This window comes from Vogesella oryzagri, assembly GCF_040148885.1.
Lineage (GTDB): Bacteria > Pseudomonadota > Gammaproteobacteria > Burkholderiales > Chromobacteriaceae > Vogesella > Vogesella oryzagri.
Window position 1 is genome coordinate 111,532 of the sequence record NZ_JBEFLD010000003.1, and the last position, 225,213, is coordinate 336,744.

Here is a 225,213-nt window from a genome sequence, read left to right on the forward strand (position 1 = left end):
GTGCGCGCCGGCAGCATGCCTAGCTGCTCGGTGATCTGCAGCAGCATTTCCGGGTGCGGCTTTGACTGGCACTCATCCACGGTGCGGGTTGTGAGGAAGTGCTTGCCGATGCCGGTGGCGGCCAGCACGCGGTCCAGCCCGACACGGCTCTTGCCGGTGGCTACCGCCAGCAGGTAGCCGGCGTCTTCCAATGCGGCCAACCCTTCCACCACGCCGTCGAACAACTCGATGGTTTCGTCGCCGGACAGGTAGTGGTGGCGATAGGCTTGCACCATGTCCTGGTAGCCGCTTTCCGGCAGGCCGGGGCAGACGTAGCGCATCGCATCCACCAGCCCCAAGCCGATGACGTGGCTGGCACGTTCGCGCGGCGGGGTGGGCAGGCCCAGGTCGCGGCAGGCGGCCTGGATGGAGTGCACGATGTGGGCGGTGGAGTCCATCAGCGTGCCATCCCAGTCGAACACGATCAGATCAAGTTCATGCTTCATGTGTCAGGGTATCCAGAAAGCGGGTCAGTTCGGCCGGTAGCGGGGCGTGCAGCGCAAGCGGCTCGCCGGTGAGCGGGTGCGGCAGTGCCAGGTTGGCCGCATGCAGGAACATGCGCTTGAGACCACGCTTCTGCAGCTCGCGGTTGGCGGCAAAATCACCATACTTTTCATCGCCGGCGATCGGGCAGCCGCTGGCCTGCATGTGCACGCGAATCTGGTGCGTACGCCCGGTGCGCAGCAGCGCTTCTACCAGCGTAAATCCCCGGTAGCGCTGTTGCACGCTAAAAATGGTGTGCGCGTAGATACCCTGGTCGGCATCCACCCGTACCATGCGCTCGCCGCTGGGGGTGTGGAAGCGGTGCAGCGGCAACTTGACGTGCTGCACATTGGCCGGCCAGCTGCCCAGCCCCAGCGCGAAATAGCGCTTCTGCGGCACGTCGTTGCGGATCATTTCATGCAGCTTCACCAGTGCCGAACGTTTCTTGGCGATCATCAGCAGGCCGGAGGTTTCCCGGTCCAGGCGATGCACCAGCTCCAGATAGCGGGCGTCGGGACGCGCGCGACGCAGCTGTTCGATCACGCCGAACGACACGCCGCTGCCGCCATGTACGGCGACGCCGGCCGGTTTGTTGATGACCAGCAGCGCATCGTCTTCGTACACGATGGGAAACTCGCAGCCGGGCACGGCCTCCTGGGACGGGCGCTCGGCCACGCGTATTGGCGGGACGCGGATTTCGTCACCGATGGCCAGCTTGGTGTCGGCGCGGGCGCGGCCCTTGTTCACGCGAATTTCGCCGGAGCGGATGATGCGGTAAATATGGCTTTTGGGCACGCCGCGCAGGAGTCGGACCAGGTAGTTGTCCAGCCGCTGCTCGGCGCCGTTTTCGTCTACACGGTGCAGGGTTACAGAATCTTTGCGAATGTCAGTCATAATGCTTATACTTCGTGGGCTTTTCGCCATGCTTTCGTGCGAGAAGCTCACCGGTAAAGGGTCGCGGACAGGATGTTTGCGGCGCTGCTGCGCAACACCGACTGGCCGGCTGGCTTATTGCCAGGCCTGACGCCGGTTTCCCGGACGCAGCCAAGGTTGTCTCGCTCACCCCAAAGTAGCGATGTTAATGCATTTACATGCATGACGCACTCACGCCAGTTCCCATCCCGCAACGCCAAGCCAGTTTCGGGGTTTGCAGCAAAGTTTGACCCGGCGTGGCCTGCCGCACCCAATTCGTTCCCGCCAGCGTTTATTTCCTCTGGAGGGGGCAATCCAGAAGCCGGAAGCCGTACACGGCTACCGGGGGCCACGTGACACTAGACAGGAAGTCGGCTTAGTACATCGTTGTATTGCGCTCTTTACTCTACGCTTCTTTCGGAATGCGCCCATCTCAGACATTGGGCCGTCAAATACTTGCTGTAACCCTTGCGTGAGTGTGCGCACAGGGAATTTTTAATGAAACGCATGCTTTTCAATGCGACGCAGGCAGAAGAACTGCGCGTCGCCATTGTTGATGGGCAAAAGCTCATCGATCTTGATATCGAGACGGTTGGCAAGGAGCAACGCAAGGGCAATATCTACAAAGGGACGATCACTCGTATCGAGCCGTCCCTTGAGGCTTGCTTTGTCGATTACGGTACCGAACGTCACGGTTTCCTGCCATTCAAGGAAGTTGCCCGTTCCTATTTCCAGAACTACGACGGTGGTCGTCCGCGTATCCAGGACGTGCTGCGCGAAGGTATGGAAGTTGTGGTGCAGGTGGAGAAGGACGAGCGTGGCAACAAGGGTGCCGCACTCACCACTTATATCAGCCTGGCTGGCCGCTATGTGGTGCTGATGCCGAACAACCCGCGCGGCGGCGGTGTTTCGCGCCGTATCGAGGGTGAAGAGCGTCAGGAACTGAAAGATCTGCTGGCACAACTGGAAGTGCCGGGCGGCATGAGCCTGATCGCCCGCACCGCCGGTATCGGTCGCAATCTGGAAGAACTGCAGTGGGATCTCAACTACCTGCTGCAGCTGTGGCGCGCCGTTGATGGTGCCGCCGGTGCCCAGTCCGCGCCGTTCCTGATTCTGCAGGAAGGCAGCCTGGTTATTCGTGCCATCCGCGATTACTTCCAGCCGGATATCGGCGAAATCCTCATTGATACCGAGGAAATCTACGAGCAGGCCCGTCAGTTCATGAGTCACGTGATGCCCAACAACGTTGGCCGCGTGAAACTGTACAAAGACCCGGTGCCGCTGTTCTCCCGTTTCCAGATCGAACACCAGATCGAAACCGCCTTCTCTCGCGCGGTGACGCTGCCGTCTGGCGGCGCCATCGTGATCGATCACACCGAAGCACTGGTTTCCGTCGACGTGAACTCGGCTCGTGCCACCAAGGGTGCGGATATCGAGGACACCGCTTTCCGGACCAACCTGGAGGCGGCCGAAGAGATCGCCCGTCAACTGCGTCTGCGCGACCTAGGCGGCCTGATCGTTATCGATTTCATCGATATGGAAAACCCGAAGAACCAGCGCGACGTGGAAAACCGCCTGCGCGACGTGCTCAAGCACGATCGTGCCCGCGTGCAGATGGGCAAGCTGTCCCGTTTCGGCCTGCTGGAACTGTCGCGTCAGCGCCTGCAACCGTCGCTGGGTGAAACCAGCCACGTGCCGTGCCCGCGTTGTCACGGTATCGGCTTCATTCGCGGTATCGAATCCTCCGCCCTGCACATCCTGCGCATCATTCAGGAAGAGGCGATGAAGGAAAACACCGGCGCGGTACACGCGCAGGTGCCAGTGGATGTGGCCACGTTCCTGCTGAACGAAAAGCGTGCCGAAATCTACTCCATCGAAGCCCGTCTTGATGTTGCGGTGGTGCTGATTCCTAACCTGCATCTGGAAACCCCGCATTACCAGATCGTTCGTGTTCGTCATGATGATCTGGCGGAAGTTGGGGATGCGCCGAGCTACCGTCGTGTGGAAATGCCGGAGCAGACCGATGTCTTGCCGTTCGGCCAGGAAAAAGCCAAGCCGGAGCGTCTGGAAGCGGCGGTGAAAGGCATTACCCCGGCACAGCCGGCGCCGATGGCGACAGAGCCGCAGGCGCCTGCGCAAGCGGCGGCACCTGTTGCTACTGCTGGCGAGGGCCTGCTGGGCAAGATTGTCGGTTGGTTCAAGGGGCTGCTGGGTGAAGCGCCGGCGCCAGTGACCGAGCCGAAGGTGGAAGCCAAGAAGCCGGTAGCTCGCGAACAGCGTGGTCCGCGTCAGCGTAATGAGCGCCGTAGCGGTGGCAACGGTCAGCGTCGTGAGCGTGACGAGCAGCGCGGTAATCGTGAGTCTGGCCGTGAGGCCGGTCGCGAAGAGCGTCAGCCGCGTCAGGACGAGCGTCGCCGTGGTGCGCAGGAAGCGGTGGCACGCGATGAGCAGGCGCCGCGTCAAGAGCGTGCGCCGCGGCGCGAGCGTGAGCCGCGTGAGGCTCGCGAGCCGCGCGAGAACAGCCCGCGTAACGAAGCCGTAGAAGGTGAAGTGGTGCGCGAAGGTCGCGATCAGGGGCAGCGCAACGAGCGCCGTCGCGAGCGCAATCGTGATGCCAACAAGGACGCGCAAGTTGCGGCCAACGTTGAAGCCAGTCTGGTGGCCGGTGAGGCAGTTGCCGAGCAAGCCGCTGAAGCCGTGGCCGCAGGCGAACAGGCACCGACGGCAGAAGCCGGCGAGCAGCAGCGCGAGCCGCGCGAGCGTCGTCGTCGTCGTTCGCGTCGTGATCGACGTGATGATGTTGCCAATGGCGAGACCGCTGCAGAAGCCGTAGCGGCGGAGCAGGGCGACGTTGCCGCGATAGATAGCGAAGCTGAAACCGCGGTGTCTGAGGCCGTTGTGCCGGCGGTGGAAGTTGACGCTGCCGTGGCGCCAGTGGCGAGCGAACTGGTGCTTGCCGCCCCAGTAGCGGAACAGGCTGAGCAGGTGCTGGAAGTTACCCAAGCAGTGTCGGAGCCGGAAGCGGTGGCTGCGGTAGAGGCTGAAGAAGTGGCCCAGACTGAAACCGTTGAGCCGGCGATTATGGCGGCCGAGGCGGTGGTCGAGCTGGCCGAGGTTGTTGAGCCTGCGCCGTTTGCCGTGGCCGACGTCGTGGCTGACGCAGTACCGGCCGAAGTGACCGCTGTCGCCGCCGTCGAAGTGCAGACAGAAGTCATCAATGTTGCCGCTGCGGTGATTGCCGAAGTGAAGGTGGCGGCACCGGCCACCAGCATCGCCACGGCAACCGCTGCGCCAGCGGAGCTGGGTGGCTTGGTCATGGTGACGACTCGCGCGCTCAGCGAACTGCCGCAAGCCGTTGAAGTGGCAGAGGAACCCAAGGGCAAGCGCCGCCGCGAAGTGGTGCGTGATGCCGCCGAAGTCGCGCCGATCGAGCTGGTGCAGGTGCAGACTCGCAACGAAGGCTAATCGCTGAAAGTACCGTCAGGCCTGAAAAGTTTGTGATTTCAGGCTTGACGAAAAGCGAAGTGCTGCCTAAAATGCGCAGCTCTTGAAACGAATCCCTGATAGCTCAGTTGGTAGAGCGACGGACTGTTAATCCGCAGGTCGCTGGTTCGAGCCCAGCTCGGGGAGCCAGTTTCAAGCAGTGCAGTAATTTTGTGTTCCCTGATAGCTCAGTTGGTAGAGCGACGGACTGTTAATCCGCAGGTCGCTGGTTCGAGCCCAGCTCGGGGAGCCAAACAATTTGGAAGCATCGGCGGCGCCGGTGGTTCACGCAAGAAATGTTCCCTGATAGCTCAGTTGGTAGAGCGACGGACTGTTAATCCGCAGGTCGCTGGTTCGAGCCCAGCTCGGGGAGCCAAACAATTTGGAAGCATCGGCGGTGCCGGTGATTCATGCAAGAAATGTTCCCTGATAGCTCAGTTGGTAGAGCGACGGACTGTTAATCCGCAGGTCGCTGGTTCGAGCCCAGCTCGGGGAGCCAAACAATTTGGAAGCATCGGCGGCGCCGGTGATTCATGCAAGAAATGTTCCCTGATAGCTCAGTTGGTAGAGCGACGGACTGTTAATCCGCAGGTCGCTGGTTCGAGCCCAGCTCGGGGAGCCAAGAATCAACGCTACGAACCGAATGGTCGTGGCGTTTTTTCTTGCCCAAAACGCTGTCAGGGCGATATTCCATCGATACATCCGCAGTGTTCAGCATGATGTGGCCAATGAACGAACCCATCAGTGCGCGCAACTTTGCCGGCTTGTCTGTATTCCTCACTACCCGCGCCATCGCGGCCGTAGCCAGATTGATTTCCTCATCCGTCACCTGAATTTCTGGCGCCGCCTCATCGTCAATCCTGGCGAGGTCATCTTCTAGCGTTTTGATCTGGGTATTCAGCTCGCGGATCCGGCCGGCCAGGTCCCCGAGGTGTGGCGCATCCTTGCCGTGCAGCTCCAGGACATCAAACAGGTTGGCTCTGCGCCGGGTGGCTTCCTTAATTTCACGCAGCACGGCTTCACGGCGCCGCAGGTGCTCGTCCTGCCAGCTATTGGTCAGCTCGGCAATTTCCTTCATGACATCCCGCATGCGGGCAGGGGTCAGAACCTGGCCAAGTACGGTGTCTACCATCCAGGAGTCGAACTCCGGGGCGCTGATGCGGCGGTTGCGGCAGCCGGCACCTTTCTGTGCCTTGCTGCAGTTGTAGTAGTGGTAGAGCTTGGCGCGGCCGGTGGCGGTTTCTGTCTGCATGGCGGCGCCGCACTCGCCGCACCGCAAGATGCCGGTGAACACAAATTGGCTGTGCGGGCTCGCGCTCGATGCGGCGGGCCAGATCCGCGGTGACCACCGGGGCGGCTACCAGCTGCTCAATGGCGGCATCGCCCAGCTGGTTGCGCTCGCGCACCGCCTGCAGCGTGGCCTCGCGGATCTTGGCCGCACGCTCGGCGTTAGTGGCCATGGCCCACGCTGGTGGCGCTGTCGCCCTTGCGGCCGTTGCCCGGGGTGATCTTTACCGCCGGCGGTGCGTTCGGCTCGGGGTAGGGGTCGAAGTGCTTGGCATCGCTCTGGCGGCGGGCCTCTACCTCGGTGGCGTTGTAGCCGATTTCCTCCCACACCATGGATTGTGGCAGGCCCAGCGCTTTCAGCTTCAGCGCCCGGTCGGTGGTTTGGCTCAGGGTCTCGGTGCGGCGCTCGGCAAAGGTGATGGCAAACGTCTCGGCGTCCGGGTTGATGCCGCGCAGCAGCAGCTGCAGGCGAAAGCCGAATTCATAGACCAGCGCCAGCATGTCCTGCAGCTGGTCCACCTCGTCGAAGTAATCCCGCTTCAGGTCTTCCAGGATGTCTCGGGCCATGCCGTCGGTGTAGCCCATCATGCCCTTGGGCAGCGGGGTGCCGGCAAAGAAGCTGTCCAGCAGGTACAGCACGTCCTGGATGTCGCCCAGGGTGAGCATGCCCAGGCCGTAGGCATCGCCGTTGGCGTAGTCCGGCCGGAAGTATTCCCACAGGCCCAGCAGATCGCGCTCCACCACCGCATCGTCGGTACCGGCCGGCCAGTCCTTCACAAAGGGGAAGGTCACAAAGTTGCCGACCTGCTCGCACACCACCAGCGCGGAACAGGATGGCCTTCAAGGTTGCGTGCGGTCGCTGCCTTGCCTTCGGCCGTGCGTGGCCCCGTGGCGCTTGCCCAGGCCTTCAGCAGCCCCTTGTGGAATGGCGCCTGCGCGCAAGGTTGGCCGCAAAACGGACACGGCGCGGTGTAGCGGTAGGGGTGATGCTCGGCCGACGGCTCATCCTCCACTGTATCCGGCTGCGCATCGAAGGTATGGCGGCAGGGGGCACAGCGGAAGGTGACGGAATCAAGCGGGGAAGAGAGGTCGCGTTTCGTGGCCATGCTGCGATTACAGCATGCCACTCGCAGGTGTTTCAGGGGTGGAAAATGCGCTCCCTATGGCAAATAATGACATTTTGATGGAGGCGTTATGAAGAAGAAAAATGTAGGCAAAGAAGCCAAGCTGAAAATTGAGATTGATTTGCCCGAAGGGCACTCTGGTTTGCGGTTGGTCGATCTGGGTGGAGGTAAAATCGTACTTGTTAATGAAAATGGTGACGTCGTTCAAGGTGCTGAATTTTCCAGATCAGTCTTTCATGATCGAGAGTCAGGGAAAATTAAAAACAGAACCGTTTATACGGGGGTTGGTGACTTTGCAAGTATATCCGGGCTTGAGGAGTTAGCATCACTTGAGAAATTTGTCGTTATCGATACAAACTCGAAGGAAATAGGGCTTAAAAAAGTCAGTGCTGCAGCTTTCGCAGTTTTTTCTATTGAAAAATGCAGTGGAAAGTACCTTATCAGTGCTGTTGATGGCGCATCGTTTATTTATGAATTCCATGATGCAGTTGGCAATCCAGAGATGCTTGCTATTTCTATTTTTATTTCTGAGGTTTGCAATAAACCAGAATGGGTTGGCTCGGGTGTCGGAATTGTAAATGATTCGGAGCTGGGTAATCATCCTGCTTTCAATCGCAGAGAAATGCCAATTTATAATAATGTTTATCTGCCCGATAGGTTTAATATCCTATACGCTGGATTTGATTCAGGTAATGAAGCTCTGAATGGTATCGTCAAGGTGCTTGACAAGCATTCGAATGAGCATTTGAGAGGGTTGGTTGAAAGTGGGGTTGATGATTTGCCAAACGTTGGAGTGCTTTGTGATGGAACTGCTGTTTGTTTTCGATGTTTGAGGTTCGACGGGCTTAAAATCGATAATCCTGAGGTTGGTGGTATTGAAGTCACTGACAACACAACATGCCAGATCGTTATTTCAGGTTGATGGATACGGCTCTGTGATTGGAGGGGGCTTGACATGGTCAGGGGCCATAGGTAGGATTCGCACCTCTCAAGCGGCACGACGCACAAAGCGTGTCGGCAGTGCAAAATTCAGCTCCACGGTTCGCAGCAAGACCGGAACGGGGAGCCAAAGACAAAAAGCCCACGGTTTTTACCGTGGGCTTTTGCGTATGGAATTGATTAGGCCATGCCGGCAGGCGATTGGCTATGCTGCTAACACCTAGTCATATGGACTGAGGATGCAAGTCACTGTGAATTCCCATTGGGACGGGCATCTACGCCGGATGCTGTGCTGGCTGTTGCTGCTGATGTGTGCGAAGGCAAGCATGGCGGTACCACCTCTGCGTTATTTTCCGGTCGGTCCGATTTATGAGTATCGCTGGAAGGTGCTGGAGCTGGCCTTGGCGCATGCGCGGCTGGGCGAGCTGCCATCATTGCAGCCATTTGCCGAAGAGTTGTCGCAGGAGCGTGCCATGGCGCTGTTACAGGGCAGTGGCGCCATCGACGTGCTGGCCTTGGGCACCAATCGCGGCCGTGAGGCGCACATGCTGCCGGTGAAGATCGATATCAGCCGTGGCATGGTGGGCTATCGCGTGCTGATCATCCGTTCTGCCACACAACAGCGCTTTCTGGGCCTGCAGCTGGACGGGCTGCGCCGGTTGAATTTTGGCCTGAACGAGGCCTGGGCAGATGTGCCGATCATGGAAGCGAATGGTCTGCCGGTGGTAAGGGCATCCGGCTACGAAAATCTGTTCACCATGTTGGCCGCAGGCCGATTCGATGCTTTCCCGCGCGGTCTCAACGAAGCGCGCCGCGAATTGTTGCAGCGCCGTCTGCAGTTCCCGCAGTTGATGTTGGAGCCTGAGTTGGCGCTGTATTTTCCCTACCCGGTGTATTTCTGGGTGCGCAAGGACAATCAGCCGCTGGCGCGCAGCATCGAACACGGGCTTCGCTTGGCGCTGGCCGACGGTTCCTGGCGCCGCCTGTTCGAGCGCTACTATGCTGCAGAAATTGCCGAGTTGCGCGCCCACCCTCGGCGGGTGTTCCAGCTCGCCAATCCGGTGCTGCCGGATGGGGATCTACCGCCCGATACCAGCTGGTGGTGGCGGCGCTAGCCGCCATCAGGGCTGGATGCCGGCTTGTTTCAGGGTGCTGGTGATGATCTTGCGGCTTTCACCGCTAGCATCCATACGGGCCAGCGTCCGCTGCAGTGTGCGTATTACCCGCGGGCGGGTGCCACGGCTGGCGGCCAGGTAGACGGTGTAGCGCTGCAGCAGCGGGCCGCGCTGCAGGCTGTCGACCGCCAGGCCTTGCTGCCGCAGTAGCATTTGCAGTGGCGGGTCGGACTGGACCAGGTAGTCGATGCTGCCGTTGCGCACCAGTCGCAGGCAGTCGGCGTGATTGTTGGCCTGGGTAAGGTGCGAGCTGGCAAAGCCGGCTGCGAGGATGCTTTCCTCGCTGGCATCCTGCCGTACGGCGCAAATGCTGCAGCAGTCACGCGCCTGGTGCAGGTTTCTGTTCAGACCGGGCTCGTGCCACAGGTACACGGCCACTTCTCCGAGCCGGGCGACCCAGATGAATTGCGACTCCCTGCTTTCGGTACGGGCCAGCGCGAAAACCAGTGTGTCCGGCCGCAAGGTGGTGTGTGCCAGGCTGCGCGCCCACGGATAGACCTGGATACCACTGGGCAGGCCACTACGCTGCAACGCGGTACGCACCACGCGGGCATAGGCGCCATCTGCCTGTTGCGGGTCGAGCAGGGTGTTGTAAGGTGGCCAGTCCTCGGTCACGGTCAGCAACGGCGCGCTGTGCGCGAGCATCGACAACAGCAGGCAGCCAAGCAGAATGAGCGGACGCATGGGACACCTCGGTGGGAGGGTTGTCGGGCTGCTCTCAGTGTGGCTCATCGGCGCCGACAGGCAAGAAAAACGGCTACCGCAAGGTAGCCGTTGTGCTGTGGTGCCGGAAAGGTTGGCCGCGGCTTACTTGGCGGCAACCCAGTCGCGGGCGCTGGCCAGTGCGGCGGCCAGGTTTTCCGGCTGCGTGCCACCGGCCTGGGCCATGTCCGGGCGACCGCCGCCTTTGCCGCCTACCTGCTGCGCCACGTGGTTGACCAGTTCACCGGCCTTGAAGCGGCCGGTCAGGTCTTTGGTGACGCCGGCAATCAGGGCCACCTTGCCGTCGGCCTTGCTGCCCAGCACGATCAGCGCCGAGCCCAGCTTGTCTTTCAGCTTGTCCAGCGTCTCGCGCAGTGTGGTGTTGTCTGCGCCTTCCAGCTCGGCCGCCAGCAGTTTCACACCGTTCACCTCCACCGCCTGCTCGGCCAGGCTTTCGCCGGCCGAGGCGGCCAGCTTGGCTTTCAGACCGGTCAGTTCTTTTTCCAGCGCCTTCAGTTCGCCTTGCAGGCTGCCGATCTTGGCCAGCACTTCATCGCTGCTCTGCGCCTTGAGGTTGGCCGCAGCGGCTTTCAACAGGGCATCCTGGGTCTGGATGTGCGCGACGGCACCTTCGCCGGTTACGGCCTCGATGCGGCGCACGCCGGCGGCGACACCGCCTTCGGATACGATCTTGAAGAAGCCGATATCGCCAGTGCGGTTCACGTGGGTGCCGCCGCACAGTTCGGCGGAGAAGTCGCCCATGGTCAGCACGCGCACTTCATCGCCGTACTTCTCGCCAAACAGCGCCATGGCACCGGCGCGTACCGCATCGTCAAAGCCCATCACCCGGGCGCTGACTTCATAGTTGGCTGCTACCACGTGGTTCACCACGCGTTCGATCTCGGCGATTTCCTCGGCGCTTACCGGCTGGCCGTGGGCAAAGTCGAAGCGGGTGCGCTCGGCATTCACCAGCGAACCCTTTTGCGCCACGTGGCTACCCAAGACCTTGCGCAGTGCGGCATGCAGCAGGTGGGTGGCAGAGTGGTTGCGTGCAGTGGCCTGACGCTTGTGCAGATCGATGGTGGCCTGCACGGTATCGCCTACCATCAGCGTGCCACGGTCCAGACGGCCAGTGTGGCCGAATACCGCGGACTTGATCTTCTGGGTGTCGGCCACGTCGAACAGGGCGCCCACGCCACCAGAGACGGAAATCTCGCCCACATCGCCCACCTGGCCACCGCCTTCGGCGTAGAACGCGGTGTTATCCAGTACCACGATGCCGTCGTCGCCAGCGTTCAGGCTTTGTACCGGCTCGGTACCCTTGTACAGGGCGATGATCTTGGCATCGATACTGCTGCTGTTGTAGCCGTGGAAAGTGGTGTCGGCGCCGTCGTAGCTGACATTGCCGGTCACCTTGAAGGCGGAGGCGGCGCGGGCGCGGTTGCGCTGTTCTTCCATCGCGCGCTCGAAGCCGTCCAGATCCACTTCGATATTGCGTTCGCGGCAGATATCGGCGGTGAGGTCCACCGGGAAGCCATAGGTATCGTACAGCTTGAACACGGTGTCGCCGTCCATGGCGGTCTTGCCGCCTTGCAGCGCGGCATCTACCAGCGCCATACCGGTGTCCAAGGTTTCGGCGAACTTGATTTCTTCCTGACGCAGCGCATCCTCGATCACCGCCTGTTGCTGGCGTAGTTCCGGATAGGCATCGCCCATCTCGGCCACCAGGTCGGCAACGATCTTGTGGAAGAACAGGCCTTTCTGGCCCAGCTTGTAGCCGTGGCGGATGGCGCGACGGGCAATGCGGCGCAGCACGTAACCGCGGCCGTCACTGGAGGGCAGGATGCCATCGGCGATCATGAACGAGCAGGCGCGGATGTGGTCGGCGATCACTTTCAGCGACGGTACATCCTGGCTGTACGACACGCCGGTTTCGCGTGCCGCGGCGCGTACCAGGCAGGCCAGTGCGTCGGTTTCGTAGTTGGAGTGCACGCCCTGCAGTACGGTGGACAGGCGCTCCAGGCCCATGCCGGTATCCACCGACGGCTTCGGCAGCGGGTGCAGGGTGCCGGTCTCGTCGCGGTTGAACTGCATGAACACGTTGTTCCAGATTTCCATGAAGCGGTCGCCGTCTTCATCCGGGCTGCCCGGAGGGCCGCCAGCGACGCTTGGGCCGTGATCGAAGAAGATTTCGGTGCACGGGCCGCAGGGGCCGGTGTCGCCCATGGTCCAGAAGTTGTCGGAGGCATACGGCGCGCCCTTGTTGTCGCCGATGCGCACGATTTTCTCGGCCGGCAGACCCACTTCCTTGTGCCAGATGTCGTACGCCTCGTCGTCGCTGGCGTACACGGTCACCATCAGCTTGTCCTTCGGCAGGGCCAGCCACTGTTCGCCGGTGAGAAACTCCCAGGCAAAGGTGATGGCATCGCGCTTGAAATAGTCGCCAAAGCTGAAGTTACCCAGCATTTCAAAGAAAGTATGGTGGCGCGCGGTGTAGCCAACGTTTTCCAGGTCGTTGTGCTTGCCGCCGGCGCGCAGACATTTCTGGCTGGTGGTGGCTCGGGTGTAATCGCGTTTTTCAAAGCCGAGGAACACGTCCTTGAACTGCACCATACCGGCGACAGTGAACATCAGCGTCGGGTCGTTACCCGGGATCAGGCTGCTGGAGGCCACCACCTGGTGGTTCTTGGAAGCAAAGAAGCTGAGAAACTTCTGACGGATTTCTGAGGTTTTCATGGTATTGGGCGTTGATTTCGTGATCGTTGGCTTTGCGCGCCCTAATCGCAAGATGAGGGCGCAAAGGTCTCGGCTCGATTGTGGCAACCCTTGCCAGTGCTGGCAAGGGTTGCTGCGGTGATGCGGGCGACGACTTTGTTGCGATGCGTTATTCGCTGTCCGGAAAGTCGTCGCTGCCGGCGATGACCTTGCGGATGATGTCCATGTCGAAGCCGCGACCGGCGAGGAAGCGCATTTGCTTGGCGCGTTCCGCGGCATCGGCCGGAGGTTGGCCGAATTTCTTGCGCCATTGTTCGCGTGCGGTGGCCAGTTCGTCCTGGCCGGACAAGGCGTCGCGGATGGTGTCGCGATCGATGCCGCGCTCGCGCATTTCCATCACGATGCGGCGGCTGCCGTATTTGCGCGCCCGACTGCTGGCGAACTGCTCGGCAAAGCGGCTATCGGATTGCCAGCGGTTGGCGGCCAACTCGTCGAGCAGCGCCTCCAGCTCTTCGGCGCTGTCGGCAAACGGCGCGAGCCGCCGCTTCAGTTCCAGCCGCGAATACTCGCGGCGGGACAGAAGATCGACGGCTCGTGCCTTGAGGCTTTTGCCGGTCTCTGCCATCAGGCGTCGAAGGTGTCGTCAATCAGCTCGTCTTCGGCGTCCGGCTGGCCTTCGGTGATTTCCACCTTCACTCCCACGGCTTCGCGGACCTTGCGTTCGATTTCCTGGGCGATGCTCGGATTGTCCTTCAGCCATACGCGGGTGTTGTCCTTGCCCTGGCCGATTTTCTGGCCGTTGTAGCTGTACCAGGCGCCGGATTTTTCGATGAAGCCGTGCTCCACGCCCAGCTCGACCACTTCGCCTTCGCGGCTGATGCCTTCGCCGTACAGGATGTCGAAGGTAGCCTGCTTGAACGGCGGGGATACCTTGTTCTTCACCACTTTGACGCGAGTCTCGTTGCCGATGATCTCTTCGCCTTTCTTGATGCCACCGATGCGGCGGATGTCCATGCGCACCGAGGAGTAGAACTTCAGCGCGTTACCGCCGGTGGTGGTTTCCGGGCTGCCGAACATCACGCCGATCTTCATGCGGATCTGGTTGATGAAGATTACCAGCGTGTTGGTGCGCTTGATATTGCCGGTGAGTTTGCGCAGTGCCTGGCTCATCAGACGGGCGTGCAGGCCGACGTGGTTATCGCCCATTTCGCCTTCGATTTCTGCCTTCGGAACCAGTGCAGCCACCGAGTCCACCACGATCACGTCCACGCCGCCGGAGCGCACCAGCATGTCGGCGATTTCCAGTGCCTGCTCGCCGGTATCCGGCTGCGAGATCAGCAGCTGTTCTACTGAGACGCCCAGTTTCTGTGCGTATTGCGGGTCCAGCGCGTTTTCCGCGTCGATGTAGGCGCAGGTGCCACCCAGCTTCTGCGCCTCGGCTACTACCTGCAGACACAGCGTGGTTTTACCGGAGGATTCCGGGCCGTAGATTTCCACTACACGGCCGCGGGGCAGGCCGCCGACGCCCAGCGCCAGATCCAGGCCGAGCGAACCGGTGCTGATCACCTGCAGGTTCTCGGTGATCTGGTTGTCGCTCATGCGCATGATCGAGCCTTTGCCAAACTGCTTCTCGATCTGTGCCAGGGCCGCGGCTAGGGCTTTGCTCTTGTCTTCGGCTGCCATGCTTGCTCCATTCAATTCTAACGGGGGTGTATCAGGAAAGTTTTTTGATTATGTACGTTTTCATTCGGCGTGCCAAATAAAAATGCAAATCAACGATGTATGCGCACCACATGCGTTAGTGGCGGGAGGTGAACCAATCGGCGGATTATCGCACAAAACAGCATGCGGCCAAGCCGGCGCCGACGGTGACTGGCTGCTCTGGCAGGGGCTTTTGGGAACGGGGCCAGCTGTGCAAGAATGCCGATTATGCTGAACGAACGCACGCAACATCTGCTGAAAGTGCTGGTCGAGCGTTATATCGCCGACGGCCAACCTGTGGCCTCCAAGACGCTGGCGGCGGTGTCCGGCTTGGAATTGTCGTCGGCCTCCATCCGCAACATGTTGGCCGAGCTGGAAGACCTGGGCCTGATCGCCTCGCCGCATACCTCGGCCGGGCGCATTCCCACGCCGCGTGGTTACCGGCTGTTTGTTGATCGCCTGCTCACCGTACAGCAGTTGGCCGCACCGATGCTGGCCGAGCTGAAGAGCGGCATCCAGCCGGACAGCCCGCAGCGCGTGGTGCAGGCGGCGTCGCAAATGCTGTCGGAGCTGACCCAGTTCGCCGGGGTGGTGATGACGCCGCAGCGCGCCGATGCCGCCTTCCGCCAGGTGGAGTTCCTGCGCCTGTCGGAGCGGCGCATCCTGCTGATCCTGGTGACGCTGGACGGCGATGTGCAGAACCACCTGTTCCATACCCGCCGCGACTACAATCCGGGCGAGCTGGTGGAAGCGGCCAACTTCCTCAATCAACACTACGCCGGCCAGCAGCTGGACAGCGTGGCCAACCGGGTGGAAACCGAGCTGCGCCAGCTGCAGGGTAATATTTCCGAGCTGATGGCGGCGGCGATCCAGTTTGGCCGTCAGGCGTTGCCGGGCGGCGATGATATCGTGATCCGCGGCGAAGGCCGCTTGCTGGCGGTCAGCGACTTTTCCAGCGACCTGTCCCGCCTGCGCGAGCTGTTCGATACCTTTCAGCGCAAGACCGAGCTGCTGCAGCTGCTGGAGCAAAGCCGGCGTGCGCCCGGGGTGAACCTGTTCATCGGCGAGGAATCCGGCGTGATGCCGCTGGACGACTGCAGCGTGGTGATCGCCCCGTACCGCCTCAATGGCCAGGTAGTGGGCACACTGGGCGTGGTCGGTCCTACCCGCATGGACTACGAGCGGGTGATTCCCATCGTCGACATCACCGCACGGCTGGTGTCCAGTGCGCTCAATTTCAATGATCAGCCGTAAGCCGCCACGGCTTGCGGCCAACCTGCAGGAGCTTTCCATGCGTGCCTTGCGCCGACTGGCCCTCGTGGCCACCCTGGCCGTTATTTCTTCTGCCCAGGCCGATGTGGCGCTGCTGATGCGACCGGATGTACAGCGCTTTATCGACGAACAGGTGGCCGGCGGCGAGTTGTCGCGCGCCGAGCTGGAAGCGGTGTTCGCCAATGTCGAAGCCAAGCCGAACATCATCGCGGTGATGGACAAGCCGTCCACCGCGCGGCCGTGGTACCAGTTCCGCCCCAATTTCTACAGCGACAAGCTGATGCAGGACGGCGTGGCGTTCTGGCAGCAGAACGAGGCGGCGCTGCTGCGTGCGCAGCAGCAGTACCGGGTGGAGCCGGAGATCATCGTCGCCATTCTGGGCATCGAGACCCGCTACGGCCGCGTGACCGGCAACTACCGGCTGGCCGATGCGCTGAGCACGTTGGCCTTCGATTACCCGCGGCGTGCGGACTTTTTCCGTGCCGAGCTGGCCGAGTTCTTCCGCCTGGCGCGCAGTGAAAACGTCAACGCGCTGTCGCTGAAGGGCAGTTACGCCGGGGCGATGGGCATGCCACAGTTCATGCCGTCCAGCTTCCGCAAATGGGCGGTGGATTTCGATGGCGACGGCCATCGCGATATCTGGAACAACTCGGCCGATGCCATCGGCAGCGTCGCCAATTACTTCCAGCTGCACGGCTGGCTGGGCGGCGACGATGTGGTGATCCCGGCCGAGGTGACGCCGGGGGCGGCCATTGACGAGCTGGTGGCCGACAAGTTCAACCTGCACTACACCGTGGCCGAGCTGAAAGCGCGGGGTGTGACGCCGAGCGCCACGCTGCGCGACGACGCCCTGGCCGTGCTGGTGCCGCTGGAGGTGGCGCCCGGCGACACCCGCTACTGGCTGGGGCTCAACAATTTCTACACCATCACCCGCTACAACAAGAGCACGCTGTACGCGATGGTGACGCACGAGCTGGCCGCCGAGATCCGCAACCGCTACCTGGCCGCGCGTTACACCCCGGCGCAGCCTGCGGCCAACTAGCTTGCCGCCGCGCGCCGGCGGTGGTGCCGGCTGTCGGATTCGCCGCAAAAACTGCTAGAATCGCCCGCTATGACTTATCAAGTTCTCGCCCGCAAGTGGCGTCCCAAGCGCTTTGCCGATCTGGTCGGCCAGGAGCACGTGGTACGCGCGCTGTCCAACGCCCTGCGTGAATCGCGCCTGCACCACGCCTACCTGCTGACCGGCACCCGCGGCGTGGGCAAGACCACCATCGCCCGCATCCTGGCCAAGAGCCTGAACTGCGAAACCGGCACCGGCGCCGAGCCGTGCGGTGAATGCCAGGCCTGTCGCCAGATCGATGCCGGTCGCTATGTCGACCTGCTGGAGATCGATGCCGCCTCCAACACTGGCATCGACAATATCCGCGAGGTGCTGGAGAACGCGCAGTACGCGCCGACCATGGGTCGCTTCAAGGTGTACATCATCGACGAAGTGCACATGCTGTCGAAGAGCGCCTTCAACGCCATGCTGAAGACGCTGGAAGAGCCGCCGGCACACGTCAAGTTCATCCTCGCCACCACCGACCCGCAGAAAGTGCCGGTCACGGTGCTGTCGCGCTGTCTGCAGTTCAGTCTGCGCAACATGACGCCGCAGCAGGTGGCCGGCCACCTGGCACACGTGCTGGATGTCGAGGGCGTCGTGTACGAAGCGCCGGCACTGGCACTGCTGGGCCGCGCTGCTGCCGGCTCGATGCGCGACGCGCTGTCGCTGCTGGATCAGGCGATTGCCTACGGCGTGGGCGAAGTGCGCGAGGACGGCGTGCGCGCCATGCTGGGCGCGGTGGACAAGCGCTACCTGTTTACCCTGCTGGATGCGCTGGCCGACGCCGACGGTGCGCGGCTGATGGCGGAAGTGGAAACGTTGGCCGCACGCGGTATCGGCTTCGACAATGCGCTGGCCGAACTGTCCAGCCTGCTGCACCAGCTGGCACTGGCGCAGAGCGTACCGGACGCCATTGCCAGCGACGAGCCGGAACGCGACGCGCTGTTCGCGCTGGCACAGCGCATCGGCGCCGAAGACATCCAGCTGTACTACCAGATTGCACTACACGGCCGCCGCGACCTGGCGCTGGCGCCGGACGAGCACGCCGGCTTCAGCATGACCATGCTGCGCATGCTGGCCTTCCATCCGCAGCATGCCGGTGACAGCATGGTGCGGCCGTTGTCGTCTGCCCGCCCGGCCAGCGTGCCGACCGCCCCGGTGCCGAGCACACCGGCCCCGGCCGCCCAGCCGGCGAGCGGCGCCGAGTCGCCGTTCAAGGCGCTGCTGGCGCAGATGAGCGGCAAGAGCGAGCGCAGTGTGCCGCCGGCCGACAGGGCCCCGGCGGCCGAACCCGAACCCGAGCCCGCGCGGGCGGCGCCCAGACCTGCGGCCAACGTAGCGTCGGCAGTGCAGTCCGCGCCGCCGCCGGAAGCGCCGCCACCGTGGGAGGAGGCGCCGGCGGTTGCCGTTGCGGCCCCCGCCGTCGCGGCACCGGTTGCCCCGAATGCCCCGGTGGCTGTCGTTGCCACCGCCGCGCCGCCGGCGGTCCGGCCGGTCGTGGCCGAGCCGGTCGAGGCGGAAGAGGACGAGCGCGAGCCGGAAGCCGAGCTGCCCAGCTATCTGATGGATGAAGATGCCGAGCTGGCAGCCTATGTTCAAGGTGACGTCGCGGCGCCCAGCAGCTACGATACGCCCCGTTTCGATGGCGACTGGTCGGCGTTGATCACCGTGCTGAGTGCCAAGATGGGTACCGCACGCATGCTGGCGCAGAATGCCGCGCTCAAGCAGTGGGATGGTCACACCTTCGAGCTGGCGGTGCCGGAAGCCTTCCGCAACCTTACCGGGCTGGATTACCAGAACAAGCTCAAGGCTGTGTTGTCCGCGTATCTGGGTATGGAAGTGCAGCTGCGCGTCAGTGTCGAGACGCTGGACATGGAAACTCCGGCGATGCGCGATGCCCGTTCGCGCCGAGAACAGTTGGCCGTCGCCCGCCAACACATGGAAAACGATCCTCTGGTACAGCAGCTGGTGCGCGATATGGGCGCCATGCTGTTGGCCGAAACCATACAACCCGTTCAGGAGTAGCACACGATGTTTGGCAAAGCCGGTATCGCGGGCCTGATGAAGCAGGCTCAGCAAATGCAGGAAAACATGAAGAAGGCGCAGGAAGAGCTGGCGCATGTCGACGTGGAAGGCCAGGCCGGCAACGGTCTGGTGAAAGTCACCATGAGCTGCGCGCACGTGATTCGTCGCATCAGCATCAGCGATAGCCTGCTGGAAGACGCCAAGGAAGACAAGGACATGCTGGAAGACTTGATCGCCGCCGCGTTCAACGACGCCGCGCGCAAGGTCGACGAGACCACCCAGCAGCGCATGTCCGGCTTTACCGCCGGCATGAATCTGCCGGCCGGCATGAAGCTGCCGTTCTAAGCCGCTTTTGCTTCCCGCTGCACACGGCAGACACGGCGCCAGCCGTTGTCGCCGTGTGTTTTGTTTTGGCCGCGCGCTTCGCGCGGCAGCTAGCAGCAAGCTGACCGCAGTGCCGGCCTGCCGCTACCAGTGGCGGCGGCGGGCTGGCTGCCGTGTCTTGTGTGTCCGTGGCTGACAATCAATATGTCCATGAAAAATCCTCCCTCGCTCGACCAGCTGATCGCCGCGCTCAAGGTGTTGCCGGGTGTCGGTCCCAAGTCGGCGCAGCGCATGGCCTTCCACCTGCTGCAGAAAGACCGTGGCGGCGCCGACAAGCTGGCGCGGGCGCTGGACAAGGCGCTGCTGAATCTGCGTCATTGCGAGCGCTGCAACACCTTCAGCGAGGTGCCGCTGTGTAATGTCTGCGCTGATGCCGAGCGCAAGCAGACGCTGCTGTGCGTAGTGGAAATGCCGGCCGACCTGCTGATGCTGGAGCAGTCGCGCTGCTACGATGGCCTGTACTTCGTGCTGATGGGGCGGCTGTCGCCGATGGATGGCATCGGCCCGCAGGATCTGGAACTGGAAAAGCTGATGGCACGTGCCACCGACGGCCAGGTGGAGGAGGTGATCATCGCCACCAATTTCACCGCCGAAGGCGAGGTGACCGCGCACCTGATCGGCGAGATGCTCAAGGCGCAGGGGCTGCGGGTGACACGCATCGCGCGCGGTATGCCGGTGGGCGGTGAGCTGGAGCATGTCGACCCAGGCACGCTGGCCCAGGCGATGTACGAGCGCCGCAATCTGGCGTGATGCGGCCAACGTTGGCCGCATGCAGAAAAGCCGCACCCGAGGGTGCGGCTTTTCTGCATGTTGGCAACTGGCCTAGCTCAGCAGCTTGTGCAGCGTCTTCTCGTATACCTTCGCCAGCGGCTCGATATCGTCCACGTTCACGCATTCGTTCAGCTTGTGGATGCTGGCATTGATCGGGCCGAACTCCACCAGCTCGCGGGCGATGCGCTTGATGAAGCGGCCGTCCGAGGTGCCGCCGGTGGTGGATAGCGCGGTTTCCACGCCGGTGACCTCATGGATGGCGCTACCGATGGCGTCGGTCAGCGCCCCCGGCTGGGTGATGAACGGATTGCCGGACAGCTGCCAGTGCAACTCGTAGGCCAGACCGTGGCTGTCCAGAATCTGGTGCACGCGATCCTTCAGTGTTTCCGCGGTGTGCTCGGTGGAGAAACGGAAGTTAAACTTGATGTCGCAATGCCCCGGAATCACGTTGGTGGCGCCGGTGCCGGCATGGATGTTGGACACCTGCCAGCTGGTGGGCGGGAAGTACTCGTTGCCGTGATCCCACACCTCGGCGGCCAGCTCGGCCAGCGCCGGTGCAGCCAGGTGGATCGGGTTCTTGGCCAGCTGCGGGTAGGCGATGTGGCCCTGGATGCCGTGCACGATCAGGTGGCCGGACAGCGAGCCGCGGCGGCCATTCTTGATGGTGTCGCCGAACAGCTGGTCTGAGGTCGGTTCGCCGACGATGCAGTAGTCGATGCTCTGGCCGCGCGCTTCCAGCGCATCTACCACGCGCACGCTGCCATCGGTGGCCACGCCTTCCTCGTCGGAGGTAATCAGAAAGGCGATGGTGCCGGCATGGTGCGGCTTGGCGGCGACAAAGCGCTCGGTGGCGGTGATGAAGGCGGCCAGCGAGGCTTTCATGTCAGCGGCGCCACGGCCGAACAGGTGGCCGTTGCGGATGGTGGGCTGGAACGGGTGGCTCTGCCACTGGTCCACCGGGCCGGTGGGCACCACGTCGGTATGGCCGGCAAAGCACAGCAGCGGGCCGCTGTGGCCGCGGTGAGCCCAGAAGTTGCTGACGTCACCGAACGGCATGCGCTCGATGGTGAAGCCCATGTCTTCCAGCCGGGCGATCATCAGCTCCTGGCAGCCTTCGTCGCGCGGAGTGATGGAGTCCAGCTGCATCAGTTGCTGGGTCAGTTCGAGAGTGCTGCTCATTTTCCGAACGCCTCCTGCCATTGCTCTGCCTTGAAGCCGACGCTGAGCTTGCCGGCGTTGTCCAGCACCGGGCGCTTGATGATGGACGGCTTGACCTGCAGCAGGGCAATGGCACCATCAACGTTGGCCGCTTGCGCCTTTTCTTCGTCGCTGAGCGCACGCCAGGTGGTGCCGGCGCGGTTGATCAGCTTGTCCAGGCCGATTTCGCTGATCCAGCGGCGCAGCAGGGCGGCATCGACGCCCTGTTTCTTGAAGTCGTGAAAGCTGAAGTCCAGTTGCTGCGCCGTCAGCCACTGGCGGGCTTTCTTGACCGTATCGCAATTGGGAATGCCGTACAGGGTAATCATGTGTGTTTGGTGCCTATTGACGGTGGCTGTGGTGGGCCGGGGGCGGACCGCCCCCGACGGGGTCAATGCAAGGCCGCCATTGTCCCTGAATCTGCCGCCAGGCCGCAATGTGCCGGCTGCTGCGGCAAGGCGGCCTAGTGCTCCAGCGTAAAGCCGGAGAAACTGGCCTGCGGGTCCGCACTGCTCTTGCTGCCGCTTTCGTGGTTGATCAGCCAGTACAGGTTAGTGGGTGAGTCGGCGTTCTGCAGCGCGGTTTCCAGGCTGATGTAGCCATCCTTGTACAGGCGGAACAACGATTGCTCGAAGGTCTGCGAGCCGTCGCTCATGCTGGCTTCGATCGCTTCCTTGATCTTGCCGATTTCACCGTTGCGTATCAGCTCGGCGATGTGCGGCGAGTTGATCAGCAGCTCCAGCGCCGGGCGGCGCTTGCCGTCCACGGTTTGCACCAGGCGCTGCGACACGATGGCCTTGAGCGTTTCTGCCAGGTCCATCAGCAGCGCGTTGCGGTTTTCCAGCGGGAAGAAGCTGATGATGCGGTTGAGGGTGTGGTAGCTGTTGTTGCCATGCAGGGTGGAGATGCACAGGTGGCCGGACTGCGCATAGTTGATGGCGTAGGTCAGGGTCTCTGCATCGCGGATTTCGCCGATCAGCAGCACGTCCGGCGCTTCGCGCATGGCGTTCTTCAGCGCGTTGGCGTAGCTCAGGGTGTCGATGCCGATTTCGCGCTGGTTGACGATGCTCTTCTTGTGGTCGAACACGAATTCGATCGGGTCTTCCACGGTGAGGATGTGCCCGCTCTGGCTGCGGTTGCGTTGCTCCAGCAGCGCCGCCACGGTGGAGCTCTTGCCGGAGCCGGTAGCCCCCACCACGAAGACCAGTCCACGCTTGAGCTGTACCAGGTCCTGCAGAGTGGTGGGCAGGTTGAGGTGTTCCAGGCTGGGAATCACCGGCGCAATGAAGCGGATCACCACGGCGACATCGCCGCGCTGGCGGAAGATGTTGACGCGGAAGTTGCCCAGTTCTTCGACCTGGCGGCCGAAGTTCATCTCCAGGCCGGTTTCGAACTCGGCGATCTCGGCCTCGTCCATCATGCTGTAGGCCAGCCGCTTGACGTGCTCGCCGCTGAGCGGCTTGTCGTTGACCGGCAGGATGGTGCCTTCGATCTTGATCTGTGCGGCCATGCCGGCGGTGAAAAACAGATCGCTGGCCTTTTTATCCGCCATCAGCTTGAAGAAGGGGTGCATCAACATGGTCGCGATTCCGACTTTGAAAAGGTAGTGCTAAGTCTAGTCTGAACCGCTGACAGGTTGAAATGCTTTATGAATGGTGGGGGCAAAAGAAAACGGCCGGGCAAGCCCGGCCGTTGGTATGCGCTGGCCTTAGGCCGGCATGTTGTAGCCCTTGATGTCGGCAGCCTGCACCAGGGTGTTCAGGTAGTCGTGCATCGCCTGGCGGGCAGCCATTTCGTTCAGGTATTGCTGCAGACGCGGTTTCACGTCTTCCAGGCTGATCTGGCCGCCTTCGCTGCGCTCGGTCACCTGGATGATGTGGTAGCCGAACTGGGTTTCCACCAGATTCGGGGTGATGTTGCCGGCGTCGGTGCCGAATACCGCCTGTTCGAATTCCGGCACCATCTGGCCGCGGCCGAACTGGCCGAGAGCGCCGCCCTGCTGGCTGGACGGGCAGGAGGAGTGCTCGCGTGCCAGGTCGGCAAAGCGGCCCGGGTTGGCTTGTACTTCGGCCAGCACGCCTTCGGCTTTGGCGCGGGTCAGCGACTTGGCCAGCTCGTCGCCGCCTTCGGCCTTGAACAGGATGTGGTTGGCCGCAGCGCTGTCGCCCTGGCGGAAGTATTCCGGGTGCGCATTGTAGTAGGCCTCGCAGGCGGCTTCGTCCACCGGTGCGAATTGCAGTTCCTTGTCCAGCAGCGCGCCGATGGCTTCGCCTTCGTTGGCGTTGTCGAAGCCGGAGGCACGGGCCTTGGCCAGCAGCAGTTGATGCAGCACCAGTTGCTGCACGGCGGCATCGCGCGGGCTAGGGGTCTGCTCGTGGTTCGGCAGCTCGGCTTGCACCATGGCTTCGGTAATCTCGACACCGTTGACGGTAATGGTCATGAATTTTTCCTGTCTATGAAGGGTTGCATCTTGCGTACTGGTGCAAGCGGGAATGTGCCGACGAGCAAGTGGGGACGCGATCGTGAAAATCAACTGCTGCGGCGTCTTTTATGCGCAGGGCATGGCAGGGGGTTTTGCCGTGAGCGGCGGTTCCTGTTACCGTGCGCCAGCCGGCGCGCCTTGGGCGGGTGCGGCCAACCTTGCCATGCAGTGGCAAGATTGTCACGAACTTGCGCTAGCTTCCGTGATTGTCCGCCGCAAGCGGGCAACGGAGCCTAGCGCCCGCTGCTGGAGCTGCCATGCTGCCGATCCGTACGCCGCGCCTGTTGCTGCGCGAATTCACGCTGGAAGACACCGCCGTGGTACTGGGCGTGCTCAACGATGCGGATTTTATCCGTTTTGTCACCGACCGCGGTGTGCGTACCCACGCTCAGGCGCTGGATTACCTGCGCGCGGGGCCGCTGGCCAGCTATCAGCGCCACGGTCATGGCCTGTGGTGTGTCGAGCGGCTGGACGATGGCCAGGCCCTGGGCATGTGCGGACTGATCCAGCGCGATGGCATGCCGGGTGTCGACCTGGGCTATGCCTTGTTGCCGCATGCCCGTGGCTGCGGCTATGCGCGCGAAGCAGCGCAGGCCAGCCTGGATTACGGCCGCACGGTGCTGCGGCTGCCGCGCATCGTGGCCTATATCGACCCGGCCAACCTGGCCTCGGCCACGGTGCTGGAAGCTGTCGGCATGCAGTGCCGCGGTCTGGTGCCGTTTCCGGGCGCTGCCGGCGATACCGCGCTGTATGAATGAACCGACGTTGCCAACGCAGGGTCGGATATCACTGGGGGGCAAGTGAGTAAAAACTCTATATTTTACGGTTTGCCGTATAATGCCGCCCAGTCTTACGGAGAGTGTTTTAGATGAAATGTGTTGATGATTTCCGCCTGCGCCTGGGCGAGCACGAACTGGTGCCGATCATGCAGGGCGGTATGGGTGTGGATATTTCCACTGCCTCGCTGGCGCTGGAAGTAGCCCGCCTGGGTGGTATCGGTCATATCTCGGATGCGATGGTGCCCACCGTGGCCGACCGCCGCTTCAATACCAAGTACGTAAAGAACAAGCTCAAACAGTACAAGTTCAACGTGGCAAACACCGACAAGTCGGTGGTGAAGTTCGATCTGCAGGAACTGGCCGACGCCACCCGCATGCATGTGCGCAGCGCGATGGACGCCAAGCAGGGTAATGGTCTGATTTTCATCAATTGCATGGAAAAACTGACCATGAACGCGCCGAAGGAGACGCTGAAGGTGCGCATGCACGCGGCGCTGGATGCCGGCATCGACGGCATCACCCTGGCCGCCGGTCTGCACCTGGGCTCGTTTGCGCTGCTGGAAGACCACCCGCGCTTCCGCGAGGCCAAGCTGGGCATCATCGTGTCGTCGGTGCGTGCGTTGCAGCTGTTCCTGAAGAAGACCGCCCGCACCAAGCGCCTGCCGGACTACGTGGTGGTCGAAGGCCCGCTGGCCGGTGGTCACCTGGGCTTTGGCATGGACTGGGACCAGTACAATCTGGCCGACATCCTGGTGGAAATCCGTGACTGGCTGAAAGCCGAAAACCTGGATATCCCGCTGATCGCCGCCGGCGGCGTGTTTACCGGCAGCGATGCGGTGCGCTTCCTGGAAATGGGCGCCAGTGGTGTGCAGGTGGCTACCCGCTTTACCGTGACCCGCGAATGCGGTCTGCCGGACAAGGTGAAGCAGGAATACTTCAAGGCCACCGAAGACGACATTGAAGTCAACCAGCTGTCGCCCACCGGCTACCCGATGCGCATGATCAAGCAGTGCCCGGCCATCGGCGACGGCATCCGCCCGAACTGCGAAGCCTACGGCTACCTGCTGGATGCCAGCGGCAGCTGCCAGTACATCGAGGCCTACAATCGCGAAGTGGCAGCACATCCGGACGAGCGCCGCATCAAGGTGTGGGACAAGACCTGCCTGTGCACCCATATGCGCAACTTCGATTGCTGGACCTGCGGCCAGTACACTTATCGGCTGAAGGACACCACCTGGCGCAAGGAAGACGGCAGCTACCAGCTGCTGACGGCCGAGCAGGTGTTCCACGACTACCAGTTCAGCAAGGACGACCAGGTGGCGCTGCCGCCGCGCGAGCAGTAAGCCCGCCTCCTGGCTGTCGGCGCCGCACCTGTCACCGGGTGCGGCGTTTTTGTTTATGCCGCCGACACTTGCGGCCAACGTTGGCCGCAATGCTAGAATCGCCGCGATTCTCAATAAATAAAATATGCCACGCCGCGCAACCGACGGCTGGCCGGAGCCCTGCATGAGCCCAATGTTGTCGCTGTTCGCCAGCAAGTTCCTGTTCGTCGCCGCGGCTTTGCTGCCCATCATCAACCCGCCGGGGCTGGTGCCGTTCTTCATCTCGCTGACTGCACACAACAACCAGGCACAACGCGCCTTCCTGGCGCGCCGCATTGCCATGTACTGCTTCCTGCTGTTGCTGGGCAGCATGTATATCGGCGGCTTCGTGCTGAGCTTCTTTGGCGTGTCGCTGCCGGTGGTGCAGATGTCCGGCGGCTTGCTGATCACCTTCGCCGCCTGGCGCATGCTCAACGACAACCCGGCGGAAAATACGCCGGATGTGAACAAGCTGGAAAACCGTGAAACGCTGAAGCAGCGGGCGTTCTATCCGCTGACTTTTCCGTTGACGGTAGGGCCGGGGTCGATCTCGGTGGCCATCACCGTAGGCGCCTCGCTGACCAGTAGCGGCAAGGCGCTGGTGAAGTTCACCGTGGCGCCACTGGCGGCGGTGGCGGCGGTGGCGGTGACCTGCCTGCTGATCTGGTGGTGCCTGCTGCATGCCGACAAGCTGATGCGCTACCTGGGGCAGACCGGGGCGGTGGTGTTTCTGCGCCTGACGGCGTTCATCCTGCTGTGCCTGGGGGTGCAGATCATCTGGGAGGGTTTCAGCGGGCTGGTGGAGCCGCTGCTGCACGGCATCGGCAAGTAAGCTGCCGCCACAATGCACAAGGCCCCGCGTTGCGGGGCCTTGTCGTTTGCGTCGCGCTCAGCCGCGGCCATGCCACAGCTGGCGCAGCTTCATCGCCAGGATGATGGACGCCAGCAGCGTGGTGATCAGGTTGGCCGCAATCACCGGCACCGAGCCGATATGCCAGCCATACAGTAGCCACAGCAGGGTGCCGGTAACGAACATCAGGTACATCGCCAGCGAAATGCTGCGCGTGTCGCGGCTTTTCAGCGTGTGCAGGACCTGGGGCAGAAAGCTGCCGGTGGTAAGCAGGGCGGCAACATAACCCAGTTGTTCAGGATTCATGGCAGATAGCGGTAATGGATGGGCGACAGTGGCATTGTGCCAGAACTGCACCCGCCGCAAGACCGCTGGGCGAATATATTTGCTGCGGTGCAGCATTTGTGTTGCGCCAAAGCCGCTGCCAGCGGCTGGCAATGCCGCTACAATGGCGCCTTTTTGCCGAAAGGATGTTCATGCTGACACTGGGCTTTCTGTGTCTGTTTGCCTTTCTGGCCGGCCTGATTGATGCCGCGGTAGGTGGCGGCGGCCTGATCCAGATTCCTGCCTTGCTCAATGCCTTGCCGCAGGTATCGGTGGCCACCCTGTTTGGCACCAACAAGATGTCGTCGGCGGTCGGTACCGTGTTTGCCGCCCGTTCCTACCTGCAGCGGGTGCGCCTGCCGTGGCAGCTGGTATTGCCGGCCGCTGCGGCTGCCTTCGTGATGTCGTTTGCCGGCGCCGCCGCGGTCAGTCTGATTCCCGCCAGCGTGATGCGCCCGCTGGTGCTGGTGTTGTTGATTGGCATGGCGATTTACACCCTGCACAAGAAAGACTTGGGCAAGCTGCACAAGCCGGTTACCATCGGCCGCCGCGAAATGCTGGTGGGGCTGGCCATCGGCGGTGGCATCGGCTTTTACGACGGCCTGTTCGGGCCGGGCACCGGCAGCTTCCTGATGTTCCTGTTCGTGCGCTTCTTCGCCTTCGATTTCCTGCATGCGTCGGCGGCGGCCAAGGTGGTGAACCTGGCCACCAACGTGGCGGCGCTGTGCTTTTTCATTCCCAGCGGCAATGTGCTGTTTGCCTTTGCGCTGCCGATGGCGGTGTGCAATGTGGCCGGTGCGCTGACCGGGTCGTGGCTGGCCATGCGCAAGGGCGCCGGTTTCGTGCGCGGCCTGTTCCTGGTGCTGGTGACGGTGCTGATCTGCAAGCTGGCATGGGACATGCTGCGCTGACAGCTTTTTGAAAGTTTGACCTGCGATACTGCGGCCAGTATGGCGGTACGCCTGATTTGATGAGGAGGGTAGTAGACAATGTTTGAAATGCTCGGTGAAAGCACATTCTGGGTCTCGGTACTGCAGATCATCATGATCGACATCCTGCTGGGCGGCGATAACGCGGTGGTGATCGCGTTGGCCTGCCGCAGCCTGCCGGAACAGCAGCGCAAGAAAGGCATTTTCTGGGGCGTGGTCGGCGCCATCGGCTTGCGCGTGGCACTGATCGCCTTTGCGCTGCAGATTCTGGATATTCCGTTCCTGAAGCTGGCTGGCGGCCTGCTGTTGCTGTGGATCGGCATGCAGTTGCTGGTCGGCGAGGATGACGACGGCCACGACGTACAGGGTAGCACCCACCTGTGGGGCGCGGTGAAGACCATCATCGTGGCCGACGCGGTGATGAGCTTCGACAACGTGATCGCAGTGGCCGGCGCTTCGCACGGCAGCCTGGCGCTGGTGGTGTTTGGCATCGTCATCAGCATCCCCATCATCGTGTGGGGTAGCCAGCTGGTGCTGAAGCTGATGGATCGCTTCCCGATCGTGATTACCCTCGGCGGCGGCCTGCTGGGCTGGATTGGCGGCTCGATGCTGCTGTCCGACAAGGGCGTGCTGGACTACACCGGCATGCTGCCGGGCTGGTCGCATCAGGTGGCGGGCGCCATCGGTGCCGCACTGGTGGTGGTGACTGGCTCTATGCTGGCCAAGCGCAAGGCGCTGGCCTCGGTACGCGCCGAATAAGCCGCGTTGCGTTGCAAAGCAAACCCCGGCCAGGTGCCGGGGTTTTTGCATGGTGCTTCAGGCGTCGTTGGCCAGCAGTTGCAGGCAGCCGGGACACAGGCAGTCTGCCGCGGCGCCGGTGGCGGGCAGCAGCGGCGGCAGGTCGGCGCACCAGCAGCCGCCGCGCTGGCCGCCGCTGCCACAGCGGAAAGGTTGGCCGCAACGGCTGCACTGCAAGTCGCGTACGGTACCTGGCTGCGAAAGGGCGGCGATGCGCGCCAGTGCCGCCTGTTTTTGCGCATCGTCAGCTTGCGACCAGCCAGCGATCTCGTCCAGCGTGCGCAGGCAGCCGGTACAGTAGCGGCCGCTGACGTCCAGCTGGCACACGCCGATGCAGGGCGAGGCAACGCTCATGCCAACACCACCTCGACCACGATCAGGCGGCAGGGCGCGGCGGCCAGCAGCTGCAGCGTGCCGCCGTGCGGCAGCCACAGCGCATCGCGGTACGCCAGCTGCTGCGTGTCGTGGCCGTCGCTGGCCAGCAGCGCGTTGCCGTCGGCCAGCAGCAACAGCGTTGGGCCGCTGCTCGCCAGCTCGGTGGGCTCCTTTACCTGCAGATAACGCGCCTGATGGCTGGCGTGGCCGCGGCGCGTCATCACGTTGAAGTCCTGCACCTTGCCATTCAGCCGCGTGCTGCTGATGTGGCGGCCACCATCGAATGCCCGCAGCTCGCCACCCGGGCGCAGTGTCGCCACGGTTTGCGCGTTTTCATGCAGGCTGAGGCCGTGGCCGGACAGCAGGCCCAGGGTGCGGTCGATGCCGCTGAAGTCGGAGAACGGGCCGTCACTGTCGACATCGGCAATGCTGACTCGCAGCGTGAAGGTGTCCAGGTTGGCCGCAGCCGGCTGAATCAGCAGCTGGCGGGTAATGCCGCCGCCGTTTTTCCACGGCGTGGCCGGCAGCGAATCGAAGCGGATGAGTTGCATGCGTTTGTCTCGGTAGCAAAGAGGGGGATAGCATGATCCAGACAGAATTTGCCCGGAGCCTATCATGTTTGATCCTGTTTTGACTGTTGCCAGCGTGGCCGATGCGGCGCTGCTGGCCGGCCTGCACTGGCGCAGCTGGCGGGCGGCGTATCGCGGCCTGCTGCCGGAGCGCTACCTGGACGAGCAGGCCAGCAGCGAGATGGTGGAAAAATGGCAGCAGCGCATGCATGCCGCGGCCGGGGAATTCCGGGTGTGCATTGCCCGTGTGGGCGAGGTGGCCACCGGCTTTGTCTGCCTGCAGCCAGGCTTTGCGCCGGAGCAGGGCGTATATCTGGACAATCTGCATGTGCTGCCGGTGTGGCAGGGCCATGGCCTGGGCAAGCGGCTATTGGCCTGGGCGGCGGCGGAAGTGGCCGCCGGCTGGCCGGGACAGGCGCTGCTGCTGCACGTGCTGGATGGCAATCTGTCGGCGCGGGCGATTTATCGGCGCCTGGGTGGAATTGAAACAAAGCTGCCGGATGAGACCATGGCCGGCGATGTCATCGTACCCGTCAGCCAGGTGACGTGGCAGGATGTGCCGGCTTTGCTGGCCCGTCTGCAATCATAGCGCCAACGCGTCAAGACCCTTGCCACAGCGCGGCGGCGGGCGGCGTGATAGACTTGCGCCATCCGGTTTTCATCACCTTGCAGGTTGGCCGCGCGCCGCTTGCTACCCGTGCATTTAATGGAGCCCCGCATGTCCTCTTCGATTTTCGCCGCCGTCGAAATGGCCCCGCGCGACCCGATCCTGGGTCTGAACGAAGCCTTCAACGCTGATACCCGTAGCCATAAAGTGAACCTGGGGGTTGGCGTTTATTACGATGATAACGGCAAGATCCCGCTGCTGGCCGCAGTCAAGGCCGCCGAGAAAGCCCGTCTGGAAGCCATGCCGCCGCGCGGCTACCAGCCGATCGAAGGCCCGGCCAGCTACACCCAGGCCGTGCAGAACCTGCTGCTGGGCGCCGACAGCGAACTGATCGCCGCCGGCCGCGTGGTGACTGCGCAGGCGCTGGGTGGTACTGGCGCCCTGAAGATCGGTGGCGACTTCCTCAAGCGCCTGAACCCGTCTGCCAAGGTGTACATCAGCGACCCGTCGTGGGAAAACCATCGCGCGCTGTTCGAAGCCGCCGGTTTCCAGGTCGAAAACTATCCGTACTACGATGCCGCCACCCGCGGCGTGAACTTTGCCGGCATGAAAGACTGCCTGCTGGGTCTGGACGCCGGCTCGGTGATCATCCTGCATGCCTGCTGCCATAACCCGACCGGCGCCGACCTGTCCGACGCCCAGTGGGCCGAGGTGGTGGAAATCTGCCGCGAGCGCGGCCTGGTGCCATTCCTCGACATGGCCTATCAGGGTTTTGCCGAAGGTATCGAGCCGGATGCCGTGGCGGTACGCCTGTTCTCCGCGTCCGGCCTGCAGTTCTTCGTGTCCAGCTCCTTCTCCAAGAGTTTCTCGCTGTATGGCGAGCGCGTGGGCGCGCTGTCCATCATCACCGCCAGCAAGGAAGAATCCGGCCGTGTGCTGTCGCAGCTGAAGCGCGTGATCCGCACCAACTACTCCAACCCTCCGATCCACGGTGGTGCCGTGGTGGCTGCCGTGCTGTCCAGCACCGAACTGCGCCAGATGTGGGAAGACGAGCTGGCCGGTATGCGTGACCGCATTCGTGCCATGCGCAGTGGCCTGGTGGATGCCATCAAGGCCCAGAACGTGGCGCAGGATTTCAGCTTCGTGATCCAGCAGCGCGGCATGTTCTCCTACACCGGTCTGACTGCCGCTCAGGTAGAGCGCATGAAGGACGAGTTCGGCATCTACGCCGTATCCACCGGCCGTATCTGCCTGGCGGCACTGAACAGCAAGAACATCGGCTACGTGGCCGAAGCCATTGCCCAGGTGGTGAAGGGCTAAGCCCTGCCTGCCTCGTGCTGGTCATGGGGCGCAAAAAAAAACCGCTGCAAACGCAGCGGTTTTTTTCATGCCGGGTTCCGGCGTGGCTCTTAGTCGTCATCGCCCCAGCGATCACGGTCACCCCAGCCGCGGTTATCCCAACCGCCGCGGTCGCCCCAGTGGCCATGCTTGCGATGGTGCTTGTAGAAGTGCTTGTCGGGTTTGACCATGTAGTACACCGGGCGCGGCTGTACCGGCACGGCGTAGTACACCGGCTGCGGGCGTGGCTGGCGGATGATGACGCGCTCACGTTGTTGCTGAGTCAGGATCACCCCGGTGGCACCGCCAATGGCGCTACCGATGATGGCGCCGTCGCGACCGCCCACACTCTGGCCGATCGCTGCGCCGGCAGCCCCGCCAATGGCGCCGCCCAGCACGCTGTCCAAGTGGTCTGCCATGGCTGCAGAGGCCGACAGCGTCAGGGCCGCCGCAGTGATGATGGTGGCGATTCGCATGATGTACTCCTCAGATGTATCGGGATGCTTGCAGTCTAGCAATACGGGCACGGCGTTATTCGGTGGTCGTGTAGCCACTGTTTGACCGTTTGTGACCGTTGCTGATCAACGCCGGCAAGCGGTCAACCGCTTAATGAATCTTCATCGCTGGGCATCAAGGCTGCCGCCGCTGCGGACGTTGCCGCGGGCTGGGTGGCTGGGCGCGCAGGCCCGCGCGGGCGGGCAAGGTTGGCCGCATATCGGTTGGGCGAGCAGGGCGCGTTGCGCGCACTCACCGCGAAGAGCGACTGGCCATGCCCGGGTTGCTGATCGCCGCGCGGCGGCGCCAGAAACCATTCGCCCCGCACGGGGCGGGGCGAGGGGCAGGGTGGTTTAGTTCATCTTGTGCTGGCAGGGCGTCTGTTCCAGCTGGGTCAGCACGTCCATGACCTCCGACGATGCGCGCTCCATATCGTGCAGTGCGCGGGTGGCACGGCTGAAGTCGGCGTCGTGGAAGGCCTGCAGCGCCTGGCGGCCAAGCTCGTGCACTTTCTCATGCGGCGCCTCCAGCTGGGCATATTGCGCGCTGCCGCGGCACTCGTGGTAACCGCGGCCCTCGTAATACCACTTGCCCAGCCGGCAGTGGCGGTGGCTGGCTACCTGCTCCGCCTGCAGCTCGTGGTAACCGATAAACGCCTTGTAGATATCCAGCTTGAACACGATGTGATCCAGCTTCACCACTTCCATGAAGCTGGTGTTGCTGCCGTTGGCAATCACATTGGCCATCGCTTCGCTGTCATTCACCAGCTTGCGGATGGCATCGGCCACGCTCTGGCCGGTATGGCGGTAGCCTTCGGCCTGGGCTGCGGCTTCGTCCACCTGTTGCTTGGTGGCGCTGGAGGCGGAATCCACCTCGCTGACCAGGGTGGAAATCTCGCTGGTGGCCTGTGCGGTGCGCTCGGCCAGTTTGCGTACTTCATCGGCCACCACCGCAAAGCCGCGGCCCTGCTCGCCGGCGCGGGCGGCCTCGATGGCGGCGTTCAAGGCCAGCAGGTTGGTCTGGTCGGCAACGTCCTTGATCAGCTGCACAAACTGCTGGATGCGGCCGGTCTTGCCGCTGAGGGCGGCGATCTGCTCGGCAGTCTGCGCCTGGGCATCGGCAATGTGCTGGAAGCTGTTGGTCAGTGTGTCGACGGCCTGGCGCGTCTGCTGCAGGTTGGTAACGGCCTCGCTGGCCAGCAGGAACTTGTCCTCCAGCATGCTCGCCAGTTCGGCGAACGAGCCGCGCAGCAAGGCGGTGCTGTCACAGAACTGGCCGAACGGCTCGCGGTATACCTCGCGTTTGGTGTGTTGACGGGCTTCCTCTTCCCGGGCGCCGATGCTGTCCTGCAGCTGGCGGCGGGTGGTGTCCAGTTCCTGTTGTACTTGCTGGCGTTCGCGTTCCAGCTCGTTCAGGCGGGCTTCCAGTGCGTCGATCTTTTTACGATTACCAAACATGAGTTGCTCCAGGCTGTTGCCGCTGGCATTGAGTGGCGGCTGTTTTTTGTTCGCCAATCATACTTATTTGTCAGTAGCTCTAATTTGCTTTTATGCAGATTTTTGCAATTTATTTTTATGGTATGGCCTGGATGGCGGGTTGGTGTGTACGGATTTCCGAACGTGGTGTGCGATCAGGTACGGCAATCCGGTTGTTTTGCCGGGCAAAATAAATATAAGTACTTGATTTTTATGGTTTGTTTCGGCGGAGAAAAGCTGGCCCGCAAAATGCTAATAACAGGCAGCGTCGATACCCGTTCGACCGATAGACAAAAAAACACCACGGGCAAGAGCAAAACCTGTCCGGCGCAGACCGGACGGCGCGGGCCGCCTCGCAGCGCGAGGCGGCCTCCCCGCCGCACCTCCCGATTTCCCCCAACAATCTGGCCGCAGCCGGTGGGCTGTGATAGAACGCTCCATTCCTCATCGAACATGCTGCGCCTGCTTGTTGACATGATTACCTCCCGCATACGCAAACCGCTGGTCTGGGGCGGCATTCTGGTATTGCTGGTGCTGCTGTGCAGCCTGGTGACCTACCGGGTGTCCTACCGTACCGGCGTCGAATCCCTGCGCGAGAACGGCAACCGCCAGCTGGAGCTGCATGCCCGCGGCGTGGAAAGCGAAATCGAGCGCTACATCTGGCTGCCACGCGTACTGGGGCTGCATATACCCACCCGCACGCTGCTGGAAGGCGATACCCCGGCGCTGCGTGGCAGCAGCGACCATTTCGCCCCGCTGCGGCGTGAAGTCAACGAATACCTGGAAGGCATGAACGCCCGCAGCGGCACGCTGGCGCTGTACGTGCTGGACATCAGCGGCCGCGTGCTGGCCGCCAGCAACTGGCGCCGCATCGACAGCTATGTCGGCGAGGACCTGTCCACCCGGCCGTATTTCGTCGAAGCGATGAACGGCGGCCAGGGCCAGTTCTACGGCCTGGACAGCCTGTCCGGCGAGCCCGGCTACTATCTTTCCAGCCCGCTGCGGGTCGGTGATCGCATCATCGGCGTGGCGGTGGTGAAGGTGAAGCTGGCGCAGCTGGAGCACGGCTGGCGCAAGGCCAATTCCAATGCGCTGGTCACCGACGAAAACGGCGTGATCATCCTGGCGGCGCACCCGGCGTGGTATCTGCGCGCCATGCAGCCGATCAGCGCCGAGCGCCGGCAGCAACTGGCGCTGAGCCTGCAATACCACTGGGCGCTGCTGCCGGAGCTGAGCCTGGCCGAGCGCGTGGCGCTGTCGCCGGGGCTGGAGCAGTGGGGCGTGGCGGACGAGAAAAACCCGCTGCGCGTCTACCGCTACCTGGTGCAGTCGCGCACCCTCAACGACACCCGCTGGAAGCTCACCCTGCTCAGCCCGCTGGGCGAGGTGCGCGCCGCCGCGCTGACTCATGCGCTGCTGGCCGCCGCGCTGGCGGCGTTTGTCACCCTGCTGATCATCGCCATGAACGAGCGGCGCAAAGCGCTGGCCACCAAGTTGGCCGCACGCGAAGCGCTGGAAGCGGCCAACAGCGAACTGGAGCGTCGGATTACCGAACGCACTGCCGACCTCAAGGCCAGCAACGATCGGCTGCGCGCCGAAATCCGCGAGCGCGAGCAGGCGGAGCAGAACCTGCGCCAGACCCAGAGCGAGCTGATCCAGGCCGGCAAACTGGCGGTGATCGGCCAGATGTCCACCAGCATCGCCCACGAGCTGAACCAGCCGCTGGCGGCGCTGCGCACCCTGTCCGGCAACACCGTGAAATTCCTGCAGCGCGGCAAGCTGGACATCGCCAGCGCCAACCTCAACACCATTGCCGAGCTGGTGGAGCGCATGGGCAAGATCACCGCCTCGCTGCGCTCCTTCGCCCGCCGCTCCGAACATGCCGGCGGCCGCGCGCGCTTGGCCGCCGCGGTGGATGCGGCGCTGTTCCTGTTGCACTCGCGGCTGAGCCACGAACCAGTGCTGGTGGAGCAGCGCTTTGCCGAGGCAGAGCTGGCCATCGACCAGACCCGGCTGGAGCAGATCCTGGTCAACCTGCTGGCCAATGCCATGGACGCGCTGCAAGGGCAGCCGGATGCCCGCATCGTGCTGTCCGGCCAGCGGCTGGAAGACAGCTACCGGCTGGCGGTCAGCGACAACGGCAGCGGCCTGCCGGAGCACGTGATGAAGCATTTGTTCGAACCGTTTTTCACCACCAAGCCGGCCGAACGCGGCCTCGGCCTGGGGCTGACCCTGTCCGCCAGCCTGGCCGCTGCGGCCGGCGGTGCGCTGAGCGCCGGCCCGTCGGCGCTGGGTGGTGCCGAATTTGTCCTGATCCTGCCCCTGTGTCCCGAGGAGGACGCTGCCCATGTCTGAACACGCCTTGCCGATCCTGTTTGTCGAAGACGACCCGCATGTGCTGCTGGGCTGCCAGCAGGCACTGTTGCTGGAAGACCTGCCGGTGATCGGCTGCGGCAGTGCCGAAGAAGCGCTGCAGAAAATCGCCCAGGGGCTGCAGCCGGGCATCGTGATTACCGATGTCCGCCTGCCGGGCATGGACGGCCTGAGCCTGCAGCAGCAGCTGCGCGAGCAGGACCGGCAGCTGCCGGTGGTACTGGTCACCGGCCACGGCGACGTGGCGATGGCGGTGCAGGCGATGCGCGATGGCGCCTACGACTTCGTGGAAAAGCCGTTCTCGCCGGAGCGGCTGGTGGACGTGGCGCGCCGCGCGCTGCAGCAGCGCATGCTGACGCTGGAAGTCGACAGCCTGCGCCGGCAGCTGGATGGCCGCCAGACGCTGGAGCAGCGCATCATCGGCCGCTCCAGCCGCATGCGCGAGCTGCGCGAACTGATCATGAACGTGGCCGATACCGGCGCCAATGTGCTGATTCACGGCGAAACCGGCACCGGCAAGGAGCTGGTGGCCAGCTGCCTGCACGATTACAGCCGCCGTCACGAGCACCACTACGTCGCCATCAACTGCGGCGGGCTGCCGGAAAACCTGTTCGAAAGCGAAATCTTCGGCCATGAGGCCAATGCCTTTACCGGTGCCGGCAAGCGCCGCATCGGCAAGATCGAGTATGCGCACAAGGGCACGCTGTTCCTCGACGAAGTGGAAACCATGCCCATCAACCTGCAGATCAAGCTGTTGCGCGTGCTGCAGGAGCACAAGCTGGAGCGGCTGGGCTCCAACCAGGCGGTGGACGTGGATTGCCGCCTGATTGCCGCCACCAAGGAGGACCTGGACCTGCTGTCGCAGCAGGGCAAGTTCCGCGCCGACTTCTACTACCGGCTCAACGTGGTGTCGCTGGAGATTCCGGCGCTGCGCGAGCGGCGCGAGGATATCCCGCTGCTGTTTGAATGCTTCCTGCAGCAGGCAGCGCTGCGCTTCGACCGCGAATCCATCGAGATCGACCGCAAGACCCTCAGCCAGCTGATGGCGCACGACTGGCCGGGTAATGTGCGCGAACTGCGCAACGTGGCCGAGCGCTACGCGCTGGGCCTGCCGGTGTTCAAGGGCAGTGGCGGCGAAAGCCTGTCGCCCAGCCTGGCGGAAAGTGTCGAAGCCTATGAAAAGAGCCTGATCGTGGAAGCGCTGCGGCGTCATGGCGGCAATATGACCCAGGCCAGCCAGGCATTGGGCACGCCAAAAACCACGCTGTTCGACAAGGTAAAAAAATACGGGCTGCAGAATTAATGCCGTAAATAATCGGGCCGTAAATAAAACCCGCAACCAGCCAACCGCTGTCGCGGGTTTTTTATTGTGCCGATTTTAACCGCCGCGATTGATTACTGGCCCGCGTCGCAGATTGCTTGCCGTGGGGCGGCGTTGCCGCACCAGCGCTTATCACCGGCCATGCAAGGCTTTGCGCCATTTCTTGGTTCCGCTGCCAAGGTTGGCCGCATATAGTTGCGGCTCAGTATTGCGGTTTTCTCCTATGTTTGTCCCGTTGCTTTGGCCGGATCATTGATCCGGCCATTTTTTATTTTGTGGCGGCAAACGAATAAGCAAAGCGGCATATTTCATTTGCAGTAATGGCGCATTGCTTCGCTATTTTAATTGCTTAGTTTTGGCTAGCTGTTTTGTTAATGTTTTCCCATGCAAAAACGAAATGGAAAACACCATGAACATTGTCGCCATTCTGGGCAGCCCCAGTAAAAGCTCGCGCACCGCCCGGCTGATCGAACATGCCGCGCGCCGCCTGCAGCCGGCGGGTATCCATGTGGACAGCGTCAGCGTGTACGACTTCCCGGCTGACGATCTGCTGTACGGCAACTTTGCCGCGCCGGCGGTGCAGGCGCTGCAGCAACGCGTCAGCGCCGCCCAGGGCGTGATCATCGCCACCCCGGTGTACAAGGCCGCCTACGCCGGGGCGCTGAAAGTGCTGCTGGATCTGATTCCGGAAGGCGGCTTTGCCGGCAAGCCGGTGCTGCCGCTGGCCAGCGGCGGCTCGCCCGGCCATCTGCTGGCGGTGGACTACGCCATCAAGCCGGTGCTGGCGGCGCTGAAGGCCAGCGAAATCCACCAGGGGGTGTTTGCGGTGGAAAGCCAGATCGGCCGTGGCGCGGATGGTGAGCTGGCGGCCGAGCTGGCACAGCGGCTGGATGTCGCCGTGGACGAATTTGCCGCGCTGCTGCGCAGCACGCCACCGGCGGCGGCCACCCCGCGGCTGCCGGACGACTTTATTTCCCGCCTGATCAGTCTTTGATTTCCTGTTGGAGTGACACCATGCAAGTAACCCGCAAACTGGGCGCGCTGGCCGTGCTGCTGGCGCTGGGCGCCCCGGCGCTGGCGCTGGATCTGAACATCGGCTACCAGAAAAGCGCGCTGAATCTGGCCTCGCTGAAAGCGCAGGGCACGCTGGAAAAACAGCTCAAGCCGCTGGGCGTGGAGGTGAAGTGGTTTGAATTCCAGGCCGGCCCGCCGCTGCTGGAGGCGATGAATGCCGGCAGCGTCAGCATCGGCATGACCGGCGACTCGCCGCCGGTATTCGCCCAGGCCGCCGGCGCCGACATCGTCTACATCGGGCAGGAGCCGGCCAAGCCGGAATCCTCCGCCATCCTGGTACCGGCCAATTCCACCATCCGCACCCTGGCCGACCTCAAGGGCAAGCGCATCGCCTCTACCAAGGGCAGCAGCGCGCATTACCTGACCGTCAGCGCGCTGCAAAAGGCCAAGCTGAGCTACAGCGACATCACCCCGGTGTACCTGTCGCCGTCCGAGGCGCGCGCGGCGTTCGAGCGCGGCAGCGTGGACGCCTGGACCATCTGGGACCCGTACTACGCGGCGGCGCAGCGCGCCGGCGGCGTGCGCGTGCTGTCCAGCGGCAAGGGGCTGACCGGCAACAACACCTTCTACCTGGCGCAGCGCGCCTTTGCCAAGGCCAACCCCAAGGTGATCGACGTGGTGTTCAAGGCGCTGACCGCCAACGATAAATGGCTGAAGAGCGACGTGAAGACCGTGGCCGCCACGCTGTCCGGCTACACCGGGCTGGAGGCCGCCACCTACGAGGCGATGTTGGCGCGCAATCCCAGCTACAGCGTGAGCTACCTCAAGCCGGCGGTGCAGCAAGAGCAGCAGAAAGTGGCCGACGCCTTCTACGGCTTGGGGCTGATCCCGCGCGCCATCAAGGTCGTCGACGCGTTCTGGAAACCGTAAATCACCCGCGGCCAACGTTGGCCGCAGGCCCTGAAAGGATACGCAGCATGCAAGTTTTCTGGTTTTTCCCCACCCACGGCGACGGCCGTTATCTGGGCAGCGCCGAAGGCGCCCGTACCGTCGACCATGCCTACCTGACGCAGATTGCCCGCGCCGCCGACAGCCTGGGCTTTGACGGCGCGCTGATTCCCACCGGCCGCTCCTGCGAGGACCCGTGGGTCACCGCCGCCAGCCTGATTCCGGCCACCAAGCGCTTGAAATTCCTGGTGGCGGTGCGCCCGGGCATCATGTCGCCCACCGTGGCGGCGCGCATGGCTGCCAGTTTCGACCGCCATTCCAATGGCCGCTTGCTGGTCAACGTGGTGGCCGGTGGCGATCCGGTGGAGCTGGCCGCCGACGGCAGCTGGCTGCAGCACGACGAGCGCTACGAGGCGGCCAGCGAATTCCTGCAGGTGTGGAAGGGCGTGCTGGCCGGCGACACCGTGGATCTGGACGGCAAGCACATCAAGGTGCAGGGCGCGCAGCAGCTGTTCCCGCCGGTGAGCAAGCCGTACCCGCCGCTGTATTTTGGCGGCTCGTCCGACGCGGCGCATGAGCTGGCCGCCGAGCACGTCGACGTGTACCTGAGCTGGGGCGAGCCGCTGGACGAGGTGGCGCGCAAGATCGCCGACGTGAAGGCGCGCGCCGCCAAGCATGGCCGCACGGTGAAGTTCGGCATCCGCCTGCACGTGATCGTGCGCGAGAGCAACGAGGAAGCGTGGGCGGCGGCCGAGCGGCTGATCAGCAAGCTGGACGACGCCACCATCGCCCGCGCACAGCAGACGCTGGCGCGTGCCGACTCCGAAGGGCAGCGCCGCATGGCGGCGCTGCATGGTGGCCAGCGTGACCAGCTGGAGATCGCCCCCAATCTGTGGGCCGGCATCGGCCTGGTGCGCGGCGGCGCTGGTACCGCGCTGGTAGGCGATGGCGCCACGGTGGCCAAGCGCATGCAGGAATACGCCGACTTGGGCATCGACACCTTCGTGTTCTCCGGCTACCCGCACCTGGACGAAGCCTACCGCGTGGCCGAGCTGCTGTTCCCGCACCTGCCGGGCCGGCAGCAGCCGGGCAAGGCCGACGGCTTTGCCAGCCCGTTCGGCGAGATCGTCGCCAACCAGCACGTGCCCAAGTTGGCCGCCGCCTCATAAGGAACTGCCATGAGCCAGACATTGTTTCATCGCAATGCGCGCCGGGCTGTGCCCTGGCTGGTGCCGGCGGCGTTGCTGGCCGGCTGGCAGCTGGCCTCGCTGCAGGGCTGGCTGAACCACCGCGTGCTGCCGGCGCCCAGCGAGGTGCTGGCCGCCACCTGGCGGCTGGCCGCCAGCGGCGAGCTGCTGCGTCATCTGGCCAGCAGTTTTGGCCGCGCCGCCAGCGGCTTTGCCATCGGTGCCGGCCTGGGGCTGGTGCTGGGGCTGATTGCCGGCCTGTCACGCTTTGGCGAGGCGCTGTTCGATACCACGCTGCAGATGCTGCGCAACATCCCGCCGCTGGCGATCCTGCCGCTGGTGATCCTGTGGTTCGGCATCGACGAAAGCGCCAAAGTGTTCCTGGTGGCATTCGGCACGCTGTTTCCGGTGTACCTCAACACCTACCACGGCATCCGCTCGCTGGACCCGGCGCTGCTGGAAATGGCGAAAAGCTACGGTGTCAGCGGCGGCGCGCTGTTCCGCCACGTGGTGCTGCCCGGGGCCTTGCCGTCGATTCTGGTCGGCGTGCGCTACGCGCTGGGCATCGCCTGGATCATCCTGATCGTGGCAGAAACGTTGGCCGCCAGCAGCGGCATCGGCTATCTGGCCGCCAACGCCCGCGAGTTCATGCAAACCGACATCGTGGTGCTGTCCATCCTGCTGTATGCGCTGCTGGGCAAGGCAGTGGATGTGGCGGCGCGGGCGCTGGAGCGGCGCTGGCTGCAATGGCACCCGTCCTACCTGACCACTCATTGAGGAGACGAGCATGAAACCCGACGACCTGCCGCCGCAACACGGCATCCATATCGCCGGCCTGCAACGCCGCTTCGGTGCACGCAGTGTGCTGGAGGCGCTGGATCTGCACATTCCGCCCGGCCAGTTTCTGGCCATTGTTGGCCGCAGCGGCTGCGGCAAGAGCACCTTGCTGCGGCTGCTGGCCGGGCTGGATGCGCCGGATGGCGGCCGCCTGCTGCAGCCGGCCGGACAAACCGTGCGCGTGATGTTCCAGGACGCGCGCCTGCTGCCGTGGAAATCGGTGCTGGACAATGTGACGCTGGGGCTGGGGGGCGACGGCCGCCAACGGGCGCTGGCGGCGCTGGCCGAAGTCGGTCTGGCCGACCGCGCCGGCGAGTGGCCGGTGCGGCTGTCCGGCGGCCAGCGTCAGCGCGTGGCGCTGGCAAGGGCGCTGGTGCATCAGCCGCAACTGCTGCTGCTGGACGAGCCGCTGGGGGCGCTGGATGCGCTGACGCGGCTGGAAATGCAGGGCCTGATCGAGCGCTTGTGGCGGGCGCACGGCTGCACCACGGTGCTGGTCACCCATGACGTAGCCGAGGCGGTGGCACTGGCCGACCGCGTGGTGCTGGTGGAAGCCGGCAAGGTGGCGCTGGATGTGAGCATCGACCTGCCGCGCAGCCGTCAGCATGGAGATGCCCGCTTTGTGGCGTACGAGCAGCACATCCTGCAGCGCGTGCTGCAGGGGCCGGCGCACGCTGCGACCGACTTGCCGGCCAGTGTCGAGTCGTACCGCTTCTCGCAGCTCAACTGGGCGCTGTAGGGCGACAAGGCAGGAGCACGGATGGTGGCACCGGCCGCTGTCCGTGCTGCCATGTGTTCACGTCGGTTCCTGCCGCGCTGCGGCGGCGTTGCTGGCGGCGTGGGCAAGGTTGGCCGCAGCCGGGCAGCTCCGCCGATTCGGCCGGTGTGCGGCAAGTGTACTTGCTTATTTGTTTTTGAAATAACAAAACAAATTTTAAGTATTTTTGGAAATATGCAGGTCGCGATACAGTGCCGGCAGACAATTGCCATGGAGCACACCATGCCCCCCGATTTTGCCGCTTTCGATTTCATCATCCAGCCCGGCTGGAACAACTCACCGCCGGAACACTGGCAAAGCCACTGGCAACAGCTGTTGGGCGCACAGCGGGTGGGTAACCACGAGTGGTTTGCCCCGCAGCTGCACGACTGGCTGCAGGCGCTGGACGAGGCGGTGGCGGCCGCCAGCAAGCCGGTGATCGTCATCGCCCACAGCCTGGGTTGCGCCACGGTGGCGCATTACGCCGCCCGCCACGGCAAACGTCTGGCTGGGGCGCTGCTGGTGGCGCCGGCCGACGTGGAACGCGCCAGCGCCCCGGCCCAGCTGCAGCCGTTTGCGCCGCTGCCGGACGCGGCGCTGCCGTTTCCATCGCTGGTGGTGGCTAGCGACAACGACCCGTTCAGCCTGCCACTGCGCAGCGTGCGCATGGCGACGCGCTGGCACAGCCGGCTGTACTGGCTGCCGCGGGCCGGGCACATCAACGTGGCTTCTGGCCACCAGCACTGGGAACAGGGGCTGGACTACCTGCGCGAGCTGATCGCCGACATCCGCGCCGCCACGCCGCAGGCGGCGTCTGCCTGAGGCGGCGGCGCGTCAAGGTTGGCCGCAAGCGGGTAGGGGATGGCTTACAGGAACAGCGCCGGCGGGGTGTGGCTCAGCTCGAACTGCAGCAGCGTGGCCTTCAGCGGCAGGCCGCCGGCATAGCCGGTGAGCTTGCCATCGCTGCCGATCACGCGGTGGCAGGGCACGATCAGCGCGATGGGGTTGGTGGCATTGGCGCGGCCAACGGCGCGCGCGGCGCCGGGGTCGCCGACGCGGCGCGCCAGCTCGCCATAGCTGATGGTGGTGCCGTAGGGGATGCGGCACAGCTCGGCCCACACCTTGTGCTGGAAGTCGCTGCCGACGGCGGCCAGCGGCAGGGTGAATTCGCGGCGCATGCCGGCGTCGTACTCAGCCAGCTGGCGTGCCACCTCGGCCACGGCGGCATCGTCGCGCGGTGTGCCGTGGTGATGGGCGCGTTCCAGCTCGCGTGCAACGTTGAACTCCAGCCGTTGCAGCGCGCCGGTTTTGTCTAGCCACGCGGCCACGGTGCCAAAGCGGGTGTCGATCAGGCCGTAGCAGGCGGCGATGCGGTTGCTCATGGTGGTGTCGTGCCGGATTTTCTGATGGCGGAACAATACCACCATGGTTTTTGACGGTGCATTTTTGTTTCCTGGGTCAGCGCGGCAGGGGGCGTTATCCCGCAGGGCTGGCGCCGGCATGGGCACCTTGGCCGACTGCCAACGCCGCCGCCGGGCCACCGGCCGCGGCGAGAAATCACTTGGCAGATAGTCTGGCAAGCATGTGCTGGCGAGCGACGCCGCGGCGCTGCTGGCAGCCGCTGGGAAGCGCCCCATGCGGCGTCTACAATCAAGCAGATAGCAGCCGGCTCGGCATTGCGACTCGTTCTGGTGGCCGACAAAGGCGCCACGACCATCTGCCGCCATATTGGCGCCCGAGTTCAAGGTCAGCGGCGCTGTCAGCCTGCAGTGGTGGCACCGGTAGCGGCTGCCCGGTATCAAACTTGCCAGGAGACACCAAGTGAGTAGCAAGAACACGATCTGCTTGTGGTTCGACCGCGATGCCTTCGATGCCGCCACTTTCTATGCCGCAACCTTTCCGGACAGCGCTGTGGGCACCGTGCTGCGCGCGCCGGGTGACTATCCGGCCGGCAAGCAGGGCGATGTGCTGACGGTCGAATTTACAGTCGCCGGCATTCCCTGTCTTGGCTTGAACGGCGGCCCGTATTGCACGCACAGCGAGGCGTTCTCGTTTCAGATTGCGACCGACGACCAAGCCGAAACCGACCGCCTGTGGCAGGCGATCGTCGGCAACGGCGGCGAGGAGAGTGAATGCGGCTGGTGCAAGGATCGCTGGGGTTTGTCATGGCAGATCACCCCGCGGGCCCTGATCGCCGCGATCAGCGACCCCGATCCCGCTGCGGCCAAGCGCGCCTTCGACGCGATGATGACGATGCGCAAGATCGACATCGCCGCCATCGAGGCGGCACGCCAGGGTTAAGACCACACAGCCCACTGCTGGCGGCTATCGCCTGGACGGTCCGGCGGCCAAGCCGCCGGCTACTCCCGATCTGGCCTGGCCCCGGCATCCCCCGCCGACTGCTGTGCAAACCACTGCAGGATGCGCTGCCGGGCTGGATGCAGCGCGCCATTGCTCTGTAGCCACAGCGTATAGACGCCGTGGGTGGGTAATGGTGTGCCGAAGGGGATAATCAGCGCACCACGATTGATCAGATCTTGCGCCAGGGTCAGGTCGGTCATCGCCACGCCCAGGCCGCGGGCGGCCGCATCCATCGCCAGCTCGTCCAGATTGAAGGTGAGGTGCTTGTAATCCTTGGCCGACAACGCCCCATTGGCCTGTAACCAGGCCGTCCATTCATGCTGGCCGGTGGAGCCGTGAATCAGCGGGAATTGCGCCAATTCCGCCAGCGACTGCGGCGCCGGTTTGCCGTTGACGCAGCTGGGCGCGCACACCGGCACCAGGATTTCCTCGAACAGGGTATGGAAGGTCGGCTCGGCCGGCAGTTCCGGGCGGTAAAGAATATAGGCGTCGCAGTCGCCCGATGGCTCGACCAGCTCCGTGGCGACGGTCTCGATCGACAGCGACAGATCGGGATGGCGGGCATAGAAATCGGTTAGCCGCGGCAATAGCCAGCGTACCGCCAGCGACACGAAAATGCGGATGCGGAAAGGCCGTTCGCGCGGTGTTATCCGTTCATCAAGCATCTGCAGTTCTCGGAGTACCTTGCGCGCGGTTTCCAGCACCGCTTCGCCCTGTGCCGTCAGTTGCACATTGCGGCTGCTGCGAATGAACAGCGGCACCCCGTAATGGCTTTCCAGTTGCTGAATCTTCCGGCTCACCGCGCTCTGGGTCAGGTGCAGCTTTTGTGCCGCCTCGGTGAAGTTGCCAGCTTCCGCCACCAGCGACAGCGCCTGCATGGCCAGAATTGACGGTGGGCGATAGAGTTTATCCATGCGTTTTCAGAATAGAAGAATGAATTTATAACGTTAGATTGTCGCAAAAACTCGCCATATATTAGCCACAAAGCGCAAGGGCATGCCGGCGATTGATGCAAATTGTGCATGCAATTGGTTGGCATGATCGTCAGTATCGTAGAGGGGTAATGGGTATGCTCGAAAATGTATGCGGCTGGATCGCTCAGGCAGGCGTCTCGCCTTGTGCTGCGCGCCTGCAAGGCAAGCAGAAAGCCGATTGGCTGGTCATCGGGGGCGGCTATACCGGGTTGTCGGCAGCACATACGCTGGCCGAACTGCATCCGCAGGCGCGCATTATCGTGGTTGATCGCCAGCGCGCCGCCCAGGGCGCATCGGCGCGGAACTCCGGCTTCGTGGTGGCCTACGAGCGGCCCGAGGCGGAGGAGCTGGCCGGGCGGCGGCTGAATGAGCAGTACCACGCGGCAAGCGCCATCGGCCGGGCCGCCAGTGCCGAGCTGCATCGACGCGTGGTGGGACTGGGCATTGAGTGCGAGCTGAGCGATGACGGCTATTTTTTCGCGGTGCGCGACCCGGCCAAGCTGGCAGAGGCGGAACGCCAGGTGCAAACCTTGCGTGAAGCCGGGGCAAGAGCCGAGCTGCTGGAAGGCGCGGCGTTGTCGCAGCGGCTGGGTACCGCCTTCTACCAGGCGGCAATCTGGTGCCGGGGCGGCAACGGCTTGCTGCAGCCCGCCAAGTACGCCAAAGGGCTGCTGGATGCCTTGCCGGCGAATGTGGTGCTGTACGAGAACACCGCGATCACCGCGCTGGAGCGTTTGCCCGGTGGCGGCATCCGCGCCCGCGCCGACAGCGGCGATATCGAGGTCGGGCAGGTGCTGGTGTGTGTGGGGCCATTCTCGGCGCGGTTGGGGCTGGCCGACAGCGCGGTGTTTCCGCTGGAACTCAGCGCCTCCCTCAGCCGGCCCTTGCGCGACGACGAGTATGCCCGCCTGCACAACGCGCCGGCCTGGGGCGTGCTGTCGACCCGGCCAGGCGGGGCCACGCTGCGCCTGACGCCAGACCGGCGGCTGCTGATTCGCAATACCGTGGAATATCGCCTCCGAGACCTTGCCGGCCACTCGCTACAGCAACGACGCGCCCGGCATCTGCAAGGCCTGCAGCGCCGTTTTCCCTGGATGAACGACGAGCATCTGCAGTTCACCTGGACGGGGCACCTGAGCGCCACGCGCTCCGGCGAGCCGCGTTTCGCCAAACTCGCCGAAGGTATTTATGGCGCCAGCGGTTGCAATGGCTCCGGCGTGGCACGCGGCACGCTGTGGGGGCGGCTGCTGGCGGAGATGGCGTCGGGCAGTCAGTCCGCGTTGCTGAGCGCGGTGCTCGAGCAGGCGCAGCCGGGCTGGCTGCCACCCCGGCCGTTCTTCGATATCGGTGCGGCGATACGTCTGCAATATGAGGTGTATCGGGCCAGAACAGAGTCTTGAGCGCGGGCGGCGGCAAACGGCTGCCGCTCGGCTGATGGTTACCAGACCGCCACAAAGGGCGCGGTGTCGCGGAGCTTTCCCGGCGCCACGGCCCGGCTTACATCACTACCCAACAAGGAACACATCATGCGCGTTTGTCCCCCTGCAACCAGCCTGCGCCGCGCGTTTGTCGCTGGCGCCGTCATCACCGCCGCCATGGCGCTACTGCTGCCCGCTGCTGCCCAGGCGGCCGATACCGAACTGAACGTGTACAACTGGTCGGACTACATCGCCAAGGACACCATCGCCAATTTCGAGAAGCAGACCGGCATCCACGTACGCTACGACAACTACGACAGCAACGACACGCTGCAGGCCAAGCTGCTCACCGGCCGCTCCGGCTACGACATCGTGGTGCCATCGTCGAACTACATGGCGAAACAGATTCAGGCCGGCGTGTACCTGAAGCTCGACAAGTCGAAGCTGCCGAACCTGAAACACCTCAACCCGCTGCTGATGCAGATGGTGGCGGATGCCGATCCGGGCAACCAGTACGCGGTGCCCTGGGCGTTTGCGGTCACCGGCATCGGTTATAACGTGCAGGCGGTGCAGAAGCTGCTGGGCACTAAGGCGCCGGTCGACAGCTGGGCGCTGGTGTTCGATGCGGCCAACCTGGCCAGGCTCAAGAGCTGTGGCGTCTCCTTCCTCGACGGGCCGGTGCAGGTGTTTGCTGCCGCGCTGCAGTACATGCACAAGGACCCGAACAGCACCAATCCGGCGGACTACCAGGCTGCGTTCGAGATGCTGAAGAAAGTCCGCCCCTACATCACGCAGTTCAGCTCGTCCGGCTACATCAACGACCTGGCTCACCGTGATGTCTGTGTGGCGATCGGCTTCAGTGGCGACGTCAGTATCGCGCGCCGGCGCAGTACCGAAACCAAGCGTCCCTACGACATCAGGTTTGCCCACATGAAGGAAGGCGGGCTGCTGGCGTTCGACATGATGGCGATACCGAAGGATGCGCCGCACCCGGAGGCGGCGCTGAAGTGGATCAACTTCATCCAGGAGCCGAAGATCAACGCCGCCATCACCAACGAGGTGTTCTACCCGACGGCCAACCACACGGCACGCCAGTACGTGACACCGGCCATTGCGCAGGATTCGGCGGTCTACCCGCCGGACAGTGCCTACAAGAAGATGGCGCTGCTGAAGCCCAAGCCGATCGACATCGTACGGCTCGAAATCCGCCTGTGGCAGCAGCTGAAGACCCAGAAGTGATGCGCTGAGGCCGGCGGCGCGGGATGGGCGTTACGCGCACGCCGGCCACGGCAAGGTTGGCCGCATGCCGCCGGCGGCATCTGGCGTCGCAGAACGGCCGCGCGCAGCAAAAAAGAGACCACGGGGGTCTCTTTTTTTTTGCGGGCCAGCGTAAGCGTGTGGCGGCTGCGGCCAACCTTTTGGCGTGGGCAGTGTGTGGCTTACTGCTTCGGCATGATGTTGTTGAACACGAATTTCACCCCAGCCACCTTCTCGGCAATCATGCCCACTTCTGCCATTTGCAGGCCCTGATCCACCGCGCCGTCGATGGTGACATTGCCATCCTTGCTGCTGACTTTCAGGTTGAAGGCTTTCAGCGTGGCCGAGCTGTCGATGGCGGCCTTCACATCGCTGCTCAGTTTCAGGTCTTCGGCTTCACCGGCAAACGCCGCCACAGAGGAGGCCAGCAGTACGGCAGCAGCGGACAGACGAATCAGGGTTTTCATGTGTTTTCTCCCGTAGGGTTATGGCTCCAATGTCGGAGCTTGATGACCGGGATGCTACAGTTCAAATGTTACAAATAAATGTAGGAGTTAAATAAGACTACGACATAAACATTGGCCGTGGTAACTAGCCGCCGGCCAATGTTGAACTTTAATTAGAAGCTATAGCTTACGCCAACACGCACTCGCCAATCGTCTTTCAATAGCTTTGTGTTGCTCGGGTCTTTTACTTCACCCAAATAGCCGATTTCGGTATAGGCTTTTACCTCTTTGGTGAATTTATAACCAACACCAAAATTATGCTCGAAGTAGTCCTTGCCGCCATCATCATAATGGAAGTCATTCAACTTTCGATCCCAGCGCACATTGTAATAAGCATCGGTGGTGTCATTGAATGTCTTGCGCAGCCATGCGTCAGTACGTACGGTGCTGTCATCATCTTGCTGGCCATGCAGGTTCTTCTTGGTCCAGGTTTTTTTCTCATAACGGACACGACCGTCCAGGCGCCAGCCTGGAGCAAAGGTCCAGTTGGCTTGAATACCGGGCTTGAATGTATCGTTTCGAGTGCCATCACCCACATCCTTGGCGGTATCGTACAGAAACAGCGGCGTGATGGTCAGTGCATCGCTGAGCTTGTACTTGTAATACAGCTGAAACTCGGTATCTTTCCAGCGGGCCTGATCAATTCCGGCATCATTGGTGCTGCTGTTGTCGATGGTGTATTCGATGCTGCCACCAATTCCATTGGCCCAATCATTGCTCAATAGCATGCGGCTTTCATATTTTTCTACGCCGGTACGATAACCTTGGCGATAATCAATGCTTGCTGCATTAGCATACGCACCCCAGGCGGCAAAGATCAAGAGGCTCAGGTTTTTGATTTTCATCGGTTTATTTCCCTTGTTTGAAAGCTTTTCAGGTTTGAATAATTAAATTGGGTTTAACATAATGCAAGAGTTGCTATGTCCGAATCCAATTGAATTTACCTGATGGAAATGAAAGCAGTGTGACAGAGAAATTACGCATGGCCATATATTAAAAGTTGTGACTGTCGCGTGATGAGTGTTGTGCTGAAAAATCAACAGTATTGTTCAGCAATGCCTACTGATGCGATGCCGATGGCTGATCATTTTCTTGTTTGAGACTCCCCCAGCAGCCGCCCCAGCCCGGCCATCACGTTCAGGTTGGCGTTTTCCATCTGCGCCAGTGCCGCCAGCGCGCCCGGCACATCGCCGTCGTGGTAGCGTTCCAGCGCACGGCGGGCATGGTCGTGTACCGCCTGGTGTGGCGCGGCCATGTCGCGGTAGGCGGCCTGGCCGGCAAACTGCGCCTTGCCGTCGCCGGAAAAATACCACTGCCCCAGCCGGCACTGGGTCTCGTCCGGCAGGGCCTCGGGGGCCAGTGCGGTCAGCCCCAGCAGCGCCTTGTAGACTTCCAGCTTCAGCAGCAGCTCCTCGATATTGGCCAGTTCGACATTGGCCAGCCGCGCCGACACGCCGATGGATTGCTGCATGCGCTGCGACAGCTCCAGCAGCCGCTGCATGCTGTGCATGGCGTCGGCGCTGCTGGCACTGTGGCTGGCGGCATCGCCGGCGCCGCTTTGCATGATGGCGCGGGCGGTGCCGGTATCGCTGCGGATGGCGGCCACCAGGGTGCTGATCTCGCTGGTGGCATTGGCGGTGCGTTCGGCCAGTTTGCGCACTTCGTCTGCTACCACGGCAAAGCCGCGACCGGCTTCACCGGCACGGGCGGCCTCGATGGCGGCATTCAGTGCCAGCAGGTTGGTCTGCTCGGCAATATCCTTGATCAGCTGCACGATGCCGCCAATTTCGTCGGCGCGGCGCGCCAGCCCTTCCACGCTGTCGCTGGCAGCGGTAATGCGCGCGGTCATCGCCTGCAGGTTGGCCGCAATGCTTTCGAACGCGCTGCGGTTGGCGCCGGATTCACTGGCGGCGGCCTGGGCGGTGAGCAGCTCGTCGGCCAGGTGGCCGGACAGGCCGCCAAACGATTGCTGGATGCCGGTCAGCGATTCGCCAAAGCGCGGCAGGCTGGCCAGCACCCCGTCCAGCAGTTGCTGGTGGCGGGCCATGTCCTGCTGTGCGGCAGCCTGGGCGGCCAACTGTTGCTGGCTGTCGGCCAGCGCCTGCTGCAGTGCCTGATTCTGGGCCTGCAAGATGGCGTTTTCCGCCAGCGTGGCGGCCAGTGCTTCGCGGGTTTTGGTGCCGAACATGATGCCTCCGTGGCGTAGCTGTAATGTTGAGTAATTTACTCTGGTATTGCCGGCGGCCAAATTGACCGCGCTCAAGCCCAGCCGTCATGGCCGGCGCGCAAAACAAAACAGCCAGACTCTGGTCTGGCCGTGCTGGCGGCGGGTAGGGGGCCTGCCCGCTGCGGCGCAAGTGATTGCGCTCCTGCGCCGGCAACGTGCAACCCTCAGGCATGCCAGCGCATGGGGAAACCAGCCATCGCCACTGCCAGCTTCAGGCTGGCGCTGACGCCGGCACCGGCGGGCTTACTTCTTTACCCACTGGCCGTTGGGAGCCTTGACGTAGCTGCCGGGCGGGGTTTTTTCGATGGCTTTCTGGCCGGCCAGTGTGGCGACCTGGTCCAGGGTGGTGCCGTTTTTCTTGGCGATGGCGTCATAGGCCTCGCGGCGCTTGGCGTTGATGTCTGCTGCCAGCGAGACCGCTTCCGGAGTGGCCTTCACCACGCCCAGATAGCCATCCGGTTGCTCACCGACCAGGCCCTGCGCCTTGGCGCCGCCCACGTCCAGTGCCATTGCCAGGCTGCTGCAGACCAGCAGGCCAATTGCCATCCATCGTGCTGCCGTTTTCATGCTGTGCTCCTAGAACAGTCCGCTGTCGGTGGTGAGGTTATCGATGTCTTTTTCCACCTTGAGGCGGATTTCGTGATCGATCTTCACGTTCAGGTTGATGGTGATGGGCTCCTTTGGCACTTCCAGCGCCACCCGCGGGGTGCAGGCGGCCAGTGCCAGGAGCGGTATCAGCCAGACGGGTTTCATGGCGAAGTCTCCGGTGTGGGGTTGCGCGTGGTGGCCGATTGCTTGCGGCTGAGCACACGGCGGGATATTTCATCTCCGATACGCAGGCTGCGTAACAGTTCCAGCACATTTTCACTGTGGCTGTAATTTAGGACTACCGGTTGGCGGTTTTGTTTGGGATTGACCCCTTTCAGCGTCACCTGGGCATCCAGTAATCCGTTCTGCTGCATGGCCAGCCTGGCCTGGAAGTCGTTGACATCCAGCTCGCTGAGCATGTCCAGTGCCAGCTGCACCGCCCGGTTGGATTGTGCCATGGCGGTTACCCCGGCGGTGGCCGGCACGCGCAGGGTCAGCTCGCCCTCGTTGCGCAGCAGCCCGTCCTGCAGTGCCACTCCGCCCGGCAGCAGCTGCACTGGCAGGGTGCCGCCGACGCGACCGGTGAGCTGCACCGTGGGTTGCGGGTCGTTTTGCAGTGCCGCCACGGCGGCCAGGTCCAGCTGCTGAACGGTCACGGTCTGGAAGGCGCTGGACGGCCAGTGCAGGCTGTCGGCCTGCAGGCTGCCGCCCAGCAGCTTGGCACGTACGGCGCCTAGCTGCCAGTCCTGCAGGTCGGAACGCAGGGTGAGCGATACATCCTGCAGCAGGGTGCCGACATCCAGCTGCGCCAGCTGTAGCGGGCCATCGCTTTGCAGCTGCAGCTGGCCGGGGCGTGCGGCCAACGTTAGCCGGCCACGGCCGCCGTTGGCGAGAATGCCGCCCCAGTCCAGCGCCACATCGCTCAGCCGCGCGTCACCGTTCAGCTGCCATTGTTTTTGCCATTGCCACTGCAGTGTGCCAGCCAGCTGCCCCTGCTGCAGGGTAACGCCCAGGCCGCGGCTCATGGCGGCGCTCAGTGGCGTATCCAGCTGTACGCTGCCGCTGGCACCCTGGCCACGGCGGCGTGCCTCCAGTTGCAACTTGCTGCGCCAGGCTGGCAGTTGCAGCTGGGCGCTGGCCTGCTGGCCGGCCAGTTGTAGCGTGCCGCCGACCGCTGGCAGCGTCCAGCGACTGGCCACGGCGCCGTCCGCGCTGAGCGCCAGCTGGCCGTGGGCGTTGCTGCCGTCAGTCAACAGCGCGCTGGCGGCCTGCAGGCTGAGCGGCTTCAGCAGCACGCCGCCGACGATGCCTTCGGCCACGCTCAGCTTGCTGCCGCTATCCAGCTGCCACTTGCCGGCGCTGCCGCGCCAGTTGGCCGCCAGTTGCAGCGCGCCACCGCGGCTGTAGAACGGCAGGCGGCTGTCGGCGCTGAGGATGCCTTGCCAGCCGGCCCCCAGCTGGCGGGCAGTCACGCTGCCCTTCAGCGGCCAGTCCTGATAGTGGCCGGCAACGCTGGCGCTCAGCGCCGGCTGGCGCGGGTCGAGGTGGTTGACCGGCAGGCTGATCGCCAGCGCCAGTGGTGGCTTGCTGACGTTCAGCTGTAGCGGGGCACCGTGCGCACCTTGCGGGTCGAGCTGGCCGCGCCACTGGCCGGCCAGCTGGTAGCCGGCATGGCGGCCAGCCAGCGCCAGCGCGCCTTGCCACTGCCAGCGGCCATCGCCCCAGCGCAGCGTGCCATCGTTACTGCTCAGCTGCAGCTGCTGGTAATCGAGGCGGAACGGCAGGCGGCTGCTACCGCTGGCGGTCAGCGGTAGTTGCCACGCTTGCGGCCAACTCAGGCGCAGGCCCTGTGGCAGGCGGGCGTCGCCGGCCGCCAGCGTCAGCTGCCGATCAGACCATTGCAGCGGAATGCGGGCGTGCAAGTCTTTGCCGTCCAGCTGCAGCAGGCCGCGGCCGCGTTGCAGACTCTGGCCCTGCGGGGTGAGTTGCAGCTGCAGCCGGCCTTGCGGCCCGCTGGCCAGTAGGTTGGCCTGCAGGCTGTGCACGCCGTCCAGATCGCCGCTGGCCTGCAGCGCCCGGCGCGGCTGCAGCAGCCAGCCGGCGGTCAGCGGCAGCGCTTGCGACAGCGTGGCGTGCAGCTGCCACTGGCGGTTGTGCAGTGTGGCCTGCAGGCGGGCATCGCCATGGCGGGCATCGCCTTGGTAACCGAGCTGGCGGCCATCGGCCTGCACGCTGGCGTGCAGCTGGCCCGGCAACCAGCGGCCGCTGCCATGCAGCTGCCAGTGCCCCAGCAGCTGCGGGGCCAGCCGCGCTGCGGCCAACATACCCTGTGCCTGCCACTGGCCGTTGTCGCGGCGGTAATCCAGCGCCAGCTTGTCGGCACCCTGTGCCAGCTGCGCCTGCCAGTGTTCGTTTTGTTGTGTGACTGCGACGGCCAGCGCCGGTAGGGCGGGGGCCTGCAGGCTGGCGATGCGCAGGCTGAATGACGGCAGTCCGGCGGGTGGCGGCGCCGGCAGCTGGCGTGGGCCAGGCTTGGCGCAGGATTGCAGCTGCAGTTGCTGCAGGGCGATGGTAAGCGGCTGCCAGCGCTCGATACGCAGGTCACGGCCCTGGGCGGCGACGCAATCCTGCTGGCGCCATTGCCATTGTGCCACCGTGGCGCCGCCGTCGCTCCAGCCCAGCCCCTGCAGCTGCAGCCCCTGTTGCTGCAGCCACCAGCGGGCAGTGGCCGCCGTGGCCAGCGCCAGTGCCAGCAACAGCAGCAGGGCAAGCAGCAGCCAGCGGTACCAGCGCGGCCGCGGCGGGCTGGGGGAGGCGGGCGGGGTGGCCGGCGTGGACATCGCTTACACCGCCGCCTGGAATTGCCGGCGCAGCAGGTCGAACTCGGCTTGTGGCAACGGCCGGCTGAACAAAAAGCCCTGGTAGGCCTGGCAATGGTGCTGTTGCAGGAAGTCCTGCTGCGCGCGGGTTTCCACGCCTTCGGCCAGTACCCGCAGCCCCAGGCCGGTGGCCATGGCGATGATGGTCTGCGCGATGATGGCATCGTTGCGGCTGTGCGGCAGATTGAGGATGAAGGACTTGTCGATCTTCAATTCGTCCAGCGGCAGGCGGGTCAGGTAGGCCAGCGAGGAGTTGCCGGTGCCGAAATCGTCCAGCGAGAACGAGATGCCCAGCCGGCGCAGCGCCTGCATCTTGTGCAGGGTGTCCTCCACATCGTCCAGCACCATGCTTTCGGTCAGCTCGATCATCAGCTGCGTCGGATTGGCGCCGCTGCTGGCAAGCGCGGCCTCGACCTGTGCCACGAAATCTGGCTGCCGGAACTGGCGGGCGCTGACATTCACCGACAGCTGCTGCAGCGCATTGCCGGCCTGCTGCCATGCGGCCAACTGGCGGCAGGCCTGCTGCAGCACCCACTGGCCGATGGGCAAGATCAGCCCGGTTTCTTCCGCCAGCGGGATGAACTGCCCCGGCGGCACCAGCCCGCGCTGCGGATGCTGCCAGCGCAGCAGTGCCTCGGCGCCGATCAGCTGGTGCTGGTTGTTGAGCTGCGCCTGGTAGTACAGCTGCAGCTGATCGTGCGCCAGCGCCTGGTACAGGTCGCTTTCCAGCTGGCTGCGTTCTTCCAGCGCCGTCTGCATCGACGGGTCGAAGAAGCGCAGCGTATCGCGGCCGTCGGTCTTGGCCTGATACATCGCCACATCGGCGTATTTCAGCAGCGATTCTGCCGATTCGCTGTGGCCGAGAAACAGCGCGATACCCAGGCTGGCGGTGGCGTGGAAGGTCAGCTCGCCGAGCTGGAACGGCAGCGCCAGCGCCTCGCGGATTTTTTCCGCCACCTGCTCGGCCTGAACGGCGGCTTCTTGCGCACTGCTGCCCAGGTTTTCCAGCAGCAGTACGAACTCGTCGCCGCCCAGGCGGGCGACGCTATCGCTTTCACGCACATGGCGGTTCAGCCGCAGCGCGGTTTCCACCAGCAGCTGGTCGCCGACGTGGTGGCCACGGGTATCGTTCAGGTTCTTGAAGTGATCCAGGTCCAGGAAGATCAGCGCGCCATAGTGGCGGCTGCGCTGGCTGGTGGCCAGCGCCTGGCGGATGCGGTCCTGCAGCAGGCGGCGGTTGGGCAGCTGCGTCAGCGGGTCGTAATAGGCCAGGCGGTGGATTTCGGCCTCGGCTTCGCGGTGGCTGGTGATGTCGGAGAAGGCGCCGACGAAATGGCTGATGTGGCCATCCTCGCCGCGTACCGCCGAGATGGTGAGCCAGGCAATGAACAGGCTGCCGTTCTTGCGCCGGTTCCACAACTCGCCCTGCCAGTAGCCATGTTCGTGGATCTGCTGCCACATGGCGCCGAAAAATGCCGGTTCGTGACGGCCGGATTTGAGCATGGCCGGGGTGTGGCCCAGCGCTTCCGCTGCGCTATAGCCGGTCAGCATGCTGAAGGCGCGATTGATGCGCACGATCATGCCGTCGGCCTGGGTCAGCAGCATGCCTTCCTGCGATTCGAAGGCGATGGCGGCAATGCGCTGCTCTTCCTCCAGCAGCTTGCGCGCGGTGATGTCGCGCGCGATGCCGAACAGGCCGCGCACCTGGCCCTGGCTGTCGTGCAACGGTCCCTTGGTGGACAGGAACACTACCTTGCCATCCACGGTGCTGACGGTTTCTTCAAAGGTCAGCGTGCGGTTTTCCGCCATCACGCACTGGTCGTTGCCGCGGATGGCCGGCAGCTCCGCCGCTGGGAACAGCAGGCTGTCATCCTGCCCCAGCACCGTGGCAGCGGCCTGGCCGGTGACGCGGGCGGCCTCGCGGCTGAACAGCAGATAGCGCCCCTCGGCGTCCTTGGCATAGATGGCGTCGGAGGAGTTGTCGCAGATTTCCGTCAGCAGGCGCTGGGCATCGGCTTGGGCCTGCAGCGCCGCCTGTTCGCGCCGCGCCAGCTGGGCGGCCAGGTCCAACTGGCGGTAGATCAGTCCGTACAGCAGCAGCGAGGTCACCGCCACGAACAGCCAGCCCTTGAGGGTGCTGACCAGGGTGAGCTTGGCCGGGTCCTGAAACAGCGCGGCGACCAGCTGGTCGGAAAACAGGATCCACAGCGCGGCAAACACGGCATAGACCACCACCGGGCGCAGCGATGACGGTGCGCTTAGGCGGGATGGTGGGGTGGCTTGGTCGTGCTTCATCGCATTCCTTGTGCGGCCACGGCCGGCGGCGGCAGCGCGCGGCTGGTGGCTTGCCCTGTGCTTACTGTAGTGCATGACGGCATGCGGTGACGCGGGGCGGCGGCCCAGCTTTGGCGGCGATCGCCGCTGTTGGCCGCCGCCGGCGTTGCCAGCGCGCGGCTCAATATTCCACTCCCAGGTTCAGGTAGCCGGTGAGGCGGCCGCCGCGGCTGTTGCCCACGCCGATGAACAGCGGCCCCAGCAGGGTGTCGGCGCCGACAAACAGCGTGCCGCCGGGCAACCAGCCGCTGTCGCGATCATTGGTGATCTGCGACCACATCTGGCCGATCTCGGCCGAGGCACCCAGGTACAGGCCGGTGCCGATGGCCGACGGCAGGCTGGCCACACGCCACGACATCATGCCACGGGCAAACAGCATCTGCCGGCCCAGCAGCTGCCCCGGCTGGTAGCCGGACAGATAGCGGAAGCCGCCCAGCTCGAACACATTATTGTTGTCGTCCGGGTTGCTGTAGCCACCGCGCAGGCTGAAATGCCAGCTGATGTCGCGCTGGTCGGTAGTGACGCTGTCCAGCGAAAACGAGCCGCTGGCGGGCGGGGTGTCCTCGCTGTCGCTGCGCGAACTGGGCGCGCGCGCCTCCAGCGTGGCGGCGTAACCGCTGCGCGGCCAGCGCGGGTTATCCAGCTGGTCCAGCGCCAGGCGCACGCGCAGGCCCTGTTCCTGGCTGTTGTAGTCATCCAGCGCGGCATTGGACGAGCCGACTGTCAGTTTCAGGTCGTCGCTGCTGCGATACCAGCCGGTGCGGATTTCGCCCATCTCGGCAAAGCGCCAGCCGACATCGGCATGCACGCTGCGGGTGCGGCGGCGGTATTCCGCCTCCGGTTGGTTGTCGGTGACGTACAGCGAGTAATCCTTCTCGCGATAGCTGCCGGACAGGCTGGCGAACAGTGGCGAGTTGGCCGCCAGCGGCTGATACCACTCGGCGCTGTAGGTTGGCTCCTCGCCGATCTTGGCCTCGGCCAGCAGGCTGCCGCCGGCATGGTTCAGCCAGCTGCGGCGGTACTCGCCCAGCAGCGAAAAGGTGGCATTGCCCTGCGAGCTGGAGCGCAGCTCCAGGCCGCCGCGCAGGTAGTTGGGGCCAGTGTTGCGTTCTACCGCCTGCACCTGGGCCACGGTCTGGCCATCCTGCGGCTGCAGGGTGTAATCCAGTTTTTCCAGATCGCCCTCGGCAAACACGTCCTGCAGGCGGCGATGGAAACTGCCCAGTCCCAGCTGGCGGTTGATGGCGAGCTTGTCGATCAGCGCGCCCGGCTCCACGAAGGCGAAGTCGCCGCTGACGTTGACCTGGTCGATGCGCGGCGGCGGGCTGCTGCTACGCGCCGCCTGCCATTGCCGGTAGGCCTCCGGGCTGGCGGCCAACGTTTGCAGCCGGGCCGCCACCGCGCGCGCGGCCTGGCGGCCGGCCTCGATGATCTGGCGGCTGGCGGCAAAGTCGGCCGGAGTGACTCCATCCAGCTGCGGGCGGATCAGGATGTCGTCCGCACCCAGCAGCGCCAGCGATTCCTTGCTATTGCGCGCCACCATCAGATAGGTGCTCTGGTCCAGCACATTGAGAAAGTTGTTCAGCTGCGCGCGCGGTACCGGCGGCGAGCCGACATCGATCACGATCAGCACATCGGCACAGCGGCCTTTCAGCTCCTCTACCGGCAACTGGCGTGCCATGCCGCCGTCCACCAGCAGGCGGCCGTCGGCCTCCACCGCCGAAAACATGCCGGGCACCGCCATGCTGGCGCGCATCGCCAGGCTCAGGTCGCCCTTGTCGAACACCACCGCCTCGCCGTTTTCCAGATCGGTGGCTACGGCGCGGAACGGAATGCTTAGATTGTCGAAACTGCTTTCGTTGCGGGCGTGGGTCAGCTGGCGGATGAACAGGTCGATGGCCTGGGCATTGATCGCCGCCGGTGGCAGGCGCAGCTTGCCGTCACGAAAGCCCAGGGTGAGGTCGAAGTAGTTCTTGCTGTCGTTGTGCTTGCGCTGGTAGGGCACATCCTCGCGCCGCGGCTTGCCGGCGAGCAGGGTGTCCCAGTCGGCACTGTTCAGCTGCTGCGCCAGCGTGTCCAGATCCTGGCCACTGGCATAGGCGCCGCCAATCAGCGCCCCGGCACTGGTGCCGGCAATGCAGCTGATCGGCACCTGCAGTTTTTCCAGCTCCTGCAGCACACCCAGGTGGGCAATGCCGCGCGCGCCGCCACCGCCCAGCACCACGCCGACGCGCGGCAGCGCGGCGGCATGCAGCGCCGGGGCGGCCAGCAGCAACGGCAGCAGCAGGGCTGCCAGTTTGGCGACAGAACGAATCATCACAAGCACATACCGTAAGTCACAAGTCGGCAGAGTATATACGGCAGTGCTGCCGATGACATTTGGCAATGCGGGCAAGTGGCGCCGCGGCCGGCAGCCGGCGGCAAAAAAAATGCCCGCGCAGGGCGGGCGGTAAGCAGAAACGGGACAAAGCCATGTTGCTGGCGGCAGTATCGCGGCGCGTTGTGACGCGGCGATGACAGCCGGCACGTTGGCCGCATCAGTAGCCGTCGCCGGCCTGCAGCGCCCACAGGTGGGCGGCCACCAGTGCGCGCCAGGGGGCGAATTCGGCCAGCCAGCGCTCGGTTTCCGGCGCGCTCAGCTTGTCTTCCCGTTGCAGCAGCCGCTGCAGGTTGCGGCGCACCGCCACATCGCCATGCAGCGAGCCATCTAGCCAGGCAAAGCCGCGCAGCAGCGCATAGCTGATGGTCCACGGGCCGATGCCGCGGATCGCCGCCAGCTGGCTGCCGATGGCGGCGGCATCCGGCGCCTGCTGCCAGGCGGCCAACGGCAAGCGGCCGCTGGCGACCTCGGCGGCTAGCCGCAACAGCGTCTGCGCCTTGCCCTGGGTCAGGCCGGCAGCGCGCAGCGTGGCCTCGTCCATGCCGGCGACGCAGTCTGCATCCGGCAGGCAGTACAGGCCGCTGCTGTGCTGCCGCCCGGCGGCCAGGATGAAGCGGCGGCGTATCGCCACTGCCGCCGCCACGCTGATCTGCTGGCCGATGATGGCCCAGGCCAGCGCTTCGAAGGCGCTGGCGGTCTGCGGTACGCGCAGCCCGGACTGCCGCGCCAGCAGCGGCCCCAGCTGCGGGTGGCCGGCCAGTGCCGCCTCGAACTCTGCCACCGGCTGAGTCAGCCCCAGCATGTGGCGCACGCAGCCGGTCAGCCGTGCCGCGTCGTCGGCGTGGCTGCCGCTATCCAGCAGCAGGCTGGCTGCAGCGCCCTCCGGCTGCAGGCTGATGCGCAGCAGCGCCGGCTGGCCGTGCCACAGCAGGCCCTTTTCCAGCGTGTGCGCAAGGACACGCTCCGCCACTTGCTGTGCATCACGGCGATGAAAATCGAAGAAGCCAGCGGCGCGGAAATTGGCCGGCAGCGGCAGCTGGCAGTGCAGGGTGGTGGACATGGCGGACTCGGGGCAAAGGTTGGCCGCAAGGCTACGTGGCGGGCGGCGGCTTGTCACCGCGATCAACGATCAGGCCTGGCAACGCGCGGCAGTGGCTGACGTGTGCGCGAGCCAGGGCGAACACGGCGCAGCAAGCGGTGGTTCGCTGAGGTAAGCACGCGGCCCGGTAGCGAAGGCAGCGAAGGCAGCGAAGGCAGCGACGGCAGCGCGCGGCAGGGCGTAAAGCAGCGCGCTCAGCCGGCGCGGCGGAAGGTGAGGTTGATGCGGCAGGCGCCCAGCAGCGGGTGTTCGCCGCCGGCCAGCGGCAGCACGCCGTGATAGCGCAGCCGGTCCGGCCCACCCCACACAAGGATGTCGCCGTGGCGCAGCTGCAGCGTGGCGCAACGCGCGCTGCGGCGCAGGCCGCCCAGCTGGAATACCGCCGGCAGCCCCAGCGAGACCGACACGATCGGCGCGGCAAAATCGCGCTCGTCCTTGTCCTGGTGCAGCGACAGCTTGCAGCCCGGCTCATAGCGGTTGATCAGGCAGGCATCGGCCACGAAACCGGCAAAGCCGGCGCGTGCAGCGGCGTCGCCGGCCAGCGTGCGCCAGCTGGCGGGCATCGCCGGCCACGGCTGGCCGCTGCCCGGGTCGATTCGGCTGTAGCGGTAGCCGTGCTGGTCCGACATCCAGCCTAGCTCGCCGCAGCTGGTGGTGGCCACGCCCATGCGGTAGCCGCCGGGGGTGATCATGTGACGGAACGGCGCGGCAGCGGCAATGGCAGTGATGTCGGCCAGCAGCTGCGCGGCCAGCGGCAGCGCCATGCCGTGCAGCAGCACGGTGCCGGGCGTCAGGCGCTCGGTACAATCGTCACTGCCGGGCGGCGGGGCGAACAGATCGTCGATCATGGCTGCGGTTTACTCCTGTTCGCTCGGGCGAGTGGCAGCGCCATCCGCTGCCAGCTGCGCCTCGCGCGCCAGCAGTGCGGCCTTGCGCGCCACGCCCCAGCGGTAGCCGGACAGGCTGCCGTCGGTGCGCACCACGCGGTGGCAGGGAATCGCCACCGCCAGCGCGTTGGCGGCACAGGCCTGCGCCACCGCCCGCACCGCCCGCGGCGAGCCGATGCGCGCGGCGACCTCGCTGTAGCTCAGCGTCTGTCCCGGCGGTATCGCCTGCAGCACCTGCCACACTCGTTGCTGAAAGGCGGTGCCGCGGATGTCCAGCGGCAGCGCCAGCCCCTGCTGCGGCGCTTCCACAAAGCCCACCACCTGCGCCACCAGTTGCTCGAACGCGGCGTCGCCGCCGATCAGGTTGGCCGCCGGAAAGCGATCCTGCAGCTCGCGCAGCAGGCTGTCGGCATCGTCACCCAGCTGGATGGCGCAGATGCCGCGCGCGCTTTGCGCCACCAGGATGGCGCCCAGCGTGCACTGCGCCAGCGCAAAGCGGATGTCCTGTGCCTTGCCGCCGGCGCGCCAGTTGCTGGGCGTCATGCCCAGCAGCGCGCCCGACTGTTCGTAAAAGCGGCTGCTGGCGTTGTAGCCGGCCTGGTAGATGGCCTCGGTCACCGACGGCGTGGCCTGCAGCGACTGGCGCATGCGCGCGGCGCGGCTGGCGGTGGCATAGGCCTTGGGGCTGACCCCGGTCGCGGCCTTGAACACCCGCTGCAGGTGATACGGGCTCATGCCGGCGGCTGCGGCCAACTGTGCCAGCGTCGGCGCCTGCTCGGCCTCTTCGATCTGCCGGCACAGCCGGGCGATCAGCGCCGCCTGCTGCTGCGCTGGCGACTCGGCCTCTGGCCGGCAGCGGCGGCAGGGGCGGTAGCCGGCCTGTGTCGCCGCGGCGGCGTCCGGGTAGAAGCGCACGTGTTCCGGCCGCGCATGGCGCGACGGGCAGCTGGGGCGGCAGAAGATGCCGGTGCTGCTGACCGCGTACACGAACTGATCGTCGGCGGCGACATCGCGCGCCAGCACCGCCTGCCAGCGCGGGTCGGCGACGGTGGCGGCGGCGAGGGATGGTGAGTGTTTCATGCTGTGGCTCCGCAGTGACCTCTTGCCCTGACTGTAGGCGGGTGCCGTGCCAATGGCACTCCGCTCCTTGCGATCAAAACGGCCAATCATGGTCGATAAAGAAAATAAAACTATCCAAGAAAAACATTCAATTGGAATTGGCTATCACGCTGCGGCACTATGCAGCCATCGACAACGACTTACCGCTGCAGAGCCGCCGGGCGACGTGACTGAACAAGACGACGCAGTATCCGGCCACGCAGCACTTAACCCAAGCAAGGAGCCAAGCATGTCCATCATCAACAGCCAGATCAAACCGTTTGCCACTAAAGCCTTCCACAACGGCCAGTTCATCGACGTGACTGACCAGACCCTGCTGGGCAAGTGGTCGGTAGTGTTCTTCTACCCGGCGGACTTCACCTTCGTGTGCCCGACCGAACTGGGCGACCTGGCCGATCTGTACCCGGAATTCCAGAAGCTGGGCGTGGAAATCTACTCCGTTTCCACCGACACCCACTTCACCCACAAAGCGTGGCACGACACCTCGGACACCATCAAGAAAATCCAGTACCCGATGCTGGCTGACCCGACCCACCTGATCTCGCGCAACTTCGGCGTGCTGATCGAGGACGCCGGCCTGGCCGATCGCGGCACCTTCGTGATCGACCCGGAAGGCAAGATCCAGATCGTGGAAATCAACGCCGGTGGCGTCGGCCGCGATGCCGCCGAGCTGCTGCGCAAGGTGAAGGCTGCCCAGTACGTGGCCGCCCACCCGGGCGAAGTGTGCCCGGCCAAGTGGAAAGAGGGCGATGCCACGCTGGCACCGTCGCTGGACCTGGTAGGCAAAATTTAAGTTCTGCCGCCGCGTGCCTGAGGGCACGTGACAAGGTTGTACCTGATGGCCCGGCCGACCTCTCCCGGCCGGTGCCATCCCCACCCGACATTCATTGCCGGGTGCCCCGGAAAACGGCCTTGCGGCCAACCCTGAAGCCGCTTTCCCGGGTACCCGTATACCAAGGAGCACATCATGCTGGACAACAATATCAAGACCCAACTGCAAGCGTACCTGACCAACCTGCAACACCCAATCGAGCTGGTTGCCAGCCTGGGTGCCGGCGCCAAGGACGAGGAAGTGCGCGGCCTGCTGGCCGACATCGCCAGCCTGTCCGACAAGGTGAGCGTCCGTTTTGATGGCAACGATGCCCGCAAGCCGTCGTTCAGCGTTGGCCGCGTCGGTGAGCCTGCTTCTCGCGTCAGTTTTGCCGGCGTGCCGATGGGCCACGAGTTCACCTCGCTGGTGCTGGCGCTGCTGCAGGTGGGCGGCCATCCATCCAAGGCCGGGCAGGAACTGATCCAGCAGGTAAAAGCGCTGCGCGGCGAATACAGCTTCGAAACCTATATCTCGCTGTCGTGCCAGAACTGCCCGGACGTGGTGCAGGCGCTGAACCTGATGGCGGTGCTGAACCCGAACATCCGCCACACCATGATCGACGGCGCGCTGTTCCAGGACGAGGTGGCCGCGCGCCAGATCATGTCGGTGCCTACCGTGTACCTGAATGGCGACGTGTTCGGCCAGGGCCGCATGGGGCTGGAAGAAATCGTTGCCCGGCTGGATACCGGCGCGGCGGCACGCGAGGCGGAAAAAATCGCCAGCAAGGACGCATTTGATGTACTGGTGGTCGGCGGTGGGCCGGCCGGTGCCGCCGCCGCCATCTACACTGCGCGCAAGGGCATCCGTACCGGGGTGGTGGCCGAGCGTTTCGGCGGCCAGGTGCTGGACACCATGGGCATCGAGAATTTTATCTCGGTAAAGGAAACCGAAGGCCCGAAACTGGCGATGGCGCTGGAACAGCACGTCAAGGAATACGACGTGGACGTGATGAATCTGCAGCGCGCCAGCAAGCTGGTGGCCGCCAGCGAAAGTGCCAGCGGGCTGACTGAAATCCAGCTGGAAAGCGGTGCCAGCCTCAAGGCCAAGACCGTGATCATCGCTACCGGTGCCCGCTGGCGTGAAATGAACGTGCCGGGCGAACAGCAATACCGCAACAAGGGCGTGGCCTACTGCCCGCACTGCGACGGCCCGCTGTTCAAGGGCAAGCGCGTGGCGGTGGTGGGGGGCGGCAACTCCGGCGTGGAAGCGGCTATCGACCTGGCCGGCATTGTGTCGCATGTGACCCTGCTGGAATTCGGCGATGCCATGCGTGCCGACGCGGTGCTGCAGAACAAGCTGAAGAGCCTGCCCAACGTGACCATCATCCTGCAGGCGCAAACCACCGCGGTGACGGGCGATGGCAGCAAGGTGAACGGCCTTGACTATATTGACCGTGCCAGCGGCGAGGCTCGCCACATCGCACTGGAAGGCATTTTCGTGCAGATCGGCCTGTTGCCGAACACCGACTGGCTGCGTGGCAGCGTGGAGCTGTCCAGCCGTGGCGAGATCCTGGTTGGCCGCCAGCAGGACACCACCGTGCCCGGCGTGTTCGCCGCTGGGGACGTGACCGACGTGCCGTACAAGCAGATCATCATCGCCATGGGCGAGGGCGCCAAGGCCGCGCTCGGCGCCTTCGACCACCTGATCCGCAGCGGCGTGTCCGCCAGCTGAGCCGCAACAATTCAAGCCTCCTTGGGCGCCCCGTCATCCACGTGATGCGGGGCGTTTTTTTTGCCCTTGTCTGTGTGGAGGGCAGGGCGGCCTGCGGCCAACCTTGGCGCTAGCGCACCAGGCGGAAACCCATGTTCGGCCCCAGCCCCTGCACATAGGCCAGGCGGATGTTGAGCAGCGCCATCGGCTCCAGATAGCGCGCCATCAACAGCGGCCCGGCGTCCACCGCGTCGAAGCCCAGCGCATCCACTATCTCCAGCACCGTCTGCTTGGCGGCGGCATCGTCGCCGGCCACCAGCCCCACCAGCTGCTCGCCCTTGACGTGGCCGCTGGCCATGGTGCCGGCAAAGCTGGTGTTGAACGCCTTTACCACCCGCGCCGCCGGCAGCTTGGCCTGCAACTGCTCGGCGCCGCTGGTGTCGAAACCGGCGGCCAGGTGCAGGCTGTCGGTGAGCAGGTTGGTGGCATCCACCACCACCTTGCCATTGGCGGCCACCCCCAGCGCGGTGACCACGTTGTCGGTTTCACTGAACGGCATGGCCAGGATGATCAACTCGCTGGCCAGTGCCGCCTGGTGCACCAGCAGCGCATCGCGCCCCACGGCGCGTACCTGGTGTCCCAGCTGCGACAGCCCGGCTTGCAGCGCGGTGCCGACGTTGCCCTTGCCGATGATGGCGATATGCATGATGTGCTCCTTGCCGGCAAATCCGGCGTCAATCGGTATCGTGCGCCAGCGGTTGCGACCGGGGCGCTCTCGCTTCAGTGAAGACCATTCGCCCTGCCGTCACCAGCCATTCTGCGCCTGCCGATTGCCGCCGCGGCGCTGGCGGCGGACAAGCGTCGCCGGATGCGTCATAACGAAGCAGGTAGACCAGAAGAGAGGTACGTGCGTGCAAGACACCATTCTGCGGGGCGAGGTACTGCATTTTCTGCATGATCCGGGGCCGGACGACGACGCGGCGGCGTGGCAGCACTGGCCGGACGGCTATGTGGCGATGCGGCACGGCCATATCGCCGGCTGCGGCGACTGGGCAGCGCTGAGCGCGCACAGGTTGGCCGCGGCCAACGTGCACGACCACCGCGGCCGCCTGATTCTGCCCGGGCTGATCGACTGTCATCTGCACTACGCGCAGGTCGGCATCATTGGTGCCTTTGGCCACCAGTTGCTGGATTGGCTGCAGGATTACACCTTTCCGGCCGAGGCGGCGTTTGCCGATGCCGAACTGGCGCGGCGCACCGCGGATTTCGTGCTGGACCGGCTACTGGCGCACGGCACCACCACCGCGGCGGTGTTTGCCACCGTGCACCCGGTATCGGTGGACGCGCTGATGGCGGCGGCGCTGGCGCGCAATATGCGGCTGATCGGCGGCAAGGTGCTGATGGACCGCCACGCGCCAGCCGCGCTGTGCGACGGCGCCGAGCGCGGCGCCGCCGAATCCGCCGCGCTGATCGCGCGCTGGCATGGCAAAGGGCGGCTGGCCTACGCTGTGACGCCGCGCTTTGCCCCCACCTCCACGCCGCGGCAGCTGCAACTGGCCGGCGAGCTGTATGCCGGCACGCCCGGGCTGTATGTGCAGTCGCACCTGGCGGAAAACCATAGCGAATGCCAGTGGGTGGCGCAGCTGTTTCCGGGGCATGGCGACTATCTGGATGTGTATCGCCACTATGGTCTGCTGGGGCCGCGCTGCATCTACGGTCACGGCATCCACCTGCATGACGCGCAGCGGCAGCTGCTGGCCGAGAGCGGCACCGCGATTGCCTTTTGCCCCAGTTCCAACCTGTTTCTGGGCAGCGGTTTTTTCGATTACCGCGCCGCGCGGCAGGCCGGAGTGGCGGTGGGGCTGGCCAGCGACATCGGCGCCGGCACCTCGCTGAGCCTGATCCGCACCCTGGCCGATGGCTACAAGGTGTCGCAGTGCTTGCAGCAACCGTTGCCGCCGCTGCGCGGCTGGTACCTGGCGACGTTGGCCGGCGCGCAGGCGCTGCGGCTGGAGCACTGTCTGGGCAATTTTGCCGTCGGCAAGGAGGCGGATTGCGTGGTGCTGGATATGGCGGCCACGCCGGAGCTGGCGTTCCGCCTGCAGGGCGAGCACACGCTGGCGCAGCGGCTGTTTGCGCTGGCCACGCTGGGCGACGAGCGCTGCGTGGCGGCCACCTATGTGGCCGGCCGCCGCTGGCAAGCGCCTGCCGGCTAACGGTGGGGAATCAGCCGGTTTTGGTCGCCGCGCCCAGCGCCATTAGCGCCGCCACGCCATTGGGCTCCTGCTGCTGCAGCGGCACCACGGCCAGCCGCTGGCTGTGCTGCTGTTGCACCTGGGCAATCAGCGGCAGCTCGCTGGCGGCGCGCTGGCGCAGCAGCGCGGCACGCGGTTGCGCCTGGGCCAGGCAATTGTTGATGATCCAGCCCCATGGCTCGATGCCGGCGCGGCGCAGATCGGCCTGCAGGCCGGCCGCCTCCAGCACCGGCGTGGTTTCCGCCAGGGTGACGATCAGCACCCGCGTCTGCGCCGGGTCCTGCAGCTGCATCATCGGGGTGGTGAAGTGCAGCCGCTCGCCCATCTGCCGTACCACCTCGCGGTGGTAGGCGCCGGTGGCATCCAGCAGCAACAGCGTGTGGCCGGTGGGGGCGGTGTCCAGCACCACGAACTTGCGGCCGGATTCGCGGATCACCCGCGAGAAGGCCTGGAACACCGCGATTTCCTCGGTGCAGGGCGAGCGCAGGTCTTCCGCCAGCATGGCGCGGCCCTGGTCATCCAGCTGCCTGCCCTTGCTGGCCATGACCTGCGCGCGGTACTGCTCGGTGGCGGCCTGCGGGTCGATGCGGCTGATGCTGAGCGTAGGCAGGCTGCCCTGCAGGCTGCTGTCCAGCTGGCCGGCCGGGTCGGAGGTGGTCAGATGCACCGCATGGCCGCGGGCGGCCAACTGTACGGCGATGGCCGCCGCCATGGTGGTTTTGCCCACGCCCCCCTTGCCCATCAGCATGATCAGGCCGTGGCCGTTGGCCGCCAGTTCATCTACCAGGCTTTCCAGCTGCGGCAGTGGCGGCAGGCTGATGTTGGCCGCAGCGGCGCTGCCTGCATCCGGTACTGCCGACAGCAGCTGGCGCAGTGCCGCCACGCCCACCAGGTTCACCGGCAGCAGCGGCACCGTGTCCAGCGGCAGGCTGGCCAGCTCGGCCGGCATGGCGGCCACTGCCGCCTGCTCGCGCTGCCACACCGCCTCGGCCAGCGGGTCGCCATCGCAGGCGGCTTGCGGCAGCACGCCATTGAGCACCAGCTGCGGCCGGGTCATGCCCAGTGCCGCCAGCTCCTGCCGGGTGCGCGCCACCTCGCGCAGCGTGGCCTGCTGGGCGCGGGCCACCAGCACCAGCCGGGTGCGCGCCGGGTCGGTCAGCGCCGCCACCGCGGCGTGATAGCGGCTGCGTTGTTTGTCGAGGCCGGCCAGCGGTCCCAGGCAGGAGGCATCGCCCTGGCCGCTGTCCAGAAAGCCGCTCCACGCCCCTGGCAACTGCAGCAGGCGGATGGTGTGGCCGGTGGGGGCGGTGTCGAACACGATGTGGTCGTAGTCGCGCAGCAGCGCGGCGTCGGTCAGCAGGGAGGTGAACTCGTCGAAGGCGGCGATCTCGGTGGTGCAGGCGCCGGACAATTGTTCTTCCATGCCGCGCACTTCGGCCTCCGGCAGCACGCCGCGTGCCGGGCCGACGATGCGGTCGCGATAGTCCTGCGCCGCCGCCTGCGGGTCGATTTCCAGCGCCGCCAGCCCGGGCACCGCGGCGATGGCGACAATGTGGTTGCCGATGGTCTGGCCGAACACCTGGCCGATGTTGGATGCTGGGTCGGTGCTGACCAGCAGCACGCGCTGGCCGGCATCGGCCAGCCTTACCGCGCTGGCACAGGCCAGCGAGGTCTTGCCGACCCCGCCCTTGCCGGTAAAAAACACATAGGCTGGCAGTGCGTGCAGAAAGTGCATGGTGGCGCTCCGGATAACAACACAGTTAATGAAATGATATTACAAGGTATCCGTGTAACGGGCGCCGATGGCCAACCGGCTTGTGCTGCATCAAGCGCCATAAGATGCCTCCCCGCACATGGCTGTTGCCTTGTTCTGATTTACTGAAATAGCTACGCGAATTTCTGCGATTTTGCTTTGGTGGCAACAGGGTTACAGTAACGGACATGACAGCAGGCAAGCTGTATGAAGCCAGTCTGTCAGTCGGGAAACTTATTCAGGAGAACTCACCATGATCGATATCCGCAGCGCCGACTCCCGTGGCAAGGCCGACTTTGGCTGGTTGCAAAGCCGCCATAGCTTCTCGTTCGCCAGCTACTACGACCCGGCGCACATGGGCTTTTCCGACCTGCGGGTAATCAATGACGACCGCGTGCTGCCGCGCGCCGGTTTCGATACCCACGGTCACCGCGACATGGAAATCATCAGCTACGTGCTGGCCGGGGCGATCCGCCACCGCGACTCCACCGGCAACGAGGAAGTGCTGCGCGCCGGCGAGTTCCAGCTGATGAGCGCCGGCCGCGGCATCCTGCACAGCGAGTACAACGCCAGCGACAGCGAGGAGCTGCGCTTCCTGCAGATATGGATCGAGCCGAACCAGCGCGGCGGCGAGCCGGGCTACCAGCAGAAGGACTTCGGCATGGCGCCGGGGCTGACGCTGGTGGCCTCGCCAGACGGCGCCGCTGGCAGCCTGCAGATGCGCCAGGATGCGCGGCTGTACCAGCTGATCCTGGCCCCGGGCGAGGCGCTGGACTTCCAGCAGTCGCCGCAGCGTTGCAGCTATGTGCACGTGGTGACAGGGCAGCTGCAGCTGGATGATGTCGCAATCGGCCCGGGTGATGCCGCCAAGGTCAGTGCGCAGCCGGCCTACAGCCTGCGCAACGTTGGCCGCGAGCCGCTGCAGGCGCTGCTGTTCGATCTGGCCTAACCGCCGGCTGTTGTGGCCTGCCGCCCGGTGCATCCCTGCGCCGGGCGCAGCCGTTTATGGCGGCGGGGTTTGCTGCCGTGCGGCCGCCTGCGCCAGCCCTTCCAGCATCATGCCGGCGATCAGGTCATAGGCTTGCGACCAGGCTTCGGCCAGCTCCGGGGTCAGCTGCGCATGCAGGTACTGCTGCAGTACCTCGGTCAGCGCCGTCTTGAGGGTGGCAAAGTGTGCCGGCTGCACGCCGTAGTTCAGGTGCTGGGCGCCCAGGCGGACCAGGATGAAACGGATGCTGTCCGGTTCGTGCAGGCTGGTCAGGATGGTGTTGAGCGTGCGGCTCAGGTTTTGCACCAGCCGTTCCGGCGGCAGGTTGAACATCGGGCGCAGCGCGGGATCGAGCCGGAACAGCGCGCTATAGATGTCGCGGGTGAATTGCTCACGGTCGTAGAACAGTTGATCCCAGGTGCGTTGCACCAGCTCGATCTGGGTGTTGTTCATGGTGGTGTGGTCACGTGCGTGGCAGGGGTTGTTGTCACTATAGGCAGCCGGCAGCGTGCGGCGGAAAAAACTGGCTTGCATAGCGGCACCCCGTTCCGCACAGGGTGGTGGCGGCCGGGTGACCGCCCCGTTTGCTTACAGCTTGCTGTTCATGCAGCCGGCGCTCTTGCATTCGCGGACGCGGTCCTGCAGGAAGCGCACCCGCTCCAGCGTGGTCTGCGTGGCGCAGTCCAGGTTGACGAAGAAGCCGCGCTGGTCGTGATAGCTGCAGCTGTCGTTGCGTGTGCGCATCCATTGCAGCTGGCCGCTCTTCAGCGCGCGGCGGCCGTCGCCATCCAGCAGCTTGGCCAGCCGGCCGTAGCTGTCGTTGAGATCCTTGTCTGCCTGGCTGTAGACCTTGTTCAGACAGTAGAGATCGTCGAAATCGTTGCGGGGTTTGTCGCAGCTGGAGTTGGCATGGGCGCCGGCGGCCAGGCACAGGCCCAGCAGGGCGATGAGGTAGCGCATGGTGTGCTCTTTCTGATAGCGGTGGAAAGTCGGCATTTTACTGCATTGTCATTTTTATGGCCGTATTGCTTTGCGCTTGGTAACTACGTGGCGCTGGCCATGCCAAGCCGGCGGTTTCATGAGAAAATCCGCGCTTCACGGGCAGCCATGGCTGCCCGCCTTGTTTTTAGCCGGAACCCGCCATGTCCCAGATTGCTTCGCCCCGCGTGCTGTCGCTCATCCCGCCGATGACGCAGCTGAATACGCCGTACCCGTCCACCGCCTATATCACCGGTTTCCTGCGCTCGCGCGGCGTGAACGCGGTGCAGGAAGACCTGGCGCTGGCGCTGGTGCTGCGGCTGTTCTCGCGCGACGGGCTGCAGGCGATCGGCCCGGCGGTGGAGGCGGTGCCGGTGAAGAAGCGCAGCCAGCAGCTGTGGCACTTCATCGAGAACCGCGAGCAGTACCTGGCCACCATCGACCGGGTCATCGCCTTTCTGCAGGGGCGCGATGCCACGCTGGCCTACCGCATTGCCAGCCGTGGTTACCTGCCGGAAGGGGCGCGCTTCGCCTCGCTGGAAAACTACATGGATCCGGACGACCCGGAAGGCGGCGACCCGCTGGCGTGGGCGTTCGGCGCGCTGGGCAGCTACGACCGCGCGCGGCATCTGGCCACGCTGTACCTGAACGACGTGGCTGACGTGGTGCGCGAGGCGGTGGACCCGCGCTTCGAGTTCGTGCGCTATGCCGAATCGCTGGCCATGGCGCAGCCCACTTTCGAGCCGCTGGCCAAGGCGCTGGCGGCGGCGCCCAACCTGGTGGACGACACCCTGGCGGCGCTGACCGTGGCCGCCATCGAGCGCCACCAGCCGGACGTGGTACTGCTGTCGGTGCCGTTTCCCGGCTCGGTGTATGCAGCGTTCCGCATCGCGCAGACCATCAAGCAACGTTGGCCGCAGATCCGCACCGTGCTGGGTGGCGGCTTCGTCAACACCGAACTGCGCGAGCTGAAAGAGCCGCGGGTGTTCGACTACTTCGACTTCATCACCCTGGACGACGGCGAGAAGCCAATCCTGGCGCTGCTGGAGCATTTCGCCGGCCAGCGTGGTGCTTCGCGGCTGGTGCGTACCTATCTGCGTGAGGATGGTGCTGTCCGCTATGTGAACATGATGGAAGCCGACATCCCGTTCAGCGAGGTGGGCACCCCCACCTGGGACGGGCTGCCGATCGACCGCTACCTGTCGCTGCTGGACATGCTCAACCCCATGCACCGGCTGTGGAGCGACGGGCGCTGGAACAAGCTGACGGTGGCGCACGGCTGCTACTGGAAGAAGTGCAGCTTCTGCGACGTGACGCTGGACTACATCTCGCGCTATGAAACCGCCTCGGCCGAGGTGCTGGTGGACCGCATCGAGGCCATCATCGCCGAGACCGGGCAGACCGGCTTCCACTTTGTGGACGAGGCGGCGCCGCCGAAGATGCTGCGCGCGCTGGCCGAGGAACTGCTGCGCCGGCAGGTGAGCATCTCGTGGTGGGGCAATATCCGCTTCGAAAAATCCTTCAGTCCGGAGCTGTGCCAGCTGCTGGCCGATTCTGGCTGCATCGCCATTTCCGGCGGGCTGGAGGTGGCCTCCGACCGGCTGCTGAAGCTGATGAAGAAGGGTGTGTCGGTGGAGCAGGTGGCACGAGTGACGCAGGGCTTTACCGAGGCCGGCATCCTGGTGCACGCCTACCTGATGTACGGCTTCCCCACCCAGACGGTGCAGGACACCGTGGACGCGCTGGAGTATGTGCGCCAGCTGTTCGACAACGGCTGCATCCAGAGCGGCTTCTTCCACCGCTTTGCCTGCACCGTGCATTCGCCGGTCGGGCAGAACCCGGACGAATACGGCGTGCAGCTGATTCCGCAGCCGCAGATTACCTTCGCCCGCAACGACGTCGGCTTCATCGACCCCACCGGCACCGACCACGAGGCGATGGGCCGCGGGCTGAACAAGGCGCTGTACAACTTCATGCACGGCATCGGCCTGGAGATCAATGTGCAGCAGTGGTTCGACGTGCGCGTGCCCAAGCCGCGCGTGCCGCGCCATTTCATTGCCCGCGCGTTGCAGCAGCGCGACTGATTCGCCGGCGGACAAGACAATGCGGCCAACCTTGGGGGATGCAAGGTTGGCCGCATGCTTTTGTGCGTCCTGCGGACGTCTGGCTTTGTCCCGGTCGTTGCCGACCTGCTTCTTGCCACCCGGCGCCGGCCGCCGGCTGGCCGTGGTGGGCGCAGCGGCAGTGGCGTTGGCAGCCCCGCCGCGTGGGTGGCGGCGAGTGGGCAGCCGGCTGGTGGCTGGCTGTCTGCACTGGGTGGGCAGTGGGAAAACTGTAACGCGCGCCGGGGTGCAAGGGCTTTCGAAGTGGCTGTCTTTTATCGCCCGGCTGGATAGAATGTTCGCTGGAATGCGGTTTTTGGCGAACAATATTTTTTGGTGGCGAAATGGAAGAAAGCGAATTCACGCTCAGTGCACAAGACAGAAAGATTCTGCGCGAGCTGCAGCGCAATGCGCGGCTGTCGAATGCCGAGCTGGCGGAGCGGGTGGGCATGTCGCCGTCGGCGTGCTGGAAGCACACCCGGCAACTGGAGAAAGAGGGCTATATCCAGGGCTATGTGGCGCTGATCGACCAGAAGAAGATGGGGCTGCGCGACACGGTGATGATCGAAGTGACGCTGAACGCGCATGAAGAGGACACCCTGGCGCGCTTCGGCGAGGAGCTGGCGGCGCTGCCGGAAGTGCTGGAAGCCCACTTGCTGTCCGGCGAGTACGACTACATGATCAAGGTGGCGGTGGATGGCACCGCCGGCTACGAGAAGTTTCTGCGCGAGAAGCTGTACAAGATTCACGGCATTCATCACAGCCGCTCGCACTTCACCCTGCGCTGCATGAAGTCGGTGCCGTCGGTGCAGGTGTAGTGTTCAGGCGCCGTGGCTGCAGCCGCAGTTCTTGCCCTGGGCCTTGGCGCGGTACAGCGCCTTGTCGGCCAGGCGGTAGGCTTCGGCGGCGTCCGGCTGCGCGCCATGCTGCATCAGCACGCCGCCCAGCGAGATGGTGAGCACGCCGTGCTCGCTGCCCGGGTGCTGGATGCACTGCTCGCACACGGCGGCGGCGACGCGGTCCATGAACGCCTGCAGCCGTGGCAGATCCGGCAGGCTGGTGACGATGGCGAACTCTTCGCCGCCCAGGCGGTAGACGCGGTCGTCCTGCCGCTGCGCCACGTGCTGCACTACGCGGGCGATGTCCTGCAGCGCCTTGTCGCCGGCCGGGTGGCCGAGGGTGTCGTTGTAGTGCTTGAAGTTGTCCACGTCGAACAGGATCAGCGCCAGCGAGCTGCCGCCGCGCTTGAGGTGGCCCAGCGCGTCGTGCAGTTGCTCGTCGAAGGCGCGGCGGTTCCACAGCCCGGTCAGCCAGTCGTGGGTGGATAGCTGCTCCACCCGCGCCCAGCTGCGCAGCAGGATGACCACCAGCCCCAGGCTGCCGCTGAGAAACAGCACCAGCAGCCAGAACGGCAGCGACTGGCGGATGGCCTCGCGCTGCAGCGCCCGCGCGTCGCCATCCAGTACCAGGTACCAGTTGTTTACCTCCAGCGGAAACACCGCCAGCAAACGTTGGCCGCGCGGCTGCAGCGTATGTTGTGGCCAGTTGTGCGGCAGCAGTTGCGGTGCCGGGCCGCCGGCGCTGGCCAGCTTCTTGCCGTCGGCCTGCAGCAGGTGGCGGCTGCTGTGCTCGATGGGCACGCGCTCCAGCAGCCAGGCCAGCCGGCTGGTGGTGATATCCACGCTGACGGCGCCGCGGAACACGCCGCGCTCATGCACCGGGGCGGAGATGGTCACCATCCAGCCACGGCCGGCCTCGTCCTGGTAGGCCGGCGTCCACACCAGCTCGCCGGCCGGGTTTTCCGCCGGGTGCGCCTTCATGAAGAAGTCCATGCTGAAGGTTTGCGGCGTCACGAAGTAGTCGGCCACGCCTACCCGCGGGTACAGGTACACGAACTTCTTTGCCGATGTGTAGTACACCCACGGCGTGTCCGGGTCGCGGGCGATCAGGGTGCGGAACATCGGCGTGAGCGCCAGCGCCATCTGCATTTCGCGCACCGTCGGCGAATCCGCCGCCGGGATCGGCCCCAGCCCGGTGATATTGCCCAGGCTCTGGTTGGTAAACCCGGGCGGCAGTTGCAGCGCATAGCCGTGATGCTGCGGTTGCGGGGACAGGTAGGGGTGCACGTTCCAGCTCAGCGGGCTGCGCTCGGCCAGGTATTGCTCGGCCAGCACCTGCATGGTGTACAGGGTGTGGCGGCGAATCATCAGCTCGTGATCCACGCTGGCGGCCAGCCGCTCACCGCTGGCCAGCAGCTCCTGCCGGCCACGGCTGGCGGCTTCTTCGTAGGCATTCCAGGCCAGCAGCAGCGCCACGGCGATGGCCGAGAACCCCGCCAGCAGGATCAACTGCCGCATCAGCGGGGATAGCGGGCGGGAGCGGGGCTGGTGCTGCATGCTGGTGGCAGTGAATGAGCGGGTCGGGTCATGGCACACGCGCGTGGTTGCTGGCGACGGGGCACGGCGGCTGACCATGACGCATCGGCCGTGGGTAGCGGGCCGGCGTGACGGCGGGAGCGGGTGACGGGGCGTCGTAATCAATACTAGGCAAGCGCGGCACGCTTTACCAAGTGATAGACAGTGGCAGGGGAGGGGCCGTGGCGGGCAGGCCGCCACGGCAGTATTACCTTACTGGCACTTGGCCTTGGCGCTGGCGGCGTCCAGGTTTTTCACCGAGGTGTAGTACAGCCGGCACACCATGGCGCTGTCGTTCTTCCAGGTGCTGGTGCAGCTGTTCAGCACGCCTTGCGCATCGCCGTCCGGCTTCTGGCCCATGGCGTTCTGCCAGCAGGCGACGGTGAGATCCTGCTGCATGATGGCGATGCCGTCCGCATCGTTCTTGGCGTACCAGATATAGCTGGGGTGATTGCCACCCAGCACCGGCACCTGCTGGTTGCTGCCGATGTTCACCTTGGCCAGTTGCAGTACGTCGAACTTGCTGCCCGCTGGCAGGTACTGCTGTGCGAACCAGTCGCGTGCCGGGCCGCCCAGCGCCACCATCGGGCGCACGCTATTGCTGCCGGGCACGGGGGCGGTCCAGCTGTTCAGCAGTGCTGCGGTGTACTGGCTGAAGTAGCTGTAGGTGCCGGTAAGCGCGCTGCCGGCGCTGGCCGGGGCGGCGATCGGGGCGATGTCGGCAATGGTCTGGTACAGGCCGTTGTCACGCACATTCATGCCGTTGTAGCCCAGCACCTGCGCCCAGCGCAGGGTGGTGGCGGCGGTCAGGTAGTCCTGGCTGTCGTTGAGCACGGTATCCGGCGGGAAATGCAGCAGCTGCACGGTGCGGTGATTGCGCATCGCCATGCCCAGGGTCAGGAAGAAGCGCCAGTCCGACTGCCAGATGCCGCCGGCCTGCTGTACCGCCAGTGCGCCCTGGTAACCCAGCTGGCCAATGGCGAGGTAGGACTGGATCACCTTGCCGTAGTCGTCGGCCGGGGCGTTGCGGATGGTGGCCTTGATGTGGTCGCTGTCGTTGCGCACCGCCACCGCCGGCTGCTCCTTGGCGCTGTTGGCGCTAGCATCGCGCAGCGCGTTCTGCATCAGCCAGTGGCTGACGGTCATTTCCAGCGATGGCGCCGGCGCCGGACAGTCCTGCTGGCAATTGGGGTAAGAGAACAGCGCGGCGATGTCATCGCGCTTGCCCAGGTCAACTTCCACGTCGCTGGCAAGTGCTGTCAGTGGCAGACTGGCCAAGAGTGCGGCCAACAGTGTTTGCTGCATGTTTGCTCCCTGTGTGGAACGAACCGGGCGCGCTATGGCCGGCGGTCCGTTGATAATGCCCGGCAACCGTGGCCGGGCTTAATCCTGGGCCGGCAGCTGTTGCGCCAGGGCCTGCTGTATGGTGTCCAGCTCGGTGGCCAGCGCGTTGACCTGTTCCGCCGCGATGGTGCCGTCCTTGGCGCTGTCGTCCAGCGCCAGCGCCAGTTGCTGCAACTGTGGCGCATTGATGTAGTGCGCCACGCTTTTCAGGTTGTGGGCGATGCGCTGGATGTCGGCGATGCGCTGTTCGCGCAGTGCCTGGCGCAGGGTGGCGGCATCGCCGGCGTGGTATTTGCGGAACTTGTACAGCAGCGACAGGTGCTGGGTCTCGCTCAGCCCGGCCGCCGGCTGCGGCACGATGCCGGCAATCGTGGCGGCGGGGGAGTCGTGGTCGAGATGGCGTGCCACCGCCTGGTACAGCTGCTCCGGGGTAAACGGTTTGGCCAGGTGGTCGTCCATGCCGGCGGCCAGCGCTTCCTCGCGCGCCGCGTCGAAGGCATGGGCGGTCACGGCGATGATCGGCAGCCGCAGGCCGTGCTCGCGGATGCGGCGCGCGGCGGCCAGCCCGTCCAGCTGTGGCATGTGGATGTCCATCAGGATGGCATCGAACAGGTCGTGCAACGCCATGTCCACCGCCTGCAGACCGTTCTCGGCACAGCTGACCTGCGCACCGGCGGCTTGCAGCAGTTCGTAGGCGATCTGCTGGTTGATCGGGTTGTCTTCCGCCAGCAGGATGCGGCTGCCCTGCAGCCGGATGTCGATCGCCGGGGTCGCCAGCTGCGGCGCTGTCGGCAGCGGTTGCGGGGCCAGTAGTGCTGCGCGCAGTGCGCCCGGCAGTAGCGGGCGAGCCAGCATGCGCACCGGCTGGCATTCGACGTCCAGCGGTGTGCTGTACGCCGGCTCCAGCAGCAGCACGGGGCAGCGCTCACCGGCCAGGCTTTGCAGCAGGGCCAGGTGCTCGCGGCAATCCCCCTGTTCCGGTAGATCGGCAATGATCAGCTGCGGTGGCGGGCTGCCATCCTGCAGCATGGCCCGTGCGGCGCCGATGCCGCTGGTGCTGCTCACGCTGGCGCCAAGCTGTTGCAGCAGGCGCTGGCTGTGCTGGCGGCTGCTGTCGTGGCGCTCGATCAGCAGCACCGACAGCGGCGTGGTAAGCGGTGGCAGTTCGCTTGCCGGCGTATAGGGCAGGCTGAGCTGGAAATGGAAGCAGCTGCCCTGGCCCGGCTGGCTGTCGGCCTGAATGTCGCCGCCCATCGCCGCCACCAGCTGGCGGCAGATCGCCAGCCCCAGCCCGGTGCCGCCATAGCGGCGGGTGATGGATTCGTCGGCCTGGGCAAACGGCTGGAACAGCCGCCCAAGGTTGGCCGCATCGATGCCGATGCCGCTATCGCTGACGCTGAATTGCAGCGTCACCCGGGCCGCGTCGCGCTGCAGGCAGGCAACCGCTAGCCGGATCTCGCCGGCCTCGGTGAACTTGACCGCGTTGCTCAGCAGGTTCAGCAGCACCTGCCCCAGCCGCACGGTATCGCCTTGCAGCGTCAACGGCACTTCCGGCGCGATATGCACCAGCAGCTGCAGCTGCTTGGCGTCCAGCTGCGGGCGCAATTGGTCTGCCTGCGCCAGCAGGAGCGCCTCCAGCTGGAACGGGCGCTGCTCCAGCGTCAGCGTGCCGATTTCGGCGCGCGAGAAATCCAGGATGTCGTTGATGATCACCAGCAGCGAATCGGCGGCGGCGCGGATCTTCTGCAGGTAGTCGCGCTCGCGCGGCGCCAGTGTCTGCTGCAGCGCCAGGCCGGTCAGGCCGGTGATGGCGTTCATCGGGGTGCGGATCTCGTGGCTCATGCGTGCCAGAAAGCCGGATTTGGCGCGGTTGGCCTCTTCGGCGGCGGTTACCGCCTGCTGCAGCTGGCGGGTCCAGCTGCGCACAAAGCGGTAGCCGAGGAAGCCCATCGCCAGAAACATGATGGCGACCACCATGTACACAGCGGACGACGAGGCGGCGATCAGCTCTACCGCATGCTGCCAGCCGGCAAGGGTGCCCAGCTCCTGGCTGGCGCGCACCGCATTGCGGCTCAGCCAGAACGATAGCGCGATATACAGGTACACCCCGCTGACCACCATGCCGGCGGCAGGCAGGATCCAGCGCAGGCTGGTGTGTCGCTGTTGCGGCAGCGCAAACAGCTTGCGGTCGCGCCAGCCGGTCAGCGCCGGCGCCAGCAGGTACAGCAGCGGGCCGCAGATCAGCAGCAGCTGCAGGAAGTTGCCCAGCCACCAGCCCTGCCACACGCCGAAGGCGTCGCTGGAGCCGATGCGGTTGGTGTAGATCCAGATGAAGGCGCCGCTGGCGCTGAACACGCTGCTGAAAAACGCCATCAGCGCGAAGAAAAACAGCGAATCCGCGGTGCGCAGGTTCAGCGGCACCGGCAGCGCGCGGTAGGCGATGGTGAATACCGCCAGCCCCAGTGGGTTGGACAGCGCGAACAGTGCCGCCCAGCCCGGCGGCAGCCCGGCATACAGCGACAGGCAGAAGGTGGCGGTATAGGCCGGAATTGCGCCCCAGCTCAGGCCGAACAGCAGGCACCACAGCAGGCACAGCGTCAGCGGCGGATACACCGACACGTAAAATGACACCCCGCCAAAGTGCATGCCGATGCCGGACCACTGCCAGATCACCGCCCCCAGTCCCAGCACGATGGCGGCCAGCAGCGACAGCAGCCAGGCGCCCAGCAGCAGGCTGCGGGCGGGCAGGGCGGCTTGCCGCAGGCGGCGTAGCGACACCGGGCGGTAGCCGGCGGATTCGGCGGCGCTGGGGAGCAGGGTTTCCACGATGACCTCCACGGGCCGGAAATGGGGAAAGGTTGGCCGCAGTGTCGGGGGGCACAAACAGCAGTAATTAAGAATTCTGGCATAAACCGCTGTGCCCGGTATGGCCAAGGCATTAAAAAACCGCGCTTGGCCATGGTGCTGCTGCGCCGCGGTTGGCGGCCAACATGGTGGTCGTTGCTGGCAGGCATGAAAAAAGCGCCCGGTGGGGCGCTTTGGAGGTTGCGGCAAAGCCTTGCTTACTGCGCCTTGGCCACCTGGCGCCAGGCGTGCAGCAGCGGCTCGGTGTAGCCGGACGGCTGGGCGCAGCCCTTGAACACCAGGTCGCAGGCGGCCTTGAAAGCCACCGAGTTGTCGAAGTTGCCGGCCATGTTGCGGTAAGCGGCATCGCCGGCGTTCTGCTGGTCCACCACCGCGGCCATGCGCTGCAGGGTTTCCATCACCTGCGCCTCGGTCACGATGCCGTGGCGCAGCCAGTTGGCAATGTGCTGGCTGGAGATACGCAGCGTGGCGCGGTCTTCCATCAGGCCGATGTTGTGGATGTCTGGCACCTTGGAGCAGCCCACGCCCTGATCCACCCAGCGCACCACGTAGCCGAGGATGCCCTGCGCGTTGTTGTCCAGCTCCTGCTGGATGTCGGCGGCGGACCAGTTCGGCTTGGCCGCCACCGGGATGGTCAGCAGGTCGTCCAGCAGCGCGGCGGCCGGCTGTGCTTCCAGCTGCTGCTGTACCTGCTGCACGTTCACCTGGTGATAGTGCAGCGCGTGCAGCACGGCAGCGGTGGGCGACGGCACCCAGGCGGTGTTGGCGCCGGCTTTCGGGTGGCCGATCTTCTGCTTCAGCATCTCGGCCATCAGGTCCGGCATCGCCCACATGCCCTTGCCGATCTGCGCACGGCCGCGCAGGCCGCTGGCCAGGCCTACCTGCACGTTGTTGCGCTCGTAGGCGGTGATCCAGCTGGAGGTCTTCATGTCGCCCTTGCGGATCATCGGGCCGGCTTCCATCGCGGTGTGCATCTCGTCGCCGGTGCGGTCGAGGAAGCCGGTGTTGATGAAGGCCACGCGGCGGCGCGCGGCGGCAATGCAGGCGGCCAGGTTCACGCTGGTGCGGCGCTCCTCATCCATGATGCCCAGCTTCACCGTGTACTGCGGCAGGCCCAGCAGCTGCTCCACGCGGCCGAACAGCTCGTCGGCGAAGGCCACTTCGGCCGGGCCGTGCATCTTCGGCTTCACGATGTAGATGGAGCCGGTGCGCGAGTTGCCCTTGCGCTGCTGGTCGTGCAGCGCGATCAGGGTGGTTACCACCGCATCCATGATGCCTTCCTGGATCTCGCTGCCTTCGCCGTCCAGGATCGCCGGGTTGCTCATCAGGTGGCCAACGTTGCGAATGAACAGCAGGCTGCGGCCGTGCAGCGTCAGCTCGCCACCGTTGGCCGCGCTGTAGCGGCGGTCGGCGTTCAGGCGGCGGGTGAAGGTGCTGCCGCCCTTGGCCACTTCTTCCACCAGCGTGCCCTGCATCAGGCCCAGCCAGTTGCGGTACACCACCACCTTGTCGTCGGCATCCACCGCGGCCACGGAGTCTTCGCAGTCCATGATGGTGCTGATGGCGGCTTCCATCACGATGTCCTTCACGCCGGCGCCATCCTGCGCGCCGATGGCGCTGGATTTGTCGATCTGGATCTCGAAATGCAGGCCGTTGTTCTTCAGCAGCACGCTGCCGGGGGCTGCCGCATCGCCATTGAAGCCGATGAACTGTGCCGGCTGTTTCAGGCCGCACACGCTGCCGTTGTGCAGCGCTACCTGCAGCTGGCCGCCGGCCACGCGATAAGCAGCCGCGTCCTGGTGCGAGCCGCCTTCCAGCGGTGCCGCCTGGTCCAGGAATTCACGGCCGAAGGCGATGACCTTGCCGCCGCGCACCGGGTTGTAGCCGCCAGCCTTGCCGGCGCCGTCGGCCTCGCTGATGGCATCGGTGCCATACAGCGCGTCGTACAGGCTGCCCCAGCGGGCGTTGGCCGCATTCAGCGCGTAGCGGGCGTTCATCACCGGCACCACCAGCTGCGGGCCGGCCTGTTCGGCCAGTTCGGTATCGATGTTGCTGGTGTCGATACGGCTGTCGGCCGGCACCGGCTGCAGGTAGCCGATATCGGCAAGGAAGGCCTTGTAGCCGGCCATGTCGGCAATCGGGCCGGGGTGGGCGCGATGCCAGGCGTCGATGGCGGCCTGCAGGCGGTCACGTTCGGCCAGCAGGGCGCGGTTCTTCGGCCCCAGCTCATGCACGATGGCATCGAAGCCTTGCCAGAAGGTATCGCTGGCAAGGCCGGTGCCGGGCAGGGCTTCCTGCTCGATGAAATCGTGAAGGTTGGCCGCAACGGCCAGGCGCTGTTTCTGGATGCGTGCAGTCATAGATGCTCTCTCTGTAGATATGTTTATGGATGTCTGTCTGTGACCGGCAAGGCGCTGTGGTGTTGGCGCAAAGGCTTGCTAGCCATACTGTTATGACGGCCAGTGTAGCCATGTTGCTGCGCAGCGCAAAGCGCTAAAATGCCACAACATCTTTTACTTTTGGTGCTGAAATGGACGTGTTCAAGCAGCTGGAAACCTTTGTTTCAGTGGTCAATCTTGGCAGTCTTTCTGCTGCCGCGCGGCAGGAGCAGGTGGTGCCGGCCATCATCGGCCGCCGGCTGGATGCGCTGGAGCACCGGCTGGGCGTCAAGTTGCTGGTGCGCACCACGCGCAGTATTTCACTGACGCAGGAAGGCAGCGCCTTCTACGAGGATTGCCTGCGCATTCTGGGGGAGCTGGAGGAGGCGGAATCGGCGGTGGCCAGCGGTAGCGCCCGCGCCCGCGGCCAACTACGGCTGTCGGCGCCGGCCGGTTTTGGCCGCCAGCACGTGGCGCCGCACGTGGCCAGCTTTCTGCGCAAGCACCCGGATCTGCGCATCACGCTGGACTTGTCCGACCGGCTGGTGGACCTGGCGCGCGATCGCATCGACTGCGCGATTCGCATCTCCGACCTGGCCGACTCCAGCCTGATTGCGGTGCGGCTGGCGGAAAACCGCCGCGTGGTGGTGGCGTCGCCGGCGTATCTGGCGCAGCACGGCACCCCCAAGACACTGCGCGATCTGGAACAGCACGATTGCCTGTCGCTGGGCGAGAGCCAGAGCCGCGGCTGGACCTTCAAGGTAGGTGGCGAGCTGGTGAACCTGAAAGTGCGCGGCGCGCTGGAGTGCAACGACGGCGCGGTGCTGCACGACTGGGCGCTGCAGGGACTGGGGCTGACCTGGCGCTCGATGTGGGAAGTAAAGGACGACCTTAGCGACGGGCGGCTGGTCTCCGTATTGGACAAGTTTTCCTCGCCGGACTACCCGGTGTATGCGGTGGTGGCGCAGCGCCGCTACCTGCCGGGGCGGGTGCGGCTGTTCATCGAACATCTGCGCGCGGTGTATGCCGCGCCGGGGTACTGGGATTGAGGTGCGTTTGTATCCAAATGTTGTGATTGCCAGATTTTTTCCCATTTAAAAACAGCTGCTTAATCTTTTCGGTACGAGGTGCTGCTGGTAACGGTTGATCTGCATCAATTGCCGTTACAGACATATTATTGATAATGGTTCTTAATGTACTTTCGATTTGAACTATGTCTGGCCCGGTGTCACTCGCCTGGCCGCATTGCTTACTGAAAAGGGAATCAAGCATGCGTATCCGTTACAGCGCCCTGGTGGCCGCCAGTCTGTTTGCCCTGCCCATGCTGGCGCAGGCGGCGGAGTATCCGATCGGCAAACCGCAGATCAAGGCCGGCATGGAAATCGCCGCCGTGTACCTGCAGCCGGTGAAAATGGAACCGGAAGGCATGATGCGCAAGGCCGAGCAGTCCGATATCCACCTGGAGGCCGATATCCACGCTGCCAAGGCCAACCCCAACGGCTTTGGCGAAGGCGACTGGATGCCGTACCTGATGATCAAGTACGAGCTGAGCAAGGCCGGCAGCAGCGAAGTGATCAAGGGCGATTTCATGCCGATGGTGGCCTCCGATGGCCCGCACTACGGTGACAACGTCAAGCTGATGGGGCCGGGCAAATACAAGCTCAAGTTCACCATCCAGCCGCCGTCGATGAACGAGCATGCCCACTTCGGCCGCCACACCGACAAGGAAACCGGCGTTGCCGCCTGGTTCAAGCCGTTCGAGCTGAACTACGAATTCACCTACGCCGGTATCGGCAAGAAGGGCGGCTACTAAGCCCGCCTGCACACGGTAATGCCAGGGTCAGCGCCGCCGGCTTTGAGTCGTGGCGCTGTTCTGCATTGCACTAGCGAAAGGAATGCCATGCGTACCCGCCTGTTGTTGATCGCCGCCTTGCTGCTGCCACTGGGCGCCGCCGCCGACGATCTGCCGACCTTCAAACTGGAGCTTAACGACGGCAAGCTCAATACCCGCTTGATCAATGCGCCTGCCGGCAAGCGCTTCAAGATCGTCGTCGTCAACAAGGGCAAGACCGCGGCCGAGTTCGAGAGCCTGCCGCTGCGCAAGGAAAAAGTGCTGGCGCCGGGGGCGGAGAGTTTTGTGACGCTGGGGCCGTTGTCGCCGGGCGAGTACAAGTTTTACGACGAATTCCACATGGCGACCACGCAGGGCGTGATCGTCGTCAAGTAAGGAGCCGGCCATGGGGCAGGTGCTGTTTATTGTCTGGCGTGAAAGCGTGGAGGCGATGCTGGTGATCGGCATCCTGCACGCCTGGATGTCGCACAACCCACAGGCCGCCGGCGGCAAGCGCTGGCTGTGGGGCGGGGTAGCGCTGGGGCTGGTGTTGGCCGCGGTGCTGGCGGTGGGGCTGTTTGCCGCTGCCGAACTGATGGGTGCCCACCAGGACGCCTTCCAGGCCGGCATGGTGTTTGTGGCGGCGGCGTTGATCGTGCACATGGTGCTGTGGATGCGTGCGCACGGTCGCACGCTCAAGCGGGAACTGGAATCCGGCATGGCGGCGCGCGCCGAGCGCAACAACTGGTGGGGCGTGCTGGCGCTGGTGGCCATTGCCGTGGCGCGCGAAGGCAGCGAGGCGGTGGTGTTCCTGTACAGCATGCTGGCTGGGGCGCAAGGTGCCGCGCTGGGCTGGATGGCGTTTGGCGGCGTGGTCGGCTTTGTGCTGGCGCTGCTCACCTTCTGGCTGTTGCAGCTGGGTGGCAAGCTGCTGTCGTGGCGGCTGTTCTTCCGCGTCACCGAAATCATGCTGTTGCTGCTGGCGGCCGCCTTGCTGGTCAGCGGCGTGGAGCGGCTGATGTCGATGGAGCTGCTGCCGCCGCTGGTGGATCCGCTGTGGGACAGCTCGGCGCTGCTGGATGACATGAGCCCGCTGGGTAACGTGCTGGCGGTGTTGACCGGTTATCGCGCTCATCCGGCGCTCACCAGCGTGCTGGCCTATGCCGGCTACTGGCTGGGCATGCTGCTGCTGTTGCGCTGGCGCAGCCCGCGTCAGCAAAGGTTGGCCGCATGAGCTGTAGCGTATCCGGCGTGCGCCCGGCAGGGCGTCTGGCGATGGTGGGTGACTGGCTGCGCGGGCATGCCGGGCTGATCCGTCTGTTGCAATGGCTGGTGGTGCTGGTGTATGCGGTGCTGCTGATCGTGCCGGCGCTGTTGCCGCTGCCGGACGAAACCGCCCACGTGTGGAATCACATCACCGTACTGGCCGAGTTCGCTTTCTGGGGCATCTGGTGGCCGTTCGTGCTGCTGTCCATGCTGCTGTTCGGCCGGCTGTGGTGCGGCGTGCTGTGCCCGGAAGGCGCGCTGGCGGAGTGGGCGGCGCGGCGTGGCAAGGGGCGGCCGATTCCGCGCTGGATGCGCTGGGGTGGCTGGCCGTTTGTCGCCTTCGTCTGTACCACCGTGTATGGCCAGATGGTCAGCGTCTACCAGTATCCCAAGGCGGCGTTGCTGGTGTTGGGCGGCTCAACGTTGGCCGCAGTGGCGGTGGGCTACTGGTACACCCGCGGCAAGCGCGCCTGGTGCCGTTACCTGTGCCCGGTCAACGGTGTGTTCGCGCTGCTGTCCAAGCTGGCGCCAGTGCACTTCCGTGTCAGTGAGTCGGCGTGGCAGGCATCGGTGGCCAACAAGCGTGCCATCCCGATCAAGGCGGTGGATTGCGCGCCATTGCAGCCCATCCGCCAGATGCAGGGTGCCAGCGGCTGCCACATGTGCGGCCGCTGCAGCAGTCACCGCGATGCGGTGGCGCTGGCCTGGCGTTCTCCATCGGACGAGGTGGTGCGGCTGGGGGCCAGCCAGGCCGATGGCTGGCAAACGCTGCTGATCGTGTTCGGTCTGCTGGGCGTGGCCATCGGCGCCTTCCACTGGAGCGCCAGTCCGTGGTTTGTCGCCATCAAACAGGCGCTGGCCGAATGGCTGATCGACCGCGAATGGTTCTGGCCGCTGGAGACCGATGCGCCGTGGTGGCTGTTTACCCACTACCCGGAAAAGAACGACGTATTCAGCTGGCTGGATGGCGGCCTGCTGCTGGCCTATATCGGCGTCACCGCGCTGGTACTGGGGCTGGTCAGCTCGCTGCTGCTGGCACTGGCGGTGCGCATGGGCGGGCGCTGGCAGTGGCAGCGCCTGCATCACCTGGCGCAGGCGCTGATTCCGCTGGCCGGCTGCGGCGTGTTCCTGGGGTTGACCGCGGTGACGCTGACCCTGCTGCGCGGCGAGGGCGTGTACTGGCACTGGATCAACGATCTGCGTCTGGCGCTGCTGCTGGCGGCCAACCTGTGGTCGATGTGGCTGGCGCAGGGCATCGTGCGGCAATGGTGCCGCGGCTGGCGGGTGCTGCCGTCGCTGCTGGCGTTTGCCGCCGTGCTGGCCTGGGTGGATAGCGCCTGGGGCTGGCTGTTCTGGTGGTGGTAACCATTTGGCATGGTTTTGATTTTTCTGCGTATTTCTTGGATTAGAAAAAGAATTGCAGGAAAATGGCAACTAACGGTTGACGCAGGGGCGGCACATCGCTAAGATTCGCCTCCTCTTCTGGCGGGATTCCCGAGCGGTCAAAGGGATCAGACTGTAAATCTGACGGTTCTGCCTTCGAAGGTTCGAATCCTTCTCCCGCCACCAGAATAAAAAAACCCCGTGTCATGCGACACGGGGTTTTTGCATTCTGCGGCCAACCTTTACAGCCAGCCGGATTTCTTGAAGCGCCACCACAGCACCACGTCCAGCGCCGCCATCACCAGCAGGGTCAGCGGGTAGCCGTCGCTGCTTTTCAGTTCCGGCATATTGTCGAAGTTCATCCCGTAGATGCCGGCGATCATGGTCGGCACCGCAAACAGCGCCGCCCAGGCCGCCAGCTGCTTGCTGACGCTGGAATCGTCCAGCGAGATCATCGCCAGGTTGACCTGGATGGCGGTGGACAGCATGTCGCGCTGCGATTCCAGGCTGCGGATGATGCGCGCCAGGTGGTCGTCCACATCGCGGTAGTAATCGTGCAGCCCGCCGCACACCCGCGGCACCCGCCCGCCGTGCAGGCGGCCCACCACTTCGTGCAGCGGCACCACGGCGTGGCTGACGGTGACCAGCTTGCGCTTCAGTGCGTACAGATCCTCGATATTGCGCCGCGCCGAGCTCTTGCGGTTGAACAGTCGTTCTTCCAGCTCGTCCAGCTCGTCTTCCAGCTGGTGCATGATGGCAAAGTAGCGATCGACGATGGCGTCGATCAGCGCGTAGAACACGAAGCCGGCGCCGATCTGCAGCAGGTCCGGTTCCTGTTCGCAGCGGTCGCGCACACTCTGGAAGCCCTTACGGGTGTTGTTGCGGATCGACAGCACGAAGTTGGGGCCGACGAAGATATCCACTTCGCCCACGTACAGCTCGCCGGCGTCGTTGTGCTGCAGGGTCTGCAGCACGCAGAACAGCACGTCGCCGTACTCTTCCAGCTTGGGACGCTGGTGGCCGTTGCGTGCGTCCTCCACTGCCAGTTCGTGCAGGTCGAACTGCACCGCCATGGCCTCCAGTTCTTCCGGCGCCGGGTCGCGCAGGGCCACCCACACAAAGCTGTCCGGGCGTAGCAGGTAGTCGTGGATTTCCTCCTGCTGCAGGTCGGCCAGCTTCTGGCCGTTCTGGTAGGCAACGCAGTTGATCAGCATGCTTGTCTCTCCCGCTGGGCCGCCTCGTGGCGGCGCCTGTTGTTGTGTTGTGTCCGGCTGCGTTGGCCGCAGCGGCGGCGGGCCAGCCGGGTGCTTGACACGGTGCCGGGCGCTGCCATGCTGCCGCGATATTGCTGCCGAACGCAAGCACCGCCACGGGCGGCGGGCCTCGGTGCCGCGTGTGGGCGCGGCAGGCCGGCGGCATGCGGCCAACCTGTGGCGCCGCGCTGGCTTGAAATCGGCCCGGCCGGGGCCATGTTGATGGCTTGAACCTTGTCTGGAGCTGCGGTGATCAAGCCTACCCTGTTACAACGCCTCACTCCGTTGTCCGGTCTGTTGCCCTTCATGCGGCCGTACCGCGGCCGCTTCGTGCTGGCGGCCATCGCGCTGCTGGTGGCAGCTGGCGCCACGCTGCTGCTGCCGGTGGCATTCCGCTACCTGATCGACCACGCCTTTGTGCAGCGCCAGGCGGTGGACGGCTATTTTCTGGCGCTGTTCGCGCTGGCGGCGTTGCTGGCCATCTTTACCGCGCTGCGCTTCTATCTGGTGTCGTGGCTGGGCGAGCGCGTCACCGCCGACCTGCGCAGCGCGGTGTACCGCCATGTGATTGCCATGAGCCCGGAATACTTCGAGACGCTGCAGACTGGCGAGGTGTTGTCGCGGCTGACCACCGACACCACCCTGGTGCAGACCGTGGTGGGCACCAGCCTGTCGATGGGGCTGCGCAATGTGCTGCTGATGCTGGGTGGCTTGGTGATGCTGGCGGTGACCAGCCCCAGTCTCACCGGCTACATCCTGATCACGCTGGCGGTGGTGGTGCTGCCTATCCTGGTGTTTGGCCGCCGCGTGCGGGCACTGTCGCGCGCTAGCCAGGACCGCATCGCCGATTCCAGCGCCATGGCCGGCGAAACCCTGAACGCGGTGCAGACAGTGCAGGCGTTTGCGCAGGAGGGGTGCGAGGTTGGCCGCTTCGAGGCCTCGGTGGAAACCAGCTTCGGCACCGCGCTGGCACGCATCCGCGCCCGCAGCCAGCTGACTGCCATCGTCATCCTACTGATCTTCGGCGCCATCGTGTTCGTGCTGTGGCTGGGTGCGCACGCGGTACTGGCCGGGCAGATGAGCAGCGGCCAGCTGGCGCAGTTCATCCTGTATGCGGTGGTCACCGCCGGGGCCATCGGCGCGGTGGCCGAAGTGTGGGGCGACCTGCAACGTGCCGCCGGCGCCACCGAACGCCTGCTGACACTGCTGTCCCATCATTCGCCGGTGACGCCGCCGCTGCAGCCGCAATCATTGCCGATCACCGGCGACGGCATCCGCTTGAGCGGCGTGGGCTTTGCCTACCCGTCACGGCCGAACAGCCGCTCGCTGGATGGCATCGAGCTGCATGTCCACCCGGGCGAGCAGGTGGCGCTGGTGGGGCCGTCCGGCGCCGGCAAGACCACCTTGTTCCAGCTGCTGCTGCGCTTTTACGACCCGCAAGTTGGCCGCATCACCCTCAATGGCGTGGATATCGCCACGCTGGACCCGGCGGTGCTGCGCCGCCATATCGGCATCGTGCTGCAAGACACGGTGATCTTTGCCACCAGCGCGCTGGAGAACATCCGTTACGGCCGGCCAGAGGCAAGCGACGAAGAGGTGATGGCCGCCGCCCGCGCCGCTGCGGCGCACGATTTCATCGAAAAACTGCCGCAGGGCTACCACAGCTTTCTCGGCGAGCGCGGCGTGCGGCTGTCCGGCGGCCAGCGCCAGCGCATCGCCATCGCCCGCGCCATTCTGAAGAACCCGCCGATCCTGCTGCTGGACGAAGCCACCAGCGCGCTGGACGCCGAATCCGAGCAGCTGGTGCAGGCGGCACTGGAGCGCGCCGCCGCCAACCGCACCACACTGGTGATCGCCCACCGCCTGGCTACGGTGAAGCAGGCCGACCGCATTATCGTGCTGGACGGCGGCCGCATCGTGGCCGAAGGCCGTCATGACGAACTGCTGGCCAGCTCGCCGCTGTACGCCAGACTGGCCGCCTTGCAGTTTGGCGCTGCGGCCAACCTTGTTGCCGGCGCGGCGGGCGGCGATAATCGCGCCTCAACTGAAACGGAGCAAGACACAGCATGCAGATCAGCGAAGCCCGAGTAGAACGACTGGTGATCCACCGCGTGGGCAACCCCAACCGCGGCGAGCCCTTGCAGTTGTCCGGCAAGGCCATCGGCGTGGACGAGGCGGTGTCGGCGCTGATTCTGGACGGTTACCTGAAGGGCATCGTCTCGGACAAGAAGAAGTTCCAGTTCGTGCACGAGACCGACCTCAATCTCAACGAGCTGTACCACTACAGCCGCCAGTTCTTCCGCGGCGAACTGGACCTGCTGGCCTTGTCGCAGAACATCGCCAAGCACCTGTACGCGCGCTCGCAGCACCCCAATATCGCCGCCGGCGACCTGCTGATCATCCTGTTCTCCGGCCTGGGTGAAGCCGACGCGCCGCAGCGCGCGCTGGGCATTTTCAAGGCCGAGATCCAGGAGGACTTCCTCACCATCGTGGAAAGCGGCGAGGTGTTCGACATCAGCCACGCCTCCGGCATCAATCCGCGCCTGATCGACAAGGGCGCGCTGCTGCTGGAAAGCGGTCCCACGCTGTACGCGGTGGACCGGCTGGGGCACGAGGCCAAGTTCTGGGTGGATGACTTCCTGCGCGCGCTGCGCGTGCCGGACAGCAACTCCACCAGCAAGCTGGTGGCCGAGGTGATCGAGCAGGTGGCGGAGGAAATTGCCGACCCGGCCGCGCAGCTGCGTTTCCGCGACGAAGTGCTGAGCCACTGTAAGGCCGAGCCGGAAGTGTCGCCGCGTGACATGGCCGATATGGCCGAGCGCTACGTGCCGGCGGGCGAGGTGAACCGGCTGTTCGACAACGCGGCGGAAAGCTACGGCTTTTCGCTGCAGAGCGAGGCCCCGCTGCCGGCGCAGGGTGTGGCCAAGCGGCTGGAGAAGTTCTGGAGCAAGGTGGGGGTAGGGCATGGTGTCAGCCTGCTGCTGCCATCCGACCTGAGCCTGCAGAACGTGCAGAGCGTGAAGGGCGACAACGGCGAACTGACGCTGACGCTGCATCTGCTGCAACGCGACGAGTAAGCCTGCCGCCGCTCCGCAATGCCTAAGGCCGCTGCCACCGGACAGCGGCCTTGTTGTTGGCGCCGGGGCCGGCGGCTGGTGGTGTGGCGGTGCCAAATTCAGGCACTGGGTGTGTTGCTTGCTGCCGTGCGGCCAACGTGTTCACGCCGATTCTGCTGGCGTAACGACGTTGGCGACGGTCCTGACCACGTCACCTACCCAGCGCGGCGCCACGGTTGTTTTGTAAAAACAGCCAATTGGCGTAAACAATTAAAAAAAGCTTGCTAAAGCAGTAAGTATTGTCTATTATCCGTCGCCTAACGCCGGTGTAGCTCAGTTGGTAGAGCACCTGACTTGTAATCAGGGGGTCGCGAGTTCGATTCCTGCCGCCGGCACCAAATACCAAACAGGACCTTGTCTTTGACAAGGTCCTGTTTGCATTGGGCGTCGACTTTAGCTGGGGCGCGACTGCAGCGCTGCTGGCAAAAAAACAGGGCAAACCGTGAGGTTTGCCCTGTGGCACGTTGGCCGCACGCGGCGCGGATCAGGCCAGGTCGAAACGGTCCAGGTTCATCACCTTGTTCCAGGCGGCGACAAAGTCGGTGACGAACTTCTGCTGTGCATCGTTGCTGGCATATACCTCCGCCAGCGCCCGCAGCTGCGAGTTGGAGCCGAACAGCAGGTCAACCACCGTCGCCGTCCATTTCAGCTCGCCGCTGGCGCGGTCGCGCCCTTCCAGTACGCCGTTGGTGGCGGATTTCTGCCACTTGGTACCCATGTCGAGCAGGTTGACGAAAAAATCGTTGCTCAGGGTTTCCGGGCGTTTGGTCAGCACGCCGTGCTGGCTGTGGCTGCTGTTGGCATTCAGCGCGCGCAGGCCGCCGACCAGCACGGTCATTTCCGGGGCGCTCAGCGTCAGCAGTTGGGCCTTGTCGAGCAGCAGCTCGCCGACGACGCTTTCCAGCCCTGGCGCCGCGTAGTTGCGGAAGCCATCCGCCTTCGGCTCCAGCACCTGGAACGATTCCACGTCGGTCTGCTCGGCACTGGCATCCATGCGGCCGGGGGCGAAGGGCACGCTGACCGGCTGTCCGGCCTTGCTGGCAGCGGCCTCGATCGCCGCGCCACCGGCCAGCACGATCAGGTCGGCCAGCGAGATTTTCTTGCCGCCGGTAGCGCTGGCGTTGAACTCCTGCTGGATCGCGGCCAACGTTTGCAGTACCTGCGCCAATTGCGCCGGCTGGTTCACCGCCCAGTCCTTCTGCGGGGCCAGGCGGATGCGCGCACCGTTGGCGCCGCCGCGCTTGTCGCTGCCGCGGAAGGTGGCGGCCGAGGCCCAGGCGGTGGTCACCAGCTGAGCGATGCTCAGGCCGGAAGCCAGTACCTTGCTCTTCAGCGCGGCAATATCCTGTGCGTCGACCAAGGCGTGATCCACGGCGGGGATCGGGTCTTGCCAGATCAGCTCCTCTTTCGGCACCAGCTTGCCCAGGTAGCGGGCGCGCGGGCCCATGTCGCGGTGGGTGAGCTTGAACCAGGCGCGGGCGAAGGCGTCGGCAAACGCCTGCGGGTCCTGGTGGAAGCGGCGGGCGATCGGCTCGTAGATAGGGTCGAAGCGCAGCGACAGGTCGGCGGTGGTCATCATCGGCGGGTGTTTTTGGCTCGGGTCGTGCGCGTCCGGGATCATGTCTTCCGGTCTGACGTCCTTGGCCACCCACTGGTGCGCGCCGGCCGGGCTCTTGGTCAGCTGCCATTCATAGCCGAACAGGGTGTCGAAGTAGCCGTTGTCCCAGGTGGTGGGATTGGGTTTCCACGCGCCTTCGATGCCGCTGGTGGTGGTGTCCACGCCCTTGCCGCTGCCAAGCTTGTTGATCCAGCCAAGGCCCATTTCCTCGATCGGTGCCGCTTCCGGTTCCGGGCCGACCAGTGCCGGGTCGCCGGCGCCGTGCGCCTTGCCGAAGGTGTGGCCGCCAGCCACCAGGGCCACGGTTTCTTCGTCGTTCATCGCCATGCGGGCGAAGGTTTCGCGCACGTCGCGGCCAGAGGCCACCGGGTCCGGGTTGCCGTCCGGGCCTTCCGGGTTGACGTAAATCAGGCCCATCTGCACCGCCGCCAGCGGGTTTTCCAGTTGGCGATCGCCGGAGTAACGGCTGTCCGGCTGGTCGCTGGTGGCCAGCCAGGTTTTTTCCATGCCCCAGTAGACGTCTTCTTCCGGTGCCCAGATGTCCGGACGGCCGCCGCCGAAGCCGAAGGTCTTGAAGCCCATCGATTCCAGTGCCACGTTGCCGGCGAGGATGAACAGGTCCGCCCACGACAGCTTGCGGCCGTATTTCTGCTTGATCGGCCACAGCAGGCGGCGCGCCTTGTCCAGATTGCCGTTGTCCGGCCAGCTGTTGAGTGGCGCGAAGCGCTGGTTGCCGCTGCCGGCGCCACCGCGGCCATCGGCGATGCGATAGGTGCCGGCGGCGTGCCAGGCCATGCGGATCATCAGGCCGCCGTAATGGCCCCAGTCGGCGGGCCACCAGTCTTGCGAGTCGGTCATCAGTGCGTGCAGATCCTGAACCACGGCATCCAGGTCCAGGGTCTTGAATTCGGCGGCGTAGTCGAACGCCGCACCCATCGGGTCGGATTCGGTGCCGTGCTGATGCAGGATGCTCAGCTTGAGCTGGTTCGGCCACCAGTCGGCATTGGACTGGCTGCCGGCCACGCTCTGCGGGGCGGCGCTACCGGCAAACGGGCATTTGGCTGCTGTGGACATGGGTATCTCCTATTGTGGTTTGTGTCGGCATGACGGCGCCGGGCCGGCGTGCAGGCGATGTGTGACGAGCTGATTGGCTTACTGGCCGCCGGCTGGCATTGGTTGCCGGTGGCGCTTGGGTAGGTGCGGCGTGGCTGGCGCTACTGCAGCCAGACTAGATTGGCCCAGATGTCATCCAGCATGACGCGGCTAGGCAGGAAGCGTTTCATGGCGTGTGCTCCGTAGGTGATGACTGCAGTATGGTATTGGCTTATAAATTTGTTAAATTGATTGTTGTTAATTGATTGTTTGCGTTTGGCTATGGCTGCTTCACGTGATAGTCCATGACGGCGGCAAAGGCAAAACCCGGCTGGCCGTGGTGCTTGCGGCCAACTTTGAGCATCGCGACGCAGACGCTATACTCGCGGCTCGATCACCGGGGGTGCCTGCCAGGCGGCGGGCTGAGACATACCCCAGAACCTGATCTGGGTCATACCAGCGGAGGGAGCGTGATGCGCGGCCCGGCCGCGTCCCGCTTCTTTTTTTGGTGCGCGCCATTACCAAAAGAGGATGTCTGCAATGTTCAAGAAAACTGTTTTGCTGCTGGCACTGGCCGGCGCTTCCCTGACTACCCTGGCCGGCGAGCTGCGCGTGCTGACGCATAGCTCCTTCAGCCTGCCCAAGGACAAGCTGGCCGAGTTCGAGAAACAGGCCGGCGTGAAGCTGTCCATCATCAAGGCCGGCGATGCCGGCGAGATGCTTAACAAGCTGATCCTGACCCGCGGCAACCCGATTGCCGACGTGGTGTACGGCATCGACAACACCCTGATCGGCAAGGCCAATGCCGCCGGCGTGCTGGAGCCGACCAGCAGCAAGGTTGGCCGCAGCGTGACCGGCATCAGCCTGCCGGGCGCGGTGGCGGTGGACTACGGCTACGTGAACCTGAACATCGACAAGGCCTGGTTTGCCAAGCAGAAGCTGGCGCTGCCGACCAGCCTGGATGATCTGGCCAAGCCGGCCTACAAGGACCTGCTGGTGGTGGAAAACCCGGCCACCTCCAGCCCGGGGCTGGCTTTCCTGCTGGCTACCATCGCCGGCAAGGGCGAGGCGGGCGCTTTCCAGTGGTGGGCCAAGCTGCGTGACAACGGCGTAAAAGTGGCCAAGGGCTGGAGCGAGGCTTACTACACCGATTTCAGCCGCAATGGCGGCGCGCGCCCCATCGTGGTGAGCTACGCCACCAGCCCGGCGGCCGAGGTGTTCTACAGCAAGGAAAAACTGAGCGAAGCGCCGACCGCCAACCTGCTGCTGCAAGGCGGCGTGTTCCAGCAGATCGAAGGCGTGGCCAAGGTAAAAGGCGGCAAGGAGCCGCAAGCGGCGCAGGCGTTTGTGGACTTCATGCGTGGCAATGCGGCGCAGCAGGCGCTGCCGACCGAGATGTGGATGTACCCGGCAGTGGCCGGCGTCAGCCTGGACCCGGTGTTCAAGCATGCGCAGCAGCCGCAGGCCGCCAGCAATCCCAAGCTGGATGCCATGCAGCACAAGACCGCCGGCTGGGTCAGCCGCTGGACCCGCGTAGTACTGAAGTCCGGTAACTGAGCCCGACGCCATGTTTGCGGCCAACCTTGCGCCCGAGCGTAGTGCCTGCGCCGACATCCTCAGCCCGCGCCTGATCCTGCGGCATCTGGATGCCGAAGTGCTGCGCCTGGGCTGCAATGGCCGCCATGCCGAGGCGGGTGCCCGGCTGGGCGCCGCGTTGCCGGCCGACTGGCTGGGCGAGCAGGCGCTGATGGCGCTACGGCTGGCGGACATGCTGGCCGACAGCGCCTACGCGCCGTGGTCGCTGCGCGCCATGCTGTGTCGCCGCAGCGGCCGCATGCTGGGGCATATCGGCTTTCACAGCATGCCCGGCCCGGAGTATCTGCACCCGCTGGCGCCGGGCGCGGTGGAGCTGGGCTACACCGTGTTTACCGCGCACCGCTGCCAAGGCTACGCCGCCGAGGCGCTGGCAACCTTGCTGCACTGGGCGCTGCGTAGCCATGGCCAGCAGCGCTTCGTGCTGTCGATCGCGCCGGACAACGCCGCCTCGCTGGCGTTGGCGCGGCGCTTCGGTTTTGCCCAGGTTGGCCGCTGGTTCGATCCGCAGGACGGCGACGAGCTGGTGTACCTGCTGGAGCACGGCGCATGAGCTGGCTGCTGCGCGGCAGCCTGGCCTTGCTGCCGCTGTTGTTCCTCGCCGCCATGGTGGCGGCGCCGCTGACGCGGCTGCTGTGGGAGGGCGGCAGCGCCTTCAACCCGGCCTTGCTGCACGACGACTACCTGCAATGGCGGCTGCTGTGGTCGCTGTTGCAGGCATTAATCAGTTGCCTGCTGTGCCAGCTGATCGGCCTGCCGCTGGCCTGGACGCTGGCGCGCTATGACTTTCCCGGCCGCGGCCTGCTGCTGCGCTTGCTGCTGTTGCCGTTCGTGATGCCGACGCTGGTGGCCGGTCTCGGCGTGCTGGCGCTGTTCGGCCCGCATGGCGTGGCTGGCATCAATCTGCAGGACACGCCGTGGCTGCTGCTGTACGGCAACCTGTTCTACAACCTGCCGTTGCTGGTGCGGGCCGGGGTGGATGGCCTGTCGCAGGTGCCGGCCAGCCGCCTGCTGGTGGCGCGCACGCTGGGTGCCACGCCGTGGCGCACCTTCTGGCGGGTGGAGTGGCCGGTGGTGCGGCCGTGGCTGGCGTCCGCGCTGTGCCTGATTTTCCTGTACTGCTTTGCCGGTTTCGGCCTGGCGTTGCTGCTCGGCGGGCAGCGCTATGCCACGGTGGAAGTGGAAATCTACTCGCTGGTGGCGTACGAGCTGAACCTGGCCGACGCCGGTGCATTGGCCTTGCTGGCGCTGGCGGTGGGTGCGCTGGCGGCCGGCGGCTATGCACTGATCGAGCGCCGGCTGGTGAAGGACAGCCGCCCCGGCCCCACGCTGTGCCAGCGGCCGCAAGGTTGGCCGCAGTGGCTGCAACTGGCCGCCACTCTGCTGCTGCTGGCGCTGTTCGCCGCCGCCCCCCTGCTGGCGATCGTGCTGCGCGCGCTGCAGGCGGATGCGGCCAGCTGGCAGGCATTGTGGGATGGCGAAGTGCTGGCCGCCATCGGCAATACGCTGCAGTTTTCCGGCGCCGCGGTGTTGCTGGCGCTGGCGCTGGGGCTGGCGCACGGCATTGCCGCCGCGCGCTGGTGGTGGCTGCGGGCGCTGAGCTTTTTGCCGTTCATGGTGTCGCCGGTGATGCTGGCCTTTGGCCTGCTGCTGCTGTACCCGCAGTACGGCGCCAGCCTGTGGCTGCTGGTGGCGGCCTATGCCTTGCTGGCGTACCCGTTTGTCGCCAAGGCGGTGGCCGGGGCGCTGGCCAGCCTGTCGCCCACCTTGCCGGCGGCGGCGCGCACGCTGGGCGCCACCCGCTGGCGCGCCTTCTGGCGTGTCAGCCTGCCGTTGATTCGCCCGGCGCTGCGCCGCGGGCTGGCATTTGCCGCCGCCACCGCGGTAGGCGAGTTCGCGGTGACGCTGTTTCTGTCGCGCCCGGAATGGACCACGCTGACCACGCTGATCTACCAGCGGCTGGGGCGCCCCGGTGCGGCCAACCTGGAGCAGGCGCTGCTGCTGACCTGTCTGCTGCTGGCGTTTGCGCTGCTGGCGTTTTTGATCATTGAATGGCCGGAGAAAAATCGTGCTGCAGATTGACGGGCTGACTCTGGCCTTTCGCCAGCGCCGCGTGCTGGAAGCGGTGTCGCTGCAAGTGGCCGCCGGCGAGACGCTGGCGCTGCTGGGGCCGTCCGGCGCCGGCAAATCCAGCCTGTTGGCGGTGCTGGCCGGTTTGCAGCGGCCGCAGGGCGGCAGTGTGCGGCTGAACGGCCGCGATTTGTTGACGCTGCCACCGGAACAGCGGCAGCTGGCGATGATGTTCCAGGACCATGCGCTGTTTCCGCATCTGGATGCTGCGGCCAACGTAGCCTTCGGTCTGATCGAGCGCGGCACGCCACGGCGCGAGGCGCGGCAGCAGGCCGAGGCGATGCTGGCGGCGGTAGGGCTGGCCGATCGTGGCCGTGCCGCCTGCCACACCCTGTCCGGCGGCGAGCGGCAGCGGGTGGCGCTGGCGCGCGCGCTGGTGTGCCGGCCGCAACTGCTGTTGCTGGACGAGCCGTTTTCCAGCCTGGATACCGACCTCAAGCAGCAGCTGCTGGCCGATGTGGCGCAGCATCTGGCCGGCTTGCAGGTGCCGGCTTTGCTGGTGACGCATGACCGCCACGAGGCGTTTACCCTGGCGCAGCGGGTGGCCATTTTGCAGCATGGCCGCATCGTGCAGCAGGGCACGCCGGCCCAGATTCTGGCGCGGCCAGCCAGTAGCTGGGTGGCGCGCTTTGTCGGCTTTCATAATGTGTTCGAACAATATGCCATCCCGCCGCAGGCCTTTGTGCTGGGCGCCGCGCAGCCGCAGCGTGCCATCGTGGCAGTGGCGCCGCAGGCCGATGGCTGGCAGGTGACGGTGGCCGGCGATGGCGCGCCGTGGCAGCTGTTGCTCAGCGCCCGCGAGCTGGCCGGCGGCCCGCCGCCGCAGCCGGGCGGCAAGCTGGCGGTCGGGCTTCGGCCGGAAGAGCTACTGCGCTGGCCGCTTGAGGCGGGTACAATGCCCGCCCATCAAGATCAACAAGGCTGACATCATGAAACCGCATATCGTTGCCACCCTGACCGAAGCGCGCAGTGCCCTGGATGCGCTGCTGTCCAACCCGCAAGCGCTGGCCGCCATCGATGCCGCCGGCGATGCGCTGGTGACGGCGTATCAGCATGGCAAGCGGGTGTTCAGCTGCGGTAATGGTGGCTCCATGTGCGATGCCATGCACTTTGCCGAGGAACTGTCCGGCCGCTACCGCAACGACCGCCGCGCGCTGCCGGCGGCCAGCATCAGCGATCCGAGCCACATCAGCTGCGTCGGCAACGATTACGGCTACGAGGCGATCTTCTCGCGCTATCTGGAAGCGCACGCCGGCGCCGGCGATGTGCTGCTGGCGATCAGCACCAGTGGCAGCAGCAAGAACGTGCTGGCGGCGGTGAAGGCAGCCAAGGAAATGGGCATGGTGGTGGTGGCACTGACCGGTCGCCCCGGCTCGGTGATCGGCCAGCTGGCGGACATCGACGTGTGCACCCCGGGCGGCCAGTACGCCGACCGCGTGCAGGAGCTGCACATCAAGGTGATCCACATCCTGATCGAATCGGTAGAGCGCGCGCTGTTCCCGCAGAACTACGCCTGAGCACGACAACCGCCGTTACAAACAGCCCGCCGCGTGCGGGCTGTTTCGTTTTTTGTTACATGTCGTTCGGGTAAAGTGTTGGCAGGAATTCGCAGTGTGACCGTGCCGTGACAGCCGTTGCCGCCATTTTCTGCCCGTCGGCTGGACAGATGGTAACGGTATCGACAGTTTAAACGGAATGACGTGGCACAGTATGGTGCTGGGCGGTACAGGGCGGCAAAAGCGGCGGCTAGGTGCAACTACCTAATGGCATTTTATTGCATTGACATGGTTTGGCGGCGCGGCTAAGTAACAAGTGGAATTTATTGCAGTTTCCGTTATTCAATCCCACCGTAAACGGAGCAATCCACATGATCCGCCCACTTACCATCGGCCAGCGTCTTGGCCTGTTACTGGCACTGCTGCTGCTGATTGCCGCCACCCTTGGCGGCTTTGGCATGTATGTGCAAAACCGCATTCTTGCCGATTATTCCAGCACCTACCACGACCGCGTGGTGCCCTTGCAGCAGCTCAAGCAAGTGGCGGACGGCTACGCGGTCAGCATCGTCGATGCCGCGCACAAGCTGCGTGCCGGTGCCATCAGCCGCGATAGTTTTCTGCAAAACCTGGCTAGCGCTCGCAGCACCATAGACCAACAATGGCAGGCCTACCGCAGCACCTTGCTTACCGCAGAAGAACAAAAACTGGTGGCCGAGACCGAGCAGGCGATGCAGCTGGCCAATGCCGGCGTCGGTCAGCTGCAGCAGCTGGCACAGGCAGACGACCGCGCCGGCCTGCAGCAATTCAACGACAGCAAACTGTACCCGGCGCTGGACCCGGTGTCCGGCCGCATCGCCGCGCTGATCGCACTGCAGCTGCGGGTGGCGGCCGAGCAATACGACACAGCCGCAGCGGCGGCGCAGCGCAGCGCGCAGCTGTCGATGCTGCTGATGGCGCTGGGCCTGCTGCTGGGCGCCGGCATGGGCTGGCACATCATTCGCCAGCTGCTGCGCCAGCTGGGCGGCGAGCCGGCCGACGTGGTGCAACTGGCGCAGCGCATTGCTGCCGGTGATCTGGGGCAGTCGCTACCGGTGCGCCAGGGCGACAACAATAGCGTGGTGGCGTCGATGGCGGCGATGCAGGGCGCCTTGTGCCGGCTGGTGCAGAACCTGGAGCAGGTGATCGCCCGGCTGTCGGTCAATGCCACCGAGTTGGCCGCTTCCTCCGAGCAGGTGGCGGTGTCCGCCGAAGAGCAGACCCGCTCGGCAGCGGCGATGTCCGCCTCGGTAGAGCAGCTGTCGGTGAGTATTGCCTCGGTCAGTGACAACACCCAGGACGTGGCGCGCGATGCCGACAGCGCCGGCAAGCTGGCGGGCGAGGGCGAGCAGATCATCGCCGGCACGCTGCAGACCATCCAGCAAGTCAGCCAGCAGGTGCGGGAATCGCAGCAGCAGGCCAATCTGCTGGGTAGTAAATCACAACAGATTTCCGGCGTGGTGGAGGTGATTCGCGACGTGGCCGAGCAGACCAATCTGCTGGCCTTGAATGCCGCCATTGAGGCGGCGCGCGCCGGCGAGGCCGGGCGCGGCTTTGCCGTGGTGGCGGACGAGGTGCGCAAGCTGTCGGAGCGCACCGCGCAGTCCACCAGCCAGATCAGCGGCATCATTGCCGAGATGCTGACCAGCAGCCAGCAGGTGGTCGGCGGCATTCACCAGACCGTGACACAGATGGCCACCGGGCTAGAGCAGACGCAGCAGGCGCGTGCGGCGATGGCCGGCATCAGTGGCAACGTTGGCCGCATCAATCAGGCGATCCAGGCAGTATCGGTGGCGCTGGCGCAGCAGCAGGCGGCCGGGGGCAGCATTGCCGGCAATGTGGAGCAGGTGGCGCAGATGACCGAGGAAACCAGCACCGCCGCGACACAGACGGCGGTGTCCGCCGGCCAGCTGGAGCAGATGGCGCACGAGCTGAAGGCGGCAATCGCCTTCTTTACCCTGCCGCCTGCCACGGCACATTCCGCCGCCGGCAGCCAGCCGCTTGGCCGGCTACTGCCACAAGCGCAGCCGGCCTGAGCCGGCGGCCGCTAAAGCAACGGGCCCACCGGGGCCCGTTTTTCATGCGCTGGCGACGGCCACTTCCTGGCACACATCCACCCATTGCCCGGCCACCAGCTGTGCCAGCAGCGCAGGGCTGATGCGCACCGCGGTGTGCACATCGCCGGCTGCCGGCAGCACTTCCTGGTACACCTGCAGCGAGCTGTCCACGTATACCGGCAGCGGCTGTGCCAGCCCGAACGGGCACACGCCGCCGACCGGGTGGCCGGTCAGCTGCTCTACTTCCTCCGCCGGCAGCATGCGGCCCTTGCCGAAGGCGTCCTTGAATTTGCGGTTGTCGATGCGGGCGTCGCCGCGCGCCACTAGCAGCACCACGCGGCCATCGGCCAGGCGGAAGGCCAGGGTCTTGGCGATGCGGCCCGGCTCCACGCCGTGGGCTTCTGCCGCCAGCGCCACGGTGGCGGTGCTGGTGTCCAGTTCGATGATGGGAATGTCCAGTTGGCGTTCTGCAAAAAACGCCCGTACCGATTGCAAGCTCATGCCGGCCTCGTCTGTGGGAATCAGCCGTTGATTATCAACAAGCCGGGCGCGGCTGAAAACCGTGGCGTGCAAGTCTGGTCGCGGCACCGGCTGCGTCATGACATTGCTGATTTGTTTTGCATGATTGCGGTTTTGGTGCGCTGCAGCGGTGAATGTCCTTGCAACTCAAGCAGTTATCGACTTTTGTCATTTTTGTAATCAGACAATTACATTTCCCAAAAAAGTGTCAAACATACCCAAAAAGCGACATTGAGACGGCAGGGCTTCGCGCTTAGAGTCATGGCTCCAGTAGCAGAATGGTCTTGCCGCTTCCTTGCATTGCATCAAGAAAAGGCCATCGAACGGGAATGCAGCGTTGCAGCGAGCCGGGCACGCCAGGGTGGAAACACCGTGGCCTGGCAAGGCCGGATGCAACGCGGACACACAACATCTAGGAGAACAAATGGTGAACAACGGGACCAGGATGGGTGCAGGCCGTCTGCCTGCCGTGGCCATGAGCTTGTTGCTGGCATGGCCGCTGGCCAGCGCCCACGCGCAAGGCGAGGCCGAGGTCAGCAAGGGCCAGCGCTTTTACGAGAAAGTCTGTGCCAAGTGCCACGAAGCGGGCATCGGCCCGGTGCTGCTGGGACGCGGCCTGCCGGAGGCGGTGTTCAAGTTGATTCCGCGTAGCGGCCTGCGCGCGATGCCAGCTTTCCGCGTCAGCGATATCGATGATGATACGCTGCAGAGCCTGGCGACCTACCTCGCCAACTCCAAGCCGAAACCGTAAGGGGAGCGCACATGACTACTGATCGTCGCACCTTGCTCAAGGGCTTGGCCGCTGTCGGCCTGGCCTTCACCGGCGGCTCGCTGGCGCATGCCGCGACGGGTCTGCCGGAGGCGGCAACGTTGGCCGCAGGCGGCCAGATGCCGTTGACCGCCGTCGTATCCGGCAGCGCCGTGGACCGCCAGTTTCTGGCTGGTGTTACCGCCGCGGCCCAGCAGCACGGCATGCAGCAACAGCCGGCGCTGAGCCTCAATGGGCTGGACGGCTCCTTGCTGCAGCACATTCACGCGCTGGCACAGGATGCGCAGCCGGCCATGCTGGTTGGCCTGGTGGATGATGCCACCGCCACCGTGCTGCTGGACCTGGTGCGCAGTGCCGGTGGCCGCGTGCTGTCGCAACAGCACCAGCGCCTGGGCAGCGATGCCGCCGCGCTGCAGTCGGCCGCCGCGTTGGGCCGCGAGCTGGTGAGCCGCCCGGCGGTCGTTGCGGCGGCAACCGCCGGCAATGGCGTGCTGTGTGTTTCCTTTTGCTGCGTGATCTGAACGGAGTTTTCCCATGGCTAGTAAATACCTCGCCCTACCCAAGGGTATCAGCGAAGCCCGTTTCGACGCGGCCATCAAGAAATTCAGCGCCGCGCTGGGCAAGGACAACGTCCTGACCTCAGCCGAGCACCTGCAACCGTATACCAAGGTAATGATGGCGGTGGATGCCGCCAAGCACACCCCGTCGGCGGTGGTGATGGCCACCACGGTGGAACAAGTGCAGGCGGTGGTGAAGATCTGCAACGAGTACAAGATTCCGGTGTGGTCGATCTCCACCGGCCGCAACTTCGGCTACGGCTCCGCCGCGCCGGTGGAGCGCGGCCAGATCGTGCTCGACCTGAAAAAGATGAACAAGATCATCCACATCGACCCGGAGCTATGTACCGCGCTGGTGGAGCCGGGGGTGACCTACCAGATGCTGTACGACTACATCGAGGAGCACAAGCTGCCGCTGATGCTGTCGTTCTCGGCGCCATCGGCCATTGCCGGCCCGGTGGGCAATACCATGGACCGCGGCGTGGGCTACACCCCGTATGGCGAGCACTTCCTGATGCAGTGCGGCATGGAACTAGTGCTGGCCAACGGCGACATCCTGCGTACCGGCATGGGTGGCGTGAAGGGCAGCAACTCCTGGCAGGTGTTCAAGTGGGGCTACGGCCCGACGCTGGATGGCATGTTCACCCAGGCCAACTACGGCATCTGTACCAAGATGGGCTTCTGGCTGATGCCCAAGCCGCCGGTGTTCAAGCCGTTCGAGATCAAGTTCGACAACGAGGCCGACATCAGCGAGATCGTGGAAATGCTGCGCCCGCTGCGCATCGCCAACGTGATCCCCAATGCCGTGGTGATCGCCGGCACGCTGTGGGAGGCCGCCACCTGCAATACCCGTCGCGCCGACTACATCACCACCCCTGGCCATACCCCGGATCACATCATCAAGCAGATCCAGAAAGACAAGGATCTGGGCGCCTGGAACGTGTACGCCGCGCTGTATGGCACCCAGGAGCAGGTGGACGTGAACTGGAAGATCATCACCGATGTGCTGAAGCAGGCCGGCAAGGGCCGCATCGTCACCAAGGAAGAAGCCGGCGACCGCCAGCCGTTCAAGTACCGCTCGCAGCTGATGTCCGGCGTGCCCAATCTGCAGGAGTTCGGCCTGTACAACTGGCGCGGCGGCGGTGGTTCGATGTGGTTTGCCCCGGTGAGCCAGGCGCGCGGCAGCGAGTGTGACAAGCAGGCCAAGATGGCCAAGGCGATTCTCAACAAGCATGGCCTGGACTACGTCGGCGAGTTCATCGTCGGCTGGCGCGACATGCACCACGTCATCGACGTGCTGTACGACCGCACCAGCGAGGAAGAAACCAAGCGTGCCCACGACTGTTTTGCCGAACTGCTGGACGAATTCGAGAAGCATGGTTACGCCGTGTACCGCGTCAACACCGCGTTCCAGGAACGGGTGGCCAACAGCTACGGCCAGGTGAAGCGTGACGTGGAGCGCAAGATCAAGCGCGCACTGGACCCGAACGGCATCCTGGCACCGGGTAAATCCGGCATCCGTATCTGAACAAGGACACTGACATGAGCAAGCAAGCTTACGACGGCTTCGAACTGCAGCCGATCGCCGGCCAGTGGCGGGCGGGTACATCCAGCCAGCGCCTGACCGACAGCAACCCGTATTCCGGCGTCACTCTGCTGCAGCTGCAGCTGGCCAGCCGTGCCGATGTGGATGCGGCCTATGCCGCTGCCGCTGCGGCGCAGCAGGAGTGGGCGGCGCGGCTGCCGGAAGAACGTGCCGCGGTGCTGAACCGCGTGGTGGAGATCATGCTGGCGCGGGGCGAGGAGATCCAGGACTGGATCATGCGCGAATCCGGCAGCTCGCGACTGAAGGCCATCATCGAATGGGATAGCGCGCGCCGCATCACCCAGGAGTCCGCCACCTTCTGCAACCGCGTGGAAGGGCGCATCCTGGCCTCGGCCATCCCGAATCAGGAAAGCCGCGTCTACCGCGCGCCGCTGGGGGTGGTGGGGGTGATCAGCCCGTGGAACTTTCCGTATCACCTGACTGCGCGCTCCATCGCCCCGGCGCTGGCGCTGGGCAATGCGGTGGTGGTGAAGCCGGCCAGCGATACCCCAGTGTGCGGCGGCCTGCTGCTGGCCAAGATATATGAGGAAGCCGGCCTGCCGGCCGGGCTGTTCAGCGTGGTGGCCGGCGCCGGCAGCGAGATCGGCGACTACTTCGTCGCCCACCAGGTGCCGAGCCTGATCTCGTTCACCGGTTCCACCGAGGTGGGGCGCAACGTTGGCCGCATCGCCACCGGCGGGCAGCACATCAAGCGCGTGGCGCTTGAGCTGGGCGGCAACGCGCCGCTGGTGGTGCTGGACGATGCCGATATCGAGCAGGCGGCGCAGGCGGCGGTGGTGGGACGCTTCCTGCATCAGGGCCAGATCTGCATGAGCACCAACCGCGTGATCGTGGATGCCAAGGTACATGATGCGTTCGTGTTTGCGCTGAAGGCGCGCATCGAACAGCTGCCGTATGGCGACCCGGCCGACCCGGCCACCATCGTCGGCCCGCTGATCAATGGCAAGCAGCTGGACAGCGTGCTGAGCAAGATCGAGCAGGCGAAAAAAGACGGCGCCCGTCTGCTGGTGGGCGGCGCGCCGCAGGGCAATGTGCTGCCGCCGCATCTGTTCGTGGATGTCGATCCGCGCTGGGCCATTGCCGTGGACGAGACCTTTGGCCCGGTGTTGCCGGTGGTCAAGGCGCGCGACGAGGCGCATGCGCTAGAGTTGGCCAATGCATCGGAGTATGGCCTGTCCAGTGCGGTTTTTACCCGGGATTACGCGCGCGGTTTGCGTTTTGCCAAAGGTATCCGCGCCGGGATGTGTCACATTAACGATATCACCGTGGACGACCAGACCAACGCCCCGTTTGGCGGCGAGAAGAATTCCGGTCTCGGACGTTTCAACGGTGACTGGGCGATCGAGGAATTCACCCGCGCCCAGTGGGTAACGCTGCAGTTCCAGCCGCGCCCGTATCCGTTCTGAGCATCGTCATTCATCGCATCATGCCGGCGGCTCTGGCTGCCGGCACCTTCAGGAGTCAAATATGCAATCGCGTCGCAGTTTTCTGATTAAAAGCGTAGGTGTGGTTTCCGCTCTGGCCGTCGCCCGTACCGCGTTCGCCGCCGCCGCCAAGATCGAGGAGAAAGACCCGGCCGCCGTGGCACTGGGCTATGCCGCCGATGCCAGCAAGATGGACAAGGCCAAGCATCCGAAATACGCCGCCGGCCAATCCTGTAGCAACTGCCAGTTCTACCAGGGCAAGGCCACTGATGCCTTCGCGCCCTGTCCGATGCTGGGCGGCAAGCAGGTTTCCGGCAAGGGCTGGTGCAACGTGTACGCCAAGAAGGCCTGATCGTTAATGGCTTGACCACGGTTGGCCGCAAGCCGGCCGTGGCGCTGAATCACCCCCGGCGCTGACGCGGCGGGGGCAAGGAGAATGCAATGGGTTCATTCAGCCTGGTGCACTGGCTGATCGTGCTGGTGGTGGTGATGCTGGTGTTCGGCACCAAGAAGCTGCGCAATGTGGGCGAGGATCTGGGCGGCGCGGTGCGCGGCTTCAAGCAGGGCCTGCGCGGCGATGCCGACAGCGATGCGGCCAACTCGCCGGACGGCGCGCCAAAGCCGTAGTTGTGCCGGCAGCGTGGCGCAGCGTACAAGCGGTAGGCACAGAATAATGCGGAGACCGACACATGCTGCAGGCCCGGCTGTTTATCAATAATCAGGATGTGGCGTCGTCCGATGGCGCCACCTTCGAATGTCTCAACCCCATCGACGGCGATGTGGCGACGCTGGCGGCTGCCGCCACGGTGGACAGTGCGCTGGCGGCGGTGAATGCCGCCACGGTGGCGTTTGCCGGCTGGTCGCAACTGCTGCCGCAGCAACGGCGCGAGCTGCTGAACCGCGCGGCAGAGTTGATCATCGCCCGCAGCGCGGAGTTCAGCCGCGCCATGACGGCGGAAACCGGCGCCACCGCGGCATGGGGCAGCTTCAACTGCCAGCTGGCGGCGGGCATCTTCCGCGAGGCGGCAGCGCTGGTAACGCAGATCCAGGGCGAGCTGCCGCCATCCAACCGCCCCGGCGCCATCGAGATGGTGCTGCGCCAACCGGCGGGGGTGGTGCTGGCCTTCGCGCCGTGGAACGCGCCGGTATTGCTGGCAGCACGGGCGGTGGCGATGCCGCTGGCCTGCGGCAACACCGTGGTGCTGAAAGGCTCGGAGCTGTGCCCGTATACCCACCGCCTGATCGGCGAAGTGCTGGCCGAGGCCGGGCTGCCGCCGGGCGTGCTCAACGTGGTGCTGAACGCGCCGGCCGATGCGGCCAACGTGGTCGAGGCGCTGATTCGCCATCCGGCGGTGCGGCGGGTGAATTTCACCGGTTCCACCCGGGTTGGCCGCAGCATTGCCGAGATCGCCGCGCGCTACCTGAAGCGTTGCCTGCTGGAGCTGGGAGGCAAGGCGCCACTGCTGGTGCTGGACGATGCCGATCTGGACGAGGCGGTGAGTGCGGCAGCGTTTGGTGCCTTCTTCAACCAGGGCCAGATCTGCATGTCCACCGAACGCATCATCGTGGATCGCAAGGTGGCCGATGCTTTTGTGCAGCGGCTGGCGGCCAAGGCGCTGAGCCTGAAAGCCGGGCTGCCGGATGAAAAGGGCTGCGCGCTGGGGTCGATGATCAGCGCCGGCGCCGCCGCCCGGGTGCAGGCAATGGTGCAGGACGCAGTCGACAAGGGCGCCGAGCTGGTGGCCGGCGGCCATGCGCGCGGCAGCGTGATGGAGGCGACGGTAGTGGACCACGTCACCGCCGCGATGCGGCTGTATGGCGAGGAATCATTCGGCCCGGTGGTGGCGGTGCTGCGCTTCGACGACGTGGAAGAAGCCATCTCGCTGGCCAACGACTCCGAGTACGGTCTGTCGGCGGCGGTGTTCGGCCGCGACGTGATGCGCGCGTTGGAGGTGGCACGGCGGATCGAGTCCGGCATCTGCCACATCAACGGCCCCACGGTGCAGGATCAGGCGCAGGTGCCGTTTGGCGGCCTGAAGGACAGTGGCTATGGCCGTTTTGGCGGCCGTAGCGCCATAGACGAATTTACCGAGCTGCGCTGGATCAGTATCCAGACCCAGCCACAGCAGTACCCGATCTAGCAGCGGCTTACCCGGCCGTTGCCGGCCCGGCCTCGTGTCACCATCCGGACGCGCGGCATGCGGCCAACATCCGCAGCGGGACGCTGCGCTGCCCGTCCCGCTTGCGTTGTTGTGCAGGCAGCGCTTTTTCACGTCCATTGTTAATGACAAATAAATAAAACGGAGAGTTGTAACATGCACAAATCAGGAAAAACCCTTGCCTGCAGCACCGCAGTCGTACTCGCCACGCTGGCCGGCACTAGCTGGGCGACCGAAGGCGGTGGCGGTATGTACCCCAACGGCAACGAAAACTACCTGACCGGCGCCTTGCCGCCACCCGGCTTCTATGTGCTGGGCTATGCCTCCAGCTACCGCGCCAGCTCACTGCGCGACAATAACGGCGACAAGGTGCCGGTGGATTTCAAGCTGCAGGTCAACGCGGTGGCGCCACGCTTTATCTGGGTCAGCGATCTGCCGCTGGCGGGCGGCACGCTGGCGATGCACGCCATTACGCCGCTGCTGGAGCTGGATGCCACGGTTAACGGCCAGTCGCAGCGCAAGCGCGAGCTGGGCGATATCGTACTGGGCGGCGGTGCTGCCTACCACCTGTCCGAGCAGCTGCACGCCTATGTGGGCGTGGATGTGAATGCGCCGACCGGCCAGTTTGACAAAAATGACCTGGTCAACGTTGGCCGCAACTACTGGAACGTGGAGCCGCTGGTCGCCGTCAGCTACTTGCAGTCCAAGGGCATCAACGCCGACCTGAAGCTGATGTACGACTACAACTGGAAAAACAAGGACACCGACTACCGCAGCGGGCAGGAGCTGCATGCCGACTACGCGCTGGGCTGGGGCTTCGGCAATGGCTGGGTGGCCGGGGTGGGGGGCTATGCCTATCGTCAGGTAACGGATGACCAGGGGCCGAACGTGCCGGCGCACGGCAACCGCGGCCGGGCGCTGGCCATCGGGCCGTCGATCAAGTACGACAACGGCAAGGGCTTTTTCGTCACCGCCAAATGGCAGCACGAAACGCGGGTGGCCAACCGCCCGCAGGGCAACGAGTTCAAGCTGCGTCTGACCGTACCGTTCTAAGCCGCCAGGGCGGCAGTACCGTTATCATGAAGACTGCCGCCCAGCTCGCATCGTGTATCCATGACCCAGGCTTCCATTCTTTACCGGCAACGCATCAACACCAATGCCGCCGCACACCGCATCGACAGCACACTCGATGCGCGGCGCTATACGCTGGCCAATGGCCGTCACGACACCGCGCGGGCGGCCATTCTGCTGCAGGCCGGCAGCGCGGTCATCGGGCTGGGGCGGGAAAGCATCACGTTGGCCGCACCGGCCGTGGCGTGGGTGGATGTGCTGCCGCAAAGCTATCTGCGCGTCAGCCCCGGCAGCGCCGGCTACCTGCTGTCGTTGTCGGACGTGTTGGTGAAGGAGGCGGTGGGGCAGGGCGCCGAATCGGCGCCATTGCGCTATCTGGCCGAACGCCGGGTAGTGCAGAACCAGATCGAAGACGCCGAATCGCTGGACGAACTGGCGCAGTCCTGCCGCAGCGTGGAGCGCGAACTTAAGCGCGGCGGCAAGGCATCGTGGAGCTTTCTGACCGCGCACCTGTCGCTGGTGCTGATTCACTGCTGGCGGCTGTCCGGACTGGAAGACATCAGCCAGCAGGGGCACAGCACCAACTCGGCGCTGCTGATGCGTTTCCGCCACCTGGCGGAACTGCATCTGCGCGAGCACTGGAAGATCGCCGACTACGCCAGTGCGCTGGGCATCTCGCATGACCGGCTGCACGATATCTGCATGCGCAGCCTGCAGCGCACGCCGCTGGACCTGCTGCACGACCGCCTGACGCACGAGGCCTGCCTGCGGCTGGTGCGCCCCGGCCTCAGCATCGAACAGGTGGCGGCCGATCTGGGCTTTCGCAGCACCACCCACTTCAGCCGCTTCTTCCGCCTGCGCACCGGGCTGACTCCCGCCCGCTATCGCACCGCCGCCATAAGCCAGGTGGCCAGCACCGAGACGCTGGCGATGCGCAACTACGCCGACTGGCCGTGACACGACGCCCATCGGCTCGCCTTGGCAAACCGCTACGCGCTATAACGATGAAAACATCGTGCCGCCGCCGACAGGCCCGGCCTTGATCGTGCCAAGGGGGCCCTTCCATCGCCGGCATGTTGCGGCATCGCCCGCCATGCCCTTGAGTAAAGGATGTCACCATGAATCACTCTGGTAACAGGCACTGGCGCCGCGGGCTGCTGGCGCTGCTGCTCGCCGTGCTGGGGGGCCACAGTTGGGCCCAGCATGCGTGGGGTACGTATCACTGGGCGCGCACGGCCAACCCCTTCACCCTGCAGGTGGGGGACAATATGAGCGCGGATTGGAAAACCTATCTGGCACTGAGCACGCAGGACTGGAACAACCCAACCGCCTTTGCCGCCAGCAGCACCCCGTTGACGGTGAAGGTGGTTGGCGGCCGTTCCAGCAAGCGCACCTGCTCCATGGTGACCGGCACCACCCAGGTCTGCAATGGCAAGTACGGCTTCAATGGCTGGCTGGGGCTGGCGTCCATCAACATCAGCGGTGGCAGCCATATCACTCAAGGTAGCGCCAAGATGAACGACTCCTACTTCAATCTGGCGACCTACAACAATCCCTTTGAGAAACGGCACGTGGTGTGCCAAGAGGTGGCGCATACCTTTGGCCTGGATCACCAGTCGGAAGACGGCAGTTCCCTCAACACCTGCATGGATTACTTCTCCAATACCGGTGGCAATGCCGGCAACCCGGCCAGTACCACGCCCAATGCGCATGATTTCGAGGAGCTGACGCTGATTTATGCGCACCTGGATAGCACCACGACGCTTGCTGCTGGCAGCAGCAGTGCCAGCGCGGCGGACATCGATATCAGTGATGATCCGCGTAGCTGGGGCGTGCTGGTGCGGCAGTCCGCCAACGGCAGAAGCTCGGTGTACGAGCGCGAAAACCGCAATGGCAGCAAAACGGTCACCCATGTCTACTGGACGCCGGAAGCCGCCCTGCGCTGCCGCGCCTGTGACCATCGCTTCGAGGTTCACTCGCAGCCTTGAGCATGAGATGACAACGCCCGCAGTGATGTTCCGCTGCGGGCGTTGCTGTTGCGTGTCCGGGGTGTTTCCCACGCCAACTTGCCGCAGGTGCCGCTGCCTTTACCTGCCGAGGCATGATGCGGCGAGCCTTGAGCTAAGCGGGACCTTGCGCGCTGCCCAACTGGCTGGGCTGCGCCAGTTCAATGCGGTTGCGACCGTTTCTTTTAGCCAGGTACATGGCGGCATCGGCGCGGTGGAGTGTCAGTTCCGGCGTTTCGCTGCTCAGCCGGCAGGCCACACCCACACTGACCGTTAAACCAATTCTGGTTTCGCCATATGCTAAAGGCACGGCTTCCACCGCGCGGCGCACGCGGTCAGCCACGGCTTCTGCTTCATGCTGCTGGGCATTGGGCAGGAAAATGGCAAACTCTTCACCACCAAGGCGGCCAACTACATCGCCATCACGCATGCAGCCTTGAGCTATGGACACGAAATGCAGCAGGGCTTCATCGCCAGCACGGTGCCCCCAGGTGTCGTTGATTTTCTTGAAGTGATCCAGATCGATAAGCAGGATGGAGAGGGGGAAGTGCATCCGGTCGGCGTAGCGTGCCGCTTTGTCCAGCAAGGCCAGAAAGGCGCGGCGGTTGAACACGCTGGTGAGCGGATCGCGGTCAGCAATATTGCGTAGCGCCAGGGTGACCTGTTCGTTAGCCAGCATCACGATGCAGAATGCCATCAACACCACGGCGACGATGGACTCCACCACCACGATATGCGAAACCGCAATGGCCCGCTGGGTGTCGAGCAGCCCCTGCTTGTCCAGGCTGAACAACCAGGGACGCAGTAACAGGAACAAGCCGTGTCCACCGCTGGCGAGGGCATACAGGTAACGGGCCGGGTAGTCCCAAATATTGCCTCTGGCAATGCTGCGTGCGCACAGCAGAAACAGCACGCCCAGCACCAGGCTTATCAGGGTGTAGCGCATGGCTTCGTTTGGCTGCAGCAGGGTGAAGTAGGCGGCCGAGGCCAGCACGGCGGCCAGCCCCGTCACACCATAGCGCCATGGCAGGGGGGCGGCGCCGACATAGGCGCGTGTGCCCTGCAGATTCAGATACGCCATCATGAATGCGGAAAACTGGGCTAGCAGCACCAGAAGCAGCTCGGGTGCTACTGCGCGTAGCAACAAGTTCAGGCTGATCAGCAGCGCAAAGCCGTAGGAAAGCGTCCACGCCCCCAGGCCGGCAATACGCGGATTGAAGCGCCAGGCAGCCAGCAGCATGAGTGTCATGACAAGCAGCAGAATGGCGGCAATGGCGACAAGTGTGGGGCTGTGCACTTTGGGAAAAACCAGGGCGATGGTGGCGCAATAATATTAGCCAAGCAGCATAGCACTGGCCGTGCCTGCCAGCCCATGTTATTGCTAACTATCTGGTATGTAATGTAACTGCACGGCCATTTATGCCATATAAAAAACTAAGAAAAATCAGTATTTTATTGACTTCCTGCTAATTGACCCGTATAACCGACATAGCAGGATGTTCAAGCGCCATATCTATCGATACCTCGTTGCCCACCAAGCTGGTCTTCATTGTTTCCTTATCTATTCCTTGATTATCGTGCTTTATTTGGCATTTTTGCCTTTACCGACACAAGGAGTACACCATGGAAACCGGTACCGTTAAATTCTTCAATGATGCAAAAGGTTTTGGCTTTATCACCCCCGACAACGGTGGCGATGACCTGTTTGCCCATTTCTCTGAAATCAAGGCCGATGGCTTCAAGTCGCTGCACGAAGGCCAGAAGGTAAGCTTCACCCGTGGCATGGGCCAAAAAGGCCCGGCTGCATCTGGCATTCAGCCGCTGTAAGCCTGACCCAGGTTCGCCCTGTAAAGCCCCGCTATGCGGGGCTTTAATCATATTGGCCATCGATTTTCCTTGATCTTCCATCGGGAGTAGCCCGACAACGCTTGGCCAGCTAGCGGCACAGTTGCTGTCGCGAGACTGCTGTGGCGTTCGGGAAAATAGTGGGAATCGGAAAAGCAGCCAGCGGTTGTCTGGACTGATTTCTTCTGAATTCTCACCCGTATTGGATGCGCAAAGAAAAGAGGCTCCTGAGGAGCCTCTTTTGCATCATGCCCAGTTGTCAGAAGTTGCTTTAATTCGGCAGGCCTGATTTTGTCCGCATCGATTTTGTTAGTTCAGCTACCAGTTGGCTTCGCGTTCCGGTGTGGCGGTGATCTGGTGGATCGACAGGTCGGCGCCGTTGAATTCCTCTTCGTCGCTCAGGCGGATGCCCACGGTTTTCTTCAGCAGGCCGTACACCAGATAGCCACCGCCAAAACCGACGGCGATACCGGCCAGGGTGCCCAGCAGCTGCGACCCCAGGCTCACACCACCGGCGCCGCCCAGCCAGTGCTGGCCAAAGATGCCGGCCGCTACGCCGCCCCAGGCGCCGCACAGACCGTGTAGCGGCCATACCCCCAGCACGTCGTCGATCTTCCAGCGGTTCTGCGTCAGGGTGAACAGCCACACGAACATGGCGCCGGCAATGCCACCGACGACCAGCGCGCCCGCCGGGTGCATGATGTCGGAGCCGGCGCACACCGCCACCAGCCCGGCCAGCGGGCCGTTGTGGATGAAGCCCGGGTCGTTCTTGCCCAGCCACATCGCGGTCAGCGTTCCGCCCACCATCGCCATCAGCGAGTTGATAGCTACCAGGCCAGAAATACCGGCCACCTTCTGCGCGCTCATCACGTTAAAGCCGAACCAGCCGACGATCAGGATCCAGGCGCCCAGCGCCAGGAAGGGGATGGACGACGGCGGGTGCGCGGCAATGCGGCCTTCCTTGCTGTAGCGGCCGCGGCGGGCACCCAGGTGCAGCACGGCGGCCAGGCCGATCCAGCCGCCGACCGCGTGCACCACCACCGAGCCGGCGAAATCGTGGAACGGCGCACCAAGGTTGGCCGCAAGCCAATCCTGCACGCCAAAGTGGCCATTCCAGGCAATGCCTTCGAAGAACGGGTACACCAGGCCCACCAGCAGGAAGGTGGCGGCCGATTGCGGGTGGAACTTGGCACGCTCGGCAATGCCGCCGGAGACGATGGCGGGGATGGCGGCGGCAAAGGTCAGCAGGAAGAAGAATTTCACCAGCTCATAACCGCTGTGTTGGCTGATGTGCTGCACATCGCCAAAAAAATTCACGCCGTAGGCCACGCTATAGCCGACAAAGAAGTAGGCGATGGCGGATACCGCGAAGTCGGTGAGGATTTTTACCAGCGCGTTGACCTGATTCTTCTTGCGCACCGTGCCCAGCTCCAGAAAGGCGAAGCCAGCGTGCATGGCCAGGATCATTACCGCGCCGAGCAGCAGAAAGAGAACGTCATTGGGAGAAATGGCGGTCATGAAGGCGTCCCGTTGTTATGCGTGATATTGGGGCATTCATGAGCAATAACGGTGCCAGTTCGCCATTTGGGCACCAAGGCGGGTTTTATGTCAGCCGTGGCGCGATTTTGGTGCCTGCAATGGTGTAAAGCGGTGCGCGCTCAATGGCTTGCGCCGCTTTGGTGCGTACGGTGGTCAGTTGCCCAGCGGCAGGATGGCGGTTTCCTTCACTTCCTCCATCACCACGTAGCTGCGCGACTCGTTGGCCTGCGGCAGCTTGAGCAGGATGTCGCCCAATACCTTGCGGTACATCGACATGTCCGGCAGTCGCACCTTGAGCAGGTAGTCGTATTCACCGGACACCAGGTGGCATTCCAGCACGTCCGGCAGCTTCTGCACCTCGCGGCGGAAGGCGTCGAAGATGTCGCCGGATTTGGCGGACAGCTTGATCTCCACGAATACCAGCAGGCTGGCGCCCAGCGCCTGCGGATTCAGTCGCGCGTGATAGCCCTCGATGACGCCGTCACGCTCCAGTCGGCGCACCCGCTCGGTGCACGGGGTGGTGGACAGGCCCACGGTTTCGGCCAGCTCGGTCATGGAGATACGGGCGTTGGCCTGCAGGTGGTGCAGGATTTTCAGGTCGATGCGGTCAAGTTGGCGCTGCGGCGCACCATTTTTGTATGGCGATTTCACTGTAAATTACCGTTTTTAAAAGAAAATACGCTGCTTATGTGTTTAAACTAAGTTAAAAAAACTGTGTTTCTCTCAATATACTACGGAAATTCACTGGACGGTGTCCAGGTGGTTACATGTACAGCAATCAGACGGGGTTACGCCGTCACGCAGGGGTCTGGAGAAGCGCATGAAAGTCATCGTATTGGGTGGTGGTGTGGTGGGTATTTCCACTGCTTGGTATCTGGCCAAGGCCGGGGTGGATGTAACCGTGATCGAACGTCAGCCGGGTCCGGCGCTGGAAACCAGCTTCGGCAACGCCGGCCAGATTTCTCCGGGCTACGCTGCGCCATGGGCGGCACCGGGCATCCCGATGAAAGCACTGAAGTGGCTGTTCCAGAAACATGCGCCGCTGGCGATCCGCGTCGATGGCAGCACCTACCAGTGGGAGTGGATGGCGCGCATGTTCGCCAACTGCAACTACCAGGATTACAACGTCAACAAAGGCCGCATGATGCGTCTGGCCGAGTACAGCCGCGACAAGATCCGCGAGCTGACTGCCGAGACCGGCCTCGACTTCGAAGGTCGTAAGGGCGGCACCTTGCAGCTGTTCCGCAGCCAGCAGCAAGTAGATGCCATGGGCAAAGACATCGAGGTGCTGAAAGAGTGCGGCGTGGAATACCAGGTGCTGGACGCCGACGGCTGCGCCCGAATCGAGCCGGCGCTGGCCAAAACCAAGCACAAGCTGAAGGGCGGCCTGCGCCTGCCGAACGACGATACCGGCGACTGCCAGTTGTTCACTACTCACCTGGCGGAGATGTGTGCGGCGCTGGGCGTGCAGTTCCTGTGGGGCAAGAGCATCGACGGCATCGAGACCTATGGCAACAAGGTAACCGGCGTGCGTGTGGCAGGCGAGCTGCTGACCGCCGACCACTACGTAGTGGCAACCGGTAGCTACTCGCGCGACATGGTGAAAACCCTGGGTATCGACATCCCGGTGTACCCGGTGAAGGGCTACTCGCTGACCGTGCCAATCACCAATGCCAACGGCGCACCGGTGTCCACCGTGCTAGACGAAACCTACAAGATCGCCATTACCCGTTTTGACAACCGCATCCGTGTTGGCGGTATGGCCGAACTGGCCGGTTTCGATCTTAGCCTGAACCCGAAGCGCCGCGCGACGCTGGAAATGGTGGTCACCGACCTGTACCCGGACGGCGGCGATGTGTCGCGTGCCGAGTTCTGGACCGGCCTGCGCCCGATGACCCCGGACGGCACCCCTATCATCGGTGGCACCCGCTTTGCCAACCTGTCGCTGAACACCGGCCACGGCACGCTGGGCTGGACCATGTGCGCTGGCTCCGGCAAAGTACTGGCCGACCAGATTGTCGGCGCCCAGCCGGAAATCAGCATCGATGGCCTGTCCATGCAGCGTTATGCCAAGGGTGGTCAGACGCTGGTGGTACCGATGTACCGGCCGGCCACTGCCAACGCCTGATCATTCGCCCGAATTCCTGCCCCGCAATGCGGTCATAGCCACGCAGCGCCCGCCGGTTTCCGGCTGGCGCCAGCATGATCCGTACTGCGCGGCAGGATTTTTTATGCCTGTCGCGACCTAATTCTCCGAGAACGAAACGATGCGTCCCCTGATTGCCCACGTCCGCCTGGATCACTTCCGTCACAACTATCTGCTGGCGCGCCAGCGCCACGGCGGCCGCGCGCTGGCCGTGGTGAAGGCCAATGCCTATGGCCACGGCGCGGTGCGTTGCGCCCAGGCGGTGGCCGATATCGCCGACGGCTACGCGGTTGCCTGCCTGGAAGAGGCGCTGCAGCTGCGCACCGGCGGCATCACCGGCCCGATCCTGCTGCTGGAAGGCGTGTTCGAAGCGGCCGAGCTGGCCGAGGTGCAGGCACATGAGCTGTGGCTGGTGGTGCAAAGCCGCGAGCAGCTGGAGATGCTGCTGGCGGCACCGGCCGACAAACCGTACCGTGTGTGGCTGAAGATGGACTCCGGCATGCATCGCGCAGGTTTCTTCCCGGCCGACTACGCCGCCGCTCACCAGCGCCTGCTGGCCAGCGGCAAGGTCGATGCCATCGTCAAAATGACCCATTTCGCCCGCGCCGACGAACCGGGCTGCGACGCCACTGCGGCACAGATTGCGGCGTTTGATGCCGCTACCGTCGGTCTGCCGGGTGACATCAGCGTGGCCAACTCTGCCGGCATCATGATCCACGAGCAGGCGCACCGCGACTGGGGTCGCCCGGGCATCATGCTGTACGGCTCGTCGCCACTGCCGGACGGCCATCCGGCGGCTGCTGGCCTCAAGCCGGTGATGCGGCTGTCGACCCGCGTCTTTGGCGTGCGCGAGCTGGGCGTGGGCGAGCCGGTGGGCTATGGCGCCAGCTTCGTTACCACGCGGCCAACCCGTGTCGGCCTGATGGCTTGCGGCTACGCCGACGGCTATCCGCGGCTGGCTTCCAGTGGCAGCCCGGTGCTGATCGATGGTGCCAACAGCCAGGTCATCGGTCGGGTGTCGATGGACATGATGACGGTGGATCTGACCGATCTGCCGCAGGCCGGTATCGGCAGCGAGGTGGAACTGTGGGGCGATACTATTAGTGTCAACGCGGTGGCGGCCAAGGCCGGCACCATCAGTTACGAACTGCTGTGCAATGTGAAGCGCGCGCACTTCAGCTATAGCTAGGGGTTTCAAGCCAGCTTGTTGCCTGCCAGCCGGCGTCACCTGTGGTGTCGCCGGTTTTGTTTTGTGCGCAATGGTGGTCTGTTGATATTTGGCAAATCCAGCTGGGGTCCGGATCCTGATAATGATCGGCTCGTCCTAGGAGGGATGGCAAATGAGCGGGTTATCCAGGCAGTTATGGCTCAAGCTGGTGGGGTTGTTGCCGGGTGAGGTAAATCACAGCGAAGCGCGCTGGCTGCTGTCGCCGCATGGTCACATGCCGCTGATGAATGGCCGCCGCGCCCGCATCATTGTCAATCGTGTGCGGCTGGTAGCCTGCCTGTTTGCCATCCTGACGCCGCTGTGGATCGTGGTGGATCTGCTGGTGCTGCCGCTGGCGCTTAGCTGGCAGCTGGCGGTGGCGCGCATCGTCGCTTCGCTGGCTTTCTTCGGCCTGCACCGTCACTACCGCGCCTACAGCTCCTTGCTGCAGGCATGGGGCGGCATGGTGTGCCTGTTTGCCATTCCTTCCGTGTTCTATGTGGTGTCGCACCTGCTGCTGCTGAACCACCATCTGGAGGGTATCTCGGCGGCCATTGGCACCGGTTATGCCTTCCTGCCCTTCGTGCTGCTGGCCGGGCTGGCCATCTTTCCGCTGACGTTGACCGAAAGTCTCGGCTTTGCCCTGCCGGCGCTAGCGGCGCACATGCTGGGCGGCATGCTGGAATGGACCACGGTGGACTGGCCGTCGTTCTGGGGTAGCTTCTGGTTGCAGGTGCTGATTGCCGGTGTGGCAGCGCTGGCCTGTATCAGTCAGCTGGCGTTCATGATTGCGCTGGTGCAGCAGGCGGTGCGCGATCCGCTGACCGGCGCCTTCTCGCGCCGCAGCGGCGAGGAAGTGCTGGAGCTGCAGGCGACTCTGGCCATGCGCTGCCAGAGTCCGCTGTGCGTGGCATTCATCGATATCGATCATTTCAAGACCATCAACGACCACTATGGCCACCATGCCGGCGACCTGGCGCTGCAGGTGCTGGCCGAACGGGTGGTGGACCAGCTGCGCAAGGGCGATGTGCTGGTGCGCTGGGGTGGCGAGGAGTTTCTGCTGCTGCTGCCCAATACTACGGCCAGCCAGGCGGTGCATGCACTGGGCCGGCTGCGTCAGGCGGGGCTCGGACTGCGTCCGGACGGCCAGCCGCTGACCGCCAGCATCGGGGTGGCCGAATGGCAGGAAGACAGCGTCAACGACTGGCGCCAGCTGCTGGAACTGGCTGATAGCCGCATGTATCAAGCCAAGCAGAGTGGCCGCAATCGGCTGGTTGGCCGCGATTTGGAACAGCACGGCTGGCTGCTGTCGCCGGCGGTATCTGCTGCCGCGTGAGGTCTCTGGCAGGCATGCCCCGCGGTCCCGGCCGTGCGGCATGCCTGTCTTGTTGTTATGGTCGTGCCTATATTTCCTCTCGCTTGGCGTCGCGTGTCATCGCGCCAGCCGCCACGCGCCGCAGCCTGCTGTAGTCCTTGTCCCTTGCCATTACCTTTTACACGTTGGCCGCAACCCGGTGGGCCTGTCCGGCAGTGCTCCAGGCTTGCCCGGGCTGGCGATGGCCGGGGCGGCGGCGTTTTTTCCGCCGGCCGACGGGTATATGGCTGGAGTCCATGGGCGAAAAGGGGCGATAATACCCGACTAAATTACTTTGTCTGGGTGGCCAACCATGCCGCATGCCGCATCCTATCTTCAGCACGCTGGCTTGAAGCTGTCATTAGCTGCCTTGCAGCAAGGCATTGCCGCGCTGCAGCAGGCACTGGCGCAGCCGGCCGCACTGCGCAGCGAGGATGAACTTTACAGCTACCGGGTGCCCAAACTGGGAGAGGGTGGCAGCTGCTCGCTGGTGGACGAGCTGGAGGCGGAGCCGTACGACGTGTCGCCGTGGCTGGGTGGTCGCAGTGCCGCGGCGGTGGCTAGGCTGCGCGAGCTGGACGCCCTGGTACAGGCCGCGTTACGGCTGCTGCCGGCGGACTGGCTGGGGGTGTACTGCCGCTTCGAGCGGGACGGTCTGCCGCGGCTGGTGAAACTGGCCTATCGTGGCTTGCCCAGTCGTGCCGAGTTTCCACTGAGCGAGGATTTCGCGCTGTTCAGCAACAACAGCCGTGTCGGCCTGAGCGGCAAGGGTGCGGTAATTGCCGACGTGCAGGCCTGGCAGCAGGCCGGCGGCGCCTACTACGAGTGCGATCCCAAGGTGCAGAGCGAAGTCTGCCTGCCGGTGCTGGCGGCCGATGGTACGGTACTGGGCATTCTGGATGCCGAAGATGCCAGGGCCGGATTTTTTGATGAACAGCGGCAGGCCATGTTGGCGGCCCTGGCGCTGGCCTTGGCGCAACCCTTTGCCGCGCTTGCGGCCAACCCTGTTGAAAATTTTTGATATAGCCTGCAAAACTTTGCGCTTTGTGGGGTGGGCGGCGGCCGCTACCATGCCGCTGCTGCCATGGATAACCGGAGTACATTTTGAGCCAAACCGATAAGGCGCCACGCGTTGCGCTGGTGGCCAGCTGCCGACTGCCGACACCGTTCGGCGTGTTCGACATGCACGGATTCGAAGAAGAGGGCGGGCGCGAACATGTGGCGCTGACCCTGGGTGAGCTGCAGGGCGAGGCGCCGCTGGCGCGCGTGCATTCCGAATGCCTCACCGGCGATGCACTGTTTTCGCTGCGCTGCGATTGCGGTTTTCAGCTGGAAGCCGCGCTGGAAGCCATCGCCCGCGAAGGGCGGGGCGTGCTGCTGTACCTGCGCCAGGAAGGTCGCGGCATCGGCCTGCTGAACAAGATTCGCGCCTATAAGCTGCAGGATGGCGGCGCCGATACCGTGGAGGCCAACGAGCAGCTGGGCTTCCCGGCCGACATGCGCGACTTCCGCATCGCCCGTGAAATGCTGTCGCTGCTGGACGTGCCGGCGGTGCGCATCATGACCAACAACCCGCGCAAGGTGGCCACCTTGCAGCAGGCCGGCATCAATGTGGTGGAGCGTGTGCCGCTACAGGTTGGCCGCAACGAGTACAACGACCACTACCTGAATACCAAGCAGGCCAAGCTGGGGCATTTGTTCGGCTTTTGAGCCGGCGGCCCTGGCGGGCGCGGCAGGAGGCGAGTGATGATTCGTATCGATCCGGTGCATGCCTCCGGCGCGGTCAGCGAGCAGTTGCCACACCCGCCGCTGCCCAGGCCGCTGTCGCAATCGCCGGCGGAGGCGGGTAGTGATTTTCACGCCAGCCTGCTGGCGCAGCATGCCTTGCTGCTGGACCCGGATGGCGAGCCGGCGCGCGATGCCACCCCGGAACAGTTGCAGGCGCAGCTGGAACGTTTGCTGCTGCTGCTGCAAGAACGGATCGACGATCTGAAGGAGCGGGCGCTGCTGGCGGGTGGTCGCCCGGCGCATGGCCTGTTTTCCGAGCTGGAGCAGGTGGCCGCCGTGCTGGCGCGGCTGGTGCAACTGTGGCCATGGCTGTTGCCGGTGCTGCCGCAGCAGCTGGCGGCAGCGCGGGCACGCTTGCAGCCGCTGTTTGTTATCTGTCACTTCTTGCTACGTGCGCTGCAGCACAGTGCCGAAGCCGCTGCCTGGCAGCAACTGGCGGACAGTCTGGCGACCAGCGAGCAACGGTTGTTGGCCGCAGCGGCGGGCGATCGATAATAGCTGGTTGGCGGCCGCGATGTGCTGCGGCGATGAAAATGAAAAAACCGACCACGAAGGTCGGTTTTTTCTTTATCTGGTGGAGGTAAACGGGATCGAACCGATGACCTCTTGCATGCCATGCAAGCGCTCTCCCAGCTGAGCTATACCCCCAGATTGGCGTCCCCACGGGGAGTCGAACCCCGGTTATCGCCGTGAAAGGGCGGTGTCCTAGGCCTCTAGACGATGGGGACTGTGGTGGAGGTAAACGGGATCGAACCGATGACCTCTTGCATGCCATGCAAGCGCTCTCCCAGCTGAGCTATACCCCCACAGGTTCTTCGTTTTGCATCGCTGCATCGCGAAGAGGTGCGCACTTTAACGTACGTGATAATTGGCGTCAAGCGCTTTTTCGCGCTCTTTTTACGATTATTCGTACTTTGTCAAAACGCATATAGCAAGCATTTGATTTTAAAGGTAACTGTTTGCGCTGGTTGTAATTGCCGCGCCCGTGCCATTGTGCAGGGTGGGGCGGTACGCGGCCGGAAGCGCCGCCAAAAATACGGCGGGTTGGTAAGTCCGCGGGAGAGGTGATTTGTGCCGGGCCCGGCAGGGGCGGCTTGTGCCTGCCGCAGGGTCTGGCTGGCCCGCGCGGCAGTCCTGCAACGCGGACAGCACTGCCGATGGCGGGCATTGCGGTCCGGTGCGGCTACTGTGCGGCACTTGCCGTTACCAAACAGCAGCCATCGCCCCAGCACGGTCGCGCTGGGGCACGGCTTGGCTTATTTGGCGTAGATCTGATCGAAGATCTTGCCATCATCGAAGTGGGTCTGCTGTGCCTTGGCCCAGCCGCCGAATACCTCGTCGATGGTGAACAGCTTCACCTTGCTGAAGGTAGCGGCGTACTTGGCGGCCACTTTCGGGTCGCGTGGGCGGTAGTAGTTCTGTGCGGCCAACTCCTGGCCCAGCGGGCTGTACAGGTATTGCAGGTAGGCTTCGGCCACCTTGCGCGTGCCGCGCTTGTCCACCACCTTGTCCACCACGCTCACCGGCGGCTCGGCCAGGATGGAGACCGACGGCACCACGATGTCGAACTTGTCCGGCCCCAGCTCGCGGGTGGCGAGGAAGGCCTCGTTCTCCCACGAGATCAGCACGTCGCCGATGCCGCGCTGGGCAAAGGTGATCAGCGAGCCGCGGGCGCCGGAATCCAGTACTTTCACGTTGTGGTAGATCTTCTGCACCAGCGCGCGGGCGCTGGCGTCGTTGCCGCCCGGCTGTTTCAGCGCGTAGCCCCATGCCGCCAGGTAGTTCCAGCGCGCGCCGCCACCGGTCTTGGGGTTGGGGGTGATCACGTCCACACCGGGGCGGGCCAGATCGCTCCAGTCGCGAATCGCCTTGGGATTGCCCTTGCGCACCAGGAACACGATGGTGGAGGTGTAAGGCGTGGCGTTGTTGGGTAGCCGCTGCTGCCAGTTGGGCGCCACGAGCCTGCCATTCTGGTACAGCTCGTCGATGTCGTTGGATAGCGCCAGCGTCACCACATCGGCTTCCAGGCCGTCGATTACCGAGCGCGCCTGCTTGCCGGAGCCGCCGTGCGATTGCTTGATGGTGACGGTGTCGCCGGTCTTGTCCTTCCAGTACTTGGCGAAGGCGGCATTGAAATCCTGATACAGCTCACGTGTCGGGTCGTAGGACACATTCAGCAGCGAAATATCGGCCAATGCCGGTTGCCCCAGCAGGCTGGCGAAAATCACGGCGCCGGCTAGCAGTTTCTGTTTCATGCGCTTCTCCCTGATGTGAATGAATCCGGATTGTGGGAATGGCGCGCAGCCAGGTGAACCAAGCTTTTTTCACAAGCTCATCACACCGGCTGCTTAGCTGGAATATGCAAAAGCAAGCCAGCTTTAATTCGTTTGGTCGCGGCAATGGGGCTGGTAAGGTGAATTCGACCGTCGGCTAAAAACCGCGGCATGGGGCGATAGGGAAATCACCGCCATGTCGGGTATTTAGCGGCAATCGATAACCACCCAGTAGAGGAATTCACCATGAGCATCAAATCCATTAATGTGCGCAACCAGTTTCGCGGCGTGATCAAGGAAATCATCGACGGCCCGGTATTGTCGGAAGTGGACGTGCAAACCGCCTCCGGCATTGTCACCTCGGTGATTACCACCCGCTCGGTACGCGAGCTGGGGCTGAAGCCGGGGTCGGAGGTGATCGCCTTCGTCAAATCCACCGAAGTCTCCATCGCCACCCTGTAAGGAGCCGCCATGTCTACCGCACTGGCACCGCAGGCGCTGGCGCAGTTGTTTACCGATGCCCGCTCGCTGCACAGTTTCAGCGAGCGGCCGGTAAGCGACGAGCTGATCCAGCAACTGTACGAGCTGCAAAAATGGGGCCCCACCGCCTTTAACGGCCAGCCGGCGCGCTACGTGTTCGTGCGCTCCGCCGCCGCCAAGAGCCGGCTGGCGCCGGCCCTGTCCGCCGGCAATCGCGACAAAACGTTGGCCGCACCGCTGACGGTGATCGTGGCCTACGACACCAGCTTTCACGAACAGCTGCCCACCCAGTTTCCGGCCTTCGATGCCAAGGGCTTTTACGACAGCCTGCCGCACCTGATCGAACCGGGCGCGCGCAGCAATGCCACGCTGCAGGCGGCCTACCTGGTGCTGGCGGCGCGGGCGCTGGGGCTGACCGCCGGGCCGATGAGCGGTTTCGATGCCGAGGCGGTGGACCGCGAGTTTTTCAGCGATGGCCGCTACAAGAGCATCCTGCTGGTCAACCTGGGCTACGGCGACAGCAGCCAGGCGTTTCCGCGCGGCCCGCGGCTGGCGTTCGACGAAGTAGCGCGCGTGCAGTAAGCCAGCCGCGCTGGGAAACAAAAAAGCCATGGTGGCAAGCACCATGGCTTTTTTACGTGGCAAGGTTGGCCGCATCAGCGGCGTGGCTGCCAGCCCAGCGCCGGCGCGATGTGGTGCACGAAGTCGGACAGGATCTGCAGATAGGCTTCCGGGCTGAAGTCATACGGCAGCTCCAGCCGCAGCGAGCTGACCTGCGGCAGGATCGGGTCGGCCGCCAACCAGGCCAGAATCTGCTCGCTGCTGCCCACCAGATCGCGGGCGTACAGCGTGCGACGCTCGCCCTGCGGCGCCAGGGTGCGGGCGTGGCGGCTGGCGGCGTAGGCCAGATAATGGCGACGGCTGGCGGCATCGGCACTGTCCAGCGGCACGATCACCCGCCCCAGCGCCACCCGTGGCGGCGTGTCGCCCTGCCAGCTGGTATGGAAACGGTCCAGCTGCTGTTGCTGCGCGCTAAAGAAATCGTCGCTGTGCTCGCCGCGGGTCAGGTTACCGATCAGCAGGTGAAAGCCGTTACTGCCGGCCCATTCCGCCGAGCGCAGCGAGCCGCCGCCGTACCACAGCCGCTGCTCCAGCCCCGGCGCGTGCGGGTGCAGCCGCGGCCGCTGGCGGCCGGCGGGGGAGTCCACCAGCGTGTCGTCGTCGCCCAGCAGCTCGCCGCGCAGATTGTCGCGCAACCGTTGCACCCGCTGGTGCGAGAAATCGATGGCGGCCGGATCGGCATCGAACAGGCGGCTGCCCAGCAGCTCGCCAAACGGCGGCGCACCGCTGCTGAGGCCGACCTGCAGCCGCCCGCCGGACAGTACGTCCACGGTGGACAAGTCCTCGGCCAGACGGAACGGGTTCTCGTAGCCCATCTGGATCACCGCGGTGCCGAGGCCAATGCGCCGCGTGCGCTGGCTGGCGGCGGCCAGAAAGGTGGCGGCGGAGGAAATACCGCGTTCCAGGTGGCGCTGTCGCACCCAGGCAATGTCGTAGCCCAGCTCCTCGCCGTGGCGGATCAGCTGCAGCGTGTGCTCCAGCCCCTGTTGTGGTTGGTCGTCGGCATAGTTGCCGGGGATCAGAAAGCTGATTTCTTCAATGGCCATCATCGGCTCCTACAGTTTGGGTAGCCCCGGCGGGTTGGTTTCGGCATGGCTTAGCGCTTCGGCCTGCAGGCCCCAGCGCGCCAGCGCCTGCGCGTATTTGCCGCTCTTGATCAGGCCGTTGGTGGCCTGCGTCAGCGCCGCGGCCAGGCCGCTGCCTTTGCGGGTGGCGATGGCGACATCGGCCTGCAGCGGCCAGCCGGCATTCACCGTGCCCACCAGCCGGGTCTTGCCGTCGCGCGCCGCCTGGTAGGCCAGCGGCGAATTGGGATTGAAAATGGCATCGGCACGGCCGGACAGCAGCGCGACATTGCGCGCCGCTTCATCGTCGTAATACTGCAGCTCGATCGGCTTCAGGCCGCGGGCGGTGTTCTGCCGGTCCCACTGCAGCAGGATTTTTTCCTGGATGGTGCCGGAGCCGGTGGTGATGCGCAGGCCGGCGATGTCCTTCGGCTCGCGAATCTGCCGCAGCGGGCTGTCGGCCTTCACATAAAAGCCGTGCAGGCCCAGGCGGTAGGTGGAAAAGTCATACTTCTCCTTGCGCTGCTCGGTGACGCCGACATTGGAAATCACTGCATCGTACTTGCCGCCAGTGAGCCCCAGCGGCCAGTCGGCCCAGGCAATCGGCTGCAGATCCAGCTTCAGCCCCAGGCTGTCGGCCACCAGCTGGGCGTAATCCGGGTCGAAGCCCACCACGCTGCGGGCATCGGTGGCGTAGGTGGCGATTGGCGGCGCATACGGCGCGATGGCCACGGTCAGCACGCCGGGCTTCACCGGCTTGAACTGCTTGCCGATGGCGCTGATCGCCGCCGGCTGCGGCGCGGCGCGCACGCGGCCCGCTTGCTGCGGGCTGAAATCAAACTGGATGCCTGCGGCCAACGTGGCGCTGCCGGCGGCACTCAACAACAGGGCGGGAAGCAGGGAACGGACAAAACGCATGGTGGCTCCTGGTAACAGCCCCGCCGGCAAGGCCGGCAGGGCGGGGGCAAGGCGCAGACTGCTGGCTTAGCTCTTGGGCAGGCCGGCCGGGTTGGTCTGCGACTGGGTGATGGCTTCGGAGCCCAGGTTCCAGCGCTTCAGCGCCTTGGCGTAATTGCCGTTGCTGATCTGGGCGTTGATGGCGGTGGTGATGGCGGCGGCCAGGCCGGCGCCCTTGCGGGTGGTCACCGCGATGTCGGCATTCAGCGGCCAGCCGCCGGAGAAGGTGCCGGCCAGCCGGGTCTTGCCATCCTTGGCTGCCTCGAAGGCGGCCAGCGCGTTGGGGCCGAGGTAGGCATCGGCGCGGCCGGACTGGATCGCCAGCCGCTGCACCACGTCATCGTCGTAGTACTGCACCTCCACCGGCTTCAGCCCGGCGGCCACGTTCTGCTGGTTCCAGCGCAGCAGGATCTGCTCCTGGTTGGTGCTGGCGCCGACGATCACGCGCAGGCCGGCAATGTCCTTCGGCTCACGCACTTGCTTGACCGGGCCGCCGGTCTTCACATATATGCCCAGCGTGTCCTTGCGGTAGGTGGAGAAATCAAACTTCTCCTTGCGCGCCTCGGTCACGGTGACGTTGGAAATCACCGCATCGTACTTGCCGGAGGACAGCCCCAGTGGCCAGTCGGCCCAGGCCACGTTAACGATCTCCAGCTTGCGGCCCAGGCTGTCGGCCACCAGTTGCGCGATGTCCGGTTCCGAGCCCACCAGCGTCTTGGTGTCGCTGGCAAAGGCGGCCAATGGCAGTCGGCCGCCGTTGATGGCCACGGTGAACACGCCGTCTTTGGCAAAGCGCACGTCCTTGGGAATCTGCTTGATGGCGGCGTCCACCTTGGCGGCGCGTACGCGGCCCGGTTGTTCCGGGCTGAGATCGACCTTGAATTCGGCGGCGGCCACCGGCAGGGTCAGGGCGGCGAGGGCGAGGGAGCCGGCAATGCTGCGGCGCAGTTTGGGCGAGAAGTGCATGGGTTAGTCCTTTTGTGTGTGTGGTTGGCCGCGGGCTTGCCCGCCGCCGGTAGGGAAAAGCGTTACAGCACTTTGGCCAGGAATTCGCGGGTGCGGCTGTGTTGCGGCTGGCCCAGCACCTGGGCCGGGGTGCCGCTTTCCACGATGCGGCCGTGTTCCATGAACACCACGCGGTCGGCCACTTCACGGGCAAAGCCGATCTCGTGGGTCACCACCAGTAGCGTGGCGCCGCTGTTGGCCAGCTCGCGGATCACGTCCAGCACCTCGCCCACCAGTTCCGGGTCCAGCGCCGAGGTCGGCTCGTCGAACAGCAGCACCTTGGGTTGCAGCGCCAGCGCGCGGGCAATGGCGACGCGCTGCTGCTGGCCGCCGGACAGCTGGCGCGGGAAGGCATTGGCCTTGTCCGCCAGCCCGACGCGGGCCAGCAGCTCGCGCGCCAGCGCTTCGGCCTGCTCGCGAGGTTGGCCGCGCACCGCCTGCGGTGCCTCGATGATGTTTTCCAGCACGGTCAGGTGCGGGAACAGGTTGAAGTTCTGGAACACCATGCCCACGTCGGCACGCTGGCGCAGGATGTCCGGCTCTTTCAGCTCGTACAGCGCGTCGTCGTGCTGGCGGTAGCCGATCAGCTCGCCGTCGATGGCGATAAAGCCGCCGTCCACGCGTTCCAGATGGTTGATGGTGCGCAGCAGGGTGGACTTGCCGGAACCGGACGGGCCGAGGATGGCGGTGACGCTGCCGGGGGCGATGTCCAGCGACACGTTGTCCAGCACCGTCAGCGCGCCAAACTGCTTGCTGACGTTATGGATCGACACCGCGCCGCCCTTGATGCGCGCCAGTTGCTGGCGGCGCTCGCTGCCCAGGCTGGCGTTGGCCGCAGCGGCCACAACGGCGGTGCCGCTGCTCGCCTGCGGCCGCCGGCGCGCCCACCATTTACCCAGCCAGCCCGGCTCCACGGTGCGCAGCGCGCCGCGGGCGTAATGGCGTTCCACGTGCACCTGGATGGCGGACAGCACGGTGAGGATGATCAGGTACCACACGGTGGCCACTATCAGCAGCGGGATTACCTCCAGGTTGCGGCGGTAGATCACCTGGATGGTGTAGAACAGCTCCGGCAGCGCCAGGATGTACAGGTTGGAGGTGCCCTTGGCTAGGCCGATGATGTCGTTGAAGGCGGTCGGCAGAATGGTGCGCATGGCCTGCGGCAGCACGATGCGCAGCGCCTGGCGGCGGCGCGGCAGCCCCAGCGCGGCGGCGGCCTCGTGCTGGCCCTGGTCCACCGACAGGATGCCGCCGCGGATGATCTCGGACGAAAACGCGGCCTGGTTCAGCGTCAGCCCCAGCAGGGCGGCGGCGAACGGGGTGATCAGCTGGGTGGTGGACCAGCTGGCGAAGGTGATGTCGGTAAACGGCACCCCCAGCCAGATGGTTTCGTACAGATAGCCCAGGTTGTTGAGGATCAGCAGCAGCACGATCAGCGGAATGGAGCGGAACAGCCAGACATAGCTCCACGACAGGCTGGCCAGCAGCGGCGAGCGCGACACCCGCGCCAGCGCCAGCAGTGTGCCCAGCGCAAAGCCGGCGACAGTACCCAGCGCGGTCAGCAGCAGGGTGCGGCCCAGCCCGGTCAGTACTGGCTCGGCAAAAAACCATTCGGCAAACACCGGCCAGCCCCAGCGCGGGTTGGTCAGCACCGAATAGGCGGTGGCGGCGATCAGCAGCAGCGCCAGCGCCGTGCCCAGGGTGCGTGCCGGGTAGCGGGCGGGGATGACGCGCAGCGCGGCGTAGTCGCGCCAGGGCTTGCTGTGGCTGGTGCCGGGGCCGTCGTCCGGGCGGCTGCCGTCCAGCGCACCGGTGCTGGTGGCGGCGGCAAAGTGGGTGAATTCGCTCATGGTGGGTGTCCTTGCTGGTGTGTTCAGGCGACAAACGGTGCCGGCAGCGCGGGGCTGCCCGGCGGCAGCCGGCTGTGGTCGTGACGCAGGTCTTTTTCAAATGGCAGGCTGCCGTAGCGCTCCGGATCGGCCTGCAGGTCGAACAGCGCGCGGTAGCCCTGGCTCAGGTACAAGGCCACCGCCTCCGGCTGGCGAAAACCGGTGGTCAGGTACACGCGGCGGTAGCCCTGCAGCTGCGCCTGTTGCTCCAGCAGCGCCACGATGCGTGCGGCCAACCCCTGGCGACGGTGCTGCTGGTGGCTCCAGATGCGCTTCAGCTCGGCGGTGTGCTGGTCGTAGCGCTTGAAGGCACCGCCGGCGATGGCGACGCCGTCGCGCAGCAGCAGCACGAAATTGCCTGCCGGCGGCTGAAAGGCGCTGACCGGGTAGCGGTTCATCTCGGCAGCGGCGCCATCGGCGCTGAAGTAGTCGCCATAGCGGCGCTCGTATTCCGCGGTCAGTGCGGCCAGCATCGGCTGCGCGCGCGGGTCGTCGGGCGAGGTAAAAATCAGCTGCTCTGCCATGTTGCCTCCTGGCCGGGATCGGCTTGCAGGTAGCGCTCCGCCAGGCTGGCCCAGTAGCTGGCCGCCAGCGGGATCAGCGCATCGTTGAAGTCGTAACGCGGGTTGTGCAGCGGCGCGCTGTCGCCGTTGCCGAAGAACAGGTAGCTGCCGGGGCGGGCCTGCAGCATGAAGGCGAAGTCCTCGCTGGCGGTGCGCGGGCGGAAGTCCGCCTCCACCCGGGCATCGCCCAGCGTGTCGACGGCCACCTGGCGGGCGAAGGCGGTTTCCGCGGCGTGGTTCACTACCGGCGGAAAGCCCAGCCGGTAGTCCACCTCGGCGCGGGCGCCAAAGCTTTCCGCCTGCGCGCGTGCCAGTGCCGGCACCCGCTGCGCCAGCAGCTGGCGCACCTCGGGGCGGAAGGCACGTGCGGTCAGCTTCAGCTCCACGCTGTCCGGAATCACGTTGGAGGCGGCGCCGCCGTGGATGGCGCCCACCGTCACCACGCCCATGTCCAGCGGCGGCACATTGCGCGATACCACCGTCTGCAGCGCGCTGATCAGGTGCGCGCTCACCACCACCGGGTCCACCGCGTGCTGCGGCTCGGCGCCGTGGCCGCCGTGGCCATGCACGGTGATGTGCGCCTGATCCACCGACGCCATCGCCGGGCCGCACACGCAGCCGATATGGCCGCTGCTGACGCCGGGCCAGTTGTGCAGGCCGAATACCGCGTCGCAGGGAAAGCGCTCGAACAGCCCTTCGGCAATCATGCGCTGCGCACCGGAACCGGTTTCCTCCGCCGGCTGGAAGATCAGCTGCAGCGTGCCGTCGAACTGGCCGGCTTCGGCCAGGTAGCGCGCCGCCGCCAGCAGGATGGCGGTGTGGCCGTCGTGGCCGCAGGCGTGCATCACCCCGGCGTGGATGCTGGCGTAGGGCAGGCCGGTGGCCTCGTGGATCGGCAGCGCGTCCATGTCGGCGCGGATGCCCAGCCGCTTGCCGCCGCTGCCGCGGCGCAGGCTGCCCACCACGCCGGTGCCGGCAATGCCGGTAGTCACCGTGTAGCCCCAGCTGGCCAGCAGCCCGGCGACGATGCCGGCGGTGCGCACTTCCTGGAACGACAGCTCCGGGTGCTGGTGCAGGTCGCGACGCAGGCTGACGAACTGCTCGCCAAAGCCGGCGATATGCGCGGCGATGCGGTCGGCAGCGGCAAGGTTGGCCGCAGAGTCGGATGCGCCCATTACGCCACCTGTTCCTGACTCGCCGGCGCGGCGGCGTAGCGGCTTTGCTTGCGCGGCAGGCCCAGATGGTCGCGCAGGGTGTGGCCCGGCAGCTCGCGCTGGTAGCGGCCGCGTGCCTCCAGCACCGGGATCACGTGCTGGATGAAGTCGTCCAGCCCTTCTGCCGACACGGCAAAGCCGAGGATGAAGCCATCGGCGGCGCCGGCGTCGATCCAGCGGATGATCTCGTCGGCCACTTCCTCGCCGCTGCCGACGAATTGGTCGCGCGGCGTGGCTGCCTCCAGCGCCACCTGGCGCAGGGTCAGGCCGCGAGCCTTGGCATCGGCCTTGATGCGGTCGGTGGTGGAGCGGAAGCTGTTGCGGCCAACCTCGCCCAGTTCCGGGAACGGCGCGTCCAGATCGTACTGGCTGAAGTCGTGGTGATCGAAGAAGCGGCCCAGATAGGCCAGCGCCTCGTCGATGGTGAGCAGGTCGCGGATGCGCTGGTACTTGGCCTCGGCCTCTTCGCGGGTGGCGGCCACCACCGGGTTGATGCCGGGGAAGATTTTCACGTCGTCGCCGCTGCGGCCATGCGCCACGGCGCTGGTTTTTACCTGGCGCAGGAACTGGCGGGTGTCGTCCAGCGACGGCGAGTGGGTGAACACCGCGTCGGCGTACTTGCCGGCCAGGCCGATGCCGGCATCGGACGAGCCGGCCTGGAAGATCACTGGCTGCCCCTGCGGCGAGCGGCTGATGTTCAGCGGCCCGGCCACCTGGAAGAAACGGCCCTTGTGGTTCAGCGCGTGCAGCTTGGCCGGGTCGAAGAACTGGCCGCTGTCACGGTTGCGCAGCAGCGCGTCGTCGTCCCAGCTATCCCACAGCCCCTGGGTTACCTGCAGGTATTCGTCGGCAATCTCGTAGCGCAGCGCGTGTTCCGGGTGCGGGCGGCTGTAGTTCTTGGCGCTGCCTTCCAGTGGCGTGGTCACCACGTTCCAGCCGGCGCGGCCGCCGCTGATCAGGTCCAGCGAGGCGAACTGCCGCGCCACGGTGAACGGGTCGCTGTAGGAGGTGGACACGGTGCCGGCCAGGCCGATCTTGCGGGTGGCGGTGGCCAGGGCCGACAGGATGGTCAGCGGCTCGAAGCGGTTGAGAAAGTGCGGGATCGACTTCTCGTTGATGTACAGACCGTCGGCGACGAAGGCAAAGCGGATGCCGGCGGCCTCGGCCTTGCGCGCGGTGTCGATGTAGAAATCCAGGTTCACGCTGGCATCGGCCGGGCCGGACGGGTGCTTCCACGAGTTCATGTGGCCACCGGCGCCGTGCAGCATGATGCCGAAAGGGATGGGTTGGGTCTGGCTCATGGTGGTTCTCCTTGCGATGGGGTCAGGCTGCGACGGCGATATCGGCGCCGGCGATCAGCTCGATGGAGGTCAGGCGGCGGGCAAAATCGGCCACCGGGTTGTCGATGATGAATTCGTGGATGCCGTAGCGCTGATGCAGCGCGTCCAGCTGGCGGCGCACGTCTTCGCCGTTGCCGGTGATCACGTGCGGGCTGAGTTCTTCGATGCGGTAGCTGCGGATGCCGGCCTGGCGCGCGTACTGCTCGGCGGCGGCCAGTGACGGCAGGTTCACCGCCTGGCCGCTTTCCGGGTGCAGCTTGAAGATGCGCAGTTGCCCCACCTGCGCCTCGGCTTCGGCGCGGCTGGCGGCGGCAAAGGCGTACAGCGCCAGTGCGGCGGTTTTGCCGCTGGCCTGGCGGTAGGTATCCAGCGTGGCCTGCAGGTTGGCCGCATCGCCGTTGAAATGGCCGGCGAAGGTGAAGTCCCAGCCGTACTTGGCGGCCAGCGCCGCGCTGTCCGGGCTGCCGCCCAGCAGGATGCGTTGCGGTGCGCTGCTCACCACCGGGGTGGCCACGGCGCCGGCCAGCGGGTGGCCGGTGGCCAGCTCGTCGCGCAGGAAACCATCCAGCTCGGCCAGCAGCGGCTCGAAATCGCTCGCCCCGGCATGGCGCCGCTGCAGCGCGCGGGTGCTCAGCGGCAGCCCGCCCGGGGCCTTGCCCACGCCGGCATCCACCCGCCCCGGCGCCAATGCGGCCAACTGGCGGAACACCTCGGCCACCTTGTACGGGCTGTAGTGCTGCAGCATCACGCCGCCGGTGCCGACGCGGAGCAGCGAGGTCTTGGCCAGCACATGGGCGGCGACGATTTCCGGCGCGGCGCTGGCCAATTGCGCATTGCCGTGGTGCTCGGCCAGCCAGAAGCGGTGGTAGCCCAGCTCTTCCGCCCGCTGCGCCAGTTTTACGCTGTGGCGCAGGGCATCGACGGCGGTCTTGCCATCGGGAATCGGGCTTTTTTCCAGCAGGGAAAGTAAATAAGACATTTTGCGCTACCTGATTAATTGGCGGTGACGTAAAAAATCTACCGGTAGCGAAAAATTATTTCAATGCAATAACTTGTGATTTATCCGGCTAAGCTTATTTATGGCGGCTGCTAATGTTAATGCCGCTTGTTATAAGTACCGGCGGATATGGTTATTCTGGGGGTCGAATAAAATTGGTATCAATTTAAATAAGGCATGGCAGTTAATGGCTGCCAGATTGATATTTGAATTATTGCTAAGGTTTTCGGTTTTTATTGTTTATGCCGTGGCTGCGTGGTGAATATACTGGCTGGTTTTATTTCGCCGGCAGGCAGTGGCCACGATATTGCCGACGCGGCGACTGTGCGGGGGAGGGGGCGGCGACCAAGGCGGTTGGCCGCCGTGGCGGCTTCGGCGCTGGTGACGGGGAGGAGGGGGCAGATCAAGGCCGGCGCGCGCGCTTGCGGCGCCGGGGCGGCTATACGTTGGCCGCGGTGTAGGTGGTGAACGGCAGGATGGTCTGGGTCGGCCCGCGTGCCGGCTTGTCACGCAACACGCTGCTCATGCTGTCCACCAGCCGCGCCGACAGCCACTCCAGCGGGTGCGACAGCACCATGCTGACCAGATCGTCGTTCAGCGCCTGGCGGGTGATGTCGGTCAGGTCGTGGCAGACGGTAACCAGCCCGGCCGGGCGCTGTTCCCGCAGTGCTTCCAGCACGCCTTCGATGCCGCCGCCGGCCACGTAGATGCCGGCCAGATCCGGGTGGCGATCCAGCAGCTCCAGCGTCGCCGCCTGCGCCAGATGAATGTCCTCCAGGCTGGTCAGCGTTTCCAGCACCTGAAAGCCGGGCGCGTATTCGCGCAGGTAGGCGCGAAAGCTGATCTCGCACTGCTCCTGGCACAGGTAGCGGTGGCTGCCCAGAATCAGCCCCACCTTGCCTGGCCGTGGCGCCAGGCGCGATATCGTCCACGCTGCGCTGCGGCCAACCTTGCGGTTGTCCAGCCCGACATAGCCGGCGCAGGCTTCCGCGCTCAGCTCCGACACCAGCGCGAATACCGGCGTGCCCTGCACCGCCAGCATGTCGATGGCCTGATTGACCTGCGGATGGTCGGCCGCCACCAGCGCGATGGCGTCCACCTTGCGCGCCATCTCCTGCAACCGCGCCACGATGTGTTGCGGCGTCAGCTCGTCCAGGTAGTCGATCACCGCCTTGCCCTGGCTGCCGACCGCCTGCTCGATGGCCAGCCCCAGCTCGCGGTAGAAATAGGTGCTGCGCTTTTGCAGGATGAAGCCCAGCCGCGGCCCGGCCTGCTGTTCGTCGATGCGGTGGCGGATCAGCCCGGTGCGGCGAAAGCCCAGCTGCTCGGCCGCGGCCAGCACCCGTTGCGCCGTCTCCGGCCGCACGCTGGCGCGCTTGTTGATGACGCGATCCACCGTGGCCACGCCGACCCCGGCCAGTTTTGCCACATCCAGCATGGTCGGATCCGTCATCGTCTGTCCTTTTTTGATAGTTCTATCAATTCATATCAATCGATGATTGATAGATGGCGATACCGGATGGCGGCGCCGTATTGTCAATAAAAATCTGCTGGTTAAACTGGATTGTAACGGGCTTCGAGCATGCGATGGAAGCCGTTGCATATCAATAAAACTATCAAAACAATCAGCGCGCAGCCGCTTGCCACCGCCCGGCCGGCACCGCGCGACCACGACAGGAGACCGCACATGAAAATTGCACTCGACCCCTATATGCACCGCCACCTCAGCCTGCCGGCGCTGGTGCAGAAAACCGCCGAGCTGGGCTACGACCAGATCGAGCTGTCGCCGCGCGCCGACTTCCTCGACTGGTGGGTGATGCCACGTGCCCACGCCGGCCGCATCGCCGAGTTCAAGCGCGCGCTGCGCGAGCATGGCGTCGGCCTCGCCACCCTGCAACCGATGTACCGCTGGGCCAGCCCGTTCGAGGACGAACGGCAGTGGGCGATGAAGTGCTGGAAGAAAGCCATCGAAGTGGCGGTGGAAATGGGCTGCCAGCTGATGATCTCCGAGTTCGGTCGTGGTGCCTCGCCGGAGCGCTCCGTCGGCCAGGGCGCCGGCGCCAACACCCGCGAAATGTGCGAGGCCGCCTGGTGGCGCTCGATGGAGGAGCTAGTGCCGATCTTCGAACGCGAAGGCATCACCCTGTCGGTGGAGCCGCACCCGGAAGACTGGGTGGAAACGCTGGCCCCGGCGCTGGACATCGTGCGCGTGCTCGGTTCGGACAACGTCAAGCTGTCCTACATCGCGCCGCACACCTTCTACTACGGCGACGACATGGCCGCCATGCTGCGCGAAGCCGCGCCGGTGCTGGCCCACGTGCGCGTGGCCGACACCTTCAACCACAAGGCCAGCTCGCAGCTGCGCTACATCGTCAACCCGCCCGGCTCCAGCCACATCCGCGTGCACCAGCACCTGGACATCGGCCAGGGCGAGATCGACTGGGACCTGTTCTTCGCCACCCTGGCCGACAGCGGTTTCGACGGCGTGCTGTCGTCCTGCGTGTTCGCCTGGGAAGAACGCGCCGACGAATCGTCGCGCTTCATGCGCCAAGAGATCCAGCGCTACCTGACCAAGTACCAACGCTAAGCCACGCCGCCCCCACAACCTATCAAGCCACCCCGCGGCCACCATGAGGCTGCCACGGGGTCGGCCCCGCTTTGCCCAAAACAAGGAGACATCATGAGCATCAAGATTGCCAGCGCCCCCTGCTGCTGGGGCGTGGACGATGTGAACAACCCGCACCTGCCGCCGTGGCAGCGGGTGCTGGAAGAGGCCGCGCAGGCCGGCTACAAAGGGATCGAGCTAGGCCCCTACGGCTACATTCCGTTGGACGTGGAACTGGTGGGCAATGCGCTGCACCGCCACCAGCTGCATATCGTGGCCGGCACCATCTTCGACGACCTGGTGGCTGCGGCCAACCTGGACAGCCTGCTGCAGCAGACTCGCGACATCTGCCGCCTGATCACCCGCCTGCCGCGCCCGCCGCAGGCCGATGGCCAGCACTTTGCCGCCCCCTATCTGGTGGTGATGGACTGGGGCCACCCGGAGCGCGACTTCCAGGCCGGCCACAGCGAGCGCGCGCCGCGCCTGAGCCAGCAGGACTGGCAGCGCATGGTGGCGCACATCCGCCAGATCGCCGCGGTGGCGCAAGTCGAGTTCGGCGTGCGCACCGTGATCCACCCGCATGCCGGCGGCTATATCGAGTTTGCCGACGAGATCCTGCAGATACTGGCCGACATTCCCTACGCCGAGGCCGGGCTGTGCCTGGATACCGGCCATCTGTACTACTCCGGCATGGATCCGGCGCAGTGGCTGCGCCAGCACGCCAGCCGGCTGGACTACATCCACTTCAAGGACATCGACCTGGCGGTGTACCAGCAGGTAATGCAGCAGCACATCGCGTTTTTCGACGCCTGCGCCCAGGGGGTGATGTGCCCGATCGGCAAGGGGGTGATCGACTACCCGGCGATACGCCGGCTGCTGGATGACATCGGCTACCACGGCTACATCACCATCGAACAGGAACGCGACCCGCGCAACGCCGCTACCAGCCTGCGCGACGTGACCGCCAGCCTGCAGTACCTGCAACAGGCCGGCTTTAACTGATATTTGACATCACAAGCGGCCAGCCGCCGTGCCACGGCGCAAGATTGGCCGCAGACAAAGGAGACAGAGACATGATCAACGGCACCAAACTCACCGCCGCACCGATCCGCTGGGCGATGGTCGGCGGCGGCCAGGGCAGCCAGATCGGCTACATCCACCGCAGCGCCGCGCTGCGCGACAACGTGTTCCAGCTGGTGGCCGGCGCCTTCGATATCGACCCGCAGCGCGGCCGCGATTTCGGCGCCAGCCTGGGCGTGGACCCGGCGCGTTGCTACGCTGACTACCAGACGCTGTTCGCCGAAGAGGCCAAACGCGCCGACGGCATCCAGGCGGTGTCCATCGCCACCCCCAACGGCACCCACTTCGCCATCTGCAAGGCGGCGCTGCTGGCCGGGCTGCACGTGGTGTGCGAGAAGCCGCTGTGCTTCACCACCGCCGAGGCCGAAGAGCTGCAAAGGTTGGCCGCAGCCCGCGGCAGGATCGTTGGCGTCACCTACGGCTACGCCGGCCACCAGCTGATCGAGCAGGCGCGGCAGATGATCGCCGCCGGCGAGCTGGGCGACATCCGCATCGTCAACATGCAGTTTGCCCACGGCTTCCACAGCGCGGCGGTGGAGGAGGCCAACCCGGCCACCCGCTGGCGCGTCGACCCGAAACTGGCCGGCCCCAGCTATGTGCTGGGCGATGTCGGCACCCACCCGCTGTACCTGTCGGAAGTGATGCTGCCGGAGCTCAAGGTGCAGAAGCTGATGTGCAGCCGGCAGAGCTTTGTCGCCAGCCGCGCACCGCTGGAAGACAACGCCTTCACCCTGATGCAGTACCACGGCGGCGCGATGGGCTTCGTGTGGTCCAGCGCGGTGAACGCCGGCTCCATGCACGGCCAGAAGATTCGCGTCATCGGCTCGAAAGCCAGCCTGGAATGGTGGGACGAGCGCCCCAACCAGCTGAGCTTTGAAGTCCAGGGCCAGCCGGCGCAGGTGCTGGAGCGCGGCATGGACTACCTGCACCCGGCCGCGCTGCACGACGACCGCATCGGCGGCGGCCACCCGGAAGGGCTGTTCGAGGCGTGGTCCAATCTGTACTACCGCTTTGCGCTGGCAATGGCGGCCAGCGACCGTGACGACCAGGCGGCGCTGGCCGCCATCCACTACCCGGACATCCATGCCGGGGTGGAAGGCGTGCGCTGGGTGGAAAACTGCGTGCGCTCCGCCGACCAAGGCGGGGTGTGGGTGGATTACCAGTAAGTGGCCGTGGGTTCGCCAGCGTTGTCCGGCGCGGGCGAACTTGCCGGCCGGCGCGCCTAGCGGGGCCGGCCGGCTGCGGCCAACGTGGTGCGCTGCTTCACACTCCCCAGGTAATGGCTTTGTCCTCGCGCAGCGAGAGTTGCATCATCTCCAGCAAGGGCTGGGCGCGCTGGTAAAACGCGACCGGCCGCTCTGGCTCCGTTGCCGTGTCTTGGTCTGCCGCTTCGTCTTTGCCGTCCGCCTGTGGCGCGCGGGGTTGGGGCGCGGCCGGTGGCCGGGCCTGATCCTGCCGGATGGCCGCCTGCAGTGTTGCGATGGCGGCCGGCATCTCATCAACCGAAATCACGCCCTTGCTCTGGCGAATGTCCTTGCCCAGCAAGCTCAGCACGTTTTCCGCATCGCTGCGAAACATCAGCAGATTGCCTGCTGCCTGCGAGTGAAAGGTAAAAATCATGGCGTTGCTCCTGTGGCCGGCGGCCACGTCCTGACCGCCGGGCGTCATTCTTCGTGGTAGGTAATGCGGTTGCCGCCCGCGGTTTTCGAGCGATACATCGCGGCGTCGGCCAGTGCCAGCAGCACGTCGGGTGCGGCAGCATCCACCGGGTACAGCGCGACACCAATGCTGAGCGCAGGCAGTACGCTGCCTTGCGCCAGCGGGATCGGCCGCCGCACCGCTTGCAGCAGCCGATCCAGCATGTGGTGGCATTCCATCTGCTGCTCCAGCCCCCAGAGCAGGACGATGAACTCGTCGCCCCCCAGCCGTGCCACGGTGTCGCCGGTGCGGATGGCGGCGGCCATGCGGCTGGCGACCTCGCGCAGTACCGTGTCGCCGGCCGGGTGGCCATGCAGGTCGTTGATTTCCTTGAAGCTGTCCAGGTCCAGATAGCAGATGGCGAGCATGGTGCCGGTGCGGTCCGCCTGCGCCAGGGCCTGGTGCAGGCGGTCGCTGAACAGCAGGCGATTGGGCAGGCCGGTCAAGGTGTCGAAGTGGGCGCTTTTTTCCAGCGCCTGCATCTGCAACTTGCGCTGGGTGATGTCCACCATGATGCCCACATAGTGGGTGATGGTCTGCTGCTGGTCGTACACGGCGGCAATATCCAGCCGGATGGCGTACAGCTCGCCATTGCGGTGACGGTTCCACACCTCGCCCTGCCATTGGCCGTTGGTCGCCAGTGCCTGCTTGATGTGCCCGAAAAATGCCTTGTCGTGCAGCTGTGAGCTGAACACCCGCGGTGTCTTGCCCAGCAGCGCCTGGCGGCCAAAGCCGGTCAGCTGGCACAGGGCGGGATTCACATCCACGATATGTTCCGCGGTATCGGTGACGCAGATGCCGACGCTGCTGTTGTTGAACAGGGAGTCGGCCAGCCGCAGCCGCGATTCCACCGACCAGCCGACGGGAAACTCCACGGTGGTGGGGGCGGCCGCCGTTGCGGGGGGGATTGCATCAGTCGATGGCGCGGGCATCACGGTTACCTGTTGATGCCAGGTTAATGGCGGGTTGGAGGAGGGCAGGCACTTGTTTCACTATGGCCAGCCGGGGGCGACTTTGCCAGTGCAGGCTGCAGGGCAAGGCGCCGCTTTTGTCCTGCCGCCGCCGGGCGGCCACGGTGGGCTAGTGCGATGCCTGGTGCGGCAGCACGAAGTCGATGAAGCCGCGTTCCACCGAGGTGGACACCAGTTGTACCCGCAACAGCTGGCCCACTTTCAGCGCCGGCAATTCGCCTTTCAGGCGGCCTTCGGCAGGCGGGTCGAAAATGCGTACCCAGCTGCCGCTGTCGCTCAGGCCGGTGACCACCGCGTCGAATTTCTGCCCGATGCGTGAGTGCAGCAGCAGGGCGGCTTCGGATTTGCGCAGCTGGCGCTCCACTTTTTTGGCGGCATCCTCTTGCGTGGTGCAATGGCTGGCCAGTTCTTCCAGCTCCTCGTTGCTGTAGGGCGGCGGGTGGCCGGCCAGCGCCGCCTTGATCAGGCGTAGGGTGATCAGGTCTGGATAGCGGCGGTTGGGCGCGGTGGAATGCATGTAATCCTGCACCGCCAGGCCAAAGTGGCCGATCGGCAGCGCGTGCGGGCGCTCGACGACGTATTCGCCGGACCCCATCAGCTTCACGATCACCAGCGACAAATCGGGAAAGCGCAGCGGGTCGGCCTTGTGCTGGCGGGCAAGAAAGGCTTCCAGTGCGGTGCTGTCCGGCTGCTTGGGCAGGCTGACGCCATAGTCGTGCGCCACCTCCACAATGCGCTGCCAGCGCTCGGGGGAACGCACCACCCGGCGCAGGGAGGCGCTGCCCTGTTCGGCCAGAAAGCGGGCGGTGCAGCCATTGGTGGCGATCATCAGCTCTTCGATCAGCTGGCGGGCGCGGTTTTGCGGCTGCTGGCGGATTTCCGCAATGCGGTCGCCCTGGAACAGGGCCTTGGGTTGAAAGGTTTCAAACTCCAGCGAGCCCTGCGCCCGGCGCAGGACGCGCAGTTTCTGCGCCAGCTCATCCTGCATGCGCAAGGCGGCCGGCAGGCCGGCAATGCCGTGGGCCGCCTCCGGCAGCTCGCCTTCGCCCTCGATCCACGCCGATACCGCGTCATAGGCCAGCTGCGCCTTGTTTCTGACCATCGCCCGGTACAGGGTCGAGTGCGCCAGGATGCCATCGCCGGAAAAGGCCATCTCATTCACCAGCGCCAGCCGGTTCTCGTTGACGTTCAGCGATGTCAGGTCGGTAGATAGCCGTTCCGGCAGCATGGGAAAGATGCGCGCCGAGGTGTAGACCGTGGTGGTATTCAGGCGGGCATGCTCGTCAATGGCGCTATCTCTGGTCACCAGTGCATCCACGTCGGCCACCGCCACAAACACCCGTGTTGCGCCGCGTGCCTGGCATTCGATCGCCGTGAGCTGATCCAGGTCGCGCGAGTCATCGTTGTCGATCGAGCACCACAGCAGCCCGGTAAGGTCGCGAATGCTGCTGTCGTCGGCCACGGCCGGCCCCGTGATCTGCCCCAGCTGCTTGTTGACGGCCACCGAGAACTCCGGCGCCAGGCCACGGCTGAACATGGCCCAGGTAGCTATGGTGGCCAGGTTGGCGCGGTGATTGGCAAGTGCATTGCGCATGGTGTCTTCCTGTCTGCCGCACCGGCGCAACCGCGGCGGCGGGCGGCGCGGGAATGCTGGCCGATAAGCGGGCCCGGACTGCTGCCGACCGGCCCGGGGTGAGCCAGAAAACGACAGGCGCCGGCCCTGAGGCGGCTCCCTCACTATAGTGCGGCACTGCGCGACGTGATGGCGCCGGCGCGTGTTGCGTGCGGCGGTGCGGTGCGTTGCTGGCTGTCGGGGGCAAGGGGGTGCGGCCAACCTTTGGGCCGCCGGCACGGGGCAGACCTGCCGCTGCCGGGCTTAGCCGATGGCAAAGCCCGGCAGTTTCCGGAAGGCGGCACGGGGGGCGGGCGGGCTCACCGCCGGTGCGGGGCTGGGGCGGTTGCTCAGCGTCAGTCGCTGTTTCAGGGTGGGGGCCAGTACCTTCAGAATCTGCACCGGCAGCGCGCTGGTGAACTTGTAATCGGCCGCCTGCGGGCCGGCCACATACGCTACCAGAGTGCCGAAGTAGCGCTCGCCAATGTAGAACACAAACGCCCCGGAGCGGCTGACCACTCGTTCGGACATCAGCGCGCCGCCCTTGGCAAACACCTTGAAGCGGTTGTCGCCGGTGCCGGTCTTGCCGCCCACCAGAATATGCGTGCCGTCCGGCAGGTCGAAGGCGCCGGAGACGCGGCGGGCGGTGCCCTGGTCCACCACCTCGGACAGTAGCTTGCGTACCACCTGCGGAATCTCCGGCGGTAGCACCTGTACCCCCTTGGCCGGCACTTGAGTCAGCGTGGTTTCGTACGGGGTGTTGGCCGCAAAGTGCAGCTTGTCGAGATAGGCGGTTGGCAGCCGCATGCCGTCGTTGGACAGAATGCCCATCAGCTCGGCCAGCGACGCCGGGCGGTCGGCAGAGGCGCCCAGCGAGGAGGCGTAGGAGGGCACCAGCGTATCAAACGGGTAGCCAAGCTGCCGCCAGGTCTTGTGTATCTGCTTGAAGGCGTCTATTTCCTTCATCTCGCTGATGCGCGATGCCTGGCCAGCCTTGTTCTTGCTGTTGAGCAGCCACTGGTACACCTCTTGCCGCTGCTGGGTGCTGGCGCCGACCAGCTCGGACCAGCCTGCGTTCGGGTGGCTGTGCAGGTAGGTCACCAGCCACAGTTCCAGCGGGTGCACATTGGCCAGATAGCCGCGGTCGGCCAGATTGAAGCGGCCTGGCGCAAACTCTGCATACAGCTTGGCCACGGCTTGTGGGTCCGGTTTCTTGGTGGCTTGCAGCTGGCGCTCCAGAAACGCGCTGAACTGTTCCAGGCTGGCCTCCGGTTGCACGCTGCGGAAGATCACCGCCAGCTTTCTGGGGCTCTGCCGTGCGCGCTCTACCAGCAGGTTGTCGATTTCCGCCAGGGTCTTGTGGCGATACTTGTTGTAGAAGCCGGCAAGGAAGGTGCGGCCCTCGCGGTCGGCAAAGCGCTGCAGGTAGGCCCTGCGCGCGGCGTCATCGTTGGCTTCGTCCGGCGGGGCGTCCGTGGCCGGGGCCATGTAGTAGCGGACGATGTCGCGCATCAGCCGGATGTAGACCAGGTTGACGGAGCGGCGGGTGGCCTCGCGCACGGTCAGTATCTTGCTGTCGTCGTTCTTGTCGAAGTTGTTGAAGGTGTGCAGCCCGCCGCCGGTGAAGAAGCTTTCGCCCGGGCTGGCGGAGTAGGTGCGCAGCAGCGAGGTCTCCAGCATGGCGGTCAGATCATGGTCTGGTGTCTGTTGCAGGTAGTCGATGGCCCAGCGCTGCAGCAGTGGCTCCTTGCCGCTGAACTTGATGGCGGCCAACTGTTCGCTGCTCATTGCGGCATAGCGCTGGTGCAGTTCGTGGATCACGCCCAGATAGGTCACCAGTGTGCGCAGCTTGGCGGTGGAGCCCAGGTCCAGCTTGGCGCCTTCGTTGATGTCGAATGGCTGGTCGAAGTTATCGGCCTGCACCCGCACCTTGTTGCCGTCGGCGGTGCGTTCGATCAGGGTGAAGCTGTAGGTCACGCCCTGCGGCGAGCCTTGCTGCAGCAGGTGTTCGTCGTAAAGGTTGGCCGCTTTGGCGTAATCCGGATCGCGCAGCTTGATCAGCTCGGCGGTGACAGCCTGCTGCAGTTTGAAGTCCAGCGTGCTGCTGGCGCTCAGGTCCAGGTGGTCCAGGTCATACATGCGCGGCACGCCCAGCAGGCCGGCTAGCTTGATGCGCACTGCATTGGCGCCTTTTTGCTTGATTGGTGCCACGCTGGGCAGGCGTACCCGCTCCCGTTGCTGCCGCAGCGAGACTTTCAGCGCGGCATCGCGCAGCTCGGCGGTGATCACCTTGTCTTTGGCCATCAGCCGAAGGTAGGCGTCGGTCATCGCCTCCAGTACCTTCATGTCGCCGTTGAGAAAGGTGGACGGGCTGCGCTGCGAAATCATCAGGCTGAGGGCTTCCTTGAACACCGTGGCGCGCTCGGCCGCCGGGGTGGACGAGTTGCCGCCCAATGCCTGGTTCACCTGCTCGAAAGAGCGTCCGTACCACGCCCACATGCCATCGCCGATGCCGGAGATTTCGCCAAAGCCGGCGCGTGCGGCCAACGGTACGGTGTTGAGGTAGGCCAGCACCAGCTGGTGTCTGGCGGCGGTGGTGTCTTCACCGTTGAGATAGGCGCGCACCGAGGCCGACAGCATCTGGCGCAGTTTTTCCTGGTCCGAGCCGGTGCGGCCATCGGGCGAATGGCGGTATTTCTCGATCTGGGTCGCCAAGGTGCTGGCGCCGGCCGGGCGATAGCCGGAGTTCAATAAATGGATGCTCTTGTCGACCAGCGCCTTGCTGAAGCGCGACCATTCCACCGCCGGGTTGCGCAGCGGGTTTTCCTGATCCAGCAGGGTGTGGTTTTCGATGTACAGCAGGCCGCTGATCAGCAGCGGGGGCAGTGCGTCAAAATCCGGATAGACGCGCTGCGGGTAGCGCGACTGGTAGATAGGCTGGCCGTAGCCGTCATACAGCGTCAGGCCGGCCTGGTCTTTTTCGCGGTAGGGCAGGAACAGCCCCAGTGGCAGCAGCGGGGCAGTCAGGCCGTGATCGGCCAGCCCAGTCATGCCGGCAGTCTGTACTGCCTGGCTGCTGATGGCGTAGCCACGGGCATCCAGTCGCTGCAGAAAGCGCGGCATGCCGGCATAACCCAGGCGCAGATCGTAAGGGCCGTTGTTGCTCGGGAAGCGAATGGCCTTGCTGGTGCCCGGCTTGGTTTCAAATCTGGCGTCGTGGGCAATCTGGGAAAAATAATGTGCCTGCAGCCGGGAGGTTTTCAGTTCATCCAGCAGCAGGTAGATGAGCAGTCCAAGCAGTAGCAGCAACAACAGGTAGATGGAGCGCCGGATATAGCTGCGGGGCTTGCTGTGGCTCAGTTTGAGATTGACTTCTGAATTATCCATGGCGATTTTTCACCAGTGAGATTTGGATAAGGAACTGTTAGGTAATCAACTCAAACGCTTGGGGCATGAACGGCGCTGTCTGTTGTTGCCCATGCCGTGATCGTCGGGCGATGGTCTGCGATCAGGGTGCCTTGTTATCGCATGCCGGGGCGGCCCGGTAAAGCCTGTCGGCGTCTCCGCCACCTGTGGCGGCGGGGGGCGCGCTTACTGGGGGCTCAATAAAAAGCATAGCTGCCGGCATGCGGGTCTGCATCATGGGCACGCGAGGTTTTTTGCTGTGGGAGGCAGAAAAGCAAAAAGCCACCTTGCGGTGGCTTTTTCTGATACTGGCGTCCCCACGGGGAGTCGAACCCCGGTTATCGCCGTGAAAGGGCGGTGTCCTAGGCCTCTAGACGATGGGGACAAAAAAATCCGACCGAAGTCGGATTTTTCTGAGTGTTCGTGGTGGAGGTAAGCGGGATCGAACCGCTGACCTCTTGCATGCCATGCAAGCGCTCTCCCAGCTGAGCTATACCCCCACAGAGGCTGCGTCTCTCAACGCGGAGCGCAGTTTAGTCGGCGTCGCTGTTAGCGTCAAGCATTAATTTTGCAAGCAGACAGGGGCGTGCCGGGTGCTTCGCATATAATGCGCGTTTGCCAATGCAGATGGATGGGCGCCGATGGCGGTCGATCACTACGAAAACTTTCCGGTAGGCTCACTGGCGCTGCCGCGACGCATGCGCAAGGCGGTGCACGTGATCTACCGCTTTGCACGCCATGCCGACGATATCGCCGACGAAGGCGATGCGGCGCCGGCAGAAAGGTTGGCCGCATTGCAGGCGCTGCGCGACGAGCTGGACCGCATTGGCGCTGGCACGCCGCCGCAAATACCGCTGATGCAGGCGCTGGCGGGTGTCATCGCCGAACGGCAGCTGCCGCTGCAGCCGTTTTACGATCTGCTGTCCGCCTTCAGCCAGGACGTAGAAAAAACCCGTTACCAGAACTTTGCCGAGCTGGTGGACTACTGCCGCCGTTCGGCCAACCCGGTGGGGCGGCTGATGCTGGCGCTGTATGGAGAGCACGATAGCCGCAGCCAGGCGATGTCGGACGGCATCTGCACCGCATTGCAGCTGATCAACTTCTGGCAGGACGTGGCCATCGACTGGCAGAAGGGCCGGGTGTACATCCCGCAGGACGATCTGGCCAAGTTCCGCATCAGCGAACAGCAGATTGCGCGCGGCGATGGCGGCGGGGTGTGGCCGATGCTGATGGACAAAGAAGTCAAGCGTGCGCTGGCCATGCTGCAGGCCGGCTCGCCGCTGGCGCTCAAGCTCAAGGGCCGCTTTGGCCTGGAACTGCGCATGATCGTGCTGGGTGGCGAGCGCATTCTGAAAAAGATTCACGATGCGCGCGGCGATGTATTCAGCCAGCGCCCGGTACTGGGCTGGAAAGACTGGCCGGTGATTATCGGCAAGGCGCTGTGGGCGCCATATGCCAAAAAAGGGAGACGGGCGTGACCCCGCAGCAATACTGTGAAGACAAGGCCGCCAAGAGCGGCTCCAGCTTTTACGCCAGCTTTCGCTACCTGCCAAAGGACAGGCGCGATGCCATGGTGGCGCTGTATGCCTTCTGCCGCGAGGTGGACGACGTGGTGGACGAGATTCACGACGACAACGTGGCACGCACTACGCTGGCGTGGTGGCGCAGCGAGTTGGCCGCACTGTACGCCGGCTCGCCGACGCACCCGGTGATGCGTGCGCTGCAGCCGCATGTGGCCGCGTTCGACCTGCCGCAGGAGTGGCTGGCCGAGATCATCGACGGCATGCAGATGGATCTGGACGTGCCGCGCTACAACCGCTTTGCCGACCTGCAGCTGTACTGCCACCGCGTCGCCGGGGTGGTAGGGCAATTGTCGGCGCAGATTTTTGGCTACAGCGACCGCGCCACATTGAAGTACGCACATGAGCTGGGGCTGGCGTTCCAGCTCACCAATATCATCCGCGACGTGGGTGAAGACGCGCGCCGTGGTCGGCTGTACCTGCCGGTGGAAGACCTGCAGCGCTTTGGCGTGCCGGCGGCGGATATTCTGGCCTATCAGGAATCGCCGCAGTTTGCCGAGCTGATGCAGTTTCAGATCGCGCGGGCGCACGAGCACTACCGCAAGGCCTGGCAGCTGCTGCCGGCGGCAGACCGCAAGGCGCAGCGCATCGGCTTGGTGATGGCGGCGATCTACCGCGCCACACTGGACGAAATCGCGCTGGATGGCCCGGGCAAGGTGCTGAACCAGCGGCTGTCGCTGTCGCCGGGGCGCAAGATCTGGCTGGCGTGGAAAACCTGGAACTTCGGCTACAAGCCGTGACCCCGCGCGTTGCCATCATCGGCGCCGGCTGGGCTGGCCTGGCGGCCGCCATCGAGCTGGCGGATGCGGCCAATCTTACCGTGTTCGAGGCCGGCCGCGTGGCCGGCGGCCGCGCGCGCGCGGTGGCGCTGAGCGGCATGACGCTGGATAACGGCCAGCACATCCTGATCGGTGCCTACCACGACAGCCTGCGGCTGATGCGCAAGGTGGGGGTCGATCCGCAACAAACGTTGGCCGCACAGCCGCTGGGCTGGCAACAGGTGGATGGCATTCGCATGCAATGCCCGGATTGGCCGGCGCCGTGGCATCTGCTGGCCGGCTTGCTGTCTGCAAAGGGGCTGCGCTGGCGCGACAAGCTGGCCATGTTGCGGCTGTTGACCTGGCTCAGGGCGAAAGGCTGGCAAGTCGGGCAGGATGTCGCCGCGCAACGCTGGCTGCAACAGCACGGGCAGAGCGAGCGGCTGTTGCAGTGCTTCTGGGCGCCGCTGATCCTGGCCACGCTCAACACGCCGCCGGCGCAGGCTTCCATGCAGTTGCTGGCCAATGTGCTGCGCGACAGCCTGGGCTCGCCGCGCGGCGCGGATAGCCGGCTGCTGCTGCCGCGCGTCAATCTGGGGGCACTGTTTGCCGACCCGGCCCTGCAATGGTTGGCCGCACGCGGCGCCGACATCCGCCTGGGACAGCGCGTCGCCGCGCTGGACCTGCCGGCAGGTACGGTCGACGGCGAGCGCTTCGATGCCATCATCGTCGCCACCGCGCCCTATCACGCTTTACGACTGATGGATGATCCGGCGCTGACAAACTTGCTCAAGGCATGGCAATACCAGCCGATAAGCACCGTATACCTGCAGTTCGCCGGCCGGGTAGCGTTGCCGGCGGTGATGACTGGGCAGGCGCAGGGGCTGGGGCAGTGGTGGTTCGACCGTGAGGCGTTAAGCGGCGAGGTGGGGCTGGTGTCGGTGGTGATCAGTGCCGCAGGGGCGCACGAGTCGCTGCCGCACGATGAGCTGGTGGCGCAGTGCACGGCGGAATTGCGCCGCGCGCTGCCGGACTTGCCGCCGCTGCTGGCCGGGCGGGTGATTACCGAACGGCGTGCCACCTTTGCGGCCAACGTTGCGTTGCCGCGCCCCGATGTGCGACTTCCCGTAAAATCGGGCTATCTGGCGGGCGACTGGCTATGTGCCGACTACCCGGCTACCCTCGAAGGAGCGGTACGCAGTGGCATAGCCGCCGCCCATGCCCTTATGCAGGACTGGACAACAAGAACATGATGCAAACTTTTGACGATAACTATCTGGCCGGCCGCGTGATTCTGGTGACCGGCGCCACGCAGGGCATTGGCCGTGATACCGCACTGGCGGCGGCCAAGCATGGTGCTACCGTGGTACTGCTGGCGCGCAGCGTGCGCGGGCTGGAAAAGGTGTACGACGAGATTGTGGCGCAGGGCTCGCCGGAGCCGGTGGCCATTCCGCTGGATTTGCTGGAAGCCACCGACGACGCCTTCAATACCCTGGCCTACCAGATCAAGCATGCGGTGGGCCGTCTGGATGGCATCGTGCATTGCGCCGCGCATTTCTTCGCGCTGTCGCCGCTGTCGGACCAGCGCATCGACGAATGGATGAACCAGTACCGCATCAACACCGTGGCGCCGTTTGCACTGACCCGCGCCTGCCTGCCGCTGCTGAAGGCGGCGGACGACGCCAGCGTGCTGTTCGTGGGCGAAACCCACGGCCAGAAAGCCGGCCCGTTCTGGGGGGCGTTTGGCGCCTCCAAGGCCGGTCTCAACTACCTGATGCAGGTGGCGGCGTCGGAATGGGACGTGTATCCCAATCTGCGCGTGAACCTGCTGGTGCCGGGGGCGGTGAATTCGCCGTTCCGCAACCGTACCCACCCGGGCGAAGCCAAGAGCGAGCGCGGTGATCTGGTCGATCTGATGCCGCACATGCTGTACTGGCTGGGTGCCGCCAGTCGCGGTCGCAGCGGTGAAATCATCGAGCTGGACTTGCGCAACAAGGAATAAGGACGAACGATGCGGGCATATCTGCTGTTGCCGGCACTGCTGCTCCTGACCGGGTGTAACTGGGTCATGAACATCAGTGGGCTGGCAGCCGAATCCAACAAGGCGATCGGGGCGTCTTGCCGCCAGACCGGGCGCTCGCTGGAGGAGTGCTACAGCCGCAATCCGGAGGCCGACAAGGCCCAGATTTACGCCGGCTGGCGCGAAATGCAGGAGTACATGGCCAAGAACAAGCTGGAGACCATGCAGCCCGCACCGGAGCTGGTGCCGGAATCCTCGGCGCCGGTGGCGGCAGCATCATCCAGCGGCCACAGCGAGGCTCCGGCTCAAAAAAAAAGTAGTCACGCAGTAGCACCGCTGCCTATCGCCTCGGTTCCGACGGTGGCGATACGCGCGGTGCCGCCGGTGCGCAAGCCGTTGAGCAATGCCGAGGCCGAGGCAATGGCCAAGAATGACCCGTTGATCGATTCGATCCTGTCTACCGTGCGCGGCGATGAAAAATCGCGGCTGCCGCCCAAGCCCAAGGATGAGCAGCTGACGCGCGACAACCGCCTGCTGAACATCCTCAACGACATCAACAGCAGCCAGCCTGCTGCCAAAGCCCCGCCGGCCAAGCCTGCCGGGGCGCACTGACTTTCATGGCAAAAAACAAAACGATTTACCAGTGTGGTGAGTGCGGTGGCAGTTCGCCCAAATGGCAGGGCCAGTGTCCGCATTGCGGCGCCTGGAACAGCCTGAGCGAAACCGTGGCCGCCCCGGCGGCGGCCAACCCGCGCTATCAGAGTTGGACGGCGCAGACGCAGCCGGTACAGGTGCTGGCCGAGGTACAGGCCACCGAGGTGCCGCGCGAATCTAGCGGCATCGACGAACTGGACCGCGTGCTGGGTGGCGGCATCGTGCGCGGTGCGGTGGTACTGCTGGGCGGCGACCCCGGCATCGGCAAATCCACGTTGCTGTTGCAGGCGCTGGCTACCATGGGCGGCAACCGCAAGGTGCTGTACGTGTCCGGCGAGGAATCGCCGCAGCAGATCGCACTGCGCGCCTCGCGGCTGGCGGTGGATGCCGCCCGCGTGCGGCTGCTGTCGGAGATCCGGCTGGAGGCGATCATCGCCACCCTGCTGCAGGAGCGTCCGGACGTGGCGGTGATCGACTCTATCCAGACGCTGTACTCCGACCAGGTGACTTCCGCTCCCGGTTCGGTGTCGCAGGTGCGCGAGTGCGCGGCACAGCTCACCCGTCTAGCCAAGCAGAGCGGCACCACCATCATCCTGGTGGGGCATGTCACCAAGGAAGGCTCGATCGCCGGCCCGCGTGTGCTGGAGCACATCGTCGACACGGTGCTGTATTTCGAGGGCGACAGCCATTCCAGCCACCGCATGATCCGCGCCATCAAGAACCGTTTCGGTGCGGCCAACGAGCTGGGCGTGTTCGCGATGACCGATCGCGGCCTGCGCGGCGTGTCCAATCCGTCGGCGATCTTCTTGTCCAGCTACCGCGACGACGTGTCCGGCTCCTGCGTGCTGGTGACGCAGGAGGGCAGCCGCCCGCTGTTGGTGGAAATCCAGGCGCTGGTGGACGATGCGCACGGCTTCCAGCCCAAGCGGCTGACCGTGGGGCTGGAACAGAACCGGCTGGCGATGCTGCTGGCGGTGCTGCACCGCCACGCCAGCGTGGCTTGCTTCGACCAGGACGTGTTCCTCAACGCGGTGGGCGGGGTGAAGATCATGGAGCCGGCCGCCGATCTGGCGGTGATCCTGTCCATGGTGTCCTCGCAGCGCAACAAGCCGCTGCCGGAAAAACTGGTGGTGTTCGGCGAGGTGGGGCTATCCGGCGAGGTGCGCCCGGTGGCGCGCGGCCAGGAGCGGTTGAAGGAAGCCGCCAAGCTGGGCTTTACCCGCGCCATCGTGCCGGCGGCCAATGCGCCGCGCCAGCCCATCGACGGGCTGGAAATCATCGGCGTGGACCGCCTGTCCGAAGCCGTCGACTACTGCATTCGCCGCTGATGCCATGACTCCATCCGACGCCGATATCGAAGCCGAGCGCCCCTATTTGCTGCGCTACGCCCGCGCCCAGCTGCAGGATGCGGCGGCGGCGGAGGACGCGGTGCAGGACACACTGTTGGCCGCATTGCAGGGGCGCGCGCGTTTTGCCGGCGCCGCCAGCCTGCGTACCTGGCTCACCTCCATCCTGCGCTTCAAGCTGGTGGACGTGGTGCGGCGGCAGTCGCGTGAGTGCACTGTCGATCTGGGCGAGGATCTGGATCTGGCCGATCTGGATGCCGTGTTCGACGGCAGTGGCCATTGGGCGCACGCGGTACGCGCCTGGGGGGCGCCGGAGGAGAGCCTGCTGGCGCAGCAGTTCTGGCAGGTGTACCAGCAGTGTGCGCAGGTAATGCCCAAGCGTACCGCCATGGTGTTTGCCATGCGCGAGGTGATGGACATGGATATCGCTGATATCTGTCAGAATCTGGGCATCAGCGCGACCAACTGTTCGGTGATGCTGTACCGCGCCCGGCTGAGCCTGCGCGAATGTCTGGAAACACGCTGGTTCCAGCGGGAGGCCACATGATGAATTGCCGGCAGGCCAGCCGCCTGATTTCCACCGCCATGGACCGGCCATTGAGCCGGGCGGAGCAACTGCAGCTATCGATGCATCTGCTGTTGTGCCGCAATTGCCGCCATTTTCGCCAGCAGATGCAGCAACTGCGCCTGGGTATACGGCAGGGGCGGCAGCGCTAGCGGCAAGGTTGGCCGCAAGCAGCAAGGGCAAGCCATGCGGCTTGCCCTTGTCGTTGGTGTGGCGGCTGCTAGTGCTTGCGCTTGCCTTGCCGTGCGGCGCAGGCATTGGGACAGCTGGCGCAGCGTTCGGCGAAGCCCACGCATTCCAGCGATTGCTTCAGCGAGCACACCGAGCGGCGGCAGGCGATGAATTTCACCTTCTCCTCGTTGGCCAGCTCGCGAAAGTGCTTCATCACGTTATGGCCCAGAAAATCGGTAAACAGGATCAACAGCTCGGTGCCGGCCGGCAGGCGATCCAGCTTGCGCTGGTGCGAGCTGTTGCGGCCGCTCAGGTGCTTGTGGATGTTGATGCCGAAAGAATCGAGTACGCCCGGGATGTTGCCCAGGGTATCGGCGCCGACCAGCATTGCATTCATGGTGTTGTCCTGACGAGATGAATGACTGCATGGTAGCCAGATGTTTAAATCTAATCAAGAATTGTTCGCATTAATATTTTGTGCGGAAGCGGCGGCGCAACAGTCGAGGTTGCAAGACACGACTGGCCCGGGTCGGTCGGTATTCGCAGGGTGCGGTTCGGGAGTGGGCCTAGCCCGTCGCTAGTCCGCTGGCGTGGCTATGCCGCTGGCACGGAGCAGCGGTCATATATTCTTGCCGGCGCGCCAGATCGACCAGATCAGCCACATGCTGTTGAAGAACGCCGCCATGAAGCCGAGGAAACCGAAAAACGGCAGGCCGAACAGGGTAGGGCCACCTTTGACTGTCATCACGATAGAGGAGCCGATGATCAGGCAGCCGGTGACGATGCCCATGGTTAGTCGGTTGACGCTCTTGTCCAGCTGATGGCCGAACTGCTCCAGGCGCTTGAGGTCGAGGTTGATGCGGAACTTGCCGTGGCGGATGTCCTTGCCGATGCGGATGATGTCGCGCGGCAGGTCGGCGATCATGGCAAAGCCCTCGCGCAGCGTCTGCTTGCTGCGCATCAGGAAGTTGCGCGGGTCGTAGCGCGCCAAGATCAGCTGGCGCACGAATGGCGCCAGGTGCTCCACCAGCTGGAAGTCCGGATCCAGCTGGCGGCCGAGGCCCTCCAGCGTCAGCAGCGCCTTGAACAGCATCGCCATGTCCGGCGGCAGCACGATGCCGTGGTCGCGGATCAGCGCCATGATGTCGTTGATCAGCTGCGACATGTTGAGGTTTTTCAGTGGCACGTGGTCGTACTGGAACAGCATCTCGCCGATGTCCTCGGCAAACTGCTCCTCGTCCACCGGTGTGCTGCCGGTCCATTCCAGCAGCACGTTCATCATGCCGCGCTCGTCGCGCTCCGACAGCGCCGCCAGCAGGTCAACGATCTCGTCGCGGCGCTTGTGCGACAGGCGGCCAACCATGCCGAAGTCGATGAAGGCGATAATGTTGTCCGCCAGGAAGAACACATTGCCCGGATGTGGGTCGGCGTGGAAGAAGCCGTTGAGCAGGATCATCTTCAGCACCGCGTCGGCGCCACGCTTGGCCAGTAGCGGCGGGTTGAGGCCGGCGGCGGCCAGTGCCTCTACCGGGGTGGCCGGCAGCCCGTCGACGAAGTCCTGCACGTTGACTGCCGGCTTGGTGTAGTCCCAGTGCACGCGCGGCACGCGCACGTGTGCATCGCCGGCGAAGTCCTTGGCGAAGCGCTCCATGTTGCGCGCTTCCACCGCCAGATCCAGCTCGCGGCGTAGCGAACGCGCAAACTGCACCACGATCTCGGACGGCTGGAAGCGGCGCGCATCGGGAAACTCCAGTTCGATCAAGTGCGCCAGGTGTTCCAGGATGCGCAGGTCGGCATCCACTTTTTCCACGATGCCGGGGCGGCGCAGTTTCACTGCCACCACGGTGCCGTCCTTCAGCACCGCGCGGTGCACCTGGGCGATGGAGGCGGAGCCGATCGGGGTGTGGTCGAACTCGGCGAAGATGTCTTCTGGCACTGCGCCCAGTGCCTGCTTCAGCGTGGCGGCCAGCTGCTCATCGGGAATCGGCGGTACTGTGCTCTGCAGCTTTTCGAATTCGATAATCCACTCCGGGCCGAACATGTCGACGCGGGTGGACAGAATCTGTCCCAGCTTGATGAAGGTCGGCCCCAGCTCCTCGAACGCCTTGCGCAGGCGTATTGGGGTCGGGATGGCGTTGGCCGGATCGGGAAACGGGATGTTCAGCCACTGGCCGGCCTTTTCCACCGCGCGCGGCAGCCGCAGCCGCTGGGCGAACTCGCCTAGGCCGTGACGAAACAGAATGCCGCTGATTTCCTTCAGGCGGGGCAGGTCACGCATGGCTATCAGCGTTTCTCTGAGCATGGCAGAACCGATCTGGGCAGGCACCTGGCGGCGCGGGGGTGGCAAAAAATGGCAAACAAGTATCGAAGATTCACCGCGGCTTCACAATAGCGCACGCCAGCGTGGGCCGCGCCGGTGTGATTGCAGCTTGGTCGTCACGGCACGAGATGGTATTGTGCTGGTCGTTTTGTTCAAAATCAGCCAGCCCCCGTGCACCGGAATTGCGGCAGCGTTCGAACCGGCTGCGCGGAAGCTTGTCCTTATAAGCTATGAAATTTCATCATTACTTGCTGGCCTGCGTGCTGGCCGCTTGCATGGCGCTGGCCCATGCCGCGCCGGATAGAAGCGCAGACAGCCGCACGGCCGATGAAAACGCCGACCCCATCGCCCGCTTTTCCAGCCCGGGCGAAGAGGCTGCAGGCGATTTGCTGTTGCAGGCGATGAGCCTGCTGGGCGTGGCCTACCGGTTTGGCGGCAGCAACCCGGAAACCGGCCTGGACTGCTCTGGCTTTATCCAGTACGTGTTCAAGAAATCCCTGCATGTGAACCTGCCGCGCACCGCCGCCGGCATGGCACAGGTTGGCCGCGAAGTGGCGCAGGATGAACTCAAGCCGGGGGATCTGGTCTTCTTCAACACCCGCGGCTTCCGTTATTCGCATGTGGGCATTTTCCTGGGCAACAACAAGTTCATCCATTCGCCGCGCACCGGCAAGAACGTTGAAGTGGCCAATATGAGCCAGAGCTACTGGGTCAGCCGCTACAATGGCGCGCGCCGCGTGGCGCGTGGTGCGCAGGTTGCCGCCGCCGACAACGCCGAGGCGCCGGTGGTGGCCAGCAAGCGCCAGAGTGGCGCGGCGCCGGCCAAGGTCAGTGGCAAGAGCGCGGGCAAGACTAGCGACAAGGCCGACAAGCGCAGCATCAAGGGCAAGAGCCGGAACAGCAAGAGCGAGGCCGGTAGCAAGAAGGCGCGCAGCAAGAGCAGCGAGCCGGTCAGCAAGAAAAAGCGGCCGCTGCGCAAGCGCAGTAATTGATGGCAGCACCGTCGCGGCCGCCTGGCCGCCGCGACGAGGATCAGACCGGATGCCCGCTGTCGCGGGCATCGACATTTGCAAGGTGAAGTATGAATTTGGAATTGCCGATCTGGCACGCCAGCGATGGCAGTGTGGTCTCCTGCACCGAGAAGGTGAAGGTGATGACCGAAAACATGGAAGAACTGGCGCAGATGGCGCAGGACGCATTTGAAGACGCCATTCTGATGGGGTGCGACGAACAGCAGGTGCGCAGCTTCCTGGTGTCGCTGATGCAGCGGCTGGAAAACCCCTACCAAGGCTGATGCTGCCCATGCCCTTCAATTTCGAGGCTTTCATCGGCCTGCGCTATTTGCGCGCCCGCCGTCGCAACGGGTTTATTTCCTTTATCTCCCTGCTGTCGGTGATCGGTATCGCGCTGGGCGTGGCGGCGCTGATCGTGGTGCTGTCGGTGATGAACGGCTTCCAGCAGGAAATCCGCGGTCGCATGCTGTCGGTGGTGTCGCATCTGGAAGTATCCAGCTACGACGGCCGTATCGGTGGTTGGCAACCGTTGGCCGCCACCCTGGTGCGGCAGCCGCACGTGGTGGCGGCGGCGCCCTATGTCAGCGCCCAGGGCCTGTTGTCCAGTGGCGGCAATGTGCGCGGCACGCTGGTGCGCGGCATTGATCCTGTCGCTGAAGGCCGGGTGGTGACGCTGGGCAAGCAGATGCTGCGCGGCAAGCTGGAATCGCTGCAGCCCGGTGGCTTCAACATCGTGCTGGGGGTGGAGCTGGCGCGGGCGCTGGGGGTGGAAGTGGGCGACAAGGTGACGCTGATCACGCCGCAGGGCAATGTTACCCCGGCCGGCATGATGCCGCGCCTGAAGCAGTTCACCGTCAGCGGCATCTTCAAGGCCGGCATGTTCGAGTACGACGCCACGCTGGCAATGGTGTCGCTGCGCGATGCGCAGGTGCTGTTCCGCCTGGGGCAGGATGTGTCCGGCGTGCGGCTGAAGCTGGACGACCCGATGCTGGCGCCGCAGCTCAAGGCGACGCTGGCCAGTCAGCTGGCGGCCAACCAGGTGGCCACCGACTGGACCGACATGAACGCCAATTACTTCCGTGCGGTGCAGATTGAAAAACGCATGATGTTCATCATCCTGACGCTGATCGTGGCGGTGGCGGCTTTCAATCTGGTGTCCACGCTGGTGATGGTGGTGACCGACAAGCAGGCCGACATCGCCATCCTGCGCACCCTGGGCGCCAGCCCGGCCAGCATCATGAAAATCTTCGTGATCCAGGGTTCGGTGGCCGGGGTGATGGGCACGCTGGCCGGCGTCGCCGGTGGCCTGCTGCTGGCTTTCAATCTGGGCACGGTGCAGCAGACCATTGAACGGATCATCGGCGCACGGCTGTTGTCCAGCGATGTCTACATGATCGATTTCCTGCCGGTGGAAGTGCTGCCGGCCGATGTCACCACCATTGCGGTGATTTCCCTGTTGCTGTCGCTGCTGGCCACGCTGTACCCCAGCTGGCGCGCGGCGCGCACCCGCCCGGCGGAGGCATTGCGCTATGAATGATGAAGTATTGTCCTGCCGCCAGCTGTCGCGGCGTTACCGCGAAGGCGAGCTGGATGTGGAAGTGCTGCGCGGCATCGACCTCACCGTTGGCCGCGGCGAGCGGCTGGCGATTGTCGGCGCCTCCGGCAGTGGCAAGAGCACGCTGCTGCATCTGCTGGGCGGGCTGGATACCCCCAGCGGCGGCGATGTCCGCCTGATGGGGCAGCCGCTGGCCGGCATGAACGAGAAGACGCTGGGCGTGCTGCGCAACCAGCATCTGGGCTTCGTCTACCAGTTTCACCACCTGCTGCCAGAATTCACCGCACTGGAAAACGTGATGATGCCGTTGCTGATCCGCCGCCTGCCGCGGCACGAGGCCGCGGCGCAGGCCACGGCCATGCTGCAGCAGGTCGGGCTGGGCGCGCGCTTGCAGCACAAGCCGGGCGAGCTGTCCGGTGGTGAGCGCCAGCGCGCCGCCATTGCCCGCGCACTGGTGACGCACCCGGACTGCCTGCTGGCCGACGAGCCTACCGGCAACCTGGACCGCGGCAACGCCGACGCGGTGTTCCAGCTGATGCTGGAACTGAACGCCACGCTGGGCACCAGCCTGATCATCGTCACCCACGACCACGCGCTGGCGACCAAGGTTGGCCGCGTGCTGACGCTGGGGCCGGATGGACTGGCCGAGAGTCATTGAATCGCCTGACAAGGAGCATGCATGCTGGAACACGGCACCCAACCGTTGACCTTTGATCGCCTGATGGATGCCCTGCAGGGGCCTACCGGCTGGCTGGAGCTGGGCATTGCCGCCGCCTGCGTGGTGCTGGCCTATGTGCTGTCGCGCCGTATCTATGCGCGCTGGTTCGTGGCCGCGCCCGATGGCCACTGGTCGTTTGGCAAATACCTGGGCTACCGGCTGGTGTTTCCGCTGTCCGCGCAGCTGTTGACCCAGCTGGCCGGCCTGGGCTGGCATGTGGCGATGCACGGCAAATCGCAGCTGTTGGTGGTGATCGCCATGCTGCTGTTCTGGCTGTCGCTGATCCGCGTGCTGACCGCGGTGGTGCGGCACGCGCTGCCCACCGGGCGCTTCGAGCGCAGCAGCGAGCACTTTGTCGCCATGCTGCTGTGGCTGGGTTTTGTCAGCTGGGCCACCGGCGTCGATGTGGTGGTGCTGGACTGGCTGGAATCGATCAGCTTCCGCGTCGGCAAGAACCAGATCAACCTGCTGATGATCCTGTCGGCGCTGGTGTGGGTGTCGGTGATCATGGTGGCGGCGATGTGGGTGAGCAAGCTCATCGAGGCGCGGGTGATGCGCCTGACCGAGGTCGACCTCAACCTGCGGCTGGTGTTCAGCAAGCTGTCGCGCACGCTGCTGATCGTGGTGGCGGTGCTGGTGGCGCTGCCGATCGTCGGCATCGATCTGACCGTGCTGTCGGTCTTCGGCGGCGCGCTGGGCGTGGGGCTGGGTTTTGGTCTGCAGAAGATCGCCAGCAACTATGTGTCCGGTTTCATCATCCTGCTGGAGCGTTCCATCCGCATCGGCGACCGGCTGATGGTGGAGAACCGCACCGGCTATGTCAGCAAGATCACCTCGCGTTACGTGGTGCTGAAAACTGCCGATGGCTCCGAGGCGCTGGTACCCAACGACACGCTGATCGCCAGCACCGTGGTCAACCAGTCGTACTCGGACAAGGCGCTGTGGATCAGCCTGCCGGTGCAGGTGGCCTACGGCACCGATTTGCCGGCGGCACTGGCCCTGCTGCGCCAGGCGGCCGAGCACCCGCGGGTGAAGCAGGACCCGGCACCGGCGTCGTTTGTGGTGGCGTTTGCCGATTCCGGCATTAACCTGGAACTGGGTATCTGGGTGCTGGACCCGGAAAACGGCATGCTGAGCCTGCGTTCCGACATCAATCTGCGTATCTGGCAGCTGTTTGGCGAACATGGCATCGACATTCCCTACCCGCAGCGTGAAGTGCGCGTGGTGGGCGAGGCCGTCGGCGCCGGAGGAATGTGACATGCAACGACTGGCGGTGATCGACGACGATCTGGCGGTACGGCAGGCGCTGCTGTGGCTGCTGGAATCTCCCAGCCTGGGCGTCAGCGGCTACGATAGCGCCGAGGCGTTCCTGGCCGATACGGCAGCGGCCAACTTCAATTGCCTGATCGTCGACCTGCGCATGGGCGGCATGAGCGGCATCATGCTGCTGGAAAAACTGGCCGGCTGGGCCTACTGCCCGCCGGTATTGATGCTGACCGCGCACGGCGACGTACCGCATGCGGTGGCCGCGTTCAAGCTGGGAGTAGTGGATTTCCTGGAAAAGCCATTCGACGACCAGCACCTGCTGACGCTGGTGGAGGAGTGTCTGCGGCGTGATACCGAGGCCCGCGATCGCTTCCAGCGCCGCCGCCAGGTGGCCGATGCGCTGCAGACGCTCACCGAGCGCGAGCGCGAGGTGATGCAGCACATTCTGGCCGGGTTGCTTAACAAGCAGATTGCCGAAGTGCTGAGCATCAGCATGAAAACCGTGGAAGTGCACCGTGCGCGCGTGTTCGACAAGATGGGCGTCAAATCGGCGGTGGAGCTGGCCGGCGTGATCAGCGTGCTGGAAGACAAGGGTGGCAAGTCATGAAGCCGGCCAAGCAGCCGGTGTCGGTGCTGGTGGTGATTCATACCCCGGATCTGCAGATCCTGCTGATCGAGCGCGCCGACCGCCCCGGTTACTGGCAGTCGGTGACCGGCAGCCGCGAGGGCAACGAGGCGCTGGCCGATACCGCGCGCCGCGAAGTGGCGGAGGAAACCGGCATCGATGCGGCCAACCTCTGCGACTGGCAGCAGCAGAACGTGTACGAAATCTACCCGCACTGGCGCCACCGCTACGCGCCGGGTGTCACCCACAATACCGAGCACGTGTTCAGCCTGGAGCTGCCGGCGCCGCAGCCGGTACAGCTGGCAGAGGGCGAGCACCTGGCCTGGCAGTGGCTGCCGTGGCAGCAGGCGGCGGCACTGGTGTTTTCGCCATCTAATGCCGAAGCGATAAAAAAGCTAGCGTCTGCTAGGTTAATGGCATAGCTGTCAGCAATTTGCTGTTAATATCCGGCTTTCTTTTTAGTTAACTCTTATCAATCACGATGGCTGACGGAGCGGGCTATCATGACGGCATGAGTTAGCCGGAAGTTGGGAGCGTGCGATGAAAGTTGCTTATGACAAGTTGCGGGTGCTGGTGGTCGATGACCAGATGCTGGTACGCACCCTGATTGTCAGAACACTGCGTGAATTGGGCGCTAGCGAAGACAATATCTACCAGGCGGTGGATGGTGCCACCGCCAAGCGTGCGCTGGATGCCAAGTTGGTCGATATCGTGCTGTGCGATCTGCAGATGGAGCCGATCAACGGCATGGATCTGCTGAAAGAGATTCGCTGCGGCATGACCCTGAACGTGTCCACGCTGCCGTTCGTCTTCCTGTCCGGCCATGCCGAAAAGAACAACATCGTACTGGCCGCCCGGCTGCATGCCGACGGTTTCATCATCAAGCCGCCCAAGCCCGCCGAACTGGAGCGCCACCTGCAGGAGGCGCTTGCCCGGCAGCGCCCGGAGGCCGACCCGTTCGCCTACTGCAACATCCCCACCGGCACCCGCCACGACAAGCATCTGTTTGGCGAGCTGATCGCCGAGGCGGCGCGGCGGATGGACGAGGACCAGACGCCGGTAGAAAGCATCTCGCTGGCCGAGGTCAAGCCGGGCCGGATCCTGGGTGCGGATCTGCACAGCCAGAGTGGCCACCTGCTGTTGCAGCGCGGCGCCTGTATTACCCGCACCCAGCTGCGGGTGCTGAGTGAATTTGCCGATCGCTTCGGGGTGAGCCGCATCGTGCTGACCCAGCTTAACGACGACTAGCCTGGCCAGTATGGCGACCACGGGGGCGGAATGAACAAGCCACAGGGCGACAGCAGCCAGACGGCGGCCATTGGCCGCGCCATCCGGCTGACCGTGCTGCTGCTGGGCGGCCTGCAGCTGATGGCGTCCATGCTGTTGCTGTGGTCCGGCTATCACGGCTATCGCAAGGCCAGCGAGCACGAAGCCCTCAATAGCGCCAACCTGTCGCTGTTTACCGCCGCCCAGCAGCTGGCGCGCGAAAACGATCAGACCCTGGCCCTGCTGCTGGCGGTAACGCCTGCCACGCGGCCAACGTTGGCCGCACTGGCCGCCAGTCGTCAGGAAACCGACCGCCAGATGCAACGCCAGCTGCAACAGGGCGCCCAGGCGCGTTATCCGGAGGCCGGGGTGCAGCTGGGGCGGCTACGCCAGCATCTGGCGACGCTGCATAGCCGGCGTGCGCTGATCGACCAGGAGCTGCGGCAGCGGCCCTACAGTTTCAACGAAACGGCGCTATCCGGCTGGAAGCTCACCATCGGCCCGCTGTATGACACGCTGGACCACATCCTGCAGCAGGATACCTTCTGGCTGGTGGACGAGGCCGACCCGGCGCTCAACCGCATGGCGACGCTGAAGTACCAGGTCTGGAGCCTGGGCAGCATGCTGCAGGCCGAGTCCAATGCCTTGCTGCAACGCGCCTACTTTGCCCGCGAACTCAACAACAGTGATGAATACGAACTGCTGCGCCGGCAGGAACAAGGGCAGCTGCTGCTGGGCGATTTGCGCGGCGGGGTGCGTTTTCTGGGCAACGCGCAGCTGCAGCAGCAGCTGTACCGGGTCAACGACATGGTCTGGCGGCTGCGCCGCAGCAGCGAGCAGCAGCGCGCGCTGTTGCAGCGGGGGCAGGGGACGGAACTGCCGATGCGGCAGTACCAGCAGCTGAACCAGGAAATCAAGCTGCAGCTGGGGGCACTGTTCAATGTGCTGACCGATGTCATGGCCCGGCGGGTGGAAAGCAACAAGGCCGATTACCAGCGCGGGCTGATCACCAATGCCGGCTTTGCCCTGCTGGGGCTGGGGCTGTACCTGTACCTGCTGCGGCGCATGCGCGGCAGCATTCTGCAACCGTTGCAGCGCATGCAGCGGCTGCTGGATGCCGCCGGCGATGCCATCCTGACCGTGGATGGCCAGCAGCGCATCCGGGTGGCCAACCAGGGGGCGAGCAGCATGTTCGGCTATAGCCGTCGCGAACTGCACGCGATGCCCATCGACCAGCTGCTGCAGTGCGAGGCGCTGGCCGCGGCGTGGCAAAGCGCAGCGCAGGGCCAGCAGCGGCCGCTACCCGGGCGCGGCCTGCACGCCGATGGCAGTTGCTTCCATGCCGAAATCTCGCTCAGCCCCTTGCCGGCCAGTGCCGATGGCGGCGATCGCTACCTGCTGATCGTGCGCAACGAGCAGGAGCGGCATGAGGCGGAAGTCTCGCTGGCGCGCAGCATGCAGCTGCTGGCGGCGATCCACCATGTGGAAAGCCTGCTGCTGGCGCGCAGCTCGCGGCACACGGTGTACCACGAAATCCTGTTCAACCTGCTGCAGTACTGCGGCAGCAGCGATGGTGTGATCCTGGCGCTGCAAAGCGGTCACGATGGACAGGAGCAGTTCCAGCAGCAGGCCAGCATCGGCAGCGCGCCGTTGCCGGCCTGGGTGGCAGCCTTCTGCGCCATGCCGCTGGCGCAGGCCATGCAGCTGGGGCAGCAGCACACCGTGTTGCAGCAGGATGGCTGGTATTTTCTGCTGGTGCATGTCGACAACCGCACCGTGATGGTGGCTGGGGTGGCGGCGGCCAACCTTGACGCGCTGCAACAGGTGGAGTTGCAGCCGTTGCTGGCGGCAGGCAGCAGCATCGTCCGCTTCTATGCCGAGGAAGATCGCCGCCGGGCATCGGAACGCAATCTGCGCGAAGTGCTGCAAATGGAGGAGGCGATCTACAGCGCCTCGCCGATTGGCCTGCTGCGGCTGGACCGCGACTACGGTATCGTGCGCGCCAACACCGCTGGCTGCCGCCTGTTCGGCATGGACGATGGCGGCTTGCAGGGCGTCGCGCTGCAGCAGCTGATCGCGGACGACACGGCGTGGCAGCAATTGCGCGCCCAGCTGGAGCTGGCGCAGCGGCAGGGGCGCCAGGCCAGCCTGGAGATCGAATGCCGCCATCGCAGCGGCCAGCATATCTGGGTGCTGCTCAGCGGCCAGCTGCTGCTGCCGGACCTGCCGCAGCAGGGCATGATCCTTGCCTGCCTGGACATCACCGAACGCCGTGCGGCGCGCGAGGCCCTGCGCCAGGCCCGCGACCAGGCCGCCGCCGCCCGCCAGCAGCTGGAAGTGGCGATCGAGTCGCTGGAGGAGGCTTTTGCCTTTTTCGATACCGGCGATCGGCTGGTGCTGTGCAACCGCCGCTATGCCGAGCTGATCGGCGCCGGCCAGCCGCCTGCCGGCTTGCAGGGCTGGCACTTCGAGCAACTGCTGCGCACCGCGTTGCAGGTCCACGAGCATCCGGAAGACCAGTTTGCCCTCGACGACTGGGTGGCCGAGCGCCTGCGTCGCCACGCCAGCGGGCAGGCGTCGTTCCAGATCAGCATCGGCGAGCGCTGGTATCAGCTGAGCGACCAGGCCATTCAGGGCGGCGGCTCGGTGTGCATCTACGCCGACATCACCGGCCTCAAGCAGCAGGAAATGGACCTGCTGCTGGCGCGCGACCAGGCCGAGCAGGCCAGCCGGGCCAAGAGCGCCTTCCTCGCCACCATCAGCCATGAGATCCGTACTCCGATGAACGGCGTGCTGGGCATGCTGGAACTGCTGGCGCTGACCGCGCTGGATGCCGGCCAGCGCGACAGCATCGACACCATTCAGGAGTCGGCGCAGACCCTGCTGCGCCTGATCGATGACATCCTGGATTTTTCCAAGATCGAAGCCGGCAAGCTGGACATCCTGCCGGAGCCGGCATCGGTGCCCAAGCTGATGCACAAGGTGCACCAGCTGTACAGCGACATGGCCCAGCACAAGGGGCTGACCTTCACGCTGCAAGTCGATCCCGCCGTGGCCGGCACGCTGCTGCTGGACCCGCTGCGGCTGCGCCAGATCCTGCAGAATTTCTGCAGCAATGCGATGAAGTTCACCGAGCACGGCGAAATCGTGCTGCGGGTGCAGTGCCTGCACGACAGCGATGGCCAGCAGACGCTGCGCTTTGAGGTGGCCGATAGCGGCATCGGCATCGCGCCGGACAATCTGGCCCGCCTGTTCGAACCGTTTACCCAGGCCGAAAGCACCACCACGCGGCGCTTTGGCGGCAGCGGACTGGGGCTGGCCATCTGTCGCAGCCTGGCCCGGCTGATGGGCGGGCAGGTTACGCTGGACAGCACCCCGGGGGGGGGCACAACCGCTGCACTGCAGCTGGCGCTAGCGAAAACCGACGCCCAGGCCACGCTGGCGGCCCCGGTGCTGCCGCAGGTGCGCCAGCCGGTGGTGCCGCAGCAGCTGCCGGTGCTGCTGGTCGAAGACAACCCCACCAACCGCAAGCTCACCATCAAGCAGTTCGGGCTGCTGGGCTACCCGCTGGAGGTGGCGGAAAACGGCGTGGAGGCGGTGCAGCGCTGGAAGCGGCAATCGTTCGCACTGATCCTGACCGACTGCCACATGCCGCAGATGGATGGCTACGAGCTGGCGCGGACCATCCGTTACTACGAGGCGGCGCTGGAAGATGCCCGCCACATCCCCATCATCGCCTGCACCGCCAATACCTCGCAGGAAGAAGTGGCCAAGACGCGCGATGCAGGCATGGATGACTTCTTGCCCAAGCCGCTGGGGCTGGAAGCGTTGGCCGCCATGCTGGAAAAATGGCTGCACCACGCCTGGCAGCCGGCACCGCCTGTCAGCGTCGACACTGTGGAGCTGGCAGCTGCCGCCACGGCAGATGCAGCGGCCATGCCGACCGACGCACCGCTGGATCGCAGCGTACTGATGGTGTACAGCAGTGGCGACTGGTCGGTGGAGCGCGACATCCTGGCTGACTTCCTGCATGGCAACGACGACGACATGGCAGCGCTGCAGCAGGCGGTGGCGGCGGCCAATCCGGAGCGTATCGCCTGGGCGGCGCACCGGATCAAGGGCGCCAGCCGCATGGTGGGCGCCACCTTGCTGGCAGATGCCGCCGCGGAGCTGGAGGCCGCCGCCCACAGCGGCGATCTGGCGCAGATGGATGCCGGCTGGCCGGCGCTGCAGCAATGCCTGCTGCAGTTCAAGGACTGGCTGCAGAGCCAGCCGGCGTAAGGCGGCGAAATCGACCGCGCCGCCGCCGCGGTGGCCGCGGGCACGGCTCCTGCCTGTGACGCCGCGGTGCTTGCGGTGGCGCAATGGCCGGCCGCTTTGCGGCGCGCCGCCGCCGTGGCTGGCATAGACTGCATAAGACAGAGACTATCGCGTCGTCGCGCGCGACCAGCGCTTGCCGGGCAGAAGCGCTGCTACAACGCGCGGCGGCGCGACAGATAAAAACAGCCGTTACCCACTGAAAAACATATGAAAACCATCGCTGTGGTTACCTACAACCTGCACAAGGGCATGTCGCCGCTGGGGCGGCGGGCATTGATGCCGGAAATCGCCGGCGCCCTGCAGGGGCTGGACCCGGATGTACTGTTTTTGCAGGAAGTGCAGGGCCGCCACCTGGCGCGCGAGCGGCTGCATCAGGGCTGGCCACAGCATGATTTCCTGGCCGGCGAACTGGCGCACCACGCCAGCTACGGCATGAATGCACGCTACGACCACGGCCATCACGGCAACGCGGTGTTGTCACGCTTTCCCATCTCCGCCGCGGCCAACCATGACCTGACAGTGAACCGGCTGGAGCAGCGCGGCCTGCTGCATACGCTGATCCAGCCGCAAGGTTGGCCGCAGCCGGTGGCCTGCCTGTGCGGCCATTTCAATCTGCTGGCGCGCGACCGCCGCCGCCAGTACCAGGTGCTGCTGCGCTACATCCGCCAGCACATTCCCGCCGACATGCCGCTGATCCTGGCCGGCGACTTCAACGACTGGCAGCGCGAGGCCGACGAGCATCTGAAGGCCGCCACCGGGCTGACGGAAGCCTTTGTCAGCCATACCGGCCGCCATGCGCGCAGCTTTCCGGCCCGCCTGCCGCTGCTGCCGCTGGACCGCATCTACCTGCGCGGGCTGGAAGTGGTGTCGGTGGCGGTATGCCACGGCCAGCCGTGGTCGCATCTGTCCGACCACCTGCCGCTGCTGGCGCGGGTGCGGCCGCGCAGCCGGCACTAGCGTGCGGCAAGGCGTGGCCTGAGCGGTGGCGCAGGGCGGGGCAGATGCTACCCTCGCGCCTGTTTGCCGGACTGGTAAAAGGTTGGCCGCAAGCCTGACTTGAGTCGCTTGCGGCCAAGCTTTTTTGTGGCCGCTACGGCTGCTGCCGTGGGGGGCGGCGCCTGATCCCGAGCCAGGCGACAACCCGGCACGGTGGGGTGCGGACGGCAAAACGCCCGCCGGGCCATGCCGGGCGGGCGTGCTTGCTGCGGGGCGTTGCTGCTTACAGGCTGACCGCCTCGCCGCTGCGGAACGCCTGGGTGATGGCGAGGCCAATGCGGGTGGCTTCGCGCGCGTCGGCCAGGGTCACCGGCGACGGGCGGTTGTCGCGGATGGTGTCGACGAATACCTGCGCCTCGGTGACGAATGCGTCGGCAAAGCGCTGGTAGAAGTCCTGCACGCACTCGTTGCGCACGCCGTGCGCGTCGCTGATCTCCACCCGGTTGGCGCGCGGGTTGGCACCCACGCTGAGGCGGCCTTCGCTGGCGAAGATCTCGGTCAGCGTCTCGTGGCCGTGCGCCTGGGTGCGCGAGGCGTAGAAGCAGGCCAGCTGGCCGCCCTCGAACTCGCACATCGCCACGCCGTTGTCCACGTCCTGGTGCTCGGCCAGTGCCGGGTGCAGTGCGTTGGTGCCGGTGGCCCATACCCGCTTCGGTTGCGGATTGCCCAGCAGCCAGCGCGCCAGGTCGATGTCGTGGATGCTGCAGTCCATGAAGATGCCGCCGCTGCTGGCGGAGAAGCGCACGAAGAAGCCGCTCTCGTCGTTGCGGTCGCAGGTCTGCGAGCGCAGCAGGTAGGGGCGGCCGACGCTGCCGGCGGCCAGCTTGGCGGCGGCGTCGCGGTAGCTGGCGTCGAAACGGCGCACGAAGCCGATCATCACCTTCAGCTGCGGGTGGCGCGCGGCTTCTGCTTCCACTGCCAGGCAGTCTTCCACGTTCAGCGCCAGCGGCTTTTCGCAGAACACGTGCTTGCCGGCCTTCAGCGCGGCGATGATCTGCTCGGCGTGCAGCGAGGTGGGGGTAACCAGGAACACGGCGTCGACGTCCGGGTTGGCCAGCACCTCGGCGTAGTCGGCATACAGCGCCACGCCGGGCAGGGCGGTGGCGGCCCAGTCGCGTTCTTCCGCGACCGGGCTGCAGGCGGCAAGCAGCTGCGCGCCGTGGGTTTGTTGCAGGTTGGCCGCATGGCGGCGGCCGAGACGGCCGAGGCCGACGATGGCGATACGTACTGTGCTCACGGGGAGGTCCTTATTTGGGCGCCAATCCTGCTTGCGATAAAACCGGGGCTGTCGTTCCTATCGTCCTTCAGCGGCGATGCAGGCCGCTGTCACGCGGCAGTCCCGGGTTTGGCTGAGGTTGCAAGCAGGGTTGGCAATGATTTACAGGGCGATGACGCGGCCTTCCTGCCACGAGCGGGTGGCGGCGTCGGCCAGTTCCAGTGCCTTCACGCCATCCTGCACCGTGGTGCGCGGCGTTTCGCCCTGGGTGATGACGCGGAAGAAGTGCGCCATCTCGCCGGCGTAGGCGGCCTGGTAGCGTTCCAGGAAGAAGTGCTCCGGCAGGTCGGTGGCCACCTGCTTGCTGCCGTAGGCGGTGACTTCGGTCGGACGGTGGTTGCCGGCCTGCAGCATGCCGAGGCTGCCCTGCACCTCGAAGCGCTGGTCGTAGCCGTAGGCGGCGCGGCGGGTGGTGTTGATCTGGCACAGGCGGCCGCTCCTGGTGCGCAGGGTCACCGCGGTGCAGTCGGCGTCGCCGGCGTCGGCGATGGCCGGGTCGGTCAGTACGCTGGCGCTGGCGTGTACGCTTACCACTTCATCGGCCAGGATCCAGCGGCAGATGTCGAAGTCGTGAATCAGCATGTCCTTGAAGATGCCGCCGGAGCGCTTGATGTAGTCCACCGGCGGGGCGCCCGGGTCGCGGCTGGTGACGATCAGCATTTCCGGGCTGCCGATCTCGCCGGCGTCGATGCGCGCCTTGACCGCGGCAAAGGTCGGGTCGTAGCGGCGCTGGAAGCCGATCAGGCACGGTACCTTGGCCGCAGCCACCGCGGCGGCGCAGTCGCGGGCGCGGGCCAGGTCGAGGTCTACCGGTTTTTCGCAGAAGATGGCCTTGCCGGCGGCGGCGGCGCGCAGGATCAGCTCGGCGTGGGTGTCGGTGCTGCTGGCAATCACCACGGCGCCGACGCTGGTGTCGTTCAGCGCGGTGTCGGTATCGGTGACGCTGGCGCCGTATTGTTCGGCCAGCGCGGCGGCGGACGGCGCGTGGGTGTCCACCACGTATTTCAGGCGCACGCCTTGGTGCGCAAACAGGTTGGCCGCGTGAATCTTGCCGATACGGCCAGCGCCGAACAGGGCTACGTCGATCATGGTGTTCTCCGTGTTGTAGGTTGGTCGCCTGTCTGTCGGACACACCGGCAGCGCTGGCGATCTGGTGGCGCCCGTGGCGGGCGGCCTATTGCCAACGCAGTATAAGATTAGAAATTAATTTCTCAAATACTATTTCACTAGAAAATTTTTTGACGCACCAGCTTGTGCCATGCCTGCAACAGCGCGCCGGCTGCCGTCACCCTGACAGTGATCGTGCGGCAGCCGGCGGCTGTGTTCTTGCTTAGCGCGGGTAGAACGCCGGACGCGCACCCATGCTGATGGCTTCGACCTGACGCGTTTCCTGCGCCTTGACGCAGGCATCGGCGGCCACGGCGGCGGCGTAGCCGTCCCAGGCCGACGGGCCGGTCAGCGCGCCGTCGCGAATGCCGTTGATGAAGCCCTGCAGCTCCACGTCGTAGGCATCGATGAAGCGCTGCTTCCAGTCGGTGAGGATGGCGGTGCCCAGCCGCGCTTCGCTGCGCAGCAGCACGCTGGCCGGCTCCGGCAGGTTGGCCACGCCGCTTTCACCGACCACCGAGCACTGGATGTCGTAGCCGTACTGGCAATTGACGAAGATTTCCACGTCGATGCGCACGCCGCGGGTGGTTTCCAGCAGCACGATCTGCGGGTCGGCCAGGTGCGCGCTGGCGTGGCTGCTCTTGCGCGGGAACACCACCTGGGCGGACACGTAGTCGTCGTCCAGCAGCCAGCGCAGCACGTCCAGCTCATGGATCAGGGTGTCGGTGATCGCCATCGGCGTGGTGTAGCTGTCGCCCACGCTCGGGTTGCGGTGCGCGCAGTGCAGCATCAGCGGCGCGCCGATGTGGCCGCTGGTAATCACCTGTTTCAGCGCGCGGTAGCCGGCGTCGTACGGGCGCATGAAGCCGACCTGCACCAGGCGCTTGCCGTGGGCGATCTCTGCGTCCACGATGCGGCGGCAACCTTCGGCGGTCACCGCCAGCGGCTTCTCGCAGAACACCGGCTTACCCTTGCCGATGGCGGCCAGCACGAACTCTTCGTGGGTCGGGCCCCAGGAGGTCACCAGCAGCGCCTGGACTGCCGGGTCGGCCACCAGCGCGTGCGCATCGGTATGCACGATGGCGTCCAGCTGGTAGCGCGCCACGGTGTCGCGCGCCTGTTGCGGGTTGATGTCGTTGACCGCCACCACGCGGGCACCGGACAGCGCCTGGGTGATTCTGCGGATGTGGTCCTGGCCGATGGCACCGGTGCCGATTACGCCGATTTGCAATGTCATGATCTGTTCTCTCTCTATGTAGTTGCTGGTGTTGTTGCTGTCGGGTCAAGGTTGGCCGCAAGGCTTGCGGCCAACCTTGTGCGGTTGCGGTTCAGGTCAGCGAGTGGCGGATATAGTCCATGCTGCTGCGCAGCAGCGCTTCGCTGTCGCTGGCTTCCATGATCTCGGCGGCAAATGGCTCGAACGACACCACGCCGTCGTAGCCGCGCTGCAGCAGGATGGCCAGCTGGCGCAGGTTGCCCAGACGGTCGGCATCGCCCACCAGCACGCGGTGGCCGTCACGCATCTGGTTGTCGGCCAGCTCGGTCGATTCCACGCCGGAGATGTGCACCAGGCCGGTCAGCTCGGGGTAGAAGATGTCTTCGCCGGACAGGTGGTGGTGGAAGGTGTCGTGCACCAGCTGGTAGTGGCGCTCGCCGGCGGCGTCGAAAATCGCCCTCACCGCGTCGGACTTGCGGCGCAGTGAGCACTCCTCAAAGCCCAGCGGCTCCACCAGGCCGGTAATGCCGTGGTCGTCCAGAATCGGGCGCAGCTGCTTCAGCGCGCCGACCAGATCGCGGTAGCGCTCGCTGGCGCTGCGCTTGTCTTCCCAGCTGTTCAGCGGGCACATCACCAGCGCCTCGGCGCCGCAGTCGCGGGCGTAGGCGGCCAGCTTCACCGCACGGGCCTGCAGGTCGGCATCGAACACATCGAACGGGTACAGCGCGTTGATGGAACGGATGCGGATATTGGCGGCCTGCGCGGCGTCGCGGATGGCGGCCGGGTCGGTGCCGTCGCTGATTTCCACGCCGTTCAGGTCGTTGCGGATCTCGATGGTGGCTACGCCCAGGCGCTGGCACATGGCTAGGTAGTCCTGGAACGACAGGCGCGGTGCGCTGATGCGGTTGATGGCGAAGTTGATGCGGCTCATGGTTGGTGTCTCCTTCTGGTTTTTGGGCAAAGCGGGGCCGGCCCCGTGGCGCGCACGGGGTGGCGGAAAACAGAGCACTGCTCACAAAACCCAATGCAATGGCTGAGGCAAGGCGGCGCAACGCAGCATCAGGGGTTTTGTGAGTGCTGCCTTAGCGCTGGTACTTGGTCAGGTAGCGCTGGATCTCGCTGCGCATGAAGCGCGACGACTCATCGGCGCGCTCTTCCCACGCGAACACGCAGGACGACAGCACGCCGTCGAAACCGCTGTCGGCCAGGGTGGTGAAGAACAGGTCCCAGTCGATCTCGCCCTCGCCGATGTTCAGGTGCTGGTGCACGCGGATGTGGCTGGAGCCGGGCGGGTTGACGATGTAGCGCAGCTGCGAGCTGGCCTTGTGGTTGAAGGTGTCGGCCACGCGCACGTGCGCCAGCAGCGGCGCCGCGTCGCGCAGCATGGCGGCCATGTCGTCGCCGTAATAGAAGGTGTGCGGCGCGATGTAGGACAGCTTGACGTTGTCCGAACCGAGCACGCGCACGATGTCCAGCGCCGGGGCCAGCGTCTCCACCCAGTCTTCCGGGTGCGGCTCCACCGACAGGGTGATGCCCTCGCGTTCGAAGATCGGCACCAGCTCTTCCATCGAGCGCCACCAGGCCGCCTCGCACATCTCCTTGCTGTTGGCACCGGCGCCCTGGCCGACGGAGCGCTCCGGCGAGGCGCCACGGCCGAACTCGGAGATCATCAGCTGGCAGTCCATTTCCACCGATACTTCGATGGCCTTCTTCCAGCACTTCATCGCCCACTGCCGTTCGTCCTCGAACGGGCTGGCCCAGCGGTACATCGGCTGCAGGGTGGCAAGGCCGACGCCATGCTCGCGCAGCGCGCGCTTGAACTCGGCGATGCGGCCGGCGTGGGCGCGCGGCATCACCCACCAGTCGAGGAAGTCGGCGCGCGGCGACAGCTCGATCTGGTCGTAGCCCAGCTCGGCGGTTTTCTGCACCAGCTCAGGCAAGCTGAGGTGGCGGTGCATATAGGGGTCGAGTGCAATTTTCATGATGATCTCCTCCGGTTTTTAGTGTTGGCCGCACCCTGTGTCGGGGGCTGGTGTTGGCTAAATCTAGAGGGCGTCAACGGAAATGGCAGTATTGTTGTTGACGATAAATCGTCAAAATGGGTGCTAGCCCGGATAAGCCGCAGGCGCATCCGCGGCCGGTTTGTCCGTAACATTGAAGAAAGGGTTGGCCGCATCCCGCCACAAGGCGTGCGGCCAACGTTGCATGACTCCACCACTAACCAAGAAAGCACGCATGGATACACCTCCCCGTCGCAAGAAAAGCGCGCGTTTTGTCGAGATCGCGGCACTGGCCGGCGTCAGCGTCGCCACCGTGGACCGGGTGCTGAACGAGCGCGGCAGCGTGTCTGCACGGGCGCGGGCGCAGGTGGTGGCAGCGGCGCGGCAGCTGGGCGTGCCGCGGTTGCTGCCGGACACCCGCCACGGGCTGGTTCATATCGACATCGTGCTGCCGGACAACCGCTCGCCGTTCTTCCAGCGTCTCAATCTGGCGCTGCAGCGCGGGGTGGCGATGCTGGACAAGCGGCTGGTGGTGCACCGGCTGTGGACGCCGGACCAGGACGAGGCGGCACTGCTGCGCGCCATCACCCAGCGCCGCCACCAGCGCCAGGCGCTGATCGTGGCGGCGCCGGATACGCCGGCGGTGCGGGCGGCACTGCAGCAGGCGCGCGCGCGCGGCGAGCACATTGCCATGGTGGTGACGCGGGTGGACGAGGTGCCGGACACGGCTTACGTCGGCATCGACAACTACGCCGCCGGCCGCACCGCCGGCTATCTGCTGGGGCGCTTGTGCCGCAAGGTTGGCCGCATCCTGCTGCTATCCAGCCGCCGCGACTACCGCGGCCACCTCGAACGCAGCCGCGGCTGCCGCGAGGTGCTGGCGGCACAGTTTCCGGAGCTGGAGTGCGATGCCCACAGCAGCGAAACCCACGACGACCCAGACAAGTGCTACTGGGCGGTGAGCCAGGCCTTCCAGCGCGGCGACGTGATTGCCGGCATCTACAATACCGGTGCCGGCTCGCCCGGCATCGAGGCGGCGCTGCGCCGCTTTGCGCTGGACAAGGTGTGCTGGGTGACGCACGAGATTTCCGACGACCACCGCCTGTACATGCAGCAGGGGTTGCTGGACGTGGTGATCGACCAGGACCCGGACACGCAGGCGATCCGCGCGCTGCAGCACGTGCTGGCGGCGCTGGAGATGGCGCCGGCGGATGCCTCCGTCTCGCTGGCCGGCGAGTTCCGGCTGTATCTGCCGGAGAACATGGGGCAGCAGCCGTATCTGGTTTGATGGCCGACGGCGGGCGCTGGCGTGATTAGCGTTGCGAAATTAATTTCTATCAATTTAAATTTAAGAAAATATTTTGCAAAAAGGCGCCGTTCCTATATCGTGAGCAGGTAGCCGCACGCTGACGGCGGCGTAACGGCCCACGGCAGGCCGCATGGACAAGGAGACAAAGGTGAAGACAGTACGCTTGACGGTGGCCCAGGCGCTGGTGCGCTATCTGGCCGCGCAGTATGTGGTGGCCGAAGACGGCACGCGCGAGCAGCTTTTTGGTGGGGTGTGGGCCATTTTCGGCCACGGCAACGTGGCGGGCCTCGGCGAGGCGCTGTATGCGATGCGCGATGCGCTGCCCACCTTCCGCGCTCACAACGAGCAGGGCATGGCGCTGGCCGCCGCCGCCTATGCCAAGGCGCACTTCCGCCGCCGCATGATGGCGGTGACCACCTCGATCGGCCCCGGCTGCAACAACCTGGTGACCGCCGCGGCCACCGCGCACGTCAACCGCCTGCCGATGCTGCTGCTGCCGGGCGACATCTTCATCACCCGCGCGCCGGACCCGGTGCTGCAGCAGGTGGAAGACTTCCACGACGGCGGTGTCTCCGCCGCCGACACCCTGCGCCCGGTGTCGCGCTATTTCGACCGCATCGTGGTGCCGGAACAGCTGCTGACCGCGCTGCCGCGCGCTATTGCCTACCTCACCGACCCGGCGCTGTGCGGCCCGGTGACGCTGGCGCTGCCGCAGGACGTGCAGGCGCTGGCGCATGACTGGCCGGAATCGTTCTTTAACGAACGCACCATCCGTTTCCGCCAGCCGCCGGCCGAGGCCGCCGAAGTGGCGGAACTGGCCGCGATCCTGAAAAATGCCAAGCGGCCGCTGATCGTCACCGGCGGCGGCGTACTGTACAGCCAGGGCGGCGTGGCCGCGCTGCGCCAGTTTGCCGACAAGCACGGCATTCCGGTGGGCGAGACCCACGGTGGCAAGGGCGCACTGGCGTGGGATCACCCGCTGCTGGCCGGCTCCATCGGTGTTACCGGCTCGCCGGCGGCCAACGCGCTGGCGCAGGACGCCGACGTGGTGCTGGCGGTTGGCACCCGTTTGCAGGATTTCACCACCGGCTCGCACACGCTGTACGCGCAGGCCAAACTGCTGTCGATCAACGTCAATACCTTCGACGCCATCAAGTGGGGCGGCTGCAGCATCCAGGCCGACGCCACGGCCGGCCTGACGGCACTGAGTGCCGCGCTTGGCGACTGGCACAGCGAGGCGGCGTGGGACACGCAGGCACGGCGGCTGTGCGATGCCTGGCGCCGGCAGGTGGCGGAGATTGTGGTCAGCCCGCGCGCGACGCTGCCGACCTACGCCGAAGCCATCGGCGCGGTGCAGGCGTCGGCGGCCAACTCTGCCGCCAACGACATCGTGGTGTGCGCGGCGGGCACCTTGCCGGCCGAGCTGCACAAGCTGTGGCGCACCAGCCGCCCCGGCGGTTACCACATGGAATACGGTTACTCCTGCATGGGCTACGAAGTGGCCGGCGGCCTGGGCGCCAAGATGGCGCAGCCCGAGCGCGAGGTGATCGTGATGGTGGGCGACGGCAGCTACATGATGCTCAACAACGAGCTGGCCACCTCGGTGATGCTGGGGCACAAGATCATCGTGGTGCTGCTGGACAACGCCGGCTACGCCTGCATCAACCGCCTGCAGCAGGCCTGCGGCGGCGCGCAGTTCAACAATATGTACGAGCACTGCCTGACCGGGCCGGATGGCGCGCCGAGCATCGATTTCGAGATGAACGCGCGCTCGCTGGGCGCGGCGGCGGAAACGGTGCGCACGGTGGCGGAGCTGGCAGCGGCGATGCAGCGCGCGCGCGCGTCGAGCAAGAGCTATCTGATCAGCCTGCAGGTGGACGGCCCGCAGTGCACGCCGGAAGGCGGCAGCTGGTGGCAGGTGGGCATTCCGCAGGTGTCGGAGCGCAGCGAGGTGAACGCGGCGCGCGAACGCTATGAAGAGGCGGTGCGCCAGCAGCGCTGGTAACGCGCGGCGCCAGGTTGGCCGCAACGGGCTGTCGGGAAACCGGCAGCCCGTTTTGTTTGCGTGTGGCGGGGTGCGGGCGGTGCGATGCGCTGCCGGGCACGCAGGCTGGGCGTGCGTGGCGTTGCATTTCCGCACAATGGCGCACCGGCGCTGGCCGCTGGCTGGTTGCTTCTGGTATCGATGCCAATACGCTAACTGCTTGTATTTACAGCTTCTCGCCGCAGCAGTGGTGCTGGCGGCCAACGTTCAAACACACGTTTATGGAAATAAATTTCTACTTAAAAAAATTAGTGAAATTTTATTTGCAATTGTCGGCGCGAACTCTTATCTTAGTGACACGGACTTGCCGCGGGCCTGACCCCGGTACCGCCCAGGCGGTGGAGACGGCAAACCCGACCAAATCAAATAAGGAGAGACACCGATGAAACGCATCACCAAGTTTGCTGGTTCCCTTGTGTTCATGTCCCTGGCCGCAGCCGCCATGCCGGCCTCCGCCGCCAAGATCGGCATCACCATGTCGGCCTTCGACGACAACTTCCTGACCGTACTGCGCAATGGCATGAAGTCCCACGCTGCCAGCCAGAAGGACGTCAGCGTGCAGTTTGAAGATGCGCAGAACGACATCGGTCGTCAGATCTCCCAGGTGCAGAACTTCATCGCCCAGAAAGTGGACGCCATCGTGGTGAACGTGGTGGATACCGAAGTGACGCCGAAGATCACCAAGATGGTGGCGGCAGCCGGTATCCCGCTGGTGTATGTGAACCGCCTGCCGGCCGACCGCGTGCTGCCGGCCAAGGTGGCTTTTGTCGGCTCCAACGAAGTGGATTCCGGCACCCTGCAGATGAAAGAGGTGTGCCGCCAGATGAATGGCAAGGGCAACATCGTGGTGATGATGGGTGACCTGTCCAACCAGGCGGCGCGTCAACGCACCAAGGACGTGGAAGACGTGATTGCCACCCCGGCGTGCAAGGGCATCAAGATCGTGGAGAAGCAGACTGCCAAGTGGTCGCGCACCGAAGGCCGCGACCTGATGATGAACTGGCTGAGCGCCGGCGTGAAATTTGACGCTGTGGTGTCCAACAACGACGAAATGGCGCTGGGCGCGATCCAGGCGCTGAAATCCGCCAAACGCCTGAACGGCACCATCGTCGCCGGTGTGGATGCCACCCGTGACGCGCTGACCGCGATGAAGGGCGGCGATCTGAAAGTGACCGTGTTCCAGAACGCTGCCGGCCAGGGCCGCGGCGCTATCGACACCGCGCTGAAGCTGGCGCGCGGCGAGAAAGTCCCGTCGATGAACTACATTCCGTTCGAACTGGTTACTCCGGCCAACCTGAAGAACTACGAAGCACGCAACTAAGCGTCACCGACTGTCCTGCCGGATACGGCCCACCCCGTATCCGGCAAGCAAAAGGAATACAAGCCATGCTGAGCTTAGCTCCCGAAAAAGTCGCCGCCGCCCAGGCTGACGCCGCCGCCCAGGGTCGACAACAGGCTGTACCGCTGATCGAAGTGAAGGGCGTGCGTAAGGAGTTTCCGGGTGTGGTGGCGCTGGACGATGCTTCGTTCTGTCTGCGCCGCGGCACCGTACACGCACTGATGGGCGAAAACGGCGCCGGCAAATCCACCCTGATGAAGATCCTGGCCGGCGTGCAGCCGCCGGACAAGGGGGTGTTCCGCCTCAATGGCCAGGACGTCACCCTGAGCTCGCCGCTGGATGCGCTGGAAAAAGGCATCGCCATGATCCATCAGGAATTGAACCTGATGCCGTACATGACGGTGGCCGAGAATATCTGGATCCGCCGCGAACCGCTGAACCGCCTGGGTCTGATCGACCACGGCCGCATGAACCGCATGACCCAGGAGCTGCTGGAGCGCCTGTCCATCGATGTCCAGGCCGACAGCCTGATCCGCGACCTGAGCATCTCGGCCCGCCAGATGGTGGAAATCGCCAAGGCGGTGTCCTACGACTCCGAAGTACTGATCATGGACGAGCCGACCTCGGCGCTGACCGAGCACGAGGTGGCACACCTGTTCCGCATCATCAAATCGCTGCGCGAACAGGGTAAGGGCATCATCTACATCACCCACAAGATGAACGAGTTGTCGGAAATCGCCGACGAAGTCACCGTGTTCCGCGATGGCCGCTACATCGGCTGCATGCAGACCGAACGCCTGGACCGCGACGAAATCATCCGCATGATGGTTGGCCGCGAAGTCACCGACATGTTCCCCAAGGAAGCGGCGGAAATCGGCGACGTGGTGCTGGCGGTGAACAACCTGACGCTGGACGGCGTGTTCCACGATGTCAGCTTCGAGCTGCGCCGCGGCGAGATTCTGGGCGTGGCCGGCCTGATCGGCTCCGGCCGCAGCAACGTGGCCGAGACGCTGTTTGGCGTCACCCCGGCCAGCAGTGGCAGCATCAATATCTTTGGTCGCGACGTGCGGGTGAGCAGCCCGCAGGTGGCGATGGATCACGGCATGGCCTTCCTCACCGAAGACCGCAAGGACACCGGCTGCTTCCTCAACCTCAGCATCCTGGAAAACATGCAGATAGCGGTGCTGAACGACGACAACATGACCGCCGGCTTCGTGCGCCAGAAGGCGATTACCGAGCTGTGCGAGAACATGTCCGCCACGCTGCGGGTGAAGGCGCCGGGGCTGTACGAACGGGTGGAGAACCTGTCCGGCGGCAACCAGCAGAAGGTGCTGATCGGCCGCTGGCTGCTGACTAACCCGCGCATCCTGATCCTGGACGAACCGACCCGCGGTATCGACGTTGGCGCCAAGGCAGAAATCCACCGCCTGATTTCGCGCCTGGCCGGGCAGGGCGTGGCCGTCATCATGATTTCGTCGGAATTGCCGGAAGTGCTGGGCATGAGCGACCGCGTCATGGTGATGCACGAAGGACGGGTGACCGGCATCCTGGACCGCAGCGAAGCGGACCAGGTGAGCATTATGCAACTGGCGGCACACTGACCGCCGGGCAACACAGAGACAAGCGCCCGAACTGACTGATAACGGGCGTCAGAGAACACACTGGAGGACGAAATCATGGCAATCAGCAACACTGGACAGATTGGCAAGCCGGGCGGCCTGTCGTTGGCTAAATTTCGGCTGCCGGCCGAGGCCCGCATCTTTGCGGTACTGCTCGCGGTGGCGGCAATCTTCGAAATCCTGGGCTGGTTCCTGGTCGGGCAGAGCTTTCTGGCCAACAAGGATCGACTGCTGGTAATGATCCTGCAGGTGTCGGTGATCGGCATCATCGCGGTGGGGGTGACCCAGATCATCATCATGGGTGGTATCGATTTGTCCTCCGGCTCGGTGGTGGCGCTTACCGCCATGGTGTCGGCCAGTCTGGCGCAGACCTCGGAATTCGGCCGCGCTGTGTTCCCGTCGCTGACCGACCTGCCGATGGTGGTGCCCTTGGTGTGCGGCGTGCTGGTGGGGCTGGCATGTGGCCTGCTGAACGGCTTTGTGATCGCCAAGACCGCCATCCCGCCGTTCATCGCCACCCTGGGGGTGATGGTGACCGCCCGCGGCCTGGCCAAGTGGTACACCGAAGGCGAACCGATCAGCATGCTGTCCGACAGCTACGCCGAAATCGGTAGCGGCATCACCCCGGTGCTGATCTTCCTGGGCGTGGCGGCACTGTTCCACGTCATTCTCAGCTACACCCGCTACGGCAAGTACACCTACGCCATCGGCGCCAACCGCTCCGCCGCCCGCGTGTCCGGCATCAACGTCAACAAGCATCTGGTGGTGGTGTACGCGGTGGCCGGCCTGCTGTCGGGTCTGGCCGGGGTGGTCACCTCTGCCCGCGCCGTATCCGGTCAGGCTGGCATGGGCATGATGTACGAGCTGGACGCGATTGCCGCTGCGGTGATCGGCGGTACCTCGCTCAACGGCGGTCTGGGCAAGATCACCGGCACCGTGATCGGCGTGCTGATCCTCGGGGTGGTAACCTCCGGCTTCACCTTCCTGCGTATCGATGCCTACTACCAGGAGATCGTGAAGGGCGTGATCATCGTGGTGGCAGTGGTGGCCGACCAGTATCGCCAGCGCAACCGTCGCAGCTAAGCAGTCTGATGCAAGATTGGCCGCAGGTTTGCGGCCAACCTTTTTTGTATGCAGCCCGGCCCGCCGGGCTGCTGTCGTTTCTTGTGGGGATGTGCATGTCTGATTTTCGCCTGCCGCGGACAGCGCTGCTGGCCGATGCGGTGCTGCTGCTGGTGACGCTGCTGGCGGCTGCCGGCTGGCTGTTTTCCAAGCAGGTGCTGCTGGCGATGCCGCCGCTATTGTTCATGGGCTTGCGCTTTACGCTCAGCGGCGGCGTGCTGCTGGCGCTGGCGCGCTGGCAGGGCGCGGTGCTGTCGGCGGATGGCCTGCGCCGCTGCGCGCGCGGTGGCAGCGTGCTGGGCATTGCGATGATGTTCTGGATCTGCGGGCTGAATCTCAGCAGCAATCTGGGCGTGGCGGCGTTCATCAGCAGCATGGGGGTGGTGCTGGCGCCGTTTGTCGCCCGCCTGCTGTTGGCGGCACCGCTGTCGCGCGCGGCCTGGGGGGCGATGGCGCTGGCCGGGCTGGGCATGGCCTGCATGTCGCTGCGCGGCGACGGCTCGGTGCATCACGCCGACTGGCTGCTGCTGGCCTCGGCGCTGGGGCTGGCGACTTATCTGGTGGTGAACAGCCGTGACATGGCGCGCTTGCCGGTGTTGCCGGCCACCGCGCTGCAACAGCTGGCGGCGGCGGTGTGGTGTCTGGCGGGGAGTGTGCTGCTGGAGTCGTGGCAGGCAGTATCGCTACAACACAGCTGGGGCTGGCTGGCGGCCAGCGTGCTGCTGGCTACCTGTTTACGCTTTGTACTGCAGGGCTGGGGGCAGGGGCGGATGCCGGTGGCGCACTCGGCGTTCATTCTGCTGCTGGAGCCGGTGTGGACCGCGCTGTTGGCCGCCTGGTGGTTTGGCACCGGCTTCGTGCCGCAGCAGTGGCTGGGTGCGGCGCTGGTGTTGTCCGCCTTGCTGCTCAGTCGTCGTAAGCCCCCGCATCCCGCGTCTCTTCAATCACCAGCTCCATGCGGTAAGACAGGGCAATAAACAGCGCCTGGCACAGGCTGATGGTGCTGCTCATCGAGCGGAAGGCGAAGGCGGTGCCTTCCTTGACGGTGAGGATGGTGTGGGCGTTGCGTGCCAGCGGGCTCATCTTGCTGTCGGTAATCACCAGCAGGTCGGCCTTGTTCTGTGCTGCCACGCGGGCGCAGTAGCGGGTTTCGCGGCCGTAGGGCTGGAAGCTGATGGCAATCATCAGATCGCCCTCGCGGATGCTGCGCACCTGGTCGTGGTACATGCCGCCCAGGCCGGAGATCAGGTGCACGCGCTTCTGCGTATGCTGCAGCGCGTAACAGATATAAGAGGCGATCGGGAACATGCGGCGCACGCCCACCACGTAGATGTTGTCGGCCTTGTGCAACAGTTCCACCGCCGCGTCGATGGCGGCCGGTTCCAGCGACTGCGACAGCTCGTCCAGCCCCTGCTGACAGGCGGTCAGGAAGTTCTGCGTCAGCTCGGTGTTGGTGAGCGGCGCATTGTGGCTGGCAATCACGTTGCGGATGCGCTTCTGGTAGCTGTTGACGTTGGCCTGCGTCGGCACGAAGGCCTCGCGGAACAGCGCCTGCATATCGGAAAAGCCGGAAAAGCCGAAGCGTTGCGCAAAGCGCACGATGGCGGACGGCTGCACCTCGCAAGCCTGGGCGATGTCGGTGATGCGCTCCAGCACCAGCGTCTGGCGGTGTTCTTCTATGTATTTGGCGATGATCTTCAGCTGCTTGCTCAGCCCTTCGTATTCCTCGGAAATACGCTGCATCAGCTGATCGGCGGTCATTTCATTGCTCATTGTTGTTTTCGCCTTGTAGGTTGACGCTTACATCTTAAAACGAAAAACGGCAGATCGAAAAAAAAATTCCAGAAATAAATTTCCAGTAGAAAATAAATACGAAAAAAAATTTGCATTCCTGTTCGGCCAGCAGTAATCTTGTTTCAACACGGTAGCCAGTTGCCCCCACCGCTGCGCAACACAGCGCAGCAGGCGTTCTGGCCATCTGCAACCAACGGAATGGACATCATGCAAAACCAGACAACCTTTGCTCCCGACCGTAGCTTCGACGTGATCTGCCTGGGCCGCCTGGCGGTGGATCTGTATGCCCGCCAGTTGGGGGCGCGTCTGGAAGATGCGAGCAGCTTTGCCAAATACCTTGGTGGTTCCTCTGCCAACATCGCCTTCGGCACCGCACGGCTGGGGCTGAAATCGGCGATGCTGTCCCGCGTCGGCGACGAGCAGATGGGCCGCTTTCTGCTGGATGCGCTGCAGAAGGAAGGTTGCGATGTCAGCCAGGTGAAGGCCGACCCGGATCGCCTGACCGGCCTGGTACTGCTGGGGATCAAGGACCGCGATACCTTTCCGCTGCTGTTCTACCGTGAGAACTGCGCCGACATGGCGCTGTGCGAAGACGACATCGACGAAGCCTTCGTCGCCAGCAGCAAGAGCCTGCTGATTACCGGTACCCATCTGTCCACCGCCAAGGTCAACGCCGCCAGCCGCAAGGCGCTCGGCTTTGCCCGCCAGCACAATGTGCGCACCGTGCTGGATATCGACTACCGCCCGGTGCTGTGGGGCCTGACCGGCCGCGGCGACGGCGAGCAGCGTTTCATTGCCGATGATGCCGTCAGCGCCCACCTGCAATCGGTGCTGCCGCTGTTCGACCTGATTGTCGGTACCGAAGAAGAATTCCTGATCGCCGGCGGCAAGCCGGCGCTGCTGGACTGCCTGCAAGTGGTGCGCCAGCTGGCGCCGCAGGCGGTGCTGGTGGTCAAGCGCGGCCCGCTGGGCTGCGCGGTGATCGACGGCGCGGTGCCGGCCGACATCGACGCTGCCTTCACCGTGCAAGGCGCGCAGGTAGAAGTAATGAACGTGCTGGGCGCCGGCGATGCCTTCTTGTCCGGCTTCCTGTCGGTATGGCTGCGCGGCGGCGACTACGCCGATGCCTGCCGCACGGCAAATGCCTGCGGCGCGCTGGTGGTATCGCGCCATGGCTGCTCGGTGGCGATGCCGACCCAGGCCGAGCTGGATTACTTCCTGGGCCTGGCGGTAACGCCGCTGCGTCCGGGCGAGGATGCCACGCTCACCCGCCTGCATCGCGTCAGCGTCAAGCGCCCGCACTGGGACAATCTGTGCGTGTTCGCCTTCGACCATCGCAACCAGTTCTTTGAACTGGCGCGCAAGAATGGCGTACCGGAAGGCCGCATCACCCACCTGAAAGAACTGCTGGTGCAGGCGGTGGGGCAGACCGAGCAAGCCAATGGCCTGCAGGGCCGCGTCGGCATCCTGGTGGATGACCGCTACGGCGAGGACGCCATGTACGCCGCCACCGGCCGCGGCTGGTGGATCGGCCGCCCGATCGAGCTGCCGGGTTCCAATCCGCTGGAGTTCGACCACGGCCGCGCGCTGGCTGCTCGCCTGGAAATCTGGCCGCAGGAACACATCATCAAGTGCCTGGTGCAGTACCACCCGGACGACGAAGTCGGCAACCGCCTGGAGCAGGAAGCCCAGGTGCGCGCGGTGTACGAAATGGCGCGCATGAGCGGCCACGAGCTGCTGCTGGAGGTGATCCCGTCCAAGAAGCTGCCGCAACAGCCGGACACCGTGCTGCGCGCGCTGAAGCGCTTCTACAACCTGGGCATCTACCCGGAATGGTGGAAGCTGGAATCGATGAGCGCCGAGCAGTGGCAGGACATCGACACCCTGCTGGAACAGCGCGACCCGTACTGCCGCGGCGTGGTGCTGCTGGGGCTGAACGCGCCGCTGGGCGAACTGCGCAAGGGTTTCGAGCAGGCACGGGGCAGCCGCAGCTGCCGTGGCTTCATGGTTGGCCGCACGCTGTTCCAGGAGCCGTCGCAGCGCTGGCTGGCCGGCGAGATCGACGATGCCGGCCTGATCGCCGCCGCCCGTCACAACTTTGAAACCCTGATTGATATCTGGCAGGCGCAGCGTCGTCAGGGCGTGTAGGCAGCCCGAACCCGCGCCCTGATTTTTCACAGCATAAACAACAGACGGACAACACTATGACTTCCACTTTCAAGGTAAAGATCGGCATCAACCCGATTTCCTGGTGCAACGATGACCTGCCGTCGCTGGGCGGTGAAACCACGCTGGACACCATCCTGCGCGAAGGCAGCGAGATCGGTTATCAGGGCTTCGAGCTGGGCAACAAGTTTCCGCGTGAAGCCGCGGCGCTGAAGGCGGTGCTGGCGCCGTACGGGGTGGAATGTGTGTCCGGCTGGTATTCCGGCCAGCTGGCCGAGCGTTCGCTGGAAGAAGAAATTGCCAACGTGGAAACCCATCTGCGTCTGCTGGTGGAAAGCGGTTGCCAGGTGATGGTGTACGGCGAGGTGGCCGGTTCCATTCAGGGCCAGATCGACACCCCGCTGTACAAGCGGCCAACCTTTACCAGTGACGAAGCCTGGCAGCAGTACGCCGACAAGCTGAACCGCTTCGGCCGCCATCTGGCGTCGCGCGGCATCAAGCTGGCCTACCACCATCACATGGGCGCCTATGTCGAGCATCCGTCCGACGTGGACAAGCTGATGGCGTTGACCGGGCCGGAAGTGGGCCTGCTGTTCGATGCCGGCCACATGTTCTTTGCCGGCGGCGACCCGCTGACCGAGCTGAACAAGCACATCGACCGCGTGGTGCACGTGCACTGCAAGGACGTGCGCGCCGAAGTGACCCGCCGCGCGCGCAACGGCAACTGGAGCTTCCTGCAATCGGTGCTCAACGGCGCCTTTACCGTGCCGGGCGACGGCGACATCCAGTTCGGGCCGATCCTGGCGCGTCTGGCGCAGCACGGTTACCAGGGCTGGCTGGTGGTGGAAGCGGAGCAGGACCCGACCATCGCGCCGAGCTACGAATACGCGCAAAAAGGCTTCAATACCCTGTCCGGGCTGGTTGCCGGCCTGTCCTGAGGAGAAAAGGCATGAATTTGCTGGTTAAGGCAGACCAGGCAGGCAAGCCGCTGGTTGAGGTGACTCCGGCGTCGGCAGGCTGGACCCACGTCGGTTTTCGCGCCGTCAGGTTGGCCGCGCAGGAACGCGAAGTGTGGCAGCAGCCGGGCCGCGAGTGCTGTGTGGTGATTCTGGCCGGCAAGGCCAGCGTCAAGGTGGGCGAGCAGCAGTGGACGCACCTGGGCGAGCGCCACAGCGTGTTCGACGACATGGCACCGTACGCGGTGTACGCGCCGCCGGGCGTGGCGGTGGAAGTGACCGCCGAGAGCGCTGCCGAAGTGGCGTTCTGCTCGGCGCCGTCTGCCGGCAACCATCCGGCACGGCTGATCACCCCGGACAGCATGCAGCGCAGCGTGCGCGGCAAGGATGCCAACACCCGCTACGTCACCGACATCCTGCCGCAGGGCGAGCCGGCCGACGGTCTCTTGGTGGTGGAAGTGCGTACCCCGTCCGGCCACTCTTCCAGCTACCCGCCGCACAAGCACGACCGCGACGCGCTGCCGGAAGAAAGCGTGCTGGAAGAAACCTACTATCACCGGCTGAATCCGGCGCAGGGCTTTGCCTTCCAGCGCGTGTACACCGACGACCGCCGCATCGACCAGTCGATGGCGGTGGAAGACCACGATGTGGTGATGGTGCCGGAAGGCTACCACCCGGTGACCGTGCCCTACGGCTACGAGTCCTACTACCTCAACGTGATGGCCGGCCCGAAGCGCGAATGGTGCTTCAAGAACGATCCGGCGCACGAGTGGATCATCGCCAAGCCGTAAACCGAATCCCCACGACCCCAGAACACGACCACAGGCAGACCCGCACGCGGGCTGCCGGGGCAGAGCATTGCCCGCCAGCAGAGGACGACGCACATGAATCGCATCATTTCCCACTACATCAACGGTCAGCATAGCGCCGGCAGCGGCAGCCGCAGCAGCGCGGTATTCAACCCGGCCAGCGGCAAGGTACAGGCCGAGGTGGTTCTGGCCGAACAGGCCGACGTGAACAGCGTGGTAGCCGCGGCCAAGGCCGCCTTTCCGGCCTGGAGCGACACCGCACCGCTGCGCCGCGCCCGCATCATGTTCAAGTTCAAGATGCTGCTGGAAGCGCGCCAGGACGAGTTGGCCGCACTGATCAGCTGCGAGCACGGCAAGGTGCACGCCGATGCGCTGGGCGAAGTGGCCCGCGGTCTGGAAGTGGTGGAGTTCGCCTGCGGCATTCCGCAACTGCTGAAGGGTGAGTACACCGAGCAGGTTGGCCGCGGCATTGACGCCTGGACCATGCGCCAGTCGCTGGGCGTGGTCGCCGGCATCACCCCGTTCAACTTCCCGGCCATGGTGCCGATGTGGATGTTCCCGGTGGCGATTGCCTGCGGCAACACCTTCATCCTCAAGCCGTCGGAGCGTGACCCGTCCGCCGCGCTGTTCATTGCCGAATTGCTGAGCGAAGCCGGCCTGCCGGCTGGCGTATTCAACGTGCTGCAGGGCGACAAACTGGCGGTGGACGGCCTGCTGACCCACCCGGATGTGCAGGCGGTGAGCTTTGTCGGTTCCACTCCGATCGCGCAGTACATCTACGAAACCGGCGCTCGCCACGGTAAGCGCGTACAGGCCTTGGGCGGCGCCAAGAACCACATGGTGGTGATGCCGGATGCCGATCTGGAGCAGACCGTGGATGCGCTGATGGGCGCCGCCTACGGCTCCGCCGGCGAGCGCTGCATGGCGATCTCGGTGGCGGTGGCGGTGGGCGATGTGGCCGACAAGCTGGTGGCCAAGCTGTCCGAGCGTCTCAAGACGCTGAAAGTCGGCCCGGGTAACGATCCCAAGTCCGATATGGGCCCGCTGGTAACCCGTGCCCACTTCGACAAGGTCAGCGGCTACGTGGCGCGTGGCGTGGAAGAGGGCGCCACGCTGGTGGTGGACGGCCGCGGCCTGACCGTGCCGGGCTGCGAGGAAGGCTTCTTCCTCGGCGGCTGCCTGTTCGACCACGTCAGCACTGACATGACCATCTATCAGGAAGAAATCTTCGGCCCGGTGCTGGGCATCGTGCGCGTGGACAGCTTTGCCGAGGCAGTGGACATGATCAATGCCCATGCCTTCGGCAATGGCACCGCCATCTTCACCCGCGACGGCGATGCTGCCCGCGAGTTCACCCATCGCATCCAGGTGGGCATGGTCGGCGTCAACGTGCCGCTGCCGGTGCCGATGGCGTTCCACAGCTTTGGTGGCTGGAAGTCCTCGCTGTTTGGCGACCATCACATGCATGGCCCGGAAGGGGTGCGCTTCTACACCCGCATGAAGGCGGTGACCACGCGCTGGCCGACCGGGATCCGCGCCGGTGCCGAGTTCTCGATGCCGACCATGAAGTAAACCTCACGCGACTCTCCCAAGGAGCTTGTGTTTACGCCACCCCCAGCGGGGTGGCTTTTTTTATGGCCGCCGGCTGCCGATTGCATAATTTCATTGCTAAAAATGCCATTGAACTTGCCTGTTGACTGAAAAATTGGCCGAGGCGGGCTGGCTGTAACTCCTTGTCGCTTTTTCGTATCGACATTCGCGGCAGATATCGCCAAGGTGTCGCACCCCCGCAAGCGGGGCGATAGCGCACAATATGGAGAACAATAAATGAACACCTCTTACGGTGAAAACGGGCTGCGGCGGGAGCTGAAAGCACGGCATCTGTCGATGATCGCCATCGGCGGTTCCATTGGCACCGGTTTGTTCCTGGCCTCTGGCGCCACCGTGGCCAGCGCCGGCCCCGGTACCGCGCTGCTGGCCTACGGCCTGATCGGGCTGATGGTGTATTTCCTGATGACCAGCCTGGGTGAAATGGCGGCCTACCTGCCGGTATCCGGCTCGTTCCAGGTGTACGGTTCGCGTTTTGTCGATCCGGCCTTCGGCTTTGCGCTGGGCTGGAATTACTGGTTCAGCTGGGCGGTGACGGTGGCGGTGGAGTTGGCCGCAGCGGCGATCATCATGGGCTACTGGTTTCCGGGCGTGCCGGGCCTGGTGTGGAGCGCGGCCTTTCTCGGCATCGTGTTCCTGTTCAACTACATCTCGGTGAAGGGTTTTGGCGAGTCGGAATACTGGTTCTCGCTGCTGAAGGTCATCACCATCATCGCCTTTATCGTCACCGGCACGCTGATGATCTTCGGCATCATGCACGGCGACCGGCCGGCGGCATTCGAGCCGGGGCTGGCGGTGTTCGAAACCGGCGACGCGCCGTTTGTCGGCGGCCTGTCGGCGTTCATCTCCGCCGCCATGGTGGTGGGGTTCTCCTTCATGGGCACCGAGCTGATCGGCGTGGCCGCCGGCGAATCCGCCGACCCGGCCACCACCATCCCGCGCGCGGTGAAGCAGGTGTTCTGGCGCATCCTGATGTTCTACGTGCTGGCGATCCTGATCATCGGCCTGATCCTGCCGTACAACGACCCGTCGCTGCTGAAGACCGGCATGGAAGACGTGGGCGCCAGCCCGTTCACGCTGGTGTTCAAGCGCGCCGGCTTTGCACTGGCCGCCGGCATGATGAACACGGTGATCCTGACCGCCATCCTGTCGGCCGGTAATTCCGGGCTGTATGCCTCCACCCGCATGCTGTACAACATGGCGCTCAATGGCATGGCACCGCGCTGGCTGGGGCAGCTGTCCTCCGGCGGCGTGCCGCGCCGTGCGCTGATCGCCACCACCGTGGTGGCCTCGCTGTGTTTCCTCACCTCGCTGGTGGACGAGAAGGGCGTGTACCTGTGGCTGCTCAACGCCTCCGGCATGACCGGCTTTATCGCCTGGCTGGGCATTGCGGTATGCCATCTGCGCTTCCGCCGCGCCTATCTGCACCAGGGCGGCGAGCTGCACGCGCTGCCGTACCGTGCGCGCTGGTTCCCGCTGGGGCCGCTGCTGGCTTTCGGCATCTGCATGGTGGTGATGCTGGGGCAGAACTACGGCGCGTTCAGCGGCGAGCACATCGACTGGATGGGGCTGTCTGCCACCTATATCGGCATTCCGCTGTTCCTGGTGCTGTGGCTGGGCTACAAGTGGCGCCATCGCACCCGCGTGGTGGCATTGCACGAGGTGGATCTGGTTACCGGCCGGCTGTAAGCCTGTCCGTTGTCCCTGGCGCAAAGCGGCCAACCTGCAAAGGTTGGCCGCTTTTGCTATGGAATATCCGCCGCTGCATTTAAATGATGATTTATCAATATGTCCGCATAAACTGAGGAGTAGCGGCGGGAACGGCACCGCCGCGCGGATGGGGGCACCGGGGGCCGTGGGCGAGGGGGGCGGAAATGAGACGAATAACACAAGGCAGCCGGATAGCGGCTTACCTGGGCGGGCTGTGCCTGCTGCTGAGCCAGCCGCTGCAGGCAGAGACGGTGGGCATCGGCACCATTAAGACCATTAGCGGCGAGGTACAGGTAACGCGCAACGCGATAACGCTGACGCCGATTCCCGGTTTTGAACTGCAGGAGCAGGACGTGGTGCGGACCGGCGCCGGCAGCGCGGTGGGCATCGTGATGCGCGACCAGACCATTCTGTCCGCCGGCGCCTCATCGGTGCTGCGGCTGGACAAGTTCAGCTTCGATAACAAGACCCAGACCGGCGCCATGCAGACCACCCTGAAGAAGGGCCGGCTGTCGGCTATTTCCGGTGCCATCGTCAAACACTCGCCGGAAGCGGTGCAGTTCAAGACCTCCACCATGACGCTGGGCGTGCGTGGCACGGAATTCATCATCGAAGCCGAAGACCGGGGGGATTAAGCCATGGATGCAGCCATCGTCGTCATTGCCATCGGTTTGGCCGCCCTGTTGCATCAGCCAGCAGCGGATAAGGTGGTGTTGCTGCCCGGCCCGGATGGCGCCGTGGGGCGGGTAGTGATCAGCACGCCGCAAGGCGAGCAGGAAATCTCGCACGCCTACCAAAGTGCCGCAGTACAGCAGAACGGCCGGGTGCAAACCGGCAGCGAAAGCGCCGACAGCGTGGCCGCGCGCTATGGCGCGCTGCTGCAGGCGCAGCCCCGGCGCCCGGCCAGCTACCTGCTGTATTTCAACACCGGCAGCGACGAGCTGACGGCGGAATCGCAAACCACGCTGGTGGCGCTGCAGCAGGATGTCGCCACCCGGCCGGTGCCGGAGATCCTGGTGATCGGTCACACCGACCGGGTGGGCAGCGCAGATGCCAACGAGGCGCTGTCGCTGCAGCGGGCACAGATGATTGCCGCCCTGCTCGGGCAGCTGGGAGTGCAGCCGAAGTCGCTGGAAGTCACCGGGCGCGGCGAGCGCGACCTGCTGCTACCCACCGCCGACGACGTGGACGAGCCGCGCAACCGCCGCGTCGAGGTATCGGTGCGCTGAGGTAGCCCACCGTGCCGCGGCTTCGCCGCTAACCCCTTATTTTTGCAGCACGACAGGGCTGGCCGATCATGCTTGCAGGCATCAAACCATCGCAAAACTGGCTGCGCCGCTGGCTGATCGGCTCACGCGGCCAACCTGTGGCCGCGCTGCTGCTGGTCACGCTGCTGCTATTGCAGCTGGGCACCGACCTGCCGGTCAGCTGGCAGCAGCGGCTACCGGCGCCGCTGCTGCAGGCGATCGCCGTGCTGGGCTCCCCGCTGTCGGCTGCGCGCGGCTGGCTGTTTGACAGCTACCAGACGCTGTTGCCGCGGCAGCCGCACAGCCAGCCGGTGACCATCGTCGCCATCGACGAAAAAAGCCTGAAACTGCTGGGGCAATGGCCGTGGCCGCGCGACAGGTTGGCCGCACTGGTGCGCAGCATCAATGCCGGGCAGCCGGCGGCGCTGGGGCTGGATATCTACATGCCGGAGGCCGATCAGAGCTCGCCGGCGCAGCTGGCCGCGCGTTTGCCGGCGCAGTACCAGGCGCTGGGCAGCGCATTGCGCGCCTTGCCCAGCAACGATGTGCTGCTGGCGCAGGCGCTGCAGCAGGGGCCCGCGGTGCTGGGGGCCGCCGGTTTCGATTATCCGGCCTACACCACCTCAGAAGGCATGCGCAGCGTGCCACTGCAGCGGCAGGGCGCCGACCCGCGGCCCTATGTGCGCCACTATCCGCACGTGCTGGCCAGCCTGCCGCAGCTGCAGGCGGCCGGACAGGGGCAGGCGCTGCTCAGCCTGGAGGCGCAGAGCGGCGGGGTGCGCCGGCTGTCGCTGCTGGCCAGCGTAGGCGAGCAGCTGGTGCCGTCGATGGCGCTGGAGATGTTCCGGGTGGGCAGCGGCGCCTCGCGCATCAGCGTGCATACCGGGCCGCATGGCGTGGCCGCGCTGCAGGTAGCCGATCTCACCGTACCCACGCTGGGCAATGGCGAAATCTATCTGCACTATGCCCGGCTGAGCACCGGCATGCAGCGCTACGTGTCGGCGGTGGACGTACTGCAGGGGCGGGTGGATGCGGCCATGCTGCGCGGCAAGCTGGTGCTCATCGGCCTGACCGGCTCCGGTCTCAACGACATGCGCTACACCGCGCTGCAGGAGCTGGTGCCGGGCACCGAGATTCAGGCACAGCTGATGGAGGCGCTGTTTGACGGCGACTTTCTGCAGCGGCCGTGGTGGTTCATCTGGGCGGAACTCGCGCTGGCCTGGCTGCTGGGCAGCCTGCTGCTGTGGCATCTGCCGCGCGAGGACCACGCGCTGGTACGGCAGATCAAGCTGCGGCCGCAGCGGGCCTTTGTGCTGATCGTGCTGCTGACGCTGCTGCTGGCGGGCAGCGGCCTGGTGTTGTTCCATGTTGCCGGGCTGCTGTTCGATGCTGTCAGCGTCAGCATTGCCTTTGCGCTGGTAATGAGCACATTGATCATCAGCAATATGATCGCCAGTCTGGCCGATGCCCGGGTGAAGCTGGCCAGCCTGGTGGAAAGCGGCATCGCGCAGGGTAAGCTGCAGCAGCGGGTGGCACTGCTGCGCACTACGCTGGATGCCGCCTGCGAGATCAGCTACTGCGATGGCGCCGCGGTGCTGCTGCGCAGCGGGCATAACACCCTGCAGTTCACCCTGCACACCTACCCGACACCCTTGCCGGCAGCGGAGCTGCCGCTGCCCGACGATGCGCTGGCGGACAGCCTTACGCTGCCTGGCCTGGTGCTGGGCAAGGGGCAGTCGATGTTCATCGACGATCTGGCCACCGACCCGCGCCAGCTGGCGGCCAATACCCGGCAGCTGCTGGCGAGCGCCGGCATCAGCGCGCACGCCACGCTGGCGGTGCCGATGCGGCTCAGCGAGAGCGACATCATCGGCGTGGTGCTGCTGTTCGATGCCCGCGACACCTACAGCAAGGCGCTGATTCCGTTCGACCGCAAACTGCTGCCGTTCATGGAGGCGCTGGCGGCGCAGGCTGCGGTGGCGATCGAAAACCAGAATCTGGTGGAGGCGCAGAAGAACCTGATGGACGCGATGATCAAGATCATCGCCGGCGCCATCGACACCAAGAGTCCCTACACCGGCGGCCACTGCGAGCGGGTGCCGGAGCTGGCCATCCTGCTGGCGCAGGCGGCGTGCGCGGTGCAAGAAGGCCCGCTGGCCGCGTTCAATTTTCACAGCGACGACGAATGGCGCGAGTTCCGCATCGGCGCCTGGCTGCACGATTGCGGCAAGGTGACCACGCCGGAGTACGTGGTGGACAAGGCTACCAAGCTGGAGACCATCTACAACCGCCTGCACGAGATCCGCACCCGCTTCGAAGTGCTGCTGCGCGATGCACGGCTGGCGCGCTGGGAGGCGGTCTACCTGCGCGGCGAGCGGCCGTCCGATGCCGATGCCCGACTGGCGGCGCGCGAAGCCGAGCTGCAGGAGGATTTTGCCTTTATCGCCGAGTGCAACCAGGGCGGCGAGTCCATGGCGCCGGAGCACATCGCACGGCTGCAGCGCATTGCCGCCCAGACCTGGGAGCGCCACTTCGACGACCGGCTGGGGCTGTCGGCGGAAGAACAACTGCGCTGTGCCGATGTGCCGCAGCCGCCGCTGCCCGCGGTGGAGCCACTGCTGGCGGACAAGCCGCAGCACCTGTTTCAGCGCCCGCCGAGCAAGGCGTTCGATGCGCATTACGGCTTCAAGCTCAGCGTGCCGCAATACCTGTACAACCAGGGCGAGCTGTATAACCTCAGCGTCAGCCGCGGCACGCTGACCGAAGAAGAACGCTTCAAGATCAACGAGCACATCATCCAGACCATCGTGATGCTGGAGCAGATGCCGTTGCCCAAATACCTGAAGCGGGTGCCGGAATACGCCGGCACCCATCACGAAACCCTGATCGGCAACGGCTACCCGCGCCAGCTCAGCGGCGAGCAACTGTCGGTGCCGGCGCGCATCATGGCCATTGCCGACATCTTCGAGGCACTGACCGCCTCCGACCGGCCGTACAAGCGGGCCAAAACGCTGTCCGAGGCCATCGACATCCTCAGCGGCTTCAAGCTGCGGCGGCACATCGACCCGTTGCTGTTCGACCTGTTTCTTACCTCCGGTGTGTACCTGCAGTATGCGCGGCGCTATCTGCAGCCCGAGCAGATCGATGAAGTGGACATCGCCCGCTACCTGGGCTGATGCCGCCAGGTTGGCCGCATGCCGGCCACTAGCAGTCAGTCCGGGCCGGCACTGCCGTTTGACCTGCATCATGGCGCTGGCCCAAGCGGCACCTAGAGTGAAACAGCAGCGGCCAGGGTGCCTGGCCGCCGCACCGGACAAGGATGTAGTGATAGATATGCGGCCGCCGCCAGCAGGGCGCCGGCCACGGGCATACAGGGGTCTGGGCGGGGGCGACAGCCGCTGCCAGCAGGACGCAGCACCTTGCCGGTACTGGCTGGACCTTTTGGGAGGGGGAGTGCGCTTTATCTACGAAAGGAACAACATGAAACCCCCGCTTACACTCACTGCCATACTGCTTGTCGGGCTGGCGACCAGCGGCAACGTCAGCCGTGCCGATACCCTGCAGAAGATCGCGGACAGCAACCGCATCACCGTGTCGTACCGCGAGGCAGCGGTGCCGTTCAGCTACGTGGTCAATGGCAACAACATCATGGGCTTTGCCGTCGACCTGACCGAGGCGGTGATCGATGACGTGCGCCGGCAGCTCAAGCGCCCGGCGCTGCAGGTGGCGTACATCCCGGTGACCTCGCAGACGCGCATCCCCATGCTGATGAATGGCAGCTACGACCTGGAGTGTGGCTCCACCACCAACAACGTCGCCCGCAACAAGGACGTTGCCTTCTCCATCAATTACTTCTATGCCGGCACCCGGGTGCTGACCAACAAGGAGGCCAATATCCGCAGCTATGCCGATCTGGCCGGCAAGACGGTGGCCACCACCGCCGGCAGCACCAACGAGAAAGTGATCCGCCAGTACAGCGAACAGCATGGCCTGGGCATGCAGCTGTTGCCGGCGAAAGACTATGCCGAGTCGCTGGCGTTGCTGGAACAGGGCCGTGCGGCGGCGGTGGCGCTGGACGACATCCTGCTGTACGGCCTGCGTGCTACTGCGGCCAACCCTGCGGCGCTGGAAGTGGTGGGCGAGACGCTGCAGGTGGAACCGTATGCCTGCATGCTGCGCAAGGATGATCCGGCTTTCAAGGCGCTGGTGGATGGCGCCATTGCCAACCTGATGCAGTCCGGTCGCTTTGCCCGCCTGTATCACCGCTGGTTCGAGATGCCGATTCCGCCCAAGGGCACGCTGCTGGCCATGCCGATGAGCGCGGCGCTGCAGGCCAACCTCAAGACCATGAGCGACAAGCCGGAACGCTAGCGGGGCGGATGCGCTCAGGCGGGCGGGGGCATGGCGCCCCCGTTGGCGGCCGCGCTGGGGCGCTAGATTTGATAGCCATCCTTGAACCACAGCGCGTCCGGCAGCTGGCTGAACACGCTGCGCAGCCCCTCGCCCCAGCCCTGGCGCAGCGCCAGAAAGTACGGGTCGTCCTCGGTGACGCGGTGGCGCGGCGCGAAATCGAAGTCGTCGCGCTGCTGCCACAGCAGGTCGATGGGCAGCCCCACCGACAGGTTGGAACGGATGGTGGAATCGAAGGAAATCAGCGTGCACTTGATCGCCTGCGCCAGCGGCGTGTCGTGGTGGATCACCCGGTCGAGAATCGGCTTGCCGTACTTGGCCTCGCCGATCTGCAGATAGGGCGTATCCGGCGTGGCCTCGATGAAATTGCCCTGCGGGTAGACCTGGAACAGCCGCGGCGGCTCGCCCCTGATCTGGCCGCCGACCAGGAAGCTGCAGCCGTAGTCCACGCCCTGCGACTGGGTCTGGCCGTCGCCATCGCGGGCGATCACCTCGCGCACCGTGCGGCCAACCAGCTCCGCCGCCTGGTACAGGCTGCTGACCGTGTGCAGGTTGGCCGCATCGTGGCTGAGCCGGCTTTTCAGCAGGCTCACCACGCTCTGGGTGGTGGCCAGGTTGCCGGCGTTGAGCAGCACGATCTGCCGCTCGCCCGGCACCGCGATCACGTTCATCTTGCGGAAGGTGGCGACGTGGTCCACCCCCGCGTTGGTGCGCGAGTCCGAGGCAAAGATCAGCCCCTCGTCCAGCACCATGCCGACACAGTAGGTCATTGCTGATCCGCCTCCGTCACCCGTGCATGCGCCTGCAGCGCCTCGCTGCCGCCGCCGCGGCGCACGCCGCGTACCGGGCTGGCATCGGTGTAATCCAGCCCCACCGCCAGCTTCAGGTGGTGGCGGTCCGGCTGCTGGCGGTTGCTGATGTCGAAGCCCAGCCAGCGGCCATCGGCATGCACCTCGGCCCAGGCATGGCTGGCGACGTGGGCGTTGCGATCGGTCAGCAGATAGCCGCTGACATAGCGCGCCGGCAGCCCCAGGCTGCGGCAGGCGGCGATGAACACGTGGCTGTGGTCCTGGCACACGCCGGCGCCCAGCGCCAGGGCCTGTGCCGCGGTGGTTTCTGCTGCGGTAATGCCGCTGGTGTAGGGCATGGCGTCGGCCACCGCCTGCATCAGCGCGATCAGGCCTGCTTCAGGGTTGGCCGCAATGGCGACGGCGTGGCCGGCCGCCAGCGCGCGGATGGCATCGTCCGGTTCGGTCAGCGCGCTGCCGCGCAGGAACACCGGTGGCGGCAGTGCCTCGGCCTCGTCCGCCCAGTGGTCGCTGGTCTCCACCACGCCGTGGGCGCGCAGGCGGATCTCGCTGTGCGGGGTGTCCAGGGTGAGCACGTGCAGGATGTTGCCGTAGGCATCGGTGCTTTCGCTGGCGGCCACCGGCAGCTCCAGCTGCCAGCTGATGATGCGCTGATGCGCTGTTTGCGGCGGCGTCAGCCGCAGGTACTGGGTGCTGTGGCTGACGGTGGCGTCGTAGTGGTAGACGGTTTCGTGATCGATGGTCAGTTGCATAAAGCCTCCTGCGAAGTGCTAAGCGGTTTACGATCTGCTGCGCGTCAGCGATACGGCGTTGAAAGCATCTTCGAAATGCTCATTGACGATTTGTCAATTCCGCTTCCTCAGCTGCTTTCGCCTTGTCTCGCTTTAGCTCGCGAGATCGTAAGTCAGGTTCCAAGGGAGAGTTGCCAGTAGGCCACGTCCAGCCAGCGGCCGAACTTGCGGCCAACTTGTTCGAACAGCGCCACCTGCTTGAAGCCCAGCGCGCGGTGCAGCGCATCGCTGGCCGGGTTGGGCTGCGCCACGCCGCCGATCACGGTGCGCAGGCCCAGCGCGGTCAGCCGTTGCAGCAGTTCGCGGTACAACAGCTTGCCCAGGCCCTGGCCTACGGTGGCCTGGCGCAGGTAGATGCTGGCTTCCACGCTGTGGCGGTAGGCCGGGCGCGCACGCCAGCGGCTGGCGTAGGCATAGCCGAACAGCTCGCCGTCCTCGGTTTCGGCCACCAGCCACGGCAGGCCCTGCGCCTGGGTGCCGGCGATGCGCTCCGCCATGTCGGTAACTTGAACCGGCTGCTCCTCGAAGGAGATGGTGGTGTATTCGATATACGGGTTGTAGATGTCGCAGATGGCGGCAGCGTCGGCCGGGGTCGCCTCGCGGATGATCAGCTCGCTCATGCCGCCTCCAGGTAGGCGCCATGCACCGCATCGCCCAGCGCGTGGATCTGGCTGAGGAACTGCGCCAGGTAGGCGTGCAGCCCGCCGGCCAGGATGCTGTCGATCAGGTCATAGCTTAGTTCGGCATGCAGGGTGGCGGCCAGGCGCTTGGCGCGGTGGCCGGTGTCGCCCTGGATGCGCGGCAGCAGTTCGGCGATCTCGTCCACGCAGGCGCGCAGCGAGCGCGGCACGTCCGGACGCAGGATCAGCAACTCGGCCACGCGCCGCGCGCTCAGGCTGTCGCGGTACAGCTCGTGGTAGGCCTCGAAGGCGCCCAGCGAGCGCAGCAGCGCGCCCCACAGGTAGAAGTCGGCGGCGCTGTCATCCAGTTCGTGGCCCACCAGGTGCGATTTCACGTCGATCAGCCGCGCGGTGTTGTCGGCGCGTTCCAGGAAGGTGCCGAGGCGGATGAAGGAAAACGCGTCGTTGCGCTGGATGGTGCCATAGGTGGTGCCGCGGAACAGGTGCGAGCGCTCCTTCACCCAGTCGAAGAAGCCGGCCAGCGGTCGGCCCTCGGCCGCCATCTGCCGTGCTTCCAGCCAGCTGGCGTTGATGTTTTCCCACATCTCGCCGGTGATCTTGCCGCGCACGGCGTGGGCGTTTTCGCGGGCGTATTTCAGGCAGCTGATGATGCTGGCCGGGTTGGCCGCATCGAAGGTCATGAAGTGCAGCACGTCGGCGGCGGCAAGCTGCGGGTGGCGGGCGCGGCAGGCGTCCAGTGCGCCGGTGGTGGCCAGCGCGGCGGCAATGTCGGCGCCGCCGCGGGATTGCGGCAGCAGCGACAGGCTGTGGGTCACGTCCAGCAGGCGCGCCAGGTTTTCGGCGCGCTCCATGTAGCGGCTCATCCAGTACAGCTGGGAAGCGGTGCGCGAGAGCATCATGATCAGTCCTCCAGAATCCAGGTGTCCTTGGTGCCGCCGCCCTGCGACGAGTTCACCACCAGCGAGCCTTGCTTCAGCGCCACGCGGGTCAGCCCGCCGGCCACCATGCTGATTTCGCGGCCGGACAGCACGAAGGGGCGCAGGTCGATGTGGCGCGGCGCGATGCCGGCTTCCACGAAGGTGGGGCAGGACGACAGGCACAGCGTGGGCTGCGCGATGTAGTTGGCCGGGTCGGCGAGGATGCGCTGGCGAAAGTCCTCGATCTCGGCGCTGCTGGCGGCCGGGCCGATCAGCATGCCGTAACCGCCGGCGCCGTGGACTTCCTTCACCACCAGCTCGGCCAGGTTGTTCAGCACGTGGTCCAGCTCCGCCGGGCGGCGGCACATCCAGGTGGGCACGTTCTGCAGCAGCGGCTCCTCGCTCAGGTAGAAGCGGATCATGTCCGGCACGTAGGGGTAGATGGATTTGTCGTCCGCCACGCCGGTGCCGATGGCATTGGCCAGGATCACGCCGCCGCTGCGGTAGACCGACAGCAGCCCCGGCACGCCCAGCATGCTGTCGGCGCGGAAGGCAAGCGGGTCGAGGAAGGCGTCGTCGATGCGGCGGTAGATCACGTCCACCTGCTTGTGGCCGGCGGTGGTGCGCATGTACACGCGGTTGTGCTTCACGAACAGGTCCTGGCCTTCCACCAGTTCCACCCCCATCTGCTGCGCCAGGAAGGCGTGCTCGAAGTAGGCACTGTTGTGGTGGCCGGGGGTGAGCACCACCACGGTGGGGTTTTCCGCCAGGCTGGCGTGGCGCAGGGTGTTCAGCAGCAGGGTGGGGTAGTGCTGCACCGGTGCCACCGCGTGGCTGGCGAACAGTTCCGGGAACAGCCGCATCATCATCTTGCGGTTTTCCAGCATGTAGGACACGCCGGATGGCACGCGCAGATTGTCTTCCAGCACGTAGAAGTTGCCGTCGTTGTGGCGGATCACGTCCACGCCGGTGATGTGCGCATAGATGCGGTGCGGCAGGTCCAGCCCCTGCATCGCCGGCTGGTACTGGCTGTTGGAAAACACCTGCTCGGCCGGGATGATGCCGGCCTTCACGATGTGCTGCTCGTGGTAGATGTCGTGCAGGAAGGCGTTCAGCGCGGTGACGCGCTGGCGCATGCCGGCTTCCAGGGTGCGCCAGTCGCTGGCGGGGATGATGCGCGGCACGCTGTCGAAGGGAATCAGCCGCTCGGCGCCGGAATCGTCGCCGTACACGGCGAAGGTGATGCCGACGCGGTGGAACATCAGGTCGGCTTCGGCGCGCTTGCGGGCCAGGGTTTGCGGCGACTGCGAGTGCAGCCAGTGGGCAAAGTCGCGGTAGTGCGGGCGGATACCACCGCTGGCGAGCAGCATTTCGTCATAGTGGTGCGCTTCGGGCAAGGTCAGGGCATGCATGGCGCGGTCTCCTGCTGTTCATCGTCATGACTGGTTCAGCAAGGGCTGTGCCAGTGTCTGTGGCGGGAAGCGGCGGGCAACGATCCCGATTGTGCCCCGAAATGATGCAGGCATTGGACGGGCGGCTAGTCAGGCGTCATGCTGGTGCGCGATGCCCCTGTTTGGCTCATGGTGTTGTCGATTGCGGCAGCTTGTCACACTGGAATACGAGCTCGTATATTGATGCCGTGCTGTTATCGAAATGCCACTCCCCATGCATTCAGCCTTGAGTAGTACCCCGACCGCCAGCAGTGCGGTGCCCTTGGCGAACGGCTTTTACCAGCCGTTGCCGCTAACCGTGTTGCGGACGCCATCCCGCGGGCGCTGGCAGCTGGCGCTGGCCTGGCTGCTGTCGCTGGCCACCTGTCTGTGGCTGGGCGTGGTGCAGCTGTACGGGGGCTGGTATGGCTACAGCGTGAGTTATGGCGGGCTGTCATTCGTGGTCAGCATCTACCCGCCGCTGACCATCGCCACGCTGTGGGTGCTGTGGTTCGGCTACGTCTGGGGCGCGAGCCTGGCCTACCTTTCCACGCTGCTGGTGGCCTTTCTGTCCGGCCTGCCGCCCGGCTGGGCGCTGCTGTTTGCCTTTGCCAACCCGCTGGGACTGCTGGTGATGGCGCTGGTGTACCAGCATGTGAATGTGCGCTATGTGCCGTCGTCGCTGGCATCGTTGCTGTTCTTCGTCACTATCTGCTTCATTTCTGCGGTATCCAGCGCCACCGGTTCGTTCATCTGGAGCTATAGCAACAAGCTGTCGGCGATGGGCGCGTTCGCGGTGTGGCAGGGCTGGTGGTCCGGCAACTTTCTGCAAAGCATCACCACCTGCGGCCCACTGTTGTTGCTGACGCCGTGGCTGCTGCGCTGGCGGCAGCAACGTTGGCCGCAGGCCGCGGGCCAGTCACCATTGCAGCCGCGCTGGGCGCTGCTGGTGGCGCTGACATCGCTGGGCGGGGTGCTGGCCTTCCTGTGGCTGTCGTTTCTGCTGGCCGACCGCAGCGTGATGACCATGGGCGGCGACAGCTCCGGTGCCTGGCAGCAGCGCGCACTGCTGTATCGCGATTCGGCGATGTCGGTGTACTGGGTGCTGTCGGTGCTGCTGCTGGCGCTGGTGTTCCTCGGCTATCGCTTTTTCATGCAGCGCACGCTGCAGCTCAAATTGGCGGCGGAGCGGGTGGCCTACGAGCGCGATCTGGCGCTGCGCCGCCAGGGCGAGGCCGAAGTGGCGCGCAATGCACTGCACCAGCTCAACCTGGAATTGGCGGTGCGCATGAGCGAGGTGGAGCAGCTGCAGGCGCAGCTGCATGAACAGGCCAGCCGCGATCCGCTGACCGGGCTGTACAACCGCCGCTATCTGCATCAGCGCCTGCCACAGCTGTTGCAGCGGGCGCAGCGCGGCGGGCAGGCATTGTGCGTGGTGCTGATCGATCTGGATCATTTCAAGGCGGTCAACGATCAACACGGCCACGCCAGCGGCGATGCGGTGCTCAAGCTGTTTGCCGGCCTGTTTGCCGGCTTGCTGCAGCCGGAGGACATCGTCGCCCGCTACGGTGGCGAGGAGTTCTGCCTGGTGCTGCCGCAGCGCACGCCGGACGAGGTGGAGGTGCTGTTGCGCGCGTTGCAGGCGGCCTACAGTGGCAGCCGCCTGCCGTGTGCCAGTGGTGAATTGCGCGGCTTGTCTTTTTCCGCTGGCATCGCGCTGGCGCAAGGCGGACAGGATAGCGAGGACAGCCTGCTGCAGCAGGCGGATGCGGCGCTGTATCAGGCCAAGGCCGCGGGGCGCAACGGCTGGCGCCAGTATCTGCCGGCCGTGGTCTAGCGCACTGCCGCTGGTTGGCCCCTTCCACCCGCTGCCCCGGCAGCGGGTTTTGTTTTCTGGGCCGCCGGCGGCAGCAAGGTTGGCCGCATGCGCCGGCTGGTGGTGATTGCGGATACAAAAATGCCCCGCACGGGCGGGGCACAAGCAGACAGAGGAGAGAGAGCCGCGGCAGGAGCAGGCCCTGCCGCGTCAGTGCCATCAGGCGGCGGCGATGGCGGCCTTGGCGGCGGTCAGCGCCGCTTCGCGGGCATCTCCACCCATGGCCACGCCTTCGGCGCGGATGAACTGCACATCGCTGATGCCGAGGAAGCCCAGCACTGTCTTCAGGTAGTCTTCCTGGAAGTCCATCAGCTTGCCCTGTTCATTGCTGTACACGCCGCCACGGGACGACACCACGTATACCTTCTTGCCACCGGCCAGGCCTACCGGGCCGTTTTCGGTGTACTTGAAGGTGCGGCCGGCCACGGCCACGCGGTCGATCCAGGCCTTCAGCTGCGACGGGATGGAGAAGTTGTACATCGGCGCGCCGATGATCAGGATCTCGGCCGCCAGGAATTCGCCGATCAGTTGCTCGCTGCGGGCGGCTTCATTGCGCTGCAGCTCGCTCCAGTCGGCCTGGTCGGTAAAGGCCGCGCCGAGGATCTCGCCGGACAGGTGCGGAATCTCCTGCTGTGCCAGATCGTAACGAATCACTTCGGTCTTGCCGTGACGCGCTTGCAGGGTGTCGACCAGTGCCTGGGTCAGGCCACGGGATACCGAGTTGGCGGCGAGGATGCTGGAATCAATGTGCAGGATTTTCATGGTGCGGCTCCGTTGGGGTGAATGTGCCGCGCACTGCGGCGATGGGTGTACTTTAAGTTTGTTACCAATCCGGCACTAGTTAGCTAAAATCGGATTCATTGTTCTACTGGTGGGATAATTGCCATGCAGGACCTGAATGATCTGCTGTTCTTCGCCAGGGTGGTGGAGCACGGCGGCTTCAATGCCGCCAGTCGCCAGCTGGGCATCCCCAAATCACGGCTGTCGCGGCGGGTGGCCGAGCTGGAAACCCGCATCGGCGTGCGGCTGCTGCAGCGCACTACGCGGCGGCTGGCGCTGACCGAGGTCGGCGCGCAGTACTACCAGCACTGCCAGGCGATGCTGGCCGAGGCCGAGGCGGCAGAAGAAACCATCGCCCGTCACACCGCCGAGCCACGCGGGCTGGTGCGCGTCAGCTGCCCGGAGCTGCTGGCCAAGTCGCTGCTGTCCAGCGTGCTGCCGGAGTTCATGGCGCGCTTTCCGCAGGTGCGTATCGTGCTGGAGGTGACCGGCCGCCGCGTCGATCTGATCAACGACGGCATCGACGTGGCGCTGCGGGTACGGCAAAAGCTGGACGACAGCGCCAGCGTGGTGGCGCGACCGTTGTCGCAGAGTGAAAGCGCGCTGGTGGCCAGCCCGGCACTGATCGCCGTGCTGGGGCAGCCGCAGCAGCCGGGGGCGCTGGCCGGCTGGCCGGCACTGGTGATGAGCCGCCCAGATGGCCGCGCCGAGTGGCCGCTGCTGGACGAAGTGGGGCAGCTGTACAAGGTGGATATCCCCGCGCCACGGCTGATGACCGACGATCTGCTGGTGCTGCGCGAGGCGGCGATTGCCGGCAGCGGGGTGGCGCTGCTGCCGCTGATGGTGTGCCACGATGCGCTGGCCGATGGCCGCCTGCAGCGGCTGCTGCCCGGCTACAGCACGCCGGACGGCATCCTGCACCTGGCCTTCACCGGCCGCCGCCACCTGATCCCGGCGGTACGCGCCTTTATCGACTTTCTGGTGGATACGGTGCCGTCGCGGCTGGCCAGCAGCATGGTGCAGGTGACGGCGTGCCCGTCGTAGTGGTGGGCAGTGCTGTCGGCCGCGCTAGGCCCGCCTTGCCGCAGGCAATTCGCACGCTGGCCGGCATCTGCCCTATCATGACTATGACAAGTATTGATTAAACCTTTTGCAAATAGAGGTGTGTGATAACCGGCGGCGATGTTGGCCGCAGTCGCACATCGCCTGCCATGCATTTCTTTACGGATTGGCGTTCGCCATGAACATGATTTCCTTGCAGAACCTTGCAGATTACTGGTCGCTACAGCAGATCACCACCAATCTGATCGTGTTCCTGAACCTGCTGGGGGCGCTGCTGCTCGGCATGATCGTCGGTTACGAGCGCACTTATCACGGCCGGGCCGCGGGGATGCGCACCTATGGGCTGGTGTGTATGGCGGCGGCCGCCCTGACCTCAATTGCCGGCTTTCCGGAACTATGGTTTGGTGGCCATGCCCCCAATGTCGCTACGGCGGATCCGACGCGCGTCATCCAGGGCATCGTCACCGGCATCGGTTTTCTGGGCGCCGGCATGATCATGAAGGACGGGCTCAATATTAGCGGGCTGACCACCGCCGCCTCGATCTGGGCTTCGTCTGCCATCGGCGTGCTGGTGGGCGTGGGGTTCTATGCCTCGGCCATACTGCTGACCGGTTTGTCGGTAATCTGCATGATGTGGATGTCGCGGCTGGAGCAGTGGTTGCCCACGCACCAGGCGGTGGCGGTGAGCATTACCTTCAAGAGTGGCGCCATGCCGCGGCGGGAGGTGCTGCAAACCACCATGCGAGAGCTGGGTTACGGCATTGCCTGGGGCTCGCTGGCCATTAAGTGCCATGGCGATACGATGGAGTGGCACTTTGTCGCCGTGGCGCACAGCAAGCAACGCGGCAGTGTCTTGCCGGATATTTCGCTGGCGCTGAGTGGTCATCAGGCGGTGGAAAGATTCTCGCTGTCCTATGCGCGCAACTGAGCCACTGCCGGGCGTGGCGGTCGCTCAAGGTTGGCCGCAAGGCTAGTGCCAGCGCGTTGCCCTGCGCACTGCTGACACATGGTGGCCAACGTTGTTGCAGCCACCGCACCTGGCGGGGCGCTGGCGCACCATGGCCGCGTGGCAGGCGGCGCAAAGGCTGCCGTGCCGTTGCCCGGATGGAATGCAATGACGCCCAACGGTCTGCTCGCCGCCGCGGCCCGCCGGCTATGCCGCTACCCCCGTGCACGCCAAGCGGTGGGCGCACCTGTTGCGCCGGGTCATGGACAGCGGTTGCCGGCTGGGCTACTGTCCTGCGCGCGGCTGACGCCGCATTTCGGCAACTTCTACTCGGGGAGACGTCTGCATGTCCGACGTGAGCGAATTAAGCAGCGACAACGCGGTTTACAAGACCCTGCTGGAATCGACCAGGGCCATTCCCTGGAAAATCGACTGGGCCAGCATGCAGTTTGCCTATATCGGTCCGCAGATCGAGCCCCTGCTGGGCTGGCGCCAGGACAGCTGGGTCAGCGCCAATGATTGGGCGATGCGCATCCACCCGGACGACCGCGACTACGTGGTGAACTTCTGTGTTGCGCAATCGCAGGCCGGGGTCGACCACGAGGCCGACTACCGGGCGCTGACCAGGGACAACGGCTATGTGTGGATCCGCGATGTGGTGCACGTGGTGCGCAACAGCGCCGGCGAGGTGGAGTCGCTGATCGGCTTCATGTTCGATATCAGCGAACGCAAGAAGACCGAGGAAAAGCTGCTGGCGCTGCAAAAAGAGCTGGAAGCCTTGTCGTTCAAGGACGGCCTGACCGGCATCGCCAACCGCCGCCGTTTCGACGCCAGCCTGGAGCGGGAATGGGACAGTGCCCGCAGTAGTGCGCAGCCCTTGTCGCTGATCCTGCTCGATGTCGATTTCTTCAAGCAATACAACGATCTGTATGGTCATATCCAGGGCGACAAGTGCCTGACGGACATCGCGCAGACGCTGAGTTTGGCGCTGACCGGCCAGCGCGATCTGGTGGCGCGCTACGGTGGCGAGGAGTTTGTGCTGATCCTGCCGGAGACCGATGCCAACGCCGCGCAGAAAGTCGCCGAGCGCTGCCAGCGCCTGATCGAAAAGCTGGCCATCGTGCATGCCCACTCGCCGCACGGCCAGCTGGTAACGCTCAGCATCGGGCTTGGCACCGTGGTTCCCGCTGCCGGCAGCAGCCCGGCCGATTTTGTACAGGCCGTGGACCGGCAGCTGTATGTGGCCAAGCAGCACGGTCGCAACCGGATCGAGGTGGTGCCGCCGGCGGCATGAGCTGCTCGGCTGGCCGCCGACCTGTTCCCGTCCAAGGTTGGCCGCATCTTGCGGCCAACCTTGCCAAACCTGACTCGCGGCGGTAGAACTGCCGCTTTCTTTTTGTCCCGGAATCCCACCATGCACCCCGATGCCATTCGCTCTGCCGCCATTACCCTTGCTGCCCGCCGCCTGAGTGGCGAGTGTGGCCCCTTGCTGGCCGGCGATGCCGCCCCGCAGACGCTGGACGAGGCGCTGGCGATTCAGCAGGGCGTGCGCGAGCTGTTGGGCAACAGCGTGGCCGGCTGGAAGTGCGGGCTGCCGGGCGAGGGCAGGGTGGTGCTGGCGCCGATCTACGGCAGCACTGCGTTTGATGCCTCGCCGTGCCCGGCGTGGGTGCGTGGCGGCGTGGTGCGCACCGAGCCGGAACTGGCGTTCGTGTTTGCCGCCGGCCTGCCGGCGCGCGAGCAGGCTTACAGCCGCGATGAGGTGCTGGCGGCAGTCAGCGGCGTGCGGCTGGCGCTGGAGCTGATCGACAGTCGCTTCGATGCGGACCCCAAGCCTTCCTTCCTGCAGTCGCTGGCGGATGGTCTGGTGAATCAGGGCCTGCTGCTGGGGCCGCATGTCGACAAGGCACAGGCGCTGGCGGCCAGCACGCTGGCTATCCGCGTGCAGCAGGGCGAGCGCGACGAGCTGCTGGCTGGCGTGCATCCGGCTGGCGAGCCGCTGGCACCGCTGCTGTGGCTGGTGGAGTATCTACGCCAGCGCGGCGAAGGGCTGCTGCCGGGGCAGGCGGTGATTACCGGCTCTTACGCCGGTGTGGTGGAGCTGTTGCCGGCGCTGCCGGCAACGCTGCAGTTTGGCGAGCTGGGCACGCTGACCGTGGATTTCAGCGCGCGTTGAGCATCCCCTTGCACCGTCTCGCCGGCAGGGCCCGGCGGCGGCGCTGCTGCACACATTGGCCGCAGTCCGTAATGGGGGTGCGGCCAACGTTTTGATGGCTGCCGCAGGCACCGGGGCAATGGCAATGGCAATGGCAATGGCAATGGCAATGGCCGAGCGTCTGGCGGCACGGGTGCCGCCGGCGCGCTGCCGTTGGCCGCATTGTCGAGTCGGTTGGCTTTATTCTGTATACAGTATGTAAATAGCAGAAAATTCTATAAGCCAGATACTTTACCGGTAGTCGTTATATGGCTACTATTTGTGCATCGCAGCGATTGACACAAACGAACGGATACTGTTCAATTGTGATCAATTACTTGATTTAACGCCGATTTGATACAGCTTGCGGGCGTAAAACTGCTAAAGCGTGGAGATTGTCATCTTAGATGATCTACCAGATTTTCGAATTCGAAGATTCCATGCTTAAAGCCCGCCAGCACACCAACGGCGGGCTTTATTGCTTTGGAGTCCCGGATGATTCACCTCAAGAATGTGCACAAACGCTTCAAGAAGCCCGATGGCGGCTGGTTTGATGCGGTACGTGACACCACCCTTCACATCAAGGAAGGGGAGATTTTCGGCCTGATCGGTTTTTCCGGCGCCGGCAAATCCACCCTGCTGCGACTGATCAATCTGCTGGAGCGCCCGGATAGCGGCGCCGTGAATGTCGAGGGTCAGGACCTGACCGCGCTATCCGCCCGTGAGCTGCGCCGTGCCCGCCAGAACATCGGCATGGTATTCCAGCAATTCAACCTGATGGCCAACCGTACCGTGGCCGACAATGTGGCCTTTCCGTTGGAGATCGCCGGCTGGAGCCACGCCGAAATCGACCAGCGTGTGGCGGAGTGTCTGGACATCGTCGGTCTGGCCGATCGCGCCGGCCACTATCCGACACAGCTGTCCGGCGGCCAGAAGCAGCGCGTCGGCATCGCCCGCGCACTGGCGCCGCGTCCGCATGTGATTCTGGCCGACGAGCCGACCTCGGCGCTGGACCCGAAAACCACGCAATCCATTCTCGATTGTCTGCAGGACATCAATGCCCGCTTTGGCGTCACCGTGGTGATCGTTACCCACGAGATGCACGTGGTGCGTTCCATTTGCCATCGCGCCGCGCTGCTGGACGCTGGCGAGGTGGTGGAGACCCTGCTGGTGGACAACAAGACGGTGGCGGCGACTTCCGCGCTGGCCAAATCCCTGCTGGAGGCCGCGTAAATGGATGAGCTGACTTTTGCTCAGGCGCTGAGCAATGTGCTGGATATGGCGCCGGAAATCTGGCAGGCCAGCCTGGAAACCGGGCTGATGCTGGCCATCGGCCTGACCACGGCGATCCTGCTGGGTGGCCCGCTGGGCGTGCTGCTGTACCTGACACAACCGGGCCAGCTGTTTGCGCATCGTGCCGTCAACGGCGTGCTGGGCTGGCTGGTCAACCTGGTGCGTTCCTTCCCGTTCATCATCCTGATGGTGTCGCTGGTGCCGCTGACGCGCGTGCTGGTGGGCTCCACCATCGGCCCGATCGCCGCTGCGGTGCCGCTGTCGTTTGCCGCCATTCCCTACTTCGCCCGACTGGTGGAGCAGACCCTGCGCGAGATTCCGCGTGGGGTGGTGGAGGCGGCCGAGGCGATGGGCGCCAGCCCGGCACAGATCATCTTCAAGGTGCTGATCAACGAGGCGCGCGCCGGCCTGATTTCCAGCCTCACCATTCTGACCATCAGTTTCCTCAGCTACTCGGCAGTGGCCGGCGTGGTGGGTGGTGGCGGCATTGGCGACCTGGCCATCCGCTACGGCTACTACCGCTTCCAGACCGAGGTGATGGTGGCCATGGTGCTGTTGCTGGTGGTGATCGTGCAGATCATCCAGCTGGTCGGTAACCGCCTGGCGGCGCGGCTGGATAAACGTTAACCCCCGACCGGGGCGGGTAGATGCGCCCCATTACAAAGAGATCACTCTCACAAGGAGCTAATAATGCGTCGTTTTGTTCTGAAATCGCTGGCGGTTGCCGCCCTGGGTCTGACTGTTGCGGCCAACGTGCAGGCGGCCGATCCGGCCAAGAAAGAAATCGTCATCGGCACCACCGTGGGCGACTTTGGCGACATGGTGAAGCAGTCCATCAAGCCGATCCTGGAAAAGCAGGGCTACAGCGTGAAGCTGGTGGAGTTCACCGACTACGTGCGCCCGAACCTGGCGCTGCAGGAAGGCTCGCTGGACGTGAACGTGTTCCAGCACAAGCCGTACCTGGACAACTTTGCCAAAGAGCACAAGCTGAGCCTGAAGGAAGTGTTCCAGGTGCCGACCGCACCGCTGGGCATCTACCCGGGCAAGCTGAAGGCGCTGAAAGACCTGAAGCCGGGCAGCACCGTATCGGCCCCGAACGATCCGTCCAACTTCGCCCGCGCGCTGGTGATGTTCAACGATCTGGGCTGGATCAAGCTGAAGAAGGGCATCAACCCGCTGACCGCGTCCGAGCGTGACATCGACGTGAACGTGAAGCAGGTCAAGATCGTGCCGCTGGAGGCCGCACAACTGCCGCGTTCGCGCAATGACGTGGACTTTGCGGTGATCAACGGCAACTACGCCACCAGCTCCGGCATCAAGCTGACCGAAGCCGTGTTCCAGGAAAAGAGCTACGCCTACGTGAACTGGGGCGCGATGCGCGCTGGCGATGTGGCCAAGCCGTGGGCCAAGGACGTGATCGCCGCCTACAACTCCAAGGACTTCCGTGCCTGGGCAACCCAGAAGTACGCTGGCTACAAGCTGCCGGCAGCCTGGAAGTAATCAGCTGCAGAGGCATGGCGGGTGCTGGCGTGTGCGTTGCGTACTACAGGGTGCCATCGCCCGGCCGTGCTGGCCGCATGCGGCCAACCTTTTCCTTGAAACACTCCTGGCATTCAAGGCTTCTCCGCGGACTTCGGTCCGCTTTTTTTTGCCCGCCTGCCGGTGATGGACGGCAATAAAAAAGCCCGCAATCGCGGGCTTTTTTGTAGCGCACGGGAGGCTCAGGCTTTGACTTCTGCGTCGCGCAGCGCGCGGCGCAGAATCTTGCCGACGTTGGTCTTCGGCAGCTCGTCGCGGAATTCGACGAACTTCGGCACCTTGTAACCGGTGAGGTTCTCGCGGCAGTGGTGGATGATGTCCTGCTCGGTGAGGCTCTTGTCCTTGCGCACCACGAACACTTTCACCACCTCGCCCGACCTGTCGTCCGGAATGCCGATGCAGGCCACTTCCAGTACGCCCGGATGCAGCGCCACCACGTCTTCGATCTCGTTTGGATACACGTTGAAGCCGGATACCAGAATCATGTCCTTCTTGCGATCCACCAGCTTCACAAAGCCTTCCGGCGTCAGCATCGCCATGTCGCCGGTGGCGAGGAAGCCCTGGCTATCGATGACCTTGGCGGTTTCGTCCGGGCGCATCCAGTAGCCTTTCATTACCTGCGGGCCACGGATGCACAGCTCGCCGGATTCGCCAATACCCAGCGGCTGGCCGGTGCTGTCGCGAATCTCGATGTCGGTAGACGGAATCGGCAGACCGATGGTGCCGTTGTATTCCTTCATGTCCAGTGGGTTGATGCAGGCGGCCGGGCTGGTTTCGGTCAGGCCATAGGCCTCGATCAGCGGGGTGCCGGTAATCTGCTTCCACTTTTCTGCCACCGCCTTTTGTACCGCCATGCCGCCACCCAGCGCCAGGCGCCAGCTGGAGAAATCCACGGTCTTGAAGTCGGGGTTGTTGAGCAGGGCGTTGAACAGGGTGTTGACGCCGGTAATGGCGGTGACCTTGTATTTTTTCAGCTCCTTGACGAAGCCCGGAATGTCGCGCGGATTGGTGATCAGCACGCTTAGCGCGCCTACCTCGGTGAATACCATCAGGTTGGCGGTCAGGCAGAAGATGTGATACAGCGGCAGCGCGGTGACAATCACTTCCTGGCCCTCGCGTACCGCGTGCTTGATCCACTCACCAGCCTGCAGCATGTTGGCCACGATGTTCTTATGCGTCAGCATCGCCCCCTTGGATACGCCGGTGGTGCCACCGGTGTACTGCAGGAAGGCAATGTCGTCGTGGCCGAGCTTGACTGGGGAGTAGGGCTTGGCCGCACCCAGCTTCAGGGTGTCGTTAAAGCGGGCATGGCCGGCGATGCGCCATGGCGGCACCATCTTCTTGACCTTGCGTACCACGAAGTTGACGATCAGGCCCTTGGGGAAGCCGAGCATGTCGCCGATACTGGCGACAATCACGTTCTTCACCGGGCAGCGCGGCAGCACCTGCTCCAGCACGCTGGCGAAGTTTTCCAGGATCAGGATGGTGTCGACGCCGGCGTCTTTCAGTTGGTGTTCCAGCTCGCGCGGTGTGTACAGCGGGTTGACGTTCACCACGGTGCAGCCGGCGCGCAGGATGCCGAATACGGCAATTGGGTACTGCAGCAGGTTGGGCATCATGATGGCGACGCGCGCGCCTTTGGCCAGCTTCAGCTCGTGTTGCAGATAAGAGGCAAACTGGGCGGACAGGGTGTCCAGCTCGCCGTAGCTGAGTACCTTGTCCATGCACGCCAACGCCGGGCGGTCGCGGAACTTGGTCGCACTGCGTTCGAATACTTCGGTGACCGACTGGAACTCGTTGATGTCGATCTCGTGGGCAATGCCAGGCTGGTAATTTTTGAGCCAGATCTTTTCCATGGCGTTTGGCTTCTCCGTCGTGTTGGATTTGTCGCCGCCCTCTCTGTTATGGCGAACTGCGTGCGGAGGGCAGTCAGGCTTACTATAGGTAATTCTTGTAAAACGCCCGTTTGTTTGGCGCGCGACAACTCTACCCGATGTCGCTGCCGGTGCAAAGCTGGCCCCATCCGCCGGGCCGGGGGCTTGGTTTTCTTTTGCCGCAGAATGGTTTATAATCGCGGCATTTTAGGGATGGGCGGGTTTCGCCCATTTTTTATTTCTGGAATTGATGCCCATGGATGTACGTTTGCTGCTCGAGAACACGCTGCCCGGTATGGGCTATGAGCTTGTTGATTTTGAATTGACCCCTGGGGGTGGCTTTCGCGTGTTCATGGACAAGCCGGGCGGCATTACCGTTGAAGACTGCGTGGCGGTGAGTAATCACCTGACGCGCTTGTTCATGGTCGAAAACGTCGATTACGACCGCCTTGAAGTGTCCTCGCCCGGTCTGGACCGCCCGCTGAAAAAGGAAGCGGACTACGTTCGCTTCACCGGTAGTCTGGCCAAGATCCGTACCCGTCTGCCCATCGACAACCAAAAGCGTTTCATGGGCCGGATCGTCGGCATCGCCGAAGGGGTGGTGTCACTGGAAGTGGACGGTCGTACTGTTGCCATTCCCCTGTCGAATATCGACAAGGCCCGGCTGGAGCCGGAGTTCTGATCGTCAGGACGTTGGCCGCATAAAAAAGAATACGAAATTCGGAGGATTGAATGAGTCGCGAGATTTTGTTGTTGGTTGATGCGCTGGCGAGCGAGAAGAATGTCGGCCGTGAGGTGGTGTTCTCTGCGCTGGAACTGGCGCTGGCTTCGGCTACCAAGAAAAAATTCAACGATGAGGAAATCGACGTTCGCGTAGAGATCGACCGTCACAATGGCCAGTACCAGAGTTTCCGTCGCTGGACCGTGGTGGATGCCGAGGCGCTGGAGTTTGAAGACCGCGAGTTGAGCCTGGAAGAGGCTCGCGAGCGTGATCCGCGTGCCGAGCTGGGCGGTGTGATCGAAGAGCCGATGGAAGCGGTGGAATTCGGCCGTATCGGTGCACAGGCTGCCAAGCAGGTGATCCTGCAGAAGATTCGTGATGCCGAGCGCGAGCAAGTGCTGAACGAGTTCCTGCAGCGTCGCGAAAGCCTGATCACCGGCACCATCAAGCGCATCGAACGTGGCAATGCCATCGTCGAGTGCGGCAAGCTGGAAGCGGTGCTGCCGCGTGACCAGATGATTCCGAAGGAAAACCTGCGCGTGGGCGACCGCGTCAAAGCTTGCCTGCTGCGCATCGACCGTCTGGGTCGTGGTCCGCAGCTGATCCTGTCGCGCACCTCGCGTGACTTCCTGGTGAAGTTGTTCGAACAGGAAGTGCCGGAAATCGAAGACGGCATGCTGGACATCAAGGAAGCCGCCCGCGACCCGGGTATGCGCGCCAAGATGGCCGTCAAGTCCAACGATCCGCGTCTGGACCCGCAAGGCACTTGCATCGGCGTACGCGGTTCCCGCGTGCAGTCGGTAACCCAGGAGCTGGCCGGCGAGCGTATCGATATCGTGTTGTGGGCACCGGATCCGGCGCAGTTCGTGATCAACGCACTGTCTCCGGCCGAAGTGAATCGCATCATGGTGGACGAAGATACCCACACCATGGATGTGGTAGTGGAAGAAGACCAGCTGGCCCTGGCCATCGGCCGTGGTGGCCAGAACGTGAAGCTTGCTGCCGAGCTGACCGGCTGGAACCTCAACATTCTGACCGTCACCGAGGCGGAAGAGAAGCATCTGGAAGAAGACGCCAAGCTGCGCGACCACTTCATGCAGCACCTGGGTGTGGATGAAGACATCGCCGCCGCGCTGGTGCAGGAAGGTTTCGCTACGCTGGAAGAAGTGGCATATGTGCCGATTTCTGAAATGCTGGAGATCGACGGTTTTGACGAAGCTCTGGTGAATGAGCTGCGTAGTCGTGCGCGTGACGCCATCCTGACCCTGGCCATTGCCTCGGAAGAAAAGGTCGAGGATGTATCCGAAGACCTGAAGAGCATGGAAGGTCTGGATAGTGAGCTTGTGCGCAAACTGGCCGAAAACGGCGTGACCACCCGTGACGACCTGGCGGACCTCGCCGTAGATGATTTGGTCGACATGACCGGCATGGAAGCCGATGCGGCCCGCGCCTTGATCATGAAAGCGCGCGAACACTGGTTTAACTGACCAGCCGCATATGGACGATTGCTAGAAGGAATTAGGAATACGCATGGTTTTGACGAATGTAAAACAGTTTGCGAGTGAGCTGAGCTTGTCCCCGGAACGGTTGCTGGAGCAATTGAGTAATGCCGGTGTGAGCAAGCGCAGTCTGGAAGACGCACTCACCGAGCAGGACAAAAAACAGCTGCTGGACTACTTGAAGTCCTCTCATGGTGCGCGTGACGAAGGTAAGATCACCCTGACTCGCAAGCAGACCAGCGAAATCCATACTGCTGCCGGTAGCACCGTTAAGGTGGAGACCCGCAAGAAGCGTGTATTCGTGCGTCCGGAAGACGAGGTGCAGAAGCCGGCCGTTGCGGTAGCCGCGGCGGAGCCGGTAGCTCCGGCTGTTGTCGCCGCCGCAGTGGTGGAAGCCAAGCCGGAACCGGTTGTTGTGGCCGAGCCTGTCAAGGTGGAAGCGCCGCAGCCGGCAGAAACCAAGCCGGTTGCCGCCAAGGTGGAAAAGCCGGTAGAAGCCAAGGCAGAGGAAGCCAAGGTTGAAGTGAAGGCTGCGGCTGTCGAGGCACCGGTTGCTCCGGTAAAACAGCCGACACTGAGCCGTCCGGCCTCCATCCTGTCGGATGCGGAAATGGCATCCCGTGCTGCAGAAGAGGCCCGTCAGGCCGAGTTCCGCGCACGTCAGCAGGCACTGCTGCGTGAAAAGCAGGAGCGTGAAGCACGCCGTCTGGCCGCGCGCCAGGAAGCTGCCGCACCGAAACCGGTTGCAGCGCCGGCACCGGCCAAAACTGAAGATTTGCCGCGTTCGGCCAAGCCAACTCAGCCGCGCATGCAGCCGGCCGAAGGCGCTGCGCAGCCGCGCGAGCAGGGAGCCCGTGACGGCGCGCGCGATGGCAACCGTTCTGCCCGTCCGGGTGCCCCGTCCGTCCGTCCGGCGGCAGGTGCCGGTGCCCGTCCGGCGCCGGGGGCGGCTCCCGCTCCCGCTGCTGCTCCGGCAGGCGATAACAAGCGTGGTGGTGCTGGCAAGAAAGGCCCGGGGGGCCGTGACAGCTGGAACGACGGCAAGAAGGGCAAGGGTCTGAAAACCCGTGGCGGCGATGCCAGCAACGACTGGAAATCGCGCAAGGGTGGCAAGCATAAGGGCGGCAACAATCAGCACGCCTTCCAGACGCCGACCGAGCCGATCGTGCATGAAGTACTGGTGCCGGAAACCATTACCGTGGGCGATCTGGCCCACAAGATGGCAGTGAAGGCCGCCGAAGTCATCAAGACCCTGATGAAGATGGGCATGATGGTGACCATCAACCAGGTGCTGGACCAGGAAACTGCGTTGATCGTGGTGGAAGAAATGGGCCACGTCGGCAAGGCCGCGCAGGCGGACGATCCGGAAGCCTACCTGGATGTTGGTGGCGAAGTGACTGCGGCCGAAGCGCTGCCGCGTCCGCCGGTGGTGACCGTGATGGGTCACGTTGACCATGGTAAGACCTCGCTGCTGGACTACATCCGTCGCGCCAAGGTTGCTGCAGGCGAAGCCGGCGGCATTACCCAGCACATCGGTGCCTACCACGTGGAAACTCCACGCGGCATGATCACCTTCCTGGATACCCCGGGTCACGAAGCGTTTACCGCCATGCGTGCCCGTGGTGCCAAGGCCACCGACATTGTGGTGCTGGTGGTGGCTGCCGACGACGGCGTGATGCCGCAGACCATCGAAGCGGTGCACCATGCAAAAGCTGCAGGCGTGCCGATCGTGGTGGCCGTGAACAAGATCGACAAGCAGGGCTCCAATCCGGAACGTATCCGTCAGGAATTGGTTGCCCATGAAGTGGTGCCGGAAGACTGGGGTGGCGATACCCAGTTCATCGAAGTGTCGGCCAAAATGGGTCTGAACATCGATGCACTGCTGGAAGCGATCCTGCTGCAGGCCGAAGTGCTGGAGCTGACTGCTCCGGTAACGGCCCCGGCCAAGGGCATTATCGTGGAGGCGCGTCTGGACAAGGGTCGTGGTCCGGTGGCAACGCTGCTGGTACAAAGCGGTACCCTGAAGAAGGGCGACATCGTGCTGGCTGGCACCGCCTTCGGTCGCGTGCGTGCCATGATCGACGAGAACGGCAAGCCGATCGACGAAGCCGGTCCGGCGATCCCGGTGGAAATCCTGGGTCTGTCCGACGTGCCGTCTGCAGGTGAAGATGCCATGGTGCTGGCCGACGAGAAAAAGGCGCGCGAAATCGCCCTGTTCCGTGCTGGCAAGTTCCGTGACGTACGCCTAGCCAAACAGCAGGCTGCCAAGCTGGAAAATATGTTTGCCCAGATGTCCGAGGGCGAGGTGCAGAGCCTCTCCATCATCATCAAGGCCGACGTGCAGGGTTCCTACGAAGCGCTGGCTGGCAGCTTGCAAAAGCTGTCCACCGACGAAGTACGTGTCAACATTCTGCACTCCGGTGTTGGCGGTATTACCGAGTCCGACATCAACCTGGCGATTGCTTCCAAGGCGATCGTGGTGGGCTTCAACGTGCGCGCCGATGCGGCCGCTCGCAAGCTGGCCGAGGGCGAGGCCGTCGAGATCCGCTACTACAACATCATCTACGACGTGGTGGATGACGTGAAGGCGGCGATGTCTGGCATGCTGGCTCCGGAGAAGAAGGAACAAATCCTGGGTACCGTGGAGATTCGTCAGGTGATCACCGTATCCAAGGTGGGCAATATTGCGGGTTGTATGGTGACCGACGGTATGGTGAAGCGCAGTGCTTCCGTACGTCTGATCCGCAACAACGTTGTGGTGCACACCGGCGAACTGGACTCGCTGAAGCGCTTCAAGGACGACGTGAAGGAAGTGAAGCAGGGTTACGAGTGTGGCCTGATGCTGAAGAACTTCAACGACATCCACGAAGGCGATCAGCTGGAAGTGTTCGAAATCGTAGAAGTGGCTCGCACGCTGTAAGCGGTGACCATGCAGGCGAGCGTGTCCGGTGTGTCCGGGCGCGCTCGCCTTTGTTATTTGATACAGGAAACCAGACATGGCAAAGGCCAAAAAAGGCTTTTCTCGCGCCGATCGCATCTCCGAGCAGATTCAGCGTGAGCTGGCCGAGCTGATCCGCAAGGGTCTGAAGGATCCGCGCGTGGGTTGGGTCACCATTACGGCGGTAGAAGTCACGCGTGACTATTCGCACGCCAAGGTGTTCTACACGGTGATGGACGACAGCAAGCGCGAAATCACCCAGGAGGCGCTGGAAAGCGCTGCAGGCTACCTGCGTAATGGTATCGGCCGGGTGCTGCAGATTTTCACCACGCCGCAGCTGCATTTCGTTTACGACGACTCCATTGCCCGTGGCGTCTACATGAGCCGCCTGATCGATGACGTGGTGGGCAATACCGCCAAGCCGGAGGTCGATACCACCGATGCTGACGATGGCGCCGATCAGGGTGAGGACGCAGATAAGGCATGAGCGCGCCGCGTCGCATCAAGTTGAATATCAATGGCGTGTTGTTGCTGGACAAGCCATATGGCATCAGTTCCAACGGTGCGCTGCAGAAGGCGCGCTGGCTGTATAGTGCCGCCAAGGCTGGTCACACTGGCGTGCTGGACCCACTGGCAACCGGTTTGCTGCCGGTATGTTTCGGCGAAGCCACCAAGTTCTCGTCCTACCTGCTGGATGCTGACAAGGGTTATCGCGCCACTGTACGGTTCGGCGCGGTGACCACGACCGGCGATATCGAGGGTGAGGTGGTGCTGACACGCCCGGTGGCGTTCGATCGCGCGGCGTTGGAGCAGGCCATCGTCGCCCATACCGGCCCGATTAGCCAGGTGCCGCCGATGTATTCGGCGCTCAAGCATCAGGGCAAGGCGCTGTACGAATATGCGCGCGAGGGTATTGAGATCGCACGCGAGCCGCGCGATGTCACCATTCACCGTATCGAGCTGGTGTCCTTCGACGGTGACAGCGCGGTGATCGATGTGCTGTGCAGCAAGGGCACGTATATTCGTACCCTGGCGCAGGACATCGGTGAAATGCTGGGCTGTGGTGCGCACCTGACCGGTCTGCGTCGCACCACCACCGGCGGTTTCCGTCTGGACGATGCGCTTACGTTGGAAGCCATCGAGGTCTTGCCGACAACTGAGCGCGGTGCGTTACTGCTACCGGTGGACGTGCTGGTTGGGCATTTCCCGGCTGCCACGTTGGCCGCAAGCGAAGCCGTGCGTTTTTGTCACGGCCAGGCGGTGCATGCACTGGAAAAATGTGAGACAATGCTGCGCTTTCGTGTATACCACGCGGATACGCAGGAATTCCTCGGGTTGGCCGATGCGACGCCGCAAGGCCTGCTGCAGCCGGTCCGGGTAATGGCAGCGCAAGCTGCAAACTAGCGAAGTGTGGATGGGTTGGCGTTGGTAACGACGCAGGCTCGCTGCACTTGTCGGGTGCCGTTCCGTGAATGGTGACCCTCAACCGATATTGGAGTATTTCCACATGGCAATGACCGCCGAACAAAAAGCCCTGATCGTTCAAGACTTCCAGCGTAAGGAAGGCGATACCGGCTCTTCCGAAGTTCAGGTTGCGCTGCTGACTGCCCGCATCAACGACCTCACTCCGCACTTCAAAGCCAATACCAAAGATCACCACAGCCGTCGTGGTCTGCTGAAGCTGGTGAGCCGTCGTCGTCGTCTGCTTGACTACCTCAAGCGTACCGATGCTGACAGCTACCGCGCCCTGATTACTCGTCTGGGTCTGCGCAAGTAATCGGTTAGAATACGGAAAAGTCGCAGCTAGTCTGCGACTTTTCCGTTTCTGCTTCTACACGTTCTTTATTGTCACAACGGGGGGAGCCTCTACGAGCTGGCATTGGCCACAGTGACCGCTGCGTAGGGGTTCCCGTTGTAATCCAAATGTTCTGTACGAAGGACCTCCATGTTTAACAAGATCACCAAATCGTTCCAGTACGGTCGTCATACCGTTACCCTGGAAACCGGCGAAGTTGCCCGTCAGGCTTCCGGCGCCGTACTCGTTTCCGTAGAAGACACCGTGGTACTGGTGTCGGTTGTTGGCTCCAAGAATGTAAAGCCGGGCCAGGACTTCTTCCCGCTGACCGTGGACTACCTGGAGCGTACCTACGCTGCCGGCAAGATCCCGGGCGGCTTCTTCAAACGTGAAGGCAAGCAGTCCGAGAAAGAAATCCTGACCTGCCGCCTGATCGATCGTCCGATCCGTCCGCTGTTCCCGGAAGGCTTCTACCACGACGTACAGATCGTGGCCACCGTGATGTCGCTGAACCCGGAAGTGGATTCCGACATCCCGGCCATGATCGGCGCCTCCGCGGCACTGGCCATCTCCGGCCTGCCGTTCAACGGCCCGATCGGCGCTGCCCGCGTCGGTTACGCCAATGGCGAATTCATCCTGAACCCGACCAAGACTGAGCTGGAAACTTCGGAAATGGATCTGGTGGTAGCCGGTACCGAACGTGCCGTGCTGATGGTGGAATCGGAAGCCAAGGAGCTGTCCGAAGCCGTGATGCTGGGCGCCGTGGTATACGGTCACGACCAGATGCAGGCTGCCATCAACGCCATCAACGAGTTCGCCGACGAAGTGAACCCGGTAATGTGGGACTGGGCTGCTCCGGCCAAGAACGAAGAGCTGATCGCCAAGATTCGCGACATCTCCGGTGAAGCTATCGCTAACGCCTTCCGCATTCGTCAGAAGGGTGCCCGCTCCGAGGCACTGGGTGCCGCTTGGACCCTGGTGAAGGAAGCGCTGATCACTGAAGACACCGACACCCTGCTCGCCAACGAGATCAAGGGTATCTTCAAGTCGCTGGAAGCTGAGATCGTTCGCGGCCAGATCCTGAACGGCGAGCCGCGCATCGACGGTCGCGACACCCGCACCGTACGTCCGATCGCCATCCGCACCGGCGTACTGCCGCGTGTACACGGCTCCGCGCTGTTCACCCGTGGCGAAACTCAGGCCATCGTGACCGCCACCCTGGGCACCAAGCGTGACGAGCAGATCATCGACGCGCTGGCCGGCGAATACACCGACCGCTTCATGCTGCACTACAACTTTCCGCCGTACTCCACCGGTGAAGCTGGCCGCATGGGCCCGCCGAAGCGTCGTGAAATCGGTCACGGTCGTCTGGCCAAGCGTGCGCTGGCACAAGTGCTGCCGTCGGAAACCGAGTTCGGCTACACCATGCGCGTGGTTTCCGAAATCACCGAATCCAACGGCTCCTCGTCGATGGCTTCCGTGTGCGGTGGCTGCCTGTCGCTGCTGTCCGCCGGTGTGCCGCTGAAAGCACACGTGGCCGGTATCGCCATGGGCCTGATCCTGGAAGCCAACCGCTTCGCTGTGCTGACCGATATCCTGGGTGACGAAGATCACCTGGGCGACATGGACTTCAAGGTGGCCGGTACTGCCGCAGGCGTGACCGCGCTGCAGATGGACATCAAGATCCAGGGCATCACCAAGGACATCATGCAGATCGCGCTGGAGCAGGCCAAGGAAGGCCGCCTGCACATCCTCGGTCACATGAAGGAAGCCATCGAAGGCCCGCAGGAGCTGTCCAGCCACGCGCCGCGCCTGTACGTGATGAAGATCAACCCGGAGAAAATCCGCGAAGTGATCGGCAAGGGTGGCGAAACCATCCGTGGCATCACCAAGGACACCGGCTGCGAGATCAATATCGAGGAAGATGGCACCATCACCATCGCTTCGGTTTCCACCGAAAGCGCGGAAGCAGCGAAGAAGCGCATCGAAGAGATCACTGCCGAAGTAGAAGTGGGCAAGGTGTACGAAGGTCCGGTCGTGAAGATTCTGGACAACAACGTCGGCGCCATCGTGTCCATCATGCCGGGTAAAGACGGTCTGGTGCATATCTCCCAGATTGCCCACGAACGCATCAAGAACGTGAGCGACTACCTGCAGGAAGGCCAGATCGTCAAAGTGAAGGCCATCGAGATGGATGATCGCGGTCGTGTGCGTCTGTCCATCAAGGCGCTGCTGGACAACCCGGCTGCCGCTCCGGCCGCTGCCCAGGGTGAATCCTCCTTCGGTCTGAAGAACTAAGTTGTCGCCGGCGTAAGCCGGTAGCCACTGCCAACGCCCGCAGCGAACGCTGCGGGCGTTTTGTTTTATGCCGTTGCGGCCAACGTTGGCCACAAAAAAACGCCCCGCCGAAGCGGGGCAGAGCGGGGAATGATGTGACAGCCAGGCCGGCGTCACAGATTGCTGCCCCGTCACCGCCGGGTCATCGCCAACACCCCTGTTGAGATGCGACGACTCTGGTGGCCGCGGAGCAAACTCGGGCTTGCTACTCGATGGCAGACGCGGCGTTGGTCTGCTGGCGCAGCAGGAATTTCTGGATTTTGCCGGTGGATGTCTTGGGGATGGGGCCGAAGATGATGCGCTTGGGCACCTTGAAGCGCGCCAGGTGGGCGCGGCAGTGCTCGATCACCGCCGCTTCGTCGCCGGCAATGCCGTCTTTCAGTTCTAGGAAGGCGCATGGCACCTCGCCCCATTTCGGGTCCGGCAGCGCCACCACCGCGGCGGTAATCACGCCGGGGAAGCGGCACAGCACGTCTTCCACTTCCAGCGAGGAAATATTCTCGCCGCCGGAAATGATGATGTCCTTGGAGCGATCCTTGATCTTCACGTAGCCGTCGGGCTGGATCACCGCCAGGTCGCCAGTGTGGAACCAGCCGCCGGCCAGCGATTCCTGCGTGGCCACCGGGTTCTTCAGGTAGCCCTTCATCACCAGGTTGCCGCGGAACATGATCTCGCCCATGGTCTCGCCGTCATGCGGCACCTCGGTCATGCTGGCCGGGTCCATCACCGTCATGCCCTGCTGCATGGTGTAGCGCACGCCCTGGCGGCCGTTGCGCTCGGTGCGGCCGCCAATATCCATGTCTGCCCATTCATCCTGCTTGGCGCATACCGCCGCCGGGCCGTAGGTCTCGGTCAGGCCGTAGACGTGGGTGATGTTGAAGCCCAGCTTTTCCATGCCCTCGATCACTGCCGACGGCGGCGCGGCGCCGGCCACCAGGCAGTTCACCTGGTGCTCGATGCCCTGTTTGCAGTCGTCCGGCGCGTTGATCAGCATGTTGTGCACGATGGGCGCGCCGCAGTAGTGGCTTACCTGGTGCTGTTTGATCAGCTCGAAAATCAGCCGCGGGTCGACGCGGCGCAGGCAGACATTGCTGCCAGCGTTGGCCGCCATGGTCCACGGGAAGCACCAGCCATTGCAGTGGAACATCGGCAGCGTCCACAGATAGGTGGCGTGGCGCGGCATGCCCCACTCCAGGATGTTGCACACCGCGTTCAGGTAGGCGCCGCGGTGGTGGTAGACCACGCCCTTGGGGTTGCCGGTGGTGCCGGAGGTGTAGTTCAGCGCGATGGCGTCCCATTCGTCGGCCGGCAGCTGCCACTGGTAGCCTTCGTCGCCGCCGGCGATGAAGGCTTCGTATTCGATATCGCCAAGCCGCTCGCCGGGGCCCTGGTATTCCGGGTCGTCCACGTCGATCACCAGCGGCGGATGTTCCAGCAGCGCCAGTGCCGGCTTGATGGTGAAGGAGAATTCGCGGTCGGTGATCAGTACCTTGGCCTCGCCGTGGCGCAGCATGAAGGCCACTGCCTCCGGGTCCAGCCGGGTGTTCAGGGTGTTGAGCACGGCGCCGCTCATCGGCACGCCAAAGTGGCAGTCGAACATCGCCGGGATGTTGGGCAGCATCACCGCCACGGTATCGCCGCGCACGATGCCGGCCTTGTTGAGCGCCGATGCCAGCCGGCAGCTGCGCGCGTAGGCCTCGGCCCAGTTGTAACGGATGGCGCCGTGGATCACCGCCGGGCGCGTCGGATACACGTTGGCCGCACGCTCGATGAAGCTCAGCGGCGACAGTGCCACATGGTTGGCCGCGGTTTGCGGCAGGTCTTGCTGGTATGCCTGCAGGGACATGCTGTGCTTCTCCTCTGGTCTGGGCATCTCGAAAAACTCCCGCTTTCGTCGCGATACGGCGTTGCTCACGAAAAATTTCTCCTTGCATATCAAACATATGCGGCGTCGAAATTTTTCGCTCGCGCCTTGCCTCGCTTAAAAAGCCGGATTTTTCGAGGCGCCCGTCTGTCGCCGTGCTGTGCCTTGTCGGTCGGCCGGTCGCTGTGTTGTGCTTTCTGTTATGGCATTGATGATTGCCGGCCAACCTTGCACAACTATGTGGCAAATGTAACGAATGATTGCAGTGCCCCATCGCAGGGCAGGCTTGGCCTAGAATCGAAGCTTTCGAATTGTTACCGGGGGCCCTGTCCGCCATGTCCCAAGCCATTGTTGCCGATGCCGACCCGGCGCAGCGTGGAGCCATGCTGCTGGCCGGGCTGGACCTGCTGGATCAGGGGGTGACGGTGTTCGATGCCGACCTCAAGCTGCTGGCCTGCAACCAGCGTTTCCTGCAGCTGCTGGACTTTCCGCCCGATCTGGGCCAGGTGGGCACGCCGTTCGAGGCATTCATTCGTTATAACGCAGAGCGTGGCGAGTATGGCCCCGGCGACCCGGCGCAGCTGGTGGCGGACAGGGTGGCGCTGGCGCAGCGTTTCGAGGCACACGACACCGAGCGCATGCGCCCGGATGGCTCGGTGCTGCGGGTGCGCGGCGAGCCGCTGCCGGGGGGCGGCTTCATCTCGCTGTACACCGACAAGACCGAGCAGCAGGCCTATGAACGCCTGTTGCAGCAGCAGAAGCAGGACCTGGAGTGGCATGTGCGCGAGCGTACCGCCGAGCTGGAGGCCGCCAACCGCCAGCTGCGCGAGGCCGATGCGGCCAACGCCCAGATCACCGCCGCGCTGCGCCGCAGCGAGGAACGCCTGCGGCTGATCACCGACACCATCCCGGCGCTGATCGCCTATTTCGACAAGGATCACATCTACCGCTACGCCAACCGTGGCTATGCAGACTGGTTCGGCCGCCGCAACGAGCACATCGTTGGCCGCCACATCGAGGCGGCGCTGGGCAGCAAGTTCTACGCCGCGGTGGTGAGTTATGTCGACGAGGCGCTGTCCGGCAAGCAGGTCACCTACGAATACTCGATGGACAAGGACGACGGCAGCACCATCTTTGCGCGCAGCACGCTGGTGCCGGAGATCGCGCCGGATGGCCAGGTGTTGGGCTGTTTCGTGCTGTCCTTCGATATTACCGAGCAGACCCAGACCCAGGCGGCGCTGGTGCAGGCGCAGAAAATGGAGGCGGTGGGGCAGCTGTCCGGCGGCATGGCACACGATTTCAACAATATGCTCACCGTGGTGATGGGCAACCTGGCCGAGCTGCGCAGTCGCCATCAGCACGATGCCGAGGTGCTGGACTACCTGGACCCGGCGCTGCAGGCGGCCGAGCGCGGCGTGGCGCTGGTGCGCCGGCTGCTTACCTTTGCCCGCCAGCAGCCGCTGGCGCCGTGTGCGGTGGATATCGCCAGCCTGTTCCAGGACATGCTGCAGCTGATCCGCCGCTCGCTGCCGGAAAACATCGAACTGGCCACCGTGCTGCCCGCGCTGCCCTTGCATGCGCTGGCCGACCCGCACCAGCTGGAAAGCGCCATCCTCAACCTGGTGCTGAACGCGCGTGATGCCATGGGCGAGGGCGGGCAGCTGACCCTGGCCGCCAGCCGTATCACGCTGGCGGAGCGCGACAGCGAACTGCACCTGCAGCCCGGCGACTACGTGCGGCTGGAGGTGCGCGATACCGGCAGCGGCATGAGCCAGGACGTGCAGCTGCGGGTGTTCGAGCCGTTCTTCACCACCAAGCGCTTTGGCTCCGGCAGCGGGCTGGGGCTGGCGATGGTGTACGGCTTCGCCCGCCAGTCCGGTGGCGCGGTGCGGGTGGCCAGTACGCCGGGGCAGGGCACGGTGTTCAGCCTGTACCTGCCGTTGACCCTGCCGGAAGCGGCGCTGACCGGGCGGCTTAACTTCAGCGGCAAGGCCGGCGGGCGCGAGCGGCCACTGGTGCTGCTGGTGGAGGACGATCCGGACGTGCGCCGCGTGGTGCGGCTGCAGCTTACCGGCCTGGGCTTCCCGGTGCTGGAGGCGGAAAGCGGCGATGAGGCGGCGGTGATGGTGGCCAGCATCGACGATATCGGCCTGCTGCTCACCGACATCGTGATGCCTGGCCAGCTGGATGGCCGGGCGCTGGCACAGCATGCACGCCAGCTGCGCCCCAGGATGCGCATCGTGCTGATGAGCGGTTACGATGAAGCCGGCCGTGGCGCTGCGGCCAACTTTCCCAAGCTGGAAAAACCTTTCACCCCGGCCCAGTTGGCCGCTTTGCTCGACGAGGTAATGCTGTGTCCACCGCAACCCTGACCCCGGCTACCGAGGCCGACAAGCTGATTTTTCTGGTGGAAGACGACCTGGCGGTAGCGCGGCTGATCGGCAACGTGCTGCGCGACTATCACTTCCGCTGTGAGGTGTTCCACAGCGGTAGCGAGCTGCAGCGCCGCCTGCGCCAGCAAGTGCCGGACCTGGTGATTGTCGACCTGGGCCTGCCGGACATGGACGGCATGGCGCTGGTGCGCGAAGTGCGCGCGCTGCGCCGCTGCGGCGTGGTGATTCTCACCGGGCGCGGCCACGTCGGCGACCGGGTGATGGGGCTGGAAAGCGGCGCCGACGACTACATCATGAAACCGTTCGAGCCGCGCGAGCTGGTGGCAAGGGTGCGCAGCATCCTGCGCCGCTGCGACGGCGGGCAGGAGGCCCCGGCCAGCGCCGGCGGGCGGGTGGCCAGCTTTGCCGGTTGGCGCTATGAGGTGGACAGCTACACGCTGATCGCGCCGGATGGCAGCGAGAAGGCGCTGAGCGCCGGGGAAGGGCAGATGCTGCAGCGCTTCCTGGAGCGTCCCAATCGCGTGCTGCCGCGCGAGCAGCTGCTGGGGCAGGACGACATGTCACCGTACGACCGCAGCATCGACGTGCGCATCTCGCGGCTGCGACGCAAGCTGGAGGACGATTCCTACAGCCCGCGCATGATCAAGACGGTGTATGGCGCCGGCTATCTGTTCCTGTCGGCGGTGAGCTGGGAGTAGCCGGCGTTAACCCCGCGCGGCCAAACGGCGCCAGACGGATGCAGCCCCGCGCGGCGCCGTTGTTGTCTGCGGCCACCCCTCCGGCGGCTGCCGAGGCATGGTGCGGCCGGAGGGGGTGGCCGCATCGACTCGCTCCACTGCGCGGTTGAACGGTATCGCATGCTGGGGGAGCGAGCTGGCGATCCGGCCGTGTGGCGCTTGCGGTGGTGACTCAATAACCGGGGCTGACCGCCAGCTCCTGGCCGCTGCGGGCGCTGGCCACGCCCAGTTCGATCAGCCGCATCACCTCGGCCGCCTGTTCGCCGCTGACCGGGTTGGCCGCACCGTCCAGAATGGCGGCGGCCACGCCATCGTAGAACTGGCGGTAATCGCCGGCGACGGTCGGGTACATGGTGCCGTGTTCCTCACCATCCTGTTGCCAGTAATGCATGCCGTGCAGCGGGTCTTCTCCCCAGCTGCTGGCGCCGGGCAGTTCGTCGCGCTTGAGCATGGCTTCCTGCTGGTCCAGCCCGTATTTCACGTAGCTGCCGGCGGTACCATGTACCGCAAAGCGCGGCGAGCCGCCGCTGATCAGGCAGCTGCCGGACAGCCGCACGCGCAGGCGCGGGTAGCGCAGCTGTACATGAAAGTAATCGGTGGTGACGGCGCCCTGGCGCTGCGCCGCCAGGTCGGCATGAATGGCGCGCGGCGTGCCAAACAGCTGCAGCGCCTGATCCAGCAAGTGCGGGCCGAGGTCATACCACAGCCCGCCACCGGCCACGTCGGACTCGCGCCAGCGCACCTGCACTTGTGGGCGGTAGCGCTCGAAGCGCGACTCGAACAGGGTGATGTCGCCCAGCGTGCCGGTGGCCAGCAGCTGCTGCACGGTAAGGAAGTCGGCATCCCAGCGGCGGTTGTGGAACACCGCCAGCAGGCGCTGGTGGCGGCGCGACTGCACGATCAGCTGTTGCGCCTCGTCTAGCGTCACCGTGAACGGCTTGTCCACCACCACGTGCTTGCTGGCGGACAGCGCGCAATCGGCGTGGATGAAATGGCTGTCGTTGGGGCTGGCGATCACCACCAGGTCCACCTGCGGATCGGCCAGTGCCTGTAGGGTATCGCTGGCGATGTGGACGCCCGGATGTTCGGCCTGCACCTGTTCGCCCTTGCTGCTGACGATGGTGTGCAATTTCAGGCGCGGGCTGGCCTGGATCAGCGGGGCGTGGATGGTGCGTCCGGCATAGCCGTAGCCCACCAGGGCGACATTCAGCGGGGCAGACATGACAAGTCTCGCAAACAAAAGGAACCAGCTTTTACCCTAGCCCAAAGTGGCTGGCAAGGCGGGTTTTGCTGTAGTTGCGACACTACGTGAAAATGGCTGCCAACCAATGCCGGCAAGGCTTTGCGACAGATGGGTATAAATGCCGGCGGCCAGGCGATAACCGTCTGGCCGCGTCTGGGGGCGGCTGCTGTCAGCCCTGGTGCAGGGCGACCAGCTGCTGGTCGAACAGGCGGGCAAGTTGTTGCTGCTGCTGCGGAT

At 64.7% G+C, this 225,213-nt stretch carries 193 protein-coding genes, 12 tRNA genes, 3 pseudogenes and 1 riboswitch (2 of these 209 cut by a window edge); of the genes and pseudogenes, 124 read left to right on the top strand and 84 right to left on the bottom strand.

Going from position 1 to position 225,213, the window contains the following annotated elements; translation table 11 throughout:
- Both ABNW52_RS05790 and ABNW52_RS05795 read right to left on the bottom strand, forming a co-directional pair.
- On the bottom strand, positions 1–485 hold the 5' portion of the coding sequence (locus ABNW52_RS05790) for an HAD-IA family hydrolase (RefSeq protein WP_349585317.1). The gene continues 172 nt to the left of window position 1, outside the view; only the first 485 of its 657 coding nucleotides appear in the window; the start codon lies at positions 483–485; its stop codon lies off the left edge, out of view.
- Positions 475–1,416 (bottom strand): RluA family pseudouridine synthase, encoded by a 942-nt coding sequence (locus tag ABNW52_RS05795; RefSeq protein WP_349585319.1) that lies wholly within the window; start codon positions 1,414–1,416, stop codon positions 475–477. Before ABNW52_RS05795 ends, ABNW52_RS05790 begins: the two co-directional genes overlap by 11 nt.
- A gap of 516 nt (positions 1,417–1,932) precedes the next feature.
- On the opposite strand from ABNW52_RS05795, the gene ABNW52_RS05800 reads away from it, so the two are divergent.
- From ABNW52_RS05800 to ABNW52_RS05825, 6 genes are all read left to right on the top strand, one after another.
- Positions 1,933–4,899 (top strand): Rne/Rng family ribonuclease, encoded by a 2,967-nt coding sequence (locus tag ABNW52_RS05800; protein WP_349585321.1) that lies wholly within the window; start codon positions 1,933–1,935, stop codon positions 4,897–4,899.
- A gap of 92 nt (positions 4,900–4,991) precedes the next feature.
- Positions 4,992–5,067, top strand: a tRNA-Asn gene (locus ABNW52_RS05805).
- Positions 5,068–5,094: 27 nt separating this feature from the next.
- Positions 5,095–5,170, top strand: a tRNA-Asn gene (locus ABNW52_RS05810).
- 47 nt (positions 5,171–5,217) lie between these two features.
- Positions 5,218–5,293, top strand: a tRNA-Asn gene (locus ABNW52_RS05815).
- A 47-nt stretch (positions 5,294–5,340) separates the two neighbouring features.
- Positions 5,341–5,416, top strand: a tRNA-Asn gene (locus ABNW52_RS05820).
- 47 nt (positions 5,417–5,463) lie between these two features.
- Positions 5,464–5,539, top strand: a tRNA-Asn gene (locus ABNW52_RS05825).
- A 561-nt stretch (positions 5,540–6,100) separates the two neighbouring features.
- Here the strand turns inward: ABNW52_RS05825 and ABNW52_RS18545 are convergent.
- Positions 6,101–6,169, bottom strand: a pseudogene (locus ABNW52_RS18545) (hypothetical protein); the annotation flags it as partial.
- A 197-nt stretch (positions 6,170–6,366) separates the two neighbouring features.
- Positions 6,367–6,996 (bottom strand): hypothetical protein, encoded by a 630-nt coding sequence (locus ABNW52_RS05835; protein ID WP_349585325.1) that lies wholly within the window; start codon positions 6,994–6,996, stop codon positions 6,367–6,369.
- A gap of 402 nt (positions 6,997–7,398) precedes the next feature.
- Here ABNW52_RS05835 and ABNW52_RS05840 point away from each other — a divergent pair, with 402 nt between their 5' ends.
- Together ABNW52_RS05840 and ABNW52_RS05845 are read left to right on the top strand one after the other, a co-directional pair.
- A complete protein-coding gene (locus ABNW52_RS05840; protein ID WP_349585327.1) occupies positions 7,399–8,250 on the top strand; it encodes a hypothetical protein in 852 nt (283 codons plus the stop codon).
- Positions 8,251–8,506: 256 nt separating this feature from the next.
- Entirely contained in the window at positions 8,507–9,382 is an 876-nt protein-coding gene (locus ABNW52_RS05845) for a substrate-binding periplasmic protein (RefSeq protein ID WP_349585330.1), read from the top strand.
- Between the two features lie 6 nt (positions 9,383–9,388).
- Here the strand turns inward: ABNW52_RS05845 and ABNW52_RS05850 are convergent, their stop codons facing one another.
- From ABNW52_RS05850 to recA, 4 genes are all read right to left on the bottom strand, one after another.
- Positions 9,389–10,126, bottom strand: coding sequence for a substrate-binding periplasmic protein (locus ABNW52_RS05850; protein WP_349585331.1), 738 nt, complete (start codon positions 10,124–10,126; stop codon positions 9,389–9,391).
- Positions 10,127–10,249: 123 nt separating this feature from the next.
- Positions 10,250–12,880, bottom strand: coding sequence for an alanine--tRNA ligase (alaS, locus tag ABNW52_RS05855; RefSeq protein WP_349585334.1), 2,631 nt, complete (start codon positions 12,878–12,880; stop codon positions 10,250–10,252).
- 148 nt (positions 12,881–13,028) lie between these two features.
- Entirely contained in the window at positions 13,029–13,484 is a 456-nt protein-coding gene (gene recX / locus ABNW52_RS05860; RefSeq protein WP_349585336.1) for a recombination regulator RecX, read from the bottom strand.
- On the bottom strand, positions 13,484–14,542 hold the full coding sequence (gene recA / locus ABNW52_RS05865; RefSeq protein ID WP_349585339.1) for a recombinase RecA: 1,059 nt from the start codon (positions 14,540–14,542) through the stop codon (positions 13,484–13,486). The genes recX and recA overlap by 1 nt, the downstream gene beginning before the upstream one ends.
- Before the next feature lie 246 nt (positions 14,543–14,788).
- Between recA and hrcA the strand changes: the two genes are divergently transcribed.
- The 5 genes from hrcA (at position 14,789) to recR (ending at position 20,093) form a co-directional block, all read left to right on the top strand.
- On the top strand, positions 14,789–15,814 hold the full coding sequence (hrcA, locus tag ABNW52_RS05870) for a heat-inducible transcriptional repressor HrcA (protein WP_349585342.1): 1,026 nt from the start codon (positions 14,789–14,791) through the stop codon (positions 15,812–15,814).
- Positions 15,815–15,851: 37 nt separating this feature from the next.
- Positions 15,852–16,874 (top strand): lytic murein transglycosylase B, encoded by a 1,023-nt coding sequence (gene mltB, locus ABNW52_RS05875; protein WP_349585344.1) that lies wholly within the window; start codon positions 15,852–15,854, stop codon positions 16,872–16,874.
- 69 nt (positions 16,875–16,943) lie between these two features.
- The gene (dnaX, locus tag ABNW52_RS05880) at positions 16,944–18,959 is read left to right on the top strand and encodes a DNA polymerase III subunit gamma/tau (RefSeq protein WP_349585347.1); all 2,016 of its coding nucleotides are present in this window, start codon (positions 16,944–16,946) and stop codon (positions 18,957–18,959) included.
- Between the two features lie 6 nt (positions 18,960–18,965).
- The gene (locus tag ABNW52_RS05885; RefSeq protein ID WP_349585350.1) at positions 18,966–19,304 is read left to right on the top strand and encodes a YbaB/EbfC family nucleoid-associated protein; all 339 of its coding nucleotides are present in this window, start codon (positions 18,966–18,968) and stop codon (positions 19,302–19,304) included.
- 189 nt (positions 19,305–19,493) lie between these two features.
- A complete protein-coding gene (gene recR / locus ABNW52_RS05890; RefSeq protein ID WP_349585353.1) occupies positions 19,494–20,093 on the top strand; it encodes a recombination mediator RecR in 600 nt (199 codons plus the stop codon).
- A gap of 72 nt (positions 20,094–20,165) precedes the next feature.
- On the opposite strand, the gene dapE is transcribed toward recR, so the two are convergent.
- The 4 genes from dapE to ABNW52_RS05910 form a co-directional block, all read right to left on the bottom strand.
- Positions 20,166–21,293 (bottom strand): succinyl-diaminopimelate desuccinylase, encoded by a 1,128-nt coding sequence (gene dapE / locus ABNW52_RS05895; protein WP_349585355.1) that lies wholly within the window; start codon positions 21,291–21,293, stop codon positions 20,166–20,168.
- Positions 21,290–21,640 (bottom strand): ArsC family reductase, encoded by a 351-nt coding sequence (locus tag ABNW52_RS05900; RefSeq protein ID WP_349585357.1) that lies wholly within the window; start codon positions 21,638–21,640, stop codon positions 21,290–21,292. Before ABNW52_RS05900 ends, dapE begins: the two co-directional genes overlap by 4 nt.
- Before the next feature lie 134 nt (positions 21,641–21,774).
- The gene (locus tag ABNW52_RS05905; protein WP_349585359.1) at positions 21,775–22,890 is read right to left on the bottom strand and encodes a PilT/PilU family type 4a pilus ATPase; all 1,116 of its coding nucleotides are present in this window, start codon (positions 22,888–22,890) and stop codon (positions 21,775–21,777) included.
- A gap of 129 nt (positions 22,891–23,019) precedes the next feature.
- A complete protein-coding gene (locus tag ABNW52_RS05910) occupies positions 23,020–23,751 on the bottom strand; it encodes a peptidylprolyl isomerase (RefSeq protein WP_349585362.1) in 732 nt (243 codons plus the stop codon).
- 299 nt (positions 23,752–24,050) lie between these two features.
- Between ABNW52_RS05910 and ABNW52_RS05915 the strand changes: the two genes are divergently transcribed.
- From ABNW52_RS05915 to ABNW52_RS05925, 3 genes are all read left to right on the top strand, one after another.
- On the top strand, positions 24,051–24,551 hold the full coding sequence (locus ABNW52_RS05915) for a GNAT family N-acetyltransferase (protein WP_349585365.1): 501 nt from the start codon (positions 24,051–24,053) through the stop codon (positions 24,549–24,551).
- A gap of 110 nt (positions 24,552–24,661) precedes the next feature.
- Positions 24,662–25,915 (top strand): nitronate monooxygenase, encoded by a 1,254-nt coding sequence (locus ABNW52_RS05920; RefSeq protein ID WP_349585367.1) that lies wholly within the window; start codon positions 24,662–24,664, stop codon positions 25,913–25,915.
- Positions 25,916–26,078: 163 nt separating this feature from the next.
- A complete protein-coding gene (locus ABNW52_RS05925) occupies positions 26,079–26,765 on the top strand; it encodes a MarC family protein (RefSeq protein ID WP_349585370.1) in 687 nt (228 codons plus the stop codon).
- A gap of 57 nt (positions 26,766–26,822) precedes the next feature.
- Here the strand turns inward: ABNW52_RS05925 and ABNW52_RS05930 are convergent, their stop codons facing one another.
- Entirely contained in the window at positions 26,823–27,089 is a 267-nt protein-coding gene (locus tag ABNW52_RS05930) for a SemiSWEET transporter (protein ID WP_349585373.1), read from the bottom strand.
- A 170-nt stretch (positions 27,090–27,259) separates the two neighbouring features.
- Here ABNW52_RS05930 and ABNW52_RS05935 point away from each other — a divergent pair, with 170 nt between their 5' ends.
- Together ABNW52_RS05935 and ABNW52_RS05940 are read left to right on the top strand one after the other, a co-directional pair.
- Positions 27,260–28,018, top strand: coding sequence for a sulfite exporter TauE/SafE family protein (locus tag ABNW52_RS05935; protein ID WP_349585376.1), 759 nt, complete (start codon positions 27,260–27,262; stop codon positions 28,016–28,018).
- Between the two features lie 78 nt (positions 28,019–28,096).
- Positions 28,097–28,795 (top strand): TerC family protein, encoded by a 699-nt coding sequence (locus tag ABNW52_RS05940; RefSeq protein WP_349585378.1) that lies wholly within the window; start codon positions 28,097–28,099, stop codon positions 28,793–28,795.
- 57 nt (positions 28,796–28,852) lie between these two features.
- On the opposite strand, the gene ABNW52_RS05945 is transcribed toward ABNW52_RS05940, so the two are convergent.
- Positions 28,853–29,188: a DUF1289 domain-containing protein gene (locus ABNW52_RS05945; protein ID WP_349585381.1), complete on the bottom strand. Its 336-nt coding sequence runs from the start codon at positions 29,186–29,188 to the stop codon at positions 28,853–28,855.
- Positions 29,185–29,760 (bottom strand): HutD/Ves family protein, encoded by a 576-nt coding sequence (locus ABNW52_RS05950; protein WP_349585383.1) that lies wholly within the window; start codon positions 29,758–29,760, stop codon positions 29,185–29,187. The genes ABNW52_RS05945 and ABNW52_RS05950 overlap by 4 nt, the downstream gene beginning before the upstream one ends.
- Positions 29,761–29,824: 64 nt before the next feature.
- Here ABNW52_RS05950 and ABNW52_RS05955 point away from each other — a divergent pair, with 64 nt between their 5' ends.
- Positions 29,825–30,367 carry a GNAT family N-acetyltransferase gene (locus ABNW52_RS05955; RefSeq protein WP_349585385.1) on the top strand — a complete coding sequence of 181 codons (543 nt, stop codon included), beginning with the start codon at positions 29,825–29,827 and terminating at the stop codon, positions 30,365–30,367.
- A gap of 129 nt (positions 30,368–30,496) precedes the next feature.
- Positions 30,497–31,705: an amino acid aminotransferase gene (locus tag ABNW52_RS05960; protein ID WP_349585387.1), complete on the top strand. Its 1,209-nt coding sequence runs from the start codon at positions 30,497–30,499 to the stop codon at positions 31,703–31,705.
- 89 nt (positions 31,706–31,794) lie between these two features.
- On the opposite strand, the gene ABNW52_RS05965 is transcribed toward ABNW52_RS05960, so the two are convergent.
- The 3 genes from ABNW52_RS05965 to ABNW52_RS05975 all read right to left on the bottom strand — a co-directional run bounded on the left by ABNW52_RS05965 (position 31,795) and on the right by ABNW52_RS05975 (position 34,148).
- Positions 31,795–32,199 (bottom strand): glycine zipper domain-containing protein, encoded by a 405-nt coding sequence (locus ABNW52_RS05965; RefSeq protein ID WP_349585390.1) that lies wholly within the window; start codon positions 32,197–32,199, stop codon positions 31,795–31,797.
- Between the two features lie 372 nt (positions 32,200–32,571).
- On the bottom strand, positions 32,572–33,675 hold the full coding sequence (locus ABNW52_RS05970; protein ID WP_349585393.1) for a methyl-accepting chemotaxis protein: 1,104 nt from the start codon (positions 33,673–33,675) through the stop codon (positions 32,572–32,574).
- A gap of 173 nt (positions 33,676–33,848) precedes the next feature.
- A complete protein-coding gene (locus ABNW52_RS05975) occupies positions 33,849–34,148 on the bottom strand; it encodes a hypothetical protein (protein ID WP_349585396.1) in 300 nt (99 codons plus the stop codon).
- Positions 34,149–34,167: 19 nt separating this feature from the next.
- Between ABNW52_RS05975 and ABNW52_RS05980 the strand changes: the two genes are divergently transcribed.
- From ABNW52_RS05980 to ABNW52_RS06015, 8 genes are all read left to right on the top strand, one after another.
- Positions 34,168–36,048, top strand: coding sequence for a sensor histidine kinase (locus ABNW52_RS05980; protein ID WP_349585399.1), 1,881 nt, complete (start codon positions 34,168–34,170; stop codon positions 36,046–36,048).
- The gene (gene aauR, locus ABNW52_RS05985) at positions 36,041–37,369 is read left to right on the top strand and encodes a two-component response regulator AauR (RefSeq protein ID WP_349585402.1); all 1,329 of its coding nucleotides are present in this window, start codon (positions 36,041–36,043) and stop codon (positions 37,367–37,369) included. Before ABNW52_RS05980 ends, aauR begins: the two co-directional genes overlap by 8 nt.
- 427 nt (positions 37,370–37,796) lie before the next feature.
- Positions 37,797–38,381: an NADPH-dependent FMN reductase gene (gene ssuE, locus ABNW52_RS05990; RefSeq protein WP_349585406.1), complete on the top strand. Its 585-nt coding sequence runs from the start codon at positions 37,797–37,799 to the stop codon at positions 38,379–38,381.
- Positions 38,382–38,401: 20 nt separating this feature from the next.
- Positions 38,402–39,331, top strand: a complete 930-nt coding sequence (locus tag ABNW52_RS05995; protein WP_349585409.1) for a sulfonate ABC transporter substrate-binding protein — start codon at positions 38,402–38,404, stop codon at positions 39,329–39,331.
- A 47-nt stretch (positions 39,332–39,378) separates the two neighbouring features.
- Complete coding sequence (gene ssuD / locus ABNW52_RS06000) at positions 39,379–40,518, top strand: FMNH2-dependent alkanesulfonate monooxygenase (RefSeq protein ID WP_349585412.1); 1,140 nt, start codon at positions 39,379–39,381, stop codon at positions 40,516–40,518.
- 9 nt (positions 40,519–40,527) lie between these two features.
- Positions 40,528–41,313 (top strand): aliphatic sulfonate ABC transporter permease SsuC, encoded by a 786-nt coding sequence (ssuC, locus tag ABNW52_RS06005; protein WP_349585415.1) that lies wholly within the window; start codon positions 40,528–40,530, stop codon positions 41,311–41,313.
- 10 nt (positions 41,314–41,323) lie between these two features.
- On the top strand, positions 41,324–42,112 hold the full coding sequence (locus ABNW52_RS06010) for an ATP-binding cassette domain-containing protein (RefSeq protein ID WP_349585418.1): 789 nt from the start codon (positions 41,324–41,326) through the stop codon (positions 42,110–42,112).
- A gap of 261 nt (positions 42,113–42,373) precedes the next feature.
- A complete protein-coding gene (locus ABNW52_RS06015) occupies positions 42,374–42,952 on the top strand; it encodes an RBBP9/YdeN family alpha/beta hydrolase (protein WP_349585420.1) in 579 nt (192 codons plus the stop codon).
- A gap of 44 nt (positions 42,953–42,996) precedes the next feature.
- Here the strand turns inward: ABNW52_RS06015 and ABNW52_RS06020 are convergent, their stop codons facing one another.
- Complete coding sequence (locus ABNW52_RS06020) at positions 42,997–43,512, bottom strand: methylated-DNA--[protein]-cysteine S-methyltransferase (RefSeq protein WP_349585423.1); 516 nt, start codon at positions 43,510–43,512, stop codon at positions 42,997–42,999.
- Between the two features lie 439 nt (positions 43,513–43,951).
- On the opposite strand from ABNW52_RS06020, the gene ABNW52_RS06025 reads away from it, so the two are divergent.
- Positions 43,952–44,431, top strand: coding sequence for a VOC family protein (locus ABNW52_RS06025; RefSeq protein WP_349585426.1), 480 nt, complete (start codon positions 43,952–43,954; stop codon positions 44,429–44,431).
- A 59-nt stretch (positions 44,432–44,490) separates the two neighbouring features.
- On the opposite strand, the gene ABNW52_RS06030 is transcribed toward ABNW52_RS06025, so the two are convergent.
- Positions 44,491–45,405, bottom strand: coding sequence for a LysR substrate-binding domain-containing protein (locus ABNW52_RS06030; protein ID WP_349585428.1), 915 nt, complete (start codon positions 45,403–45,405; stop codon positions 44,491–44,493).
- Positions 45,406–45,554: 149 nt separating this feature from the next.
- On the opposite strand from ABNW52_RS06030, the gene ABNW52_RS06035 reads away from it, so the two are divergent.
- Together ABNW52_RS06035 and ABNW52_RS06040 are read left to right on the top strand one after the other, a co-directional pair.
- Positions 45,555–46,865 (top strand): NAD(P)/FAD-dependent oxidoreductase, encoded by a 1,311-nt coding sequence (locus tag ABNW52_RS06035; RefSeq protein WP_349585430.1) that lies wholly within the window; start codon positions 45,555–45,557, stop codon positions 46,863–46,865.
- A 126-nt stretch (positions 46,866–46,991) separates the two neighbouring features.
- Positions 46,992–48,122: a polyamine ABC transporter substrate-binding protein gene (locus ABNW52_RS06040; RefSeq protein ID WP_349585433.1), complete on the top strand. Its 1,131-nt coding sequence runs from the start codon at positions 46,992–46,994 to the stop codon at positions 48,120–48,122.
- A 200-nt stretch (positions 48,123–48,322) separates the two neighbouring features.
- Here ABNW52_RS06040 and ABNW52_RS06045 read toward each other — a convergent pair whose 3' ends face one another.
- The 12 genes and pseudogenes from ABNW52_RS06045 to ada form a co-directional block, all read right to left on the bottom strand.
- On the bottom strand, positions 48,323–48,607 hold the full coding sequence (locus ABNW52_RS06045) for a BON domain-containing protein (protein ID WP_349585436.1): 285 nt from the start codon (positions 48,605–48,607) through the stop codon (positions 48,323–48,325).
- Positions 48,608–48,759: 152 nt separating this feature from the next.
- Positions 48,760–49,491, bottom strand: coding sequence for an oligogalacturonate-specific porin KdgM family protein (locus tag ABNW52_RS06050; protein ID WP_349585438.1), 732 nt, complete (start codon positions 49,489–49,491; stop codon positions 48,760–48,762).
- A 239-nt stretch (positions 49,492–49,730) separates the two neighbouring features.
- The gene (locus ABNW52_RS18550) at positions 49,731–50,156 is read right to left on the bottom strand and encodes a CZB domain-containing protein (protein ID WP_386107345.1); all 426 of its coding nucleotides are present in this window, start codon (positions 50,154–50,156) and stop codon (positions 49,731–49,733) included.
- 3 nt (positions 50,157–50,159) lie between these two features.
- Positions 50,160–50,432, bottom strand: a pseudogene (locus ABNW52_RS18555) (methyl-accepting chemotaxis protein); the annotation flags it as partial.
- 684 nt (positions 50,433–51,116) lie between these two features.
- The gene (locus ABNW52_RS06060; protein ID WP_349585442.1) at positions 51,117–51,440 is read right to left on the bottom strand and encodes a YdbL family probable chaperone protein; all 324 of its coding nucleotides are present in this window, start codon (positions 51,438–51,440) and stop codon (positions 51,117–51,119) included.
- A gap of 9 nt (positions 51,441–51,449) precedes the next feature.
- The gene (locus tag ABNW52_RS06065; RefSeq protein WP_189372412.1) at positions 51,450–51,626 is read right to left on the bottom strand and encodes a YnbE family lipoprotein; all 177 of its coding nucleotides are present in this window, start codon (positions 51,624–51,626) and stop codon (positions 51,450–51,452) included.
- The gene (locus ABNW52_RS06070) at positions 51,623–54,301 is read right to left on the bottom strand and encodes an intermembrane phospholipid transport protein YdbH family protein (RefSeq protein WP_349585444.1); all 2,679 of its coding nucleotides are present in this window, start codon (positions 54,299–54,301) and stop codon (positions 51,623–51,625) included. The genes ABNW52_RS06065 and ABNW52_RS06070 overlap by 4 nt, the downstream gene beginning before the upstream one ends.
- Positions 54,302–54,304: 3 nt before the next feature.
- Positions 54,305–56,635 (bottom strand): putative bifunctional diguanylate cyclase/phosphodiesterase, encoded by a 2,331-nt coding sequence (locus ABNW52_RS06075; protein ID WP_349585446.1) that lies wholly within the window; start codon positions 56,633–56,635, stop codon positions 54,305–54,307.
- Positions 56,636–56,795: 160 nt separating this feature from the next.
- On the bottom strand, positions 56,796–58,991 hold the full coding sequence (locus ABNW52_RS06080) for a patatin-like phospholipase family protein (RefSeq protein ID WP_349585448.1): 2,196 nt from the start codon (positions 58,989–58,991) through the stop codon (positions 56,796–56,798).
- Positions 58,992–59,211: 220 nt separating this feature from the next.
- Positions 59,212–60,114 (bottom strand): DNA-3-methyladenine glycosylase family protein, encoded by a 903-nt coding sequence (locus ABNW52_RS06085; RefSeq protein ID WP_349585450.1) that lies wholly within the window; start codon positions 60,112–60,114, stop codon positions 59,212–59,214.
- Positions 60,115–60,347: 233 nt separating this feature from the next.
- Positions 60,348–61,001 (bottom strand): DNA oxidative demethylase AlkB, encoded by a 654-nt coding sequence (alkB, locus tag ABNW52_RS06090; protein ID WP_349585452.1) that lies wholly within the window; start codon positions 60,999–61,001, stop codon positions 60,348–60,350.
- 9 nt (positions 61,002–61,010) lie between these two features.
- Positions 61,011–62,120 carry a bifunctional DNA-binding transcriptional regulator/O6-methylguanine-DNA methyltransferase Ada gene (gene ada / locus ABNW52_RS06095; RefSeq protein WP_349585454.1) on the bottom strand — a complete coding sequence of 370 codons (1,110 nt, stop codon included), beginning with the start codon at positions 62,118–62,120 and terminating at the stop codon, positions 61,011–61,013.
- A gap of 268 nt (positions 62,121–62,388) precedes the next feature.
- Between ada and ahpC the strand changes: the two genes are divergently transcribed.
- Together ahpC and ahpF are read left to right on the top strand one after the other, a co-directional pair.
- The gene (gene ahpC, locus ABNW52_RS06100) at positions 62,389–62,952 is read left to right on the top strand and encodes an alkyl hydroperoxide reductase subunit C (RefSeq protein WP_349585456.1); all 564 of its coding nucleotides are present in this window, start codon (positions 62,389–62,391) and stop codon (positions 62,950–62,952) included.
- Positions 62,953–63,126: 174 nt separating this feature from the next.
- Entirely contained in the window at positions 63,127–64,701 is a 1,575-nt protein-coding gene (gene ahpF, locus ABNW52_RS06105) for an alkyl hydroperoxide reductase subunit F (RefSeq protein ID WP_349585458.1), read from the top strand.
- Positions 64,702–64,810: 109 nt separating this feature from the next.
- Here the strand turns inward: ahpF and ABNW52_RS06110 are convergent, their stop codons facing one another.
- A complete protein-coding gene (locus ABNW52_RS06110; RefSeq protein WP_349585460.1) occupies positions 64,811–65,386 on the bottom strand; it encodes an NADPH-dependent F420 reductase in 576 nt (191 codons plus the stop codon).
- Positions 65,387–65,591: 205 nt separating this feature from the next.
- Between ABNW52_RS06110 and guaD the strand changes: the two genes are divergently transcribed.
- The gene (gene guaD, locus ABNW52_RS06115; protein ID WP_349585462.1) at positions 65,592–66,896 is read left to right on the top strand and encodes a guanine deaminase; all 1,305 of its coding nucleotides are present in this window, start codon (positions 65,592–65,594) and stop codon (positions 66,894–66,896) included.
- Between the two features lie 10 nt (positions 66,897–66,906).
- Here the strand turns inward: guaD and arsA are convergent, their stop codons facing one another.
- Entirely contained in the window at positions 66,907–68,670 is a 1,764-nt protein-coding gene (gene arsA, locus ABNW52_RS06120; protein WP_349585463.1) for an arsenical pump-driving ATPase, read from the bottom strand.
- A 271-nt stretch (positions 68,671–68,941) separates the two neighbouring features.
- Here arsA and ABNW52_RS06125 point away from each other — a divergent pair, with 271 nt between their 5' ends.
- Entirely contained in the window at positions 68,942–69,637 is a 696-nt protein-coding gene (locus tag ABNW52_RS06125) for a pirin family protein (protein WP_349585465.1), read from the top strand.
- A gap of 54 nt (positions 69,638–69,691) precedes the next feature.
- On the opposite strand, the gene ABNW52_RS06130 is transcribed toward ABNW52_RS06125, so the two are convergent.
- Positions 69,692–70,210: a globin domain-containing protein gene (locus ABNW52_RS06130; RefSeq protein ID WP_349585467.1), complete on the bottom strand. Its 519-nt coding sequence runs from the start codon at positions 70,208–70,210 to the stop codon at positions 69,692–69,694.
- Between the two features lie 54 nt (positions 70,211–70,264).
- Positions 70,265–70,636 (bottom strand): lysozyme inhibitor LprI family protein, encoded by a 372-nt coding sequence (locus ABNW52_RS06135; RefSeq protein ID WP_349585468.1) that lies wholly within the window; start codon positions 70,634–70,636, stop codon positions 70,265–70,267.
- Between the two features lie 182 nt (positions 70,637–70,818).
- Here ABNW52_RS06135 and ABNW52_RS06140 point away from each other — a divergent pair, with 182 nt between their 5' ends.
- Positions 70,819–72,738: a B12-binding domain-containing radical SAM protein gene (locus tag ABNW52_RS06140; RefSeq protein WP_349585470.1), complete on the top strand. Its 1,920-nt coding sequence runs from the start codon at positions 70,819–70,821 to the stop codon at positions 72,736–72,738.
- Between the two features lie 362 nt (positions 72,739–73,100).
- Positions 73,101–73,574: an Lrp/AsnC family transcriptional regulator gene (locus ABNW52_RS06145; RefSeq protein ID WP_349585471.1), complete on the top strand. Its 474-nt coding sequence runs from the start codon at positions 73,101–73,103 to the stop codon at positions 73,572–73,574.
- Positions 73,575–73,577: 3 nt separating this feature from the next.
- Here the strand turns inward: ABNW52_RS06145 and ABNW52_RS06150 are convergent, their stop codons facing one another.
- The 4 genes from ABNW52_RS06150 to ABNW52_RS06165 all read right to left on the bottom strand — a co-directional run bounded on the left by ABNW52_RS06150 (position 73,578) and on the right by ABNW52_RS06165 (position 81,739).
- Complete coding sequence (locus tag ABNW52_RS06150; protein WP_349585473.1) at positions 73,578–75,152, bottom strand: sensor domain-containing diguanylate cyclase; 1,575 nt, start codon at positions 75,150–75,152, stop codon at positions 73,578–73,580.
- A gap of 231 nt (positions 75,153–75,383) precedes the next feature.
- On the bottom strand, positions 75,384–76,475 hold the full coding sequence (locus tag ABNW52_RS06155) for a hypothetical protein (protein ID WP_349585475.1): 1,092 nt from the start codon (positions 76,473–76,475) through the stop codon (positions 75,384–75,386).
- Between the two features lie 78 nt (positions 76,476–76,553).
- Entirely contained in the window at positions 76,554–79,340 is a 2,787-nt protein-coding gene (locus ABNW52_RS06160; protein WP_349585477.1) for a response regulator, read from the bottom strand.
- Positions 79,341–79,576: 236 nt separating this feature from the next.
- Complete coding sequence (locus ABNW52_RS06165; RefSeq protein ID WP_349585479.1) at positions 79,577–81,739, bottom strand: malate synthase G; 2,163 nt, start codon at positions 81,737–81,739, stop codon at positions 79,577–79,579.
- A gap of 170 nt (positions 81,740–81,909) precedes the next feature.
- Here ABNW52_RS06165 and ABNW52_RS06170 point away from each other — a divergent pair, with 170 nt between their 5' ends.
- The 6 genes from ABNW52_RS06170 (at position 81,910) to ABNW52_RS06195 (ending at position 86,423) form a co-directional block, all read left to right on the top strand.
- Complete coding sequence (locus tag ABNW52_RS06170; RefSeq protein ID WP_349585481.1) at positions 81,910–82,806, top strand: LysR family transcriptional regulator; 897 nt, start codon at positions 81,910–81,912, stop codon at positions 82,804–82,806.
- 221 nt (positions 82,807–83,027) lie between these two features.
- Entirely contained in the window at positions 83,028–83,570 is a 543-nt protein-coding gene (locus ABNW52_RS06175; RefSeq protein WP_465270723.1) for an iron transporter, read from the top strand.
- A gap of 87 nt (positions 83,571–83,657) precedes the next feature.
- Positions 83,658–83,984 carry a cupredoxin domain-containing protein gene (locus ABNW52_RS06180; RefSeq protein WP_349585483.1) on the top strand — a complete coding sequence of 109 codons (327 nt, stop codon included), beginning with the start codon at positions 83,658–83,660 and terminating at the stop codon, positions 83,982–83,984.
- Positions 83,985–83,994: 10 nt separating this feature from the next.
- Positions 83,995–84,822: an FTR1 family iron permease gene (locus ABNW52_RS06185; RefSeq protein WP_349585484.1), complete on the top strand. Its 828-nt coding sequence runs from the start codon at positions 83,995–83,997 to the stop codon at positions 84,820–84,822.
- Positions 84,819–86,219, top strand: coding sequence for a 4Fe-4S binding protein (locus ABNW52_RS06190; protein ID WP_349585486.1), 1,401 nt, complete (start codon positions 84,819–84,821; stop codon positions 86,217–86,219). The genes ABNW52_RS06185 and ABNW52_RS06190 overlap by 4 nt, the downstream gene beginning before the upstream one ends.
- Positions 86,220–86,338: 119 nt before the next feature.
- Positions 86,339–86,423 (top strand) — tRNA-Tyr (locus ABNW52_RS06195).
- Between the two features lie 56 nt (positions 86,424–86,479).
- Here the strand turns inward: ABNW52_RS06195 and corA are convergent.
- Positions 86,480–87,451 carry a magnesium/cobalt transporter CorA gene (corA, locus tag ABNW52_RS06200; RefSeq protein ID WP_349585488.1) on the bottom strand — a complete coding sequence of 324 codons (972 nt, stop codon included), beginning with the start codon at positions 87,449–87,451 and terminating at the stop codon, positions 86,480–86,482.
- 288 nt (positions 87,452–87,739) lie between these two features.
- Here corA and ABNW52_RS06205 point away from each other — a divergent pair, with 288 nt between their 5' ends.
- The 3 genes from ABNW52_RS06205 to ABNW52_RS06215 all read left to right on the top strand — a co-directional run bounded on the left by ABNW52_RS06205 (position 87,740) and on the right by ABNW52_RS06215 (position 90,944).
- Complete coding sequence (locus ABNW52_RS06205) at positions 87,740–89,581, top strand: ABC transporter transmembrane domain-containing protein (RefSeq protein WP_349585490.1); 1,842 nt, start codon at positions 87,740–87,742, stop codon at positions 89,579–89,581.
- Entirely contained in the window at positions 89,557–90,567 is a 1,011-nt protein-coding gene (locus ABNW52_RS06210) for a nucleoid-associated protein (protein ID WP_349585492.1), read from the top strand. Before ABNW52_RS06205 ends, ABNW52_RS06210 begins: the two co-directional genes overlap by 25 nt.
- A gap of 301 nt (positions 90,568–90,868) precedes the next feature.
- A tRNA-Thr gene (locus ABNW52_RS06215) sits at positions 90,869–90,944 on the top strand.
- Positions 90,945–91,090: 146 nt separating this feature from the next.
- Here ABNW52_RS06215 and katG read toward each other — a convergent pair.
- A complete protein-coding gene (gene katG, locus ABNW52_RS06220) occupies positions 91,091–93,298 on the bottom strand; it encodes a catalase/peroxidase HPI (protein WP_349585494.1) in 2,208 nt (735 codons plus the stop codon).
- 407 nt (positions 93,299–93,705) lie between these two features.
- A riboswitch (TPP riboswitch) is annotated at positions 93,706–93,802 on the top strand.
- Positions 93,803–93,856: 54 nt separating this feature from the next.
- Here katG and ABNW52_RS06225 point away from each other — a divergent pair.
- The 6 genes from ABNW52_RS06225 to ABNW52_RS06250 all read left to right on the top strand — a co-directional run bounded on the left by ABNW52_RS06225 (position 93,857) and on the right by ABNW52_RS06250 (position 100,607).
- The gene (locus ABNW52_RS06225; protein WP_349585495.1) at positions 93,857–94,873 is read left to right on the top strand and encodes a thiamine ABC transporter substrate-binding protein; all 1,017 of its coding nucleotides are present in this window, start codon (positions 93,857–93,859) and stop codon (positions 94,871–94,873) included.
- 10 nt (positions 94,874–94,883) lie between these two features.
- Entirely contained in the window at positions 94,884–95,462 is a 579-nt protein-coding gene (locus tag ABNW52_RS06230) for a GNAT family N-acetyltransferase (RefSeq protein WP_349585500.1), read from the top strand.
- Complete coding sequence (locus tag ABNW52_RS06235; protein WP_349585502.1) at positions 95,459–96,991, top strand: ABC transporter permease; 1,533 nt, start codon at positions 95,459–95,461, stop codon at positions 96,989–96,991. The genes ABNW52_RS06230 and ABNW52_RS06235 overlap by 4 nt, the downstream gene beginning before the upstream one ends.
- On the top strand, positions 96,978–97,964 hold the full coding sequence (locus ABNW52_RS06240) for an ABC transporter ATP-binding protein (RefSeq protein WP_349585504.1): 987 nt from the start codon (positions 96,978–96,980) through the stop codon (positions 97,962–97,964). Before ABNW52_RS06235 ends, ABNW52_RS06240 begins: the two co-directional genes overlap by 14 nt.
- Before the next feature lie 4 nt (positions 97,965–97,968).
- On the top strand, positions 97,969–98,556 hold the full coding sequence (locus ABNW52_RS06245) for a D-sedoheptulose-7-phosphate isomerase (protein WP_349585506.1): 588 nt from the start codon (positions 97,969–97,971) through the stop codon (positions 98,554–98,556).
- 350 nt (positions 98,557–98,906) lie between these two features.
- Positions 98,907–100,607 (top strand): methyl-accepting chemotaxis protein, encoded by a 1,701-nt coding sequence (locus ABNW52_RS06250; RefSeq protein ID WP_349585507.1) that lies wholly within the window; start codon positions 98,907–98,909, stop codon positions 100,605–100,607.
- 42 nt (positions 100,608–100,649) lie between these two features.
- Here the strand turns inward: ABNW52_RS06250 and ABNW52_RS06255 are convergent, their stop codons facing one another.
- A complete protein-coding gene (locus ABNW52_RS06255; RefSeq protein ID WP_349585509.1) occupies positions 100,650–101,129 on the bottom strand; it encodes a YbaK/EbsC family protein in 480 nt (159 codons plus the stop codon).
- Between the two features lie 493 nt (positions 101,130–101,622).
- On the opposite strand from ABNW52_RS06255, the gene ABNW52_RS06260 reads away from it, so the two are divergent.
- The 10 genes from ABNW52_RS06260 to ABNW52_RS06305 all read left to right on the top strand — a co-directional run bounded on the left by ABNW52_RS06260 (position 101,623) and on the right by ABNW52_RS06305 (position 110,721).
- A complete protein-coding gene (locus tag ABNW52_RS06260; RefSeq protein ID WP_349585511.1) occupies positions 101,623–101,898 on the top strand; it encodes a c-type cytochrome in 276 nt (91 codons plus the stop codon).
- Between the two features lie 11 nt (positions 101,899–101,909).
- Entirely contained in the window at positions 101,910–102,437 is a 528-nt protein-coding gene (locus ABNW52_RS06265; RefSeq protein ID WP_349585513.1) for a hypothetical protein, read from the top strand.
- A gap of 13 nt (positions 102,438–102,450) precedes the next feature.
- Positions 102,451–104,001, top strand: coding sequence for an FAD-binding oxidoreductase (locus tag ABNW52_RS06270; protein WP_349585515.1), 1,551 nt, complete (start codon positions 102,451–102,453; stop codon positions 103,999–104,001).
- Positions 104,002–104,015: 14 nt separating this feature from the next.
- Positions 104,016–105,485, top strand: coding sequence for an aldehyde dehydrogenase family protein (locus ABNW52_RS06275; RefSeq protein ID WP_349585517.1), 1,470 nt, complete (start codon positions 104,016–104,018; stop codon positions 105,483–105,485).
- Positions 105,486–105,546: 61 nt separating this feature from the next.
- Entirely contained in the window at positions 105,547–105,855 is a 309-nt protein-coding gene (locus ABNW52_RS06280; protein ID WP_349585519.1) for a high-potential iron-sulfur protein, read from the top strand.
- Positions 105,856–105,944: 89 nt separating this feature from the next.
- Positions 105,945–106,130, top strand: a complete 186-nt coding sequence (tatA, locus tag ABNW52_RS06285) for a Sec-independent protein translocase subunit TatA (RefSeq protein WP_349585521.1) — start codon at positions 105,945–105,947, stop codon at positions 106,128–106,130.
- Positions 106,131–106,192: 62 nt separating this feature from the next.
- Positions 106,193–107,644, top strand: coding sequence for an aldehyde dehydrogenase (locus tag ABNW52_RS06290; protein WP_349585523.1), 1,452 nt, complete (start codon positions 106,193–106,195; stop codon positions 107,642–107,644).
- A gap of 174 nt (positions 107,645–107,818) precedes the next feature.
- The gene (locus tag ABNW52_RS06295; protein WP_349585525.1) at positions 107,819–108,715 is read left to right on the top strand and encodes a SphA family protein; all 897 of its coding nucleotides are present in this window, start codon (positions 107,819–107,821) and stop codon (positions 108,713–108,715) included.
- Positions 108,716–108,775: 60 nt separating this feature from the next.
- Positions 108,776–109,690, top strand: coding sequence for a helix-turn-helix domain-containing protein (locus ABNW52_RS06300; RefSeq protein WP_349585527.1), 915 nt, complete (start codon positions 108,776–108,778; stop codon positions 109,688–109,690).
- A gap of 161 nt (positions 109,691–109,851) precedes the next feature.
- On the top strand, positions 109,852–110,721 hold the full coding sequence (locus tag ABNW52_RS06305) for a hypothetical protein (RefSeq protein ID WP_349585528.1): 870 nt from the start codon (positions 109,852–109,854) through the stop codon (positions 110,719–110,721).
- 133 nt (positions 110,722–110,854) lie between these two features.
- Here ABNW52_RS06305 and ABNW52_RS06310 read toward each other — a convergent pair whose 3' ends face one another.
- Positions 110,855–111,979 carry a GGDEF domain-containing protein gene (locus tag ABNW52_RS06310; protein WP_349585530.1) on the bottom strand — a complete coding sequence of 375 codons (1,125 nt, stop codon included), beginning with the start codon at positions 111,977–111,979 and terminating at the stop codon, positions 110,855–110,857.
- Between the two features lie 383 nt (positions 111,980–112,362).
- Between ABNW52_RS06310 and ABNW52_RS06315 the strand changes: the two genes are divergently transcribed.
- A complete protein-coding gene (locus ABNW52_RS06315) occupies positions 112,363–112,566 on the top strand; it encodes a cold-shock protein (RefSeq protein ID WP_349585532.1) in 204 nt (67 codons plus the stop codon).
- A 336-nt stretch (positions 112,567–112,902) separates the two neighbouring features.
- Here the strand turns inward: ABNW52_RS06315 and ABNW52_RS06320 are convergent, their stop codons facing one another.
- Complete coding sequence (locus ABNW52_RS06320) at positions 112,903–114,102, bottom strand: ammonium transporter (RefSeq protein WP_349585534.1); 1,200 nt, start codon at positions 114,100–114,102, stop codon at positions 112,903–112,905.
- 174 nt (positions 114,103–114,276) lie between these two features.
- A complete protein-coding gene (locus ABNW52_RS06325; protein ID WP_349585536.1) occupies positions 114,277–114,774 on the bottom strand; it encodes a winged helix-turn-helix transcriptional regulator in 498 nt (165 codons plus the stop codon).
- A 169-nt stretch (positions 114,775–114,943) separates the two neighbouring features.
- Between ABNW52_RS06325 and ABNW52_RS06330 the strand changes: the two genes are divergently transcribed.
- The 6 genes from ABNW52_RS06330 (at position 114,944) to ABNW52_RS06355 (ending at position 121,113) form a co-directional block, all read left to right on the top strand.
- Positions 114,944–116,251, top strand: coding sequence for a D-amino acid dehydrogenase (locus tag ABNW52_RS06330; RefSeq protein WP_349585538.1), 1,308 nt, complete (start codon positions 114,944–114,946; stop codon positions 116,249–116,251).
- A gap of 139 nt (positions 116,252–116,390) precedes the next feature.
- Positions 116,391–117,458 carry an alanine racemase gene (gene alr / locus ABNW52_RS06335; RefSeq protein ID WP_349585540.1) on the top strand — a complete coding sequence of 356 codons (1,068 nt, stop codon included), beginning with the start codon at positions 116,391–116,393 and terminating at the stop codon, positions 117,456–117,458.
- Between the two features lie 151 nt (positions 117,459–117,609).
- Positions 117,610–118,812: a GGDEF domain-containing protein gene (locus ABNW52_RS06340; RefSeq protein ID WP_349585542.1), complete on the top strand. Its 1,203-nt coding sequence runs from the start codon at positions 117,610–117,612 to the stop codon at positions 118,810–118,812.
- Positions 118,813–119,179: 367 nt separating this feature from the next.
- A complete protein-coding gene (locus ABNW52_RS06345; protein WP_349585544.1) occupies positions 119,180–119,851 on the top strand; it encodes a GAF domain-containing protein in 672 nt (223 codons plus the stop codon).
- Between the two features lie 83 nt (positions 119,852–119,934).
- The gene (gene ribA, locus ABNW52_RS06350; protein ID WP_349585546.1) at positions 119,935–120,540 is read left to right on the top strand and encodes a GTP cyclohydrolase II; all 606 of its coding nucleotides are present in this window, start codon (positions 119,935–119,937) and stop codon (positions 120,538–120,540) included.
- Positions 120,541–120,576: 36 nt separating this feature from the next.
- Complete coding sequence (locus ABNW52_RS06355) at positions 120,577–121,113, top strand: hypothetical protein (RefSeq protein ID WP_349585548.1); 537 nt, start codon at positions 120,577–120,579, stop codon at positions 121,111–121,113.
- Between the two features lie 77 nt (positions 121,114–121,190).
- Here the strand turns inward: ABNW52_RS06355 and ABNW52_RS06360 are convergent.
- The 4 genes from ABNW52_RS06360 to ABNW52_RS06375 form a co-directional block, all read right to left on the bottom strand.
- Positions 121,191–121,266, bottom strand: a tRNA-Ala gene (locus ABNW52_RS06360).
- Between the two features lie 4 nt (positions 121,267–121,270).
- Positions 121,271–121,346 (bottom strand) — tRNA-Glu (locus tag ABNW52_RS06365).
- A gap of 2 nt (positions 121,347–121,348) precedes the next feature.
- Positions 121,349–121,424, bottom strand: a tRNA-Ala gene (locus ABNW52_RS06370).
- A 450-nt stretch (positions 121,425–121,874) separates the two neighbouring features.
- Complete coding sequence (locus ABNW52_RS06375; RefSeq protein WP_349585550.1) at positions 121,875–122,873, bottom strand: sulfate ABC transporter substrate-binding protein; 999 nt, start codon at positions 122,871–122,873, stop codon at positions 121,875–121,877.
- Positions 122,874–123,137: 264 nt separating this feature from the next.
- Here ABNW52_RS06375 and ABNW52_RS06380 point away from each other — a divergent pair, with 264 nt between their 5' ends.
- Positions 123,138–123,353, top strand: a complete 216-nt coding sequence (locus tag ABNW52_RS06380; RefSeq protein ID WP_349585552.1) for a TOBE domain-containing protein — start codon at positions 123,138–123,140, stop codon at positions 123,351–123,353.
- A 9-nt stretch (positions 123,354–123,362) separates the two neighbouring features.
- Positions 123,363–123,953 (top strand): malonic semialdehyde reductase, encoded by a 591-nt coding sequence (locus ABNW52_RS06385; protein ID WP_349585554.1) that lies wholly within the window; start codon positions 123,363–123,365, stop codon positions 123,951–123,953.
- Between the two features lie 74 nt (positions 123,954–124,027).
- Here the strand turns inward: ABNW52_RS06385 and ABNW52_RS06390 are convergent, their stop codons facing one another.
- From ABNW52_RS06390 to ABNW52_RS06435, 10 genes and pseudogenes are all read right to left on the bottom strand, one after another.
- Positions 124,028–125,041 carry an LLM class flavin-dependent oxidoreductase gene (locus ABNW52_RS06390; RefSeq protein WP_349585556.1) on the bottom strand — a complete coding sequence of 338 codons (1,014 nt, stop codon included), beginning with the start codon at positions 125,039–125,041 and terminating at the stop codon, positions 124,028–124,030.
- 6 nt (positions 125,042–125,047) lie between these two features.
- Positions 125,048–125,974: an ABC transporter substrate-binding protein gene (locus ABNW52_RS06395; RefSeq protein WP_349585558.1), complete on the bottom strand. Its 927-nt coding sequence runs from the start codon at positions 125,972–125,974 to the stop codon at positions 125,048–125,050.
- Positions 125,975–126,040: 66 nt separating this feature from the next.
- Complete coding sequence (locus ABNW52_RS06400) at positions 126,041–126,979, bottom strand: ABC transporter substrate-binding protein (protein WP_349585560.1); 939 nt, start codon at positions 126,977–126,979, stop codon at positions 126,041–126,043.
- Between the two features lie 62 nt (positions 126,980–127,041).
- Entirely contained in the window at positions 127,042–127,791 is a 750-nt protein-coding gene (locus ABNW52_RS06405) for an amino acid ABC transporter ATP-binding protein (RefSeq protein WP_349586032.1), read from the bottom strand.
- Positions 127,792–127,965: 174 nt separating this feature from the next.
- Positions 127,966–128,868, bottom strand: a pseudogene (locus ABNW52_RS06410) (amino acid ABC transporter permease); the annotation flags it as partial.
- A 23-nt stretch (positions 128,869–128,891) separates the two neighbouring features.
- Entirely contained in the window at positions 128,892–129,431 is a 540-nt protein-coding gene (locus tag ABNW52_RS06415) for a GNAT family N-acetyltransferase (protein ID WP_349585562.1), read from the bottom strand.
- A complete protein-coding gene (locus ABNW52_RS06420) occupies positions 129,416–130,645 on the bottom strand; it encodes a M20 aminoacylase family protein (protein WP_349585564.1) in 1,230 nt (409 codons plus the stop codon). Before ABNW52_RS06420 ends, ABNW52_RS06415 begins: the two co-directional genes overlap by 16 nt.
- On the bottom strand, positions 130,645–131,985 hold the full coding sequence (locus ABNW52_RS06425) for an LLM class flavin-dependent oxidoreductase (protein WP_349585566.1): 1,341 nt from the start codon (positions 131,983–131,985) through the stop codon (positions 130,645–130,647). The genes ABNW52_RS06420 and ABNW52_RS06425 overlap by 1 nt, the downstream gene beginning before the upstream one ends.
- Positions 131,986–132,007: 22 nt before the next feature.
- A complete protein-coding gene (locus ABNW52_RS06430; protein WP_349585568.1) occupies positions 132,008–133,003 on the bottom strand; it encodes an MsnO8 family LLM class oxidoreductase in 996 nt (331 codons plus the stop codon).
- 457 nt (positions 133,004–133,460) lie between these two features.
- Complete coding sequence (locus ABNW52_RS06435; protein ID WP_349585570.1) at positions 133,461–134,474, bottom strand: LacI family DNA-binding transcriptional regulator; 1,014 nt, start codon at positions 134,472–134,474, stop codon at positions 133,461–133,463.
- 234 nt (positions 134,475–134,708) lie between these two features.
- On the opposite strand from ABNW52_RS06435, the gene ABNW52_RS06440 reads away from it, so the two are divergent.
- From ABNW52_RS06440 to ABNW52_RS06450, 3 genes are all read left to right on the top strand, one after another.
- Entirely contained in the window at positions 134,709–135,608 is a 900-nt protein-coding gene (locus tag ABNW52_RS06440; RefSeq protein WP_349585572.1) for a sugar phosphate isomerase/epimerase family protein, read from the top strand.
- Positions 135,609–135,701: 93 nt separating this feature from the next.
- Positions 135,702–136,628, top strand: coding sequence for a sugar phosphate isomerase/epimerase family protein (locus ABNW52_RS06445; protein ID WP_349585574.1), 927 nt, complete (start codon positions 135,702–135,704; stop codon positions 136,626–136,628).
- A 71-nt stretch (positions 136,629–136,699) separates the two neighbouring features.
- On the top strand, positions 136,700–137,872 hold the full coding sequence (locus tag ABNW52_RS06450; RefSeq protein ID WP_349585575.1) for a Gfo/Idh/MocA family protein: 1,173 nt from the start codon (positions 136,700–136,702) through the stop codon (positions 137,870–137,872).
- A gap of 97 nt (positions 137,873–137,969) precedes the next feature.
- Here the strand turns inward: ABNW52_RS06450 and ABNW52_RS06455 are convergent, their stop codons facing one another.
- The 6 genes from ABNW52_RS06455 to ABNW52_RS06480 form a co-directional block, all read right to left on the bottom strand.
- Positions 137,970–138,326: a DUF1840 domain-containing protein gene (locus tag ABNW52_RS06455; protein WP_349585577.1), complete on the bottom strand. Its 357-nt coding sequence runs from the start codon at positions 138,324–138,326 to the stop codon at positions 137,970–137,972.
- 44 nt (positions 138,327–138,370) lie between these two features.
- Positions 138,371–139,336: a sensor domain-containing diguanylate cyclase gene (locus ABNW52_RS06460; RefSeq protein WP_349585579.1), complete on the bottom strand. Its 966-nt coding sequence runs from the start codon at positions 139,334–139,336 to the stop codon at positions 138,371–138,373.
- A 148-nt stretch (positions 139,337–139,484) separates the two neighbouring features.
- Positions 139,485–140,969, bottom strand: coding sequence for an RNB domain-containing ribonuclease (locus tag ABNW52_RS06465; RefSeq protein ID WP_349585580.1), 1,485 nt, complete (start codon positions 140,967–140,969; stop codon positions 139,485–139,487).
- Positions 140,970–141,251: 282 nt separating this feature from the next.
- The gene (locus tag ABNW52_RS06470; protein WP_349585582.1) at positions 141,252–144,374 is read right to left on the bottom strand and encodes a transglycosylase domain-containing protein; all 3,123 of its coding nucleotides are present in this window, start codon (positions 144,372–144,374) and stop codon (positions 141,252–141,254) included.
- Between the two features lie 327 nt (positions 144,375–144,701).
- Positions 144,702–144,777 (bottom strand) — tRNA-Glu (locus tag ABNW52_RS06475).
- 39 nt (positions 144,778–144,816) lie between these two features.
- A tRNA-Ala gene (locus tag ABNW52_RS06480) sits at positions 144,817–144,892 on the bottom strand.
- Positions 144,893–145,033: 141 nt separating this feature from the next.
- Here ABNW52_RS06480 and hpnC point away from each other — a divergent pair.
- From hpnC to ABNW52_RS06520, 8 genes are all read left to right on the top strand, one after another.
- Positions 145,034–145,870 (top strand): squalene synthase HpnC, encoded by an 837-nt coding sequence (hpnC, locus tag ABNW52_RS06485; RefSeq protein WP_349585584.1) that lies wholly within the window; start codon positions 145,034–145,036, stop codon positions 145,868–145,870.
- Positions 145,867–146,712 carry a presqualene diphosphate synthase HpnD gene (gene hpnD, locus ABNW52_RS06490; RefSeq protein ID WP_349585586.1) on the top strand — a complete coding sequence of 282 codons (846 nt, stop codon included), beginning with the start codon at positions 145,867–145,869 and terminating at the stop codon, positions 146,710–146,712. Before hpnC ends, hpnD begins: the two co-directional genes overlap by 4 nt.
- Positions 146,709–147,983, top strand: a complete 1,275-nt coding sequence (gene hpnE / locus ABNW52_RS06495; protein WP_349585588.1) for a hydroxysqualene dehydroxylase HpnE — start codon at positions 146,709–146,711, stop codon at positions 147,981–147,983. The genes hpnD and hpnE overlap by 4 nt, the downstream gene beginning before the upstream one ends.
- Positions 147,980–148,732 carry an SDR family oxidoreductase gene (locus ABNW52_RS06500; RefSeq protein ID WP_349585590.1) on the top strand — a complete coding sequence of 251 codons (753 nt, stop codon included), beginning with the start codon at positions 147,980–147,982 and terminating at the stop codon, positions 148,730–148,732. Before hpnE ends, ABNW52_RS06500 begins: the two co-directional genes overlap by 4 nt.
- A gap of 66 nt (positions 148,733–148,798) precedes the next feature.
- A complete protein-coding gene (locus ABNW52_RS06505; RefSeq protein ID WP_349585592.1) occupies positions 148,799–149,362 on the top strand; it encodes a hypothetical protein in 564 nt (187 codons plus the stop codon).
- 5 nt (positions 149,363–149,367) lie between these two features.
- A complete protein-coding gene (gene radA, locus ABNW52_RS06510; RefSeq protein ID WP_349585594.1) occupies positions 149,368–150,732 on the top strand; it encodes a DNA repair protein RadA in 1,365 nt (454 codons plus the stop codon).
- Positions 150,733–150,736: 4 nt separating this feature from the next.
- On the top strand, positions 150,737–151,297 hold the full coding sequence (locus tag ABNW52_RS06515) for a sigma-70 family RNA polymerase sigma factor (RefSeq protein WP_349585596.1): 561 nt from the start codon (positions 150,737–150,739) through the stop codon (positions 151,295–151,297).
- Positions 151,294–151,467: an anti-sigma factor family protein gene (locus tag ABNW52_RS06520; protein ID WP_349585598.1), complete on the top strand. Its 174-nt coding sequence runs from the start codon at positions 151,294–151,296 to the stop codon at positions 151,465–151,467. The genes ABNW52_RS06515 and ABNW52_RS06520 overlap by 4 nt, the downstream gene beginning before the upstream one ends.
- Positions 151,468–151,535: 68 nt before the next feature.
- Here the strand turns inward: ABNW52_RS06520 and ABNW52_RS06525 are convergent, their stop codons facing one another.
- Positions 151,536–151,883 (bottom strand): DUF2325 domain-containing protein, encoded by a 348-nt coding sequence (locus tag ABNW52_RS06525; RefSeq protein ID WP_349585599.1) that lies wholly within the window; start codon positions 151,881–151,883, stop codon positions 151,536–151,538.
- A gap of 222 nt (positions 151,884–152,105) precedes the next feature.
- Complete coding sequence (locus tag ABNW52_RS06530) at positions 152,106–153,764, bottom strand: ABC1 kinase family protein (RefSeq protein WP_349585601.1); 1,659 nt, start codon at positions 153,762–153,764, stop codon at positions 152,106–152,108.
- A gap of 272 nt (positions 153,765–154,036) precedes the next feature.
- On the opposite strand from ABNW52_RS06530, the gene ABNW52_RS06535 reads away from it, so the two are divergent.
- From ABNW52_RS06535 to ABNW52_RS06580, 10 genes are all read left to right on the top strand, one after another.
- A complete protein-coding gene (locus ABNW52_RS06535; RefSeq protein WP_349585603.1) occupies positions 154,037–154,798 on the top strand; it encodes an NlpC/P60 family protein in 762 nt (253 codons plus the stop codon).
- A gap of 89 nt (positions 154,799–154,887) precedes the next feature.
- Complete coding sequence (locus ABNW52_RS06540; RefSeq protein WP_349585605.1) at positions 154,888–155,100, top strand: hypothetical protein; 213 nt, start codon at positions 154,888–154,890, stop codon at positions 155,098–155,100.
- 8 nt (positions 155,101–155,108) lie between these two features.
- Positions 155,109–156,356 carry a lipoprotein-releasing ABC transporter permease subunit gene (locus ABNW52_RS06545; protein WP_349585607.1) on the top strand — a complete coding sequence of 416 codons (1,248 nt, stop codon included), beginning with the start codon at positions 155,109–155,111 and terminating at the stop codon, positions 156,354–156,356.
- Positions 156,349–157,032 (top strand): lipoprotein-releasing ABC transporter ATP-binding protein LolD, encoded by a 684-nt coding sequence (gene lolD, locus ABNW52_RS06550; RefSeq protein ID WP_349585608.1) that lies wholly within the window; start codon positions 156,349–156,351, stop codon positions 157,030–157,032. The genes ABNW52_RS06545 and lolD overlap by 8 nt, the downstream gene beginning before the upstream one ends.
- Positions 157,033–157,053: 21 nt before the next feature.
- Positions 157,054–158,349, top strand: a complete 1,296-nt coding sequence (locus tag ABNW52_RS06555; RefSeq protein WP_349585610.1) for a mechanosensitive ion channel family protein — start codon at positions 157,054–157,056, stop codon at positions 158,347–158,349.
- Position 158,350: 1 nt separating this feature from the next.
- Complete coding sequence (locus ABNW52_RS06560; protein WP_349585612.1) at positions 158,351–158,965, top strand: response regulator transcription factor; 615 nt, start codon at positions 158,351–158,353, stop codon at positions 158,963–158,965.
- Positions 158,962–159,405 carry a dihydroneopterin triphosphate diphosphatase gene (gene nudB / locus ABNW52_RS06565; RefSeq protein WP_349585614.1) on the top strand — a complete coding sequence of 148 codons (444 nt, stop codon included), beginning with the start codon at positions 158,962–158,964 and terminating at the stop codon, positions 159,403–159,405. Before ABNW52_RS06560 ends, nudB begins: the two co-directional genes overlap by 4 nt.
- A gap of 118 nt (positions 159,406–159,523) precedes the next feature.
- Positions 159,524–160,231, top strand: coding sequence for a response regulator (locus ABNW52_RS06570; RefSeq protein ID WP_349585616.1), 708 nt, complete (start codon positions 159,524–159,526; stop codon positions 160,229–160,231).
- Positions 160,232–160,261: 30 nt separating this feature from the next.
- Positions 160,262–164,530 (top strand): ATP-binding protein, encoded by a 4,269-nt coding sequence (locus ABNW52_RS06575; protein WP_349585618.1) that lies wholly within the window; start codon positions 160,262–160,264, stop codon positions 164,528–164,530.
- A 246-nt stretch (positions 164,531–164,776) separates the two neighbouring features.
- A complete protein-coding gene (locus tag ABNW52_RS06580; protein ID WP_349585620.1) occupies positions 164,777–165,526 on the top strand; it encodes an endonuclease/exonuclease/phosphatase family protein in 750 nt (249 codons plus the stop codon).
- A 262-nt stretch (positions 165,527–165,788) separates the two neighbouring features.
- Here the strand turns inward: ABNW52_RS06580 and ABNW52_RS06585 are convergent, their stop codons facing one another.
- The 5 genes from ABNW52_RS06585 to ABNW52_RS06605 form a co-directional block, all read right to left on the bottom strand.
- Positions 165,789–166,802 carry a Gfo/Idh/MocA family oxidoreductase gene (locus tag ABNW52_RS06585; RefSeq protein WP_349585622.1) on the bottom strand — a complete coding sequence of 338 codons (1,014 nt, stop codon included), beginning with the start codon at positions 166,800–166,802 and terminating at the stop codon, positions 165,789–165,791.
- Positions 166,803–166,943: 141 nt separating this feature from the next.
- Positions 166,944–167,930 carry an inositol 2-dehydrogenase gene (iolG, locus tag ABNW52_RS06590; RefSeq protein ID WP_349585624.1) on the bottom strand — a complete coding sequence of 329 codons (987 nt, stop codon included), beginning with the start codon at positions 167,928–167,930 and terminating at the stop codon, positions 166,944–166,946.
- Positions 167,931–168,171: 241 nt separating this feature from the next.
- Positions 168,172–169,185 carry a bifunctional inositol 2-dehydrogenase/D-chiro-inositol 1-dehydrogenase gene (iolG, locus tag ABNW52_RS06595; RefSeq protein WP_349585626.1) on the bottom strand — a complete coding sequence of 338 codons (1,014 nt, stop codon included), beginning with the start codon at positions 169,183–169,185 and terminating at the stop codon, positions 168,172–168,174.
- Between the two features lie 91 nt (positions 169,186–169,276).
- A complete protein-coding gene (locus ABNW52_RS06600; RefSeq protein ID WP_349585628.1) occupies positions 169,277–170,095 on the bottom strand; it encodes a TIM barrel protein in 819 nt (272 codons plus the stop codon).
- 151 nt (positions 170,096–170,246) lie between these two features.
- A complete protein-coding gene (locus ABNW52_RS06605; protein ID WP_349585630.1) occupies positions 170,247–171,146 on the bottom strand; it encodes a sugar phosphate isomerase/epimerase family protein in 900 nt (299 codons plus the stop codon).
- 253 nt (positions 171,147–171,399) lie between these two features.
- On the opposite strand from ABNW52_RS06605, the gene ABNW52_RS06610 reads away from it, so the two are divergent.
- From ABNW52_RS06610 to ABNW52_RS06635, 6 genes are all read left to right on the top strand, one after another.
- Positions 171,400–172,452, top strand: a complete 1,053-nt coding sequence (locus ABNW52_RS06610; protein ID WP_349585632.1) for a LacI family DNA-binding transcriptional regulator — start codon at positions 171,400–171,402, stop codon at positions 172,450–172,452.
- 169 nt (positions 172,453–172,621) lie between these two features.
- On the top strand, positions 172,622–174,478 hold the full coding sequence (gene iolD / locus ABNW52_RS06615; protein ID WP_349585634.1) for a 3D-(3,5/4)-trihydroxycyclohexane-1,2-dione acylhydrolase (decyclizing): 1,857 nt from the start codon (positions 172,622–172,624) through the stop codon (positions 174,476–174,478).
- A gap of 421 nt (positions 174,479–174,899) precedes the next feature.
- Positions 174,900–175,838 carry a sugar ABC transporter substrate-binding protein gene (locus ABNW52_RS06620; protein WP_349585636.1) on the top strand — a complete coding sequence of 313 codons (939 nt, stop codon included), beginning with the start codon at positions 174,900–174,902 and terminating at the stop codon, positions 175,836–175,838.
- Between the two features lie 65 nt (positions 175,839–175,903).
- Complete coding sequence (locus ABNW52_RS06625; protein ID WP_349585638.1) at positions 175,904–177,457, top strand: sugar ABC transporter ATP-binding protein; 1,554 nt, start codon at positions 175,904–175,906, stop codon at positions 177,455–177,457.
- A 75-nt stretch (positions 177,458–177,532) separates the two neighbouring features.
- Complete coding sequence (locus ABNW52_RS06630) at positions 177,533–178,558, top strand: ABC transporter permease (protein WP_349585640.1); 1,026 nt, start codon at positions 177,533–177,535, stop codon at positions 178,556–178,558.
- A gap of 95 nt (positions 178,559–178,653) precedes the next feature.
- Entirely contained in the window at positions 178,654–179,574 is a 921-nt protein-coding gene (locus tag ABNW52_RS06635; protein WP_349585642.1) for a DMT family transporter, read from the top strand.
- Here the strand turns inward: ABNW52_RS06635 and ABNW52_RS06640 are convergent.
- On the bottom strand, positions 179,504–180,358 hold the full coding sequence (locus ABNW52_RS06640; protein WP_349585644.1) for a MurR/RpiR family transcriptional regulator: 855 nt from the start codon (positions 180,356–180,358) through the stop codon (positions 179,504–179,506). The genes ABNW52_RS06635 and ABNW52_RS06640 overlap by 71 nt on opposite strands.
- A gap of 240 nt (positions 180,359–180,598) precedes the next feature.
- On the opposite strand from ABNW52_RS06640, the gene ABNW52_RS06645 reads away from it, so the two are divergent.
- From ABNW52_RS06645 to ABNW52_RS06685, 9 genes are all read left to right on the top strand, one after another.
- Entirely contained in the window at positions 180,599–182,539 is a 1,941-nt protein-coding gene (locus ABNW52_RS06645; RefSeq protein ID WP_349585646.1) for a bifunctional 5-dehydro-2-deoxygluconokinase/5-dehydro-2-deoxyphosphogluconate aldolase, read from the top strand.
- Positions 182,540–182,595: 56 nt separating this feature from the next.
- Positions 182,596–183,495 (top strand): myo-inosose-2 dehydratase, encoded by a 900-nt coding sequence (gene iolE / locus ABNW52_RS06650; RefSeq protein WP_349585648.1) that lies wholly within the window; start codon positions 182,596–182,598, stop codon positions 183,493–183,495.
- Positions 183,496–183,506: 11 nt separating this feature from the next.
- The gene (gene iolB / locus ABNW52_RS06655; RefSeq protein ID WP_349585650.1) at positions 183,507–184,304 is read left to right on the top strand and encodes a 5-deoxy-glucuronate isomerase; all 798 of its coding nucleotides are present in this window, start codon (positions 183,507–183,509) and stop codon (positions 184,302–184,304) included.
- A gap of 93 nt (positions 184,305–184,397) precedes the next feature.
- A complete protein-coding gene (locus tag ABNW52_RS06660) occupies positions 184,398–185,894 on the top strand; it encodes a CoA-acylating methylmalonate-semialdehyde dehydrogenase (protein WP_349585652.1) in 1,497 nt (498 codons plus the stop codon).
- A 255-nt stretch (positions 185,895–186,149) separates the two neighbouring features.
- Positions 186,150–187,619: an amino acid permease gene (locus ABNW52_RS06665; protein ID WP_349585654.1), complete on the top strand. Its 1,470-nt coding sequence runs from the start codon at positions 186,150–186,152 to the stop codon at positions 187,617–187,619.
- A gap of 185 nt (positions 187,620–187,804) precedes the next feature.
- Positions 187,805–188,275 (top strand): FecR family protein, encoded by a 471-nt coding sequence (locus ABNW52_RS06670; protein ID WP_349585656.1) that lies wholly within the window; start codon positions 187,805–187,807, stop codon positions 188,273–188,275.
- 3 nt (positions 188,276–188,278) lie between these two features.
- The gene (locus tag ABNW52_RS06675; protein ID WP_349585658.1) at positions 188,279–188,869 is read left to right on the top strand and encodes an OmpA family protein; all 591 of its coding nucleotides are present in this window, start codon (positions 188,279–188,281) and stop codon (positions 188,867–188,869) included.
- Positions 188,870–188,937: 68 nt separating this feature from the next.
- Positions 188,938–192,063 carry a CHASE2 domain-containing protein gene (locus ABNW52_RS06680; protein ID WP_349585660.1) on the top strand — a complete coding sequence of 1,042 codons (3,126 nt, stop codon included), beginning with the start codon at positions 188,938–188,940 and terminating at the stop codon, positions 192,061–192,063.
- 304 nt (positions 192,064–192,367) lie between these two features.
- Positions 192,368–193,258 (top strand): amino acid ABC transporter substrate-binding protein, encoded by an 891-nt coding sequence (locus tag ABNW52_RS06685; protein ID WP_349585662.1) that lies wholly within the window; start codon positions 192,368–192,370, stop codon positions 193,256–193,258.
- 62 nt (positions 193,259–193,320) lie between these two features.
- Here ABNW52_RS06685 and ABNW52_RS06690 read toward each other — a convergent pair whose 3' ends face one another.
- The 5 genes from ABNW52_RS06690 to ABNW52_RS06710 all read right to left on the bottom strand — a co-directional run bounded on the left by ABNW52_RS06690 (position 193,321) and on the right by ABNW52_RS06710 (position 197,867).
- On the bottom strand, positions 193,321–194,067 hold the full coding sequence (locus tag ABNW52_RS06690) for a proteasome-type protease (protein ID WP_349585664.1): 747 nt from the start codon (positions 194,065–194,067) through the stop codon (positions 193,321–193,323).
- Complete coding sequence (locus ABNW52_RS06695; RefSeq protein WP_349585666.1) at positions 194,064–194,858, bottom strand: transglutaminase family protein; 795 nt, start codon at positions 194,856–194,858, stop codon at positions 194,064–194,066. Before ABNW52_RS06695 ends, ABNW52_RS06690 begins: the two co-directional genes overlap by 4 nt.
- Before the next feature lie 152 nt (positions 194,859–195,010).
- The gene (locus ABNW52_RS06700) at positions 195,011–195,517 is read right to left on the bottom strand and encodes an arsinothricin resistance N-acetyltransferase ArsN1 family B (protein WP_349585668.1); all 507 of its coding nucleotides are present in this window, start codon (positions 195,515–195,517) and stop codon (positions 195,011–195,013) included.
- Positions 195,514–196,437, bottom strand: coding sequence for an alpha-E domain-containing protein (locus ABNW52_RS06705; protein ID WP_349585670.1), 924 nt, complete (start codon positions 196,435–196,437; stop codon positions 195,514–195,516). The genes ABNW52_RS06700 and ABNW52_RS06705 overlap by 4 nt, the downstream gene beginning before the upstream one ends.
- A 2-nt stretch (positions 196,438–196,439) precedes the next feature.
- Positions 196,440–197,867 carry a circularly permuted type 2 ATP-grasp protein gene (locus tag ABNW52_RS06710; RefSeq protein ID WP_349585672.1) on the bottom strand — a complete coding sequence of 476 codons (1,428 nt, stop codon included), beginning with the start codon at positions 197,865–197,867 and terminating at the stop codon, positions 196,440–196,442.
- Positions 197,868–198,132: 265 nt separating this feature from the next.
- Here ABNW52_RS06710 and ABNW52_RS06715 point away from each other — a divergent pair, with 265 nt between their 5' ends.
- Entirely contained in the window at positions 198,133–199,722 is a 1,590-nt protein-coding gene (locus ABNW52_RS06715) for a sensor domain-containing diguanylate cyclase (RefSeq protein WP_349585674.1), read from the top strand.
- 198 nt (positions 199,723–199,920) lie between these two features.
- On the opposite strand, the gene ABNW52_RS06720 is transcribed toward ABNW52_RS06715, so the two are convergent.
- Complete coding sequence (locus ABNW52_RS06720) at positions 199,921–200,523, bottom strand: FMN-dependent NADH-azoreductase (RefSeq protein WP_349585676.1); 603 nt, start codon at positions 200,521–200,523, stop codon at positions 199,921–199,923.
- A 123-nt stretch (positions 200,524–200,646) separates the two neighbouring features.
- On the opposite strand from ABNW52_RS06720, the gene ABNW52_RS06725 reads away from it, so the two are divergent.
- The 7 genes from ABNW52_RS06725 to ABNW52_RS06755 all read left to right on the top strand — a co-directional run bounded on the left by ABNW52_RS06725 (position 200,647) and on the right by ABNW52_RS06755 (position 207,536).
- Positions 200,647–201,585: a LysR substrate-binding domain-containing protein gene (locus ABNW52_RS06725; protein WP_349585678.1), complete on the top strand. Its 939-nt coding sequence runs from the start codon at positions 200,647–200,649 to the stop codon at positions 201,583–201,585.
- 196 nt (positions 201,586–201,781) lie between these two features.
- Positions 201,782–202,531: an MgtC/SapB family protein gene (locus ABNW52_RS06730; RefSeq protein WP_349585680.1), complete on the top strand. Its 750-nt coding sequence runs from the start codon at positions 201,782–201,784 to the stop codon at positions 202,529–202,531.
- 364 nt (positions 202,532–202,895) lie between these two features.
- Positions 202,896–203,843, top strand: a complete 948-nt coding sequence (locus tag ABNW52_RS06735) for a sensor domain-containing diguanylate cyclase (protein WP_349585681.1) — start codon at positions 202,896–202,898, stop codon at positions 203,841–203,843.
- A 120-nt stretch (positions 203,844–203,963) separates the two neighbouring features.
- A complete protein-coding gene (locus ABNW52_RS06740) occupies positions 203,964–204,725 on the top strand; it encodes a fumarylacetoacetate hydrolase family protein (RefSeq protein ID WP_349585683.1) in 762 nt (253 codons plus the stop codon).
- A 513-nt stretch (positions 204,726–205,238) separates the two neighbouring features.
- Positions 205,239–205,976, top strand: coding sequence for a methionine ABC transporter ATP-binding protein (locus ABNW52_RS06745; protein ID WP_349585685.1), 738 nt, complete (start codon positions 205,239–205,241; stop codon positions 205,974–205,976).
- Complete coding sequence (locus ABNW52_RS06750) at positions 205,977–206,663, top strand: methionine ABC transporter permease (RefSeq protein WP_349585687.1); 687 nt, start codon at positions 205,977–205,979, stop codon at positions 206,661–206,663.
- A gap of 63 nt (positions 206,664–206,726) precedes the next feature.
- Positions 206,727–207,536 carry a MetQ/NlpA family ABC transporter substrate-binding protein gene (locus tag ABNW52_RS06755; protein WP_349585689.1) on the top strand — a complete coding sequence of 270 codons (810 nt, stop codon included), beginning with the start codon at positions 206,727–206,729 and terminating at the stop codon, positions 207,534–207,536.
- A gap of 221 nt (positions 207,537–207,757) precedes the next feature.
- On the opposite strand, the gene ABNW52_RS06760 is transcribed toward ABNW52_RS06755, so the two are convergent.
- Complete coding sequence (locus tag ABNW52_RS06760; protein ID WP_349585691.1) at positions 207,758–209,431, bottom strand: long-chain-fatty-acid--CoA ligase; 1,674 nt, start codon at positions 209,429–209,431, stop codon at positions 207,758–207,760.
- 274 nt (positions 209,432–209,705) lie between these two features.
- On the opposite strand from ABNW52_RS06760, the gene rimP reads away from it, so the two are divergent.
- The 7 genes from rimP (at position 209,706) to pnp (ending at position 218,700) form a co-directional block, all read left to right on the top strand.
- Positions 209,706–210,131: a ribosome maturation factor RimP gene (rimP, locus tag ABNW52_RS06765; protein WP_349585693.1), complete on the top strand. Its 426-nt coding sequence runs from the start codon at positions 209,706–209,708 to the stop codon at positions 210,129–210,131.
- Positions 210,132–210,181: 50 nt separating this feature from the next.
- Positions 210,182–211,657: a transcription termination factor NusA gene (nusA, locus tag ABNW52_RS06770; RefSeq protein ID WP_349585694.1), complete on the top strand. Its 1,476-nt coding sequence runs from the start codon at positions 210,182–210,184 to the stop codon at positions 211,655–211,657.
- A gap of 43 nt (positions 211,658–211,700) precedes the next feature.
- Positions 211,701–214,589 carry a translation initiation factor IF-2 gene (gene infB / locus ABNW52_RS06775; protein ID WP_349585696.1) on the top strand — a complete coding sequence of 963 codons (2,889 nt, stop codon included), beginning with the start codon at positions 211,701–211,703 and terminating at the stop codon, positions 214,587–214,589.
- 76 nt (positions 214,590–214,665) lie between these two features.
- Positions 214,666–215,094 carry a 30S ribosome-binding factor RbfA gene (gene rbfA / locus ABNW52_RS06780; RefSeq protein WP_349585698.1) on the top strand — a complete coding sequence of 143 codons (429 nt, stop codon included), beginning with the start codon at positions 214,666–214,668 and terminating at the stop codon, positions 215,092–215,094.
- Entirely contained in the window at positions 215,091–216,011 is a 921-nt protein-coding gene (gene truB, locus ABNW52_RS06785) for a tRNA pseudouridine(55) synthase TruB (protein ID WP_349585700.1), read from the top strand. The genes rbfA and truB overlap by 4 nt, the downstream gene beginning before the upstream one ends.
- A gap of 103 nt (positions 216,012–216,114) precedes the next feature.
- Positions 216,115–216,384, top strand: a complete 270-nt coding sequence (gene rpsO / locus ABNW52_RS06790) for a 30S ribosomal protein S15 (RefSeq protein ID WP_349585702.1) — start codon at positions 216,115–216,117, stop codon at positions 216,382–216,384.
- A gap of 168 nt (positions 216,385–216,552) precedes the next feature.
- On the top strand, positions 216,553–218,700 hold the full coding sequence (gene pnp / locus ABNW52_RS06795) for a polyribonucleotide nucleotidyltransferase (RefSeq protein ID WP_349585704.1): 2,148 nt from the start codon (positions 216,553–216,555) through the stop codon (positions 218,698–218,700).
- A gap of 244 nt (positions 218,701–218,944) precedes the next feature.
- Here the strand turns inward: pnp and ABNW52_RS06800 are convergent, their stop codons facing one another.
- Entirely contained in the window at positions 218,945–220,585 is a 1,641-nt protein-coding gene (locus ABNW52_RS06800; RefSeq protein WP_349585706.1) for an acyl-CoA synthetase, read from the bottom strand.
- A gap of 353 nt (positions 220,586–220,938) precedes the next feature.
- On the opposite strand from ABNW52_RS06800, the gene ABNW52_RS06805 reads away from it, so the two are divergent.
- Positions 220,939–222,975 (top strand): PAS-domain containing protein, encoded by a 2,037-nt coding sequence (locus ABNW52_RS06805; RefSeq protein WP_349585708.1) that lies wholly within the window; start codon positions 220,939–220,941, stop codon positions 222,973–222,975.
- Complete coding sequence (locus tag ABNW52_RS06810) at positions 222,957–223,694, top strand: response regulator transcription factor (RefSeq protein ID WP_349585709.1); 738 nt, start codon at positions 222,957–222,959, stop codon at positions 223,692–223,694. The genes ABNW52_RS06805 and ABNW52_RS06810 overlap by 19 nt, the downstream gene beginning before the upstream one ends.
- 211 nt (positions 223,695–223,905) lie before the next feature.
- Here ABNW52_RS06810 and ABNW52_RS06815 read toward each other — a convergent pair whose 3' ends face one another.
- Positions 223,906–224,955, bottom strand: a complete 1,050-nt coding sequence (locus tag ABNW52_RS06815; RefSeq protein ID WP_349585711.1) for an oxidoreductase — start codon at positions 224,953–224,955, stop codon at positions 223,906–223,908.
- Between the two features lie 190 nt (positions 224,956–225,145).
- On the bottom strand, positions 225,146–225,213 hold the 3' portion of the coding sequence (locus tag ABNW52_RS06820; RefSeq protein ID WP_349585713.1) for a response regulator transcription factor. It continues 916 nt past the right edge of the window; only the last 68 of its 984 coding nucleotides appear in the window; the start codon falls outside the window, past its right edge; it ends in the stop codon at positions 225,146–225,148.

What these genes read in the sequence shown, in the direction of transcription:
- ABNW52_RS06515 (WP_349585596.1), top strand. Translation starts at nt 150,737, where the DNA reads ATGACTCCATCCGACGCCGATATCGAAGCCGAGCGCCCCTATTTGCTG.
- ABNW52_RS06640 (WP_349585644.1), bottom strand. Translation starts at nt 180,358, where the DNA reads ATGACCGCCGATCAGCTGATGCAGCGTATTTCCGAGGAATACGAAGGG.
- ABNW52_RS05900 (WP_349585357.1), bottom strand. Translation starts at nt 21,640, where the DNA reads ATGATTACCCTGTACGGCATTCCCAATTGCGATACGGTCAAGAAAGCC.
- nudB (WP_349585614.1), top strand. Translation starts at nt 158,962, where the DNA reads ATGAAGCCGGCCAAGCAGCCGGTGTCGGTGCTGGTGGTGATTCATACC.
- ABNW52_RS06500 (WP_349585590.1), top strand. Translation starts at nt 147,980, where the DNA reads ATGATGCAAACTTTTGACGATAACTATCTGGCCGGCCGCGTGATTCTG.
- ABNW52_RS06380 (WP_349585552.1), top strand. Translation starts at nt 123,138, where the DNA reads ATGAGCATCAAATCCATTAATGTGCGCAACCAGTTTCGCGGCGTGATC.
- ABNW52_RS06570 (WP_349585616.1), top strand. Translation starts at nt 159,524, where the DNA reads ATGAAAGTTGCTTATGACAAGTTGCGGGTGCTGGTGGTCGATGACCAG.
- ABNW52_RS06245 (WP_349585506.1), top strand. Translation starts at nt 97,969, where the DNA reads ATGAAACCGCATATCGTTGCCACCCTGACCGAAGCGCGCAGTGCCCTG.
- ABNW52_RS06660 (WP_349585652.1), top strand. Translation starts at nt 184,398, where the DNA reads ATGAATCGCATCATTTCCCACTACATCAACGGTCAGCATAGCGCCGGC.
- ABNW52_RS06520 (WP_349585598.1), top strand. Translation starts at nt 151,294, where the DNA reads ATGATGAATTGCCGGCAGGCCAGCCGCCTGATTTCCACCGCCATGGAC.
- ABNW52_RS06445 (WP_349585574.1), top strand. Translation starts at nt 135,702, where the DNA reads ATGAGCATCAAGATTGCCAGCGCCCCCTGCTGCTGGGGCGTGGACGAT.
- ABNW52_RS06605 (WP_349585630.1), bottom strand. Translation starts at nt 171,146, where the DNA reads ATGAAAATTGCACTCGACCCCTATATGCACCGCCACCTCAGCTTGCCT.
- ABNW52_RS06295 (WP_349585525.1), top strand. Translation starts at nt 107,819, where the DNA reads ATGCACAAATCAGGAAAAACCCTTGCCTGCAGCACCGCAGTCGTACTC.
- ABNW52_RS06690 (WP_349585664.1), bottom strand. Translation starts at nt 194,067, where the DNA reads ATGACCTACTGTGTCGGCATGGTGCTGGACGAGGGGCTGATCTTTGCC.
- recA (WP_349585339.1), bottom strand. Translation starts at nt 14,542, where the DNA reads ATGGCAGCCGAAGACAAGAGCAAAGCCCTAGCCGCGGCCCTGGCACAG.
- dapE (WP_349585355.1), bottom strand. Translation starts at nt 21,293, where the DNA reads ATGAGCAGCACTCTCGAACTGACCCAGCAACTGATGCAGCTGGACTCC.
- ABNW52_RS06815 (WP_349585711.1), bottom strand. Translation starts at nt 224,955, where the DNA reads ATGTCTGCCCCGCTGAATGTCGCCCTGGTGGGCTACGGCTATGCCGGA.
- mltB (WP_349585344.1), top strand. Translation starts at nt 15,852, where the DNA reads ATGCGTGCCTTGCGCCGACTGGCCCTCGTGGCCACCCTGGCCGTTATT.
- ABNW52_RS05960 (WP_349585387.1), top strand. Translation starts at nt 30,497, where the DNA reads ATGTCCTCTTCGATTTTCGCCGCCGTCGAAATGGCCCCGCGCGACCCG.
- ABNW52_RS05885 (WP_349585350.1), top strand. Translation starts at nt 18,966, where the DNA reads ATGTTTGGCAAAGCCGGTATCGCGGGCCTGATGAAGCAGGCTCAGCAA.
- ABNW52_RS06310 (WP_349585530.1), bottom strand. Translation starts at nt 111,979, where the DNA reads ATGCTGCTGGCTGCCTGGCGCTTCAATCCGCGTATTGCCGGCCTGGGG.
- ABNW52_RS06625 (WP_349585638.1), top strand. Translation starts at nt 175,904, where the DNA reads ATGCTGAGCTTAGCTCCCGAAAAAGTCGCCGCCGCCCAGGCTGACGCC.
- ABNW52_RS06155 (WP_349585475.1), bottom strand. Translation starts at nt 76,475, where the DNA reads ATGCAGCAAACACTGTTGGCCGCACTCTTGGCCAGTCTGCCACTGACA.
- ABNW52_RS06320 (WP_349585534.1), bottom strand. Translation starts at nt 114,102, where the DNA reads ATGACCGCCATTTCTCCCAATGACGTTCTCTTTCTGCTGCTCGGCGCG.
- ABNW52_RS06425 (WP_349585566.1), bottom strand. Translation starts at nt 131,985, where the DNA reads ATGAGCCAGACCCAACCCATCCCTTTCGGCATCATGCTGCACGGCGCC.
- ABNW52_RS05905 (WP_349585359.1), bottom strand. Translation starts at nt 22,890, where the DNA reads ATGTTGATGCACCCCTTCTTCAAGCTGATGGCGGATAAAAAGGCCAGC.
- ABNW52_RS06740 (WP_349585683.1), top strand. Translation starts at nt 203,964, where the DNA reads ATGCACCCCGATGCCATTCGCTCTGCCGCCATTACCCTTGCTGCCCGC.
- aauR (WP_349585402.1), top strand. Translation starts at nt 36,041, where the DNA reads ATGTCTGAACACGCCTTGCCGATCCTGTTTGTCGAAGACGACCCGCAT.
- ABNW52_RS06075 (WP_349585446.1), bottom strand. Translation starts at nt 56,635, where the DNA reads ATGAAGCACGACCAAGCCACCCCACCATCCCGCCTAAGCGCACCGTCA.
- dnaX (WP_349585347.1), top strand. Translation starts at nt 16,944, where the DNA reads ATGACTTATCAAGTTCTCGCCCGCAAGTGGCGTCCCAAGCGCTTTGCC.
- ABNW52_RS06750 (WP_349585687.1), top strand. Translation starts at nt 205,977, where the DNA reads ATGGATGAGCTGACTTTTGCTCAGGCGCTGAGCAATGTGCTGGATATG.
- ABNW52_RS06165 (WP_349585479.1), bottom strand. Translation starts at nt 81,739, where the DNA reads ATGACTGCACGCATCCAGAAACAGCGCCTGGCCGTTGCGGCCAACCTT.
- ABNW52_RS05950 (WP_349585383.1), bottom strand. Translation starts at nt 29,760, where the DNA reads ATGCAACTCATCCGCTTCGATTCGCTGCCGGCCACGCCGTGGAAAAAC.
- lolD (WP_349585608.1), top strand. Translation starts at nt 156,349, where the DNA reads ATGAATGATGAAGTATTGTCCTGCCGCCAGCTGTCGCGGCGTTACCGC.
- ABNW52_RS06695 (WP_349585666.1), bottom strand. Translation starts at nt 194,858, where the DNA reads ATGCAACTGACCATCGATCACGAAACCGTCTACCACTACGACGCCACC.
- ABNW52_RS05935 (WP_349585376.1), top strand. Translation starts at nt 27,260, where the DNA reads ATGCTGACACTGGGCTTTCTGTGTCTGTTTGCCTTTCTGGCCGGCCTG.
- ABNW52_RS06665 (WP_349585654.1), top strand. Translation starts at nt 186,150, where the DNA reads ATGAACACCTCTTACGGTGAAAACGGGCTGCGGCGGGAGCTGAAAGCA.
- arsA (WP_349585463.1), bottom strand. Translation starts at nt 68,670, where the DNA reads ATGCACTTTCTGCACGCACTGCCAGCCTATGTGTTTTTTACCGGCAAG.
- ABNW52_RS05975 (WP_349585396.1), bottom strand. Translation starts at nt 34,148, where the DNA reads ATGTTCGATGAGGAATGGAGCGTTCTATCACAGCCCACCGGCTGCGGC.
- ABNW52_RS06415 (WP_349585562.1), bottom strand. Translation starts at nt 129,431, where the DNA reads ATGGCAGAGCAGCTGATTTTTACCTCGCCCGACGACCCGCGCGCGCAG.
- ABNW52_RS06465 (WP_349585580.1), bottom strand. Translation starts at nt 140,969, where the DNA reads ATGCGCAATGCACTTGCCAATCACCGCGCCAACCTGGCCACCATAGCT.
- alr (WP_349585540.1), top strand. Translation starts at nt 116,391, where the DNA reads ATGCGTCCCCTGATTGCCCACGTCCGCCTGGATCACTTCCGTCACAAC.
- ABNW52_RS06330 (WP_349585538.1), top strand. Translation starts at nt 114,944, where the DNA reads ATGAAAGTCATCGTATTGGGTGGTGGTGTGGTGGGTATTTCCACTGCT.
- ABNW52_RS06580 (WP_349585620.1), top strand. Translation starts at nt 164,777, where the DNA reads ATGAAAACCATCGCTGTGGTTACCTACAACCTGCACAAGGGCATGTCG.
- ABNW52_RS06440 (WP_349585572.1), top strand. Translation starts at nt 134,709, where the DNA reads ATGAAAATTGCACTCGACCCCTATATGCACCGCCACCTCAGCCTGCCG.
- ABNW52_RS05845 (WP_349585330.1), top strand. Translation starts at nt 8,507, where the DNA reads ATGCAAGTCACTGTGAATTCCCATTGGGACGGGCATCTACGCCGGATG.
- ABNW52_RS05910 (WP_349585362.1), bottom strand. Translation starts at nt 23,751, where the DNA reads ATGACCATTACCGTCAACGGTGTCGAGATTACCGAAGCCATGGTGCAA.
- ABNW52_RS06265 (WP_349585513.1), top strand. Translation starts at nt 101,910, where the DNA reads ATGACTACTGATCGTCGCACCTTGCTCAAGGGCTTGGCCGCTGTCGGC.
- rimP (WP_349585693.1), top strand. Translation starts at nt 209,706, where the DNA reads ATGGATGTACGTTTGCTGCTCGAGAACACGCTGCCCGGTATGGGCTAT.
- ABNW52_RS06720 (WP_349585676.1), bottom strand. Translation starts at nt 200,523, where the DNA reads ATGAAAATCCTGCACATTGATTCCAGCATCCTCGCCGCCAACTCGGTA.
- ABNW52_RS06355 (WP_349585548.1), top strand. Translation starts at nt 120,577, where the DNA reads ATGATTCGTATCGATCCGGTGCATGCCTCCGGCGCGGTCAGCGAGCAG.
- ABNW52_RS06610 (WP_349585632.1), top strand. Translation starts at nt 171,400, where the DNA reads ATGGATACACCTCCCCGTCGCAAGAAAAGCGCGCGTTTTGTCGAGATC.
- alaS (WP_349585334.1), bottom strand. Translation starts at nt 12,880, where the DNA reads ATGAAAACCTCAGAAATCCGTCAGAAGTTTCTCAGCTTCTTTGCTTCC.
- ABNW52_RS06145 (WP_349585471.1), top strand. Translation starts at nt 73,101, where the DNA reads ATGGAAGAAAGCGAATTCACGCTCAGTGCACAAGACAGAAAGATTCTG.
- ABNW52_RS06015 (WP_349585420.1), top strand. Translation starts at nt 42,374, where the DNA reads ATGCCCCCCGATTTTGCCGCTTTCGATTTCATCATCCAGCCCGGCTGG.
- ssuE (WP_349585406.1), top strand. Translation starts at nt 37,797, where the DNA reads ATGAACATTGTCGCCATTCTGGGCAGCCCCAGTAAAAGCTCGCGCACC.
- ABNW52_RS06170 (WP_349585481.1), top strand. Translation starts at nt 81,910, where the DNA reads ATGGACGTGTTCAAGCAGCTGGAAACCTTTGTTTCAGTGGTCAATCTT.
- ABNW52_RS06190 (WP_349585486.1), top strand. Translation starts at nt 84,819, where the DNA reads ATGAGCTGTAGCGTATCCGGCGTGCGCCCGGCAGGGCGTCTGGCGATG.
- ABNW52_RS06470 (WP_349585582.1), bottom strand. Translation starts at nt 144,374, where the DNA reads ATGGATAATTCAGAAGTCAATCTCAAACTGAGCCACAGCAAGCCCCGC.
- ABNW52_RS06275 (WP_349585517.1), top strand. Translation starts at nt 104,016, where the DNA reads ATGAGCAAGCAAGCTTACGACGGCTTCGAACTGCAGCCGATCGCCGGC.
- ABNW52_RS06455 (WP_349585577.1), bottom strand. Translation starts at nt 138,326, where the DNA reads ATGATTTTTACCTTTCACTCGCAGGCAGCAGGCAATCTGCTGATGTTT.
- ABNW52_RS06340 (WP_349585542.1), top strand. Translation starts at nt 117,610, where the DNA reads ATGAGCGGGTTATCCAGGCAGTTATGGCTCAAGCTGGTGGGGTTGTTG.
- ABNW52_RS06065 (WP_189372412.1), bottom strand. Translation starts at nt 51,626, where the DNA reads ATGAAACCCGTCTGGCTGATACCGCTCCTGGCACTGGCCGCCTGCACC.
- ABNW52_RS06085 (WP_349585450.1), bottom strand. Translation starts at nt 60,114, where the DNA reads ATGTCCACCACCCTGCACTGCCAGCTGCCGCTGCCGGCCAATTTCCGC.
- ABNW52_RS06680 (WP_349585660.1), top strand. Translation starts at nt 188,938, where the DNA reads ATGCTTGCAGGCATCAAACCATCGCAAAACTGGCTGCGCCGCTGGCTG.
- ABNW52_RS06600 (WP_349585628.1), bottom strand. Translation starts at nt 170,095, where the DNA reads ATGAGCCGCATCAACTTCGCCATCAACCGCATCAGCGCACCGCGCCTG.
- ABNW52_RS05920 (WP_349585367.1), top strand. Translation starts at nt 24,662, where the DNA reads ATGAAATGTGTTGATGATTTCCGCCTGCGCCTGGGCGAGCACGAACTG.
- ABNW52_RS05970 (WP_349585393.1), bottom strand. Translation starts at nt 33,675, where the DNA reads ATGTTTGGTAATCGTAAAAAGATCGACGCACTGGAAGCCCGCCTGAAC.
- ABNW52_RS06225 (WP_349585495.1), top strand. Translation starts at nt 93,857, where the DNA reads ATGTTCAAGAAAACTGTTTTGCTGCTGGCACTGGCCGGCGCTTCCCTG.
- ABNW52_RS05980 (WP_349585399.1), top strand. Translation starts at nt 34,168, where the DNA reads ATGATTACCTCCCGCATACGCAAACCGCTGGTCTGGGGCGGCATTCTG.
- ABNW52_RS06745 (WP_349585685.1), top strand. Translation starts at nt 205,239, where the DNA reads ATGATTCACCTCAAGAATGTGCACAAACGCTTCAAGAAGCCCGATGGC.
- ABNW52_RS05940 (WP_349585378.1), top strand. Translation starts at nt 28,097, where the DNA reads ATGTTTGAAATGCTCGGTGAAAGCACATTCTGGGTCTCGGTACTGCAG.
- corA (WP_349585488.1), bottom strand. Translation starts at nt 87,451, where the DNA reads ATGCTGATCAACTGCGTTGCCTACCAGAACGGCCAGAAGCTGGCCGAC.
- ABNW52_RS06430 (WP_349585568.1), bottom strand. Translation starts at nt 133,003, where the DNA reads ATGTCTTATTTACTTTCCCTGCTGGAAAAAAGCCCGATTCCCGATGGC.
- ABNW52_RS06210 (WP_349585492.1), top strand. Translation starts at nt 89,557, where the DNA reads ATGCAGATCAGCGAAGCCCGAGTAGAACGACTGGTGATCCACCGCGTG.
- ABNW52_RS06460 (WP_349585579.1), bottom strand. Translation starts at nt 139,336, where the DNA reads ATGCCCGCGCCATCGACTGATGCAATCCCCCCCGCAACGGCGGCCGCC.
- ahpC (WP_349585456.1), top strand. Translation starts at nt 62,389, where the DNA reads ATGTCCATCATCAACAGCCAGATCAAACCGTTTGCCACTAAAGCCTTC.
- rbfA (WP_349585698.1), top strand. Translation starts at nt 214,666, where the DNA reads ATGGCAAAGGCCAAAAAAGGCTTTTCTCGCGCCGATCGCATCTCCGAG.
- ABNW52_RS06725 (WP_349585678.1), top strand. Translation starts at nt 200,647, where the DNA reads ATGCAGGACCTGAATGATCTGCTGTTCTTCGCCAGGGTGGTGGAGCAC.
- ABNW52_RS06755 (WP_349585689.1), top strand. Translation starts at nt 206,727, where the DNA reads ATGCGTCGTTTTGTTCTGAAATCGCTGGCGGTTGCCGCCCTGGGTCTG.
- hrcA (WP_349585342.1), top strand. Translation starts at nt 14,789, where the DNA reads ATGCTGAACGAACGCACGCAACATCTGCTGAAAGTGCTGGTCGAGCGT.
- ABNW52_RS06685 (WP_349585662.1), top strand. Translation starts at nt 192,368, where the DNA reads ATGAAACCCCCGCTTACACTCACTGCCATACTGCTTGTCGGGCTGGCG.
- ABNW52_RS06130 (WP_349585467.1), bottom strand. Translation starts at nt 70,210, where the DNA reads ATGCAAGCCAGTTTTTTCCGCCGCACGCTGCCGGCTGCCTATAGTGAC.
- ABNW52_RS06060 (WP_349585442.1), bottom strand. Translation starts at nt 51,440, where the DNA reads ATGAAAACGGCAGCACGATGGATGGCAATTGGCCTGCTGGTCTGCAGC.
- ABNW52_RS06800 (WP_349585706.1), bottom strand. Translation starts at nt 220,585, where the DNA reads ATGTCCCTGCAGGCATACCAGCAAGACCTGCCGCAAACCGCGGCCAAC.
- ABNW52_RS06505 (WP_349585592.1), top strand. Translation starts at nt 148,799, where the DNA reads ATGAACATCAGTGGGCTGGCAGCCGAATCCAACAAGGCGATCGGGGCG.
- ABNW52_RS06290 (WP_349585523.1), top strand. Translation starts at nt 106,193, where the DNA reads ATGCTGCAGGCCCGGCTGTTTATCAATAATCAGGATGTGGCGTCGTCC.
- ABNW52_RS06270 (WP_349585515.1), top strand. Translation starts at nt 102,451, where the DNA reads ATGGCTAGTAAATACCTCGCCCTACCCAAGGGTATCAGCGAAGCCCGT.
- ABNW52_RS06255 (WP_349585509.1), bottom strand. Translation starts at nt 101,129, where the DNA reads ATGAGCTTGCAATCGGTACGGGCGTTTTTTGCAGAACGCCAACTGGAC.
- ABNW52_RS06280 (WP_349585519.1), top strand. Translation starts at nt 105,547, where the DNA reads ATGCAATCGCGTCGCAGTTTTCTGATTAAAAGCGTAGGTGTGGTTTCC.
- ABNW52_RS06395 (WP_349585558.1), bottom strand. Translation starts at nt 125,974, where the DNA reads ATGCGTTTTGTCCGTTCCCTGCTTCCCGCCCTGTTGTTGAGTGCCGCC.
- iolB (WP_349585650.1), top strand. Translation starts at nt 183,507, where the DNA reads ATGAATTTGCTGGTTAAGGCAGACCAGGCAGGCAAGCCGCTGGTTGAG.
- katG (WP_349585494.1), bottom strand. Translation starts at nt 93,298, where the DNA reads ATGTCCACAGCAGCCAAATGCCCGTTTGCCGGTAGCGCCGCCCCGCAG.
- ada (WP_349585454.1), bottom strand. Translation starts at nt 62,120, where the DNA reads ATGAAACACTCACCATCCCTCGCCGCCGCCACCGTCGCCGACCCGCGC.
- ABNW52_RS06675 (WP_349585658.1), top strand. Translation starts at nt 188,279, where the DNA reads ATGGATGCAGCCATCGTCGTCATTGCCATCGGTTTGGCCGCCCTGTTG.
- ABNW52_RS06545 (WP_349585607.1), top strand. Translation starts at nt 155,109, where the DNA reads ATGCCCTTCAATTTCGAGGCTTTCATCGGCCTGCGCTATTTGCGCGCC.
- radA (WP_349585594.1), top strand. Translation starts at nt 149,368, where the DNA reads ATGGCAAAAAACAAAACGATTTACCAGTGTGGTGAGTGCGGTGGCAGT.
- ABNW52_RS18550 (WP_386107345.1), bottom strand. Translation starts at nt 50,156, where the DNA reads ATGCACAGCATGCAGCGGCTGCTGGAGCTGTCGCAGCGCATGCAGCAA.
- ABNW52_RS05955 (WP_349585385.1), top strand. Translation starts at nt 29,825, where the DNA reads ATGTTTGATCCTGTTTTGACTGTTGCCAGCGTGGCCGATGCGGCGCTG.
- ssuC (WP_349585415.1), top strand. Translation starts at nt 40,528, where the DNA reads ATGAGCCAGACATTGTTTCATCGCAATGCGCGCCGGGCTGTGCCCTGG.
- recR (WP_349585353.1), top strand. Translation starts at nt 19,494, where the DNA reads ATGAAAAATCCTCCCTCGCTCGACCAGCTGATCGCCGCGCTCAAGGTG.
- ABNW52_RS06735 (WP_349585681.1), top strand. Translation starts at nt 202,896, where the DNA reads ATGTCCGACGTGAGCGAATTAAGCAGCGACAACGCGGTTTACAAGACC.
- ahpF (WP_349585458.1), top strand. Translation starts at nt 63,127, where the DNA reads ATGCTGGACAACAATATCAAGACCCAACTGCAAGCGTACCTGACCAAC.
- hpnC (WP_349585584.1), top strand. Translation starts at nt 145,034, where the DNA reads ATGGCGGTCGATCACTACGAAAACTTTCCGGTAGGCTCACTGGCGCTG.
- ABNW52_RS06630 (WP_349585640.1), top strand. Translation starts at nt 177,533, where the DNA reads ATGGCAATCAGCAACACTGGACAGATTGGCAAGCCGGGCGGCCTGTCG.
- ABNW52_RS05965 (WP_349585390.1), bottom strand. Translation starts at nt 32,199, where the DNA reads ATGCGAATCGCCACCATCATCACTGCGGCGGCCCTGACGCTGTCGGCC.
- ABNW52_RS06540 (WP_349585605.1), top strand. Translation starts at nt 154,888, where the DNA reads ATGAATTTGGAATTGCCGATCTGGCACGCCAGCGATGGCAGTGTGGTC.
- ABNW52_RS06530 (WP_349585601.1), bottom strand. Translation starts at nt 153,764, where the DNA reads ATGCGTGACCTGCCCCGCCTGAAGGAAATCAGCGGCATTCTGTTTCGT.
- ABNW52_RS06575 (WP_349585618.1), top strand. Translation starts at nt 160,262, where the DNA reads ATGAACAAGCCACAGGGCGACAGCAGCCAGACGGCGGCCATTGGCCGC.
- ABNW52_RS06710 (WP_349585672.1), bottom strand. Translation starts at nt 197,867, where the DNA reads ATGCATGCCCTGACCTTGCCCGAAGCGCACCACTATGACGAAATGCTG.
- ABNW52_RS06010 (WP_349585418.1), top strand. Translation starts at nt 41,324, where the DNA reads ATGAAACCCGACGACCTGCCGCCGCAACACGGCATCCATATCGCCGGC.
- ABNW52_RS06635 (WP_349585642.1), top strand. Translation starts at nt 178,654, where the DNA reads ATGTCTGATTTTCGCCTGCCGCGGACAGCGCTGCTGGCCGATGCGGTG.
- ABNW52_RS06070 (WP_349585444.1), bottom strand. Translation starts at nt 54,301, where the DNA reads ATGTCCACGCCGGCCACCCCGCCCGCCTCCCCCAGCCCGCCGCGGCCG.
- ABNW52_RS06230 (WP_349585500.1), top strand. Translation starts at nt 94,884, where the DNA reads ATGTTTGCGGCCAACCTTGCGCCCGAGCGTAGTGCCTGCGCCGACATC.
- ABNW52_RS06450 (WP_349585575.1), top strand. Translation starts at nt 136,700, where the DNA reads ATGATCAACGGCACCAAACTCACCGCCGCACCGATCCGCTGGGCGATG.
- ABNW52_RS05840 (WP_349585327.1), top strand. Translation starts at nt 7,399, where the DNA reads ATGAAGAAGAAAAATGTAGGCAAAGAAGCCAAGCTGAAAATTGAGATT.
- ABNW52_RS06235 (WP_349585502.1), top strand. Translation starts at nt 95,459, where the DNA reads ATGAGCTGGCTGCTGCGCGGCAGCCTGGCCTTGCTGCCGCTGTTGTTC.
- ABNW52_RS06045 (WP_349585436.1), bottom strand. Translation starts at nt 48,607, where the DNA reads ATGAAAACCCTGATTCGTCTGTCCGCTGCTGCCGTACTGCTGGCCTCC.
- ABNW52_RS06645 (WP_349585646.1), top strand. Translation starts at nt 180,599, where the DNA reads ATGCAAAACCAGACAACCTTTGCTCCCGACCGTAGCTTCGACGTGATC.
- ABNW52_RS05945 (WP_349585381.1), bottom strand. Translation starts at nt 29,188, where the DNA reads ATGAGCGTTGCCTCGCCCTGCATCGGCGTGTGCCAGCTGGACGTCAGC.
- ABNW52_RS05795 (WP_349585319.1), bottom strand. Translation starts at nt 1,416, where the DNA reads ATGACTGACATTCGCAAAGATTCTGTAACCCTGCACCGTGTAGACGAA.
- ABNW52_RS06050 (WP_349585438.1), bottom strand. Translation starts at nt 49,491, where the DNA reads ATGAAAATCAAAAACCTGAGCCTCTTGATCTTTGCCGCCTGGGGTGCG.
- ABNW52_RS06760 (WP_349585691.1), bottom strand. Translation starts at nt 209,431, where the DNA reads ATGGAAAAGATCTGGCTCAAAAATTACCAGCCTGGCATTGCCCACGAG.
- ABNW52_RS06670 (WP_349585656.1), top strand. Translation starts at nt 187,805, where the DNA reads ATGAGACGAATAACACAAGGCAGCCGGATAGCGGCTTACCTGGGCGGG.
- ABNW52_RS06030 (WP_349585428.1), bottom strand. Translation starts at nt 45,405, where the DNA reads ATGGATAAACTCTATCGCCCACCGTCAATTCTGGCCATGCAGGCGCTG.
- ABNW52_RS06525 (WP_349585599.1), bottom strand. Translation starts at nt 151,883, where the DNA reads ATGAATGCAATGCTGGTCGGCGCCGATACCCTGGGCAACATCCCGGGC.
- iolE (WP_349585648.1), top strand. Translation starts at nt 182,596, where the DNA reads ATGACTTCCACTTTCAAGGTAAAGATCGGCATCAACCCGATTTCCTGG.
- ABNW52_RS05925 (WP_349585370.1), top strand. Translation starts at nt 26,079, where the DNA reads ATGAGCCCAATGTTGTCGCTGTTCGCCAGCAAGTTCCTGTTCGTCGCC.
- ABNW52_RS06185 (WP_349585484.1), top strand. Translation starts at nt 83,995, where the DNA reads ATGGGGCAGGTGCTGTTTATTGTCTGGCGTGAAAGCGTGGAGGCGATG.
- nusA (WP_349585694.1), top strand. Translation starts at nt 210,182, where the DNA reads ATGAGTCGCGAGATTTTGTTGTTGGTTGATGCGCTGGCGAGCGAGAAG.
- ABNW52_RS06020 (WP_349585423.1), bottom strand. Translation starts at nt 43,512, where the DNA reads ATGAGCAACCGCATCGCCGCCTGCTACGGCCTGATCGACACCCGCTTT.
- ABNW52_RS06420 (WP_349585564.1), bottom strand. Translation starts at nt 130,645, where the DNA reads ATGGGCGCATCCGACTCTGCGGCCAACCTTGCCGCTGCCGACCGCATC.
- ABNW52_RS06315 (WP_349585532.1), top strand. Translation starts at nt 112,363, where the DNA reads ATGGAAACCGGTACCGTTAAATTCTTCAATGATGCAAAAGGTTTTGGC.
- ABNW52_RS06435 (WP_349585570.1), bottom strand. Translation starts at nt 134,474, where the DNA reads ATGACGGATCCGACCATGCTGGATGTGGCAAAACTGGCCGGGGTCGGC.
- rpsO (WP_349585702.1), top strand. Translation starts at nt 216,115, where the DNA reads ATGGCAATGACCGCCGAACAAAAAGCCCTGATCGTTCAAGACTTCCAG.
- alkB (WP_349585452.1), bottom strand. Translation starts at nt 61,001, where the DNA reads ATGATCGACGATCTGTTCGCCCCGCCGCCCGGCAGTGACGATTGTACC.
- ABNW52_RS06135 (WP_349585468.1), bottom strand. Translation starts at nt 70,636, where the DNA reads ATGCGCTACCTCATCGCCCTGCTGGGCCTGTGCCTGGCCGCCGGCGCC.
- ABNW52_RS06125 (WP_349585465.1), top strand. Translation starts at nt 68,942, where the DNA reads ATGATCGATATCCGCAGCGCCGACTCCCGTGGCAAGGCCGACTTTGGC.
- ABNW52_RS06140 (WP_349585470.1), top strand. Translation starts at nt 70,819, where the DNA reads ATGTCCCAGATTGCTTCGCCCCGCGTGCTGTCGCTCATCCCGCCGATG.
- ABNW52_RS06375 (WP_349585550.1), bottom strand. Translation starts at nt 122,873, where the DNA reads ATGAAACAGAAACTGCTAGCCGGCGCCGTGATTTTCGCCAGCCTGCTG.
- ABNW52_RS05995 (WP_349585409.1), top strand. Translation starts at nt 38,402, where the DNA reads ATGCAAGTAACCCGCAAACTGGGCGCGCTGGCCGTGCTGCTGGCGCTG.
- infB (WP_349585696.1), top strand. Translation starts at nt 211,701, where the DNA reads ATGGTTTTGACGAATGTAAAACAGTTTGCGAGTGAGCTGAGCTTGTCC.
- truB (WP_349585700.1), top strand. Translation starts at nt 215,091, where the DNA reads ATGAGCGCGCCGCGTCGCATCAAGTTGAATATCAATGGCGTGTTGTTG.
- ABNW52_RS05930 (WP_349585373.1), bottom strand. Translation starts at nt 27,089, where the DNA reads ATGAATCCTGAACAACTGGGTTATGTTGCCGCCCTGCTTACCACCGGC.
- ABNW52_RS06390 (WP_349585556.1), bottom strand. Translation starts at nt 125,041, where the DNA reads ATGATGGCCATTGAAGAAATCAGCTTTCTGATCCCCGGCAACTATGCC.
- ABNW52_RS06305 (WP_349585528.1), top strand. Translation starts at nt 109,852, where the DNA reads ATGAATCACTCTGGTAACAGGCACTGGCGCCGCGGGCTGCTGGCGCTG.
- ABNW52_RS06400 (WP_349585560.1), bottom strand. Translation starts at nt 126,979, where the DNA reads ATGCACTTCTCGCCCAAACTGCGCCGCAGCATTGCCGGCTCCCTCGCC.
- ABNW52_RS06730 (WP_349585680.1), top strand. Translation starts at nt 201,782, where the DNA reads ATGAACATGATTTCCTTGCAGAACCTTGCAGATTACTGGTCGCTACAG.
- recX (WP_349585336.1), bottom strand. Translation starts at nt 13,484, where the DNA reads ATGGCAGAGACCGGCAAAAGCCTCAAGGCACGAGCCGTCGATCTTCTG.
- iolG (WP_349585624.1), bottom strand. Translation starts at nt 167,930, where the DNA reads ATGATCGACGTAGCCCTGTTCGGCGCTGGCCGTATCGGCAAGATTCAC.
- ABNW52_RS06175 (WP_465270723.1), top strand. Translation starts at nt 83,028, where the DNA reads ATGCGTATCCGTTACAGCGCCCTGGTGGCCGCCAGTCTGTTTGCCCTG.
- ABNW52_RS06035 (WP_349585430.1), top strand. Translation starts at nt 45,555, where the DNA reads ATGGGTATGCTCGAAAATGTATGCGGCTGGATCGCTCAGGCAGGCGTC.
- ABNW52_RS06385 (WP_349585554.1), top strand. Translation starts at nt 123,363, where the DNA reads ATGTCTACCGCACTGGCACCGCAGGCGCTGGCGCAGTTGTTTACCGAT.
- ABNW52_RS06150 (WP_349585473.1), bottom strand. Translation starts at nt 75,152, where the DNA reads ATGCAGCACCAGCCCCGCTCCCGCCCGCTATCCCCGCTGATGCGGCAG.
- ssuD (WP_349585412.1), top strand. Translation starts at nt 39,379, where the DNA reads ATGCAAGTTTTCTGGTTTTTCCCCACCCACGGCGACGGCCGTTATCTG.
- ABNW52_RS05915 (WP_349585365.1), top strand. Translation starts at nt 24,051, where the DNA reads ATGCTGCCGATCCGTACGCCGCGCCTGTTGCTGCGCGAATTCACGCTG.
- pnp (WP_349585704.1), top strand. Translation starts at nt 216,553, where the DNA reads ATGTTTAACAAGATCACCAAATCGTTCCAGTACGGTCGTCATACCGTT.
- ABNW52_RS06805 (WP_349585708.1), top strand. Translation starts at nt 220,939, where the DNA reads ATGTCCCAAGCCATTGTTGCCGATGCCGACCCGGCGCAGCGTGGAGCC.
- ABNW52_RS06555 (WP_349585610.1), top strand. Translation starts at nt 157,054, where the DNA reads ATGCTGGAACACGGCACCCAACCGTTGACCTTTGATCGCCTGATGGAT.
- ABNW52_RS06080 (WP_349585448.1), bottom strand. Translation starts at nt 58,991, where the DNA reads ATGATTCGTTCTGTCGCCAAACTGGCAGCCCTGCTGCTGCCGTTGCTG.
- ABNW52_RS05850 (WP_349585331.1), bottom strand. Translation starts at nt 10,126, where the DNA reads ATGCGTCCGCTCATTCTGCTTGGCTGCCTGCTGTTGTCGATGCTCGCG.
- ABNW52_RS06535 (WP_349585603.1), top strand. Translation starts at nt 154,037, where the DNA reads ATGAAATTTCATCATTACTTGCTGGCCTGCGTGCTGGCCGCTTGCATG.
- ABNW52_RS06040 (WP_349585433.1), top strand. Translation starts at nt 46,992, where the DNA reads ATGCGCGTTTGTCCCCCTGCAACCAGCCTGCGCCGCGCGTTTGTCGCT.
- ABNW52_RS05800 (WP_349585321.1), top strand. Translation starts at nt 1,933, where the DNA reads ATGAAACGCATGCTTTTCAATGCGACGCAGGCAGAAGAACTGCGCGTC.
- ABNW52_RS06300 (WP_349585527.1), top strand. Translation starts at nt 108,776, where the DNA reads ATGACCCAGGCTTCCATTCTTTACCGGCAACGCATCAACACCAATGCC.
- ABNW52_RS06700 (WP_349585668.1), bottom strand. Translation starts at nt 195,517, where the DNA reads ATGAGCGAGCTGATCATCCGCGAGGCGACCCCGGCCGACGCTGCCGCC.
- ABNW52_RS06705 (WP_349585670.1), bottom strand. Translation starts at nt 196,437, where the DNA reads ATGATGCTCTCGCGCACCGCTTCCCAGCTGTACTGGATGAGCCGCTAC.
- ABNW52_RS06620 (WP_349585636.1), top strand. Translation starts at nt 174,900, where the DNA reads ATGAAACGCATCACCAAGTTTGCTGGTTCCCTTGTGTTCATGTCCCTG.
- ABNW52_RS06110 (WP_349585460.1), bottom strand. Translation starts at nt 65,386, where the DNA reads ATGCATATCGCCATCATCGGCAAGGGCAACGTCGGCACCGCGCTGCAA.
- ABNW52_RS06260 (WP_349585511.1), top strand. Translation starts at nt 101,623, where the DNA reads ATGAGCTTGTTGCTGGCATGGCCGCTGGCCAGCGCCCACGCGCAAGGC.
- ABNW52_RS06250 (WP_349585507.1), top strand. Translation starts at nt 98,907, where the DNA reads ATGATCCGCCCACTTACCATCGGCCAGCGTCTTGGCCTGTTACTGGCA.
- ABNW52_RS06560 (WP_349585612.1), top strand. Translation starts at nt 158,351, where the DNA reads ATGCAACGACTGGCGGTGATCGACGACGATCTGGCGGTACGGCAGGCG.
- iolG (WP_349585626.1), bottom strand. Translation starts at nt 169,185, where the DNA reads ATGACATTGCAAATCGGCGTAATCGGCACCGGTGCCATCGGCCAGGAC.
- tatA (WP_349585521.1), top strand. Translation starts at nt 105,945, where the DNA reads ATGGGTTCATTCAGCCTGGTGCACTGGCTGATCGTGCTGGTGGTGGTG.
- ABNW52_RS06180 (WP_349585483.1), top strand. Translation starts at nt 83,658, where the DNA reads ATGCGTACCCGCCTGTTGTTGATCGCCGCCTTGCTGCTGCCACTGGGC.